Raw genomic sequence first — 219,640 nt, forward strand, 5'->3', positions numbered from 1 at the left:
ATCTTTCCAAGGCCGTGCTGCTGAAGGATTATTTCGCGAACACCCCCGATCCGGACCGGGGATATGCCCTGGCCGCGATCGCCGAGACCCTCGATTTCAATTTTCTCAAGCGCGGCCTCATCAAGGAACTGATGTTCACCCGTGCGGACCCCGTGCTGGTGGAGATGTCATACGACTACGTGGGCGAGATGTCGGAAACCGTCGCCCATCTGTGGACCCCGGCCCCGGACATGGTCCGCCTCGAACGCCTGCCGACACTCGCCGAACTGGTCGGAAATTTCCAAGCGATGAACAAGGAGGAGATAAGGCTCTATCTCTCCACCCTGCTGGACAACTGCACGCCCACCGAGCGCTGGGCATTGTTGAAACTGGGAACGGGAGGCCTGCGCATCGGCGTCACCGCCCGTTTCGCGAAGAAGGTGCTCGCGGAGTTCGGCGGCAGGGATGTCCATGAGATCGAGGAGATCTGGCACAGCCAGCGGCCTCCGTATGTCGCGTTGTTCCGGTGGCTGGAGGGCGCGGCGGAAAAACCGCAGGCGGAGGAAAGCGTCAACTTCGTCCCCGTCATGCTTTCCCATCCGCTCGGCGGGGAGAAGCTGGAGTTCCGGGACTATGCCGCCGAGTGGAAATACGACGGCATCCGCGTGCAACTGATCTCGAACGACAAGGGTTCCGCCATCTTCACCCGCACCGGCGACGACATCAGCCATGCCTTTCCCGACCTTCTCGAAAGGATCCGCTTCAACGCCGTGCTGGACGGCGAGCTGCTCGTCCGCACCGGCGGGAACATCGGCTCGTTCAACGATCTTCAACAGCGCCTGAACCGCAAGAAGCCGGACAAGAAACTCATCGAGCGCTACCCGGCCTATGTGATCGTCTACGACGCGCTCTTCCTCGAGGGGGAGGATCTTCGCGGCCGCAGTTATACCGAACGCCGTGAGAGGCTGACCGCGTGGTGGGAAAAACACCCGATCAACCACATGCATGTTTCCGAAAGCCTGGAGGTCCTCGACCAACAGCAGCTCGACGAACTGAGGCGCAGGTCGAACCGCGTCGACATTCCCTACATCGAGGGGCTGATGTTGAAACGGAAGGACAGCGCCTATGTCTCGGGGCGGCCGAAAGGTTTATGGTATAAATGGAAGCGCGACCCGCTGGTGGTCGATGCCGTCATGATGTACGCCCAGCGCGGCCACGGCAAACGGTCCAGCTTCTATTCCGACTATACCTTCGGTTGCTGGCGGGACGGCGAACTTCTTCCGGTCGGCAAGGCCTACTCCGGTTTCACCGACGAGGAGCTGAGGAAGATCGACACCTGGGTGCGCAACAACACCATCGGCCGCTTCGGTCCGGTGAGGGAGGTGGAGAAGACACTCGTGTTCGAGCTCGCCTTCGACTCCGTGGCGCGTTCGACACGCCACAAGTCCGGCGTGTCCCTCCGGTTTCCACGCGTCAGCCGCATCCGCTGGGACAAACCGGCGGGCGAGGCGGACCAGTTGGAGACGTTGGAAAAGATGGTGTCCGGGGAGGGGTAGGGATTGTGGATCGTGGATCGTTGATCGTGGATTGTGGATTGTGGATTGTGGATTGTGGATCGTGGATCGTGGATCGTGGATCGTGGATCGTTGATCGTTGATCGTTGATCGTTGATCGGGATCGGGATCGGGATCGGGATCGGGATCGGGATCGGGATCGGGATGGTGGATCGGGATGGTGGATCGGGGATCGGGGATCGGGGATCGGGGCATGCACCGATGGACGCAATGGACTCTTCAGCACCAACGGTGCGCAATGTGATAGCCCAGGACAACGTCCTGGGTTGCCGTTCGACAAGACATGAAGTCCTGAAGGGACGCAATCAATGGCGCGCGGGCTTCAAGGATGCCGTCCTTTCAGGACTTGTTAGATATGGGCGGAGGCACCCAGGGTTGCGCTGCGCTTGCCCTGGGCTGTCTCATGTCGCACCGTTGGCGCTGGAATCCACGGTGGGTGTTAAAATCCACGGTGCGCAATGTGATAGCCCAGGACAACGTCCTGGGTTGCCGTTCGACAAGACATGAAGTCCTGAAGGGACGCAATCAATGGCGTGCGGGCTCCAAGGATGCCGTCCTTTCAGGACTTGTTAGATATGGGCGGAGGCACCCAGGGTTGCGCTGCGCTTACCCTGGGCTGTCGCATGTCGCACCGTTGGTGCTGGAATCCACGGTGGGTGCTAAAATCCACGGTACGCAATGTGATAGCCTGGGACAACGTCCTGGGTTGCCGTTCGACAAGACATGAAGTCCTGAAGGGACGCAATCAATGGCGCGCGGGCTCCAAGGATGCCGTCCTTTCAGGACTTGTTAGATATGAGAGGCACCCAGGGTTGCGCTGCGCTTACCCTGGGCTGTCTCATGTCGCACCGTTGGTGCTGGAATCAAACGCTTCTTCCATTACCAATGTTCACCGGTCAACGTTCACCGGCCAATGTTCATCGGTCAATGTTCATCGGTCAATGTTCATCGGTCAATGTTCGTGGGCCAATGTTCATCGGCCAATGTTCACCGGCCAATGTTCACCGGCCAATGTTCACCGGCCAATGTGCGTCGGCCAATGTGCGTCGGCCAATGTCGTTGGTCACCGTGCGTCGACAGCCGCGCATCGGCCGCGCGGGTTTTCAAACCCGGTCCACGCGGCTCCATCCGGCGCGGACGGCGGGGCGGGCGTCTTCCCACGCCAGCCGGGAATTGGGATATTTCTCCGCCCAGGCACGGGCGAGTTCCGGTTCGGTTCCTTCGTAGGCACCACCGTCGCTGTTTTCATATCCCTCGTAGCCGGCACGGTAGGCGGGGCCGTAGTCCTCATAATCATAGGCGGAGTTATAATATGGTTCGTTCCGGTAGTTCTCCTTCCAGTAGGCATCCTCCGCGGTCGGATCGATGACTTCGCCGGCGGCATGTCCGGCGGCCGCGCCCGCGATGGCTCCGAGCACTCCGCCCACCGCCATCCCCACCGGTCCCGCCGTCGCTCCCAACACGGCCCCGGCCGCCGCTCCGCTGGCGCTGCCCACGCCGGTGCCGACCGGATGGGAACCCGGCTCGCCGGTGATCGGATCCCTGTTCGCGCTCTTCTGTGTCTGTGATGGGTCTTGATTCAGGTTTTCTGTTTTCATGGTGATATCCATCCAGCAAGCGCCACACCATCGGTTCCGCCGCACCTGGTGCCACGAAGGACCCTTGGTTTCATCAGGGAAAAACCACCCTTCGGAGATTCCGCTGCCGTGGGTCGCGATGGTCCCGCCACGTGCATTACGCATGGATCTGTTGCAGAATGGCATCCGGCGCGGAACCGGCCACGATGTCACGAAGCCCGGAACAGATAACAAGTGGCGGGCACATCCATTCACCCGCCTGCCGGGCCACCGATCATCCTGCGGTTGGCATTCCGCCTGCGAAAGGCGGTTCATGGCAGATCAATCAGAAACAAGCGGAGCCGTCGATCCGACACGGCGGACAGTCCAAGGCACCGGGCAACAGGTGCTTCATTCCCTTGAGGAAATCCCCGCATCGGTCGGGCAGGTATCCAGGGGGATTTTCGGGGCGGTTTCACGGCGGGACCACACCTCGTGGAAATCGAGGAAACCCACGGAACCGGGTTACTGGTGCGGCCGGCTCGATTCGGCCATCGGTGAACGCATCAGCTCCAGCCCGGTGCGCTCCATCGCGATGTGCCTTGGAATGGGAGTCATCGCGGGACTTTGTGTGAAAAGCCGGCGATGAGGGAAAGGCGGCGACCCATGATCGCCGACCCATGAAACGATGAATCCCACGCGCCCGTGTGCCGGCGCGTGGGATCGTGTGGTTTTCAATCAGGGCAATCAGGGCGCGCCTTGCTCGATCACGTCAAGCACCGCGGCGGCGGCTCCCGTTCCATCGGAGGGAACCTCATGGTAGATGGGGTCCTTGCCGGGCGGAGCGGTGATGGCCGCATAGTAGTCGTGCATGATGCGGTAGAACGGTTCCGGAATGGCTCCGTCCTGCACGGCCACCGCGCCGATCCGCACTCCAAGCGTCTGCGCCTGGAGCGCGAGCTGGTGTGCCTGGTATTCGTCCGATGCCACGTTCGTGAGCGTCTCATCCTCCACGAACACATCATTTCCACCGCTCGGGAGGGCGTCCGTGATCAGGATCACCACCTTGGTGGCGGTGCTGCGGAAGGGCGTGCTGAATCCGTTCGAGACGTTCAGGATATGCTTCAGGCAGACGTCCGTGCTTTCCGGTGTGCCGCCTCCACCGCCGGCGGTAATGGCGTTCAGCGCGGTGGTGAAGGCGGTGCCGTTCAGCGATGCGAAGAGAACCCTCTTGTTGGATCCCTCCGTGTCCGGAGTCACCAGCGCGAGGCGGTAGTTGTGGCCCGAGGAAACGTCGATGTCGCCGATGATGTCCTGGAGTTCCGCCCGGATGTTGTTGATCGCTCCGGACATCGATCCGGTGTTGTCGAGAACGAACGCGACGTCCATCGGCCCGATGACCGGGAGATCGATCGGTGTCGCGGAAACGATGTCCGACGGCGCCGACTCCACCTTATGACCCCAGTTGTCCTTGAGGACCACCGTGACGTAATACCAGTAGGTCGTGCCGTTGGTCAGCCCGCGGTCCACCGCTCCGTAAGGGGTGCGGTTGAGGTTGTCCCCCACGTCCGTGAACGGTCCGGTGGCGGACGTCGAGCGGTAGATGTTGTAGTGGTCGAAGGAGGTCCCCCATTCGAGCCCGAAGGCATCCCACGTCAGGACGACACGCTGGTAGCGCCCCTCGGCCGCCAGACCCGTGAGGGCGGGCAGGGAGGTGATCACCGTCAGATCCGTCGAGTGGCTGATGCTTCCGCTTGCGACGGTGACGGTGTAGGTGCCGGGCGTGGCGTTCGAGGTGAACAGGCCGGTGCCCGTGTTGATCGTCCCGCCGCCGGAGACACTCCACGTCACCGCGGAGGGGGCGATGGTGCTGCCGAACTGGTCGTAATAACTGACGGTGAACGGCAGTTGCGTGCCCGCGGCCGGCACCAGCAGGGTCGCCGGTGATTGGTCGATCTCCAGCCTGTCGAGCACCCGTGCGGCGACCGTGACCGTGGTGGTGGCCACTTTCGCGCCATGGGTGGCGGTGATGGTGAAGGTGCCCAACGTGCCGTTCGAGGTGAAGCTCGCGGAGTCGCCATAGGGGGTGATGGTTCCACCGCCGCTGACCGACCACGTGGTCCCGGAATAGATGTCGAACGAGTGTTCGTGCTGGTCGTAACCGTAGGCCTGGACATAGGTGCTTCCGGAAGGAGGGATCACCGGCGTGTCGGTGGTGGCCGTCAGCGTGGTCAGCACGGGAGTGTAAACCGTCACCGAGGTCTGGGCGCTGTGCGGTCCGCTCGTCGCGGTGACCGTGAAGGTTCCGGTGGCTCCGTTCGAGGTGAAGTAACCGTACTGTCCGCCCGGGGAGATGGTCCCGCCACCGCTCAGGCTCCAAGTGGTGCCGGACAGGTCGATGGCCGTTCCGGTGGCGTCGGTCCCCTTGACGAAGAAGGTCTCATAACCGTTCGCCGGAATGAACTCCTCGTGGGGGCCGAAGAAAATCCGCCCCCAGATATCGAAGCTGAACACCGCCTTGAGCTGTCCCAGGTTCGCCGCGGCGTAGTTCTCCGCGACAGGCGTGGTGGGCAGCCACGGATAATCCGAAGTCCAGCCGGAGGGATAGCCCTGGTTGATGAGGTTCTGCCTCGTGTCGTATCCGGCGGCCTTCAGGCGGTCGTAGAACGGCTTGGCCACGGCCTTCACCTGGCCCAGGTTCGCGGGCGCGTAGTTGTCCTCGGATTCCGTCGTCGAGTAGAACCCGTCGACGAGCGTGTCCACCTCGTCCCCGGGGCCGCCGGGAAGATAGGTCTGGAGATATTGCCGGGCTTTCAACGCGACATTCTTGAGCTGTCCGACGTTCACCGGCGCGTAGTTCTCACTCACGGCGTGCGACGCGGACGGGTCGATGATGTCGGTGTAGTCCTCGGCCCTCGTCCACCACGGCGGATCCGCCGCATGGGACAGGGAGACGGAGGCGAGGAGGATCGCGAGGATCCTGCCCGTGGTGTGGAGGCCCTTGGCAGGGCCGGTGCGTTCACGGTGGCCGCGCGGGCGCCGGAAGCTTGGGAAAAAGTTTTTACCAATCATTGAATGGAAAAGGTGGGTGTTGGAGGGCGGCGGTGCGGTTGCCCGTTCGCCCCGGATGCCTTCCGGGTGTCGATCAGTTGCCGAAGATTCCCATCAGGATGTCGCCCTGCCGTTCGCTCAGCGTGACCTTTCCGTTCAGCACGGCGTGGCCGTCGACCACCAGCGCGTTGCCGCCGCTGTCATTGGCGGAAGCGGTCGGGTCGGCCAGCGGGGAAACACCCGTCGCGCGGGTTTTCCACGGATTGTTGACGACCGTGGTTTCCCCGAACACCTTGGATTTCTCCGTCGCGGTGTTTCCGACGACGGTGGTGTTCGCACCATCGCCGATGGCGTTCGCACCGATCACGATGGAGTTGTTGTCGTTGTTGTTCCTACCGCGGACGTTGGCTCCGATATACACGCTGCTCTCGGGGTCGGTGAGGGCTGTCGAGCCGTTGGACTGGTAGATGCCGGCGTTGGCACCGATGAAGACGTTGAGGCTGCCGGTGGTGTTGTTCCAACCGGAGGAATAGCCCAGGCTGGAGTTGTTGCTCCCCGTGGTGTTGAATACGAGGCCATAGGTCCCGATCGTGGAGTTGTTGTTACCCGTGGTGTTGTATCTGAGGGCGAAATATCCGGTCCCGGAGTTGTAATCGCCCGTGTTGGTGCTGGCGAGGGCGAAGGCACCGTTCGCGGAGTTCGAATAACCCTCGGTGTTGGCGTTGAGGGCCTGGTAGCCGGTCGCGGTGTTGTTGGCGCCGGTGGTGTTGTAATAAAGCGCCTGTGAACCGAACGCGGCGTTCCAACTGCCCGTGGTGCTGGAGTAGAGGGCCCTGAAGCCGTCCGCGGCGTTGTTGCTGCCGTTCGTGTTGGCGGTGAGGGCCTGGTAGCCGGACGCGGTGTTGTAGCTGCCGGTGTTGTTGAGGTAGAGGGTCTGGTATCCGGTTGCGGAGTTGTTCAAGCCGGTGGTGTTGGAGAAGAGCGACTGATATCCGATCGCGGAGTTCCCGGAACCCGTGGAGTTGAAGTAGAGGGCCTGAGCCCCGTTCGCCAGGTTGTAGTTGCCGGTGGTGTTGGAGTTGAGGGCGCTGAATCCGGTCGCGGTGTTGGAGGCTCCCGAGGTGTTGTTGCGGAGCGCCTGCGGTCCGAAGGCGGAGTTATAGGAACCCGTGGAGTTGAACAACAGCGCGAAGGTCCCGTGGGCCGCGTTGTAGGATCCCGTGGTGTTGAGATAGAGCGCCTGGTGTCCGGTCGCGGAGTTGCTGGTGCCGGTGGTGTTGGCCTGGAGCGCCCTGTTGCCGCTCGCGACGTTGTTGGTCCCCGTGGTGTTGGATGACAACGCGAGATTTCCGAGCGCGGTGTTTTCCGCCACGTTGCCCGCGCCTCTTCCGACCCTGACTCCATTGATATAGGAATCCGAGGCCACTCCCAGTCCGCCCGCGATCGTCACGGCTCCCGTGGTGGAGGAGGTGGAGGCGGTGGTGGCGGTCACCTGCAGCTGGCCGCCCGAAACCTCGAGCCCGCTGGTGAAGGCCGGTGCGACCGGGAAGGACAGCGCTCCGCTGCTGTTCGCGCTCAACGCCGTGACCGAGCCGAACTTGATGCTGCCGCCGCTCGCCGGAAAGGTGAGGGTGCCAGCGTCGGGCGCCAGAAGGATGCCGGTCGTGGTGCCGTCCGCCTTGTAAAGGGTGAGGTCGTTGGCGGAGCCCAGCGACAGCTTGTTTCTCCCGGCACCGGCGGTGTTGTCCTTCCATAGGAAGGCGCCTCCGGTCTCGGTGATGCCGAAGGCGGCGATGCGCGTGGAGGTTCCGGTGTAGTCGATCTGCAGGGCCGTGGACGCCGTCGCCCCGAGGTCGATGCCCCTCACCACGCTCAGATCCCCGGGAAGGATGACATTGCCGTCCACCGCACCTGTCGTGATGAAGGTGTCGTTGGAATCAAGGGTGGCGGCGGCGTGCAGCGCCGCAGGAGTCAGGGCGAGGGCCGTCACCGTCAGGTTGATGGCGGCGAACAGGCGGAGGCGTTGATTTTTGGATTTCATGTAGGTTGTTGGACTTGTTGTTAAGGGACGCGCCGGATCGATATGTCCGGCGCGCGACATATGGGATCGGTGGAGCGCTGTCGTTTTTTGACAGGCTGCAGCAATAACGGGATGCTGTGCGGATCCGTGGCATCTCCCGACTGTCCGGCTGCCAGTGTTGGCTGCGGCGGCGGGGCCTCCATTCCCTATTTAGGGATCTGGATTCCGAATCACGACGACACTCAATCAGATGTCCTGACGGTCCGTCAAATTGAAACGGAGGCATCCGGCGGGGGTGCGGCCATGAATGTGTTAGAGAGTTATGCTTTTGTTCCGATTCGGACATGATAGATTAGTGATTTGATAATGGTGGAATGGATGGAATGCTTATAAAACAAGGGTTTGGTTTCGGGACCGGAGCCTGCCCGGGGACAAGTGGGGTGGTTTCGGGATCGAATCGCGGTCGGACGCGACATCGGAATTTTTTTTCATATCCATGGAGCGGCGGCGTCGTTGTAATCCCGCCGATGACGTTTCCATGCCGATGACAGGACATTCCTCACTCCGATTTCCCGCAGGCGCGCTGCGGCTCCTCCACCTTGCCACACTGGTCGGGGGCTGCTTTGGCTCCGCTCTGGCGGACGTCCGGCTGCCTTCGTTGTTCGGCGACGGCATGGTGCTCCAACGGGACGAGCCGGTGAACCTCCGGGGGTGGGCGGATCCGGGTGAAGAGGTCGTGGTCCGCATCGGCGGCAACGAGGCCGGAACCGCCAGGGGAGGCGATGACAGGAGCTGGAGCGTGACGCTGCCGGGATTTCCCGCCGGACCCGTCCCGGAGATCAAGATCTCCGGCAGGAACGAAATCGTCCTCAAGGATGTGCTGGCGGGAGATGTGTGGGTCTGCTCCGGACAGTCGAACATGGAGATGAGCCTGGCGCGTGCGGAGGACGGCCCTGCCGAAGCGGCCAAGGCCGATCATCCGCAGATCCGTTTGTTCCGGGTCAATGTGCTGGGCAAGGCGTCCGGAAAACAACCGGGGACCGACTGCCGGGGAAAGTGGGCGGCGTGTTCTCCGGAATCCGTGAAAAATTTCTCCGCCGCCGCTTATTATTTCGGGCGCGACCTGCACCGCGAGACCGGCGTGCCCATCGGCCTGGTCCTGGCGGCGGTCGGCGGCACCCCGGCGGAGAACTGGACACCCGCCGCCGCGCTGAAGGCGGACCCGCCGCTCGATCTCTTCCGGGCTTACCAGCAGGAATACGAATTCCGCCTGAACTATCACCAGACCTATCTCAAAGGGTGGGAAAAAGAAGCCGCCACCGCCCGGACCGAAGGGCGGCCCGAGCCCCGCAAGAACCCCGCTCCGAAAAAATGGGAGGAGGTCGAGCCGCGGTTTTCCTCACTCTACAACAACCTCATCCACCCCATCACCCCACAGGCGGTGAAAGGGGTTTTCTGGTATCAGGGGGAGACGAACGCGCAGCGCGCCTATCAATATCGTCCGCTGTTGGCGAGACTTATCACCTCATGGCGGAGCGCTTGGCAAAAGGAGGACCTGCCGTTCGTCATCGCCCAACTTCCGAATTTCCAGGCGGACCGCATCATTCCCGGATCGTGGGCGGAGCTGCGGGAAGCACAGGCCCGGGTGGCCCGCGAGGTTCCCCATTGCGCGCTCGCCGTATTGATCGACACCGCCGTGCCATCGGAGGAACTGCATCCGGTGAACAAGCGGGATGTGGGGAAACGCGCCGCCCTCGCCGCCTTGAAAACCGCCTACAAACGCGATGTCGTTTCATCGGGACCGACATTCGCCGGGGCGGCGTTTCATGATGGCGCCGCCACCGTGGAGTTTCAGAACATCGGGGATGGCCTCCAAGCGGCGGCAGGGGAAAAGATCAGCGGATTTTTCCTCGCCGGTGAGGACCGTAGGTTCCACCCCGCCGAGGCGGTTGTCGAAGGAGGCAGGATCACGGTGCGCAGCGGGCTTGTCCCTTCACCCGTGGCCGTCCGATATGCATGGGCGGACAGCCCCATCTGCGATTTATATAATAAAAACGGCCTGCCCGCCGCCCCGTTCCGAAGCGATGACTGGCCCGGACCGACCGAAGAACGCGGGATGCGGAATCCATCCGGTGAGTAGCTGGCCAGCGGTGGCGCCGGACAGCATGTCCACCGCGCGCGGCGTTCGAGATGAACGCGCTCCGAACACAGGTAAAGATATATGTCTGATGGACATGGCATGCCGTCGGATCAGGAATGCGGATGATATACAATGATACTCCGCCGTTTCTATAAAAAGATAGGCGGTGGATTGATCACGCGCCGGAAACAACCCTGGGCCGAAGCCGCTGGCCGGAGCCGCCGGCCGAAGTTACGGACCGGGCGTCGGATGGGCCTCGGGCCAGGGTTTGCCACGGGTTTCCGTGGAGATGGGATCAGGCGGAGCGGAGAAGCTCGTCGAAGGCCGGAGGAAAGGAACGGTTGTCGCGGAAACGGATCGTCCCGCGCGTCACATCGATGGGGCCGAACGTCTTCAGGAAGGCCGAGGCGCTGGCGGAACCGGTCGCGGATCCCACCGCCTTTTCCGCCGTGCCGGAAATCAGCGAGAGGCTTTCCTCCAGGTTGTCACCGAGGTCTGCCACGTCCTGCGGCGAGTTGAACACGCTCACGAGGATGTCGTGGGATGCCTGGGCGGTGGCGGCCAGCGCGGCGGCAAGGGTGGTGCCGGTCGAGCGTTCGTTGAAGATGAATCCGGTGCCCCGGCCGAGGATGGAGATCACCGCGTCATGGATGGCGAGCAGGCGGATGGACTCGATCTCGTCGGACCACTCGTTCCGGCTTTTCAAGCGGTTCAGATAACGGGCGGAGATATGATCCCACGCGACGAAAAGGGAATCGAGCGAAGGGTTGTTGAGGTCGAAGGCGAGGACGGCGATCAGCCGTGAGAATTGTGGTGTGGGAAGGTGCATCGTCTGGGAAAAGGTGGAAGGTTGATGGAAACCGCCCCGTGGCGGTGGCCGTGGGGCAGGGGAGCTTTCCGGTAGAAAACCGGGAAGCGGGGATCACGCGGATGGACGCGGAGTCAACAGCGGCTGTCCCAATGACGGAACGCCGGAACCGGACGATGGCTGGAAATCAACATGATTGGTAAGGGCTGAAAAGGATCACGCTTGGGTAGCAGGAACTCGGCTCGTACCGTCGATTTGCTTGCGACGGCGGAAAAATAGCTTCGCGGTGAGGGTGTGCAAGTAAATAATGGTAATTTGCGCAATATTGTAATGATTGAAAGCATCCAGCCAGATGCCGAGAAACCACGGAGGGTTGATCCAGAAGAGTGCCGGCCGGAGTTCAAGCTTCAGCTTGCTCTTTCACAAGCCTCCGCGAAGAGCACGCTGAAGCGCGAACTCCGGACCGATTCAAGGACTGCGATGATTACCCTGATCTCGGCAGCGGTTTGGACGGACGACAGCCATCTCCGACAGGCTACATCCAGAAACGCGAACGCATCCGAACCAGTCTTGCAGGCCGCCCGGAGTTCAAGCTTCAGCTTGCTCTTTCACCCTTATCCAGTTATCCATCATTCATGTATCGCTGGAGAAAATCCACGCCTGAACAGCGGTTGGAAACACTTGAGGTGCGCAAGCGCCAGCGACGTCCCAAACACAGTCCTCATCATCCGGATGGAACCGGAGTCTATCTGGTCACCTCTACCTGTTACGAGCATCGGGCATGGATCGGGACGTGCGAACAGCGTTTGGACGATTTTTCATCCGATCTGCTACAAGTCTTGCAAGAACACTCCGAACGGATTGACGCATGGGTAGTGCTGCCGAATCACTATCATGCGTTGGTAATCGTGAAATCCAGCCGTTTGCTCTTGGCTGGACTCGGAAAACTCCATGGCCGTACTTCGTTCCAGTGGAATGGTGAGGACAATACGAGGGGACGGAAAGTCTGGTTCAACACCATGGAGCGTCGGATTTCCACCGATGCCCATCATGTGGCCGCGATCCACTACGTTCATCATAATCCGGTGAAACACGGTCATGTTAAGAAGTGGGATCAATGGAAATGGTCGAGCGCGGCGGAGTATCTGGAGCGGCTCGGTCGTGATGAGGTGGCGAGAAGATGGCGGGAATATCCATTGTTGAATTTCGGGGTGGGTTGGGATGATTGAAGTTTCCAAGCTGGCGCTGTCAGCCAAAGTGCCAACTCCGGGCCGTCTGTAAGACAGGGGAGGATGCGTTCGCGTTCCCGGGTGCCGTTGTAGGACAGGGCTGTCGGCAGTTGAAATCGTTGTCGACTCCGGGACCGGTATCGCAGTCCTTGAATCAGTCCGGAGTTCGCGCTTCAGCGTGCTCTTCGCGGAGGCTTGTGAAAGAGCAAGCTGGCGCTGTCAGCTGAAGCTTGAACTCCGGGCGGCGGTTCGGAGGATCGATACCCCTCGTGTCATCATCCTGGTCCGATGCGGGCGACGATAAGGCCGCTCGTCCCCTAAGGCATATAAGCCCTGCCAACTGCGAGGGTGACTTTGCCGTTGGCATTGAGCGCCGCTCCTTCCCCAACACACAAAAAAGGGGCGGCAAATGATGCCGCCCCTTTCCTCCAGACCTGTCTCCGGACCTGTCACGTTCCGTTCCTACTTCGGCACGTAGATCTGGTCGAAGATTCCGCCGTCGGCGAAGTGGGTCTTCTGGGCCTTCACCCAGCCGCCGAATTCCTCGTCGATGTTCACGAGCTGGATGGCGGGGAAAATGGATTTGTATTTTTCGGCGATCTTCGGATCGCGCGGGCGGTAGTAGTGTTTTCCGGCGAGGTCCTGGCCGGCCTCGGTGTAGAGGAAGTCGAGGTAGGCCTTCGCGATCGCGGTGGTGCCTTTTTTCGCGGTGTTCTTCTCCACCACGGCCACGGATGGTTCGGCGAGGATGCTGATGGACGGATAGACGATCTCGGTTTGTCCGGGGAATTCCTTTTCGATGAGGTGGGCCTCGTTCTCCCATGACAGCAGCACGTCGCCGATGTTCCGCTGGGCGAAGGTGGTGGTGGAACCGCGCGCGCCGCTGTCCAGCACCGGCACGTTCTGGTAGAGTTTCTTGATGAAGTCCTGCACCTTCACCTCGTCGTTGCTGAAGGCGCGCCTGCCCCATGCCCAGCCGGCGAGGTAGCACCAGCGCGGGGCTCCGCCGGTCTTCGGATTCGGCGTGATGACCTGGGTGCCGGGGGTGACGAGGTCGCCCCAGTCCTTGATGCCCTTGGGATTCCCCTTCCGCACCACGAAGACGATGGTGGAGGTGTAGGGGCTGCTGTTGTTCGGCAGTTTTTTCTGCCAGTCCGCCGGGAGGAGATCGCGCTCCTTGTGGATCATGTCGATGTCGAGCGAGAGCGCGAGGGTGACGACGTCCGCCTCGATGCCGTCGATGACGGACCGCGCCTGCTTGCCGGAGCCGCCGTGGGACTGGTCGATCCGGAGATCCTGGCCGTGGTCCTTTTTCCACTGTTTGGTGAAGACGTCGTTCACCTCGATGTAGAATTCCCGTGTGGGATCGTAGGAGACGTTCAGGAGGGAGACCGGTTTGGTGCCGGCGTCCGCGACTTTGTTTTTCCCGCAGGACGAGAGGAGCAGCGCGGCTCCGGAGAGGACGATGAACAGCTTGGATTTCATGATGGTGGTGACTGCCCGTTGAGGCGGGTAAGCGGGTGGGTGGGAAACAAGTCCCCGGAATGTGGATCAATCCTTGATCTGGATTCTGGACTCGGCTTCGGCGAGCGCCGCGAGGATGTCCTCGGAGGTGGCGGCGGCTTTCAAGGCGTCCAGCGTGCCGCCCTGGAGGATCCTGGCGAGGCGGGCCAGGCCGTGGAGATGGGACCTGTCGTCCGGGGTGGCGAGAAGGAAGAAGAGGGAGGTGCCTTCCTGGTCCTCCGCGCCGAAGTCCACCGGAGCGCTGGTGCGGACGAGGCAGAGGAACTGGCGTTCGATGATGGAGGGGATGGGGCGTCTGGGGTGGCAGAGCGCGACTCCGCCCGGCATGGCGGTGCTACAAAGGGATTCGCGGTCCACCAGCGAGGTGAGCAGGTGTTCCCTGTCGAAGAGCAGGCCGGTGGCCTCCGCCGTGGTGGCGATGGCGTGGAGCACTTCCGTCTTGTTCGCGGCAGGCACGTCCAGGGCGATGCCCTTGAGCGGCAGGCGGGACGTCAGGCGGTCCGTACGCGTGGTGCGGAAGGTGCCGTCCGCGAGCAGGGAGGATTCCATTTTCGCCTCCAGTTCGGTGACGCGGGCGGTGTCCAGCGTCTGGATCTTCTGTTCCAGCCAGTCCACCACGTCGTCACGACGGAAGACGCATTGTCCCTGCACCTCGAGGCCGGGAAGGTGTTCGCCACGGACGAGTCCCTCGATGAAGCGGGGCGACCAGCCCAGATAGCTGGAGAGTTGCCCGATGTTGATGTATTCAGATTGTGTCGTTGTTTCCGTGCTCATGAAATGTGTGGTTGGTTGTGTGGCGGTCTTGCCTGGAGGCCTTGTCTGGCGGTCCGGAGACCGTGCGGGCATTCCGGAAAAAGAATCAGCCGCCCCGTCGCGCTCGGCACGCCGGGGAGCTGATGGTCCGTTTCCTCCGGTCGTGCGGTCGGCGTTCGAATGCGGTGGGCGTGGTGCCTCAGGATGCGGTCTTCAGCTTGGGAGCTTCCTCGCGTGGCGAGACGAAGCGGGTTTTCTCGATGCTCTCGACCTGGGTGACGCGTCCGTCGTGGACGGTGATCTGGACCGAGCCGAAACGGAGGTTCGCGGCATTCTTGCGAACGATTTCAAGCCAGTCGTGTTTCGGAGCTTCGGTGGAAGGTTGTTCGGTGGTGATGGTGCTCATGGAGTCTTGGATGATGTTGAATGGGGATGTCCCGCAGGCATCGGTCGTCTGTGCTCTCAGGGCGGAGTGGCATGCCAGATAATCCTCACGGATGGCTCATTCGCTCAAAGGCGGATGAACTTGTTGGAACTAACTAGTAGGAATTAAAACGAGGGTTTCAAGGAAATTTTCCGGATTGCAGTCCCCGTGAACCCTATGTGTTTGGTATTGTGAATTATACGATTATCCAAATATCCGAGCCCGGAGGAGGATTCCGCAGTGGTGGTCATGATAAAATGCAGAGGAATCGCAACGATCGCGGCATTTCGATTTGGCGAACGTGTTGAGGCTCATCTAAATCCTACATTCCCGTAGGAAGCTCGGGAATATCGGGGGCAGAGTGAGGGCGGAGCCAACGTAAAAGACAGCAAGGTGGCTCCTCCCTCGCCTCTTGCATCCTCAGCCGTCCGGACGCAGCATCTTCCCATGGAACTCGCCGAAGTCACCTGCCCGACCTGTTTTGAAGTTTTTGAAGTGGCCATGCCGCATCCGGATGAGATGCCTGCGGAGGTGGACTACGATTGTGAGATCTGCTGCCGTCCGATGATCATCGTCTTTACCGAGGATGATGTTTACGCGAAGGGATTGGGAGATTGAGAACCGCCTTGATCGCGTCCCTTCAGGACTTGATTATCTGTACCATTTCGACCCGGGACGTTGTCCCGGGCTATCCCATTTCGCACCTTTGGTGCTGAAGACTGCAATGCTGGAGCCCTCGGTGGAGGAGCGGGCGGTGAGGAGAGGTTGTGTGAGAGGTCGTGTGAGAGGTCGTGTGAGAGGTCGATGCCGGTGCGAGGTGGTGCCAGGTGGTGCCAGGTGGTGCCAGGTGGTGCCAGGTGGTGCCAGGTGGTGCCAGGTGGCTTTCGCACAAAAAAAACGCGGGGACGGCCACCCGTCCCCGCGCTCCGGATTTCCCGGTTGATCAGGACTTTTCCGGTTTCTTCAGTTCTGGATGACGCGCAGGCGGGCGAATTCCTTCGGCTGGCCGGCAGGCAGCGTGAAGGAGATCGTCGTGGCGTCATTGACCAGCGGCGTCGCGACGGTCCATGAACCGGCTTCGAGCGACTGGGACGTCAGGATGGCGTAGCTGATGTCGCCATTGGTCACCGCCAGCGCCCGTTTGGTGAAGCTGAGCGTGCCGCCGGTGAAGGTGCCGGGTGTGGGATTCGGCACGGTGGGATCTGCCCCGGCGATGGCGTATTCGATGAGGTTGCTGAGTCCGTCGTTGTCAGGATCCGCGCTCGGGAGTTTCTGTGCTGCGGTGAGGTTGGGGAAGCCGTCCATGAAGCCGGAGAATCCCGGCAGGCCGACCTGCAGGAAACCGGTGCCGGTGATGAAGGCGACCGGATGGGCAGCGCCCGAGCCGATGGCTCCATACACGCCGTTCGGCTGCACCTCTCCATCAAGCGTCAGGGAGCCGACCAGGTCGGTGCCGGAGTAGGGCAGGTCCAGCACCGCGCCGGCGGCGATGGCGACCGCTGCGGTGTTGTTCAGCACGGGATTGGTGATCCGCAGCGTGCCGCCGTTCACCGTGGTGGCGCCGGAGTAGTTGTTGTTTCCGCTGAAGACCAGGATGCCGGGGCCTTCCTTGGTCCGGTAGCCGGCACCGCCCAGAACCCCGCTGAATTCGGCGATCAGGTTCGGCTCCTCGACGGTGAAGACCTTGCCGGTGCCGTTGCCCACGGGGGTGGAGGTGAAGGTGAGATTTCCCGCGCCCCGGAAGGTGGTGTTGGTTCCCGGGCCGTTGAAGTTGATCGGGTTCGTGATGACGCGGGGGGTGGCGTCCGTGGATTGGACGGCTCCGCCGACGAAGTCGAGAAGCCCCGTGCCGAGCGCGCCGTTGTTTCCGAGCGACAGCGTGCCGCCGACGAGGCTGGTGGTGCCGGTGTAGGTGTTGGCGTTCGGCAGGGTGAGCACGCCGGATCCCGTTTTCCTGAGGCTGAGGGCCCCGCTGATGAGTCCGGAATACGTGGTGTCCGAGAAGCCGCTCAGGGAGAGTGCTTTCAGCACGCCGCTGTTGGTGACGGTCCCCGCGCCCGCCCCTCCGTCGGCGAGGTTGTAGACGGACTGGTCGAAGCCCGCGAGGTCGTAGGTGCCGCCGCTGACGATGAGGTCCGTGCCGATGGGCAGCGTGTCGTTGATGCCGTTCGAGAGCAGGCCGCCGGTGACGGTGGTGGTCCCGAGGTAGGTGTTTTTCGCGGTCAGCGTCTGTTGTCCGGGGCCGGATTTCACCACGTTTCCGCTGCCGGTGATGACGCCGCCGTAGCTGAAGGTGCCGACCCGGTTGTAGATGAGGACGCCGTTGTTATCGATGCCGGGGGTGGACGAGATGCTGCCGTCCGTGGTGCCGTCCCCGAGTTGCAGCGTGCCCTCCTGGATGGTGGTGGCGCCGGTGTAGGTGTTCGTGTTCGTGACGAGCAGCGAGCCCGAGCCGGTCTTGACCAGCGGGGTGACGCCCGTGATGCCGAACGCACCGCCGAGCGAGTAGGCGGCGTTCGTGTTGAATGTCACGCTCAGCGGGCTGACGTTCGCGGCGGAAACGACCACGTTCTTGGTGCCGCCGGCGGTGTCGTCGAACAAGACGATGTCGGTGTCGATGTAATCGGTGGCCGTGTTGCCGGAGACGAGCTTCCAGTTCTTGTTCGGGCCGGTGGAGCCGGTCTGCCAGTTGCCGTTGTCCGCGCCGGTCCACTTCGGAACGTCGGCGCTCACCTTGATCTCCAGCACTTTGTTGGGGACGTCGTTCTGCAGCAATCCGCTGCTGCGCGGGCCGAGCGGGAAGGTGCCGCCGGGAATGGTGCCGCTGATGGTGTTGTAGGCGATGACCGGGTGGTCGCCGGCGGTGAGGAAGTTCGCGTTCGCGATGGTCACCGTGGTGGTGCCGTTGAAGGCGAGCGCGCCGGATGCCACGGCGAGCGCGGCGTTCGGGTTGTTGAGGCTGTTGAAGTCCAGCGCCAGCGTGTTCGCGCCGCCGGAGCCGAGCGTGATGTTCCCCGCCTGGAGCACGGTGGTGTCCTCCACGCCGAGCTTGAGGCCGAGGGTGGTGCCGTTCGCCGAGGTGACGTCGCCGATGTTCTGGAACACCCCGGTGAAAACGAGGGAACCGCCGGTGACGGCGGTGGCTCCCGTCTGGGCGTTCGTGCCGCCGAGGGTGAGCGTGCCGCTGCCGGTTTTGGTGAGCGTTCCGGCACCCGAGAGGGCTCCGTTGTAAATGGTGGACGCGTTGTTCGCGCCGACGACGAGCGCTACCGGCAGGCCGGCGGTGTCCGCCAGCGCCTGGTTGCCGCTGCCGGCGAGGGCTCCTATGTTGAAGGCGCCCGTGTTGACACCGGTGGCGAAGGAGACTCCGTTCTGGCCGGTCGCGGCGATGGTGAGGGTCGCGTTCGCGAGCGCGTCCGGATGATTCAACTGGAGCAGGCGGTTGACCGCGCTGGCGATGGCCCTGGGCTGCGCGACGGTGAGGTTGCCGGTGTAGGGGTTCGCGGAGCTCAGCTTCACCACGCCGGTGTTGTCCGAGTTATTGGCGGTGCCGGCCACCGTCAGCGCCCCGGAGCCGGAAATGGGTGCGGCGATGTTGAGGGTTTCGAAGGTCGGGCTGTCGTTCGCCGCCGGGCCGAGCGCTCCGAGGGTGGAGAGCGCGGTCACATTGATCGCCCCGTTGAAGTTCAGCACGGCGGTGTCGCTGCCGCTCTGGGCCTGGAAGAAAAGTCCGCCGTTGAGGATGAGGTTGCCGACGGTGACGTTCTGCACCGTGTCCGCACCCGCGCCCTTGCCGATGAAACGGCCTCCGGCATCGACGGACAACGAGGCCCCGCCGAAGGTGTAGCTGCCGGCGACGGTGGAGGTCCTGAGATCGAACGCGCCGGTGAAATAGCTGTTCGCGGCGGAGGGGGCGGAGAAATCGCTCCAGCGCAGGCCGCTGGCGAAGGAGGTGGTTCCCACCGCGTCGCTGGCGGTCAGGAAAATGTTCTGCGGCGGCGGGGCCTGCACCTGGATGAATCCCGTGCCGGTGATGGCGGCGGTTTCATGCGCTGCTCCGGATCCTGTGGGGCCGTAGACGCCATCCGCCTGCGCGACGCCGTCGATCACCAGCCTGCCGACCACATCGGTGGCACCGTGGGTGAGGTTCAGGAACGCCCCGCTGGCGATCGTCACCGGAGCGATGTCGTTCAGGGCGGGGAAGCCCAGGCTGAGGGTGCCCGCGTTCACGGTGGTGGGGCCGGTGTAGGTGTTGTTGCCGGACAGGGTGAGCGTGCCGGTGCCGGACTTGATCAGGAGACCGCCGCCGGAGAGGATGCCGGAGTAGGTGGTGCTGCCGTTGTTCCCGCCGATGTTCGCCCTTACCGGACCGTTGGCGGTGTCCGTCAGGGTTTGGTTGGCGGTGCCGGACAGGCCGCCGATGTTGAAGTTGTTGCCGTTGTTCGCCCCGCTGGTGAACGAAAGCCCGTTGGCGACGGAGGTCAGGTTGAGCGTCGCGTTCTGCGCGGCGTTCAGGTTGTTCAGCTGGAGCAGGCGGTTCACGGTGCTCGCGACGAAGCCGGAGCCGGGAGTGACCACGTTGATGGTGCCGCCGAAGGTGTTGGCCGCGCTGAGCCGCACCACCCCCGTGTTCGCTCCGCCGTTGGCGGTTCCTCCGATGGTGAGGTTCGCCGCGCCGCCGATGGGCGCGGTGATGTTCAGGATGGAGAAGTTGTTGCTGCCGTTCGCCCCCGCGCCGAGGGCGCCGAGCAGCGAGTTGGCGTTCACGGTGATGGCCCCCGCGACGTTCATCACGGTGGTGTCGTTCGGAGTGTTGGCCTGGTGGAGCAGGCCGCCGTTGAGAATGAGGTTCGCGACGGTGATGGTGCCCGTCACCGTGCTGCCGGCGGCGTTGTTGCCGAACTTGCCAAGCAGTGTCGCACCGGTGTCGATCGTCAATGAATCACCGGCGAAGGTGTAGTTGTTTCCCGATGCCGTGGGGGCGGGTGTCCGCACGGCTGTGCCCGTCGTCACGGTGTAGTTGTTTCCGGCAGCCGCGGCCACCCCGGTGCCGGTGCCGACGGTGGCCACCCAGCCGGAGGCGGTGGCTCCGGTCATGGGGCTTGTCAGGCTGGATGTGCCGGATGGATCGGTCGCCTTCAGCACCAGATTGGCAGCTTGGACGGACTGGCTGGTGATGCTGGCAAGGATGAGCGAGGCGAAGAGCGGTGTGCCCACGAGGGCACGACGCGACGAATATTTGGGTTTCATCGAATGGAAGATGTTGTGGGTTTATGGGTTCGGAACGGGTGGACGCAATCCACCCCTCCTATGGAAGGAACGAGTTCCGCCGACAGGTGCCGACACGGTTTTTTGAAAAATGTTTCCGGAAAAATCCCCGGGCGGAAACGGGGCCGGGGCAGCCTTTCGGGTTTGTTCCTCCCCGACCCGTGATCCCTATGAAAATGCTCCTCGCCGTCCGCCGGATTTTCTGCCAGCGTGCTCCGGATAGGAAACGGTCCTTGTTTCCACCTGAAAAACCCGGAAAAATCCCATGAACGCCCCACGTGATGCCAAGGAGATCGCACGACTCTGGTTTGAAAAGGTCTGGAACCAGCGGGACAACGCGCTGGCACGGGAACTGATGGCCCCGGATGCCGTCGGCCATCTCGAAGGCGGGCAGGAAATCGTGGGGCCGGAAGCATTCCTCGGCTTCCAGGCATCTTTCCTCGAGGCCGTGCCGGACCTTCGGATCGGGATCGTCGCGCTGGTCGCGGATGAAGCCAACGTCTGCACCCACTGGACGGCACAGGGAACGCACAGCGGCCCCGGAATGGGAATGATTCCAAGCGGGATGCGGGTTTTTTTCCGGGGCGTCACCTGGTTGGAGGTCGCGGAAGGCCGCATCACCAGCGGGCGGGACTTCTGGAACAAGGAAGGGCTCATGCAGACCATGGCCGGCGGTCCGGCTCCTGACGAGGCGCTGGCATGACTGGCCCCGCAGCCCGGCCGGTCCGGTCCTGATCGGGAACAAGCGGGCAGGTCCCGCATACCAATGGCCCCCTTCTTTTGGATTTTCTCACCGGCAAGGCGCGGAGGTCGCAAAGGAACGCGAAGAAGAGGATGGAACCCACCAAAGGGCATCACGGTCCGGGGCCATATTTGTAATTCCCGATGGCATGGCAGAATGCCGCCAGATATGAGATTGAAAGGGCCAGCGCCAGCCAGAGAAAGAACTGCCTCGTTCCGTCCTTGCCGCACAGCTTGATCAGGCAGGCGAGAGTCACGAAAGCGTGGACCGGGGTGACGAAAAAGAATCCATAGAGCCACAGGTTGACACAGAATGGCGCGATCCATGCGAGCAGGCTCACCAGCGCCAGCCCGAAACCTTTGGTTTTTCTTTTCTCTCCGGAGGCTGGCGGTTTCTTCGGAGTCATGGATTTCAACGGGCGGCTTGCTCCACCCCGGACCGCTTGCGGTTGTTGATGTATTCGCAAGCCGCGGTGGCGGCTTCCTGGCCGATGTCGCGGATGGGGATGGGGTAGCCGAGGGGGCCGCTCAGGAAGATGAACAAATGGGAATCCGTGAGCGACGCGCGATCCACGTATGACCAATGATAGCTGCCTTTGCCGGCGGGGGATGAGGATTCGAGGCCGTCTTCCGTGAGCGTCACTTCATAGTCCCCGAAGTTTTTGACGTAACTTCCCTCATCGATGCCGGCCCGCCAATGTTTGTTGAGCACCCGTTTGTAATAAACGGGAAAAAGCAGGAACCACCCGAGGCCGATGCCCAGATAGATCACTGTCCCGCTCCAACGGAATCCGGCCCCGGAGGTGGTGAGGATCCAAAGAAAAACCATGATCCCCGGCAACAGGAAGCGGGACCTGGTTTGCGCGCGCCGGTAGGTGGGGGATGCCGTGAAATAGGCTTGGTTGAACGCCAGGGCATCCTCCCGGTCCATGTGGAAACGAAGTGTCATCATGTGCTCTATCAGATTCCACTAGGATCGAACCGGCGCTGGATGGAAAGGAAAATGATCGGGCGGTGTGTGTTGTGGCGGATCGCATCTCCAGCACCAAAGGTGCGGAATGATATAGCCCAGGGCGACGCCCTGGGAAGAGGTTCCGGAGAATACCGGAGTCCTGAAGGGACGGGATCAAGGGAGGATCGGTGCGCCACGGATGTCGTCCCTTCAGGACTCCACTATTCCGGGGGATTTTTCCCGGGACGTTGTCCCGGGCTATCCCATTCCGCACCGTTGGTGCTGAAGAATCGTGTGCCGGACCCGGTGACGGTTTGTTAGAAAACCCCAAGGACCCGCCTTGCCCGGGATCGCGATAACGGGCGGGCCAATGGGCGTAGGGTGGAGTGGGCGCCCATGCCGACCTGTCCTTGCCCAGTGCTTTCGCGGCGTGGTGGAGCCGGCGCGGGTTGGCGCGCCCGGCCGATGAGGACGAGGTCGAGCTGTTCGTCGCGGATGGCTTGGTCCGCGATCCGCTGGTTAGGTATCCGAAGCCGGCTGGCAACCACCTGTTATCAATCCTGCTATCTGTTGTCCCCCATGCCGGAAAACGGACTGAAGAAATACATCAGACCCATCGCCACAAGCCCCAGCAGGATGAGAACGAGCAACTGCATCCCGACGAATCCCATCACCGATCTGGCAAGCGCGGGGAAGGAGTGCGGGCGATGCCGGCCTGCCGCGCCCGCGCGGTATCGGAAGACGCCGAACGCCAGCATCACGAGAACCGATGACGGAATCCATAACCAGCCGGCGTGTTTGCTGCCACCCTCTTCAAGCGCTCCCCCGATGAAGATGCTCCCGACCAAAAGGAATGGAAACAGCCCTAGCAGAAGGCATCCGGTCACCTTCTCGCCCGATGTGTCGCGGGATCCTGTGGTGTTCTCCGGTGGAAGGGTGGACATGGCTTCCGCAGGTTGCTTGAAAAAGTTGGGTCGGGCGAGAGCATTTTCGGATGCGGGTGGTGACAGGAGGGATCCGGACCGCCCGAGGCATCCTCGATGGACCGGGCCGGGCTCATCCCATCCCATCTCGTGTTCCGTGGCGGATCGGAGTCCGCCACTCCTTGGAGCCCCGCATGACGCGGAGTTCCAGTGGAGGAGCGGCGGCTTCGAAAACAGCGGGAATCAGCCTTGCTCGGGATCGTGATAACGGGCGAGCCAGTGGGCGTAGGGTGCGGGGAGCACCCACGTCGGCCTGTCCTTGCCGAGTGTTTTCGCGGCGTGATAGGGCCAGTGCGGGTTGGCGAGGTGCGCCCGGCCGATGAGGACGAGGTCGAGCTGTTCGTCGCGGATGGCCTGGTCGGCCAGTTGCGGGGTGCCGAAGCCCCAAGCGGATGACACCGGGATGCCGGCCTCCTCGCGCACGCGTTTGGCGATCGGTCCGAGGAACGCCGGGCCCCACGGGATCTTGGTTTCCGGGATGGTGAAGCCGACGCTGACGCTCAGCATGTCCAGCCCGTCCTCGCGCCAGTTTTTCACCAGTTCGATGGATTCGGCGAGGGTTTGCTCGTCGTTGCCATCGTATTCCAGGACGCCGAAGCGGGCGGTGAGGGGGAAATTCTCCGGCCAGATTTCGCGGATGGCGGACAAGGTTTCGCGGGAGAACCGGCTGCGGTTTTCAAACGACCCGCCGTATTCGTCGGTGCGCTTGTTCGAGTGCGGGGAGAAGAAGCTCTGGGCCAGGTAGCCGTGGGCGAAGTGGAGCTCCAGCCACTCGAAACCGGCGTCGAGCGCGCGTTTGGCGGCCGCGACGAAATCCGCCTGCACGCGCTTGATGTCCTCGACGGTCATTTCCCGCGGCACCCGTGACAGATCTCCTCCGTAGGAGAGCGGGGAGGGGGCGATGGTCTCCCATGCCCGGGGATCGGTGGCCGGGATGTGGTCGTCGCCTTCCCACGGGATGTTCGCGCTGGCCTTCCGTCCGGCGTGGGCGATCTGGATGCCGGGGATGGCTCCCGCCGCCTTGATGGAGCTGGCGATCTTCCGCAGCTCGGAGGCTTGTTCGTCATTCCAGATTCCAAGGCACTTCGGCGTGATGCGGCCCTCCGGGGAGACGGCGGTCGCCTCCACGATGACCACGGAGCTGCCGCCACGGGCGAGCGTGGCGTAGTGGGCCTGGTGCCAGTCGTTCGCAAGTCCGTCATCGGCGGAGTATTGGCACATCGGCGGCACCGCGATGCGGTTGCGGAGGCGGGCGTCTTTCAGTTGGAGCGGGGTGAATAGGTCGTTCATTTTCAGGTCCGGGATTGTTCCGTAGTTCGAATCTATTCGAACTATTGTAATTCGTCAAGAAATAGGGTTTATTGTCCGCATGAGGCAGCACAAGCATCCGAAGATCGAGGAAATCGACCTGATCGACATCATGTACGCGTTGTCCGATCCGACGCGGGTGGAGATCGTCATGACCCTCGCCGGGAAAGGGCGCGCCATGACCTGCGGCGAGCTGTTGATCGACCGTCCGAAATCAAGCATGTCCCACCACTTCAAGATCCTGCGCGGAGCGGGATTGGTGGAAACACTGATCAAGGGCACGGAGCACATCAATTCCCTCCGCCTGAAGGAACTGGAGGAAAGGTTCCCCGGCGTGATGAAGGCCGTCTTGAAAGCGTTCCGCGCCGGGATGGCGGACGGGTGAACGCGGGGCCGGCCACCGCCGGAAAAGAGGATGGGCCGCAGGACATGGATTCTCATCCAAAGCAACCAATGGAAAATCGCCCCGACTTCCTCCTGCTGGGAATGGGCCGTTCCGGTCATCTCACGCTGCCCCGGTCCGATGTCCCGCCCGAGGCTCTCGCCCGAGGCTCTCGCCCGAGGCTCTCGCCTTCATCCGCGAACGCTTCGCCAGCCACGGCCTGCCCACCAAGCGTGCGTGAGCCGGGCGGGTGGGGAGCCCATCAATGCACCCCTGGGCGGGGGGCGGAATGGTTTGCCTGCGGCTACCAATCGACGCATTCGATGAAATATTCCGGCGCGCCGACATATTCACCGATCTCTCGAGGCGTGAATCCGAATTTCTTGAGCCGGGACTTCGTGGCGTATTCGTGATGCCGGCCGGAATCATGCCCGCACGCGGGACAACCGGAATCGGTGATGGATCGATCATCCGGGGACCTGGAAATCTCGTGGGAACGAGGGGAGGTGTAGGTCCCTATGTAGTGATCGACCTCTCCGCAACATGCGATGATCGCTTCACATGAAGCGCATTCCAAAAGGATCAACGGACCCTGCCCGCCGCAGACACACCATTCCGGGCAGCCGCCTTTGTCGAAGAAGTAACGCACATCGAGTGGATTGGGCATGGGTTTCGGAATGGAGGACGGTGGTCACGATATCTTGCTTACCCCATCCTTCAAGAGTTTCTCCCTCCCCCTGGCGAAGCGCTTGCGGGCCATCTCCGGAACGGCGTCGGGGGAAATGAAGGTCCAGGGGACATCCTGCCCGTTGATCGTCCACCAGAGTGTTTCCCCTTCCTGCCGCAGCTCATGGGTGACCCACTTGTCATATCCCGCGAGCCTGACTTCCACCGCGCTTGGACCGCTTGCCCTGAAATGAACCGCCAGGAAAACCATGCTGAGGGGATCCGCTCTCTGGGTCACGGCGCAGACAAGGAACTTTTCGGAAGGGCCGATCCACATGTAGTCAAGGCACGACGCGTCCACATGGGACGGGCAGTTCAGGAAGGAATCGGTCTCGGGAATCATGGCATCGGAATCACTTCGCGGGCCTGCCGTCGGTGGCCGGTGCCTTGTCTGTCCGATCCGTTTTGATCCGCCGCAGATGGCGGATTCCGCCTTCATTTGAAGTGCCGAGCGTCAGGAGCATCCGGTTTCCCACGGCCGCCTGTGGGTCCGAAATCCCGAGATCGCGGGCCGGACTGTGGATTGCGAAGCTGACGGATTCCCCCCGTTTTCCGACTCCTTCCACGTCCTGCTCCAGCGTCACTCTCAGGAGATGGCGCGGGTCGATGCCGGTGACGATCACCTTCTTGTCGAATTGCCGGGTGATGAGGATTTCGTCGATCCTCGCGCTGAAGCGGACGTCGTCCGCCGAGACCATGGAGGGCGAACCCAGCCAGATGGAGAATGCCATTGCCACTTGAGCGAGGGGAGGGATGTGCATTTTTTCCAATACGTTTGATCTGATAGAGGCAGGCTGCCAGCTGACGGGAAAGAGGATGTCCGGATGATGATTTTTTGCAAACCTTCTCCTCTGACTGTCGGGGTGGGGATGGATTGGGAGCTGCCGATGTTTGCCCCCTCACAATAATTTTCATCCCCACCGCACCGCCGCGCTTGCCGGGGGGCGGGATTTTGCTAGGAAAAGCCCGTGGCGCAGCAAAGTGACGTTCGGGAGGTCCTCCAATACATCCCCCAGTTCCGTGGGAAAATTTTCTTCGTGTTGATCGAGGCCGGCATCCTTCCGGAGCCGGCGGTCGCCGAGACGTTGCTGGATCTCGCCGTGCTCGAGGACCTCGGCGTGAAGCTGGTGCTCGGGGTGCTCGGCGGGGACCTCAAGGATCTCTACGACTGGACGCTGGAGTGCGAGATCATGGCCGCCCGTGTTTCCCGGCCCATCACGGATCCGCTGGCGGTGAAGGAGGCCCTGGAAATCCTCGGTCGCGGGCAATCCGCCATCATCGACGCCTCGGCCACGGGGCCGTTGGACCTGCCGGTGGTGGACTTCGCGCTGCGCGTCGGCGTGACGAAAGTGATCGCCCTGTTGGAAAACGAGATCCTCATCGATGGCGCGCCGGTGCATGCCATCCGTGCGAAGGACGCGGCGTCGCTCGTGCCCCAGACGGATGCCGGGGGCGCAGCCCTCCTCCTGTCCGCGGCGGAGGCCTGCAAGCGAGGCATCCCCCGGGTGCACGTGCTGAACGGCCGCCGGCAGGGCGTGCTGGTGGACGAGCTTTTCTCCAACGAAGGCGTGGGCACCATGGTCCACGCGGACAGCTACCGCATCATCCGCGAGCTGCGGGAGGAGGACATCCCGGAACTGCTCGGCATGATCGGCCGCTCCGTGCGGCGGACGAAGCTGGTGGAGCGCACCTACGAGGACATCCAGTCGCGGATCGAGGACTTTTATGTCATGGCCATCGACGACAACGTCGTGGGCTGTGTGGCGCTGCACCCTTACCCGGACGAGGAGACGGCGGAGGTGGCTTGCCTTTACGTGAAGCTCCAGCACGAGGGCCGCGGCTACGGCATCGAGCTGGTGCACCATGTGGAGAAAATCGCGAGGGAGCGGGGGATTCCCCGGGTCTTCGCCCTCAGCAACCGCGCCGCGGATTTCTTCACCGTCAAGCTCGGCTACAGCCCCGCCACGGTGGATGACCTGCCGAGAAAGCGCCGCGAACAATTCGAGGCCAGCGGGCGTGACTCGCTAGTGTTCTCGCTGGTACTGAAGTGAGCCTGGAAACCGGTTTCAATGAAGCCTAAAGGGGGGCGCTGGGAAATGTGCGGGGGATGAAGATTTTTTCACCGCCAGGACGCCAAGGAAGAGGAGGGGGGAAGAAGAGGGGAGTGGTTTTGAATGGGGGATATCGTTTCCTGGAAATGAGATGACCATCCTCAATCCCACCACGCGATGCCCTGGTGCATGAGTCACACGGATTCTCCCGCACCACATGCTGAAGAACCAACGCTCTATTACCCCCATCTTTTTCCGTGTATTTCGTGTATTCCGTGGTTCGCTTTCCACCCACCGGATGAATCGAAACGCAGAGCTGCGGAGTTCGCGGAGGAACACGCGGAGAAGGAATTCCCAACACTTGGCACCACCGGCAAGCATGCCCCCCTGGAAACCCATTCCGTATCCCTCTTCCAAACCTTCTCTTCCTTGGCATCCTGGCGGTGAAAATTTCCCGATGCTGCGGAAATTCTTCAAAATTCCACCCGCCCCGGTTTGACGAAGGATCGTGCCATGGCCACTGTGTGGATGTGGGTCTCAAGAAGATTCCACCGCCAGGACTCCAAGGCCGCCAAGGTTTTTTAAGAACACAAAGATCCCGTCTTTCGAAATCTTGGCGGCCTCGGCGTCCTGGCGGTGAAAAAATCCAAGCAGCTTTCCCCAACCCCACTTTCATTCAAAACCCCATGAAACTGAAATTCTGCGGTGCCGCCGGCACCACCACCGGTTCGCAACACCTGCTTGAGATCAATGGCAAGCGCATCCTGCTGGATTGCGGGCTCTACCAGGGCTCCCGCAAGCACGCCTATGACATCAACTGCTGCTTCCCGCACTTCGATCCGGCGTCGATCGACGTGGTGGTCCTCTCCCACGCCCACATCGACCACAGCGGGAACCTGCCGAACCTCGTGAAAAAAGGATTCACCGGGAACATCCACGCCACCCACGCCACGCGGGACCTCTGCCAGATCATGCTGGCGGACTGCGCGCGCATCCAGGAGAGCGACATCGACTGGCTGAACAAGCACCGCCGCCGGCAGGGGCTGGAGCCGGTCGAGCCGCTCTACGACGAGCGGGACGCGGAGCGCTGCCTGCGCCAGTTCGTCACCGTCAGCTACGACCGCCCGATGATCATCTCGGACGGCGTCACGCTGACCTTCGTCGATGCCGGGCACATCCTCGGCAGCGCGCAGGTGCTGCTGGAGATCCACGACCGCGCCGATGGAAAAACCAAGCGCTTCCTCTTCTCCGGCGATGTCGGGCGCGGCGGAAACGAGGTGCTGCGCGACCCCGTGCCCGTCCAAAACGTGGATTTCCTCCTCATGGAAAGCACCTACGGCGGCCGCGAACACGAGGCACCGCCCGGCTACGGCGCGCACTTCGGCGAGATCATCCGGCAGGCCGTGCTGCGCGGCGGCAAGATCCTCATCCCCGCCTTCGCCGTGGAGCGCACCCAGCAGCTCCTCTACGTCCTGCACGAGCTATTTGAAAACGGCGAACTGCCGGAAATCCCCGTCTACGTGGACAGCCCGCTGGCCGTCAGCGCCACCGAGATCTACCGCCTCCACCCCGAGTCGTTCAACGACGAGGTCTACGAATCCCTCTTCGAGCGGCAGAACCCCTTCGGCTTCGAGGGCCTCACCCTCGTCCGCTCCGTGACCGGCTCAAAGGCGCTCAACGACGTCATCGGCACCGCCATCATCATCTCCGCCTCCGGCATGTGCGAGGCCGGCCGCATCCTGCACCACCTCAAGAACAACATCGGCGATGCGAAGACCACCGTGCTCTTCGTCGGCTACTGCGCCGAGAACACCCTCGGCCGCCGCCTGCGGGACGGGGAAAAGGAAGTGCCCATCCTCGGCAGCGTCAGCAAGGTCCGCGCGAAGATCGAGATCGTCGACTCCTTCTCCGGCCACGCCGACCACTCCGAACTCATCGACTGGTTCCAACGCACCACCGGCCCCAAACACCGCACCTGGCTCGTCCACGGCGAACCCGACAGCGCCCAAAAACTCCGCGAAGGCCTCACCGCCGTCCACCCGGCCACCGTGGAAATCGCGGAACTGGGGGGAGAGGTGGAGTTTTAGGGGTATGAGGCGGAAAACCTAATCACAAACACCCTTGATTGTTTCGCAGGTGGAGATTGAAAGAGGAATATGACTAAGGTTGAAACACGTTGCCATCTGTGAGCAGATTTTTCTTCACATCAAACTCAATATAACGATCATTGACGTTGGGATTGAAATAGGAGACTACCAGTCCAAAATTCGCGTAGAATCCTTTTTCGATGTTTCCGCTGCTGAAGTCAAAGTCGCCGTAGATTTTTCCATAGTTGGCGCTGATGATTCGTCCGTCGGGCAGGGTTTTTGTGCGTGTGCGGAAGTAAAAATTTCTTTGGTGGTCAACGTCCGTTTTTCTAATGCTTCCTTGATCTGAAGTAGTGTGAAATCTGGTTATCTGGTTGACGTAACCCGAGTCGGGTGCGACGTAGTCGGAGATATAGCGGCTTCCCTGAATTCGGAGGTCGCGTATATCCTTCCGTTGCGGCGTGAGAAATTCCACGACACCGTCATTTGGATTTTGAAACCTGACGATCAGTTTCAGGGCGTTGGATTTCCTGTCCGTGTAGTCGCCTTCAACACGGAAATGAAAATCCGCGGTCTCGCCCTTGCCCAGCGGCGGGAGTGCCTGGCCGAGCATGAGATCGTAGCCATAATCCTTGTTCAGTTCCGGCACGCGGGTGTAGCCGCTCAATTCGCCTATGTTGCCCTTCGCATACATCGGAACCGGATTTTTGACCGGCCTCATGACCGGCTTGATGTCGGCATGATAAGAAGACCTTCCGCCGGCCGCTGCCGGAATCCAGTTGTCCTCCACCATGGATGTCGGATACCAGCCGTCCTTTTCCACGGCCGCCGCTGGCGCAGGGCCGCCGCTCTCGTGATGGACGGACTTGTAGGTGATCGCGGCGACTCCTTCCTCATTGGTCCTCACCACAGGATTCATCCTGTTTTCACCGGTCGGCAGCGGGCTTGTGAAGTCAACGCGCGAGGTATGAACCGCCGCGTCAGGCAGATTCCGACCGCTTTCATCGACCACATGAACACGCAGCGAGTAATCTGCCGTCACTTGCTGGTCGCAGGATGCGAGTTGGCCCGAAATACCTATCAATAGTAGTTGGCGGAGTATCTGCATTTTATGTGATCTATTTCAAATTTCCAATAATCACGAATCTTTCGAACGTTTTCCAATTGTGAGTGAATGCTTTTTCTCGGATATCGCTGTGAAGCCAAGGTCTTGATGTGGGATCACTTGGACCTTGGGCGTTTTCGTTGGCATTGGAGAGCGGCCATCGCAGTGGGTCAGTTTTCATCGTGAGATTCAAGTCAATATTTGTAACGAGTCCATCGAGCTCCAGTTGGGGTAACGAGTTCCTTCCGGCGGCGAAACTAGTACATGGGATCATTTTAGAAATAATAGTATTTCTGTTGCTATAAGCATGATTTGATCCCGTTGTTCCAACGCACCACCGGCCCCAAACACCGCACCTGGCTCGTCCACGGCGAACCGGATAGCGCCCAGAAACTCCGCCAAGGCCTCACCGCCGTCCACCCGAGCACCGTGGAAATCGCGGAGCTGGGGGGAGAGGTGGAGTTTTGAGGGTATCATTAGAAAAACCTAATCGCAAACGCGCTTAATTGCTTTTCCGTTGAATATGGAGCAGGGATGAATATGATTAAGATCGATGGATATTGCCATCTGCGAGCGGATTTTTATCGACATCAAACTCAATATTCTCATCACAATCTGCTCATGTTTCAAAAACTGAGATGACGCCGGCATTTCTTGCTTTGGCGGAAACAATCAGTTGCGTCAGCACCGACAGCATTTGTCTGATCGTCTCATCCTCTTCGTCGTTACTCAAAATTGCATCAAGTTCCTGCTGCCATTGGGTGGCTTGTAAAGCATTTGCGATCCGGAAGCAACGTTCCGGCGACAGCGCGACGCTCAGAGCTCCGAAGGCTAGAAGTTTCATATTTTCCGGAAGGTCTGAAGCCGGTTGTCGCGGAATCTGGGGTTCCATCCATTTCCCCGCAAAAGGTAGCAGAAGGTTGTCGAGAGCTTCCTTTGTGTCCATATCGAGATTTGTCCGCAGCGTGGGATAGCGGGACGCCAGCAGTCCCAGTCCTTTGGAGCTGACCGTCACGGGAAAACCGCCTCCGGAATCATTGTGTTCCCAGAGCCATGGATTAAGGAAGTCTCCAGCCAGGGACATTGCTGTTTCAAAGTCGCCATCGTCCTTGGCATCCTGGAGCTGTTGGCCAAGTTCGGTCGATTCAAATTGTGCGAGGAAATCGCTCCAATTGAGAGGTGTTGCGTGAAAATCGTTCATGGGATTAGATCTGTTTCGTATTTGATTGATCGACGGGAAGCAGTGCCGCCGGACCATACATCGGCTCGTCGCAGATGGTCCCGGAGCCTGGCGGCCATTCGCAGTCTTCGTGGAAGAAGAGCTTCCAAAGGCGTTGTTGCATGCGGCCCTGTTCGCCATCCGGACGGGTAAAGGCGGTGGGCCAGCATCTGAGGTAGAGGTAATTCGGAGTGTCCCGCTTCTCGATGAAGAAGTCTGCCGCTAGTGCGTCTTCTTTGGTGCATTTCGCATACTGCCAGAAGTGCGGGCCGAGCCACATTTCTGCGGTGGGGTAAAAATTGACTCCTGGAATCAATTCCTTGCATCGTCCCGGATTTTTGGAAATATCAATAAATATTCTAGGTTCAAAAGGTCCACAAAAGTTCGGTTCTGGGTAGGTCCTGTATCCAGGAGGAAAGGTTCCATTCCGGAATTCATAGAAATCACTTTTTAGTGAATCCCATTGCCACGCCTGATAAGAAATGAGATATTGCCAAGCTCCGATCGATGGCCACCGGGTGAGAAGGATATCACACAAAATAGACCAATTATCCGGTGACTTGGCTTTCTGTCCGATACGACACTTGAAACCGGAACACCTTTCCCGAAAGTCTTCGCCATCCCAAAGCTCTGATAGTTCGAAACCGACGCTGCTTTCCGAGTAACCGGTGTGCGCACCAAATCCCCTGAGGGATCGCTCTGCTATGAGCGATTCAATTTCAAAAGCAGTCAAGACCAGATCGGGTGATACTTTTGCTTTCGCTTCGAGTGGAAGTTGTCCGGCAATTCCTGAAAAAATGAACGTTTCGGGAAGGCTGTCCACCAACGTCAAATATTCTGCGAGGAGCCTCCAGAAAAGTGACACCGGTTCCACCAGTTGAGGGAAGACCATATTGAAATAAACTCTGTTGGGGAGGCTCATGGGGTATATCAATCGATCGACTCGGATCCCAACTCTATTGGTGAGGCTGCTCAAAGTTCTGTCTTGGTCCAACGCTACTCGCATCAGAGAAAGTCCTGGTATCGATCCTGCGTGGATGCCGCAGTTGGGCTGATGCTATCTTTTCCACACTCGGTGAATTAATTTAGTGGTTCCTGGGCATCAGTTCGGGTGGACCATACATGGGCTCGTCGCAAATGGTTCCGGAGCCTGGCGGCCATTCGCAGTCTTCGTGGAAGAAGAGCTTCCAAAGGCGTTGTTGCATGCGGCCCTGTTCGCCATCCGGACGGGTAAAGGCGGTGGGCCAGCATTTGAGGTAGAGGTAATTCGGTGTATCCATCTTCTCGATGAAAAAGTCGGCCGTCAATGCTTCCTCCTTGGTGCATTTCGCATATTGCCAGAAGTGCGGGCCCAGCCACATCTCGGCTGTGGGGTAGAATATTGTCCTATGCTCGACGACTTTCGTATGTCCGGGATTGAGAGACTTGTCGAACAGGGTCTGGCCAGGACCAATTCCAGCGACATCAGGCTCATGCCGCACTCTATATCCCGGCGGGAACGGTCCCCATGCCCCGTTGTCGAAAGACGATGGATGTCTAAGGTCTTGCCACGTCCGGTATGGCCAAAAAACCTCCCATGCTCCAATTGTTTCATATTCTGACACCACGGTTTTAATAAAAGGTTTCCATTCCATCGGAGCCTTCGCATTGTTCCCGATTCTACAGTTAAGAGAATTATGCTGGAGCGTATAGGATACGCTGATGTCCGTATAGCCTGTATCCACACTGAAGCCCGTTAGTTTTCGAGCCGTGATGATGTTTGCGGCCTCTGATGCAGTCACCACCAGGTCTTGTTCGGATCTTTGCCCCTCCGCATGACCTGTGAGTTGGGATAAACTGAATTTACTCGGCAGGGCATTGTGGCTTTCTAAGTAGTCAGAAAGAAGTTGCCAACATCTCGGCACGTCGATGGGAGCTGACGGAAAGCTAATGGCAAAATAGTTTCGAAGTGGGCAGCTAATCATGGGTAGGAAAATTCAGTAATGATAGTTTGAAGAAATCTTTCCTGAATTAATTGTGGTTTGGTTTCGATATGGTCTGCGATAGCCTGTTTCAACGCTTCGCTGGTGGTGCCCGGTCGTTTTACTATATGCAACTGTAGCGTCGATCCTGCGGGGGTTGCGCCGATCAATCCGTCAATAGCCTTTTTCATTGCTGAGGCGGCTCCATCGGGGTTTTTGAGCGTTTTCATCTGGACGTAGCGATCAAGCGCGGTGCTGTAGTAGTCATACCCGGCCGCGGTTGGATGGTGCAGGAATCCGGCAGGTTTGTAAATCTTCTTAAATTGTTGCAGTTCAAGCAGCAGTCCTCGTGCGTAGAAATTGCTAGGAACAGGAATATTATCGGGATTCCATTCCTCGGGGGTATCCAGTTTCCAAGGATTGCCAGGATCCGGGTCGGATAGGATCTGCTTGAGTCGCGCTTTGGCATTTGGAGAAAGAGGCTCGAGTGAGCCGCCGACTTTCACCGACATATCGTCAGCATGCTTCATCAGGCTCGGATTGCCCTCCATCGATTTGAAGAAACCCTCGAAAAACTCGTCCACGGTTCCATCGGCTTTTTTCACCAGGATGAAATCGTCGGCAACCTTGAGAAAATTTCGTCCTATTTCGGCGGTGAACTCGTCGCCCAGGATGGTGATTAGTCGGGCAAACTGGCGTTCAATGATGCCCTCGCCTCCTTGTTTGACCAACTGCCTGATGTTGGTTTTTCCTACAAGATTGTCAACATACTCCCTCCAAACTAATTTTCCCGCGTTCGCGCCTTCTTGCATGATCTCCATGGCGCTCAAGGGTATCCCCACCCCTGTGGGACCTGTTGACGCAGCAGAGAAGCCGCGCTGGAATGCAGGAGCGAATTCGGCTGGAAGTTGGACGGCTTCCGCGAGCAGCCGCTTAAGAAGGTGGGCGCGTGAGGCCACCGCGGCCAGCGTGCGTTTCGCGAGACTGCCGGAGAGGGCTGCGCCACCCTTGGCCGCCACTTGTGCCAGCTTGGACGAACCGGCGGTCAGTGCGGTGATGGCCACTTGTTCGCTGAGATATCCGAAGATGTAGCCGAAATTGTAACTGACCTGCCGGGTGGCACTGTTGATATCGGCGAGCAGCGGATCTTTTGCCCATGGGGCATTCTGCCAGTGGGTTTTTTCAGCTCCCAGCATCATGCGGCCGCAGAAGTCATCGGCCCATCCTGTCAGTCCGTCAACGAGGCTTGCCCAGACGTTTTTGGTCACTGTCCACGCCTGTTGGGTTCCTCCCTTGATGCTGTCCCAGGTCCGCCACGCTCTTTTCTGAAAGCCTTCCCAGGTGCTGAGATCCTGCTGGATCTGCTGCAGTGGAGCGAAGACGAACTCCTGGCAGATCCGGTCGGCAAGCTGCTTGAGCTCGGTGGCCCGTTTGACGGGGTTGGTTCGCCATTCTTGAAGTTCCGTCTCGGCCTGCTGCCATGCCCAGTTCCCTCCAAACATCAAGCCTTGTTTGATGAGCATCACTGTCATCCAGTCGTCCTGCAGACCTGACTTCACCCCGTCGAACAGTCCGGTGGCGACCGCCGCCAATCCCTCCACCTGGTTGATCACGTTGAAAAATGGAATGAGGCAGGCCCGGGTGAGGTTGTCTATTTCGCCATCGAGCATGGAAGCCGCCTGTCCCCCCGCAGGCGGAGTGGCAAGAACGCCCGGCGGGTTCTCCGCACCGGGCCAGTTGAATGCCGAGCCTTTCACCCAGGCATCCACGTAGGCGATGGTGGAGGCGAAGTCCGGTGCCGCCGTCAGCAGGTGGTGAATCGTTCCTATCGGGGTGGTGGCGTTATTCAAATAAAGTTTGATCTGGACGTTTCCGACCGAGTTGAAGCAGGTGTAATAGTGAATCCGGCGGCTATTGGTGGAATCCCTGACGAACCAAACCTTCTGGCCCGCCGGTTGAAGCGGGGTATCCGCAGGATTCATGATGTCTTCCACCTTGTTGTGGATTCTTGTGGTGCCACCGCCCAAAAAGCCGCCGTATTTTCCGAGGTTTTCGTTCGGCCCGGCGAACTCCATCTCAAGGTTGTCCCAGCCGGCGGGAATTTCAAAGGAGCCAGCCAGAAACTTGTCCCTCGAAACCGCCTGGGAAGGTATGAGAGTGAGACCGACCGTGTCTTCCACAACAACGCCATCCTTCGACATTTCGCATTTGATGGACGTTTTTGCCAAAACCGGACTCACGCCCTGGACGAAAAATGACACGGGTGCGTCGGATGTGATACCGAGTTCGGCGAGGGTGTATGTTCGGCCTGGTTGTATATACGCGGATTGGGAAGTGGGCAGTCCGCCGTTTTGCTTTTTCCAGAGCCGGAGCAACCCGAGACCATTCTGGTATGAGGTCACTGCTCCGGAGGTCGAACTCGTGGTTCCGGCGGGATCGCTGCCCGTATATATGAACTTGATCTTGTCGGAGGAGGCGAAGCCGGAGGCTCTGACTTTTATTTCAGTCATTCCATTGATGCTGTCGGGTATTCCGTCGGAATCATTTTGAGAGTCCGGTTGCACGAGAATGATTTTCCCTGGCTTGTTTTTCAGATCGTTTTCGGTATTTTCCTCCGCGACGGTGGATTCGATGATCCCTGTATTGTCGGAGTCGATATCGAGATCACCCGCGATGACGGTCAAATTTTTTACGACAAAAAGAGTTAGCCCTCCTTTTTTGTATCTCGCCTTCAATGTAAGTGGGCCTGGATCGATCCCGTTGATGTTCCAGTCCTTGTTGTATCCGGAGCCGCCGGAGTGGAAGTAGGTGGCGGCCAGATTACTACTGGATCCCATCGGTATGGTGCCATTCACCGTCGAGAATCTGACAGAACCTGTTCCCGATTCTTTCGTGAGTGTGATGTTTGAGCCGTCGAACCATGAGTCGTCCATTCCGGGAAACTCCAACTCAGGAGAAGCGATTTCGGCCGGGCTTCCTCCTCCCACATCCTTCTGGTCAGCAACAATGATGATCCGTCTGCCGGGAGGCAGGTTTTCCTGATCGACGTCGGGTTGGAAATTCATCGTGCCCAGCTCGATGTGAAAGGTTCCTTCCACACGGAATTTGAGTTTCTGAGGATCGATGACGACTTCTTTTGAGACGGTTCCCCTGTTCCAACTAACGGTTTTCACAACTTCCTTCGGCCCGCCGCCTCTGGGCTTGAACACAACCTTCGCGGTCACCGGGACCTTGGCAGAGGATGTGCTTTTAAACCTGAATTTCACTTTGCCGTAAGTCACCCCCAATCCGTCTTTGCGGACTTTCCACTCGGCGGTCGGGTTGCCGTTCGTCCACTTGGACGGATAGGCCGGTGGGTAAGCGAAAGAATTATATATTACGTTCTCAAGAGTGTTTTCATCCATCATCATCTGCTCGAAATTCATGTAAGCAGGACCATCGAATTGATGATTGGACGAGTGGACGTACGGTGGGACTTCATACTCCCAAAATGTGTCGGGGAACCAATTGTTCGTCAAAAACCACCAGGAATACTGATTGTCGGATGGCGTATAGGGTGCTGGTCCGTGTGCCCCGGTTTCTGAGGGGTCGAAATGGCCGTTTTCCCACCAGTATGTCTTCAAAAACCCGGATTGTGTGGCTACTCCGGTGCGTGGGTCAACTGTCAACGAGTCTTCGGAATCCTGAGTGAAATCATTGATCGCATAGCCGTTGGCTATTCTGTGGCCCACCCTCCAGATAGGACTTTGCAGGCGATAGCGGTAGTAATTGGTGACAAAATATCTTCTTATGAATTTTAGATATCTCCGGTTGTCGTTTTCTGAACCCGGGTGCAAAGGTTTGAGCCCATGCTTGCGAAGCGTTTTCTTCGCCTTTTTGAACTGAATCACATAAGGACGGGATGTGCTGGCCGCCGCGTATGTCGAGGGTGGCGGCGCGCCGGGAGCCGGGATATACTCAGGCTGCGTGCCATCATTTGTGATCTCGGTGACCACTTCCTCGTCCGGAACTCCCTCATCGTCCTCGGTAAGAGTCTGTTGGAGATTCTCGAAACGTAGCGAGAATACCGCCTTGAGCTGGCCGATTGAGGCGATTGCCTTGTCTTTGTCGTCTTGTGAGCCCTGTGTCCAAGGGAAATAATGGTCCAGATTGGCCAGGTCCGCTGTTCCATTTTCCGTCATCTCGGAATAAAGCCATTCGGAATCCATGTCGTGGAGCGCGGTATAGAAGGGATGCGCGATGGCTTTCAACTGGCCGACGAGAAGGGGAGAGAGTTGCGCCTTGGAAAGGGGTGTTCCCGGAGTTGGGGGAGTCCACGAGGGGATGATCTTGCCTGGACCGACGAGTTCCGCTTCGACAATATCGGCAGTTCCTGAACTGACAGCGCGCAAGGCTTCCAAGGCGCGCTTGGCCATGAACTTGGCCTGTCCGATATTGGCAACCGCCAGAGGGTTTCCTTCGGGTGCTTCGTCATTGATCGCCGCATGCCCGTCCGTTCCGACTTCGGTCCACCATGCGGGAGGATCCGCGTGAGTCATCGGACAGAGGACATAAGATATGAAAATGATCAGAATCCTCAAGTGAGGCGAGGGGGGGAGTCGATCAAGCATGACGCGGATATTTCAGGTGGGGAAAGGTGTGAAAATGGGTGCTTACTCTCCAGTATAGATTCCCATGGAAATGTCTCCCTGAGCCTTGCCGAGAAGCACGCTGCCGTCTTTTTTCACCGTCATTGCCGTCGAGCGGGCTGTGGAGCTGCCGTTTCCAACCACCAGCAAGTCACCGGTAACCATAGGAGCGTTCCAAATGCCGAGCGCCACCGAATTGTCCTGTGTCACGCTCAGCCCGCTTCCCAAGGCCCTGCCATGGCCGCTCGCGACGGTGTTTGAAGCACCAAGGGCGACGCCATAATCGCCTGAGACCACATTGGTATAACCAATGGCGTAACCATGCACAGTGCCAATGAGGTTGTTGGCTCCAATGACGCCGACGTTCCTTGGTTCGGTTGAAGTCGCGCTTAAAACCTGGTTGTTTGATCCCGAAACAAGAGAGCTTGTCGCATCCACGGTATTCTCAGTACCGCTGACGATGGTTCCCAAACGCTCGCCTTGGCCTGACCCCTCACTGATCATATGGTCACGCCCGACGATCAGAGAGCCTTTGGCTTTGCCGGAACTGCCCGATCCGACAATCAGGAGCGCACCGGTGGGACTCGTCATTGAGGAGGTCCCCACCACCACGTCCTCGCTGTTTGGCGGGCTCCATGCGATTACCCCTACAAGTAGCGCGACGGAGGATAACATGACGAGAGATTTTCTGATTTTCATGAAGGTGATTCTGATAGATTTGGATTTGAAATCGCGGAGGTTCATTCCTCAAGGAAATACCGACAGGACGCGCGATGGGCGAGAATAAGGGCGGCTACGTTATCTTCGGGCTCGGGCGTGGCCTCCGCCGCCTGTAGAGCCGCTTCAACTTCATCCACCGTGGCATCGATGATCCAACCTGAATGATAGAGTTCCGCGATCTCGGCCTCGTCGGCGGGGTTGTCACTGACTTCCAGCATGGCAGGCCTGTGAAGGCGTGTCCGGATCTCCGAAGCCGCCTGTTCCAGCCTTGCCTGTACTTCAGAATCCGGACCAGATGTCGGGCCATCCCCTCCTCCGGTTTCGAGATCGGCTTGTGCTGCCGCGGTCCAGATGAGAATGGCACTGAGTGGAAAGCACGCGAGGACGGTACTGATATGAATTTTCATGGGAAAGGATGTCAGGGAAGGCGGGGGGAGAGGAACAATCGTAAATATCGATCCTGCGTGGATGAAGCTAGGCTGCTTTCACGGTGGGGTGAGTTACTGAACAAAAAGCCGATAAAGTTCAATCTGTTTTTTTGCAACATTTCCGTCCCAGTGAATTAGTTCCGATTTGGTTATGACTCATGCTGGATATTGGCTGACTACACTGCCGCTCTGGACATTCAGATGGGGAAGTGGAGCTATAATTTTCGGTAAAAACCACTCATGTCGTTTGTCCGGATGTTCACTGGTGGCATTCCAGGTTATGGTGCAATGCGTGGATATGGTTGCGGATCAGTTCGTCGCCGGGAATCCCGCGACCGATATCCCGCTCCATGGCGATGGTCAGGGAGGGGCTAGCGAGGGGGGCAATAGGGCATTAGCAGTTGATTTTATAGTGATATATGACGAGGTTCTGCCACTATGAGCATAAGTGTGATCAACCAACTCGTCCGGCAGTGCTTCAACGCTTATGAGAACAAGGACCGCGCCGCCATCGAGTCAGTGCTGGCACCGGATTTCACGTTTTCCAGTCCGGTGGATGACAACATCGGGCGGGAGGCTTATTTCGAGCGGTGTTGGCCGAATTCGGAGCACATCGGGAAATTCGAGCTGGAGCCGGTGCTGGTGGAGGGGGACAAGGCGGTGGTGCGGTATGTGGGGACGGCGGTGGATGGGTCGCGGTTCCGGAATGTGGAGGTGTTCACGATCGCCGGGGGGAAGGTGAGGCATGTGGAGGTGTTTTTCGGCGCGGACACGGCGGAATCCGTGGACGGGGAGGAGATCCGGTCGGTGGTGGCGGCTTGGGCGGAGGCGGTGGCGCGGAAGGATGTGGACGGGGTGCTGGCGCATTTCACCAAGGATCCGGTGAATTTTTTCATGGCCCCGCCGCTGGTGGCGGACGATCCGCTGGGGGAGAACCTGCGGGATTGGTTCGCGACGTTCGAGGGGCCGCTGGGGCACTCGGTTCAGCAACTCCGCGTGTCGGGCGGGGGATCGTGCGCCTGGGCGCATGGGTTGATCCATCTGACGGGGAGGAAGGTGGAGGGGGAGGAGACGGATCTCTGGTACCGGCTGACGCTGGGGCTGGTGAAGGAGGAGGCGGCGTGGAGGATCGCCCACGCGCATGAGTCGGTGCCGTTTTTGATGGATGGGTCGGAGCGGGCGGCGACGGGGTTGAAGCCGGGGGGAGGGGAGGGTTGATGGTTGAGAGTTGATTGTTGATAGTGAAGAGGGAGAGGCGGTGGGTTGAGGGTTGAGGGTTGAGGGTTGAGGGTTGAGGGTGAAGAGGGTGAAGAAGGAGAGGTGGTGGGTTGGCGCGAGTCATCGGGGCATGATCTTCCGATCTATTTGGAGCTACTGCAGGTACGACGGAACCTCCGCCCTCCCGGACCGCGTCTGCTTCCGCCGCCCCTACCGGGGCTTGGATGGTGAGGTATCGCATTCCGGTGGCTTGCGCCGACCGGCTAAAATCCGCCTGTCCCTCCGGGACGGAAGCTGGATGCGGGCACCTTTGATTACGTGCCATTTGTTGCCAGTTTCCAGTGGTGCCGGGGTGCCGGGGTGCCGCGGGGGATGGGTCGGCCGGAGTCCGACCCTCCGGGGGAGCGGTGCTATTTCATCTGGTGGACGAGGTCGTCGGAGGTGCCGAAGATGGTGTCGGGGCCGGCGCTGGCGATCTCGGGTTTGTCGGGGCTGCGGCGGCCGGGGATCTTGTAGTGGTAGGGGGTGCCCCAGGGATCGGGGTTGAGTTTTTCGAGGACCCGGGTCCAGTTGGCGGGGATGGGATCGGTGGTGGGTTTTTCGACGAGCGCGGCGAGGCCTTGCACGGTGCTCGGGTAGTGGCCGATCTTCTGCTTGTAGGTGGCGAGGGCGGCTTCGAGTTTTTGCATTTCCGGATCGGTGGTCTGTCCGGCGGGCGGTGGCGTGGTGAACCGGTGGAGGTTGGTGATGGCGGCGTAGCCGAGGACGGCGATGAGGGCGGTCGTGACGATCGCCCATTTGAAGCGGGAGCGGGTGGGGTGCATGGGGAAGAGGTGGAGGGTCGGGAGTTGAGAGTTGATGGAAAGAGGAAGAAATGCGGGGAGTATGACGCGGGGGCGTTTGGGGTATTCGATTTGGCGGGTGGTTGGTGGAGGAGATTGGCGGCCGGGGAGGGGAAGTTGCAAAGGGGCGCTAAGGAATGCGCGGGCGGAGGAAGAGGTGGCCGGATGACGCGGGATGGGAAGCGTTTTTTCCGGCGAAGGGCGGGAGTTTCCCGATGGCCTGGCGGATGGCCGGCGTCCTTCGGACGGGGTGGCGCCCGGGTGGGATGGTCGGGATTCCGGAGGCGCGCGGCTTGCGATTCGCGGTTTGACAGCGCGGTTCCGGGCAGGAAAAGAAAACACTCTTCGCAAGGCGTTGAAATTTCGTGGAAGTGAAATTTTTAACACCTTTCCGCTTGAAGGGGTGGGGGGTGGCATCGCACCGTTTTTGCACATGGCAGTTTCAAACAAGAAGAAATCACCAACACCCGTCGAGGTAATCGACTGGCTCAATGACGAAGGCGTGTTGGAATTGGATTGGGATTTTCCCGAGGAGGGCGACTTGTTCGCCGCAGGTCTGGACTCGATGGCGGTGATGCAGTTGGTCGTCGCGGTGGAGGACAAGTATGAGGTGGAGCTGGGGCCGGAGGATCTGACGAAGGCGAACCTGGCGACGCCGACGACGCTGGCTGCCTTGATCGGCAGGCGGATTTCATGAAGCCGGCGGGTGGGACCTTCGACGTCGCCGTGATCGGTGGCGGCAGCGCAGGTCTCGCCGCGGCGGTGACCGCCGCCCGTGAGGGGGCGCGGACGGTCTTGATCGAGCGCCATGGCTTCCTGGGAGGCATGGGCACCGCGTCTCTGGTGCATTCGTTCTGCGGGTTGTATCTGTTGAGGAAGGAGCCGGGCGCGGTCCTGGCGAATCCGGGTTTTCCGACGGAAATGGCGGAGCGGATGGCCGCCGCGACGGGGCTGGGTCCCGTGCGGATGGGGCGGGTGGATGTGCTGCCGCAGCACCCGGTGGAGTTCGTGAGGATCGCGGATGCGATGGTTTCCGCGGAGCCTCTGCTGGAAGTGCGGCTGCACACGGAAGTGGTGGCGGTGGCGCGGGGAAACGGCGGGGGAAACGACGCTCGCGAGGGGCATCAGCCGGAGCCCGGGCGTGAGTCTCAGAAGGAGCCGTGGCCGGAGCCGTGGCAGGAGCCGTGGGTGGTATCGCTGGCGGATCGCGGAGGAGTCCGTTCGTTGCGGGCACACGCCTTGGTGGACGCTTCGGGGGATGCGGTGGTGGCGGGTTTGCTGGGGGGCGGCGCGGAGATGGCGGAGTCGCCGAGATTGCAACGGCCCGCGTATGTTTTCGGAGTGAGGTGCGGTGGTGTGCCGGACGATGAAGTGCGCCTGGAAACGGCGGGACTCGTCGTCGAAGGCATCCGCAAGGGGGATCTGCCGCAGGGGGCGCTGGGGATTTCCTTCCGCGCGTCCGGCAGGCCGGGCGAGGTTTTCGGAACGCTGGATCTGGCGGGTGGCGAGGGGTATGATCCGCTGGACGCGGGGTGCCTGGGCGGGTTGGAAATGGAGGGGAGGGCCGTGGCATCGAGGGTGATGGCGTGGCTGGCGGGAAGGTCGGATTTTTGGAAACATTCCTACATCAGCCATTGGCCGGTGCGTGCGGGCGTGCGGGAGAGCCGCCGCTGGATCGGTGAGACGGTGCTGACGGGGGCGGATGTTTTGGCGGGGCGGCGGTTCGAGGATGAGATAGCCCTGGCAACGTGGCCGATGGAGTTCCGCGAAAACGCGCGCGGGCCGAAGCTGAAATTTCCGGAGGGGGATCGGCCGACCGGGATTCCGCTGGGCTGCCTGAAGCCGCGCGGCGTGGACGGGCTTTTTGTCGCGGGGCGGTGTATTTCCGCGGACCACGACGCGCAGGCGTCCGTCCGGGTGATGGGGACGTGCTTCGCCACGGGCGAGGCGGCGGGGAGGGCGGCGGTGGGTGCGTGCCGGGTGGATGGGGATCGATGATTGTGGATGGTGGATGGTGGATTGTGGATTGTGGATTGTGGATGGAGAAGATCTACCGCGGAGGCGCAAAGGTCGCGAAGGGGCGCGAAGGAAGAGAGGGGAGGATCGATGAGGATGAGTGTGAGCGATGATCGAGGAAAGGAAGAGGAGAAGTGGAGGCGAAGGGGGGATGAATCGAAACGCGGAGAACGCGGAGTGCGGGGAGGAAGACGCGGAGGGAGAAAGAGATGGGTCAGAACATAGGTAACACATTTGGTTCAGAACCATGGGTAACACTTTTTTGAAATGGCCTGCGGCGTCAGCCTTTGGCATCAGCCTGTGGCGTCGGCCTGTGGCATCAACGTATTTTGTGTAAGTGTGGCAGCCAGGTTGGGAGGATGGCTTGGCGGTTGAAATCTTGAGGTGGTAGCCGCGCCACGGTTCACTTTTCCGGCGGCGATGACCTTTCGCCAAATTTTCCGGTCCCTAGCCTCTAGCCTCTCAATCTTCGATCTGGAGGCTCGCGGTCCGGGCGGGAATGTGTAGGTTGCGGGTGTGGCGGATTTTTCGATGACATTTCTGGGGACGGGCACTTCGGTGGGGGTGCCGGTGATCGGTTGCGACTGCGCGGTGTGCTTGTCCGATGAGCCGCGGAACAAGCGGTCCCGGTCGTCGGTGGTGGTGAGGACGGGGGAGGTGACGGTGCTGGTGGATTCGGGGCCGGACCTGCGGCAGCAGGCGTTGCGGGAGAACCTGCGGGAGATCGACGCGGTGATCTACACGCACGGGCATGTGGATCATGTGGTGGGCTTTGACGAGTTGCGGGCGTTCTGCTGGCGGAGGACGGAGCCGCTGCCGCTGCATGCCACGGCGGGTTGCATGGAGGTCCTGCAGCGGATGTTCGGCTGGGCGTTTTTTCCGGAACAGCAGGTGGCCGGTTATGTGAGGCCGGACGCGCGGTGGATCACGGGCCCGTTTTCGTATGGGGATCTGCGGATCACTCCGCTGCCGGTGGAGCATGCCTCGGTGGAGACGGTGGGGTTCCTGTTCGGGGTGGAGGGAAAGAGGTCCCTCGCGTATCTCCCGGATGTGAAGCGGATCCCGGAGGCGACGCTGGAACTGCTGCGGGGGGTGGACGTGCTGGTGGTGGACGCGTTGCGGAGTGCGCCGCACCCCACCCATTTTTCCCTCGGCGACGCGCTGGCGACGGCGGCGGAAACGGGCGCGGCGGAGGTCTGGCTGACGCACCTGAGCCACGAGTATGACGCGCGTTCATGCGGGCTGGAGATTCCGGACAACGTGCGGCTGGCCTGGGACGGGCTGACGGTTTCCTTGTAAGACAGCGGAAAACCGGGGCGCGGGCCGCATGGCGCGGGAGGAGGGGCGCGCCCGTGTGTCGGGATCGTTTCTCGACAAAAGTTGACGGAACTGTTAGGTCCCCCGCGTGGTGAGCGCCGTTGGACGCCTCACCTTCCGTCCCGTCCCCGCCCCCTCCAACCTCCGCTTCCTGTGAAACTGCAAAGCTGCCTGGCATCCTGCTTTTTGCGGATGATCATTCTCTTGTTTCTGATCGCGATGGTGGCCATCACTTTCAGCCCGTTCATCGTGGAGCGGTTCGGAGGCATCAAGGTGTGGAGCATCCAGGCATACCGGTGGAAGACATTCATCGGCGAGTGCCTGCGGGGGGAGTGAAGGCGGGAAGCGGCCGCCACGGCGGAGGGCGATGCGCTCTTGCATGCGGCGGGCATCCGGGCATGCTGGTGGGGATGAGAATTTTTTCGCTGATGTGGCTGGTGCTCGCGGGTTTCCAAGCGGTCCTGCGGGCGGAAATTTCTCCGGCGCATGTGGCGGTTCTCTACAATTCGGCGGTGCCGGAGTCGCGCAAGGTGGCGGAGTTGTACCGTGATGCGAGGGGCATTCCGGCGGAAAACATGATCGCGATGGACATGCCCGCCACGCCGGATATTTCGCGGGAGGATTACGACCGGACGATCGCGAAACCGCTGCGCCGGCAGTTCGAGGCGCGGGGGTGGTGGAAGCGGGATTTCCAAGGAGACGGGGTGACGCTGCCGGTGATGAACAAGATCCGGGTGCTGGTGACGGTGCGCGGCGTGCCGCTGCGGATCCGCCAGGTGCCGAAGCCGAAACCGCGCGAGGGTGCCCCGCCGCCGCCCGCCCCGGCGAATCCGATAGAGGGACACGACGAGGCGTCCGTGGATTCGGAGCTGGCGATGTTCGGCGTGGATGGCGTGCCGACGGACGCGGTCCTGGCGAACAAATTCTACCAGAGCGAGAAGTCGATCTCGGAGATGAACCTGCCGTTCCTCGTGCTGACGGCGCGGATCGACGCGCCGACTTTCGCGACCTGCGAGCGGATGATCCGGGACGCGGTGGAGGTGGAGAAGACGGGCCTGTGGGGGATGGCCTATGTGGATGTGGCGCAGAAGCTGCCGCTGGGCGACGGGTGGTTCGAGTCCGTGGCGAAGTCGAACCGCGCGGCGGGCATTCCCACCGTGGTGGATCGCTTCAATGACACGCTGCCGAAGAATTATCCCATGACGGACGCGTCGGTCTACTATGGCTGGTATGACTGGAACGTGAGCGGCCCGTTCCTGAATCCGCAGTTCCGTTTCCGCAAGGGCGCGGTGGCGATGCACCTGCATTCGTTCAGCGCGGAGCAACTGACGAATCCGACGAAAAACTGGAGCGGCGCGCTTCTGGAAAAAGGTGCGGCGGTGACCGTGGGCAACGTGTTCGAGCCCTACCTGCACCTGACGCATGATTTCAGCATCCTGCAGAAGCGGCTGCTGGCGGGGTTCACCTGGGTGGAGGCCTGCTGGATGGCGATGCCCGCGACATCGTGGCAGGGAGTGGTGCTCGGCGATCCTCTCTACCGGCCGTTCAAGCACCTGGACGGCACCGGTGAAAGAGCGAACGAGGACATTCCCTACCGCGCGCTGCGGGCGGCGATGATCGAGTGGGGCAGGAAGCCGCTGGAACGGGCCAGGCAGGTGGAGCAGGCGGCGGACCGCATGCAAAGCGGCGTGATGGCGGAGGCCGCGGCGCTGGAGATGGTGGAGCAGAAGGACACGGCCGCGGCGGTGCTCATGTTCCGCAAGGCCAAGGGATTCTATGTGAATTCCGAGGACAAGCTGCGGCAGGATTTTCATGTCATTTCCATCGACAGGACGGCGAATCGGAAAGATATGGCGGTGCGCGGGCTGCGGGAGGCGCAGACGGCCTATGGCAGTCTGCCGGGCGGGGACGCGGTGAAGGCATGGCTGGATATTCTCGATCCGCCACCGCCGCCACCGGCTGATCCGACCAAGCCGCCGGGCATCCCGAAACCATGATGGAAGAGCTGACCTTGAAATGACCTACGGATTTTTGCTGGAGTCGATATGGCATCCGCCGCTCGCGTTCGCGGAGGCGGCGTCCGTGCCGCTGCCGCCGGAGCTGGAACTGCAGGCGCTGTGGTTCGGCGGGGCGTTCGGCAGGCACTTCCGGACGACGACGGGGAAAAGTGTGAGGATCGTGCAGTTCGGCGGGTGGAACCGTGGCGCGGGGCCGGATTTCATCCATGCCGCCGTGGAGATCGACGGCGAGACACGCACGGGACCGCTGGAGCTGGACCCATCGGCGGCGGATTGGGATGCCCACGGGCACGCGGAGAATCCGGATTTCAACGAGGTGGTGCTGCACGTGGTGTTCCAGTCGGACGCGCGCCGCATCCACACCCGCACCAGCGACCACCGGGAGGTGCCGCAGGTGGTCATTTCGGAAACCCAGCTGTCCGACGCGCTGGGCCGGCCGCAACGGGAGGTGGCGATCGCCCATCCCGGGCGTTGCGTGGCCCCGCTCAAGGGGCTGCCCACCGGCGCGGTGGAAAAGCTGATGGGCGAGGCGGCCACGCATCGCGCCGAGCTGAAGGCGGCGCGCTGGCTGCGCATGGAGGACGCCCACGGGCGGGACGCCGCGCTTTTCCAGGCGACGGCCGAGACGCTGGGATACCGGGGGAATTCGCTGGCCATGCGGTTGCTGGCGCAGCGGGCGCCGCTTTCCCTGCTGCGGGCGGATCTGGAATCCGCCGAGTCCATCCTGTTCGGCCTCGCGGGGTTCCTTTCCGCGGACCAGCACGAACTGGCCCCCACGGACACGCGCGACTACCTCCGCACGCTGTGGGACACGTGGTGGCACATCCGGGGGAGATTCGAAACGGCGGAGAGCCGGCGCATCCGTTGGAAAACCTACGGCCAACGCCCGGCGAACCACCCGCACCGCCGGGTCGGCGCGCTCGGTGCCCTGGTCAGGGTCTGGCCGCAATACCGCAGGCTCGCCCTCGCCCGGCCGTTCCAGGCGAAGCCGGTCATCGATTTCCTCCAGGAACTGGAACACGGGTTCTGGGAGCACCGGCACACGCTGGAGTCCGCCCCATCCGCGCAGCGCATCGCGTTGTTCGGCAGGACCCAGGCGCTGGAGCTCATCGCGAACCACCTCGCCCCGCTGGCGATGCACGAGGGCGGCCTGAGCTACAAGTCCTACTACAAGCTGCGCAACTCCGCCGCGAACGACAAGGTGAAGCGCTGCGGCCTGCGGCTCTTCGGTTCGAAAAACGCATCCTCCCCGTGGATGCGGCGGGTGTGCCACCACCAGGCGCTCATCCAGATCTACCAGGACTTCTGCCTTGAGGATTCGTCGGATTGTGAGAACTGTCCCTTCCCCGAACAACTGGCGCAGTGGCGCTGAAAATTTTCCCGACCATGAAGATCCAACTCAACGGAAACCCCCACGAAATCGCAGCCGAACTGACCGTGGCCGCCCTGCTGGAAAGCATCGGCTTCGGCGGAAAACCCTGCGTGGTGGAGCTGGATGAACAGGCGGTTTTCCCTCGCGACTTCGCCAGTGTGGCGGTGACGGACGGCGCGCGTGTGGAGGTGGTGACGCTCGCCGCGGGCGGGTGAGGGACATTGATGGCGGCGACCCATTTGACAAGGCCGCACAGCGTTGTGAGGTTGCCGGATCATGAAGCGTAAAAAACCTGACGAATGCGAGGTGGGGGATCATTTCCCGGATGTCGAGGACGGCGTGAAGCCGCATGATTTCGAGGACGACACCATCGCGATGTTCCATCCCATCGCGCCGACGGCGGAGGAAATGGCGGCGTCCGGAATGCTGGAGTGGGAACAGGAGACGTGGCTTTTCCGGAAGGAGAAATCCACGGAGGGAGCGGGCGACGTGTGGGTCCGCATGAGGTAAGGTTTCGGTTTTGTCGCCAGCAGAACCCTGTCATACCAGTTTCCGAAAATAAAGTGACGATTGGAGCGGGCGAAGCTTTTGGACTGCGTGCAGCTTGCTGCAGCTTTCCGTAGTCAGCTTGCTGACACGGCGGAACCACAAAGAATCATTGATTGCTTCTGGTTGCTCCGCAGGGCTTTCGCATAAGGGGAGGCGCGCTCTATGAATTCGAACCTCCGTCCCGGCCAGCGAGCTGGCAGATGAAAGCGGCAGCGAGCTGCACGCAGTCCACGGAGCCGCGACTCGGGATCAGAGTCACCTTATTCTTGAAAACAGGTGTCGGCGGTCCGAGGCGGGCACTCCTTTCTCCGCACTGCGCTCCGTCCTCCTTCCTCTCCTTCGCGACCTTCGCGGTGAATCTTATATCCTTGCGATTTGCCTGAGCCGGGTGGTTGCGGCGGCCTGACGCAATTTACCGGGGATCCACGACCTGGCCGAAGGCGATGTCATGGCCGTCCAGGTCCTGGATGCCGAATTCGCGGCAGCCGTAGGGTTGGTCGCACGGGCCGTAGTCGATCTTCGCTCCGTTCGCCACGAATTCCGCGTGCAGCGCGTCCGCGTCGGACACCCAGAAATAGGCGTTCCACAGGTTGTGGGAGACGGTCCAATGGGGGACCACGTCCTTCGCGTCGTCCGCCTGCTTGAGCATGAGATACATCCCGTCCCGGTGGAGGATCACGAAGTCCGGCGGATCGTTGTAGAACCGGTCGTAGGCAAAACCCATCGCGTCCCGGTAATGGTTCGCGGAGGCGACGACATCACGCACCAGAAGAATGGGCGCGCTGGCGGTGAGTTTCGCTTTGGCATTCATGTCGGTCATGGCGGAACGTCGGGAAATTATCGAATCCGCCTGGCGAAGACAAGCACGCGGGTCGTCGAAGATTTACCGCGGAGGAAATGATCAATGAGAGATGAGGGTGAGCGATGATCGATGAGTGGCAGAGGGGGAAATCGAAACGCGGAGGACGCCGAGCGCGCGGAGGAAGAAGCTGGGGAATTTTGAGGGCGGCTGGGGATGTCGAAGTGATCCACTTTGGATTGTTTCACGTTACGGCACCGCAGAGGAGAGGCGATCACGTATCGCCTCTCCATGGCCGTGTCGTTTGCAACGGAGGGTGACGCATTTTGCGAAAGAAGGCCCGTCCATCAGCGGTCCATCAGGAGGCAAGCCGCTGGAAACGAGTGGATTTCATGGGTTGGCACATCCCTTGCGATGGCTGCGGGAGCTTTTCGAGGATCCGGAGACGCCGGGGATGCGAAACAATAGAACCAATAAACAACCCACGAACTCCATGAAACCTATCACCTATCTCAGCAGTCTTCTCTCCCTCGGCCTGATGTTGCCCCTGTCCGCACAGGTGACCAAAACCACCGAGACCACGGAAACCACCCGCAGCGGAAACGGTGCCGTGACGCAGACGACGACCACCACCACGCAGACATTCAATCCGGAAGCCCGCACCAAGGTGGTCACCTACTTCGACCAATACAAGACGAGCCCGCACGGTCTCCCACCCGGCTTCGTGGGCAAGGTCCATGTGAAGGAAATCCCCACGGCATGGCGGACCACCCGCATCGCCCCGGGTGTGGTGATCACCGAGAAGGAGCGCCCCTATCTCGTCTCCGCCCCGGCCGAGCTGGTGAGCGTCCTGCCCGCTCCGGCGGAAGGTGTCCGCTACTATGTTGCTGGTAGCAACGTGGTTTCCGTGGACGGTTCCTACAGGATCGTCGATTCCGTCCAGATCCCTTCCATCAAATACAGCGAGGATGAGGACCAGATCGAGATCGAGTCCAAGGACGGCAGGAAGACCACCAAGGTCGAGGTCGACAAGGACGACGGCGAGGTCGAGATCAAGGAAGAGGAGGACTGAATTCCCTTTTTTCCGCCATCCACGGCCGGGAGGCATTGCCGGGAGGAGCAGCCCGGCCGCGGATGCGGGCCCCGGGGGCGGGTTTTCAACCGAGACCCGCCGTCAGCGCTTCGGCGTGAGAAGTCTCTGCCAATCCTTGTCTCCAATGAGGGGCATCAGGGTGTCCGGAGGGGCGGTGCCGCCATAGCGGCCGGATGAGGAATAGGTCCACCGCTTCTGGTAGTCCATGAAGCTGTCACCGGGCTTGGGCTGCGGTTCTCCGTTGGGTCCCGGTGAGATGGAGAGGTTTTCAAACGCCAGCCTGGTTCCGTCGCCCGTGGGTTTGTAGATCCGGAGGAAGTAATCCTCCTCGCCGAGTCCGGCGGTGCTGCCTTTGATCTGTTGGACCAGCCGGTTCGAAAGAAGTCCGGCCTTCGCCCCGCAGATCGCCCGCACGCCATCGATGATCCGTTGTTCATCGGCCTGCGCGCCGGCCTTGTCTCCGGGGATCAGCCAGACCATTTCGTCATCGCTGATGGTGAACCCGCTCATGGCCGCCTTTTTCCTTTCGAAAAACCGCCGGAACGCCTCATCCACCAACTCCTGGGTCCGGTCGATCTGCGAGTCGTCCAGGCCGAGAATCCGGAGATCCGCCGCGTTCACTTTCATTTCCGTGAGGACGACACAGTCGAGCCGGTCCGCCATGGCGGGAGGCAGCACGTAATTGCCCTCGGCGTCGATGGTCAGCGGCAATTTTTTCTCCCGCACGCGGGCGGCGCGCAGGGGAGTATCCGTTGTTTCGCCAAGCCTGTCGTCACCTTGGCGGGGCGGTCCGGGCGATGACTGCTTGATGGAAGCCACACCAGAGCGCGACGGCGTCACCGTCAGATGGCCGAAGCCAAGACCAATGCCGAAGGCGGCGAGCGCGGCGACGGATACCGGGAGTTTTCGGGCCTTGGACATCACTTCAGTGGGAGGAGGTGGGACAGGGAGTCCGGGACTTCCTGGGACCTGAAATACCGCGATCCCTCGTGGGATCCCGAGTCTTTCAGTTGGTTGAAAAACGCCTCATCCGGGGCCGCCCCGTTCAGGCGGGTGGATAGGAAGTCGATGACCTGGTAAACCGTGTGTCCGTCCCGCGAAGGGCTGATTTTCACCAGCCGGTCCAATGTGCCGCAGCCGGCGGTGAGGACGTTCAGCATGCCGGTTCCCGCGTTCGACTGGCGGGAGGGGCTGTAACCATCGGTCAGGCGGTAGTGAAGCAGGGGAGAGAGTTCCGGACCTGCGATTTCCGAAACGCGGTTCCTGAGATCCTGCCACTCCTGTTCAGAGGTCGCGGGATCCGTGTGGGGGATGTGGAGCAGGATCTCCCCACCTGAGTTCGCAAGGATTTTCCGGGTGGCCGTTTCCCTCTGCCGCCAACGGAGGACGGTCGAATCGATCGTGGACTTCAGCTCCTGGATCTGTGGTTCCCGCAGACCGAGCAGCTCGCATTCCTTGGGATTGAGAGCGGTGCCATCCATCAGTTCCACCCGGATCCGTTGCAATGCCGCGGGTGGGACGATGAAATGGTCCGCGAGGGCGGGTGGCGGGGTGGTGTCATCTTGCGGCGGGCGCTGTCTTGCCTTGAAGGACGGTGGGGCGCTTCGTTCCGCCGGGGGAGGTGGGGGTGTCGTTTCAAGATGTTTTCCGCCCGGGTTCGGGCCAGGCATGGATGGGGTCAATAGGCGTCCGCACACCACACCTGAAACCAGGGCAAGACCGACCCACAATGGATTTCGGAAGCGGGTGAGGCCGGAGGCGCGCATCAGGTGAAACATTTTAAATGTGCCCGTGCGAGTCAATGAAACACACCGGGATTTCACCGGGACCGGCGGTCACTTGTCCTCAAACGGCTTGTCCGCCGCGCCCGTCCAGCGTTGCAGGGTGAGGGTGGCGGTCTGCTTGCCGTCGCGCTTGCCATCGGTGGCGAGGTAGAAAAGCCCGTCACCGAGAGCGGCGATGCCGACGTCCGCCTTTTGATACCATCCGCGCACACCGGTCGCCGCATCCTGTTTGCCGATGGGTGAGAGCGGGAGGGAGAACGTGCCCGCGTCGGTTGTTCCGACCGGAGAGGGGAGGGCGACGGCCTCCACGGAGAAGAGGGTGTAATTCGGAAACGAGGTTTTTTTACCGGCGTAGACTCCCATCAGCCAGCGCTGGCCGGTGTGGTCGTATTCGAGATTCTGCACCCCGTAGGTGGTGTTTCCGGTATGGATGAAATATTTCCCGTCCGCCGCTTCCGGCCCGCTGCGGTGCGGGGCCGCCTCGTCAAGCGGGCGGGCGTGGCGGGCGAGCCAGTCCGAGGCATCATATTGCAGCAGGATCTGGTCGTCGTTGTCGGCGCGGGCCGTATTACTATAAATACCGTAGGCGACGGTGAGGTATTGCTTTCCCCCTGTCCGTCCGAAGCGGGGGCCGAAGCTCACCCCGTCGATCCCGCTGCAGCCGTGGCGGTGGTCCGGGGTGTCCGCCTTGTCCCCATCGAAACGGCCGTCCGCGTTCATGTCCGCGGAGTAGTCCTTCACGACCTCCGCCAGGTGCACGGTTTGAAAGATGTCGGAATCCTGCGCCTTCATGTCCGTGCGGTCGATCCTGCCGCCGTCGATGATGGCGATGTAAAAGGCGTTCTCCGCCTTGTATTCGAGCGACCCGTAGATCCGTCCGTTGGTCTCATCGATGTCGAGATCGCCGAGATGCCCGGTGAATCCCCCGATGGTGCCGATCACGTTTCCCTTGAAATCGATCTTCACCAGCAGCCGGGTGAACGAGAGGTAGATGTGTCCGTTCCGGCGATCCACGGCGATGCCCTGGACGTGTCCCGCCGGCCATGCTCCGGCGTCGATCACGGCAGGTAGATCCACGGGTGGCGTTTCGGCCCGGGCGGGTCCGGCGATGCAGGAGAGAAGGGATAAAACGAGGGAGAGGGCGGACTGGCGGGAATTCATGTCGGATGTGGGGCGGTCGGGCGATTGGCGGGAAAAGAGCTTTTCCGTGTGCCGCCTGGCGCGGAGGTTCGATCTGGAAGGAGTTTTTTAAGAAGGCGGCGGATGGTGGCCAAGGCGGATACGGTTACCGTCTCGTAACACTTCCGGAAAATCGCGGATGCCGCGAGTCCGGATTTTTCCGGTCGACGCGGGAAGCGCGATGAAGCGCGATGAAGCGCGGACTCCGGAATCCTCCAATGGCCGCGCTGCGGATGCCCGCCACAGGTGATTTTTTCCGCCGGAAGGCATATCCATACAGGCGCGGTGAAGCGCGAATAACATATCTATTTTTAATAAAGAAAAAGCCCATGATTTTGATCGATTTTCATGGTGGTTTATCTATATATTGCCGCGGCGGTGATCGCGCTTTTTCCTCCCGGAAGAGGGCGGTTGTTGCGTTCCATTTCCGTTTCCCCGCCTACATGAAAGCCGTCTTTTCCAATGATCTCCCTATCTGACACGCCATCGCCCGCCGGACCCGCCGCCTCCCTGACCGCAACCCTCGAAAAGGTCATCTGGCAGGTATGCAAATCACCGGACCATCTCCCCGAGGAATATGGGGAATGCCGCCGGACCTGGCTCGATCACAATCCGGGATGGCGTCTCGAACTCGTCTCCAATTCGGAGAGCCGCTCGCTGTTCGCGGAGCTTCTGCCGGAATATCTCGATGTGTTCGACTCATTGCCGCTCGGCGTCATGCAGGCGGACATGTGGCGCTACGGCGTGCTGCTGGTCCACGGTGGTTTCTATGCGGATGTGGATACCTATTGCCTCACGCCCATCGGCACGTGGCTCCCTCCGGAGGACGAGGGCATGCTCCACCTCTCCGGCGAGGGCGGGACACCATGGTTCTGCCAATGGGTGATCCCGTCTCCGGCGGGACACCCGGTTCTCCGGGTGGTGCTCGATCTGATCGCCGAACGCGTCCGGGCGGACGGTGGCGTGGACCTGGAGCGGGACGACTGCGTCCACTACTACACCGGGCCGGAGGTCTGGTCGGAAGCGGTCCGGCGGACGCTTGGCACGGATCTGTCGATCGAGGAAATACGGGAGAACCAACATCTCGCCAGATCCGCCGGCGTCATCGTGCACCCGACGCGGTTTTTCGCCCATCAGGTGGTGCGCCACGGCTACGCGTCATTCACCTGGGGACGGCGGGGATACGTTTCATGGCGGGATGACATCCGGAGCAGGTTCCTTGAACACAGTGAACCCCGTGCCGCGCTCCTTAAAACGTTGTTCATTCCGCGCGCCTGTCCCTGGTTGAAACGCTACGGCGCGGAAAACGACGCGGCGTTCGTGCTCAGCGAGGAAATTCTGGGGAAAAGCGCCTACCTGCTCGCTCTGGGAAAAGACACGGAATTCAACCGGCAGGTAGCTTCCGCCGGGACGAGGGTCATTTCCACGCAGGATCTCCCGGCCGGGACGGCGGAAGGGCTGGAGCCATGGGTGGAGGCATGCGGCAGGCTCGTGCGGGACATGCCGGAGGACGGGGCAACGGCCCGCCCGGATCTCCCGGATTTTTCAATGAAGATGGATGTGGAGGGGCGCGAATATGGGCTGCTGGACGATTGTCCGCCGGAAGTGCTCGGACGCTGCGCCCAACTCGCCATCGAGTTCCATCACCTGCCGAACTGCGGAGTGCTCGACGGGGTGGGAAGCAGGTATTCCTGGGAAACCCGCGAGGCGGTGGTGAGGAAACTGCTGGAGACCCACCACCTCGTCCACCTGCACGCCAACAACTACGGCGGACTCATCCATGGTTTTCCCGAGGTGGTGGAATGCCTGTTCGTGAACAAGAAATGGTTCTCCGCCGAGCCTGCGGTCTGGGCCACCGCCAGTCCCCGGGCGGAGCTCGACCGACCGAACCGCCGCCATCACCCGGAGCTGGTCCTCGCCTGGTGGATGGACCAGGGCTGCGGGACACCCCGTCGATCCATCTCCGCCGCCTGAGCCCGGTCTCTCCCCGCCGCCCATGGGGCCTGACATGGTCCCGAACCTGCCCGGTGCGCCAGCGTGCCGGGCCGGGTGTCATTTCTGATCAGGATTCCCCGTCGTCATCCACCAGCTCCTCGATCAGCGTCAGATCCGCCTGCTTTCCCTCCTTGAGGTCGCCGAGCACGCCCTTCCTGATTTCATCCGTGAGGACGAAGGCACCGAAGCCGTCGCCTTTGATCGAAATCACCTTTCCCTCATCGATGGTCACCACCACCTTGCCGATTCCGCCGAGGTCGGCCTTGGATTTGCCGGTGATGAAAACGTCTTTCGGCAATGACGCATCGGTCCGGTTCCCGAGAGCGACCACCTTGATCTTGCGCGTGGCATCGCTTGTCTTGAAAGTGATCTCGTAAGACTTCTTGTCATCCGCGACCTTCACGGAGTCCAGCACCTTGGCCGCGTCATCCATGACCACGATCGTCAATCCGGTGGGATGGACCTGATCCTTGGCAGCGTCTTCCGATCGGGCGTATCCGCAGACGAGCGACAGGCAGAGCAGGGGTATCAGTTTTTTCATCACTGCCATCGTGTTCCTCCCCTCGTTCCTGTCAAGGAGTCAGAATCCGGCCAGCCCGCATGCCTCCGGTCTTTCCGGGCGGGGAAACCTGCCGGACAGGGACACCCCTGAAGCCTGGATTCTCTACCGAGACATCGGCGCGGCATCCGTCCCGAATCCTTGGGATTGTTGAAAAATCACGAGAATCGTCATTTTTCAAACAACGTGGCATTTTTCCCTTGCCACATGGCGGTCCTAAATCCCAAGGTCCGCCCGCGTCCGCAAGGAAGCAAATCCGGCGTAGCTCAGCGGCAGAGCGGGTGACTGTTAATCACTAGGTCGTTGGTTCGATCCCAACCGCCGGAGCCACTTTCAAAAGCCTCAACCTCAAACGGTTGGGGCTTTATTTTTTTCCATCAAATCCGCTGTAGGCACTTTTTGTAGGCACGTGCGCGCATCCGCGAGCGGGTGGATGGGTCCATCGGAAACCGCTACGAAATCCGCGACTCTGACGGCAGGGAAATTGCACCTGCCCGCACTGAGAGTCACCACCGCCGATGTCAGGACCGGGATGGAGCCCGGGACCTCCTCCGAGGTCTGCCGGAGAATTCCTACGGTTGCCGAAGGTCATCTGGGCCGATGGAGGTTACAGCGGAAACTAAGTACGGCAGACCGGTCGCCTATCGGCAGGGAAGTCTCAATCAGCCAGAATCTCCCGCGCTTCGGGGGTCAGACGGAACGGAATGGCGTCGATGGGAACGATCAAGCCCTCTTTGGTCCTGACCACGTTGGCGGGCCGCAGATCGAACACAGCCACGTCCTCACGGATGAATGCGAGCGAGTCGGCATAGCCTATGGAAAACCGCGCAGGAAGCGGCTGGAAGCCGAGTTCGGCCATGAGGAAAACAATCTCGTCCGGGGTGGCGTCCTCCCCGCGAATATGAGGCTGCCGGGTCACGATTCGGGGCCGGTGGCGTTCCCCGGCCACACCGACGAAAGAAACCCGGTCGGCGAAAATTTCGTTCTGTAATAGGAGCCTTTCCAGATATTCCAAGGGAAGCGCGGGCTCCAACGCGGGGGCTCCGAAATTGAAGGTAACCACGTAACCCGCCGCGGCAGGCTTGGTAAACTTGAGCCACGTGCGGCTTTCCTCGATGAACGTCAGATCGTGCTCCCTTCCGCCTTCCTTCAACGGTTGGAGCCCTTCGAAGAAGCATCCCGATCCTTCGGCCCACTCGACGAGTCGCCGGAAACTTTCGTCATAAAGCGACCATTCGTCGATTTCGCCATCCGGTCCACTTGGGCGTAAGCGTCCCGCGAGCTCGTTGCAGGCGTCGCAGAGCGGGCGGTCGCGATCCGGTTCAGATAAGCGTTCTGTTTCATTCAACTGCCGCCATGGTAGCCCCTTTCGGCTGGCGCCTCCAGTCAAAATCCTAGAGCCGCACTCAGAAACCGACGCGCCCTCGCTTTTCACGCTGCCGCGATCATCCACCGGCCTCCCGATGCGGCACAGGTAGAAGGTTTCCGGCAATGGATACAACATAGCCGGGAGTGGTTTGCTTTCAGAGGGCCTGTTGCCGTTGGGTTGCCGTTACGGGAACGGTTTGCCATCGACTTGAACCTCTCTTCAGGTTGAAGTGTGGCGGACTGAACCTCGTTTGAACGGCGTCCGAAGTTTGCCACTCCGCCGTTCATTCCGGGCCGGCGAGGTGACCATCCATCGGCAAATGCCATTCGAAGGCATTCTGGATCAATAAAATGAAAAACGTCGACGATATCATATCGATCACCGGACCACGTATCCGGGACGCGGTGAGCAACTTTCTTATCCCGTTGCAGACAACCCGCGTCGTGGGCCGAGAGGCTTTTGGCGAACTCCATTCTTGTGTGAAGGAGCTTGCAAAACAGTTGAAAGGCCACGATTTGGTTCCCAAGTCGCTTCTGAACGAGATTTATGGGACCATGCAGACGTTGAGAAACGAAGCGCCTTATTTTAAAGGTGAAACATCGACACTGGAGGATATGGCGAACCAGCTGGAGATGTCGCTTGGCCTGATTTTGATCGGAGAAAGCCATGAAGACCGGGCTTCCGGTGTGCCACGAATCATCTGATTCGTCACCAGTTCACCACAGCCCGGCAAGTCATCAAGGTGCGTCCCTCAAGTGCAGCAGGAGGATGCGGCGGACTTCGGCGATGGCTTGCGGGTTCTGGTGGGCGCTGTGGCCGGAGGGGACGATTTTTTCGGAGAGGGCGCCGTCGAGATGGGAACTCCAGTAGGGCACCACTCCGTCGCTGGAATGAGGAGTGTCGCCCTTGCCGCGGTCTCCGATGATGGAGTGGTATTTCTCCTCCCGGGCGATGGGGATTTTGCCGATGGCTTTCACAAACCGGTTGTTGGGTGCCAGCGTGTCGATGCTGCTGGGCGCGCGGTCCAGCGTGAGGGCGGTGGCGTCCAGGGTGATCACATTCACCAATGCGTCGCGGGTGTCCGCCAGCAGTCTCGGGACGCGGACGAGGCGCGAGAACAAGCGGCCGAAGGAGTTGATGGCGATCTCGCTGCCACGGTGGGGGGTGGAGATGAAGATGGTGCGGGAGATGTCCTGGCGATGCCTGAAGACCAGCGTTTCCTCAAGCTGGCCGCGGAATTTCCCGGGGATGACCGTTTCTTCCGGAGGTTTGCCGAAATAAGCCCGCCAGAGGGTGTCGCCGGAATCGGTGAGCATCAGCCGGGCGATGTCTCCCCCCATGCTGTGGCCGAGCATGACGACGGGCTTGTGGCCCGGGAATTGTCTGCCGATGGCGTCGAGCTGGCGGCGCAGGAGGGTGGCGGAGTAGGGATAGGGGTAGCCGCTCGGATAGCTGAAGACCCAGAACTGGCATCGCTTGCGGATGACGGGGTCCGCCCGGAGTTCGTTCAGCATCGGGGTCCAGGTCGCGGGGGTGGAGTCCAGTCCATGGACCAGCAGGACGGGAACACGTTCGGGATCGTAGAGCTGGAGCCGGGTGAGGCGGGCGGTGTCCGCGTAGCGCTCGGGATCGAGCAGCCGCACGAGGCCGAGTTTCTCCACCTTCTGGTGATCCAGCAGCAGGGCCAGCGGCGTGCTGTAGTCCGCCGCGAGGGGGAATGTGCGGCCCTTGAGGGTTACCTCGTCCTCGCGGAGGCTTTCGTGGAGGACGAGGTCGGCGCGGTCGCCCTGGAAGGATATCGTCACGGTGGCGGTCCCGTACATGGTGGTCTCGCTGAGGGTATGCTTGAGGCTCTTGTCGGGGTGTTTCACCACCACCGCGACAGGCGCGCCCACGCCATCCTTTTTTTCGAGGGTCTTGAAATAGGTGCCGCCGACGTTGAAGGCATCGACGGAAATCATCCGGTAGTTGGAAGGCGTCAGGCGGGGCTCTGGCCGGGCGAGGCTGGCACGCAGCCGCCATGCGCCGCCGGTCCCCGGAACGAGGACAGGAGCGGCCCATGGATCGAGCCCGGCCTTGTCGATGGCATCCACGGCACGGGCCACGGCGTAGTTGTAGGCGTTGAACGTGGCGGGCGAACGATCGCCGGCCATGATGCGGTTCTCCATGGCACGGGCGGAGGAGAGCGCGAAACCCAGCGAGCCGGCGGGATCGCGTTTTGCCAGTGCCATGGTCCGGCGGTTCTCTTCCGCGACCTCCGCAGGCACGTCCTCCGGAGGACGCGGCACGTGGTTTTTCACCGAGGTGGTGGAGGCGCAATGGCAGAGCAGGAATACGATCGAAAGCGGGGCGATGAATCTCGGTGGGTTCATGGGGAAGGGAACGGGTTCAAGGGTGGAAGATGGCGGGGCCGCAGGCGTTGTTGAAAACGGACGACGACGGGCCACCAGAGACGGAAGGTGGAAACGGCCAGGATGAGCGACGCCAGCCCGAGGGCGGTTTCCCGTCCATGGGCGCGGAGATAACGCGAAGCCCTGCGGGAAAATGGTTCGGGGGGCGGGGGAGGGACGAAAACCGTGAAGGCGCGCGGCGGGAACTCCACGGTCTGCAGCGATTTTTTCGCCGGATCCCACCAACGCACCCGGTAGGCCGGAATGACAAAATTTCCTCCGCCCTTGCAGACGTAGGTGATCACATCCACCCGGCCGCCCCGGAGTTCGCCACGGTCGCTGGCATCCTCCACGAAGGGCGGCTTGCGGTAGATGGCGAGGCCCGGGATCCTGTCGTCCGGAAACGGCGGGAATGCCATGCCGGTGAGATCCGATGCGGACCAGGTGATGGTTCGGACAAAGGCATCGCCCGGCTTCGCCCGCTTTCCCGGCTCGGAGCTCCATGATTCCGATACCTTGAGATCCGCCGAAGTCACCGTCGCCCGCGCGGCATCCCCCGGAGGCACTGAGACTTCGAAAGCAAGGGCGGCGACCGACACGGATGCCGCGACGGGATCCTTGTCCAAGGGCGCCCGCTTGAAAGAGAACCGCGCCTGGAACGGAGGGATTTCGATTTTCCCCGGGCGGTGGGGGAACACCATGAGTTCGTGACGCTGGAGGGTGAATGTCCGGTCACCCCGGGTTTCACTGCTCACCACGGGAGAGCTGACGGGTGGGACGATCAGGCAGCCGGGAATCTTCGGCAGGTCGAATGCGGGGGCTCCCGTAAAATAGCCCGGGGCGAGAAGTTCCACCACGAGCGTGACCTTCTGGCCGGTCCAGATTTCTCCTTCCGTGCCGATGCGGGCCCGGGCGAAGGGTTCTTCTTCGCCACGGGTGAATGGCATGGAGAGCAACAGGATGATGAGGAGCCGCATCATGGTGGGGGAGGGGCTTGGGAGGTCCTTGCCTGGGCCTGCCAGGCGAACTTCGCCTTGAGGAACTGCGCCGGAGTTGTCTTCACGCTGCGCAGCCAGGTGGCTTGCAGGGCGGCGTCGGAGGCGTCTCCGTCCAAGGGTTCACGGTCCTTGTCGTTTTCGTTGCCGCCTTTCCCATCCGTCACGATTTCGTCCGGGTCATAGGCATCGGCAGATTCCTGATCGCGGTTCTTCCCCGAGGCGTCCATGCGGTCATGGCGGGCGATGGCGATCGCCTTGTTTTCCTCCGCCTCCTTCCAGTGTGGGCGGATGGAGAGCGCGCGGTCATAGGTCGCGATGGCGCGTTCATACTGGCCGTGCATCAGCCATGCGTTGGCGGCGTTGTAGAATCCCTCCGCTCCCGGGACGCGGGCGAACGTGCCCGCCGCCGCCTCGAACTGTCCGTCGCGATATTGGGCCACGCCCCTGCGGAAGGCGTCCTGATAAGCGACAGCCGCCTGCTGATAGAGATGTCGCCGCATCAGCCGGTCACCGCGCCGGTCGTCCGATTCCCAGAACTGCGGGTTCCGCAACGAACCCGCGCCAAGCGTGATGGCAAGGAGGAGAGCCGCGGTCTGGAGGGCGCGTTTCATGCTTTGGCGGCGATGGGAACCATCCAGCCCCTGCGGAAAAAGGGTTGGATCAGAAGCAGGAGAAGCGGGACCAGCAGGTAGCCGCCATCGCTCCAGCGCGTGTCGCCGCCGCCCGTCACCGCCGGAGCGAATTTCGCGGCACGTTCGAGGGCGTCGATGTCGGAATCGTCCGGGCGCAGGAGGACCACCTCCGCGTCTGCAGCGGAGGCGGCGGCTTCGAGAGGACGGGTGTCCGGAAGCGGCGCGAGCAGCCTGACCGCATGTCCCGTGCTTCCGCTCCATTTTTGAATGGCCGGAATTTCTCCGGACGCGACCTCGTCGGTGATCCAGAGGATGGAACCTCCCCCGGCTTCCCTCAATGAAGCCGAGGCCATGGCCAGGGCCTCCGCCGCCGCGTCGCCCTCCTCCGGCATGATGGAAGGATCAAGCGCCGCGGCGAAGCTTTCCACGATGGCCGCGTCCGTGGTGGCGGGCATGACCAGATGGGCGCTGCCGGCGTAGGCGATGAGAGCGGTCTTCGAGCCTCCCCGGCGCGACAGGAGATCGTGAACCTTCTGGACCGATCGGGTGAGACGGTCCGGAGCGATGTCCTCCGTGCGCATGGATGGGGAAATGCGGATGACCACGGCGAGGGCCGCCACATCGTCGGCGAAGGGCGAGGGTTCCCTCCGCCACGACGGTCCGGCCAGGACGACCACCGCGACCAGCCAGCCGCACAGGATGAGCCACCACGGTCCGTCGCGTTTTTCCGATGCTCCCGCCTGGAGGAGATAGGGGGCCAGATGGTCCGCGATGATGCCGCGCCATGGCATGCCGGCATCCGACGAACGGCGCATGCCCCACAGCAGCAGGGCGAGGGGAGCGAGGGCGAAAAACCACGCCGGGCGGAGGAAATGGAAGTCATGGATCATGAAACCAGGGGGACCTCCCGCCCCTCCGTGATGGGTGCCCGCGCGGGGCGGAATCTCAAGGTCCGCATCAGGACGAGCACCGTCTGATAGATTCCGGAAAGAACGAAGGCGGCGGCGATGAACCAATGGTGGACGTCCCGGCGCGGACGGCGGCTGACCGTTTCCGTGGAGAGGGTTTCCAGCGCGTCGAGTTTCTCATAAATTTGTTCGAGCTGCCTGCGGTCGGAAGCGGCGGAATAAATGCCTCCGCTTTCAGCAGCCACCGCCTGGAGCGTGGGCACGTCCAGCGCCTCCTCTCCCGCGGCACGCGGATCTCCGACCGAGACCGTGTGGATCACGATGCCCTTGCCCTTCGCGATTTCCGCCGCCTTCGCGGGTGGAATGCGGCTGGCGGTGTCGTTTCCATCCGTCAGCACGATGAGGACCTTCTGCTTCATCGTGCTCCGTTCGAAGAGGGTGATCGCGAGGCCGATGGCGTCGCCGAAGGCGGTCTGCGGCCCGGCCATCCTGACCTGCGCCTCATCCAGGAGCTGGCGGCACACCTTCAGATCGGTGGTGAAAGGGGCTTGGACGAACGGAGCCGTGCCGAAGAAAAGCAGGCCCACACGATCCCCCTCGCGTTTGGAAAGGAATCCATCAAGCACCTGCTTCACCGCGGTGAGGCGGTCGGCGGATTTCCCGGACGCATCGGTGAAATCCTTTGTTTCCATGGAGCCGGAGAGATCCACCGCGATCATGAGATCGCGCGTCGGCAAGGCCTTCGAGACCGGTGGCTCGATCCACTGCGGTCTGGCGAGCGCGACCACCAGGCAGAGCCAGACGAAGGGCATGACCCACCTGCGGCCCAGGGTGCCAACCGGCACCGATGCTCCCTCGCCGGGTTGGCGGCCCGTGACACGCGAAAGCCTGTCGAGAAACGGCACATGGAGCGAAGGGCGCGGTTCGCGATGCGGAGGCAGCAGGGCGCGCGACAGCAGCGGCAGGGGCAGCACTAGCAACAACCACGGGGACGCCAGCGTGATCACGGCGCCACCTCCTTCCGGTGGCGGATGATCCACTCGCGTGCCGCGGTCTTCAGCCGCACGAGATCCGCCTGCCCGGCGGGCGCGAAGGCGATGCTTTCCAAATGACGGGCGGGTCCCTTCAAAAACAAATCCATTCCCGCGGTGCGGTCCAGAAATGCCAGCCAGTCCTTTCCCGTCAGATGCGCGGTCTGCTCGCGAGGCCACGCGGCCAGCGCCGCACGCTTGAGGATGGCGGACCACTCGGCGGGCGGCGTGGCGGGATCATCCAGCAGGGCCAGCGCCTCGCGCCGGTAACGATCCGCCTGCCACCTCATGAAACGGGAGACCAGGAACATCAGGCAAAGGACCGCGAGAACCGCCAGCAGGATCATCCAGCCGGGCGCGGGCGGCCACCACGGCACCGGCGGCGGAAGCACCAGATCGTGCAGGCGGTCCAGACTGGCGGGGTCTTCTTTCATCGGCGGACGCGGGTTCCCAGCAATCTCCGGATCTGCGGGGCGACATCGGATGCGGTGCTGACCGGAAGCAGCGGCACCTCGCGCTGGAGCAGGTAGCGCCGGGCGGTTTCGAGGTGTTTCTGGAAGTCCTCGCGGAAGGTTTCGCGCAGCGCGGCGTCCGAGGTATCCACCTCCAGTTGGAGGCCACCGCTGGCGAAAACACGATTCCCCGCGGTGGGGAGCTCTCCCTCCAGCGGATCATGCACCAGCGCGACCACCACGTCGTTGTGCGCGGCGATGCGGCTGAGGATCGCACGGGTTTCCTCATCCGATCCCTGGCCGTCGGAAATGAGAACGACGAGGGCCTCATGCGCGACCAGCCGTTCGGCGCGTGACAGTGCGGTGTTGAGCATTTGCGGACCCGGCACGATGCCACGGTCGATTCCCAACGAACGGTTCCGCTCCACCACGGCGGAAAGCAGACGCATCACCTGAGGAGGACTGCCGCCGGAAGGAACCACCGTCAGGTCCGAATCCCCGAATACGATGCCCGAGACCCGGTCCTTCGCCGCGATGACCCTCCAGGCGGAGAGCGCGGCGGTCTCCGCGGCGGTGACGGATTTGAAGTTCTTGCGGCTGCCGAAAAACATGGAGAGACGCTGGTCCACCACCAGCACCACCTCCCTGGCACGCTCCTCGGTGTAGACGCGGATGTGCGGGGTGCGGGTGCGCGCGGTGACCTTCCAATCCATCTGGCGGACGTCGTCGCCCGGCAGATAGCGGCGGATTTCCTCGAAGTTCAGGCCCCGGCCGCGCAGGCGGGACGCGTGTTTCCCCGCGAGCACGGAGTTGAGCGGCTGCGCGGGCAGCAGGCTGATGCCGCGGGACTTGAACCGCAGCCGGACGAGCTCCCCCATGTCCGCGTAAACGCCCGGCACCGGCGGTGGGGCGGACGGTTTCACGGACGGCAGGATGGCTTCGTTCATGGGAATCGGATCATGGGACGGCCACCAGTTTGAGCAGGGAGGAAAGCAAGTCGTCATTGCTCTTCCCTTCCGCGCTGGCGTCGTAGCTGGGAATGATGCGGTGGCGAAGGCAGTCCGCCGCGACGGCCTGGACGTCCTCCGGGATGACGTGGCCGCGTCCTTCCAACCAGGCCCGGGCGCGGGAGGCGCGGTCCAGCGCCAGGGTGCCCCGGGGACTCGCGCCCACATGGATCCAGCGGCCGAGGTCCTTGTCATACCTGCCGGGATTCCGTGTCGCGGAAATGATCGAGACGATGTAGCGGTCGATCGCTTCGGTGGATTTCACCGCGCCGACCTCCTTGCGCGCGTCGAAGATGACCTGCTCAGGCACGGGCGCCGCCGGGATTTTCATCCCGCCCGCCGCATCCTCGCCGCGCACCAGCCGGAGGATTTCCAACTCATCCTCGTCGCCGGGCTGGTGGATGAAGATGTGCATGAGGAAGCGGTCCATCTGCGCTTCCGGCAGCGGGTAGGTGCCCTCCTGCTCGATGGGGTTCTGGGTGGCGAGCACCATGAAAAGCTCCGGCAGCTTGTGCGTGGTTCCGCCGACGGTGACCTGCCGTTCCTCCATCGCCTCCAGCAGCGCCGCCTGCACCTTGGCGGGCGAGCGGTTGATTTCATCCGCCAGGACGAGGTTGCCGAAGATGGGGCCTTCCTGGAACTGGAAGCGGCCCTTGCCTCCTTCCTCGAAATAGATGTCCGATCCGGTCACATCCGCCGGCAGCAGGTCCGGCGTGAACTGGATGCGGCTGAAGCGGCTCTCGATGTTCATCGCGAGCGTCTTGATGGCACGGGTCTTCGCAAGGCCGGGCAGCCCTTCCATCAGGACGTTGCCATTGGTGAGGAGCGCGATGAGCAGCCGTTCGATCACCGCGTCCTGGCCGATGATCGATGCGGCGACGCGTTGCTTCAGGTCGAGGATCTTTTCTCGTGCGCTCATTTCACCTCCTCGAAGTCGGCGGGTTTCCAGGTTCCATCGAACGCGGCTTCTCCGGGTCCGTAGATGCGGAAGTAGGCGAACCATCCCTTGCCGGGGATCGTCCTGATCCATACCTTGTCTTGTCCCTCCGGAGCCTGAGGTCCGAAATGAAGCTCCGTCACGCCGCTTTGCGGCTCGTCCTTGAGTTCGAAGAGGGACCGCAGGGCGGCTTTGCCCTGTTCCGTCGCGATCTGGCTGCGGGTCTCGGCATCATAGACCGTGACCGACCAGAAAAGGTGCGCGGGCACCGGTTGCGGGACGGAGAGTTTGTAGGTTTTGCCACCCTCCAGAAATGCCCCGGTCCGGTCGCGCTGGGCCAGCCAGTAAAGCGAGCCGGCCTTCGTGTCCCGCCGGAACATGGCGGGCGAGGAGCCGATGGCCTGGAAGAACCACTTGTCCCTGGCATAGGTGTCCACGTGGTGGGTGGCGTTGAAATCGCCGTCCTCGAAACGGAGCGCGGCCCACTCCCATTTCCGGTCCGGCCAGACGATGCGGTCGGCGCGGCGGTCCGCGAAGGACTCCACGCGCATCTGCGCGTTCGCGGTCCGGGCGGCTTCCGTGAGGATGTCCTTCATCCGGGAGTCCGGTTCGAAGGGCCTGCCCTTTTCGATCCCCAGCGCGGCCAGCTCGCCATAGGCGTCACGATATCCGTCGAAGGGAGGCTCGCTCTGCACGACATCATTCAATGCCTGCCAATACTGGAAATTGGTTTCCCACGCGAGCGGGGTGGTGTCCTGGGGAATGGGCGTCAGGTCCTTCCAATCGGATTCACTCTTGTCCGGTTCTCCATCCAGCGGACGGACCTTGATCGTCTTGATGCGTTCGACCGCCTCGGGGACGTTTCCACCCACGGGCAGGGAACGCACGCCGACCAGCATCCGGAACGTCGTGGAACGCGCGACCCGGTAGCCCGCGGGGTCCCCGCCCTTGTAGCCGGGAGGGAGGAAGACCACCTTGTCACCCTTGCCTGCCGAGGGGCCGGGCACGCCGAGATCCGCGACCCACCGCTGGTTGAGGTCCATCGCGATGCAGATCAGCGGCCCGGCGGGCAACTCCACCACCATGGGGCCATCCGTGAGGTCGAGGAAAAGCGGCGCGTAAGGGGTGTCCGAGTTGAGCGTGTAGCCGACGTGCCTGGGCTGCGTGTCGAGCGTTCCCGAAGATTTGTTGGGGAAGATGCCGAGCTTCTCGTTGCCCTTGAGGATCGCGTAGCCGGACACCGTCGGGTAGAAGATCCGGTAGGCTTGGATGGCGCGGTTCAGGTCCAGGCTGTCGTAAGCCTTTCGGACCGTTTCCTGCGTCGGATAGCCGCCCTTGAATTCAAAGGTCTGGGCTCCGGAGGGTAGCGGAACGAGCAAGGCCGAGGCGGCGGAGAACGCGCCGAGGAAGGTTCTGGTTTTCATGGATGTGTTGGATTTTGAAATGGAATCCCGGGAAAAAGCGGGCTCGGGGGTGTCATTTCACCTCCTCGATGTCCGGCAGTTTCCATTCCTTCGCGAACAGTTCCTTTTTCGGTCCGTAGAGGCGGAAGAGGACTTCGAACCGTCCCTTGGGATCGGTCGGCACCCAGTTGGATTCCTTGCCCGCCGGAGCCACCGGAGCGAAAAAGATGTCCACCGAGCCGTCGGCGTTTTTCGCCACCGCGCCATCGTTCGAAGCGAGGCTGGGACGGGACATCCCCTTGATGAGCGCATGGGTCGCACGGTCGTAGAGCGAGGCCGACCAATATTGCTCGACCGGCGCATCCCCGGGAACGGTGAGGCGGTAGGTCCTGCCACCGTCGAGCGCCTTGCCCGCCTTGTCCGAAATATTGATCAGGTAGAACTGGCCTCCGCCGAAGACCTTCGGACTGAAGTAGGCCATGTGGTACATCACGGCGCGGCCATCCAGACCATACTCGTTCGGATTGGCGAAGTGGCTGCCCAGGCCGTCCACCGTTTCCCTCGGGACCGGCACCGACCAACGGGTTCCTTCGTAGAACGCGGGGGTGAAGCCGCCCTCATACTTCAGCCCGATCACCTCCCTGGCTTCCCGCACCGCTTCGGTGAGGATGCGTTTCGTGATTTCCGAAGGGTTGAACGCCTTGCCTTTTTCGATGCCGAGCGTGCGCAGCGAGTCGATCATCACCTTGTCGCGTGTGAGCCACGGCTCGATCTGCACGAAGCGGTCGAGCAGTTCGAAAAAGGAGGCGTCGTAGGGGATCGTCGCATCGAAGGGCTTGTCGAAGGCATCCACGAAAACCGTGGAGTCCTGATCGCCGCCGAGCGGATAAACCCGGACGCGCTTGCCATGGTCGACCGCCGCCCTGATGTCGGCCGGACTACGGCTCTTGAAATTCGACCGAAGGATGACGAATCCCCGGTAGGTCTCGGATGGCAGCACGATGTAACCCTCCGGCACTTTTCCATCATAGCCGGGAGGGGTGATCAAGTACTTCGCTCCCTTGCCCTTGTCGGCTCCGGCGGGGCCGATGTCCTCCAGCGCGTTCTGCCACGCGACGTCGAAACTGCCGACGATCACGTGGTCGGCATCGGCGGGAGGGATCTCCACCACCACGGGGCCGCCGCGCGTGTCGTAGAACGGGTTCAGGTAGATCGTGTCCGGATTCGGCGTCAGCGTCTGGTTTTTCCAGTTCACCGGTTGTGACCAATACACCACCTGGTTCGCCTTCGCCCCGCTGTCGAGGGCGGCCTGGAGCATGCGCTCGTAGTTGACGGCGGGGATGCCCCAGATGACGGCCTCGACCGCACGCCGGTGGATGGACCGTTCGGTGAGTTCCTGAGGCGTGGTTTCCGCGGCGGATCCGGGTGGGACCATGGCGGACGAGGCGACAAGCAGGGCGATGCAAATGGGGATCTTGTTCATGTGTTCTGATGATGGAGGCAAGGCGGGTTGAAGTTTCCTTTGGCAGGGCCGCCGGCGGGGGGGCGGCGGAGTTTTCAAAATCTCCGGGCCGCAACCGCGGACCGGAGACGACAATTCCACGGACCCCGCCCGGTCCCGTGGTCAATGACGTCGCCGCATGGCGAACAACGCGAATCCCGTCATCATCAGGACGGCGGACGACGGCTCCGGCACCACGTCGAACAGGAAACCATCGCTGAGGTCGCCGCCGGTATTGAACGGAGGACCGGTGTAGAGGGTGGTCGAACTGCCGTCGCTCTGGTTGATGATTCCGTAATTGTTGGAAGCAAGGCGGTATCCATAGAGGTCCTGTCCCGAAACATCGAAGAAGATCCCGTTGAAGCGGGTGCCCGCCGGATTGATCACTCCCTGATTGGTGAAGCTGGAGCCGTCGGCGGTGGAGAAGTGCCAGAGGCGGTCATCGTTCACGCCTCCGACCCCGTCCTGGTTGAAACCGCTGATCCACAGGTCTCCGTCGCTGTCAAACGCCAGATCCCCCAGATACATGGTGTTGGTTCCCGGCAGGTTGATGGTGGTGCTGGTCTGTATGTTTCCGCCGACGGAGGCGAAATCCACCTTCACCAGCGAATCCAGTCCGTTGATCAAGGTATAATAGGAACCGTTGTAGAACCCGCCGCCATAAAGTTCCCGTCCGACGCCGAAGCCGATGGTGCCCACGTTCACCGCCGCCGGTGCCGTCACTTCAAGGCCGTGTTGGAGGACGAGTCCCCCGAGACTGACGGCATAGAGCGTGTGGTTCGCGGAGGTTTCTCCATCGACGAAAAGGAGACGCTGGCTCCCGGGATCGTAGGCGAGGGCGTTCCCGGCGAAGTTCGTCGGGAGTCCGGTCGCGGAGATGGATCCCTGGAGCGTGGGATTATCCACGGCGAACCAGGTGAGCTGGCCGCCCTGGATTGAAAAGGCCACTTCGAGGACCGTGGCGGATTGAACCGTCGCGGTCAGCATCATGAATCCCAGAGGGATCATTTTCGCATAGCTTGATTTCATATGGATGGGTTTCTGTCGGTTTGTGTTTTCCTGATCGGAGCATTTCATCACCAGATCACGCCGCACGTTGTCCGATCGCTGTCATGTACGGACGGCATCTGCTTTTCGCGTTTGTGTTTCATGGGGAGAATTTCCTTGATCGGGGGAACCGGGGAGACCCGGCCATCACCTACTTGCCCTTGATGCCGGCTTCGAGTTTTTCGACCACCTGGTCGATGGAGAACGACGCCGGTTTCTGACGCGGCGGAAAGTCCTTGTAAGTCGAGAGGTAGGTCGAGACCTTGGATACGGCGGGCAGGATCATGTAGGCGTGGTCCATCAGCCAGCCCTTGTAATATGCGGACGCGTCGATGGAGTATTCATAGGGATCGCTCTTGAGGTCGATGAACTGCAGGGTGCGCAGGATGGTCATGGGTTCGATCCAGACATCCACGCCGATGGCGCGCTGTTCCATGAAGATATATTTGAAGCGGTCGTCGCGCATCGCCATCAGGTCTCCGTCGTCGCTGAAGTAGAAAAACTCGTGACGCGCTCCTTTTTCGGTTTTCCCGGTGAGGTAATCGAGCTGGTTGTAGCCATCCAGATGAACCTTGAAGGACTTGTCCCCCAGCTTCACGCCCTTTGTCGCGTTCTCGCGCAGGTTCGGATCACCACCCGCGGCGGCGGCGAAGGTGGTCAGCCAGTCTTCCGCCGAGAAAAGTTCGGTGAAATTGGTCCCCGGCTTGATATGGCCGGGCCAGCGGACGAGCGCGGGAACTCGGAAAGCTCCGTCCCAGTTGGTATCCTTCTCCGAGCGGAACGGTGACGCGCCGCCATCCGGCCACATGCTCTTCATGGCGCCGTTGTCCGAGCTGTAGAGGACGATGGTGTTGTCGGCGATTTTCAGGTCGTCGAGCTGCTTGAGCAGTTCTCCCACCTGGCCGTCGTGCTCCACCATGCCATCCGCCTGGATGCCCAGTCCGGTCTTGCCCTTCGATGCGGGCTTGAGGTGGGTGAAGACGTGCATGCGCGTCGCATTGAACCAAACGAAGAACGGCTTGTCGGCCTTGTGGCTGCGATCGATGAAATCCTTCGCGGCGGCTAGGAATTCCTCGTCCACCGTTTCCATCCGCTTGATGTTGAGCGGACCCGTGTCCTCGATCTTGCCGTCGGCGAAGCTATGGAGCACGCCACGCGGGCCGAATTGTTTCTTGAATTCGGGATCCTTCGGGTAGTCCTCGTTCTCCGGTTCCTGCTCGGCATTGAGGTGATAGAGGTTGCCGTAGAACTCATCGAAGCCGTGATTGGTCGGCAGGAACTCGTCGCGATCCCCGAGGTGGTTCTTGCCGAACTGCCCGGTCGCGTAGCCGAGCGGCTTGAGAACCTCGGCAATCGTCGGATCTTCCTTTTGGATACCGACCTTCGCCCCCGGCATGCCGACTTTCGTCAGCCCGGTCCGGAAAGGACTCTGGCCGAGGATGAACGCCGCGCGACCGGCGGTGCAGCTCTGCTGGCTGTAGTAGTTCACAAACACGCCGCCCTCGTTGCCGATGCGGTCGATGTTGGGAGTGGTGAAACCCATCAGCCCGCGCGAATACGCGCTGATGTTCGTCTGGCCGATGTCGTCACCGTAGATGACGAGGATGTTCGGCTTCTTGCCCGTCTGGGCGGAAGCCGTGGCGGCGGCCGCGACCAGGGCGGCCACGGTGAAGCGCGCGACGCGCAACGCGTGGGAGAGTCCGCGCGGGCCGGACGACGCCGGTTGCATGGTGTGTGCTGGTGTTTTCATGGTATTTTACGATCAGGTGGCTTTTACAAAAAATTCATTTCGCAGGCGGGAAAATGGCGGACCAGTCGGCCTTCATGTCGACCACGGTCCAGCCCTTGGCGGTTGCCTCGTCGAGCGCCTTGTCGAGCTTGCCGATGTGGGAGGTCCGGTCGTAGGCCCACTCGCGTTCGGCGTCGGTATGGTGGACCAGCAGCGCGAAGCGCGGCCCGTCGCCCGCCATGGTCCACTGGAGCATCTGGAGATCACCGTCGGAATTCCCGAACGCGGCGATGGGACGGCGGCCGATATGGGTCTGGATGCCGACGGGCTTGCCCTCCTTGTCATCGATGAGGTTCACCTCGGGAAGCTCGAACAGGGCGGGCTTGTCCCCACGCATCTCGAACCTGAGCCTGCCGCTGCTGCCGACCACCTGCTCCGGCGGGATGCCATACACCTTCTCCGTCCAGGGACGCATGAACTCGATGCCGCCGCCGGAAACGATGAAGGTCTTGAAGCCCTTCGCACGCAGGTAGGCCGTCAGTTCCAGCATCGGCTGATAGACCATTTCGGTGTAGGGGCGGCCGGTCTTCGGGTGCTTCGCTGTGCCGATCCAATCCGTGACGGATTTGGAAAACTCCTCCGTCGTCATGCCGGTGTGGGTCGCCGCGAGAAGTTCCATGGCGCCTTTCTCACCTGCCGCCGCGACGCCTTTCATGTCTCCCTTCAACACGGAGGCGAAGGGTTCCTTCTCCTTCCATTCGGGGTGGTCCGCCGCCAGGGCCTTGACCCGGTCGAAAATGAAAAACGCCTGGAAATACACCGGCTGCTCCGCCCACAGCGTGCCGTCGTTGTCAAAGGTGGCGATGCGCTCCGGCTGCGGGACGAAATCCGGCGAACCTTCATCGGTCACCTTGTGGACAAAGGCGATGATGGCTTTTTTCGGCGCGGTGTCTTTCCAGGAAGGCAGGGGGTCTTCCGCCGCGAGGACCGTGGCGACCAGCAGTGGAAACATCACCACGCATCGTGCGATGGAGCGGTTTCGTTGGAGCGTTTTCATGGCGTGGGTTTTGTCGGATCCGCGTGCCTCCCTATTCGGGGATCACGAAGGTGGCGGTGAAGCGGAGGCCCCAGTCCGGACCGCCGGAGGGCTTGTCCGCGTACCAGCGGCCTCCGAGCTGGAAGTTCACCGGCAGTTGTCCGAATTTCACGAGTTGTGAAATCTGGAGGTTGATCGGCACGGTCCATTCCTCCGCGTTCCAGTCGTAGGTGGATTCGAGATTCACCCCATAGGTCGTGTGCGCGGGGGTGGTGTGGCTCAGGAAGGGCTGGAGCGAGGTGAGGCTGACATAGCCGCGATCATCCTCACCGGCGAAGGACCACGCATGGCTGCCAAGCATTCCATAGGTCCACCCGTGTTCCTGTTTCAACACCAGGAAGGTCGGCCCGGCGCACCACTTTTCCGTTCCCAGGAGATCATCCGTGGCGGTGGGCAGCATGATGATCGGCCCCAGACCCCAGACCGGCGCGCCCGGAGGCTCGTGCAGCGGAGAGACGAAGAAACTGGCGGCGACGTCGCCGAGACCGGTCTGTGTGTCGTTGCCGATGCGGTCCTGCTGGTCGATGAAGGGGATGATGGTGCGGGAGATGATCTTCCAATCGTCATTGAGGCGGATGGGGATCACCGGCTCGAAGTTCAGCTTGTATTGGTATCCATCATCATCGGGTCCTCCCCCGAAATCGAAATTGCTCTGGAAGGGGACGTTGATGAGGGAGGCGACCGGGTTGTTGAGCTTCTTCGCGATCTCCGCCATCGAGCCGCCCCCTCCCTGTGCTTCCGGGTGGGTCTCGGCGCAAAGCGGAAACGGAACGGCGGCGAGGCCGAGCAGCAGGCGGAGGGGTGGTTTCATGGCCGGCGGATGTCAGAGTTTCCACGAGGCGGAGAGGGCGAGCAGGTCGCCCTCGACACGTTTCTCCACCTCGAACTCGTGGACCCAGCGCGCGTTCAGATCGAGCTGGCTTTCGCCGAATTTTTTCGAATAGGTGAGGATGGGTCCGATACCGAAGGCATGGCCGCTGAAGCCGTTGAGCGCGTCGGCGGTGTCGCCGTCGTCATCGGTGACCTGTTCGATCCAACTGCCGATGATGCCGATGCCCAGTCCTTCCGGCAGGCGCTTGATCAACGTGGCCTCCAGGTCCGAGACGATGCCGTTCTGGTAGTCCGTGTCCTCGTTCTCGGTGTAGAACTGCATGCCCCAGGCGGCGCTGAACTCGAGGCCGTGCTCCGGCCAGAGATGGGTGTAGGAGACGGTGGGGATGAAGGTCCAGTTGTTGAGGCTGAGGTTGGCCAGATCATGGGAATCATATTTGCCGGTGGGGGCCCACACCGTCATGCTGAGGCCCAGGTGTTGCGTCTGGTTGATGTGGTAGCTCGCGAAGAGAGGGACGAAGGCGAGGTCGAACAGACCGGTGGCGTCCTCCTTCCGCACTCCGGTTTCCGGGCCGACGGCGACGTCCGCCTCCACCTCCAGCCAGGTGATCGGCAGCGAGAGCGCGCTGGCGAAATTCCAGGGGCCCGCGTGGGTGTCCCAGATGTAGGTGAAGCTCACGTCGGTGAAGGACACCTCGGACTCGATGTCCAGCGCGAGGTTCACGCCGATCGGCACGGTGCGGCTGGCCCCAATGTCCGCCTTGTAGTATAACTCGCTGACACCGACGATGAGACCCGGGGCGGGCGGGATGACACCTGCGAACGGATTGATCTCCGCTCCGGAAACGGGACGGCCGAGGGCTCCCTCGACGGCATGTGCGGTGGGAGAGACCAGTGCTGACAGAAGAAGGATCGCGGACAGGTGTTTCGATTTCATGTGTGTTTTGTAAGAAATGGGTCGGGCCGGAAAAACGGGATCAATCCGCTGGCTTCGGTTTCATGATGTTTCACATCCGGTGCGGGTCGACAAGGAGAGGACTCATCCCGCCTCTCTGAGTCACCGGGGCCGGGAACCGGGGTGGATCGGCATCACCGGCGGCGTCCGCCGCGATGGAATCCTTCTCCGGAAAAACCTTGTCCGCGTTGGAATCCGCCGCCGAAACCACCACCCGAGCCGCCGCCGAAGCCCCGGCTTTGGAAATCATGGGTCCTCTGGTCGCCGCGCTGGCGGGAGGAGAAATCATTGTCCAGCCGCGACCGGACCTCGCCCGGGTCCGTCACATGACGCTCGGGAAGCTTGCGTTCTCCTCCACCGTTTTCACCGGGGCGGGGCTGGGGAATTTCACGCCTTTCGCCGCCGCCATCCGCACCGGGCCGGGTCGCAGCCGGGCGGTCCGGCAGTTGTTTCCTTGTCTGTCCGGTGATGAAGCCGTTGCGGTTGAAGTCAGGCGCGGGGCGGGGATCCGGATGGGGAGAAGGACCCGGGCGAGGGGAGGGACCCGGGCGGTTGTCGGGACCTGGACCAGGACGGTTGTCGGGACGATGATCGGGGCCGGGACCGGGGCCCGGTCCGGGGTGAGGGGGGCGGATTCCGTTGGCATCATGCCCGGCGGGCTGCCAGCCGCCGTTTTCCCACTTGCTCCATTGGCCGTCGTCCTTGCGATAGACGTTGCCGTCGTGCCCGGCGTAGAAGTCGCCGTTGTGAACCGCCATGCCGCCGCTACCTTCGTCGCTCCAGTGGAAGCGGCCCGCACCGTCGGACCCGCGCCAGGCGGCGGCTCCTCCGTCGGCCGTGTTGATGTGGGCGCTTCTCACCCAGTGGTCGCCCCGGCTCGCGGCGGACGTTCCCCATTGGGCGTAGCCGTTGCTTCCCTGCCGGGTCGCCCAGCCGTTTCCGGTCCACGGGTTGTAGGCACCGGCGGCCGTGCGTGTGCCATAGGGGCCGGAAATCTGTGCCGCGCGGCCGTAGCGGCCGGTGGCGGGATTATACCATGCCGCGCCGCCCGCCGTCGCATAGGGGCCGTAAACCCTCGATCCCACGGCGTAGCCTCCGGTCCAGGGATTGTATGCCGCCGCCACTCCGTAGCTGTAGTGATAGGGATAATAAACCGGATAAGGTCCCCAGCCGATGTAAGGGGGGTAATAGTATCCGGTCCCCCACATGAGGCACTCGCCGAGCGCCACGCCGGCGACGAACGCGCCGACGTAGCCGGCGGTGTAGCTGCACGTGATCTGGTCGTCGTTTTCGTCATCATCCTTCACCACATTCACATAGGTGACGTGATAAACGGGTGACGACGCGGGGATGCCATAGATCTCGTCGGGGACATGCGCGCATACCGTCCACGGGCCTTTCGCCGCGGCCGACACGAACCACACCGCGTCCTGGCAGAGATAATATTTCCCTTCGCAGAGGATCACGTCGGACCCGCTGTTGGAGGCGTATTCCAGCTTGGTTCCGCTGATCGGCGTGAACGACGGGTCGCCATGGTAGGTCGCCTTCGCCTTTGCTTCCGCCTCCTTGATCTTGATGACCGCCTCGACCGGCACGGATGCGAGGAGCACGGCATCCTCCGCCTCCACGGTTCCAGGCACCGAGGCCAGCACTTCCGCGCAGGGGCTGTCTTCCGGGATGAGCCGGAAGTCGGGAGGCAGGTCGTTGCCGGCGTAGGTCCATGCGTCGCCGAGTTTCGGTGTCCTGAACCACCGGCCGCTGGTGAGGAAATAGATCGTGCCGCCGCCCGTATCCCGCAGCACGTGGCTCTCGGTATTCTGCGCCCATTCGAGCTCCGTCCCTTCCACCGCCGCCCACACGGGCTCGCCCTTGAACACGATCAGCTCGGCCGGGTTCTCCGAATAAAAGACTTTAGGCAGGATCATCCCTTTCCGGACGCTCCAGGGAAACTCGTCCTTCACGTGTTTCCACGTGTCTCCGTCGGGCAGCTTGTCGATCGCGTCGGGAATGTCGGACGCAAGCTCCCACTGGCCGCGCAGATCCTTCGCGGAGAGCCACTCGTCGCCTGAAAGAAGATAATAGCTTCCCTTGGACTCATCCAGGAAGAGATCCCAGTTCGTGTTCACCACGAACTTGAGTCCGGTGTTTTCCGCAGGGCTGAGGACCGGCTTGCCGTCGGTCATCAGGATCATCGCCGGAGTCGTGCTCACGAAAATCGGCGGTGGATCCATCTTCAGCTCCACCTTGTGTTTTGCTTCATCGGAAAGCTTCACCCCGGCAAGCAGGTGGTCCAGCGAGACGGTGACGGGGGCCGAAGGGAAATTCTGCTTGAGCGCCGCCTCGAGACGGGTGGCATCCTCGGGTTTCCCGGTGTTGAACCGCGCGGAGGTCACTTTGATGTTCCGCACCAGCACGGTCCTGGTGCCGTTATCAGTGGCGGTTTCTCCCGTGACTTCCGCGACGCCGAGGGCGGGTGCCTCGCCCGGCAGGGAAAGCGAAACCGCGAGCCTCGCCTCCAGCGTGCGGTAGCCGCGCCATTCGTCGATCTGCGGCTGGTAGCAGGTGATTTTCACCTTGCCTTGGCTGATTTCGCGCGGCCACCCCGCATCGGCGGCGGGCGGGTTCGCAACCTCGTCCGACCAGGCGGAAGTGGCGGCGGCCACTCCCAGCAGGATCGTCCTTGCGAGCGGGGAAGAACGGGAAAGGGGATTCGTGTGCATGAGTGTGGGCTTCTTGTCGACTCAACGTGGAAACGAGCAACCGGGTGTTGCGGAGATGATGGCGCGCCTGACGGCCGGATGAAGGGATCAGGGAAAACTGTTAGACCGCGACATACGTTTGTGTATGACAGGATCATTCATAAGACCGCAAGCATAAAGTTGGCAGCTCCCTCCTTGTGGTGGGCCTGTTCTCAAACCCATGGATGGAAATGCCTGCCGATGCTCTCGGACATGCGGCATTTTTGTTCCGATTTGATCATGTCTATCTTCGGCGGCGTCCGAAAACATGATTGGATTTCTCTCATGAAATACAGGGGTTTGCTGGTTTAATGTCCGTTTTTGATACCATGCAAATCGCGCGATTGATGATTTGGTGATGGGCCATCGGCAATAGGCATCCGGCTCCATCGAATTGTCATCCCGGTAACGAATTTTCTTTGGCATGGCCGGGAATTTTTATCCGGATCCACAAACCATTCCGACGGTTCCGGGAGCTCGCCATGTCATGGCGGAAGAACGGAACGATTTTCTGTTAGATCGGGCCGGAAGGAGACGGAGATATCTCCGCAATCAGTTCCCCGGCTGCGGCAAGCAGGTGGTGGAGCAGGTGGTCGTCAGTCGTGCAGGTCCACGAACTCGAAATTCAATCCGTTGGATTCCGCCATGCTGGCGACGAAGCTTTGGAGTTCCGTGGCGTTCACCTTGTCAAAAGAGATGTTGGTTCCATCCGGCAGTGCCTGGAGGTGTCCGCCGGGAGGTGCTGTTACCGAGGGGATCGGGTCGTCCCCGATATAGTTGACCAGGTATTCCGCATTGAAATCGTCCCCGCTCAGCTTGATCTGGAATTCGCGTTTTCCCGTCAGGTCCTCGAAGGTGTGGTCCGCGCCGCACTCCCGTGCCGTTTCCTCCACCACCCGTGGAAGGTCGCCGAGCCTCACTCCGGCGAAGCTGACGGGACCGCCTTCCGGGTCTCTGAAAGACCCGACATCCCCGCTTTCCCTGACCCGTTCCGCCTTTTCTTCCGAGGCGTATTCCAGGACATGCGTGGCGGACCGTCCTTCGCCTGTGAGCTTGATGCGGAACTTGTGTTTCATGGTGGGATGTGGGTTCGTTTGTCGCATCCGTGGTGGAGTGGATGCGGATGACGTCTTGCATTTCCAGTGCCTGACCCACGGCAGGCACAAAGGTGGGGAAAATGCCGGGAAATGCGGGATTCGGCCTACGGGACCCGGTGCCGATGATCCGTTTTTGCATTCCGGGGATGCGGTTTGCAAGGACCGGAAGGCTTCCAGTCGATTCCGCTCATCCACCGGATTCGCGGCAACCGGGCATTTTCGGAAAATGATTGTCCCCTCGTGCCCGGCGGACGACGTTATGGGGTAGACACGATGGACAGCGACACCGATCTCCTCCGCCGCTTCGCCGCCACCGGCGAGGAAGCGGCTTTTTCCCTGCTGGTCGCGCGCCACGCCGGGATGATGCAGGGAGTGGCGGTACGCTGCACGGGTGACCACGCCCTCGCCGAGGAGGTGACCCAGACGGTTTTTTCCATTCTGGTGCGGAAGGCCCGTTCGCTTCAGCACGAGTGTCTGGCGGGCTGGCTGCAGCGCACGACGTTTCTGGAAGCCCGGAACGCCCGCCGCAAGGCGGCCCGCTACCGCCATACCCTGCTGCGGTTCGGCGGGGTGGGGCAGGCGGCGCTTGCCCCGGAGCCGGCGTCCACCGAAGAAATCCTGCTGCACCTGGATGAGGCGCTCTCCCGCCTCCCGGCACGCAACAGGCAACTGGTGGTGCTTCGTTTTTATGAGAGGAAAAGCGTGGGCGAGATCGCCGCCGCGACCGGGACGAACCACGAGGCCTGCAAGAAACAGATCCAGCGGTCCGTCCACCGCCTGGGCGACCTGCTGCGGCGTCATGGCGTGGCGACCACATCCGGCACCCTCTGCTCGGTGATGGCCGCGCAGTGTTTTTCCGCCTCCTCCGCGCCCGCCGCCACCCTCGCCTCCGCATCGGCGGGCACCGCTTCATCCGTTCTCCCGTTGACCCTTCTTTTTATGAATACCAATGCCATTCTCAAGACCTCGGCGGTCGTCCTTGTCCTCGCCGCCATTCCCGTGACCGTGATGTGGCAACGGAATGAAAAACCGGCGCCTGCCCCGCGGCAGGCATCGTCATCCGCCCCGTCGGAAGTGAGGGCCGCGCCCGCCCCGGCGGACGATCCGGCACTCGCGACGAAATCGGCCGCGGTCAGGAAACCCGCCGCGGCGGCCCCGCCGAAGGACCGCGGTCTGGCGGACACGCCCGCCGACTTCGCCAGACAGATCCGCAGCGTGCTGGGCGGCGAGGCGGGCGAGGACGAGCAACTGGCGTTTTGGCAGGCCGTGAAATCCGGCGAGAAGCTCGACCGCCTCATCGGCGAACTGCAACAGGAGACCGCCGCCGCCAAGACCGATGTGGACTCCCGCCTCACCCTCGGGCTCGCCTACGTGGCGAAGATCTGGAGCATGCCGGACGGACCGGAAAAAGCGATCTGGGCGGGCAAGGCGGAAGGCGTGTGGAAGGAGGTGCTGGCTCTGGAACCCACCAACTGGGAGGCCCAGCGCAACATCGCCTTTTCCTACAGCCGCTATCCGGAATTCCTCAACAAGACCGGCGATGCGATCGCGGAATACGAAACCACCCTCGCCCTGCAGGAAGCCGCCCCGCAACCCCGCAAGGGATTCGCCGAAAGCTACCTGGAAATGGCCCGGCTGCAGATGAAGATCGGCGATCCCGGCAGCGCCCTCTCCACCTTGGAACGCGGCGCCGCCGCCCACCCGGACAACGCCTCGATCACCAAACAGCTCGAGGTGGTCCGGCGGTCCTACAAGTTCGAGGGGACGGGGGAGTGATCCGCATACACCCGCCACCCCAAAAAGAAGCCGGCGGGAACCGGAGCGGGGGGCTCGCGGTTCACGCCGGCGGTTCTCAATCGAGGGGGGGTATTTCTTCGGGGGGGGATCGCCGTTTGTTTCCTTGGGGGGAAGGTTGCTCGCGGCGACAGGAAAAGGTTTACCTCATTTCCTACGGTATTCCTAGTGCGTGATCACGTGTACGCGATCACGGGATACGGAACAAGGAGCGGCGATCTCCGAATCGCCGCAGCAGTCGGGATGAGAACGGGCGGAGCGGAGTGCGGTGCGTGAATGGCTTCAGGACCGCGTATACGGACGTGGCACGGGCCATGTGGGGAGCGGAGCGTTGACGGCGGCGATTCGGAGATCGCCGCTCCTTGGGGTCGGACCTCCGGACGGGTGATGTAAGCGGTCCCCCCCTTCGCGCGGAATGAATTCCGCGCTCCCGGTGGAGGGATCTGCCGGGGCGCGGGTGGGCGCGAGGTGGCGCGGGCTGGCTTGAATACGCTTGAGTCGCCTTGGGATTTGTGACAAAAGAGGGCGACATCATGCCAATCAAGGACCCCGAAAAACGACGGCTGGCGAATGCGGAGAGGATGCGGCGGAGGCGCGCCGAGGGGGCGGCTTGGATCGATCCTGAGAAGGAGGCCGCCCGCAAGCGGCGCTGGTATGATGCCGGGGGCAAGGAAAAGATCGTGGCGAACAACCGCGCGCGCCGCCAGCGGGCGAACGAGCAGGCGGTGGCGGATTTTTCCAAAAGAATCACCGGGCCGGCTGGCGGTGAATCCTGAAATTGGTGAAAAACGATTATCCGCAGGCCGTCGGCAAGATCAGCTCCGGACTCTCAAGGAGGGATGTGGAGCAGATCATGCGGGATTTGGAAGAATGATTTCCCATGCCGGATCCGCGTCCGGATTGTTACAAAAGTTTTACATGCGAGGGGTTAAATCCCGCCGGTTTCCTGTTGGGATCTGTGGGTCGGAATCCGTCCACGCATGCAACAGCCTATACCTCATCACGCGACCCAGTCCACGACACCCGTCCCTAGGAACAACCTTTGGGCGAGAATGGGCGGCGGCTCGTTGATGATCGCCGTCATTTTCCACGGCGTCCTGCTGGTTTTCGGCGCGCTCTGGGTTTTCAAGATCATCAACCCGCCCGATGAAAAAGTCGATTTCATGCCACGCGGCGGCGATGCGGGATCGCGTGCGGCGGAGGTCCAGGTCCAGCAGAAGAAGCGCGCCCAGATCACCCCTGTGAACCAGGTGAAGCGCGTGTTCGCGCAGAACGCCGAGTCCTCGTATTCCATTCCGGACCCGGGCGATGACTTCGGGCCGATGTCGTCCCTGAGTTCCCTGAGCAGCGGCGGCGGAGGTGGTGCGGGAGGCCTGGGAGGTCCCGGAGCCGGAAAAGGATTCGGCCAGGGAAAAGGCGGCGCGGGAGGACTTGGGAACGGCCTCCATTCGAACATCAAGCTCTTCGGGATGGACCTGAAGGTGGAATCGATCGGGCTGGTGCTCGACGTTTCGGGATCGATGACCCCCAGGCTCAAGCGGGTGGTGGACGAGGCGAACCGCGTGGCGGAGGGCAGCCCCGTGATCCTGCACGTCGGCTGCGGCCTCGGAGCCGGGAAGAACCAGACGGGAAGGATCGAACCGGTCCGCGGTCCACGCGATGACTTCAAGAGATTCTGGTATTTCAACCAGCACCGGGACCGTGAAACGCGGCCGAAAAAGCAGGACGACATGGACATCAGCGGGCCGCCGCCGGTCCCGGAAGTGTATGATGTCCTCGTGAACCGTCCGCAGACCTACTATCACGACCACGGGCGCGGCGCGATGACCGCCGACGCGCTGCTCTGCAGCGAGCTCCGCAAGGTCGAGGCCGTCTACTGGTTCGCGGACTTCCAGGACGAGATCCTGCCCGAGACCGCGGAGGAGATCCTGAAGGAGCTGAAGCGGAAAAAACAGAAACTCTACATCCACGCGGCGGTGAAGGGGAAATACTACGAGGCCGCCCGAGACATGATCGCCGTCCCGAGCGGCGGAGGCGAGGTGAAGCCGATCGGGTTGTGATGGAGGGGATCGTGGATCGTGGATCGTGGATCGTGGATCGTGGATTGTGGATCGTGGATTGTGGATTGTGGATTGTGGATCGGTCTAGTCAGAACATAGGTAACACATTTGGTTCAGAACATGGGTAACGCTTTTTAGTTCGGAGTTACACTTCCGGTTGTGTTTTGGTGTGACGTCTTAGGTTCGGGTTCGGGTTCGGGTTCGGGTTCGGGTTCGGGTTCGGGTTCGGGGTTCGGGGTTCGGGGTTCGGGGTTCGGGGTTCGGGGTTCGGGGTTCGGGGTTCGGGGTTCGGGGATCGGGGATCGGGGTTCGGGGTTCGGGGATCGGGGATCGGGAATTCTTCCGCCCCAACGGGGCAAAATGTGATAGCCCAGGACATCGTCCTGGGTTGCATGGGTAATGATATTGAGTCCTGAAGGGACGGCGTCCTGGTGCGACGATTTGCCAACACGCGGATTGAATTCGACAATGTGGGTTTCAAATGAACATCTTGGGCCGTCGCGACGTATCATTTGAAAAACGCCCCCATGCCCCAATCGCTCGCCCAAATCCTCGTGCATCTGGTTTTCTCCACCAAGAACCGGGAACCATGGCTGGACGACGGACTACGCGATGAACTCCATGCCTACATCGGGGGAATTGTGGAGAACCAAAAAGGATCGTTGCTGAAGGCGGGATCTGTCGCGGACCACGTCCATCTTCTGATCGCCCATCCGCGTACCGTCGCGCCTTCGGAAATGGTGCAGGAAATCAAAACCGGATCGTCCAGATGGTTGAAGACAAAAGGTCCGAAATATGTGAATTTCCATTGGCAATCGGGATATGGAATCTTTTCCATCAGTCCGTCACATCGGCCCGCGTTGGAACGGTATATCGAGGATCAGGCGGAGCATCACCGGAAAGTGACCTTTCAGGAAGAATACCGGCGGTTGTTGAGCCGGTATGGAATGGGATTCGATGAGAGATATGTTTGGGATTGAGCGTCGCGCCATGGATGCCGTCCCTTCAGGACTTGTTAGATTCGGGGGCTGATACCCAGGGTTGCGCTTCGCTTACCCTGGGCTGTCGCATGGCGCACCGTTGGTGCTGAAGACTTTCCGATGAACGGATGAACGGATGAACGGATGAACGGATGAACGGATGAACGGATGAATCGATGGACCGATGGACCGATGGACCGATGACCGATGACCGATGACCGATGACATTCGGTTTGCCAACGCGGGTAGGTGCCGGGGAGGGGCGTCGAATGGCACGCGGTTGAGCTGTTCCGTTCATCTTCTGTCCCTCCGGGACGGAAGATGAACGAGGCCGCGCTTATCTACCTGTCATTCGAGGGGCGACCTGATTGCCGCTCTTTTTCACCTTCGCACATGGCGAGGCATTGAAGCGGGCGAGCTTGGTGTTAGTTCGCGGAAACCCTCCCCGGTTCCCGCGCTCCGGTGGACTTGGAACCGGTTTGTGAATCTCCGAGGTCGGCGCGCATGGCGGCGGTTTGCTGCAGGAGTTTTTCCACGATCTCCGGATGCGCGGCGGCCACATCGTTCTGTTCGCCGATGTCTTTTTTCAAATCGAAGAGCATCGGTTTCTCCAGCTTGCGCTGCTGGTATTTTCCGGGGATGCCGCCGGTTGGCTGCGGGGCGTCCGCCATGGTGCGGTATTGCTGGGGGAGCATCAGCTTCCAATCGCCGTCCGCCACGGCGAGGAGCTTGTTGTTTTCATAATACCACGCGTAGCGGCGGGGCGGGGGATTGTCGTTCGGTTCGCCGGTGAGGTCGCTGAGGCGGTTGCTGCCATCGATCCCCACCTTCGGGAGTTCCGCTCCGATGATCGCGGCGATGGTGGGAAACAGGTCGGTGGTCATCGCCATCTCCGCGCTCTCGGTGCCTGCGGGGATCCTGCCAGGCCAGCGCATGATGGTCGGCACGCGGGTGCCGCCTTCCCATGCGGTTCCCTTGCCCTCGCGCAGAGGGGCGGCGTTTCCGGCGTGGTCGCCGTAGCTCAGCCACGGACCGTTGTCGCTGGTGAAGATGACCAGCGTGTTGTCCGCCACGCCGGCTTTCTCCAGCGCCTCCATCACCTGGCCGACGCCCCAGTCGATTTCCTGGATCACATCGCCATACAGTCCCGCGCCGGATTTCCCGGCGAATTTGTCGCTCACATACAGCGGCACGTGAGGCATGCTGTTCGCGAGGTAGAAGAAAAACGGCCTGTCCTTGTTCCGCTCGATGAATGAAACCGCGCGTGCTGCATAACGGGTGGTGAGTTGTTTCTGGTCGTCCGGCGTCACCTCCTCATCCACGATCCTGTCGTTCTCATACATCGGCAGCTTCGGATAGGTGCCTTTCTTCGCTTCCGGGTGGTGGGGCCACATGTCGTTCGAGTAGGGCAGGCCGTACCATTCGTCGAACCCCTGCTTCACGGGCAGAAACTCCGGCGCGTCGCCAAGGTGCCACTTGCCCGCCATGCCGGTGGCGTAGCCCTTCTGCTTCACCAGTTCCGCCAGCGTCGTCTCCTCCGGGTTCAACCCGATGCGCGCCTTCGGCCCCAGCGCGCCGTGGATGCCGATGCGGCTATTGTAGCACCCCGTCAGCAACGACGCGCGCGACGCGGAGCACACCGGGCTGGAAACATGGAAATTCGTGAACCGCCGGCCCTCCTTCGCCAGCCGGTCGATGTTCGGCGTGGCATACTTCGCACCGAAGCAAGCGACATCCGCGTAAGCCATATCGTCATTGAAGATGACCACCACGTTCGGCGGGCGGGCCATGGCGAAGGAAGCCGCTGCGAGGAAGAGGATGCCGGCGAGTTTCATTGCCTGACTCTGGGGAAACGATCCCGCCGGAGCAATGATGGAATCATTCCGGCAGGTTGGCAGCCACCCACGCGATTGCCACGAAAGGAAGGGCGACCAGCGCGATGACAACGATCCAGCGCCACCATGCGATTTCCCGATGGCTGACGATGAACCCTCCCTCCGCATCCCATGAAGTGATCTTCCTTTCCGTCAGGAAGGTGTAGGCGGTGAGGTGGGTGAAGATACTGATGAGGGGAGCTCCCAAAGCCTCACCCCGGAGCCAGACCTTGAAGGTCCGGACCAGTGCCTGGCGATAGGCCAGCTTGCTGCCGTCCTGGTTGCGGACGCGGATCAGGAAGAGGGCTTTGAAGGGAGTCGCGCCCCACACGGACAGGAACAGGGGTTCCACGAAATTATAGATCAACATCAGGATCAGTCCGAAGACCAGGTCATTGATCTGCTCCGCTGCCGGGAAGACGGCTCCGAGGGCCAATCCACCGATCAGACTGAACAGGAGAATATCCAAAGTCCTCGCCCAGTAGCGGACCCAGGGGCGGATCTGCGGGCCGGTGGGACTGTATCCGCTCCAATCGATTTCAGAGGACATGCCGGCCGCGGGACTTGCATAGGGTGAGGTTTCGAATCCCGGGATGGTATCCACACGGGACCACTGCGGCATGCCGTCCCGCCAGACGAGGGAAGACGGGTCGAGCGTGCGGGTTGCGAGAAGTTGTTTGATTTTCTCTCCGCTCACCGGTCCCCCTTGTTTTCCGGATTCTTCGTAAAACCATTCGTCCATATGCGGGTGGATTCTCTCGCGCGTGACTGACACTGGCGAGCTTGTAATTGATGGTTGTCAGGATGACACATGCCTTGGCCCGGCATTCACCGGGGGCGTTTTTCCTTTCTTGCCAGCCGGAATTTGGATAAAACACATTGAATCGCAAGCGCGTCCCTTGTTGGAAGCGCCGATCACCCAACCCGCCAGAAACCCAAGCCCATGACCGAAGTATTCAGCAGCCGTGACAGCGCGACCATCGGCCTCCTTCAGAGCCTTTTGGAGGCGGAAGGCATCAGGACCTACCTCCGCAGCGAGCACGCCGCCACCGTGACATATCCTGCGGTGGTGCCGGCGCTCTGCATCCTCGATGAAGCGGACGTGGAGCGCGGGGTCGAGCTGATCCGCGAGAATCTGCGGCAGGGGGAAGCGGGTTCCGAAGAGGAGCATACCTGCCCGCAATGCGGGGAGAAAAGTCCGGGTGGTTTTGAGAAATGCTGGAGTTGCGAGACGTTCTTGATCGTAGCCGGATGACGGCGGATAGAGCGGATGCAGGTGTTGTCAGGAGGTCATCCCCGCTGCCTGGCATTCCGGGTCGCCCACAGTGCGACCCTCCGATTTGGCGGCCCATACGTGGCGGTCAATCCCCCAGCAACCCCTTCAGCCCACCGAAGAAATTGTCCAACTCATCGGTGCTCGGGGCCGCGCCGAGGATGTCGTCGTAGGTGGTGTGGGTGAGGTGTTCGTCGTCGAGCTCGCCGATGAAGCTGCTGGGCTGGCAGCCGGTTTCCTGGCCGTATTTGATACGGGTGGCGCAGTAGGTCATGGTGAGCTGGTCCTGCGCGCGGGTGATGCCGACGTAGAGCAGGCGGCGTTCCTCGTCCTTGGTGCCTTCCGCGATGCTGCGGGTGTGGGGCAGGAATCCCTCCTCGAGGCCGATGAGGAAGACGATGGGGAACTCCAGCCCTTTCGAGGCGTGGAGGGTGATGAGGGTGGCTCCTTGTTTTTTCTCAAGGTCGTCCTCCTTCTCGGAGGCGAGGGCGCTGTGGTCGAGGAAGGACTGGAGGGTGCTCTTCGGGCTCTTGCCGAGGTGGTGGCGCAGGCTGTCGATGACGCTGAAGATGCCTTCGCCGCGCTGCTGGCGCTCGGCGTCCGTCTTGCAGGCGCGCTCGATCCATGTCTGGTACTCGATCTGTTTGATGAGCGAGTCCAGCACGTCGGCGGGGTTTTCCTTGGCGATCTCGATGCGGTTCTTGGCCCCGGCGATGATGGCGACAAATTCCTGCACGGCGTTCGCGGCCTTCGGTCCGAGCTGGCCGGTGAACTCCGGGTCGCAGAGCGCCTGCCAGACGGATTCGTGGTGCTCGCGGCTCCAGTCCGTGGCGAGGACGGCGGTGGATTGGCCGATGCCGCGGTTCGGCGCGTTCAGGACACGGAGAAGCGGCACGTCCGCATCCGGCGAGGCGAGGAGCTGGGCGTAGGCGAGCACGTCGCGGACCTCGCGGCGGTCGTAGAAACTCTGCGCGCCGACCATGCGGTAGGGGATCTTGCGCTCGCGGAAGGCCAGCTCCAGCTTGCGGCTCTGGCCGTTGGTGCGGAAGAGGATGGCGAAGTCCTCCCACTCGCGGCCGATCGCGCCCTTTTCCGAAAGGATTTCCTCGGCGATGAACTCCGCCTCCTGGTCGTCCCCGGGCATGGCGACGATGCGGACGGGATCGCCGTCCTTGCGGGTGGAGCGCAGGATCTTCTCGCGGCGGCCGACGTTGTGCTTGATGAGGCTGTTCGCGGTGTGGAGGACGGCGTGGGTGGAGCGGTAGTTCTCCTCCAGGCGGATGATCTTGGGATCCGGGAAGAATTTTTCGAACTGGAGGATGTTCGCGACCTCGGCACCGCGCCATCCGTAGATGGACTGGTCGTCGTCACCCACGACGCAGACGTGGTAGTTCGGCGGCCCCACGAGCTGCTGGAGGAGCTGCATCTGGAGGGCGTTCGTGTCCTGGAACTCGTCCACGGTCACGCGGGTGTAGCGCTGGCGGAACATCTCCCGGACATCGGAGTGCTCGCGGAGGATTTTTTCGCCGAGCAGGAGGAGGTCGTCGAAGTCCACGGCGTTCTGGGCGCGGAGTTCGTTCTGGTAGGCGAAGGCGAGGGTGGAGAAGAAATCGTCCTCCATGTCCTGAGGCTCCACGCCCTTGTTCTTCGCCTTGGAAATGGCGGAGAGCACCTCGTCCGGCTTCACCTTCACATCCGCGCCGCCCTTGCGGACGAGGAGCTGCTTCATCATGCCGGTCTGGTCCGAGTGGGAGCAGATGGAGAAATTCTTCTTATAGCCGAGTTTCTCGATGCCGCCGCGCAGGATGCGGACGCAGAGCGAGTGGAACGTGCAGACCGTCATGTCGTCCGCAGCGCGCTTGGACACCATGCCGCCGATGCGCTCGCGCATCTCGCTCGCCGCCTTGTTCGTGAACGTCACGGCGAGGATTTCCGAGGGCGAGATCCGCTTTTCCAACATGTGGGCGATGCGGCAGGTGACGGTCCGGGTCTTGCCGGTGCCCGCCCCCGCGAGCAGCATCACGGGGCCGTCGAGCGCGCCCACGGCTTCGCGCTGGGCTTGGTTCAGGGAGTCGAATGAGAAGGAGGAAGCCATCGGCGGGCGGATGAAAGCGGGGCCGGGGCGGGGAGGCGAGCGTGGAGTTTCGGGATTTTGGAAAGGGCGGGCATACCCTCCGCCGCCCGGCCTCCACCTCCGCATGGAACCCCGCTGTTTCAAGGAAAAACCCGGGAACCGCGCGGTTGGACATCCTGAGAATGCGATTGTCATCCCGCGTCCTTCCGTTAGTCTGCCTTCCATGACCCAAGACTCCCGCCAGGTGCTCATCGAGCTGTTGTTCCTTTCACTTTACATGGATGACCACCTCTCGCTCGCCGAGGATGAGGTGCTGAACGAAGCGCTGGAATCGCTCGGCTGGGATTCGCCGCAGCCACGGGAAAAGTTCATTTTCAAGGCGTTCGCCTCCGCCCGTGACGCGATCACGAGCCTGGACAAGACCCGTGGGTTCTTCGACACCCGCACAGCCGTCATCAAAAAGGACGGCTCCGAGGCGGAATCGATCACGTGGCTTTCGAAGGTCCTCGCCGCGGACGGCCTGACATCCACCGAGAAATACTTCCTCGCCCAGCTGGAGCAGCGGCTCTACCCGGCATCCTGAGCCGTATGGCCATTCGGTTGAGACCCTACACGGAAACGGACGAGGCGGCGGTCATCGCGCTGTGGAACGCCTGCGGACTGGTGGTGCCACAGAACGATCCGAAAAAGGACATCGCCCGCAAGATGGCGGAGCACCCCGAGCTGTTCATCGTCGGCGAAATCGCGGGTGCGGTGGTCGCGTCCTGCATGGCGGGTTACGAAGGGCACCGCGGCTGGATCAACTACCTCGCCGTTCACCCGGACCACCAGCGTCAGGGATACGCCACGGAGCTGATGGCCGAGGCCCGGCGTTTGCTGGACGCATTGGGATGTCCCAAGATCAGCCTGCAGATCCGTAACACCAATACGTCGGTCATCGCGTTTTATGAAAAACTCGGATTCGTGGAAGACCCGGTGCGAAGCTTCGGGCTGAGGCTGCGGCATGACGCGCCTCTTTAACGTGTGCGGCGGCATATGAAATTCCTCCTCCGAATTTTCGCCGGGACCCTGATCCGGATCCGGAACGGGTCGGCCGACTGTGTGAAAGGCAAGGTGATGGGATGGCGGTTGGACGCCATTTCGGAACTGGCCGCCGATGCGAACCTGGATGCCGGAGAGATATGGGTGAACGGAAACGGAACAGTGGGTTTTTCCAACGATATTCCACAGGAGCTCCACCAGAGGATCAGGAACGTGATGGCGTCGGATTGAAACGGCCACCGGTCGTGACGGGCATGGAAACCCTTGTCATGGGCGGCAAACCTCCCTTTCATGCAACTCATGAAACCCGGATACCTTCTTTCCTTCGCGTTGCTGGTGGCAAGCTTTTCTATGGTTGCCGCCGCCGAGCCTTTGCTCAGCGTTTCAGCCGTGGTGAAGGATGCCGTGCCGGAGTCCCGCGAGCTGAGCCGGGGGGAGGGACAGTATTCCGAGACCCTCCATGTCATGAAGGCGACGCTGGTTTCCACGGAACACGTCGAGAAAATGGAAGTCACCGTGGAACCGCCGGGGGTGATCGTCACCCTGACCGAGGACGGCGGGAAGAAGTTCGCGACCGCGACCGCCGACATGAAGGGCGGGAGGCTGGCGATCATGGTGAAGGGGAAGGTCATGTCCGCTCCGGTGATCCAAAACGGGCCTCTGGGCCGGGTGTTTCTGATCACGGGCTTCGCCAAAGCCGCGGAAGCGGAGGAACTGGCCGGTGAGTTCGCCAAGATCAGGAAATAAGTCCGGCACGCCGCCGGAGCCCTATCTCCGCGACTTGGGTAGCTTGAAAAACGCCTCCACTTCCGCGAGGGGGCGGGTGTTGAAGACATCCTGTTTCCGCAACCAACCCTTCCGCGCGAGGCGGACGCCGAGGCCGAGGTGGTGCAGGCCCATGGTCGAGTGGGCGTCGGGGTTGATGGCGCAGAGCACGCCCTTGTCGCGGGCGCGTTTCCACCAGCGCCAGTCCATGTCGAGCCGTTGCGGGCTGCAGTTCAGTTCGATGATGGTGCGGGTCTCCGCCGCGCAGTCGATGATCATCGCATGGTTGACGAGGTAGGGTTCGCGACGGAGCAGCAGGCGTCCGGTGACGTGGCCGAGCATGGTGACGTGCTCGTTCTCCATGGCGCGGCAGATGCGGCGGGTCATCTCCTCTTCCGTCAGGGTGAATGACGCGTGCACGGATGCCACGCAGTAGTCGAGCCGGGCGAGGATCTCATCCGGGAAATCCAGCGTGCCGTCCTTGAGGATATCCACCTCGTTGCCCGCGAAGAGGCGGAAATTTTCATAGCCCGCGTTGAGCGTGCGGATGGCTTCGATCTGTTCGAGCAGGCGGGTTTCCTCCAGCCCGTTCGCCTGGAAAGACGACTTCGAGTGATCGGCGATGCCGAGGTATTGCAGCCCGAGGTCCATCGCTTCGTCCGCCATGGCGGCCAGCGTGTCCCTGCCGTCCGAGGCGGTGGTGTGGTTGTGGAAGGTCCCCCGGAGCTGCTCCAGATTGATGAGCCGGGGCAGGGTGTGTTCCGCCGCCGCCTCGATCTCGCCACGGTTTTCACGGATCTCCGGCGGGATGAAATCCAGCCCGAGCGCGCGGTAGATGTCCGCCTCCTCGTGGATTTCGTGATCCCCGGCGGTTTCTCCCGTGAAGCCGTATTCGTTGAGCGAGAGTCCTTGTTTCAAAGCAAGCGAGCGGATGGCCACGTTGTGCTCCTTGGAACCGGTGAAGTATTGCAGGGCGAAGGGGAACTGCGCGTTCGACACGGCGCGGAGATCGCACTGGAGGCCGTTTTTCAATCGCACCGAGGCCTTGGTATCGCCGCAGACGATGACCGAGGCGACCTGAGGCAGGGTGGTGAAGTCCTCGCAGACGAGCGCGGGTTCCCTGGTGGCCACGAGGAAATCCAGGTCGTGCACGGTTTCCTTGCCCCGGCGGTAGGAACCCGCCGCCGAGACACGGGAGATTTCGGGGTGCGTGCGCAGGAGGTCGAGAATCTCCTCCACCAGCGGGCTGATGCCGCCGAGCAGGAAGCTGTCCGCGAAGGTCTGCTTCAGCGCGATCGCTTCGAGGATCTTCGTCTGTGTCTTCGCGCCGAATCCGGGGAGGACCGCCACCTTGCCCTCGTCGCACGCGGTTTTCAGGTCCGCGATGGAACCGACGGCCAGCGTTTCGTAAAGGACCTTGATCTTCTTGGGGCCCAGTCCCTGGAGGTCGAAGAGTTCGAACAACCCGGCGGGGAATTCGGCGCGGAGTTTTTCATGAAAGCCGAGCCTGCCGGTGCTGGCGAGTTCGTGAAGCTTGTCGCGCAGGGCGTCGCCGATGCCCTTGATGCCCGCGAGGTCGTTGTCCTTCGCGCGTTGCAGGATGTCGCCGTCGTGGTTCCGCACCGCCTCCGCCCCTTGCCGGTAGGCGCGGACCTTGAAGGGATTCTCCGCCTTCAGCTCCAGCAGCAGGGCGATTTCTTCGAGCACTTCAGCCAGGTTCTCGCGAGTCATGGGGAAGAGTTGCGAGAGGGAAGGGGGAGGTCAAGCGGCGGAGAACATCGGGAGCGAGGACCCTGGAAGTCCGCGCTGACAGGTGGCTTCGAACACGGAATCCGTGCCCGGGTGCCTGAGCGGGCCCTACACCTGTCGATCGGAATCTTTTTTTCCATCATCCGAAAAAAGCACTACCCAAATGGGGGGTAAACCGTGTATTGACAGATAGATTCTTGTATTCCGGAAACGTAACGGGGTATGGAATCGTAAAAGGAGCCGCTCTAACCCATCACGGAGTCTCCTTCATCCCCTCAGCAATATTATCAGGAATGTCTCCCGAGTTATCAGGAGATATCCCAACCCATTGAAATAAAAAAACACCATGAAGCCAACCCGCCGTAATCCTTTGTTCGCCAATTTCTTCCGTGGAAACACCCTCGCGACCGCCGTTGTGTTGAGTCTCGCTGCCTCCGGTGCCGCCGGGGCGGCCAATGCCTACTGGGATTCCAACGGCACCACCGCCGGCGCGGGTGCCACTCCCACCGGAACATGGGGAACGAGCGCGTTCTGGAATGCCACGGAGGCAGGCACCACCACCACCCCCGGTGCCTGGGTGACAAACAATGTCGCCATCTTTTCCGCAGGAACCGATGCCACCTCCGCATACACCGTCACGATTGCCGCCGGGACCACCCAGACGATTGGCGGACTGACTGTCCAGGAAGGCACGCCCACCATCACCGGCGGCACCGCGCTGGCTCTCAACAACGCCAGCACCCCCTTTGCCATCACCGGGACGGGCATCGTGAACTCGGTGATCTCGGGAAGCGGCGGAGGCATCGCCAAGACCGGCACCGGCACGCTCGTCATCGGCAGCGCGGCGAACACATTCACCGGCAATATCACGGTGACCGGGCCGACAGGAGCTCTCCAGATGACATCGGGAAGCAACGGGAACGCGACCTCCGCTCCCCTCGGCATCGCGAATGCCGGTGGCACCGCTTACAAGACCGTCACCCTGTCCAACGGCGGTATTTTCCGACCGATGGCGAATTATAATTCCAACGTCCCCTCGGCGACATTGCCCGGCAATGGCTACGTCTTCATGTTCGGCGCGGGTGGTGGCATTTTCGACACTCCCTCCGGTGTGACACTCACCGTGGATGACGGCACCGGCACCGGAACCGGAACCGGCAACTCCCAGCTTCAAGGGACCGGAGATCTTACCAAAACCGGTGCCGGCACCCTGGCGCTGGGCACCACCACCAGCAATTTCAGCGTTTTCACCGGCAATATCACGATTTCCGACGGGGTTGTGAACACCAAGTCCGCCACTTCATTGGGAGCGGGTTCCAATGTCCTGGTCCAGAACGCGGCCAACCCCTCGGCCTCCGACAGCAACGTCCTGCAGATTGTCGGAGGATTCACCCATGGCACCGGCAAGACGCTGACCCTGCGCAACAACTCGACCAGCAACATCGCGAACGCCCGGGCGGTTCTGGAAAACCAGTCGGGAAACAACACCTGGGCCGGCAACATCGTGTTCGACCAAGGGATGAACCAGTCGCTGACCTCGACCGCGGGGGTATTCACCGTCAGCGGCTTTATCTCCAGCACGGGCACTCCGCCGAGCTCCGTTTTCCTGCGGGGGGCCTCCAGCGGCGTGATCACCGGCGGCATCAATGTCGGCAGCACCATCCTCAACAAGACCGACGGCGGAAGCTGGACCATCAGCAGCAGCGGCAATGGGAACGGTCCCGTCCGCGTCAGCAACGGCTCGCTCATCCTCAATAACACCAACGCGGTCTCGCCCTCCACCCAGCTGACCCTCGGCCAGACCGACGGCAGCGCGGCCACCCTGACCGTCAACGCCGGGTTCACGCAGGAGTTCGTCTCCATCGTCAACGATCCCGCCAGCACCGCCACCGCGACCCAGACCATCAATGGCGGCGGCTCCATCACCACCGGCACCACCAACCGGACCTACACCATCAGCGACCCCGCCGCGGCGGACGACGTCACCATCAACACGCCGATCCTCGGTTCCGGCGGCTTCACCAAGGCGGGCCCGGGCACGCTCGTGGTCAACAACTCGGTGACCGGCCCCGTGACCGTCAACGCCGGCACACTGCGCGGCGCGCCTTCTTTCGACACCGGCCTCACCCTGAACGCGGGCACCGTTTTCACCGCCGGCACCACCGGCAGCGGCGTCACCGTTCCCACACCTCTGCTGACCCTCGGCACGGGAGCCACCACCCTCAACCTGAATGCCGGCCCGGGTGGCGATCTCATCAATGTCGGCGCCTCCAACGGCCTGACCGCGGGCGGGACCACCACGATCAACGTGACGCGGTTCGGCGGCACGCTGCCGGTCGGCGTTTATCCATTGATCAATTTCAGCGGCACTGTCCAAGGCGGAGGAAGCTTCGTCCTCGGCACCATCCCGCCACACCTCACCGCGAACCTCGTCAACACCGGTTCCTCGGTGGCCCTCAATGTCACCTCCAGCGACTATTTCGTCTGGACCGGAACCAACAACGGCACATGGGACACCACCACGGCCAACAACTGGAACCTGTTCTCCAACAGCTCGCCCGTTCTCTATCAGGACGGCGAGGCCATCACCTTCGGCAATACCGGCCTCAATCCGACCGTGGTCGTGGCCACCCCCCTCAGCCCGGGCTGGGTCACCTTCTCCAACAGCACGGGCGGTCCGGCCTGGCGCATCACCGGAGCGGCCCTCACCGGCATCGGCGGCATCACCAAAACCAATACCGGCACCGCCACCATCGCCAACGCCGTCAGCTTGACCGGCAATGTGCTCATTCAAGGCGGAACCCTTGAAATCGACCACGACACGGGCTCCCTCACCGCCGCCGCGGCGGTGAATGTCTCGCCCGGCGCCACACTGCTCCTTTCCAAGGACAACGGCGACTTCACATTCGACCGCCCTGTCACCGGAACCGGCACCGTCAAGGTGGATCCGGTCACCAGCACCACCGGTCCGGGTTCCCGCACCGTCACGCTTTCAGGAAACAACACCGGCTTCTCCGGCGTGCTCAAGCTGTCACCCTCCGGCACCGCCGCCGCCAACGGCACCTTCCGGACCGCGGGCGCGACCAGCCAGGTCAATCTCGGAGCCGCCACGCTGGATATCGATGCCGGAGCACAGTTGTGGTTCACCGGCTCCATCTCCAACAACATGACGATCACCGGAGCGGGCTTCAGCGAGACCCAGGCGAACAGCCCGGCCACCGCCGCTACGGATGTTTCCGGAAATCCCGTCACCGTGCCCGGCTTCACCTACAGCGGCCACGGCGCGATACGCATGGACGGCGCCACCATCACCGGCAACATCACGCTTGATGGCAACGCCGGAATCACCGCCTACAACACCACCGGCATCATCACCGGCGCGATCAACAATGTCGCCCCCTCGGACACCCTGGTGGTCGGTGGCGGCGGTGCCGGAACCACCCTGATCCTCTCCGGAGACGCCTCGGGTCTCGAGCGGATCTGGGTCAATGGCGGTGGAACCGCAGGCACCAGCGTCCTGCAGATCGGCAACAACGACGCCACCGGAACGCTCGCGTCCAATGTTGACGTCATCCTCTACAACGACGGTGCCGGTGCGGTGCTGCGCGTGAACCGCCCGGATGCCTTCACCCTCGAACCCGGCCAGAAAATCATCGCCGCCCACAACGGCACCGCGACGAACCTTACGAAGGCCGCGCTCCAGACGAACGTCACCGGAGCCGGATTCTCCATCGGCAGCGCGGGAGCCAACGTGGTCGATCTCTCGGACGGAATCAACGGCGGCACCATCAGCGTGGGCAACGCGGTGACGGGTGCGGTCCTCAACATCGATGCCGGCGCCACCATCGAGATCCGCCACATGGGCGTGGGCGATGGAGCCGGTTTCTCCTCCACCGTCAACCAGACGGGAGGCTCGGTCGCTATCAACGGTGCCAACACCGACGCCACCAACAACCTCCGCCTCGGACACTGGGCGACCGAGACCTCGACCTACAACCTCACCGGTGGCACCCTCAGCTTCGGTTCCGCACCTTCGACCGCCACACCTTCGGCCACCGCCGAACTCGCCGGCGGCATCTATGTCGGTGTCGATGGCACCGGTATCTTCAACCAGTCCGGCGGCACGGTGACCACCAACTACGTCGTCCTCGACAACCGGGGCGACACCGCGGGCACCGATCAATACAACCTCTCCGCAGGAACCCTGAACCTCTCCAGCGCCTGGGGGATCATCCGCCGCAACATCTCGGCCGAGTTCAGCTTCTCCGGTGGAACGATCCGCAACTCCGGCAGCGGCATCGTCGCCAACATCGACTGCCCGCTGATCGTTTCCAACACTCCGGTGCTGGACACCAACGGAGCCTCCAACGGCCTGAACCTGGTGAAGGGACTCACCGGCGGCGCGGGAACCCTGACCGCACAAGGCGGCGGAGCGGTTTACCTCAACGACATCAGCACCTTCCCGGGCACCCTGTCGATCACCGACACCACCGTCCTCGGCGGCACCGGAACCTTCCCGGGCACCGCCACCGTCAGGAACGTCTCACCCGGGGCCACCACCGCCTACGGCACGACGGGCACCCTGACGCTCGGGGATGCGGCGGCCGCGACGGTCACCACGATCTCGGGAACGGCGAACTTCGACCTCAATTCCACGGATGCGACATCGGGCTTCGGCAATGATCTGGTGGCGGTCAACGGCGACCTGGATCTCACCAATTCAAAGATCCTTCCGCGTTTCTACAACGGAGCGCCCGGCATCGGGGCCGAGATCCGCTACACCCTCTACACCTACACCGGCACCCGGACCGGTACTCCGACGCTGGATCCGTCCTTCACAGGAGTGTCACCCTCGCTGACCTTCTCCATCGACACCTCTGTCAGCGGAGTCGTGAGCCTCGTCGTGACCGGAACCTCCACGAACCTCACCTGGACGGGGGGAGCGGCCGGCAACACCTGGGATGTCAACAACACCGTCAACTGGTCCGGAGCCTCCAAGTTCTACCAGCTCAGCACGGTGACCTTCGATGACACCGGCAGCAACACTCCCGCGATCTCCCTCGTCGGCACCCTCATTCCGTCCACCTTGACCGTCGACACCAGCACGAAGAGCTACACCTTCTCCGGCAGCGGCGGCATCGGTGGCGGCGCGCAGGTGACCAAATCCGGCTCCACGCAGCTCACGCTCCTGACCAACAACACCTACACCGGCACCACCTTCATCGGTGGCGGCATCGTGCAGGTGGGCAACGGGGGAACGACGGGCACCATCGGGGCCGGCGCCACCACCATTTTTGACGGAGCGGAACTCCAGTTCAACCGCACCGACTCCATCAGCCAGACCGGCATCTTCGAAGGTGGCGGCACGCTGGTCCAGGAAGGGACCGGCACATTCACCCTCCAGAACGCCAACTCGAACTACGGCCCCATCCGCGTGGATGCCGGAATCCTGAAGGCGGCGAACGTTTCGGCCTTCGGCACCTCATCGGGAATCACCATCGCCTCCGGCGGGCAGGTGAACCTCAACGGAACGAGCTTCGGAAACACCCGATCCTATTCCTACACCATCGCCGGCAACGGCCCGGACTCCCGTGGCGCCATCATCAACGAAGTGGTCAGCATTGCTGAAAGGGCGGCCGTCTACAACCTCACCCTCAGCGGCAACGCCTCCGTGGGAGCTTATGGTCCCGCCGGCGAAGGGAACCGTTTCGACATCGGTTACAACGGTTCGATCTTCGGAGCCATCACCGGCAACGGATTCACCCTCACCAAGGTGGGAGACAACCTCATCGGCGTCCGCGCCCCGGCCGACAACATCTCCTATGTCGTGGCCGCCGGCACCCTGCGTGCGGAAAACAGCAACCTCGCGCTTGGAAGCACCGGAGTGACGGTGAATTCGGGAGCCCGTCTCGACTCATGGGGAGCGCTGATCTTCCCGGTGCCGCTCACCCTGGCCGACAACTCCAGGCTCACCACATCCAGCGGCGCCGGCACCTGGAACGGAAACGTCGCCCTGAACGGCACCGCCACCTTCGCCGGTGGCGGCACCAGCACCACCCTCACCGGCGTGGTTTCGGGAACCTCCGGGGCGATCGTCAAGGCGGAGGCCTCCGCGCTGATCCTTTCGGGGAACAATACCTACACCGGCGGCAGCACCATCACGGGTGGCACGCTGCAGGCCAACAGCAACAACTCGCTCGGCACCGCCGGAGTGGTTCTCAGCAACACCGCCGTGGCCGGTAAACTGGTCGTCAACGGAGGGGTCACCATCGCCAACAACATCACCATCGGAAATGGCACCACCCTTACCGGCGTGTCCGGCCGTGGCTTGGTCGAGCAGCTCGGCACCGGCCAGGCGATCCTGACAGGCGATGTCATCGTCAATTCCGGAGCCACCGCGGGTGGTACCTTCTTTGCGAGCGGCACCGTCGGCAACGAACTGGTCTTCAATGGCGCGATCACGATCAACGCCGCCGCGGGCGTCCGCGAAGGCAGGGCCATCTTCTCCGGAGGGGGCACGGGTAACGGAAGATACCTCGGCGTCAGCGGCACGGTGCTGCCGGGTGTCGACAACGGCCTCCCGACCGACCTGAGCCTGCTGGTGGGTGAATCCGCGAACGGCACCTTCGATCTGAATGGGAAAAGCCAGAGTCTGATCGGTCTCACCAAAGGTACCAATACCGCCACCGTCACCAATACCGGAGCCACTCCGTCGACTCTGACGCTGGACATCGCCACCGGCACCACCAACACCTACGCAGGGACATGGGCCGGCAGCCAGATCTCCGTCGTCAAGAACGGCGCGGGCACCCTCGCGCTCACCGGAGCGGCAGCGGGCATCACCGGCAACATCCTGGTCAGCCAGGGCGTGTTGTCGGCGGGCGCGCAGAACACCGGCCTCGGCCAGCAGCTCGCCGCCCGCACCATCACCGTTTCCAACGGAGCCACGCTGGCCTTCGGCATCAACAATGTGTTTGGCAACGGTGCCACCGCGGTCACCGCGCTCCCCGCGATCGTGATCAACGGCGGAACGCTCACCACCAACAGCTATGACGTGGTCGGGAAACTGACGCTCAACGGCGCGACCGTGACCGACACCCGGACGGGAGCGCTCACCGGCTTCCAGGCCTATGAGTTCAAGGATGTGGTCACCGTGGGCGGAACGGCTCCTTCGACGATCTCCTCGCCAGGTTCGTTCGGCAGCCACCTCGTCGGCAACATCACCTTCGACGTGGCGGACGCCACCAGCAGCGCCGCCGCGGACCTGACCGTGAGCTCGCGCCTGATCAACGCCACCACCGACAACGCCAGCGCCGCGGGCGGACTCGTCAAGGCGGGTGCCGGCACCATGGTGCTGTCCGGCGTCAACAGCTACACCGGAAACACCGTGGTGAACGCCGGAACGCTGAGCCTCGCCGACAACGCCCAGCTCCGGTTTGTCATCGGCGCCACCAGCGGCACGAACAACACCCTGACCGGTGCCGGAACCGCGGTGATCGACGGTGACTTCGCCATCGACACCACCGCAGCCGCCGCCCTTACCACCGGCACCTGGGTTCTGGAAAACGTCCCCTCGCTCACCGGTGCCTACGGCTCGACCTTCTCGGTCGTGAATCCGGACGGCAGCCCGTGGACCGACGCGGGAGGCAACAAGTGGACCAAGGCCGTCGGAGCCAACCTCTGGACCTTCGACGAGACCACCGGCACCCTGACCGTCGGCTCGGCGGGAGGCTTCGCATCCTGGTCCGCAACCAATGCCGGAAACGGCGCGGCGTCCGGAGACTTCGACGGCGACGGCGTCAGCAACGGCGTGGAATGGGTGTTGGGAGGAACCGGAACCACCAAGGATCTCGGCAAGCTGCCCGCCGTTTCCACCAGCGCCGGAAACCTGGTCTTCACCTTCGTGCGGGACCAGCAATCCATCAGCCCGGACACCGTGGTGACCATCGAGGTGGGAACCTCGCTCGCCAGCTGGCCGGAAGTCTATGTCGTCCCCGGCACCGCAGGCACCTCCGGTTCCCCCGGCACGGTGGCGGTCACCAAGGACACTCCGGCCGCAGGCAAGGATACGGTGACACTCACCGTTCCCCAGGCGCCGGACGCGAAGAAGTTCGCCCGCCTCAAGGTGAACATCGTCCCATGACGCCCGCCTGAGAAAGGTCATGAATCCCCGACCCGCTCCCATTCATCTGGGAGCGGGTTTTTTATTTCTGGTCCTATCTCCCTCTCCGGTGTGAAACGGGTTTCTCCGGATCAAGGGACTTCCTCCGCATGGATCTCCGCAGGGAGGAAGTCGCGGGTTGTGTCGGTTGGTGGATCAGATATATTGAATGCCAGAAGTCGTTGCCGAAACAATGTAACGATGATCCGCCGGAACATTGTCCGGAGTTCAAGCTTCAGCTTGCTCTTTCACAAGACTCCGGTTCTTTCACAAGACTCCGGTTCTTTCACAAGACTCCGGTTCTTTCACAAGACTCCGGTTCTTTCACAAGACTCCGGTTCTTTCACAAGACTCCGGCTCTTTCACCAACCACAGCATGTTCACAGACCTCCTCTCTTTCACGAAGTCCGGATTGCAATTCGGAAGAGCACGCTGGAGCGGTCCGCTGGAGCGCGAACTCCGGACACCACAAAGGAACGACACAATCTTACAAATTCCGGAAATCTCTTTTTGCAATCCGTATATGTTCCGTGGTTCCGGACCCGTTGCCACCACCTCGCAAGTTGTCATGCCATGAAAATCCACATCTCCGCCCTTTGCTCGCTGCTGGTGTCCTTTCCGGCCTTCGCCGCCGAAGAGGCGAAACCAAGATTCCGGCATGTCTCGGAATTCGCCACATGGGCGGATGCCAAGCTTGCCGCCGACGACTACGAAGCCCTGATGAAAGCGCAGTCCGATACCAAGGACTCGCGGCAGACCCAGCTCATCAACCTCGGAACACTCGATGCGTGGTTGAAGCAAAGGACGCTCGCCAAGATCTACGAGGGACGGGATTTTCCCAAGGATGCCACCACCTTCAAGCTCGGCGGTCATGAAATGGAGCTGGGCCACTGCCACATCGAGTTTTCAAAAAAAGACGGTTCATGGGAAATCGTCAGGATCTGGCAATGCCGGTGAGCGGGAATTGAAGTTCTCCACCAGCCTGGCGGCTTCCTATGGTGATTTCCATAGGCAAGCCTGTGTTCGAGCTTCGGCAGGCGGAGATCACGGGTTCCCATGAGGGTGATGGGAGGGTGGATACCGGACGACGGACATGGGTTCTTGTCCCCACTTTGTCCCCACATTTGTCCCCGTTTTGGGGACTATCCATTTTCCGGCGGGAATCGCACGATGGGTTCTCATGGCGGGAGGATCGCGAGTCGTTTCTCCGGGCATGTAAGGTGTTGAATCTCCGTTATGTGGGGTTCTGGCAACCAAACCCATCCATATGAAACAAAACCCTAGTAGAACCCATCGCCTGTTGGCGAAATTACGGCCCCTGGCGCTTGTCGCCGCGGCGGCAGTGTGCGGCGCGGGGACAACCGCTCATGCCGATCTGGTCGGCAGGTGGTTTTCCGGCGCGGAAACTCTCAATGATACCTCCGGCTTCGGCACCCCGGGCACCCATAACGGCGTCGCCGTCGGCGCGAACGCCCATCTGCTGAGCTACAACTCCGACGTGCCGGCGGGATTCACCGGAAAATCGCTGGACCTCAAGATCGGCAACGTCGGCGTGATGATCGCGAACAGCGCGAACACCGACGGCGGATATGTGAACACCTTCGACCAAGGCCTCCAGGATCAGATGACCGTCGCGTTCTGGGCCAAGGGATTTCCCGGCAACTGGGCCGGCTGGATCTCCAAGCGCGGCGAGGACGGAGTGGGCTGGCAGGTGCGGAGATTCTCGGACAGTCCGGTGCCCTGCTTCACCTTGCGCGGCCTCGCGGATGAGGACGGATCCGGCGGAACGATCAGTGTGAACCAGAACCCTCCCGTATGGCATCATTATGCCGCGGTGTGGGACAAGAGTTCGGGCATGCGTTATCTGTATGTGGATGGGGTGTTGTCGCACACGAACACGACGACTTTTGACAAACCAAGCGTGGCGCTCGCCCCGAACAAGCATCTGGGGATCGGTGCGAGACAGACGGGAGGCTCGGACTTCGAGTCTTTTTTCCTCGGGCTGATCTACGACGTGCGGGTCTATAACTCGCCGCTGACCTCCACGGAGGTGGCGTACATGGTCCCGCCGAAGACCCCCGTGGGCCTGACCGCGACGGGTGGGAAAGGCAGGATCGCCTTGACATGGCCGGCCGTCCACGGTGCCGCGAGTTATACGGTGACCACCCGCCACGGCACCACGAACGCCCTGCAGACGGACGTGATTACGGCGGAGGAGGGACTCGCCGGTTATTCGTTCACCAAGACTCTTGGATTGGAGAACGGCACCCAGTATTTCATCAAGATCTCCGCAACCAACCCTTCCGGCACGAGCGCGGCCAGCGCGGAAGTGAGCGCGACGCCCACTTTGCAGGGTAGCTCCGCGAAGGACATCCTGACGTTCGACTTCGACTACCTCGGACCCGCGACGATTTCCGGCACGAACATCATCAAGAACGTGCCCGTGGGAACCGACGTGACCAATATCGCGCCGATCTACACGACCTCTCCGCTGAGCCTGCAGGACCCGAATTATGAATCGGGCAACCAGCCGCGGGACTTCACCACTCCGCAGACCTACACCATCACCGCGGAGGATGGCTCGACCAAGGTTTACACGGTGACGGTCGTCGAATCCACCCCGCTGACCTTCGATTTCAACAACGGCCTGCAGGGCTGGTCGCAGATCTGGCCGCTCATCAGCGACGGCTTCGTCCTGCGGGACAGCCGGCTCAATGCGGGTGGTGACAACGATGAAACACGTTTCGCACGTTCTCCCGCCTTCTACCTGAACAACGTCGGTCCGCTCACCTTCGACCTGATGGGCGGACAATCCCTGCTTGGCGCGCCCGGCTTCGGCCCTTCCGCGATCCCGCAGCTGTCACAGGCCGGTGGGTTCGCCGGTGCCGCCCTGCGCGATGTGGCGTCTAACACCTATGTCCTGAGCAAGGCCCGCACGGGAAATGGCGACGCGCAGCAGAACAACAGCTTCACCGCCGCCGAGCTTGCCCCGTTCGCGAACAACGGCCGCCAGTATACGCTCGACTACATCGACTACAACAGGGGCGGCTGGGGCTGGACGAACATGGACAATGTTTCCGTTCCCGGCACCCTCGCACCGACCGCCGAAATGACGTCGATGACCCTCATGGGACGCGCCGCCATCTCCGGGGACAACATCACGCTGACGCTGCCTTTCGGATCTTCCGTGACGGCGCTGGCACCGACCTTCACCCTCAGCGCCGGGGCCACCGTCAACAAGGCCTCCGGCAGCACGCAGAACTTCACCAGCCCCGTCACCTACACGGTGACCTCGTCGGACTCGGCGGTGACACGCACCTACACGGTGACGGCGGTGGTTCTTCCGGATCCGGCCACGGCCCTGGTCGGCCACTGGGTTTCCGGTGCGGAGAATCTCACCAATACCTCCGTGATCACTCCGGCTGGCACGCATGACGGCGTGGCCGCGGGATCGAACGCGGGAGCCCTCGCGTTCAATCCGAACGATGTGCCGCTCGACTTCGGAGGAAGTTCGCTCGACCTCAGGGCGGGAAATGTCGCGGTCCAGATCGCGAACACCGCGAGCTCCGACGGAGCCTATGTGAACACCTTCGACCAAGGCATCCGCAGCCAGGTGACCATCGCCTTCTGGGCGAAGGGCTTCCCCGGTGAATGGAATCCCTGGGTGAGCAAGGGCGGGGAAGACGGCATCGGCTGGCAGGTCCGCCGCTTCGGTGGCAATCCGAACGCCACCTTCACCATGCGCGGCATCGAGAACGAGGACGCGCCGGGCAGCCTGATCGTTGTGAACCAGAATCCACCCGTGTGGCACCACTATGCGGGAGTCTGGGACCAGGCATCCGGCACCCGCTCGCTCTATGTGGATGGCGTGCTCTCGCACGACACTTACAACGCGATGGGCCAGCTCATGGCGCTCGCTCCGCTGAAGCACCTTTTCCTCGGCGCGCGCCAGGGTGGGAACAATGTGGACATCGGAAACTACTTCCAGGGCCTGCTCTATGATGTCCGGATCTACAAGCAGAAGCTCTTCGCCTCCCAGGTGCAGACGGTGATGACCACGCCGACGACGCCGCAGGGCGCGGAGGCGAAGCTCCGCAACTTCGGCATACCGGGCTATCCCGCGGTGATTTCGGGCACGAACGTCACCTGGACCCTGCCGATCGGCACGGATCTGGCGGCTCTCGCCCCCACCTTCACCCTCACGGCGGGCGCGGTCAGCAATCCCGTGTCCGGCACGGTCCGGGATTTCGCCACCCCGCAGACCTACACGGTCACCGGTTCGGATTCTTCGGTGAACGTTTACACGGTGAACGTCATCCTCGGGAACAACTTCAATACGGACAACACGCTCGACGGCTGGCACAACCGCGTGTGGAACGCGGCCACCTCCGCATGGGTGGACCTCGCGCCGGATGTCTGGGAAGTGCCCGCCCACATCAACGGCGGGGCGACCCATCCTCCGGGATTGAGCAGCCTCTTCCGCACCGGCTTCGGCGCGGTGGAAGCCACCGAAGTGGGTACCGGCGCCCGCGATCTGCACCTGAACACCCTGTGGCTCCGCTCGCCACAGTTCAATGTGGGTGGAGGAGGGGATCTCACCCTGAAGCTCGCGAAAGGCACCTCCCATACCGGCATCGCACCGGCCAACGAGGCCGCCATTCCGTTCGCCGCCATCCAGGATGGCGGGTGGATGGGCGTCATCCTGCGCCGCGTCAGCGACGGTGCCTTCGTGCTGAACAAAGCCAAATCGACCGGAAACGACGATACCTACCGCACCTACACCTTCACCCAATCGGAGCTGGCTCCGTTCGTCGGTGTGGCCTGCACCCTCGAGCTGATCAATGCGGACAAGGGCAGCTGGGGTTGGATCGCGATGGATGACGTGCAGCTTCCTCCCGGCAGCAGCACGCCGGCCGTGGTCGGCAGTCCGTTCGACATCTGGATCGGCACCAACTATCCGGGGCTCTCGGACAAGAGTTCCGCCGGTGATCCGGATGGCGACGGCCTGAGCAACCTGCAGGAGTATGCCTTCGGTCTCGATCCAAGCAGCGGTGCCTCGTCCAGCCCGATCACCGTTCAGCTCGACAAGACGGCGGGCACGTTCCGCTACACCCGCCGCGACCCTGCGGTGAGTGGTCTGACTTACACCGTGCTCACCTCGCCGGGCCTCGCCGGATGGGCCACGGATGCCGGAGCGACCGCCAGCCAGACGGTCGTCGGAACCACCGGCGACGTGCAGACCGTCGCCGTCACACTCACCGGAGCTCCGCTCACAGCGTCCTCGCTGTTCGTCCGGGTGAAGGCCGATTGAATTCCATCGGGCGGATGGCTCCCCGTCATCCGCCCGAACCAACGACCCGCGCCGGGAAACCCGTTTCCTGGCGCGGGAAATTGTTCGAAAAATCCACAACCGCTCCCACCAACTGCCGTGTGGAGTCCGCGCTTCGACAGGTTCCCGCCCGCGGGAGGACGAGGCCCGGACTCCGGACAGCACCGTTTTTACCACCAGTTCCACCCGAGGATCCGGATGAGGGAAACCCCAATTTTCCCAAAGCCCGGACTGGTTCCAACCCAACCCAAACCCATTCATGAAAACCCAACCCACGGCCACCGCCCGCCGGTGTTCCGCCCGACGGCCCCGCCGGACCCATCCGCGGGGTTTCGCCCTGATCGTCACCCTCTCGCTCATGATCCTGCTCGCGGTCATCGCCGTGGGATTGCTCAGCCTGGCGGGTGTCACACTGAGAAACTCCGGACAAAACAACGCGATGTCCGTCGCCCGCGCCAACGCCCGCATGGCCCTGATGCTTGCGATCGGCGAGCTTCAGAAAAACGCCGGACCCGACCAGCGGATCACCGCCAGGGCGGACATCCTTGATGACAGGATCGCCAATCCGAGGCTCACCGGAGTGTGGGACTCGTGGGAGATGACCCCGAACACCCAGCCCTCCGAGTTCCAGAAAACAGCGCGCGACGCGAAATTCCGCGGCTGGCTGGTTTCCGGGGATCCCTTGGAAAGCAGGAAGATCGGCTTCGCCAGCGAGGCGACGCCCGCCGTCACCGGCCCGGCTTCCCAATCCGCCCCGGGCGTGACGCTGTGGGGGACGGGCACCGTCGGAAAAAACAACACTTCTCCGAACGCCGCGTCCAACGAGGTGGCCGTCAACAAGGTCCCGATCAATTCCACGCCGGGTGCCCTGGCCTGGGCGGTGATGGATGAAGGGGTGAAGGTCCGCATCAACAACCTCTTCACCAAAGACGTCGCCGGCGTGACAACGAGGGAAGGGACGAAAACCTCGCGGCTCGGAGCCGGCCGTCTTCCCGGGGTGGCGTTCATCGATGATCTCGAAGGACTCGAACGGAAATTTTTTGAAACCGGTAAGGAAGAGGCGAAGGAAATCATGAAGGGCGTCACGCCGCGGAGTTTTTCCCTCGCTGCGAAAAAAGTAGCTTCCGGCGTCGACCAGGAAAAGCTGATGGCCCTCACCCATGACATCACCACGGTGTCCACGGGCTTGTTCACCGACGTCGCGCGCGGCGGACTCAAGCAGGACTTCCAGCTCATGACGAACTCCACCACCCTGCCGTCCGAATATACGACAGGAACGAACAAAGGCATCTATGCCTCGCGCTTTTCCTCGCTGCCCGCCGGCGTGAAATCCGATCCGCAGTGGGAGTCGCTGAGGCAGTTCGCGTCCACCTACAAGGATACGGCCAACCTCACCAAGACAAACGGCGTTCCTGTCCTCAAGACGCGGGTGCCCGCCGCTTGGAACGCTTCGGTTCAGAACGGAACGCCGGGAGAACCCGGATCGAGCATCACCGTGAAACCCGAACCACCGGCCGGCGTGGTCCTCACTCCCACGATCGCGAAGGTGCAGATGCTCTTCAGCCTGATCGCCCGCGACCTCTACCCCAACCTGCCCGCGAACATCCAGAGGCGGCTCACCACCGCTGAAAAAGCCGGGAACCTCCACGGTCCGCAGGACGCCTATTTCAGATCCACGAAGTATGACTATGACCTGCACCTGCTCTACACGCCCATCGTCACGCTTCACAATCCCTACAATGTCGCGCTGGAGTTCACGAACCTGCGGCTGGAGTTCATCGGCGTGCCCTTCGCGATGCAGGTCTTCCGCAACGGCGCGCCCCTCAGCAAGGGACTCGTGCCGCTTGAGACGATGACCGACGACAACAAGAACGGCCAGAAGAGCAAGGTCTTCGGCATGAACCTGAAAACCAAGGTTGGTGGCAAGGTCGGCGCCCCCGTTTTCCGGATGCTGCCGGGCGAGGTGATCCTGTTCTCGCCCTACATCGATCCCACGCGCAATTATGCCCAGGACCTGGGAAGCCGGACCTTCTGGGACATCGAGCTCGCGACCGGGATCACCAAGAGCATCGATGCGATTCCCGGGTGGCGCGGGTTCGGCATCGGTTATGACTGTGACTGGCTGGCGGGGAACCAGCCCAGCTTCGGCAGCGCCTCCTCCGAGACTCCCGGCAGCGCGGAGCCTCCGTACGGATTGTGGAAGGGCTGCTACGGCCTGGCATGGGATGACAAGATCCACGTCGAATTCGCTCCCATCAGCATCCCCGCGAACAACAACAAGTTCACGATCCAGCTCTCCGCCACCGTGGCCGGGACGGCGAACAAGAAGATCACCGCCATCGAGATGGATTATTCCGAGCCGAAGGGACTTCAGAAATTCCTCAGCCCGACCGGTGGCGAGACGGCGCTGCGCTACCCCGGCGGCGACCTGGCGAAGAACTATGTGGTGGGACACGAAATGAGGGAGCCTTCCAGCACTCCCATCGGCCAGCTTCAGAAAGCCAAGGCCTTCGCGCTGCTCACCGTCCAGGCGAAGAACACCTCGGGCGGGATCGACGCCACGAACGTCGACGGCCGCTACAACGGCAAGCCATGGGCGTTCGCGCATGGAGCGGTCGCCACGTCCTCGCAAAAGATCCTCAAGGAACATCCCGCGAACCAATCCCACGAGATCGACCTGCGGCTGCTGCCCGAATCCGAACTGGCGGAGTTTCCCGCCATCGAGAAGAACACCGACCGCGCGTCGTTCATCACCGGAAACAGCAATTTCAACGGGACGAAATTCGGCGTTCTTTATGATGTCCCGCTCGCACCCGTCCAGACCCTGGCGGGCCTCAACGGAGCCAATCCCGGCGGATCCTCCGGCTATCTGCCCCGTTTCGCGCAACCCATCGGCAACTCATGGGCCCATCCGCTCCTGAGCACCGACAAGATCCACGAGTCCGGGCCGAACGGATACAGCTACCTGGACCACTCCTTCCTGCTGAACCTCGCGCTCTATGACGGGTTCTATTTTTCCGGCTTCGCGGACCAGACCGGGAACTTCGGGACCGCCGGACGGACGGCGAAGGCGATGGCGGACGAGTTCGTGAAGGAGTCCTCCCTCGACGACGCCCGCATCCATGTCCTCCCTCCCTCCGGCAAGGCGATGACGGATCTCCCGAACGTGGTCACCGATGCCGCCGGCTACAAGCAGATCGCATCGTGGGAAACGATGGATGGAAGCTTCAATGTGAACTCCACCTCGGTCCTGGCGTGGAAGGCGATGCTCGCCTCCATCCACGAGGAGGAGGCGCTGATCAACACGCGCGCCAACCCGTCCGACATCTCCACGCGTCTGATTGATCTGAAGCCGACGAAGACCGGTGAGGCGCGCATCAGCCGGTTCAGGCTTCCCGGATCGAACTCCGCCGAAAACGGAGCCACACCCACGGATGGCTTCTGGCTCGGACCCCGCGAATACTCGGACGACGAACTGCAGGACCTCGCCCAGAACATCGTCAAGCAGGTCCGGCTCAGGGGACCCTTCCTTTCCATGGCGGAGTTCGTCAACCGCCGCCTCGGTCCCGCATCGGACGACATGTCCCAGCGCGGCGCGTTGCAACAGGCCATCGATGATACGAAATCCGGCAACAAGCTGCTGAACGAAAAACTGCTGGACGGCGGCAATGTGAAATCCGGTTATGAAATTCCCGCGGGCACCTCGGTGAAGTATGGATACAAGAATCCCAAGGCGGGCGAGGGGCCCAGCTACCAAGGCGCGCCCGGCTATCTGACCCAGGCGGACATCCTGAATGTTTTGGGAAATGCGGCCACCGTACGTTCCGACACCTTCACCATCCGCGCCTACGGGGAAGCCCGCAGTCCGGCCGGGATGATGCTGGCCTCCGCCACCTGCGAGGCCGTCGTCCAGCGCATGCCGGACTGGGTGGACAAGGCGGCGGATGCCGTCGACACGTCCGTCGCCGCGCTGGCCAGCAACGCGAACAAAAACTTCGGCCGCCGTTTCACCCTCACATCTTTTCGCTGGCTGAACCGCGACGAAATCTGAATCATCACACCAAGCTCGTTCAAACCCATCCCGATGCGCATCCTTTCGTTCTGTCTGCTCCTCCTGTTCCCGACATTCATCATGGCCCAGGAAGGTCGCAAGGTGACCTGCCGGGTGGTCGCCCTGGATCCCGCCACACCTCCGCCCGCGCTGCTCGCCAGCTCCGGTGATGGTGCGGAAATCAAGGTCGCCGTACCGACCGGGACGCTCTCGGAGGAAATGAGCCTGTATTCCAAAACCGACGTTTTCACCTTTCTCAACGCCACGGACCGCAAGCCTGCGGCGACGGCCACGCTTCCCGCCGGGATCAAGGCCGCCATCCTGCTCTTCGTCGCGGGACCCAAAACCCAAGCCGCGCAATCATGGCGCGTTTTCGTCATCGAGGACTCGGCGAAGAACTTCCCGGACGGTGGCGCGTTCGTGGCGAATTTCCATAACAAGAACATCCGGTTCGTCATCGGCGAGCACAAGATCATGCTCAAGCCCGCCGGATCCACCGGTGTGGCGAGACCCACCGACCGCGACGAGTTCAACATGGCGGCCGTGACATTCCAGTTCCAGCAGGACGAGACATGGAGGGACGCGAGCGAGAGCACCCTGCGTTTCCTGCCGGGAACCCGCTACCTCATGATCGCCTTCGTCGATCCCGCCTCGGGACGTCCGCGCATCGTGACCTTCCAGGACATCAATACCAAGGCCCCCGCCGCATCCTGACAGGAGTACTGTCTGTTTCTCCGTGTCCTCTTCCACGCTCCCTGGCGTGTTCCGGGGCTCCGTGGACTGCGTGCAGCTCGCTGCCGCTTTCATCTGCCAGCTCGCTGGCCGGGACGGAGGTTCGAATTCATAAGGCAGGCCTCCCCTTGCCAACAGCCTGCGGAGCAACTCATGATTCCCTGGGGTTCCGCCGTGTCAGCAAGCTGACTGCGGAAAGCGGCAGCGAGCTGCGCTCATTCCGAAGGCTTCGCCGGCTTCAATCGTCACTTTATTTTCGGAAACTGGTGTCAATCTTTTGCGGTGTTTCAATACGAGGCGCGTCCTCTATCACCCGTCACGATCGGAATTTCAAGATCGCCTCCACCTTGCTGCGCACATGCAGCTTGATGCAGATCCGTTTCACATAGGTCCGCACGGTTTCCAATGAAATGTCCAACTGGTCCGCGACCTCCTTGTAGATATATCCGGAGGCGAGCAGCTTCAGCACGTCCTTCTCCCTGGGCGTGAGTTTCTCATTCTCGTCTTCAAGGTTCTTCTCGGATCGGAAATACTGTGCCACCTTGCGGGCGATGTGGCTGGAAAACGGCGCGCCTCCCGAGTAGACATCGCGGATCGCGTTGTAGATGTCCTCCGGCGTGCTGGACTTGAGCAGGTAGCCGCTGGCTCCTTCCTTCAGGGCGCGGAAGATGTTGTCCTCCTCCTCATAGGCGGTCAGCATCACAACCTCCAGCCGTGGAAGCTTCTTCTTCAGCTCGCGGATGCAGTCGATCCCGGAGATGCCCGGCAGGTTGATGTCCATCAGCACCACGTCCGGCCGGTAGGCGGGGATTCTTTCCAAGGCCTCCTCCGCCGAGGAGACCGCCGTGAGGCAGGTGATGTCCACGGGTTTTTCCAACAACATGATGAGGTGCTGCTGGAGCCGGGGATCGTCTTCGACCACTACCACGGATTTCTTGCTGGAGATCATATGAGTCGGATTTCGGTGTTAGCTGATCGGTGCTTCCAAGGTGATTTCCAGGCCGCCGTTCTCATGGGGGGCGATCATGCAGGTGCCGTGGATCGCGGACATGCGCTGGCTGATGTTTTCCAGACCGAGGCCGGTCTTGCCCGGTTCGCGGGTGAGGCCCACTCCGTTGTCCGTCACGGTGATCTTCAACTGCTGGTTCTCGTGCAGGATGGCCATCTTGATCTCCGTGGCCTGCGAGTGGCGCAGCGCGTTGTTGACGATCTCTTTCACCGCGAGGCTGACGTTGTGGCGGAACTCGTGGCTGACGGTCACCTCCTGGATGGATGGCATGGCGTCGATGCGGCAGCGGATTTCCGAGAGCCGGCAGAGCTCGCTGACGAGGCGGCAGAGGAAATCCACCAGCGCCTCGAGCTTGTTGTTCTTCGGATTCAGCATCCACACCGTTTCGGAAAGCGCGCTGATGAGCTCGCGTGACATCGCGGTGATCTGGCCGAAGGTGGCCCGCGCCTCCTCGTCCGCGCTGTTGGTCTCCGCGTAGGCTCCCAGCAGGGAGATGTGGGAAAGCCGGGTGCCGAGGTCGTCATGGAGATCCCTTGCGATCCGCAGGCGCTCGTCGGCGATGAGCTGGGCGTGGCGGAGGTGGCGGTTGATGCGCCGCCGGATGAGCCTGCGCCCGTAGAGCGTGCCGAGGATGGCGGTCACCGCCATGCACGCCGCCCAGAACCGGAGGTTCTTCCAGTAGGGCAGGGGGACCTTCACCGCCATGACAGTTCCCGATCCGAGGGACTCCCCCGTGATGGAGAGGTCCTCCACGCGCAGCCGGTAGGAACCCGCGGGAAGTCTTTCGTAAACCGCCGTGATGGGGCCGCCCGTGCCGGTGCTGTAGGTTTCGTTCCACCGCAGTTCCAGCGACTTTCCCTGCAGGGGATCCTGCAGGTTTCTCAGCGTGGTGACCCAGTCCGCGTGAGCCGTGATGTCGTCGTCCGTGATGACGAACGTCTCCTTCCTGGCTTCTTCGGGACCCAGCCAGACCGTGGTCGCCATCGACGGATGGGTGCCGGATTTGCTCCAGATGAAATCACCGGTGCCGGGCGGGCGGCTGTTCGCCAGCAATGCGACCGGAGGTTTCCCATCATCGGAAACCGCCGAAAAGGCGATGTCCGAGACCGCGAAAACCCCCACCACGTTCGCCGGACCCGCGGATGACATCACCAGCGTGACGCACGCCGTGCCGTCGGGTGGTCTGATGATTTCCCGCCTCTGCGTGAAGGTGGACCGCTCGACGCTTCCCTTCCAACCCGGGCTCACGCCGTTGGCGGGAAAGGACAGCTGGGAAATGGGATCGCCGTTGCTGTTGTGGAAGCGGACGATGAAGAACATCTCGTCCGTCTTGTTCTGCCAGCCCGTGTCGAGGCCCTCCAGGCGGTAGCGGACGCGCGGCGAACCGGGATTCATCACAAACCGCAGTTGCTTGGCATCGGGCGAAACCGCGACATCGGCACCGCGCACCGGCTGGGTCGAGTGCTCGGTGAAAAGCTCGATCCATGTCGGCCGGACGCCCTCCTCCGCGAAAACAAATCCACCCGTGAGAAGGGCGATGCTGTGGGGCAGGAGATTCATGCGGGTGGGTTTCCGGTCGGGAGGTCGTATTGCGGAATCATCTGATTCCGGCATCGCTTCTCAACCTCTGACTGTCGGTATGCGGATCATTGCGGGTTCTTCCTCCGCAGGGACGATCCGTCCGGGACAGACCCCGCGCCGCAGGCCAGCTTCCGGGAAAACAGGCGGTCCGTCCAGTCCCCAAACCGGGGACAGGGAAGACGGATCAACCGACCGCTGGAACACCGGATTCCAGAGCCTTCCCTCCACCCGTCAGCGGATTTTGTCCAATACAGCCTTGTTGAACCAGGAGGGAATCAGATCGGTTTTCAGCTCCATTGTTCTCCCATCCGTTATTTCCGCCAACCACGTATGATTGCCGGCCGGGTTATCGGTGGAGTTGTCGAAAATGTAGGCGCGGTTGGTTTGTTTGATGGCATCCATCAGAAGATCCAGGGAGCGATGATACCGACTCACGATCTTGCTTTCCGGAACAGCGTGCCCTCCCAGGGCGACACGGTTGTGAACCCTCGAAATATTGATTTCAGGGTCAGCCGTGGCGACGTAGTACAAATAAGTCCTGTATCCGGATTCCTGTGCATCCGCCAGCAGCCTGATTTTACCAGCATGCGACATGACACTTTCAAAGGTAAAGCTGACCCGCTTCCGCAAATACCATTGCCGAAGAAAATCCACAGTCACGGAAGCGAGGTAGGAATTCACCTCCACAGCGCTGAAATCCAGCCGGCCGTCAACGAAGCGAAGCGATTTCGCCTGATCCTCCAGATTCTGCGACTTGAGAAAAACCGAATCCGCAAAAAATGACAATACCTCGGAAGCCGTCACATCCACTTTCAGAGCGGTCAGATCCAATCCCCCCGAGGCTCGGATCTCCGCCTCCACCTCATCCGGATTGAGATAGACACCAAGCAGGCTTGTGGGCAGATACGACTTCAGGACGCTCTTGCCCGAGCCATTCGGGCCCGCGAACAATCGTAACCTGGGTGTCACCGGATGATGAGCTTTTCACCCAATTTCACCCGGACAGGCGGATCGAGCTGTTTCACCACTTCTTTGCGTCCGTCAGGGAAGAGTTTGACCAGCATGCCTTCCTCGGATTGAAGCACCGTTTGTCCCGCAGCCCGGACTTTGTCGCGGGCGGCGGCGAAAGCCTGGCCGGACAGCGAAGGGAAGTGGTCTTCAAGTTGTTGGATCTGTTCGTCTGACATGATCGGCTTTCTTATGCCAGATTAAAGCTTTCCGTCCTTCGATGCAATCATCTCTTTCCAGCTCCGGGTTGATCAGGATGGAGAGGATGGATTATACGACGAAGCCACCCCGGCCGGGAGATCGGAGTGGCCCTTGTCGAAAAATCAAAAGATGGCTGCCTCACTGCTGCTTCGCCACCGTCTTCCCCTTGAGGAGGTTCGAGTAGTCGAGCAGGATGTTCTGCGCTTCCTTGAGCACGAGGTCATGCGCGGGAGAGTCGTCGATGGCGTCTTCTTCCTCGTCCGCATCGGCGGCGAGGTTGATCGGGCGGGCCTTCGGTTTGTAGAGGTCGGTGAGACCGGGTTTGTTGGAGTTCTTCACCGTGACTTCGTAGGTGGTCGGCTCCGGGGTGGCGCGGGCGAGGCGTTGTTTTTTCAACTCCTCCACGCGGGCCTTGAGAACGGCCTTTTCCTGCTTGCGTTTGTCTTCGTTGAGCGAGACGGACTTCTCATCGCGCAGCTTGCGGTAGCGTTCGATCTCGGACTTGAGGTCCGTGAAATCCTCGTCCTTCGCGACGCGCTCGGTGGAGCGGCTGCGGAGGGTGTCGATCGAGGCGGTGACGCGGTTTGCCGGAGTGAACTTCGCGGCGGCGATGGTGTCCCAGGGCAGGGGATTCTTCAGGTCGGACTCGCCGATCTCCGGCATGTCGGTGAGCGAGGGGATCACGATGTCCGCCTTGACGCCTTCGAGCTGGGTGGATTTGCCGCTGGGGCGGTAGAACTTGCTGATGGTCACCTTCAGCACTCCGGGATCGCTGCCCGGGACGATGCCCTCGCTCTGCATGATGCGGGAGAGCGGGACGATGGTCTGCACGGTGCCTTTTCCGAAGGTCGATGTATCGCCGACGACCACCGCGCGGCCGTAGTCCTGAAGGGCTCCGGCAACGATCTCCGAGGCGGAGGCGCTGAAGCGGCTGGTCAGCACGACGAGCGGACCGTCGTAGAGCACCTGGTCATCCGTGTCTTTTCCGACTTCCGTGCGGCCCTGCATGTTGCGGGTCTGGACCACGGGGCCGGACGGGATGAAGAGACCGGTGAGGTCGATGGCTTCCTGCAGCGAGCCGCCGCCGTTCTGACGGAGGTCGAGGATGATGCCGGTGACGTTCTCCTGCTTCAGCTTGTTGATGATGCGGGCGACATCCGCGGTGCAGGAGGTGGGGCCGCTTTTCGCGGTGCCCTCGCCGGCGTAGAACGCGGGCAGGTCGATGATGCCGATGCGCTGCTTCTGGTCGTCGCCGGACGGCAGGTCCATCACGCGGGCCTTGGCCTGCTGGTCCTCCAGCTTGATCTCCTCGCGGACGATGCTGATGGATTTGCGGACGGATTCATCCGCCGCCTTCGCCGGGATGATGTTGAGGTAGACGGTGGTGCCTTTCTTGCCACGGATCATCTCCACGGCCTTCGGCAGCGGGAGGTCGATGAGGTCGGTGTATTCGTCACCCTGTTTCTGGGAAACCCCGATGATGCTGTCTCCGGGCTTGATGAGACCGCTGCGGTCGGCGGGGCCGCCGGGCACGAGTTCCGCGACCTTGCAGTAGCCGTCCACCGAGCGGAGCGTCGCGCCGATGCCGGTGAGCGAGAGGTTCATCGAGGTCTCGAAGCTCTTCGTCTGCTCCGGGCCCATGTAGTCGGAGTGGGGATCATAGACCTGGGCGAGCGACTCAAGGTAGATTTCCAGGACCGCCTTGTCATCGAATTTCCGCATGGTGTCCGCGATGCGCGAAGAACGGTTGCCCAGTGTTTTCTGGATCTGTTCCTCCTTTTTGCCCGCGAGCTTCTCCTGCAGATACTCGTAGCGGAGCTGCTGGGTCCAGATCGCCTTCGCGGCGGCGATGTCCGCGGGATGAGGCGCGTCCTTGCGGTCGTAGTTGAAGGTCTCGTCGCCCGTGAAATCGAATTTTCCGGTTTTCAGCATGTCGGAAATGAAGGCCACCCGCTCGTCGAGGCGTTCCAGGTATCGCTTGAAGATGGTATGGGCCAGGCTGGAATCTCCGTCGCTGCGGGTCGCATCCGCGAGTTTCGCGCGGGATTTGGCGAATTCGTCGATGTCGCTTTGGAGGAACACCATGCGGTTGCCGTCGAGGGTGTCGAGGTAGCGGTCGAGGAATCTGCCGGCGAGCTTCTCGTCCAGCTCCTGGTGGGCGAACTGCGACTGCTCGAGGATCTTCGAGGTGAGCATGGTGGTCGCCGCATCGGTGGCCTTGGCGTCCAGCGGTTCCGGGTCACCGAAGAGGTTGAAGGCGCCGGACGTGGTAACGAGGGCGGCGCTGAGGGAGACTACCGGAACGATGGAGCGGCGGAGCAGTGGATTCATTTGGATGCTGGTGCGGGGCCGGAGGCCCGTTCTTTGGATATAACGCAACAAAAAGCGGGAACTGTCTTGGAAATCGATGGCGGGTGATTCCTGTTGCGGCGGGGATCGCCGCGGTTTCCTCATTGCACTCGTGACAATCGGCTGATTCCGCGCTGGAGCAACTGTTTATCCACCGCGGCGGAGACCGTCTCATCGAGGTAGACCGTGAAGTTTTCCTCGTCGAACTCGATGGAATGCCGCTCGCCGAGGTTGCCCTTGAACGCGTCCACCAGGCTCCGCATGTTCTTGATTTCCTTGCCGTTCACCTTCTTGACGATGAGGTTGCGCAGGCTTTCGTAGCCCACCGTGGCGGGGGTGGGGATGGAGCCGCTGAGGAAGATGATGCGGTCCACCCGGCCTTCGTATTTTTCCGGGTTTTCCATGGCATCGAGGAAATTCAGCGGCGCGCGGCTCTCCCAATTCTCGCCGAACGACTCCAGCAGCGGACGCGACAGCTCCTGGAAAACCAGGCCGCCCTTCAGCAGGAAATTCGGCGCCTTGTCGAAGCTGTAGCCCGGGACCAGCTTCGAGCTTTCCTCCTCGCGGGTGAGGGTGGCCTTGATTTCGAGCGGCTGGCCCTCGCGCAGCAGGGAGAGGGTCACGGTGTCGCCGGTGGATTTCGAACCCCGGATCAGGTGGCCCCAGAACAGGCTGCCGTAGTTCTCGTGCTGGTAGTAGCCGCGGCGGTCGATGTGCTGGCCGTCCACGGCGAGAAGGACGTCGCCTTTTTTCACTCCGGCGGTTTCGGCCGCGCCGCCCTTGCGCACGTTGTGGATGTAGAGGCCGCCCTGGTCGTCAGCGAGCTTCAGCCATTGGCGGAACGAATTGTCCTCGGTGCGGGCCACGGAAATACCCACGCTGGGAAATCCCTTGTAGTCTCCCGCGGCGGAGTCCTTGAGGAAACGGGCCACGATGTCCGTGGAAACCACGTCGCAGATCTGGTCCTTGCCGTTGTAGCTGATGAGCACGCCCGCGAGTTTCCCATCCTGCAGGACGGGCAGGGAATAGCTGCTTGCCGCGCTCTGCATGGAGCCCTTGAGCATGTAGGTGAGGAACGCGTGACCCGCGAGGAAATTGGAAGCCACATCCACGCTCTGGAGATTTCCCGGAGTCATCAGAGTCTGGCCGTTGTCCTCGATCTGCAGGATGTCGAGCACCTGCCCGATCTTCGGCGGCGAGGTGATCTCCAGCGGCACGGTGTTTTCAAACAGGATGTTGCCTTCCTTCTCGTCCACAGGGCCGAGCAGCGAGAGATTCGCCTCGTAATCCACGGCGATGACCTTCGCCTGCGCGAGATGGGTGCCGTCCGGTGATTCGAATTCCAGATAGGTGGCGTCCGCGACGAGTTCCGCCGTGGTGAGCACGCGCTGCGGTCCGACGATGGCGGCGAGCGCCCGGCGCGAGGCCGGCTCGTCCTTCTCCCACGGCTGTCCCGGATTCCAGGACTGCTGGGTCGAGTTGATCCGGACCACGGATTGCTTGATATCCTTCGGCGCGACCTTGATCACCGCAGGCTCCGCCGTGACGACTGGCGGAGGCGCGACCTCTGTGGTTGGAGCGGGCTTCGGACGTTCGCAGGCCGCGAGAGCCAGGAAAAGCGGGAGGGTGAGGAGAGGGCGCATGGATGGTTTGTTGAAAATTGAGGTGTCGATCGTAGGAGAAAGCCTGGCGGATGGCTCGATCAAGCGCATCATGGGATGGATTGTTTCCGGGCTTCAGTCTCTTTTACGGTGGGCTCCAAAGTTCGGGCTGCGGGAATTATGTCTGATTACCTGGATGCGGATCCGATCGTCAAGATTTTGGAACAGAATGTGATATGGGAACCTGCTCATATTGTGACGCCTCAGTCCGGATGGATCAAAATGATGGGAATCCGGCTCTGCCTGGATTCTTGAGAGTGCGGACAAAAGTTCGTTCCAGAAGCGGGATGCCACGTTCTCGGAAGCGCTCTCCAAATAGTATCGCATTGCCTCGTGGATATCTCGCTGGACGCTGGGATGGTAACGGAGCGGCTTCAAGATTTCCGGAAGCGTTCAAGCCCCGCAAGCAGTTCGTCGTGGGAAATATCCTGAACCATGCCGCTGTCCGTTTCCACCAGCCGTCTGGCGACCTCCTCATCGCTCACGTCGTAGTCGGACGTTCCGAATTCCTCAAGAAGCCGTCCGATGAGCTCTCCTTGCATCGGGCGGGACAGATGTCGCGCTTCGGTGCAGATTTCTTCCACGTTCATGCGTTCAGGATAAGTCAAGCTGGCTGGAAGGAAAGGCGATTTCTTGGCTGACAGCACGCCTCATCCGGCCGCTGGAGAGGATGTCCACCGCACGTGGCGTTCAGGAGGAACGCGCTCCTTCCGGCGGTGGCCGACGGGGCTCCGTCATTGGGGCGGCCAACCGGAAATCACTTCAGACCCAGCACGTCCTGCATGTCATACAGCCCCACCGGCTGGTCCTCCAGCCAGCAGGCGGCGCGGACGGCACCGGCGGCGAAGGTCATGCGGGAGGATGCCTTGTGGGTGAGTTCCACGCGCTCGCCATCCGCGGCGAAGAGCACGGTGTGGTCGCCGACCACGTCGCCACCGCGCAGGGTGTGCATGCCGATCTCACGCGGCTTGCGCGGGCCGATGTTTCCGAAGCGTCCGTGCGCGATGTCGTCCTGGTAGGAGGTGTTCGTCTCCTCGTTGAGGATTTCCAACAGGCGGCGCGCGGTGCCGGAGGGCGAGTCGATCTTGTGCTTGTGGTGCATCTCGGTGACCTCGATGTCGAAGCGGTCCTGCGTGAGGATGCGCGAGGCGAGGCGGGTGAGCCAGAAAAGCGTGTTCACCCCCACAGAATAGTTCGCGGCGTAGACGATGCGGATGGACTTCGCCGCCTCGTAGATAACCTGGCGCTCGGCATCCGTGTGGCCGGTGGTGCCGATGACGAGGCTGGTGCCGTGTTTCAACGCGGCCTCCACGACGGCGGTGGTGAAGGAATGCACCGTGAAATCGATGGCGCAGGTGGCCTTGGAAAATGCCGCGTCCAGATCTTCTCCGGCATCGTGGGTGGCGGTGACGGGCACGCCCGCGAGCTTCGCGGCTTCGATGATGGTGTGGCCCATGCGGCCGGACTTTCCAGTGACGAGGAGGTTTGGCATGTTGGTGAAGGAAAATTGAAGTGTGCGATCAGTCGTCTTCGAAGATCATTTGCTCAAGCTTGATTTTTCTCGCCCGGGCCGCGGCGATCTCGGCCTGGGGACCCTTGAAGGATGCGATCTTCTGTGCGACGGAGATGGCGGTCTGCCAGCGCTCCGCTTTTTCCAGCAGGGCGAGAGCGCCGAATCCGCAGCGTTCGAAGTATTCCCACTCCGTCGGCGGGGTGGTGGTTTCAAGCACCGAATAATAGGCTTGGAAGGCTTCCTTCTCGCGGTTTTTTCCCGGGTTCTTGGGATCGGGAAGCTGCTCCAACGTGGTGCCGCGCAGGTATTGCAGGCGGTTCAGCAGCGAGGGCTGGCTTCTCGCATGGGCCAGCAGCCTGTCATAAACAGCCAGCGCCTCGACCATGGAGGACTCGTTGCTGCTGCCCTGGGCATAGAGGGCCTCGCCCAGCAGGAGACCGGCGGGAAGCTGGAGGGGATCATCCTCCGGCAGGGTCTTGATCCACTTGCCGAGAAACGCGGAGGCCTCGGGCAGGCGGTACATGTCGATGAGGAAGGAGGCTTTCTCCAAGGTGGCGATGGCTTTCAGCGGTCCCTTGGATTCGCAGGCCTTGTCGAAGCAGACGAGCGCCTCTTCCTTGGACTGCGGGGTGCCGCCGAGCGCGGCGGAGCGGGCGGTGAGCAGCCAGGCGGCCTGCGCGCGGTCGGGATCGGTGTCGGTGGTGGCGAGTTTTTGAAACACCAGGCGGGCGTCATTGTAGCTGCCTGCCTGGAACTGGTTCCGTCCAAGCGTGAAGGCGGCTTCTGCGGCGACCGGATCGCCCGGGTAGGTGTCCATGATCGCCTGGGCCTGCGCCATCGCCGCGGCGGAATCGTGGGTGAGATCCGCCATCCTCATCCGCATCAGGGCCAGCCTGGGGGGCGGGAGCGCGGCGGATTTTTCCGAGGAGGCCTCGAGCGCGTCCAGATGGATTTTCGCGAGCGCCACGTCCGGAGCCGTGCCCGAGAGCGCGGCTTCCGCCACGGCGAGCCGGGCTTCCGCCGCCCTCGGATGGTCGGGGAACCGCTTGAGAAATTCTTCCAGCAAGGGAGCGGCGGCCGCCGGTGGGGTGGTGGAAAGGGCGCGCTCCAGCTCCAGATCCGCATCAAGCTCCTGGTCGGGAGCGGTGTTCTGGTTCTGGATGAGGTGGACTTTTCCGCCCTCTCCGCTGTGGAGGCGGGCGATGGCCGCCTGCAGTCTCGCCGTCCTCGCTTCCGGCGCGCCGAGCGATCGCGCGGCTTCCTCGAACAACTGGATCGCCAGTTTGGGATCGCCCTTCCGATAGGCGGCGCGGGCTTCGAGAAACGCGGCCTCGCCCTTGAGTTCCGTGGAATCCGCGGTCTGCCGCAACGTGTTGAGCAAGGAAAACGCCTGCTCGCTGTCCCCCTCGTCCAGCAGCCAGCGGGCGGACTGGTAGAGCGACCGGGTGGCGAGAAAATGCCCGGGATGCTCGATCCGCAGGCGGTTGAAAAGCAAATGTGCCTCCGCCTTCGTCTCGGTCGTGCCGATGCGGTGCAGACCGATGGCGCGGGCGTAAATCGAGAAGACCAGCCGGTCGGTCAGGCTGGAGGGCGTTTCATAGGTGGGCCACGCCGCGACGGCCGAGCCGGAGGCAGGCGTGGCGATGGATGAGATGGGCGGCAGCAGCGGGGGAGTGATCCACAATGCCAGCCGCTCCAGCACGGGGTCCGTCGTCGCGGGTTTTTCCGGCAGCCACTGGAGGATCCTGCCGAACATGGTGTCCAGCAACGGGGAGCCCGGATGGTCCTGGATGAAGGCGAGCAGCGACTTCGCGGCGTCTTCGGCTTTTCCTCCGGCCGCGACGGCGTCCGCCAGGCCGATGGCCGCCGCGTGGTAGTGCGCGAGCGTCTGGCCGTCCGCGTGGTTCAGCAGCTCGCGGAACGCCGCTTCCGCTTCCGCCGGATGATCCTCCTTCAGGAGGAGCTGGGCATTGAGAAAGGAGGCGAGAGGCTGGTCCTCCGCGGTGATGTCCGCGGTCTCCGGCATCGCCGCGCGGGCGGGGGCGGCGCGGCCGAGATCGAGCAGGATTTCCACCTGATAGAGGCGGATGCGCGCGGCGGTTTTCTCATCCGCGCCGGGAATGAGTCCCGCGAGCGATCCGAGCGCGGCTTCCGGCTGGTCGAGCGCAAGCCGCAGGCTGGCCAGCGTCAGTCCGGCCTCCGTACGATGCGCCGCCGCAGGATTTTCCAGAAGGTGGGAAAAGAGGTCCGCCGCTTCGGCGAAACGTTTCTGGCCCGCGAGCGCCTGTGCTTTCCAGAAAAGCGCCTCCGCGTTTTTTTCCACGAAGGATTGCTCCAGCAGCTCGAGCGCGGCGGAGGGATTTCCCTCGCGCACCAGCGACTCCGCGAGGCGGATGCCGATCCGGGACTTCACCCCGGGTGTGAGTCCGGGAGCCGCGAGGCAGTTGCGGAAATGCAGTTCCGCCATCTCCCACAGCCCGTCCGCGAGCGCCGCCTCGCCCTTGCGCTCGTGGTCCGCGAACGCGTCCGCCCCCTGCCCTCGCACGGGCGAGAGCAGCAGGAGTGGAAACAGGGGCCAGAACTTCATCGGACGGACAGGAAGCTAGAAGGGGACTTTCCCCATGACCAGCCCGGATCATTGAAAATCCTCCGGGCTGAGGAACCGCGGGAAGCGCCTCGGGCGGACGGGCCGCGCCGTGGCCAGGCCCGTGGGCGTGGATCATCGATACAGCCGGGCAAAAAAAGAGGCGGACCCCGTCGCGTGGAATGACTTCCGCGCTCCGGTTTCCGCCTCCGGGGAGGGTGGCCCAGATGAGAAGCTCAGATGAACTCGTTCAAGAGTCCCTCGATCATTTCCTGGCGACCGCTGGCGACCATCGGCTCGGGGTTGGCGAGGGCGTATTGCTCCAGTCCTGCGAGGGTGGTTTTTCCGGCCTCGACTTCGGCTCCGACACCGCTGTCCCATGTCTTGTAACGCTCGGCGATGAATTGGTCGATGCGTCCGTCCGCGCGGATGGCGGCGGCGGTTTTCAGGCCGCGGGCGAAGGCGTCCATGCCGACGACGTGGGCGTGCACGAGGTCCACGGGTTCCCAGGACTCGCGGCGGCGTTTCGCGTCGAAGTTGAGTCCGCCGGTGGTGAAGCCGCCCATTTTCATGAGCACCAGCATCGTCTGGGTGGTGAGGTAGAGATCGGTCGGGAACTGGTCGGTGTCCCAGCCGACGTTCGGCGTGCCCATGTTCGCGTCGATGCTGCCGAGCGCGCCGGCCTCGTAGGCGACGGTGAGCTCGTGCTCCATCGTGTGGCCCGCGAGGGTCGCGTGGTTGGTCTCGATGTTGAGCTTGAAGTGTTCGAGCAGGTCGTATTCGCGGAGGAAATTGAGGCAGGCGGCGGAGTCGGAATCGTATTGGTGGGTCGTCGGTTCCTGTGGTTTCGGCTCGATGTAGAACTGGCCCTTGAAGCCGATTTCCTTCTTGTAATCCACCGCCATGTGGAGGAAGCGGGCGAGGTGGTCCAGCTCGCGCTTCATGTTCGTGTTGAGCAGGGTGGTGTAGCCCTCGCGGCCGCCCCAGAACGTGTAGCCCTCGCCGCCGAGGCGGTGGGTGACCTCCATGGCTTTCTTCACCTGTGCGGCGGCGTAGGCATAGACCTGCGCGTTCGGGCTGGTGGCTGCGCCCTGCTGGTAGCGCGGGTGGACGAAGAGACAGGCGGTGCCCCAGAGAAGCTTCTTGCCGGTGCGCTTCTGCTCCTCCTCCAGCACGTCCGCCACGGCGTCCAGCGCCTTGTTGGACTCGGAGAGGGTGGCGCACTCGGGAGCCACGTCGCGGTCATGGAAGCAGTAGTAGTCGATGCCGACCTTGTCGATGAAGTCGAAGAACACGCGGGCGCGGTTCTGGGCGTTGGTGATGGATTCCGTGCCATCGTCCCACGGGTGGGAAGCGGTGCCGGAGCCGAAGGGATCCGCCCCCGTGCCGCGCATGGTGTGCCAGTAGGCGCAGCCGAAGCGGAACCACTCGGACATGGTTTTTCCGGCGACGACCTCGCCGGCGTTGTAGTGCTTGAAAGAAAGCGGGTTTTTTGAACCCGGGCCTTCGTATTTGACGGCTTCACAGGGGAATAAGCTCATGATAATGGGTTGGTTCGGTTGGTTGGCTCGGTGCCGCAGCATGCGCGACTCATTGCAAGCTAGCGCAGATTCCGCTGGCATTGCTACCGTAAATTCCGGTAGCTTCTTGATGAAATGCGACACGTCAAACCCGAGATTTCCCGCCGCATCGCCGTGGTGCAGTCGTCCGTGAACGTCCGCCGTCTGACGCCCGGCCTCGCTCCTTTCGCGGGCATGGGCTATGATTTCTGGATCATCGACCTCTACCGGCAGAGGGATCTTCTGCTGGCAAGCCTGGCGGAATGGAAACCAAGCGCCATCGTGACGGAGTGGCATCCGGGACTCACGGAAGAACTCGTCGCGCTGGGCTGCCCGGTCATCCTCGTGCCGTCCGACCAGCCCGTGGAGGGAGTCCATCACGTCGACATCGACGACGTGGCGATCGGCAGGCTTGCGGCGGAACACCTGGTATCCCGCGGCTATCAGAACTTCGCCTTCGTTGGCAGGGGGGACGCCCACTATGCGAAACAACGGCTGGAAGGGTTCCGGTCCGTCGTGGGCGAGTGCGCCGTCTACTGGGAGGAATTCCGCGACTGGCGGCAGTATGATGAATACTGGCGCGATCCGGACGAGGACATGGTCGGCTGGCTCGCGGCGCAGGCGACCCCCCTGGGGCTTTTCACCGCGCACGATCCCACGGGGCGGCATGTGCTGGAGGCGGCCGCACAGATCGGCCTGGAAGTCCCGTTCGCCCTCGGCGTGATTTCCGCGAATGACGACGAGACCGTCTGCGAGATGGCCCGGCCCGCCCTCTCCAGCATCCGCCTGCCATGGCGCCGGCTCGCGGCGGAGGCGGTGCTCACCATCGAGGCGATCTGGGAAGGGAAAAATCCCACCTCGCCGGTCCTCGTACCGCCGCTCGACATCGTGACGCGCGGCTCCAGTTCCTATGAAGCGGTGAGCGACCCGGTGGTGCGGCGGGCGATGCAGCTTCTGGTGGAGCAGATTTCCACCATCCTCTCGGTGGAAGACTGGGCCGGCCGGACGGGCGTCTCGCGCCGGGTGCTGGAGCGGCGGTTCCAAGGCGCGCTCGACCGCTCGCCCCATTCCATGATCCAGCACGAACGCATCGAGCGGGCGAAAAAACTCCTCACCACCACCGACCTGCCCGTCGCGATCATCGCCGAGCGCTGCGGTTTCCAGAGCAACGAACGCCTCACGGTGAATTTCCGCGAGATCGTCGGCACCCCGCCCGCGACCTACCGGCGCGACGCCCGCCGGAAGCCTTCATGACGCCCGGTGGTCAACCGGCGGTGTGTGACGAAAGTGCCCCCGGGAATCGAAAAAATCACGAAGACAGTTGGCATGGGCGGTGCTATTTCCCCCGCGTCGCGACACAAGGCGGTTCGACTGAGATGCCTCCATGGTTAATGGGTTTTCCTGTGAGGATGATCAGTCGGACCGCTTCATTTTTCTGAATTTAAACGGAGGCGGAAAATGAAACGAGGTGAGATGCCGCTCGTTTTCTGCCTAAGCCTCGATCTTGAAAAAAACTGGGAAGGCTTTCCTTCCGTCGGCGGGCGTGAAATAGTCCTTCCGCCTGATGAATTCCGAAACTCTCAAGTCCCTGATCGCTTCCGGTGAAATCGACCGTGTCGAAATGACCCGTTCCACGAAGGATGTGGACAAGTTCAGGGAAGCAATCTGCTCCTTTTCCAATGACATGGCGGGCAGGGGAGAGCCCGGTTATCTGCTTATCGGAGTTGATGAGAGAGATGCTACATTTCGTCTTCCGATCACCGACGAGCTTCTTCAACAATTCGCCTCATATCGTTCGGACGGTCAGATTCTCCCGCTTCCAGTGCTGAACATCTCAAAAGTTCCTCATCCGGATGGTGATGGAGATGTTCTGGTGGTGCAGGTGACGCCACACGACATGCCTCCGGTCCGTTACCGCGGGCGCGTCCACATCCGTGTGGGGCCGCGCAAGGACACTGCGAGCGAGGCCGAAGAAAGGATCCTGATGGAGCGCCGCGCCGCTAATTTCCCCACGTTCGATGCGACCCCGTGCCCGGAAGGTGAATTGAAGCGCTTGGATGTGGAAACATTCCGCCAGACCTATCGACCACATGCGGTGGCGGAAGAGGTGATCGCCGAGAATCACCGCACCGTGAAGGAGCAGCTTGCCGCCCTACGTTTTTTCAACCTCAGGCGGGACTGCCCCACGAATGCCGGGATGCTGATGTTCGCCTACGATCCGCTGGACCTTTTTCCCGGAGCAAAGATCCAGTTTGTTCAATTCGACGGAGAGGATCTGGCTGACGAAGTGGTTGCGGAGAAAACATTTACGGGGAGCCTGATTACCGTCTTGTCGGAAATGGACAGCTTCCTCAAAGGACGCTTCACGCAAAAGCCGGTCGCCATCTCAGATTTGCGCGAGCAGGCGGTTTTTGATTTTCCTCCGGATGCGATCCGCGAACTTCTCATGAATGCGGTGCTGCATCGTGATTATCAATCGACAAGCCCCGTACGTTTTTATCAGTTCGCGGATCGGATCGAGATCCAGAATCCGGGAGGGCTTTATGGTGAGGCTTCGCCTCAGAATTTTCCGGGCGTGAATACCTACCGGAATCCGATCATCGCCGAGGCGATGCATGTGCTGGGATATGTGAATCGCTTCGGAAGGGGGGTGATGCGCGCCAGACGCGCGTTGGAAGAGAATGGAAGCTCTGAACCAATCTTCAAGTTTGAGACGCATCATTTCCTTTCCTGCATTCCCAAGCATCCGCAAAGATGAAAACGTTGGCATTTTTCAATAACAAGGGCGGGGTGGGAAAGACCACGCTGGTTTATCACCTCGCATGGATGTTCGCGGACATGGGGAAGCGGGTGCTCGTCGCCGATCTCGATCCTCAGGCAAATGTGACGTCGATGTTTCTCGAAGAATCCGAGTTGGAAAAGCTCTGGGACCCGGACGTTGATAGCAAGCAAAGCATCATGGCTCCCATCAGTCCGCTGATCAGGGGCCTGGGTGACATCGGGCCGGCACCGGTTCGTTCGATCTCCAGCAGATTGCGACTGATCCCGGGGGATCTGAATCTCTCCAGTTTTGAATCAAAACTTTCGGAAGCCTGGATCAAGTGCCTGGATCGGGACGAAGCGGCTTTTCGGATCACAAGCGCGTTTCACCGCCTGATACGGATCGCCGCACGGGATTTTGATGCGGACATCATTCTGATCGATGTTGGCCCGAACTTCGGAGCGATCAATCGTTCGGCGCTCATTTGTGCGGATGCGGTGGTGGTGCCTTTGGCACCCGATCTATTTTCCATCCAGGGGTTGATGAATCTTGGACCTACGTTGCGCCGTTGGAGGGAGGAATGGCTCGAACGGAGATCGAAGAATCCCGAAAAATCCCTCGATCTTCCAATAGGGAACATGACCCCCTTGGGATATGTCATCCTTCAGTTCGGAATCAGGGACAGCCGGCCGGTGAAGGCATATGATAAATGGTCCCAGCGGATTCCCGAGGTGTTCAGCAAGTCTGTGTTGGGCGATGGGGAACAACTGTCGCTGGATGATTCCAGCGGACACTGCCTCGGGCTCCTCAAGCACTATCGCAGCCTCATGCCGATGGCGATGGAGGCGAGAAAGCCGATATTTCATCTGAAGGCGGCGGATGGAGCGATCGGCGCCCACAGTTCGAGCGTCAAGGATTGTGAAAAGGATTTTAGCAAACTGGCTGACGCGATTCTCTCAGGCTTCTGAAATCCGGGGGCACCATCTACTCCGGCTGTTCGGTCCGCAGCCTGGTGGAAGCCGTGGCCTTCTTCTCCGCGCGGAGGTGCAGCGAGTCTTTCCAACTGGTGGACAGGAGGGGGCATTCGGAGAGGCTGCGGGCGGCGTCGGTGTCCTGCTTGTCGTGATGCATGATCCGGTTGCAGCGCGCGACGGTCCATCCGGGGAACGGGCGGTCGATGAGGGTGAGGGCATCGCCCGGCCGGACATGGCCGTGGCGGAGGACACGGAAGTAAAAGCCGGTGAAACCGGTGGTCTCGACCTGGACGGCGAGGTCCTTCACCTGCCAGCGGCGGGCGAGTTTCCAGCAGGGCTGGCGGGGTTGGGAGATCTGGACCTCCGCCTCGCCGAGGGAGTAGCGGTCGCCGATGCAGGCTCCGGTTTCGAGAAGTCCGTGGAGTGTCAGGTTCTCGCCGAAGGCACCGTGCGGCAGATCCGGCAAGGCGAGGGTTTTCCGCCAGTGGTCGTAATGCTCGGAAGGGTAGACGCAGACGGCTTTCTCCGGGCCGCCGTGGTGCTTGCGGTCGGCCTGTTCGTCACTGCGGAAGCCTTCGTAGCCGAGCCAGCGCGGGCCGGACTGGGGCTCCTTGTGGAAGCCGGTGGCCCATGGCTTGTCCCACCATTCGCCGGATTGTCCGGATTCGATCTGGCGGACCGGACCGAGGTGGAGGGCGAGGACGTGGATGTTGCTCATGGGGAGGCGGGGTGGTCGAGGTTGAGCTGGCGCACCTGGTCGAGGAGCGCGGCGAGTTTCCTGCCGGAATCCGTCAGATCATAGTCCACATGGGCCGGGAGGCCGGGGTGCTCCGTGCGGACCAGCACGCCGAAGACGACGAGCTTGCGCAGGCGTTCGTTCAGCACCTTGGTGGAGATGCCGGGGATGAAGCGTTCCAGTTCTCCTGGACGCTTGATTTCCTGCGCCACGGCGGCGACCACGGAGGAGCTCCACTTGCAGCCGATGACATCCTCGAAGCGGTGGTAGTTCGTGCGGTCGCTCAGCGGGATGAACTTCGGCTTTCCGGATGGCATGCCACCAGAAGACAGAGGGGAGCGGATGGTGTCGAGAGGGAACCTTTTGGTAACCCCCCCGGAGGAAAGTGCCCTGTTCGCGAAAACGGGATGCGGTGGATGATGGCGGCGCGACACGAAATCCGATCGCGACCCAATAACCGAAAAACAAATCATCATCATGAAAACGACTGCCACCTTCTACCATGCCGGTTGCCCTGTCTGCGTGGAGGCCGAACAAAGTGTCGCCCTCTCGCTGGATCCCGCCCGCTTCGATGTCGAAATCGTCCATCTCGGCGACCAGGCCGGGCGCGTGGGCGAAGCGAAGGCGGCGGGCGTGAAGTCCGTGCCCGCGCTGGTGCTGGGCGGGGTTCCGTTCCACATCAACTTCGGTGCCGCCATCGAGGCGCTGGGCTGATGCATCACCGGTCCCGTTTCCTCTCCGTGGGGAAACGGGGCTTGGTGCCGGGGTCACTCGACGACCGGCAGGAATTCCGGCAGGCTCCCGGCCACTCCGGCCAGCCGGGGATTGGCTTCCCAGTTGTCCCGATTGTTGAAAATCCTGCCGAGCAACCGCTCCAGGTAATCTCCACCCGTCCCTGCCGATGGCGTGATCCGCCGCAGCCGGTCTTCCTTGGTCGTGGCGTCCACCACCCACGACGAGGCGAGACGGCTGTCCACCATCCCTTTTTTACTGCCCCATGTGCGGGCCTCCGGCAGGCGCAGGTCCCCGATCCACGCGCCCTTCGCGTGGGGGCGTGCGATCCACCAGCCCTGTGTCGCGGCGGCGAGTGTCTTCATCTCGCGCAATTCCGCCACGCCGGCCATGGCTTCCGTGCTTTTTTGATAGATCGTCCACCGCACCGGATGGTCCGCAGGCTCGAACACGCTGCGGTAACCCACCTGGAATTCGTCGCCACGGTCCAGCACGGACCGCCACAGGAAGATGTTGAACGGGGTGGGGGACTCCATGCGCCGCACCCATTTCGTTCCACGCCGTGCCAGGTCCGCCTCGAATCCCGCCGACGCACGCCACTGCATGCCCGCCGCCAGCAGGGCGTAGCCCGCGCTCAACCCCAGCCCCCAGGCCAGCAGCTTCCGTCGTTTCGATGCGGGTGCGGGGGCTGTTTTCCTGCCCCGTTTTTTCCCCGGCTTTTCCATGGGCAGGCATGCGAGCCACACCGCGGTGACCACCAGCGGTCCGGAGAACCAGAAGTCCGTCCGATGCAGGATGCCGAACGCCACCCGGCCGCCGGGAACAGGCCATAAAAACGAGACGCCTTCCACCGTGAACCCATCCACCAGGACATGCGCCCACCACACCGCCAGCACGAAAAAAGCCGCCTCGGACCGTGAGACCTTCTCCCGTTTCCAAACCTTTTCCAGTCCGCGCGCCGCCCACCATGCGCCCAATCCGGTGATGATCAGCGAATGGCCCAGCCCGCGCCCGCATGCCAGCTCCCGCGCCGTATCCAGGAATGGAGAAACCAGCAACTCGAACAGCTCGGGAACCAACCCGAACAACGCCCCCCACACCAACGCGAGCTTTCCCAGCTTCCTGCCCATCATCATCTCGCCGATGATCGCCCCCAAAGCTGCCTGCGTGATCCAATGCACGCCGCCGACCATGCCTGAATTTTTTCATTCGGGAACTCCGAAACACGACCGGTCCTCAATTCGGACGGTGGTTTGCGAGGTGTCCTACGGAATCCATGGAACCGATGTCCCGGCTCACGGGAAAAAGCACCGTTCCGCATTTCCGCGGGTCAGTTCCGCCAGAGCTTCGCCGGACATTCCCAATGATCCTGCCAAGGCCTCGCCGATGGCTGCCAGATTCGCCGGGTGGTTGTGGTTTTCCGGCAGCGGATGACTGATGATCTCCGGCGGCGGAAGCATGTCCGGGGCGTCGGTTTCCAGCAGGATGCGGTCCTGTGGAAGCTGGCGGAAAACCTCGATCACGGCGGATTTCCGAGGTTGGAGGAAATACCCGGAAAATGAAAAGTAGGCCCCCAGCGGGATCAAACGCCGGGCGATCTCGATGCTGCCGCCGAAGGAATGCATGAGGAAACGCGGCGGAGGCGGATCCTCCTTGAAAATCTCGAAGAGTTCGCCCCATGCCTTCAGGCAATGGATGGTGACGGCGCGATCCATCTCCCTGCCAAGGCGGAGCTGGTCGATGAAGACGGGCCGCTGGATTTCCAACGGTGGGGTGGAAACCCACTGATCCAGTCCGCACTCGCCGATGGACGCCTGCGGATGTTTCTCCAACAGCCCGGCCAGACGATCCTGCCAGCCGGGAGTGGCGGTGTGGGCGTGCCACGGATGGATGCCGAAAGCGGGCGCGACGAAATCCGGATGCGCGAGGGACAGGGTCTCCACCGCATCCCAGTCGGCCTCGCGGGTGGCGTTGACGATGCAGCGGGCCACGCCGGCGGCCTTCATCGCCGCGACGACCGGAGCCGCATCGCCCAGCCGGGGATCCTGGAGGTGGTTGTGGGCGTCGGTCCAGAGTGGCATGGGCTGGTGGCAGGCTGGACCGGGAACGGGCTCCGATCAATGGCGAAGCTGGGAAACGTCAGCGCCACACCCCTTTGGATATTTTATCGTTGTCGGTGATTGTCGGGGTCACGATTTTGAGGATTCACCTCCAACGCGCCAAGGTCTCGAAGGAGGATGATGGATGAAGCTAGCTTGGGGGCTCAATTTATGGTGTCTGGAAGGATTGCGCGATTATTACGGGTTGGTTGTGCTTGATGATCGGAACTTGTCTTGAACAATATGATTTTCGAGTAGGTCGCCAAACATCCGCATCAGTTCAATTGTTTTGGTGGTGACGCTTTCTAAATCGCTCATGTCGATCATTATATCCTCACCGTGAGCTATGGAGTTGCGTCGCTTGAGGAGTAATAAGTCGATGAATGTTTCGTGCTCCAAAAAACTCGCGCTGGATATCCCACAAACTAAGCAAATCGACTCGAAAATTTTAAAATTCAGATTGGATTGGGTGTTGATTAAATCGGAATGGACCCTTTTGAATTGCTTGTCGTTCGAATCAAGTATCTCGTCTATGAGCAAGCTGCGTTCCGTAAAGCTGCCCTTTTTTGCGTTCATTGCTGCAAGCGGTGGTAGAAATCGGTTCCTGGTAAACTGTCTATCAAGTTGATCAAATCTAAGCTTTTTTAATGTTATGTGCTCCATGTATTTGGATGCTGCCGCCTTTACGTAGCCCTCCCAATGTGCATAGCACAGAGTTATAAGGCCGCGTAGCAATACTTTCCTTAGGATTGGGTCAGCACGTTTGATAGCGGTCTTCAATTCTCCGATTTCCCGTATTCTCCAAGTTCTATCATCGGCAAGGATTTGGACGAGATTTTCAATGCTGTAAGGTTTGCTCATGGTGCGAACCAGTTTTTCCCGAAATCAACAGTCCTTTGGATTCGGGTGGTTCCCCGTAATCCAAGGGAGGTGAATTTCGATAAATCAGGCTGAGACCAAAATTCTTCAATTCTGCTTCTAACGAAGTCGGCAGGTGATGGCAGATTGTTTATTCTTTTCAAATTCTTGCCGACTCCGACCGCGATCGCTTCTAAGCCTACAAGGCCAACTTTGCCAGTATGAGATGAGCCGGTGAATTTTCGTAACGCGTTTTTTCCGGCGGCGTCTTTCAGTAGTTTGTAGGTTTGTGTGATCTGGTTAAATGCCCTAATGCTTGGAATCTTATTCGCTAATTTAACAATTCCATCATCAATATATTCCTCCACGTCAAGTTTTCCGTCGTAAGGCATATTAACATGAACAAGAAAGCGGACCGCGAACTCCATGTTTCTTTGTTTTCTAATTTGTTCCTTTGATACATTCATGACTTCTAGGAAATCCCGCGTCTCTGAAGCGCTTCTGACTGCATCAAAAAAATGTCGATTAGACATTACCATGATACAGTTGCGCAGTTCTTGAGCGTTTGCTTGAGTTCCCCCAGCATTGAGCCTTTGGAAGAGGTCGAACTTTGTTTGATTGTCGCTCGGCCTCTTCAGTATTTCCACTCCAAGTCGACCTCTTCGAATAGCAAGCTGCGCGGCCTTGTCGAGCGCTATTTGGTCTGATTCATCTATGCCGTCACCTGCAATTTCAGGCGATTTCTCCCAGACGACATTGTGAAGAGATGGGAGATATTTTGTTCCGTCCAGAATGGAGGGAGTCCTCAATTTTCCGCTCTCATCACGCAGAATGCCCATGAATTCGAAAATGGTGGAAATTCTTTGAAGCCCATCGATAAGCTCCCATTCTCCTTCTGCTGTTTCAAATACAAAGATTGAGGGCAAAGGAATGCCTAACAAAATTGATTCGATCAGTTTGGATTTTTGGCTGATTTCCCAGCGGAATAAACGTTGGAAATCTGGATCGATTGTGATCTCGTCCCTTTCATACATGCTGACGATCTCGCCGATTGACATTTGATATGCATCAGTTCGGACGTGCCTCTGAGCCTTGGTAATTTCGTCGTTTAGCATTGTTACGTTCATTTGGAGGGAGGAACTATCGTTCCGAGCGCAAATTGCAAGGAAATCCGAGCATGCCGTCAGGGTCTTGGCGATTCCGAATCAGTTTCGGTCAGGCATGAATCCGGTATTTACTCATTCGGGTGTTGGACGTGAAACATCGGGGCTGATTGAATCGTTGTCGGAATTCCCTTTTCTCAAAAACCCATCCATCGCCCTGCCAGATGAATCTCCCGAACCGCCACCGACTGTTTCTCATCTCCCTGCTCGGGATAACCACCGCCCACGCGGCGGAGACGGAGCTGCTCTATCTCTCCGGCCATGGTCCCAAGGATGCGGTGCCGTGGGACTTCACCGTGACGAAGGGTCGGCGCGCCGGAGAGGCCACGACCATTCCGGTACCGTCCAACTGGGAGCAACATGGCTTCGGTTCATACAATTATGGCGAGAGCCCGGGCGGAAAGGCGGACGAGCACGGCATCTACAAGACCCGCTTCACCGTGCCGGAAAACTGGAAGGGACGGCGCGTCCGCATCGTGTTCGACGGGGTGATGACGGACGCCGCGGTGAAGGTGAACGGAAAACCGGCGGGGCCGGTGCATCAGGGCGGGTTCTACCGGTTCCGCCATGACATCACCAAGCTGTTGGAACCCGGGAAGGAGAATGTCCTGGAGGTGGATGTCTCGAAATGTTCGGCGGACCCGCTGACGGAACGCGCGGAACGGAACGCGGACTATTGGGTGTTCGGCGGGATCTTCCGCCCGGTGTTCCTGGAGGCGGTGCCGGAGCAGCGCATCGAACAGGTGTCGGTGAACGCGACGGCGGACGGGGTGTTCAAGGCGAACGTGGATTTCGGAAGCCTGCGGGAGTCCGCCCTGCTCGAGGCGCGGCTCTACGATGCGGCGGGCAAGCCGGTGGGGGATGTTTTCTCGGCTGAGATTCCGGGAGGCGGTGCCAGCCGGGTGAGCGTGGAGACAAAGGTCCCGCAGCCCGCGCTGTGGACGGCTGAGACGCCGCAGCTTTACACCGTGAAGTTCGCGTTGAAGAAGGGGGGCTCCGACATTCATGAAGTCACCCAGCGCTTCGGTTTCCGCACCATCGAGGTGAGGAAGGGCGGCGGGATTTTTCTCAATGGCGAACGCATCCTGCTCAAGGGAGTCTGCCGCCACAGCTTCCGTCCGGAAACGGCGCGCGCCCTCGACAAGGAGTCCTGCTACGACGACGTGCGGCTGCTGAAATCCATGAACATGAACGCGGTCCGGATGAGCCACTATCCGCCGGATGTGGCGTTTCTGGAAGCCTGCGACGAACTCGGATTGTATGTCATCAACGAGCTCAGCGGCTGGCAGAACGCGCATGGCACGGAGATCGGCCGCAAGCTGGTCCGCGAGATGGTGACGCGGGATGTGAACCACCCGTGCACGCTCTTCTGGGACAATGGCAACGAAGGCGGCTGGAACCGCGAATTGGACGGGGACTTCCGGCTTTACGATCCCCAGGACCGCACCGTGCTGCATCCGTGGGAGGCCTTCAATGGCGTGGACACGAAGCACTACCCATCGTTCGCGGACCTGACAAAACGCCTCGCCGGTCCGAACACGGTGATGCCGACGGAAATGATCCACGGTCTCTTCGACGGCGGCGCGGGTGCGGGACTGGAGGATTACTGGAAGGCCATCGCCGCGTCACCATTCGGCGGCGGAGGTTTCATCTGGGTGCTGGCGGACGAGGGCATCATGCGGACGGACCAGGAAAACCGCATCGATGTCTTCAGCACCTACGCGCCGGACGGCATCGTGGGGCCTCGCCATGAGAAGAAGGGGAGCTATCATACCGTGCGCGATGTCTTTTCGCCCGTCCAGGTAGCCGCACCGGTGCTGGATGCCTCGTTCGATGGCAGGCTCACGGTGAGGAACCGCTATGATTTCCTCTCCCTCGAGGGCTGTCATTTCGAGTGGCGGTTGTTGCGTTTTCCCAAGGCGTCCGACCGTGGTGGCAAGGAGGAGGTCCTGGGTCATGGGAAGCTGGACGCTCCCGGGATTCCCGCTGGGAAAGACGGCGACCTTCAACTGGCCCTGCCCGCCGACTGGCGGAAATCCGATGCGCTCGCGCTGGTGGCCACGGACAGGAACGGCCAGGAGTTATGGACGTGGACATGGGCGACGCCCGCGCAGGCCGGGGATGGCGCTTCCCAAACGGAGCCATCAGGAAAGGTCGCCGCCGTCACCGGGGACGCCGGAATTTCGCTCACTGCGGGTGAGGTGACCGCGTCGTTCGACAAGGACGGCCGGCTCGCCAATTTCAGCCGGGACGGCAAGGCCTCGTCGCTGTGCGACGGACCGCGCGTGGTGTTCGCAAGACCCGCGAAGGGAGACATCCGGTGGGAGGATGCCAGTCTCACCGCCGGACCGGACGGTGGGATGCTATGGAAACCGGAGACTCCCCGGATGCTGAATCTTCTTGAGATCGATCTGGGTCTTCCGAGGCAGATCAACTGGGCGGGATTCAAGTTGGAAATCTCACCCGATGGCGAAAAGTGGAAGACCATCTACGATGCCACACGCCGCAACAACGACGGCAATGGCTACGAGTTCCCGCCGCAGATGGTGGCGGCCGTGAGGCTTTCTAACTTCCGTCAGGTGGACGGCGGACAACCTGCGGTCAAGCGGCTGCGCGTGGCCTGGCAGGCGGAACGGTTCCCCGCCGCCGCGACCTCGCCTCCGACGGTGACCACCGGTGCGGACTGGCTGGAAAGCGTCGCGGCGGATGGTTCGCAGCGTTTCCGCTGGACGTTGGCGGGATCGGGAGACCTCCGGCTGGACTACTCCTACACGCTCGACGGCGAGTTCACCTATCATGGCATCACCTTCGATCACGCGGAAGACACCTTCCAATCCGTGAAATGGCTCGGGGAAGGGCCCAGCCGTGTCTGGCAGAACCGCCTGCGCGGCACGACACTGGGCGTGTATGAAAAGCAACGGAACGACATCCAGCCGGGCGTGTCGTGGGATTTTCCCGAATTCCAAGGCTTCTTCGCCGACATGCGCTGGGCGCGGTTCGAGACATCGGCGGGGCCGCTCACGGTTTCCAGCCCGCAGCCCGGGACCTATCTCCGCATCGGCACCCCGAGGATCAGCCACCCGTTCACGACCGTGGCGTTTCCGGCAGGGGATCTTTCATTCATGAAGGCGATCCCGGCGATCGGTTCGAAGTTCCTCACACCCGCGAACTCCGGCCCCTCCGGCCAACCCGCGAAGGTGGCGGGGCGGCAGGACGGTTCGCTGGTGTTCCGCTTGGGCGAGTGAGATCCCGCGGCACCCCGGGGGGCCTCATCTCACCCCGCGCGGTGCCACCTTTTTCGGGCTGTCGAAGGCGACATCCGTGATGGAAAGCCTGCGGCCTCCGTTGTTCGGGTCGCAGGTGGCCACCTGCATCTTGCGGAGGGTCCAGACGTTGTCCGCGACCTTCATCACGTCCTCGACCTGGAATTCCTTCACCAGTCCGCCGTTCTTGTCATGGCCGCGGATGCGCATGAAGGCTCCGAACTTGGTGTGGACCCAGACGTAGACCACCTCGTAGCGGCCGGAGGCTCCTTTCGGCTTGTCCACCCGCAGCTTGTAACACGGTTGTCCGCCGACGTCCTCCGTGCCTTCGAGTTTGGGATTCGGCCAATAGAAGAAGCGCAGGGCGAGGTCCTCGTAGGTGAGATCCGTCCCGGCGATGGGCTGGACGATCTTGTCCGCGGGAAACTCGGTGGTCTTGCCGTTGATGATTTCGAACAGGTTGAAATTCTCATCGCCGATCCGCATGTGGAAGATCCGCCAGGGACCCTTGTTTTCGGAAAACTGGAACTGGATGTCCTTGCCTTTGAGAAAGAGGGTGATGGGAACGTTCGCACCGCTTTTTTTGAGATTTCCGCTGAGTCCCTCGTCGAGCTTGGTGAGGGTGGCGGAGATGCGGGCCCCTTCGAGGATCTGCTGCGCGGACGGCTGCTGGGCGGAAGCGCTGGCGACGAGCGAGATGGCGAGCGCCGCGGCAGGAAAGAATGATTTGAAATTCATGGTGACGGGTAAAAGGAATCGCCGGGAAAGACCTGTTTCGCAATGGATTCCTTCAAAAAATCATGGGAATCCCGTATTAATTTTTAGAATCCGGAGCATTGGGGCTTGCTGACAGGGGGCCGGGCGAATTGGATCACCCCGGAACGAGAACGCCGTTCGAAACCCCCTATGAGCCTTCGCCAGCAGCTATCAGACATCCTTCCCACACTTCTTCCGGGCAACCCTGCGGATTCCATCAAGGGGACGGAACTGATTCGTTTGACGCGGTTGCAACTGACGGGGAATTACTCGGACGCATCACTGCGTTATCATTTTTCCATCATGTCGTGCGATCCGGCCTCGCCCATCGCCAAGGTGGAGAAGGGCCAGGGCTACTACCGGCGCAGCGCTCCGCTGCCCGCGCTTTCCGGCGCGCAGGAACTGCTCGCCCTCACCCAGGGACGGCTCGAGGATCTCACCACCGCCGACCAGGATGTGGTGGATGAAACCATGCTGCGGATCCGGAAGTTCCGTGCGGTGGTGACCCGCTATTTTGAAATCAACGGACGTTTCCCGTTCGCATTCCGCCAGGCTTTCGCCAAGGACTCGCCGATCAGCAATCTGTGGAAATACCCGGAACTGGTGCTGGTGGATTGGGAAACCGGCGGTTCGCCGGACGAGGAGATGTCGCTGGACGAGACGATGCTCGCTTTCAAGCAGAGGCTCGGGATCGCGCCATTCCGCCTCCACGCCGCACGGCTGCGGATCCAGCCGTCCCTGCAGACCTACCGTGAGGATTTTTTCCAAACCCTCGCCGTCTCGATGTGGGCGCAGGGCGGGGAACTCGTCTATGCCGCGCCCATCGAGGACGAGGCGCTCGCCGACGGCCTGCGGAAAATGAGCGCGAACTTCGGTGTGGGCGTCACCTCCTTCGGCCTGACGGCGGACGCCCTCGACGAACTGCCGCGCCCGGCGAACATCCTCAACGCGCATCCGCGTGAAACGGAAGCCATCATGGCCAAGCTCGACATCAACCGCATTTCCGGCGCCGTCTCCCGTCCCCATCTGGACTGGACCGCGCTCAGCTCGATGCGGAACGAATCGGAAGAGGCGGAGAAACTCGTGGGGTGGCTGACGCGCTGCATCGACGGACGGCGGGCCGAGGCCTTCAAGGATGAATGACCCGGTGGCATGAGCTGGACATTTGAAAGCGTCGCGATTGTCGGGTCGGGAGCCATCGGACTTTATTACGGAGGCCGGCTCGCGCAGGCGGGTGAGGACGTGCGTTTCCTCATGCGCTCGGATTACGAGGCGGTTTCAGAAAAAGGCCTCACGATCGGGAGCGTGCATGGGGACTTCCGCCTTCCTCAGGTGCGGGCCTGCCGCACGCCGCAGGAAATCGGGCCGGTGGACCTGGTCATCGTGGCCTGGAAGGCGACGGCGAACCATCAGCTTGCGGAAATCCTGCCACCGCTGCTGCACGCGGGCACCCAGGTGCTGACCTTGCAGAACGGACTGGGAAACTGCGAGGCGCTGGCGGAAATCGTCGGGGCGGAGCGGGTGCTGGGAGCCCTTTGTTTCGTCTGCATCAACCGGCTTTCCCCGGGACTCGTCAGCCACACGGCGGGCGGACGGATCACCGTCGGCGAGATGAAGCCGGACGATGCGGGGCGGGCGGCGGAAATCGAAAAACGCTTCAAGGCCGCGGGGATCCAGGCCTTCGCCGTGGAGAATCTGGAAAAATCCCAGTGGGAGAAACTCGTTTGGAACATCCCCTTCAACGGACTTTCCGTGGCGGAGGGTGGGGTGACCACGGATGTCCTGCTGGACTCTCCCGAAACGGAAGGTGAGATGCGCGCCCTGATGACGGAGGTCATCACCGCCGCAAACGCCCAAGGGCTGGGATTGGGCCGGGAACTCATCGATTTCAATATCGACCGCACCCGGCCGATGGGACCTTACCGGACCTCCAGCATGATCGACTTCGTCGAAGGCCGCGAGGTCGAGGTCGCTCCGATCTGGGAGGAACCGCTGCGCCGCGCCACCGCCGCCGGAGTGGAGATGCCTCGCCTGACGGAACTGCTGGGCAGGATACGCGGGCGGCTGGCTGAAACGACTTGAACGTAGAAATCTCCGCTCTGATGCTGCTCTACTTGGATTGTTGTTGTCTAAATCGTCCTTACGACGATCTCTCCCAGATGAGGGTGAGACTGGAAGCGGAGGCGGTGGAGTGGATTTTGGAAGAGTCGCGATCCGGTAGGTTCGAAATCGTGACGAGCGATTATCTGATTTTTGAGCTAGGCCGGAATCCGGACCTCGTCAAACGGCATCATACTTTGGAAATGACCCGTTATTCATCCCTTCATGTTCCGGCATCACAGTCTTTGTCTGACAGGGCTTTGAAAATTCAGAGTTTGGGAATGACTCCACTGGATGCCCTCCACATCGCGGTCGCCGAAGAGGTAAGATGTGATTTTTTGGTGACCACGGACGATCGATTGCTCAAAAAATCAGCAAGACAACAGGATTATCTGATGGTAAAACTGCTCAACCCGGTCGATCTCGTCGCATTTCCATGACACACGTTGCCGAACTGAATAAAAAAGCGAAGGCCATTCTCTTTCGTGAATTGGGCCCGGTAGACTACGCCCGTTTTTTTCAGCAATTCGAGGACGGAGTGGGCAACTACACAACAGATAGAAGTCAATGGCTTGCGGAGGAGACCGTTCAGGGTTTGCACGAAGAAGTGAAAAGCCTTCTAAAGAGTGGGGAATTGATGAGGCCGACTGGAGCAAGGTTGTATGATCCCGCTTCGACAGACGGGCCTCGAACCTGACCTCCGTTGCCGGACATATTATCATTGGGCGATACCCGGTTCGTGCGGCCGTGCGCATGACTGAGCAACTGACAGGAGGCGGTCATCGCCACAAACCCGCTTGTGGATGCCCGAATCTCGGCGATAATCGGCTGGAACTCCCGGCCCCGATTTGGGAGGTTCTGTCATTCGTTGCAGATCCGGTGCGCCGGTTGATTCCTCATGCCTCCTCCATCCAGTCCGCCCCACTCGAAAGTTGTCATTCCGGAAGCCCTCAGGCTTCAGTTGGACGACTTCCGGCGTCATCTGTGGCGGGCGAAAATCATGGAAGCGGTGGCGGCGGGTTTCATCGGCCTGCTGGTTTCGTTCCTCCTGGTTTATGTGCTGGACCGCTTTTGGCAGACGCCGGGCTGGGCGCGGCTGGGGATCCTGCTCGCGGGTATCTCGTTGTTCACCGTTTTCGCGCCCTACTGGCTGCACCGCTGGGTTTGGAAACAGCGGCGGGAGGCGCAACTGGCGAGACTCATTGCCAAACGATACCCCGGACTGGGAGACCGGTTGCTGGGCGTCATCGAGCTGCAGAATCAGGAAGGGAACGCGGACACCTTCTCGCCCCGGCTGCGCGAGGCGGCGATGGAGGCCGTGGCGGCGGAAACGGGGCGGCGTAAATTGGAGGAGGCGCTTCCGGGCCGGTTCCACCGCCGCTGGACCCTGGTCGCGCTGGCGCTGGCCGGGTTGTCCTCCGCCGCCTTCGTCCTGACCCCGCGCGCCGGCTACAACGCCATGCAGCGATGGATCATGCCATTGTCCGACACCCAGCGCTACACCTTCGCCCGTCTGGAGAATCCGCCGGTCTACCAGGCGGTGCCGTTCGGCGAGGCGTTCGAGGTCAGGTTGAAGCTTTCCAAGGATTCGGAACAGCGGCCGGCCGAGGCATCCGGGCGATACGGCCTCCAGGCCGAGGTCGCAGCGGCCCTCAAGGGAGACACCTATCGCTTCACATTTCCCGGACAGCAGGATCCGGGAACCATCGTTTTCCGCATCGGTGACCTTCAGCACAGCCTGCGCGTCGATCCGGTCCAGCGGCCGGGCGTCGAGCATGCGACGGCCACGGTCACTCCGCCCGCCTATTTGAAAATCCCGGAGAAAACCGTGGATCTCAAGAGCGGTGGCATCCCGGCGGTGGAAGGCAGCAAGATCCGCATCGACCTGACCAGCAACCGTCCGCTCGCGGGGGGCGGCTTCGGTCCGACAAGGACGCAGGTCATCGAGACGCCGCAGGAGGGGGTGCCGGGGCATGTGCCGGCCGAGGGGCAGCTCGCGATTTCAGGGCTGGTGGCGAGCACTCCGGTGCTGGATGTGGGAGCCGTACCGTTTGAAATTCCCTTTACCTGGAAGGACCAGCTGGGGCTCGTGGGGGAGACCGGATTCAAGGTGCGGGTGGACGCGCTCAAGGACGCCGCTCCAAGCTGCTACCTGCAGGGCATCGACCGGCAGAAGGTGATGCTGCCGGAGGAGACGGTGGATTTCGAAGTGCTGGCGGAGGATGATTTCGGCGTCCGGTTGGCCGGCATCGAGTGGTCCGGCCAGTTGAGCCGCCCGACGGACGAGCCGCCGGCCAAGGGGGAGATCAAGCTTACGGACGGAGGCCCCGAGCGGAACCGTGTCAGCACCGCCGCCTCGTTTTCCCCCGCCGCCTTCGGCATCACGCCGCAGAAGATCACGCTGCGGGGTTTCAGCGCGGATTATTTTCCGGAGCGCGGCCGCGCGTACTCGGAACCGGTCGTCATCTACGTGCTCACCCGTGACGAACACGCGCAGATGCTGAAGACCAAGTTCGACCGCGTCCTCACGGAGTTCGAAGACCTCGCCCGCCGCGAACAGGATCTGCTCGACGAGAACCAGCGGCTCGAACGCCTGGATGGCGGGGAACTCCAGCAGGAGGAGAACGCCAAGCGGCTCGAGGCCCAGGAAGCCGCCGAGGCGGAGAGCAACCGGCGCATGCAGGAACTCACCGAGCGCATGGAGAGCCTCATGAAGGACGCCGCGAGGAATGGCGACATCGCGAAGGAAACACTCAGGAAAATGGCCGAGTCGCTCAAGCCCATGCAGGAGCTTTCCCAGCAGGATCTCCCCAAGGTCCAGGAAAATCTCGGCGACTCCCGGGAGCCGTCGAACACTCCGGAAAAATCCCAACAGGATGTGGCGAAGGCCGTCGAGGAGCAGAAGAAGGCAGTGGAGAAAATGCGCGAGGCCATCGCCCGGGCGAACGACGCGAACCGCCAGTTCGAAGCCGGGACTTTCGCGAACCGCCTGAAGAAGGCCGCGAGCGAGGAAAACGGCATCGTCACCACGCTCGTCGGCATCTTCGAGCGGATCCTCGGGAAGAAACATTCGGTCCTCGATCCTTCCGACCAGCGGCGGCTCGGTGAGGTGGGCGGCCAGCAGGCGAACACCGCTTCGGACATCCGCTGGCTGCAGGAGGATCTCGGCAACTATTTCACCCGTACCAAGGCCGAGGCGTTCAAGCAGATCCTTGATGAAATGCGGGAATCCGAGATCGACAACGGGCTCGCGAAGGTCCGCAACCTTCTCGCCGCGAACCAATCCTACCTCGCCACCGAGAGTGCGAAGGACTGGGCGGACAAACTCAGCGGCTGGGCGAAGAAGCTTGAGGACGAGAAAAACAAGGACGGCTCCGGTGGCGGTGCGGGTGAGGGAGGCCAGCCGGATCCCGAGGATGAGGACTTTGAATTCATGCTGCGCGTGATGAAACTCATCCAGCAGGAGCAGGACATCCGCGCCCAGACCCGTGCCCTTGAACAACTCCGCCGCAGCGGCGGAGAAGAATCCACCGATCCCGAAACACCATGAAACACCACCTCGCCGCAGCCGGTTTCTTCCTGCTCATGCCCTGCCTCGCCATGGCCGGGGAGGAGGTTGTCGAGAAACACCGCGAGGGCTCCAACAAGGTGGCCGACAAGCAGGACGAACTCGCCGCGGATGTCCAGCAACTGGTCATCGAGCAGACCGTCCCGCAGGTCATCGAAATGCTCAACGAGGTGGAGAAGATCATGGACGAGGCCACCGACCAGCTCGCCGAAGCCGACACCGGTGGCAATACCATCGCCGCCCAGACGGAGATCATCGAAAAGATCCATGCCGCGGCGAAGGAGAAGCAGAAACAGCAGGGCGGCGGCCAATCCAGCGAAGCCATGATGGACATGATGGAGCGCATGATGGGCAAGAAGCCGGATGGCGAGAAGAAGGCGAACGGCAAGAACGGCGAGGCCAGCGACGAAGGGAGCTACGGCCTCACCGGCGAATCCGATTCCGCGAACGATAACGATGCGGGCATCACCGGCGGGAAAACCGAAACACGGCGTGTTCCCAAAGCCGGCGGCGGCGCGGGCGCTGCCCTGCCTGAGGAGTTCCGCAAGGCCATGGACGCCTACAACCGTGGCGTGGAAAGGAAAGTGAAGTGACCATGGTGGGCGCGCGTCATCCGTTGATGGTGAAAACGTCCGTCAGGCTGCTGGCTTCCCTGGTGCTCCTGGCATCCTTTCCGGCCGCGACGGCGCAGGAGGTGCCGGGCCGTCCGGAAGAAACCATTCCCGCCCAGGTGGAGCTGATGTACGAGCGCGGCCTGCAATACCTCGCGAAGAGCCAGAACGAAAAAGGCTCCTGGAACGACCCCGTGGGTGGGGAGCCCGGCGTCGTGGGCCTCTGTGTGGCTGCGTTCCTCGCCCACGGCGAGGATGCCAACAACGGGCGCTATGCGAAGAACATCCGCCTCGGCATCGACTACATCCTTTCCCAGCAGAACGACAAGAACGGCTACATCGGTTCCAGCATGTACAACCACGGCTTCGCCACCAAGGCGCTGGCCGAGTGCTACGGCGTGCTGGACAATCCGAAGATCGCCCCGGCGCTGAAGAAGGCGGTGGACCTCATCATCAGCGCGCAAAAACGCAACCGGTTCAACGCCTGGCGCTACACTCCGGACAGCCACGATGCGGACACCACGGTCACGGGTTGCCAGATGGTCACGCTGTTCGCCGCGAGAAACGCGGGCATCGGCGTGCCGGACGAGGTGATCAAGAAGGGGCTCGCCTATCTGGCCACCTGCCGAGGCAAGGATGGCGACTATGGTTACACCTCTTCCTCGGGTGGCAAGCCGACCCTGACGGCGATCGGATCGCTCTGCTATTCCCTCGCGAAGGAAAAGGAGTCCAAGGGCTATCAGGCAAGCCTCGCCTACTTGAAAAAGAACATGGATTACCGGGACCGCTACTATCCGTATTATTACGAATACTACATGGCCCAGGCGCTGTTCCATGCGGACGAGGCTGCATGGCGCGAATGGAACACCCGCAACATCCGCTACATGTCCACCATCCAGTCGCAGGACGGCTCGTTCCCCGGAAACCAGGGGCCGTCGTTCAACACCGCCGGCGCGCTGCTGTCGTTCGCGCTCAACTACCGCTATCTGCCGATTTACGAAAAATGATCCGCCTCCTCGCCATATCATGGATGACCGGCCTGCTGGTCCTGCATGCCGCCGAACCGCACGACCTGCTGCGATTCGGGAACGGCGACCAGCTCCATGGGAAATTCATGGGCATCAAGGAGGGACCGCAGGTCGTCTGGCAGCGCGGGGATGTCACCGCCCCGGTGGAGTTCAAGACGGACCAGCTCCGCCACATCGTGCTCAATGGCGGCCGCCCGAAGCGCGGGCTCGCCGCCCTGTCCCACGTCGCCCTGGTGAACGGGGACCGCATTCCTGGAACGGTGGCCTCGATGGATGAGAAGGGGATCACGCTTGAGACCACCTACGCCGGTTCCCTGAGGATCCCGCGTGAGCAGGTGGCCATGCTCGCGCCGGCTCCGCTCGGCGGGCGGCTCCACTACCACGGTCCCTTCATCGAGGATGAGTGGAAAATGGCGGACGCGTCATCCCCGGAAGGCATTCCCGCCTCCAGGGATGAAAAGGACCAAGGTGGGGAGAATTCCGGGCGCTGGCAGTTTTCCGGGTCCGCGTGGTACTGGCCGGGCAAGCTGTCCGGCACCGCTTTGCTGAAGGAGAACACCATGCCGGACCGGGCGATCCTGCGCTTCGACGTCGCATGGAGGAACCGGCTCTCGCTCGCGATCGGATTTCATGCGGATTTCAAGAAGCCGGAGAAGAAACCCGCGGACGGGAATGAACCGGAGGCCCAGCCCCGCAGGCAGAACGGATTCTCCCCCGGCGATTCCAGCGTTTTTCCCACGTTGTTCGGCAATGCCTACGTGCTGCAGATCTTCTCCACCCACATGATGTTGTTCCGCGTTTCGGCGGACGGCACCGCCCGCGTCCCGGTCGAGCGGATCCCGAACAACGGCGCTTCCATCCGCCTTGGGGAATCCGGCACGGCGACGGTTGAGATCCGCTGCAGCCGGATTTCCGGGGAGATCGCCGTTTTCATCAATGGAGACTCCGCGGCCCGGTGGAGCGAGCAGGATGGAACTCCGCCGGATGCCGCGCGCTACTCGGGGAAGGGGAATGGTTTCGGATTCGTCGTGCAGACGGAGGAATCCCCCGTGCGGATCTCGGATATCATGACGGCGGAGTGGAACGGCATGCCGGACGCCGCCCGCAGCATGCAAACCGACGAGCAGGACATCGTGCTGCTGGCAAACGGCACGGATCGTTTCTCCGGGAAAGTCGGTGGTTTCAGCGACGGCAGGATCTTGATGGAGAACAAATACGGGCGTTTCCAGTTCGAACTGGATGACATCGCGGAGATCCGCTTCGCACGGAACAAGCTCGCCACGGAGAGCGAGCCCGCCGCAGGCTCCGTCATGGTCCGCATGGGGCCGCTCGGCCGGATTTCCGGCAAGCCCGTGTCCGGAAACGCGGACGGCATCCGCCTGCTGAATCCCATCTGCGGGGAAATGAACTTCAATCTGGAATCCGCGGTCATGCTCGATTTCCAAAACACCAACAACATCATCGACGACTGGGATGCCGAGTTTTGATCCAAGACCCTGGCTGGGTTTGCTGCTTTTCGCCGGCCCGCCCGCAAACGCCGACGAACTGACGCTGGCCGGCGACGCCCGCCTGACGGGCGACGTCCGTTCCATCGACGGGAACGGCGTGGTCGAGCTTGTTTCCCCGCTCTCGCCGGATCCGCTGAAGCTCGTGCCCGGTGCCGTCAGCGAGGTGCGGTTCAGCGCGTCCGGCACGGCCGGCAGCCCGCCCGGTGCGATCGTGGAACTGGCGAACGGAGATCTGCTTCCCGGCACGATCAGCGGCCTGGACGACAAGAATCTTTCCGTCACCACTCCTTATTCCGGAGAGGTCACGATCCCCCGGGCGGTCGTGAACTCGCTGCAGTTCGGCGTCCGCACGCGCAGGGTGATCTATTCCGGTCCCAAGAACCTCGGCGAGTGGAACCATGACGGCGGTGGCGCGGAGAACTGGACCTTCTCCAAGAAATCCTTGTCCGCGAACGGTCCGGCGCGCGCTTCGAAAAATTTCGAAACACCACGCCAGTTCATCCTGAAATTCTCGCTCGAGTGGCAGCGGAACCCGAATTTCCTGATTTATTTCGCCGATCCGCTGGAGCCCGGATCCGACGCTGTCGATCGATATCACTTCCAGTTCAATGGCGCGGGGATGGAAATCAAGCGTCATTCCACCAAGGGGCCCAAGACCCGCACGGTGATGCAGCTTCCCCGCACCCCGGACAAGTACGAGGCGAACCAACTGGAGGTGGAGATCCGCGTGGACCGGAACGCCTCACGCATCCAGTTGTTTCTCAATGGCGAGCCGGAGGGATCCGGAGTGGACGTGATGCCGGAACCTCCATCGGGCGGTGGCGTGACGCTCGCGAACGCCTCACCCAACGGAAGCCCGGTGCAGGTCCGGAACATCGAGATCGCCGAGTTCGACAACACCCGCGTGCGTCACCGGGCCGAAGACCGCGGGGACACCCGGAACGACAGCCTCATCAGCCGCGATGACGACCGCTGGGGAGGACATCTCATCGGTATCCAAAAAAGGCCGGAGGGCAGCGTGTTTTCCTTCAAGAGCGATTTCCAGGATGAGGCGCTCGAACTTCTGGAGTCCGAGGTTTCCACCCTGTTTTTCGCCAAGGCCGGAGACGCCCCCGTGGAACAGGCCAAGCCCGCTTTCGTGCTCCGCCTGCGGGACGAAGGCTCGCTGCGGCTGTCGTCCTGCGTGTTCGCGGACGATGGCGTCACCGCGGAGCATCCGTTGCTCGGCACCTTGAAAATCGGCCGGCAAGGCGTCGCCGCGATCGAACGCGCCGTCGCAGAACCCTTGGACAAGACCGGAGAATGAAAGCCCGCCTCACCGCTTCCTTTCTCGGCATGACGCTCCTCCTTGCGGCGGAGGAGACCGTTTCGACCGTCCGCTTCGCCAACGATGACCAACTGCCGGGCACCCTCGAATCCCTCTCGCCGGAGGCGCTGGTATGGAAATCCCCGATCCTGGACAAGCCCGCTTCCTTTTTCCTCAAGGACGTCCTGGAACTCGGTCTGACGCCGGAACATCCGGAGGGAACCGCCCGCCACGAGGCCTCCGTTTCCCTCACCAATGGCGACATCCTCCGCGGGCAGCTCGCGTCCGTGGGGGACGAGGTTGTCGAACTGGACACCTGGTTCGCAGGCCGAATGAAACTCAACCGGCTGATGATCTCTGACATCAGCATCTCCGGACGGCCGGACCTGCTCTATCGCGGACCCACCGGGCTGGATGACTGGAAACAATCCGGCGACAAGCCGGCATGGAATTATCAGAACGGCGGCTTCCGGTCGTCGGCGCCGGGAAGCATCGCCCGTGACATGAAACTTCCGGACGAGTGCAGCATTTCCTTCGACGCCGCCTGGCGCGACTCTTTCAGCCTGGACTTGAATTTTTTCGCGGGCGAGCCCGGGAGCGCACGGTCGGCCGATGGCTACGTCCTCACCTTCAGGAACCGCTACCTTTCGCTGCGCTCTGGCAGGAATCCGCAGAACCTCGGCAACAGCGCCACCGCCGAGGCGCTCCAGGAAAACGAGAAGGCCCGCATCGAGGTCCGGGCCAGCCTGAAGACCGGCAAGGTCTGCATTTTCGTGGATGGCGAGATCATCGATGTCTGGACCGATCCGGATGTCGCGAAGCTGAAGGTCGGACGCTGGTTGCATTTTGTTTCATCCAGCATTTCACCGGTGCAGGTCTCGCGCATCGAGATCGCCGCATGGGATGGCGAGGTGGAGCAGATGCCGGACCCGAAGGTGGGGAACGGCCTGCTGGACGAGGAGGAGCCCGATCCCTTGGAAGCTCCGCCCAAGGAGGAGAAACCGAAGGCAGGGCGGATGGAACTGCGGAATGGCGACTCGCTGGATGGAGAGGTCCTTTCCATCACCGAGGGCATGATCTCGATCAAGACGCCTTTCCGCGAGGTGAAGCTGCCCATCGAGGTCCTGCGTTCCCTCGCCCTGAAGCCTGCCGAGCTGGAACGCTGCAAACGCGAGAACGGCGATGTCCGCGGATGGTTCCCGGACGGCTCGTCCGTCGTCTTCCGGCTGGAGGAAGTGAAACCCGGAGTCCTCTCGGGCAGCAGCCAGAACTTCGGCAACGCGGATTTCAAGACCGCCGCCTTCAACCGCATCGAGTTCAATATCTACGACCCGGAATACGAGGAACTCCGCGCGGCGGAAAAGTGGTGAGAGGGTGCGCCGCGCTTGGGGATCACTTGTCTCCGGACTCGTCTTCGGACCCGTCTTCAGACCCGTCCTCCCCGATGTCGATGCCGTGTTGCTCCGCGAATGCCCTGGCGGCGGCTCGGGAGGTGTCATCGGTTTCCGGCCAGTTCTGGAAGATGGTCCGGAGCGTGCCGTCGCGCCGTTCGCCGGGTGGCAGCATCATCGCCCATTTTTCGGCATCGAGGGGACGGCCTTGCGAGAGGATTTCGGCGTAGGCTTGGATGGAGGTATTCCGGGTGGATCCTTCGGGCTGGGCATCCAACCATTCCCCGGCGGCCCGGTAGTCGCTGATCGCCCACCCTCGGAACAGTTCCCTGATTTTCCCGTCTCCCGCACCCTCCGGCAGGGTCCTGTCGATCCATTCGATCCAACGCCGGTTATCCTTGAGGTTGTCCTCCTCCACTCCTCCGACGAACGCCTGGAGTTCGGACGGGTCGAGCTTCGCCGAATGGATCCACTCCTCCGCGTCCGGGAAATCCTGGTAGCTGATGCTTCGGGCGAGCGATGAAATTCCGTTCCGCAACAATCCGTCGTCTCCATCGGGATCACGATTTTTGGAAAAGGCGCGCAATTCCGCCAACCCTTCCAGCCGGGATTCCGGTCGGATGGAACCCATGATTTGTGACACGGATCCGGCAGGGAGGCCGAGTTCCCCGAGTATCCTGAAGGCGGTGGCGGGGGACTTGAGGGAGACGCCGGAGAGGAGGAAATTTTTCGCCTCGGGAGACGAGAAGAGGGGAGACTTGTCCTTGTGCCTACGATACCACTCGAGGGCGGCTTCCGGATCTTCGCGGCTCCACATGAAAATCGATCCATTGATGACATTCTGGTTTCCTACCCCTCCTGTGTCGGGCAGTTCGAGAGGAGACTTGGCGAGGAACTCAAGAATGCCGCGGGGATGGATTCTCGAAAAGGAGTAGAACACGGTGTCCAGGCCGTCTTCCGGACATTTTTCCGAACGCAGTGCGGCGATCAGTTCGATGAATTCGGCCGGGCTCAAGGCGGACAAGGATTCGAGCCGTTCGTCCGCGACAGATGCCCTCTCCCCGGCGGGCATGCGGAAACAATCCGCCAGGCTCGCGGCGAGCGCGCGTATGTCCTGCCGTTCTTTGTCACGCGGACGTTTGGTGGCTGCCTTGCTCGTGTTCGGTCCGGTGTCCGCCGGGATTCCCGCGCGTGCCATATCGGCCAGCAGGCGGGCACGGGCTTCCCTTGCCGTCCGGATGTGTTGTTCCCCGGCGTGACCCAGCCAGGCTGCAAACGCGAGGATCGCCACGGAAATGCTGATGGAGGTTTTCATTCGCTTTCGAGCCAGTCCAACATGCCCTTCCGGCTTTCCTCATCCACGATTTTCCCGGCCAGTTGCCGCGCTTCGGACGGGTGGCCAAGCCATTCCGAATTACGGATGAAGGAAATCAGGATCTCGTCACTGCCTGTTTTTTCGTGGAAATACGCCGCAAGGTCGGCAGCTCCGGTGTAGTCGTTACCGCTGATGTTCGCCAACGCTCCTCCGGTTGCCCGGTCGGTCGCGGATGGAGCTTGGCTGCCCACCCAGGCCCGTAGTTCCTCAACGTCTCCGGCGTTGATTTTTGCCGTCCACGTCCGTGAATACAGGATCCGCCTCGCGCAGTATTCAACGCAGGCTTCCCGTTCTTCGGGAGTCGCGCCGATGCGTGTGAAGTAGTCGCTCGCCGCCTGATAGCCGCCCTGTGCGGCAACTTCGGCACATTGGCTATTGATCAGATTCCGAGCGGATTGGGCGGGCAGCAGCTCCCGCACCATGCGGGCGAAGGCGATCTGCTTCTCTTCCGAAAGTTTCTCTTGCGCGTGAGGATGGAGGAATTTCGCACGATCCTCCTCATTGATGGCGGAAAGACGTTTCACCGCCATCTCAGGCGCGCTGGATAATAATGCGGAAATGAGGGCGGGTTCCATCTTATGTTTCAGCACGCTCATACCGTCGAGCCTCTTGCTGGCGAAGGTCCCTTTTTCCAACTGTTCGTCGAACCATGCGGCGGCGGCTTCCGGCGAGGCCAGAGCCCAGTTCTTCATTCCCTCCGCCAGGAAATGGGAGCGGTCTTCCGGCAGCTTGCCGGTCAGGAGATCCAGTGCGAATCCGGGGTCCTTTTCAAGCAGGGCTTTGACGAGCATCTCCCGGAGAATCTCCTCCGCCCCGAAATTTGATTTCGAAAGCTCATCCAGGGAGGCGGCGAGCTCCTCCCGCGACATCGCGTTGAAGCGCTTTTTCAACGCCAGTCCGCCGAAGCCCGTCCAGTTGTATTTCAATGCCTGGCTGGAAAGTGTTTTCCATTCCGCCGGTGTGGCCGGCTTCGGACTTGCGATATCGTCGGCGGTTCCGCTTTGATGGGTCCGCAGTTTCTCGCGGTAGGTGGAGTTTTCTTTTTCAATCCCGCTCAGAACCTGCCGGCGGAAGCCGAGCCAGCCACCCGCGACAACAAGCGCGATGACCGGTGGGAGGAAAGACTTCAGCTTCAATGCCTCCTATTCAGTCAGTGACGGAGATGGGTGTCAACGCCGCATGCCGTTAGGAAGGGGTGGCGAATGGCGTGTGGTTAGGACCGGCTAAGTTCCGCAACCCCTCCGGGGTGTCAGAATGTGACGAAATCGCTCTTAACCACGTGATCTCTTAACCATGTGATCTCTTAACCATGTGATCTCTTAACCACGTGACATTTGGAGGGCACGTCGCTGCCGCCCTCTTTAATTTTCGTCGGCCTGAATAGCGAAAACAAGGTTGCCCTCTTCACGTGTCGGCATCACTTCGCCCGTTGGCGAAGTTGCTCCAAACGCGAGAGCGGCTTTTCGGCCTGGGCCTGCGGGTCGGCGGGTTTTTCCGGGGCTGCGGGAGGCGCGTCGGCTTTCGCGACGGGAGCGGGCGGCGGGGCGTCGATGCGCAGCGTGCTGTTCATCGCGGTCTGATGGAGGATGGTGGTGCCGTTCTGGGGAATCAACACCCGGCAGAAGACGGCGTTGTGCTTGCCGACGGTGGCGTCCGCCGCGATGGCGACGGGGAAGGTGAGTTCGGTCTGATCCTTGGTGAAATTCTGCGGAGGGCAGGAAGCGCCGTGAGGCAGCCCGAAGAGCTCGACGGTGGCGGTGCCTTCGAAGGGGTGGAGCTGTTCGATCTTCGCGACCATGGAGGTCGCCTTGTTCTGCTCGGTGGCGGCGAGATCGAGCGCCATGCCCACGAACGGCTCGGCGATCTTCAAGGTCGTCAGCGCGGAGGAAACGAGCACGGTCCCTTGCGGGGTGTTCGCCTCGGCCAGCACGCAGACCTGCCAATCGCCGGTGGCGGCGTCGTTGTTGGCGTTGAGTTCGTAGAGGATCTCGGATTGGTCGCCGGGGATGTCGAGGGTGACGGGCGCGCTGATGCCGGGAGGATTCCACAGGAAACGCACGGTGATTTTCTCGGCGTAGCCTTCCTTGCGGGTGGCGCGGACCTTGAGTGGGAGGGTGCCGTTTTTCACGATGGGAACGGCGGGTGTTTCGAGGTCGATCTTGAAAGGCGCTTCCTGAATGACGGCGGTGGCGACGCGGTTGACCGTGACGGAGTGGTACGCTCCCTGGTTGTTCACATCCACATGGTGGATCGTGTCCGCCAGTCCTCCGGTGAGCGGGACGTCTCCGGTGGCCTTGATGGAAAACGGAACCAGCCCGCCCGCCAGCGGGGCGTCGGGCGCGGCCTCGAAGACGACGGGAAAGGTGGTGATGGATTTGGGAACCGGCGGAGCCGTCATGGTGATGCCCGCGGGAAGCTGCCCGGCCTCGAAGGTGGAATCGCAGGCGATGTTTTCCCGGACGACATTGACGACTGCGGCGTAGCGGTTGCCGCGCGGGACGGAGAAGGTTTTCCACTTCTGGCTGTTCACCCGCTCGACGGTGGGAAGGTTCGCGGCGATGGAGGGCTTTTTCTCGGTGATTTCCATCCGGTAGGTGAAGTCCCCGTCGGTGCGGTCGAGCTGGTCGCGGACCCGCAGGCAATATTCGCCATCGGCGGGGCAGGTCCAGTTGATGATGCTGTCGGGCGAGCCCTGGTCGTCGTTCGCCGCGATCTGTTTTCCGTCCATCTGATGAAGGGAGAGGATGGAATCGAGAGGAGACCGATGGCTGCGGGCCAGCACGCGGAGGACGAGGTTCTGGTCCTTCTTCGCGGTGAATTTGAACCAGTCCATCTTGTTCTCCCCGTCGAGGATGCCGTGCATGGCGCAGGGAACCGGCGGCACCGGCGTGGCGGATGCAGGGTCCTTGTTGATGCCGGACTCATTGACGGCCTCCAGCGGGGAGACGGTGATCCAGTGGGGCGAGGGGGCGGAGAGTCCGTCATGGACGGGGAAAACCGGGAAGCTGGCGGCCTCTTCGGCAGGCAGGGTGATGGACTGCTTGATCGGCCCCGAGGGATCGCCAATGAAGGTGAACTCGATGGTTTCGCCCGGTTTGCCACCGGTGGGGAAGACCGCCTTGGGGCGGGGGAAGGTCCCGATGTGCAGGCGGTACTGGCTGTCCGGGGTGCCTTCATAGGCGGCCTCGTGCACCACGATGCGGTAGTCGCCGTCCTCGGGGGCGATGATGGAGGCGAAGGCGTCGTTGCGGAGCAGGGGCGCGTCGTCACAGGTCGCGAGCTCGAATTTTTTCGGATCGAGGATGGCGACATAGGCGTCGAACATCAGGCGTCCGAGCCGCATGGCCTCGACCTCGACGGACAGGCGCTGGCCCTTCTTCAAACTACAGACATAGTAGTCATCGTCCTCGTCGCCCGCCACGCCCTGCACGGTGGTGTTCGGCTCGACCCGCTGGGCCTGGTCGAAGGTGGCGTTCGGCTCCGCTTCCATCACCGTGGGGAACTGCCCGACCCAGAACGAACGGAGTTCGGAAATCCCTCCGGCGGTGCGGACGCGGACCGAGTGCTCGCCGAGCGGCGCGTCCGGGGCGATGGTGAGCCTGGCGGTGGATTCGTTCTCCGCCTTGTTCGTGATGTTGGCGACCGCCAGCCCGGGTTCGTAAAAAAGGATTTCGCTGGTTTCCTCCAGCCGCTTGCCGAGAAAGCGGATCTCCATCTCCGTCCCCCGCCGTCCCCCGCGCGGCTCGATGAGATGCAGCTCGGGCGAGAATGCCGGCAGCGGGGTGGAGAGGGCGAGGAGGAGGAAGAGAGGTTTGAACATCGGACATCGAACGTTAAACATGGAACATCGAAGGAAAGAGGTGGAGTCAATGGGTTGATCGGTGGGAAATGAAAGGTTGCCCCAGGGTTCCAGAACGCGGTGACACCGTCATGCGCGTCGCGAACGTCTTCTTTTCTTTCCTTCGATGTTGAATGTCCGGCGTTGGATGTCCGATGTTCCCCTATGCTTTCTTCGCGAGCAGCGCGTCGAGGACCTGACCTCCGTCCACGATCTCGATCGGCCTGTTCCCCGGTGACATGAGTTCGGAATCCGAGTTGATGCCGATCTGGTGATAGATGGTGGTGGCGAGGTCCGCGACGCCGACGCCGTCGGTATCCACCTCTCCGCCGAGGGAGTCGGACGCGCCATGGACGTAGCCTTGTTTCATGCCGCCGCCCGCGAGCATGGTGGAGAAAACGCGCGGCCAGTGGTCGCGGCCGCCGGTGGCGTTGATCTTCGGGGTGCGGCCGAACTCGCTGGTGACCATGACCAGCGTCGAGTCCAGCATGCCGCGCCGGTCGAGGTCGCGGATGAGCGCGGCGATGGCCTTGTCGGTGGGCGGAAGCTCTTTCTGGATGCCCGCCTTGAGATTGTCATGGTGGTCCCAGCCGCCGGCGGTGAGGGAGACGAAACGCACGCCACCCTCGATGAGGCGGCGGGCGAGGAGCATGCGCTGGCCCGCGGCGGTGCGGCCGTACTCGTCCTTGAGCGCGTCCGGCTCGGCCTTGAGGTCGAAGGCCTCGCGGGCTTTCTGAGAGGAAATGAGCTGGTAGGCGTGTTGGTAGAAGGCGTCCATCGAGTCGATGGCGTCGGATTCCTCGAGCGTGCGGAAATGGTGGTCCACGGTTTCCAACAGGGACCGGCGTTTCGCGAAGCGGGCGTCGTCCACGCCTTTCGGCAGGTTGAGATCGCGGACCTGGAAGTTGCCTTGGGCGGGATCCGCGCCGAGGGCGAAGGGGCCGAAGGCGGAGGAAAGGTAGCCGGAGTTCGCGTATTCGTTCGGCACGGAGGGCACGCAGACATACGGCGGGAGGTCGTTTCTCGAACCGAGTTCGTGGGAGATCACCGAGCCGATGGACGGATACTCCAGCGCGGGCGACGGGCGGTAGCCGGTGAACATGTTGTGGGTGCCGCGCTCGTGGGCGGCCTCGCCGTGGGACATGGAGCGGATGATGGTGACCTTGTCGGCGATCTGCGCCGTCTCCTTCATGAACTCGCTGAACTGGATACCCGGGATTTTGGTGTCGATGGCTCCGAATGGCCCCCGGTATTCGGCGGGTGCGAAGGGTTTCGGATCGAACGACTCCTGGTGTGCGATGCCGCCGGGCAGGAAAATGTGGATGATCCCCTGGGCGACGGCGTCGTGCCTGCCGTAGGTTTTCGTCGCGGCCCGTGCCTGGTTGCTGAGGAACTGCGGCAGCGTGAGGCCGAGTCCGCCGAGCAGGCCGACGTAGAAAAATTCGCGGCGTGAGGAATAGCGCTCAAGGGGATTTCCCGGGCATTTGTGCTTCATGGCGGACGAGGGTGGATCGGCTCGACAGGCGGATACGCGGACGGGTTTCACATCATTTCAAAAATGAGCCGCCGCCACCTTAAAGGTTGGCGCGGAGTGCCGCGTGTTTTATGAATCGTGCGATGGATGTGCCACGAGTGGAAGGACTGAAGCCGAAGAACCTGATTGGCCACGGCGGGTGCGGGCGCGTTTACCGCGCTGAGGATGAGTCGGCGGGAGAATGCGCGGTGAAGATTTTCGAAAGGCCGTCCATTTCTCCGGAGCTTCTGAAACGTGCGACCGAGCGGCTGGAAACCGGCGGCTGGCCTGCCGGGGTCATGCGGGTGCTCGCCGCGGATCTGGAGGAGATGCCGCCGTTCTGGGTGATGCCGCTGCTGGTGGACCCCGTGGACGGAAAACCCCGGAGCATGCAGGTGTCGCTGGACGACCACCTTGGCACACGCTCGTGGAAACTCGTCAGATCGATCGGACGGGCCTTGGCAGCGATGCACGAGAGGCGGGTGGCGCACGGGAACCTGAAGCCGGGAAATGTGTTTTTCGACGAAAGGGGAGAGGTGCTGCTCAGCGACTGGGCGATCGGGAACATGCCGGGTGCCCAGGAGTTTCATTTCACCGACGCCGTGCTTTACCAAGCGCCCGAGCAGCTCCGGAACAAGGAGGGCTATCTGGAGGACGCCGGTTACCGGTGGGATGTCTTTTCCTTCGGGGTGTTGGCCTACCGGATCCTGACAGGCCGGTTTCCCCGCTGCCATGACACGTTCCACTTCGTCGCCCCCCCCGCGGGTGGGACGACGAAAAAGGGCATGCAGGCGGATCTCGGGAAAATCGCGAAAAACCTCGAGGCCGATGATTCCGTGACCTGGCCGGATGCGGCGAAGAACGACGTGGAGAAGGGATTCCGGGAATGGATCGAACGCTGCCTGCGCCTGGATGTCTCCCGGCGGCCCATGACGATGCTGGAGGTGGTGGCGGGATTCGTTGCTGCGGAAAACAAGGCGGCCCCGGTCGTGGAACCAAGAAAAGCGGAGCCTCCACGGCGGGCAGCCGAACGCACGGACGGGCGGCCTGACGGCAGAGTGTGGGGGTTGTTGTTTCTCGCCGGAGGAGCCGCGCTGGTATTCGCGGTGCTGTGGCGGAGCTCGGATGCGCAACTTTCCAAGGAGCGCGAGGAAAGGCGGAATGATGCGGCGTTGCTCAAGTCTTCCGACGACTCGGCCGCGACCGCGCGGGCGGACGCGGAGAAGGGGCGCGCCGAAGCGGAAACGCGGCGTGCCGAAGCGGAACAGGCGCTTTCCTACGAAAGGGAGCTGGGCATCGCCCGCTTGGAGGCCTCCCGCCTCATCGGCGACCAGCTTTTCACCTGGGCCATGGAAAAGGGAAACCGCAGCCTGCCGCCGCTCGATGGCCGGGAACTGCGGTTGAGGCGGCTGGAGCGTTATTTCACCGATTTCCTCGCCCGGACCGTGGATGTCCGGACGCTGGCGGACGAGCGCGCGCGGGTGATCATCCAGCTTTCGGAAATCTCCCTCGCCGCAGGAGACGCGTCGACAGCCGGCGCGCGGCTGAGGGAAGCGCTGAAGGCATGGGATACGATGCCGATGGATGCGGCGATGAAACTCCGCATGGCCACCAACTCCCTTCTCCTCGCCCTGCTGCATGGTGCGAACGGGGACCCCGGTGCCGGGGCGTCGTTCGTCGCCGCGCGCGCCGCTCTCACCGCCGTGCCCCAGGCCGAGGTCGACGCGGACCGGCTGAACCAACTGCTGGCGGTCCTTGATTTCCACGAGGCGAAACTGCTCGCCGCGAAGGGCGATGACGCGAAGGCCCTCCAGCAGCTCCTCCACGCGACCGAGACCCTGAACCGCATCGCCGACCTGCGGCCGGATGCCGCGGTCCTGAGGTCCGAGCTGGCGAACTGCTATCTCTCGTCCGCCACGATTCTCGAGGGCATGGGGAAATCCGGCGACGCCCGCGAGGTGCGCATGCTCGCATCGGTGGAGCTGGTGAAGCTCTTGAAAAACTCGCCGGACGACTTCGCCCTGCGCCTCGACCTGGCGGGCTGCTACAGCGCGATGGCGGAGTCCGCCGTGCTTTCCGGCGACATCGTCGGAGCGGAATCGATTTCCAAGGAAGCGATGAAGCTGCTGGACCGGCTGGTCGTCGAACAACCGGGCAATGCGGAAGCCGTTTCGCGGAAGGCCTCGCAGCTCGGACTGAGGGCGGGCATCCAGCGAGACAAGGGATTCGCCGCCGAGGCGATGAAAGGCTACGAAGAGGGGATCCGGATGTTGGAGGCCCTGCGCGCGTCATCGCCGGACAACGGGATGGCCGCCTATCGCCTGGCCCAGCTCTGGTGGCAGCAGGGGCGCATGCTGGGAATGTCCAACAAGCGCGGCGAGGAAATCGTGCTCATCGGCCAAGCGAGGGAATTGTTGGAAAAACTGGAATCCACCCCGGCGGCCAACGGCCCGCGTCCCGAGCAGTTGCGGAGCACGGCGGCCTACCTGTCCGGTGATCTCGGGCACGCGCTCCAGCTCGCGGGTCGCAAGGAGGAGGCCCGCGCCACGTTTTCACAGGCGGTCACGCTCTGGGACAATCTCTTGAAATCCCGCCCCCAAAGCGAGGAATACAGCGAAGGCCTCGCCTGGTGCCGGCAACGGCTGGATGATTTGAAATAATTCCTGGCTGATGAATATAGGTCCTATGGGACCCATAGGACCCATGACCTCCGCTCCGCCGTAACAGCGGAGCTTCCTATCCACAGGATCAGATCTGGGCGGCAGGAGGCGGCGGGGTTTTCCCGCGCAGCTTCAGGTTCAGCAGTTCCACGGCGAGCGAGAATGCCATGGAGAAGTAGATGTAGCCCTTGGGGATATGGAAATGCAGGCCCTCCGCCATCAGCGCGGTGCCGATGAGGATCAGGAACGAAAGCGCCAGCATCTTCACCGACGGATGCCTCGAGACAAAGGCGCTGATCGCCCCCGAGGCAAGCATCATGACGCCGATGGAGATCACCACCGCGACCATCATCAGCGAAACCCGCGACGGGTCGTTCACCATGCCGACGGCGGTGATGACGGAGTCCAGCGAGAAAATGATGTCGATCATCGCGATCTGGACCAGCACCGCGCCGAAGCTGGCCTTCGTCCGGCCGGCCGCGTGGGACTCCTCGTCGCCCTCCAGCTTTTCGTGGATTTCCTTCGTCGACTTCCAGATCAGGAAAAAGCCGCCGCCGAGAAGGATGAGATCCTTCATCGAGATACCGAGCATGCCGCCATGAGCCTGCGCGGTGGGCATCATGTCCCACAGCGCCGGATGGACGGGTATGGAAAACAGCGCGTTTTTCAAGCTCATGATCCATGAGATGGAAAGCAGCAGGAGCATGCGCGCGCCCATGGCCAGCGACAGTCCGATGAGCCGTCCCTTCGCCCGTTGTTCCTCGGGCAGGCGGTCCACGAGGATGGAGATGAACACGATGTTGTCGATGCCGAGCACGATCTCCAACAACGACAGCGTCAGCAGGGCGCCCCATGCCTGGGGATCGTGCAGCCAGTTGAACTCAAGCAATGAGGCGAGGATCATGACGGTAGGGAAAAGGACAGGGCGCGTTGTTTCATCTGGTTCGCCATGAGGTTGAGGGCGTTCGCCCGCGTCGGCGCGAGGTGCTCCTTCAGGCCGGTGCGGTCGATGAAGCTCATGTCGGCGGTGAGGATGTCATCCGGCGTCTCGTCATCCAGCACATGGACGAAGAGCGCGATCATGCCCTTGGTGATGAGGGAATCCGAGTCCGCGACGTAGCGGACTTTCCCGTCCTCCAGTTTCGCATCCAGCCAGACCTGGGATTGGCAGCCCTTGATGAGGTGCTCGGCATTCTTCGAAGCGTCCTCCATCGGTGCCAGCTTCTTGCCGAGGCTGATGACGTATTCGTAGCGTTCCGTCCAATCCTGGAAAAAGCCCAGTTCCTCGAGGAGGAGTGCCTGTTTGTCTGCGATGCTCATGTGGGACAAGTGGAGCGTGGGAAGCGATCCGCCGCAAGCCTGGATCAGGTCGCGGGAGCGAGCCGCTGCAGAAGGAGGGCTGAAACAAAGGCGATGATGGGGATCAACATGCACGCGAAGGCCCATGGATTGAGGAAATCCGCCGAACCCTGGAAGAGCATCGCTGAAACGGGCAGCAGCGTGATGGCGTCCACGAGAGGAATTCCCGCCAGCAGCCGGGAGACCAGAACCGGGATCGGTTTCCGCCAGATCCGCAAAGACAGGCTCGTCCAGAGAAGGTAAGGAAGCACTCCGGCGACATTCGGGGCGAACTCCACGAACTGCTTCTTGTTTCCCCACACCACCAGCACCGCCACCCCCAGCAGCAGTCCGCGGGACATCACGCCGATCCATTTGGGTGGCTCCGCGAGGGATTCATACCTCGCGGTGAGTGACAGCCCGACGATGTAGCAGAACAACGCCGCCGCGGCGGGCCAGACATAATCCAGATAAGGAAACAGGGCGACGCTCCCCATGAGAGGGAGAAGCGCCCTGCAAAGTCCCATCGGGATGACCCCCCACGTGGTGCGTTTGTGAACCAGCGTGTAGATGATGATGGAGAAGGCAATCCCCATCGCGACCCAGCCGCTGGGGTGGCTGGCTGCGAAAGCCGAGGCGAGTCCGAGGGTTGCCAACAAGGCCGCGGTGGCGGCATAGAGAGTCGGAGAGAACAGCCGCCGGGGCAAGGCGCGTTCCGGACGGTGGGTTTCATCCCATTTCCGGTCCATCCAGTCGTTGAAAAAGTTTCCACTCAGATAGAGGAAAACGCCGGCCAGGGGCAGGAGCAGCAGGCCTTGCCGCGGCAGGGGAGTGAAATGGTCGGACTGGTAGCGCAGCATTCCCAGGATCACCCCCACCCACACATTGCTCACCACGCTCGGGACATTCGCCACCCGGGCGGTGGACAGCAGGGCGTGGAGTTTTCCTTCTCGGTTCATCGGCGGACTCAGAATGAGCGGATTTCCATCCGGGGCGAAATGTTTTGTTTTCAGAATGCCGATTTCAGCGGGAGAATGGCGCGGATGGTGGTGTTTGAAAAACTACAGCTATGGGTGGACCCGGTGAAACGCCCGGGTCCCGAGGCGATGGCGGTGGACGAGTGGCTGCTGGAGACCGCCCGGTCGCCCGTGCTGCGGGTTTACGAATGGTCGGGGGATTGGGCGAGCGTCGGATACTTCGGCAGGATCGCGGAGGCGCGGGTGGCGTTTCCCGGTGTCGACATCGTCCGGCGCTGGACCGGCGGCGGGATGGTGGACCATCGGGCGGACTGGACCTACACGCTCGTCGCACCGCAGGGCGAACCGCTGGCGGGATGGCGCGGGGCGGAAAGCTACCGGCGCATCCACGCGGTGCTGGCGGAGGTTTTGACCGCCGAGGGGATTCCCGCCCGGCTGGGTTCGGGGGAGGGGGAAACCGGAGCCGCGCTCTGTTTCGAGAATCCGGTGAATCACGACCTGCTGGGAGCGGACGGCCGCAAGCTCGCTGGCGCCGGTCAGAGGAGATCCCGGACCGGATTGCTGCATCAGGGGTCGGTTGCCGTCGGTGCGGGGACAGACGGCATGCGGCGGCGTGCTGAAAGTCTGGCGGCCAGGCTTGGTTCCCGTTGGGATGAATTTTCCAATTTTCCGGATCGGGAGTATCTCAATGCGAGATGCGCCATGCGTTATTCCAGACAGGAGTGGCGGGAGCGCCGTTGAAAGGGTGATGTGATCCCGCAGATTTTAATGGGTTGCCTGTAAGATTTGCGCGGTATTTGTTAGGATAGGATAATTTTGATTTTCATAAATCGCTATTGTTGAGCTGTTTGTTATATTTTTAACAGGTTGGCACAGATGGTGCCATGTATACCAACGTTCTCCGGGGGGAGAAAACAGGAGCTTCGGCTCCACCAAATCGCCAGTCTGTTAAGTTTACTTAGCGGACTGGCTTTTTCCTTTTCGGGCACTTGGAAGAATCAACGGATCACGGCGATTCTACTGGTATGGAGCGAAGGCTCTGGTGAGAATTCCGCCGGACAATCTGATCGGCAACGCGTGTACGCCCACCCCACCAACGGTCACCTCCGGGACCGACCCCTAGAGCGATTCGAAATCACCCGGCTGCAGTTTCCTGCCGCCCGGATTTCCTGTCTTGCCTTCATCGGATTCCGCGCGCGCCCGCAGGCCGGGAAGGAATGCTCCCGCCATGGCTCCAGCCCCGGCTCCAGCCTCGGCTTCAGCCTCGGCTTCAGCCGCAGGTGTTTTTCCGGGCGGAGGATACGACCTGTCAACAACCCGCGCCGAGCATGACCAAGAGACCTCTGCGCCTGCTGCTGGCTGAAGAAAACGATGCGTCCTCCGCACGGATCCTGGAGGCGCTCGCACGCCAGGGGCATGAGCCGGAGTGTGTGCGCGTCTCGAAGGCCGGGGATTTCCTGGTGGCGCTGGACGAGGGGGATTTCGAAATCATCCTGTGCGGTTATGTCATGTCCGAGTTCGATGTTTTCGTGGCTCTCGAAATTCTCAAGGCCACGGGGAAGGACATCCCGCTGATCGCGATTTCCGGAAACTTCGGTGAGGAAATAGCGGTGGAGGCCATCCGCCGGGGAGCGGCCGACTATCTGTTGAAGGACAACCTCACGCGCCTCGGTGCCGCGGTGGAGCGCGAGATCGGCCTGGCGGCGGAGCGGAGGAAAACCGCTGAGAAGCTCCATGCGAGCGAGACCCTCCTGCGCATCGCCAGCAATGCCGCGCACATCGGCGGGTGGACCATTGATTTTCCGGAGAACCGCATCACCTGGTCGGACGAGGTCTGTGCGATCCACGAGGTGCCTCCCGGGACCTCGCCCGGGATCGAGCAGGCGCTGGATTTCTACGCATCCGAATGGCGTGGGAAGGTGGCGACCGCTTTTGAAAAATGCTTGTTCGAGGGAGCGCCGTTCGATGACGAGATGGAGATCGTCACCGCCCTCGGGCGGCGCATCTGGGTGCGGACCATCGGCGAGGGGATCCGGGATTCCGCGGGCGTCGTCACGCGGATCCAGGGCGCGCTGCAGGACATCACCGAAAAGAGGCGGGCCAAGGAGGAGGCCGAGCGGATGGCCCTGCGCCTGAGCACCACCCTGGAGAGTCTGACAGACGCGTTTTTCACCGTGGATCACGACTGGCGGTTCACCTACATGAACGCACAGGCCGAGCGGATGTTGGGGAGGACCCGCCAGGATCTGTTGGGGAAGGTGCTGTGGGATGAAATTCCCTGTCCGGCGGAAGATGGTTTCGGCGCGGCATGCCGCCGCGCGATGGCGGAGCAGGTCCCGGTCGAGCTGGTGGATTTCTATGTTTCCCGCGGCCGGTGGTTCGAGCTCCACGCCCATCCTTCGGTCGAAGGCCTCGCGGTGAGTTTCCACGATGTGACGGAGCGGTTGCAGTCGGAGGAGCAGCTCAGGATTCTTGAGAACTGCGTCTCCTGCATCAACGACATCGTCATCATCACGGAGGTCAGGCAGCCGGAGGAGGGCGGGCCGCGCGTGCTGTTCGTGAACGACGCCTTCGTCCGGCACATGGGCTACAGCCGTGCGGAGGTTCTGGGGATATCGCCCCGTTTCCTGCTCGGGCCGCGGACCCAGGAGGACAGGATCCAGCTCATCCGCGAAGCGGTGGAAAACGGCGAATCCATCCGCACCGAGCTCATCAACTACAAGAAAAACGGCGAGGAGATCTGTCTGGAGATCGAGATGGTGCCGGTGCTGGACGCCGATGGAAAGCTGACCCATCTCGTGGCGGTCGAGCGGGATGTGACTCAGCGGAAGGCGGAGGAGGAGGCGAACCGCGCCGATGAGCTGCGCTACCTCGTCCAGCGCAACGCGCTCATCGCTCTGACGAAAAGCAATGCGAACGACAGTTCGGCGATCCTCACCGCCTTCCGCCAGATCACCGAGACCTCGGCCAAGACGCTGAACGTCGCGCGGGTGAGCATCTGGCGGTTCACCGAGGACCGGGGAGCCCTCGAGTGCATGGATCTTTTCCAACTGGATTCCAACGAACACTCGTCCGGGATGGTTCTGGCGGCGGCGGACTACCCGGTTTATTTCAACGGGATCGCCTGCATGGAGCCGATCACCGCCGTGGACGCGCACACGGACCCCTACACCCGGGATTTTTCAAAGAACTATCTGTCACCGCTGGGCATCGGCGCGATGATGGACGTGCCCATCCACTACAAGAACTCGGTCAACCACGTGCTCTGCCTGGAGCATGTCGGTTCGTTCCGGCATTGGACGGATGACGAGAAGACCTTTTCCGTGGCGATCGGAAACCTCATCTCGCTCGCGCTCGAAAGCACGGAACGCGCCCGCGTGCAGCATGATTTCCTGATGAGCCACCACCGCTTCCAGTCGGTGGCGGCGGCGACCGACGACACGATCTGGGACTGGAACATCGAGTCGGACACCTTCTGGTGGAACGACGGCCTTTCCAGATTGTTCGGCTGGGAGGAGTCCAACAGCAACCAGTCCACCCAGGTGTGGATCCGGCAGATCCATCCGGAAGACAGGGACCGTGTCGTGGAGGGGCTGGATGCGGTCATCGCGAACGGGGAGAACCATTGGAAGGACGAGTACCGCTTCATCAGCCGGGAGGGGAAGACGTCCTATGTCCTGGACTACGGCCAGGTCATCCGCGACGCGTCGGGCAAGGCCGTCCGGATGGTGGGGGGGATGACGGACCTCACCGCCAGCAAGGCCGCGCAATGGGAGCTCGACCGCTCCCACCGGGCATTGAGGATGCTGAGCTCGTGCAATGAGATGCTGATCCGCGCCACGTCGGAAAAGGCGTTGCTTCAGGACGCCTGCCGCATCGCCGTGGAGATCGGCCGCTACCGCATGGCATGGGTGGGCTATGCGATGGATGATGAGAAAAAAACGATTTTCCCGCTCGCGCATGTCGGTGACGAGTCGGACTACCTGTCGGAAGTGACGCTGACCTGGGCCGGCGGGCACTCGCCGGACAGTGGTCCGGTGGGTCAGGCGATCCGCAGCGGAGAGCTTGTGGTGGTGGATGACATTCTGGAGAACCCGTCGTTCGACCATTGGCTGGAACCTGCGAAAAAACGCGGTTACCGCAGCGTGATCTGTCTTCCGCTGCGTGACGGGACCAGGGTCTTCGGCGCGCTCTGCCTCTACGGCACCGAACGGCATCCGGAGGTGGCGGACGAGCTCAAGCTGCTGCTGGACATGGCGAACGACCTCGCCTTCGGCATCGGCAACATCCGCAACCGCGAGGAACGCCAGCGCACGCAGGAGGTCGTGGTCAAGGTGGCCCAGGCGGTCTCGAGCGGGACGGGCGCGGAGTTTTTCAAACTGCTCACGCACAACATGGTCGAGGCGCTGGGTGCGAAATGCGGGCTGATCGGACGACATAACGCGAACGAGAACTCGATCGAAACCCTGTCTTATGTGTTTGAAGGCCGGCTGGAGGACAACTTCCGCTACGACCTCGACGGGACGCCCTGCGAGAATGTCGCGGAGGGTGAGATCTGCGTGATCGAAAAAGACGTGCAGGGATTGTTTCCAATGGACCACGTCCTGGTGGAGCTTGGCATCGAATCCTATGCCGGGATTCCCTTGTTCCACCAGTCCGGGCAGGTGGCCGGCATCATGATGGTGATGTTTTCCAATCCGCTGGAGGATACCGCGCTGGTGCAGTCGACCCTGCAGATCTTCGCCGCGCGGGCCGCTTCGGAACTGGACCGCCAGCAGGCGGATGCCCGGATCCGCGAGCAGGCCTCGCTGCTGGACAAGGCGCAGGACGCCATCCTCGTGCGGAACCTCGATCACAAGATCACCTTCTGGAACAAGAGCGCGGAGCGATTGTATGGCTGGACCGCGGAAGAGGCGGTCGGACGGCCGGTGCAGGAACTGCATTTCAAGGACCAGGCGGCGTTCCTCAAGGCCCACGAACAAACCCTGAGACTGGGCGAGTGGGTGGGGGAGATCACCCAGGTGGACAAGTCCGGCCGCGATCTCACCATCGAGGGCCGCTGGACGCTGGTTCGCGACGCCAACGGCGAGCCGGAAAGCGTCTTCGTCATCAACACCGACATTTCGGAACACCGCAAGCTGGAGCAGCAGTTCCTCCGCGCCCAGCGGCTGGAAAGCATCGGGACGCTCGCCGGCGGGATCGCCCACGACCTGAACAACATCCTCGCACCCATCTCGATGGCCGCCGAACTGTTGAAGATGTCCGTCTCCGACCCGCGCTCCGCGGAGCTGCTCAGGACCATCGCCAGCAGCGCCAAGCGCGGCGCGGACATGGTGGGCCAGGTCCTGTCGTTCTCCCGTGGCATGGACAGCCAGCGGGTGGAGGTCCATCCGCGCAAGCTCATCCTCGAGGTCGAGGCGATCCTCCGGGACACCTTCCTCAAGCGCATCCGGCTCGAGGCCGTCGCCCCCCGCGAGCTCTGGACCATCCATGGAGACCAGACGCAGCTCCACCAGGTCATCCTCAACCTCTGTCTCAACGCGCGCGACGCCATCGCCGGGAGCGGGAGGATTTCCATCCGGGCGGACAATGTCATCATCGATGAAAGCTTCGCCGCCATGAATCTGGAGGCGAAGGAGGGGGCGCATGTCTGCATCCAGGTGGAGGATTCGGGAGCCGGCATTCCTCCGGAAATCCTGGAAAAGATCTTCGATCCGTTCTTCACCACCAAATCCGTCGGCAAGGGAACCGGACTCGGACTCTCCACCTCGCTGGCGATCGTCAGGAGCCACGGCGGGTTCATCCGGACGGTGAGCCAGCCGGGCGAGGGGACCACCATGAAGGTCTATCTGCCGGCGCGGCAGGACCTGGACGACTCCGTGCTTGCGGTGAACCATTCCGAACAACCGCGCGGCCATGGAGAGATGGTCCTCATCGTGGACGACGAGATGTCCATCCGCCAGATCACCCAGCAGACCCTTGAAACCTTCGGCTACCGCACGTTGCTCGCCGAGAATGGAGATGAGGCGATTTCCGAATACGCCCTCCACCAGTCCGAGATCAGCGTGGTTCTCACGGACATGATGATGCCGGTCATGGATGGTTCCGCCACCATCGAGCTGCTCATGAGGATCAACCCCTCGGTCCGGATCATCGCCACCAGCGGCATCACCGCGAACCGCGAGCTCGCGGCCACCGCGGGTGCGGGCGTGAGGGATTTCCTGCAGAAGCCCTATTCCGCCGAGACCTTGCTGAAGTGCCTGAAGCGCGTGTTGTCGGAGGTGGATTGATTTTCCGGAACAAGTTCAATCTTGCTTACTCCGCCGGTTCCTCTGAAATTCGTCCGCAGCTTCCCTTCCTGATGTCCCTTACCTCCGCCAGTTCCCCGAACCTGTTGATCGTCGATGACGACGAAACCATTCAGCGGCTGCTGGTGATCGCCGCGCAGGATCTCGGCTGGCGTCCCGTCGCCGCTGCCTCCGGGCATGAGGCGCTGGACATCCTGAACCCGGCGATCGAGGCCGTCATTCTCGACCACGGCCTGCCCGGCATCAACGGGCTCCAGACTCTGGCCCGCATCCGCGAGGTGGACTCCACGTTGCCTGTCATCATGCTGACGGGCTTCAACGATGCCGAGACCGCCGTGCAGGCGCTCCGCACCGGAGCCGATGACTACCTGACCAAGCCGTTCGAGCTGAAACGCCTCTTCGACCTCCTGCGCCAGGCGAAGAGCAACCGCAAGGAAACACCTCAGGTTGCCGCGAGCATCGGCACGAAAAAATCCGTCAAGGGCACGTTGCACAGCGACAACCCGCAGCTCAGGCAGCTTTTGAACCATCTCGCGAAAGCGGCCAGGCTGGACAGCACCATCCTGCTGACCGGCGAGAGCGGCACCGGAAAAACCTTCTTCGCCCGCGAGATCCACCGGCTCAGCACCCGTGCTAACGAGGAATTCATCACGGTCAGCTGCCCGGCATTGCCGCGGGAGCTTCTCGAGTCCGAACTCTTCGGCCACGAAAAAGGCTCGTTCACCGGTGCCACCGCGTCGCGTGCGGGCCGCTTCGAGCAGGCGTCCAAGGGGACGATTTTCCTGGATGAGATCGGAGACCTGCCGCCGGAACTCCAACCGAAGCTTCTCAATGTCCTCCAGGACCGCGAGTTCTTCCGGGTGGGAGGAAGCAAGATGTTGCAGACGAACGCGCGCGTCATCGCCGCGACGAACGTGAACCTGCGCAACCGCGTCGAGCAGGGGGAATTCAGGGAAGACCTTTACTACCGCCTGAACATCATCGAGCTGAGGATTCCTTCCCTGCGCGAGCGGCGGGAGGATATCGCCGGTCTCACGCGGGACATCCTCGGGCAGATCGCCCGCCGCCGCGGCACGGAAGGCTGGCAGCTCTCGCCAAGCGCCATCGAGGCGCTGCGGAATTTCGATTGGCCGGGCAATGTCCGGCAGTTGGAGAACGTCCTGGAGCGGGCCACCGCCTTCGCGGAAAAACCGCTGCTCCATGCGGAGGACTTCATCAACCTGTTGGAGGGGCGCCGGGATCCGGCGGGTTCTCCCGCCGCACTCGGCCGCGGACTGACGCTCCAGGAAGTCGAGCGGGACGCCTTCATCCAGACCTATCTGCGGACAGGGAAGAACAAGGCGAAAACCGCCCGCGAACTCGGGATCTCCGAGCGCTCGGTTTACAACCTGCTCGGCCGCCATGGGCTGAAGTGATTAGCCCTTCTTCCTGGTGATCGCCACGGCGCATGCCTTGTAGTTCGGCTGGCGCGAGTGGGGGTCGAACGCGGAGTGCGTGAGCTGGTTCACCTGTCTGTAGTGCATCGGCATGAACACCTGGCCGCGCTGGACCGTCGGTGCGACATAGACGGCCGCCTCGATGTCGCCGCGCCGCGAGCGGATGTTCACAACATCTCCATCCTTCACCCCGAGCTTGCGGGCGTCCGCGGGATGGATCTCCAGGTAGATATGCTCGGGGTAGAGCTTTCTCAGGATGTCGGATTTTCCGGTCCGCGTCTGGGTGTGCCACTGGCTGCTGGTGCCCCGTCCGGTGAGCAGCGTGTAAGGGAACTCGAAGTCCGGCGGCTCGGGCAGGTCGGCGGGTGGCGAGAAAAGGAGCCTGGCCTTCTTGTCAGGAGTGTGGAAAACGCCATCCTCGAACAAACGGCGCGATTGCAGGTTCGCGACCTGGGAAACCTCCGATCCTTTCGGAAAGGGCCACTGCACGCCGCCGAGCCTGTCGATCATGGCATAATCCTCGATGCCGGTGATGTCGCAGGGACGATCCTTGGTGAGATCGCGCAGGAGCTTGAAGGCGGCTTCCGGATGGGTCCACTCCGAGAACAGATCGCCACAACCCCACGAATGGGCGATGAGGCGGAAGATCCGGAAATCCGAGAGGGCCAGGCCCGGAGCCCTTCTCACCGCCTTCAGCGTGCCGATCCTTCGTTCCGAGTTGATGAAGCATCCATCCTTCTCGCCCCAGCCCGCGGCCGGCAGCACCAGGTCCGCGACCTGCGCGCTCTCGGTGGTGCGGTACATGTCCTGCACCACCAGGAATTCCAGCTTCTCGCGCAGGGCGGCGAGGCGTCCGGAGTTGATCCACGAGTGGAAGGGATTCGTGGCGACGATCCACAGGCCCTTGATTTTTCCCGATTCCGCGGCGGCCAGGATTTCATCATACGCCATCGAGTATTCGGACGGGATGTTTTCGACGGGAATGCCCAGTCCTTGCGCAACCTTTTCGCGGTGTGCGGCGTTTGAGAAATCATGTCCGCCGACCAGCGAGGTCGTGTTGGAGAACAGGCGGGAGCCCATCGCGTTGCATTGGCCGGTGATCGAGTTCGGGCCGGTGCCGGGCTTGCCGATGTTTCCCGTGATGAGGCACAGGTTGATAATCGCCTGCGCGGTCCTGACTCCTTCGTGGGATTGGTTCACTCCCATGGTCCACCACCAGGATACCCGCTTGTCGGGATCCGACACGGTGCGGGCGAGGGCTTCGATCGTCTCCACCGTCTGGCCGGTGCGCCCGGCCATGGCGGCGGGGGAGTAGTCCTTGAGGAATCCGGCGAACTCCGCGAAGCCCTCGGTATTCGCCAGTGATTTCTCATCCACCCGCCCGTCGCGGATGATGCAGTGGGCGAGCGCGTAAAGCAGTGCCAGATCGCCCTTCGGCTTGAGCGCGATGTGCCGGGTCGCCGCCTGGGCGGTTTCCGTCGCCCGGGGGTCGATGACGATGATGTCCGGGTTCCGCTGGTTCCGCATCACCCGCTGCCACAGGATGGGATGGGCGATGCACAGATTCGCCCCGACGAGCACGATGACGTCTGACTCCTCGAAATCCGCATAAGTGGCGGGTGGCGCGTCGAAGCCGAAGGATTGTTTGTAGGCCGTCACCGCCGTGGCCATGCACTGGCGGGTGTTCGCATCGCAATGCAGGAAGCCCATCCCGAACTTGAACAGGCAGCCGAGCAGGGACATTTCCTCGAAAGGGATCTGCCCGGTGGAAAGGAACGCCACCGAATCGCGTCCGTGCTTTTCCCGGATGCCCTTCAGCCGTGTGGTGAAGGTGTCCAGCGCCGTCGCCCAATCCGTCTCGACGAGATTTCCCGCGGCGTCGCGCAGGAGCGGAGCGGTCGCGCGGTCCGGGGAATCCAGCGGGTCGAGCGCCTGCCAGCCTTTCGGGCAGGCCATGCCGAGGTTCACCGGGTATCCCGCCTGCGGACTCAGGTTGATGGCTTCGCCGTTTTCGTCCAAGTGGATCTTCAACTGGCAGCCGGTCGCGCAGTAGCCGCAGATGGAGGTGGCCGCGGAGCTCGGCATCAGGCGCGAGGGGATTTTCCCCAGGCCGAAGTGGCCGGGTTCCTGCACCAGGTCGCGGGTGAGGGGACCGGTGTGTTGCTTGAGAAATCGCGTGAGCATCAGGAAAACAATGGGAGCCGGACGCAGGATAGCATGCGGCGTGCGAACTCCCACGATCAATCCGGCCCCGGTCCCGGAGATTTCTCATGAATGGCATGAAATCCGTTCACTGCGGAATCCGCCCGCTGCGGCGGACCGGCATCGTCGCATCCGGATGAATCAATCTTTGACGTGTGGTGTGGGTTCGGCAGGATTCGGTTGTCGATGACTCCCACCTCCCGTCTGCTGTTGCTTTCCTCGTTGTGGCTTTTGCTGGCGGCGGTGGCCTCCGCGCTGCCCGTTCTGACGGGGCCGTGGCTGTGGCTCGGGGTGGCCGGGGCGGCGGTGGTGCTGGTGGACGGAGGCCTGGCCTGGTTGCGGAAACCCTTGGAAATCCGGCGGCGGCTGCCGGGACGCTTCGCGCTTGGCGAGGCCGGCGAGGTCAGGATCACCCTGAGAAACGACAGCCGCTCCGCCGCGAAGCTGGAGATCCATGACGGCATCCCGCAGAAGTCGGCGGCTCCATCGCTGCCTTGGACGGGCGTGGTGCCGGCCAATCGCGAGATCCGGGTGTTTTATCCCGTCACCCTGACGGAACGCGGGATGGTGGTTTTCACCAGGCTTCATGCCCGCCGTTTCTCCCCGCTCGGCTTCTGGACGCGGCGGTCCCTGCACCTGGCGGACGAGCCGGTGAAGGTGTATCCCAACTACGAGCCGGTGATCCGCTTCGCCCTGCTGGCGATGAAGCATCGGGAAAATCCCATGGGAATCGTGCGACGCCCCAGGGCGGGTTCCAGCCGGGACTTCCATCAGCTGCGGGATTACCGGGACGGCGATCCGCTGGGGCAGATCGATTGGAAGGCATCCTCGCGGCGGCAGATGCTGATCAGCCGGGACTATCAGGAGCAGAGGAACCAGTCGGTGGTGTTCCTGCTGGATACCGGACGGCGGATGCGTGCCATGGACGGCGATCTGCCGCAGTTCGACCACGTGTTGAACGCCATCCTGCTCGTCGCGCATGTGGCGTTGAAACAGGGCGACCATGTGGCGGTGAAATCCTTCGGCGGCTCGGACCGCTGGCTGGCACCGGTCAAGGGAGCCCATGCCATGCCGGTCCTCCTCAACCATTTGTATGATTATCAAACCACGGCCGCTCCGAGCGACTTCGCCGGAGCGGTGGAGAAACTGATGGCGCGGCAACGCCGCCGGTCGCTGGTGATCCTGCTGACCAACCTGCGGGGTGAGGACGGCAAGGAGCTGGTGCCCGCCTTGCAGGTTCTGAAATCCAAGCACCTCGTGATGCTGGCGAGCATGCGGGAGCGGGTGGTGGAGGACATCGCAGCCACACCGGTGGAATCGTTCTCCTCTGCGCTTCAGTTCCTTGCGACGGATCGCTACATGCAGGAACGGCGGGAAATCCTCGCCACCCTGGGCTCGCTCGGCGTGCTCACGCTGGACTCCACCGCGCAGGAACTCGCCGTGGCGCTGGCGAACTCCTATTTCGACATCAAGGCGGCGGGCAGGATCTGATCTGAAAAGATCACGCGATCACGGAATGGCAATATCGCCGCCATCTGCCAGGATCTCCTTCGTAAGGGATAGCAACAACAGCCCCCCCCATAGGGCACGCGGGCGTCGGAGTTAAGGGACCGACGCCCGCGTTCATTTTCAGGCCTGTCATCCCGTTTGCGACCGGCGTTGTTGGTCCCTGAACACCTGCCGGAAACGGGGTGTATACGTAAAATGAGGCCTACGCGATCGCGGTATGGCGGAATGTCGAAATCGTGCCACGATATTTCTCGTAAGGGATAGCACAACAACAGCCCCCCAAAGGGCCACCGCGGGCGTCGGAGTTAAGGGACCGACGCCCGTGGTCATTTTCAGCCCCTGACGGCAGGTTTTTCAAGATCTTCACGGTCAGTGGATTGCCTTCGTAGAAGCCGTGACCCGGGTGGCGGTGTTCCGCCGACAGCTTTCGATTTTATAAGTCCTATAGGACCTATCCTTGTCGATATTTCTTCCACCCCTGGATGGTTTCCAGGAACGGCTTCGCGTAGCGCTGGACCTTTGCCTCGCCGATGCCCGGGATGAGCAGGGCCTCCGCCTTGTTGGTGGGTTGGTAGCGGACGAGGGCTTCGAGGGTCTTGTTTCCGAAGACGACGTAGGTGGGGACGTCATCGCGTTTGGCGAGTTTTTCACGGATGTCGCGCAGCATGGAGTAGAGCTGGGCGTCGTAGCCGTGGTCGCGGAGGGCGGGTTCGTTTTTCCCGGCGTTGCTTTCCGGCCAGACGAGCTGGAACTTCGAGGTGCCGCGCATCACCCGGTCGCCGAGCGGGGTGAGGGTGAGCAGGGGGAATTCGCCGGGCACGGTCTGCACGAGTCCGGCGTCCGAGAGGGAGCGCATGAGGGCGTTCAGGTAGCCCGCGCCCTTGTCTTTCAGGATGCCGTAGGTGGAAAGCTGGTCGAGTCTGGCACCGAGGATTTCCTGCGATCGGCTGCCCGCGAGCATCTGGACGATGCGGCCGCGGCCGAATTTGCCTTCCCACCCGGTCGCCGTGCGGCGGGACATCCGTGCGACACCGCTGAGGGCCTTCTTCACGATGATCTCCTCCTCGGCGTCCGGCGGCCGCATGATGCCGGAGCCTTCGTCGCGGCAGACATCGCAGGTGCCGCAGGTGGCGGCGTGCGCCTCGCCGAAGTACATGAGGATCCACTGCTGGCGGCAGATGCGCGAGTAGCACATCTCGACCATGGCCTTGAGTTTCTCGCGGTCGCGGCGGTCCTTTTCCTCGATGGCGGTTTCGTCCAGCCTGAGGTCGCGGGAAAGCACGTCCGGCTTGAGCAGGCGGGTGCCCTTCATGCGCTTGCGCGGGATGTCGAAGCGCTCGATGTAGCCGCTGCGGGCGAGGATCGCCAGCGCGCTGCCGACGGACATGGAGTTTTTCACATCGGAGTTCTCCGCGATCTCCTCAAGCGTGCGGTGGACTTCGAAGTCCTTGTCCGCCTCGTTCTGCAGGTACTGGTAGATGGTGCGGATGGTGGTGGCGTTCGGGTTCGCGCCATCGATGAAAAACTCCTGCGTCCGGGTGTCGGCGTAGTTGAAGAGCATTTCGCAGACGGAGCTCTCCCCGTCCCGGCCGGCGCGCCCGGCTTCCTGATAGTAGGCTTCCACGCTGCCGGGGACCTCGTAGTGGACGACGAACCGCACGTCCGAGCGGTCGATGCCCATGCCGAAGGCGTTGGTGGCCACGGCGACGTCCGCCTTGCGGGTGATGAAGATTTCCTGCGCGCGCTCGCGTTCCTGGTCGCTCATGCCGCCGTGGTAGGCCACGCATTTCACGCCCCAGCTCGCGAGGGTTTCTGAAACGGCGTCCACCTTCTTGCGGGTGGCGCAATAGACGATGCCGGTCTTGTGCGCGGCGATGACCGATCTCATGCGGTCGTCCTTCTGAGCGGCCTTGTCCGTGGGGGTGATGTTCAGCGAGAGGTTCGGCCGGGAAAATCCGCTGACGTGTTCGAACGGGGAACGCAGCGCGAGCACGCTGGAAATGTCGTTCCGGACGATGGGGGTGGCGGTGGCCGTCAGCGCGACACACTGCGGCCTGCCGATTTTTTCCAACGCCCTCCCGAGTCTCAGGTAGTCCGGCCGGAAGTCGTGTCCCCACTGGCTGAGGCAGTGCGCCTCGTCCACGGCGAAAAGGGAGATCTCGATACCGCTGAGGGCGTTGAGGAAGCTTTCCGCCCGGAAGCGTTCCGGGGCCACATAGACGAGCTTCCATTTTCCCGAGCGCATGCCGTCGAGGCGTTCCTTCTGCTCCGGCCAGGAAAGGGTGGAGTTGATCAGAGTCGCCGGGATGTCACGGGCGACGAGTGCGTCCACCTGGTCCTTCATCAGCGCGATGAGCGGGGAGATCACCAGCGTCACGCCGCGGAAACAAAGCGCCGGGATTTGGAAACAAAGCGATTTTCCGCCGCCGGTGGGCATGACGACGAGGCCGTCCTGGCCGCTGGTGATGTCACTGATCACCTCCTCCTGGCCGTCCAGGAATCCGCTGAAGCCGAAATACCGCCGCAGCGCCTCATGGGGCGTCATGACGAGCGTTTTGGAATCGGAGCGGGCAGGGGACATTTCTTCGGGGGGAATGAACGGCATCCGGTGCGCGGTGGTCAACCCCTGCGGCGGGCGAAGTGAAGATTTAGATTTCCGAAATAAATGATCGATGCTATTCATTCCGGCGTGAAATCCCTGCGCTGGCTCCTACCCTTCGGCCTGTTGGCATTCGTTTGCCTCCAGTGCCGTCCCATCGGGCCGCCGCCGGGCAGGCAGGACCGCTACCGGCCGAGCCCGTCGGGCAGCCAGCCGTCCGGCGGCAAATCGGTTTCAGCGATGCTGAGATCGGTGAACCTCAAGACGGATATGGTGAGGAAAGGCACCCATGGCCGGAAGGTCGTGCGCCCCATGACACCCCGCTACATCACCATCCACAGCACCCAGAATTACACGGCGGGGGCGGAAAGGCACTCGGAGGCATTGAAAAACGGGGCGCTGCGCTCGCCGAAGACCCGTTACGGGAACCGCATCGGCTACCTGATCTGGCATTTCACCGTGGACCAGCGCGTGGCCATCCAGCACATGCCGACCAACGAACAGGGCGAGCACGCGGACTTCGGTGGCCCCGGCAACCGGCTTTCCATCGGCATCGAGATGTGTGAGAACCGTGGCAACAGCCGTCTGGCCACCACCGAGCGCACCGCCCGGCTGACCGCCGTGCTGATGAAAAAGAACGGAATTCCCTTGCGCAACGTGGTTCCCCATTATCACTGGCCCCGCCGGGGAAAACACCCGCCGAACAAGAACTGCCCGCATTTCCTCATGGACAACGGCCGCCCCGGCAAGAAGTGGCGCGCCTTCCTCGGACGGGTGAATTATTACTACCAGCAGCTCCAGTGACATGACTTTCCTTCGGGACAACCACGGCAGTCCGGGAAACCGCGACGTGATGCTCGAGCCGGACGTCTTCTATGTCTGCCAGCGCTGCACCGCCTGTTGCAAATGGCCGGGCGACGTCCGTCTGGAGGAGAATGAGATCGCGCCCATCGCGGAATTCCTCGGTCTGGCGGAACAGGACTTCCTCGACACCTTCACCCGCCTGCGCACGAACCGCCAGGGGCTGTCGCTCATCGAGAAGGAGAACCACGAGTGCGTCATGCTGGAGGGGAATGCCTGCCGCATCCACCCGGTGAAGCCGGAGCAGTGCGCGGGATTTCCCAACAAGTGGAACTTTCCCGGCTGGCGGCAGGTCTGCGAGGCCGTTCCGGTGCAGGTTGCGGAGATCCTCACGTGACGACCTTGTGAAGCCGGGGGGGCGTCGCTCGTGGATTCCGCTGCTGATCTTGAGTGGATGCCGGATGACCTGAATCCGCATCATTGGAGACAAAATCGAACGCGCGGGGTTTTTTTGATTTGGAAAAAAGCCTTGAGCGGCAATGAACCGCTGCCTTGGCCCCATCATCGATCGACCTTGATTTTGAAAAAAAGCCCCTACAAGCATGCGATTGCGTTTCTGGCGGTATGTGCTTTGGCAGGCGTGACCTATCACCTGGTACGGCCGGATGAGGGAAAGAGGAATGCTTTGCTTCCGCCAAGCCGGGTTGGGATGAAATCATCGGGCGATCGGGTTGATAACGAGCGCGAAGTCCGCGAGGAAAGATTGAAAACGATCAAGACGCTCAGATTGAAACTGTCTGGAGAAGATCCGGATGAGTTGCTGGCTTCACTGATCGCCCTTCGCGAAACGGGCGGACTCCGAAGGGAGGATATTGAAAAAAAATTAATTTACTCACTGGATGAATTCAGCCCGGCCCAACTTGGCGTGATGGTCGATGCGATCGGGGATGAACCTGAATGCAGCCGCTTGATAAGCGAAGTTGGCCAAGTCGTGTCGGAGTATGAGAACATTGATGACTTGTGTGAGTTCCTAAAGCTTTCCGTGTCGAATCAGAAGCATGCTTATGACGGTGTGATGGAAAAGGTCGGAAAAAGGTCCGCTCTGTTCACGCCGGAAGCCATCGGCCGTTCGCTAGAGCGGATGACGGGATTCGACCTGACCCAACTGGGGATCGGGTTGGAGCAGCGCATGAGACTGACTGATGAAAAGGCGCGGACCGAATCGTTGCGCCTGTATTTCGCCGTGGTTGACAAACCGGCGATAACCGGCCCCCTGACCAGGTCGTGGGTGGAGACCGAACTGGAATCACGGCCGGGATCCGCATCGCAAGTCGTGGACTGGGTTTTGTCACAGAATCCGGAACTGGTTCGATACGCCGATAGGATCACATCAGCCGAGTTGGCAAAAAGAGATACCCGGCAAGCTCTCAGGTTTGTGAACGGTCTGATAGAGTCCGGCCAGAACGACCGGGCTTCACGGGCGGCATTGGCATTTGCCGAGCAATATCGGATCAAGGATCCTGTTGCCGCTTACGAGTGGTCCATGGGGCTGCCTGACACATTTCCGGATAAAAGACAGGCCATAGTCAGTTCTTTTCTGACATTCGCCCGGAGGGATGGTGAGGGTGCCATGAAAATTGCTGGAAATATCGCTGATCCGAAGCTGAAGGAACTGCTTGTGAGGATGCGCCTCGAAGAGATGGAGCGTAAGAAGAAATGATTTGATGGATGACCGGTGAGGATGGGTTGCCTGCCCGTCAAGCTTGAGGAAATTATAGGAGTGATCCTGTTGTGACGCGGTTCTGGGAAATCCGGACATCCGTCGTGTGTCAGGAATTTCCATATATGTGTGTGGAAGTGTTTTAACACGGGTTCCGGAACATTTGCCCATACCAAATGATTTTGAGGAAAGACGTCGGGTCGTCCCGATTCCTCCGCACGGGTCGGGACGTTTTGGAATGGAGACGGTTTGAGCGCGGTTTCGAGGGGGGCTGGTCCGGTCGTGGGTTTCGGGGCGGATGCCGGAGGGATTGAATTCGAAGGATTTGAAACAATTGGAATGGTTGGTTACGTTTTCTAATCCAGAGAAAGGACTTGAGCGGCGATGGAACGCCCCTTAGGCCGTTGTGTGGTTCTTGCTGACAAATGGATCTGTTGAATAAAAATGGGGTTTTAAAAGCGCGGATCTCCTCGCTCCAACCGTTTGTCTGGGTGGCGTTGTTCGCCCTCGCCGTCTATTTGCTCGGAAAGGAATGGGGGGGATTTCATCTGGATGAGCTGGACGACGCGCTGCGGCGCATCGGGCCGTGGCACATTCTGGCAGCCCTGGGGCTGACGGCGGCCAGCCTGCTTTGCAATGCCTCGCTGGATCTCGTCGCGCTGCGCTGGCTTCGGAAAGAGCTGCCGGCGGGCAAGGTGCTGGGGACTGCATTGATCGCCGGATCCTTCAGCATGAATGGAGGCGGCACCATCCTCGGCGGCGGGGCGATCCGCATGCGTTTCTACGGGCAATACGGTCTCGGAGGAGGTGAGATCGCGAAGATCACCGGTTTCCTGATGGTCGCGGGCTGGCTGGGGCACGCGCTGCTGGCGGGGGCGCTGTTATGCGTCTCGCCGCCGGATGTGGGTTGGTTTTCTCCCATGGTGGGACGGGGGATCGGGGTGCTGTTGTTGTTTTCCTGCGGGGGAATCTGCCTGCTGTCGGCCTTCGGCTTCCGGGGGAAACCGGTGCCCTTTCTTCCTCCCTGGCGCTTGCTTTTGGGAGCGATGGTCATCTCGTGCTTCGACTGGTTGTTCGCCGGGCTGACGCTGCGGGTGTTCCTGCCGGAGCAGATCCCGACGGTGTCGTTCCTCGCGGCGACGGCGGTGGGTCAGGCGGTCGGAGCGGCGAGCCATGTGCCGGGCGGAGTGGGGGTGATGGAGCTGTTCATTACAAAGCTCTCGGCAGGCATGGTGACACAGCCGGTCATGGTCGGCGCGCTTCTGACCTACCGGCTGACGTATTATTTCATCCCGTTCGTGTTCGCCGTCGCGGCGGTGGCGGGACGGGAAATCTGGGCGAGGCGGCATTGGGCGAAGGTGACGGTGGACAGCACGGGCATGGCATGGTCCGCCATCGCCCCGCGCCTGGCCGGCATGAGCGCGCTGGCGGGCGGCTTCGTCCTGATGCTTTCGGCGACGACGCCGATGGAGTCGTCACGGCGGGAGCTGTTGGAAAAATTCGTGCCGCTGCCCTTCGTCGAGGCCTCGCACTTCCTGTCGAGCATCGCGGGCACGGTGATGATCATCGTGGCCAGCGGGCTGCTGCGGCGGGTGCGGGCGGCGTGGTGGGTGGCCGTGCTGATGGCGGCGGGAGGCATGGTTTTCTCACTGCTGAAGGGTTTCGATTGGGAGGAGGCGCTGGTGCTGGCGGTTTTCCTGGCGTCGCTGCTGCCGTTCAAAGAAAAATTCCACCGGCATGCGGGCATCTGGACGCGCCGCTTCTCCCTGCAGTGGTGGGCGGTGATTCTCAGCATCATCGGACTGGCGATCTGGTTCGGCTTCTACACCAGCCGGGATGTGGGGTATGAGAACCACCTCTGGTGGGAGTATTCATTCGATGACGACGCCTCCCGCCTGCTGCGCGGCATGGCGGGCAGCGTGTTCATCCTGGTGTCCGTGGCCTTGCTCCAGTACTTCCGCCCCGCGCCGCCGAGGAAACGCGAACCCCAGCCGGAGTTCGGGAAAATCATGGAGATGGTTTCCAACACCGCGCGCTGTGCCAGTTCGCTCGCGCTGGTGGGGGACAAGGAATTCCTCTTCAACTTCGAGCAGAACGCGTTCCTGATGTATGGCGACCAGGGCAGGACCCGTGTCGCGATGGCGGACCCGGTGGGGGATGAGGACAAGTTCGAGGGGCTCTACTGGCGCTTCATGGAGCAGGCGAACGACGAAGGCATGCGCGTCGCATTCTACCAGGTGGGGGCCGCGATGATTCCCGTCTGCGTGGAAATGGGCCTGCGGATCTACAAGCTGGGCGAGGAGGCGATGGTCCCGCTGGACGACTTCGACCTCGCGGGATCGGACTACAAGAAGTTCCGCAAGGTGATGAACCGCATGGAACGCGAGGGGTGGTTGTTTGAAATCTGGCAGCCCGGGGTGGTCGCCGCCCGCCTGGAGGAATTGCGCGCCGTTTCCGACGCATGGCTGTCGCACCACAGCGCGCGGGAGAAGGGGTTTTCACTGGGGCGCTTCGACGACGATTACCTGCGCCGCCTGCCGGTCGCGGTGATTCTGGTGGAGGGGAAGGTGGTCGCGTTCGGAAACATCTGGCCGGGCAACGGCCGGGACGAGCTTTCCACCGATCTCATGCGCCACCTCCCGGACGCGCCGAACGGCGTGATGGACTGCCTGTTCATCAGCCTGATGCTGTGGGGGCGGGAAAAGGGCTACCGCTGGTTCGACCTCGGGATGGCACCGCTCTCCGGCCTGACGGACCACCAGTTCGCGCCGCTCTGGAGCCGTATCGGCGGCCTCATCTACGACAAGGGCGAGGCGTTCTACAACTTCAACGGACTGCGGGCGTGGAAGTGCAAGTTCAATCCCGTGTGGCAGCCGCGCTACCTGGCCATTTCAAAGGCATGGGATCTCCCCGCCGCCATCCTCGACATCACCACGCTCATCGGAAAAGGGCCCGCCCGCCCGCGTGGGGAGACCGTGTCCACCGATTGATCCATCATGAAAACGCCCATCCGAACCATCATCCGGCGCGTGTTTTTCATCGTCCAGATGCTGTTGCTGATCCCGATCGTCTGGTTCATCTGCCATCTCGTCGTTCCAAGGGACTACACCAGCGCGAAGGCGGAGGTGCTGCCGCTGGAGCTGTCGAGCGGACCATTCCAGACATTGTATTACGCGGCGGAGCATCCCAAGGGCATCATCATCGTGGCGACGGGTGACGGCGGTTGGTCCGGCCAGTGGGAGGAACCGGTCGCGCTCCACGCCGCCGCGGCGGGCTATGCGGTCGGCGGATGGGATTGCCGGAAATTCGCCGACACCCGGACTTTCGACCACGCGAAACTGGTGGAGGCGTTCAACGCCGCCGTGGCCGCTGTCAGGAAACGGGCGGGCCTTCCGCCGGACACGCCGGTGTGGTTCACCGGCTGGTCCACCGGCGCGGAGTGGGCGGTGGCGGCGGCCGCGGGTCCGGAGAGGGAGAAACACCTGGTGGGCGTCCTGTCGGCGGCGCCGGGTGACCGCAGCCGCTACGGACTGACGAAAAGCGACCTCCTCGGCATGCAGCCGCAGGGGCCGGACACCTACGCCTTGTCTGACATGGCCGCCGCGTTGCAAGGCGTGAAGCTCGTGCAGTTCGCCGGTGATCTCGATGTGCTGGACGACACGGAATGGATTTCAAAAATGGATCCCCGCACGCCGCACAAGCTCGTGACGCTGCCCGCCACCCCGCACGACATGGGCGGCGCGAACAAGCGCTTCCTCTCCGAATTCGACATGGCGATCCAGTGGACCTTGGACACGTCGCATACCATCGGACAATGACAGGTCCGATAGGTTCGGCAGGTCCCGTCACCCCTTCGATTTTTCGAAGAACTTCTGGTAAAGGAACGACGCGATGAATGCGATCACCGCCACGCCGACCAGCGCGCCGATGCGGAAGATGTTCTGGATGGCCGCGAGATCGTGGAGGAACACCTTCAACAGCGTCACCACCAGCAATCCTACCGCCGCGAAGCGGGCGTGCTCCGAGCCGCTCCGGAACCCGAGTCCCAGCAGGCCGAGCGAGAAGAGCCCCCACGCGATGCTGTAGGTCATGTCACGGGCGAAGTTTCCTCCAAAGTTGAAGGCCACGCAGCGGTCGCCCGGGGCGGTGAAGTAGTCGGCGATCTCGATGTTCAGCAGCAGGAACAACAGGATCCCGCCCAGTGCGAGCAAGGTGCCGCGCGGCTTGAACCGCCGCAGTGGTTCGTGCGGATCAGCCAGCCATGTCGCTCCGAGGAAATGGGCCGCCGCCACCAGGCCGTAGGCATAGAGATGCCAGTTCAGGATGGGCGTGCCGCCACGCGCGTAATCGGTGAACACCACCGGATTGAGCGCGAGCCGGACGAACGAGGTGAGCAACAGCGCCAGCCCGGTGAACTGGAGTCCCGGGTGCGGCACGCGCCGGAACAACCAGAGCAGGAGCGCGCCCTCGATCGCCCAGCTCACCGTGATCCACTGGCGCTCGAACTGGATCGGGAAAACGAGCGTGATGAAAAGCAAGGCCACCCCGCCGAACCACGCGAGCCGGCTTTGCTGGCGGGCATCCATTCCCGGGAACCATTTCCAGATGGCATACATTCCGATGAGGGAAGGCACCGCGAACGCCGCCGGGACGAGTCCCATGAAGTCGTTGGGGAACGACTGTTTCACCAACGAATGGACCAGAAGGAAATGCGCCACTCCGGACAGCGCGGCCGCGATCCATGTTTCGGGGAGATCCGCGCAGCGCTTCCGCAGGATGAACGGCACCAGCAGGAACAGCGAATAAAAGCCCAGGAACCATGCGAGGGGAATGCCCGGCGCAGGGTTTTTGAAATGATTCAAATACCAGATTCCCTCGACCGCGAACGTGCCGGTCAATGCGACCAGCATCAGCTTGCCCTGCTTTCCGGAGATGCCCAGGAACGTGAGCAGTCCGGTCATGAGCAGGGCCACGAGGAAGACCGGAGTGGGCACCGGGACGGGAAGCTTCCCGAGGGCGAGCAGCAGCAGGACGAATGGCAGCACGGCCGCCGTGATGACCACGTCCGGCGTCGCTCCTTCTTCCTTTCCGCGATACAACCATTTTCCGGCGATGGTGAAGAGTGCGGAGAAACCGGTGATCACTCCGAGGAACGGCATCAGCGATGTGATGTCGGCGGGAGCCTTGAACAACCAAGCCCCGGCCACGCCCATGGTCAGCAGAAGGGAAACCAGCACCGGCAAAAGAGCGCCTGACGCGATGGCCAGCACGATGACCAGCAGGTCAGCCATCAGAACCGCCCCCCAGAACAGCGGGGGAACCGCAGGCAGGTGGAAAATGGGGATGAGCATCATCACCAGCACCAGAGGGGCGAACCAGGGGCCGGATCGCTGCGGCAGCATTGCCAGCCGCGCGGGTTGGTAGCGGGCGACCAGCACGGGAACCACCGCGTGCAACGCGCCGAAGACCAGACAAGCTCCGAGCAGCCAATGAAGGTTTTCGTCGGTGAGATGGTATTGGGTCCAACAGGCGAGGTGGAGGAAGCCCAGCAGTGCCGTGATGAATTGAGCGATCCCCAGGGCCGGGCGAGCCAGCACGGTGGCGATGACTCCGAGATGGACGAGCAGCAGGAAGCCATACAAGAGAACCAGCCGTTCCGCGACCGATTCGTGGCCCAGCATGACGAACGAGAACAGCACGGCCACGGCGGACAGTCCGAAAACCGAACAGGCGGCATGGAGGTCCGGTCTGGGCCGCTTGATCCATCCGCCGACCAGAAACAGGGCGATGAATCCCAGTTGGATTCCCATCGGGATCAGAATTAGGTTGTCATGGGCATACCCACCGTATGAGAAGAATTTGACGAACCAACCGATCTGCGTCAGGGCCGTGCCCGCCGCCGCGCACGGAACGAGGAAGTGCCAGCGGTTGTGGCGGGAAACGGCCAGCAGCCCGGCATCCAACAGGGCGATGTAGCCGAAGAGTCCCAGCACCTGGTCCTGTCCGGTCGAGAGCAGCACCGGCGTCATGAAACCGCCCAGCATCCCGAGGACCGCCACCACCAGCGCGTTCAGGCGGACCGAGATGAAAAACGCCGCGCAGGTGATGCAGGCCATCAGGGAGAAGGTCTGGATCGTCCCGAACAACGGGAAGTGATAGATGGCGTGTGCGGCGAAACTCACCCCGTAGAGGATCAGCACGCCCGTCGCGCAAAAGGCCTGCGCCAGCACGCGATAGCGCGGCAGCCGGTGGGTGAATAGCCCGCCTGCCAGCAGTCCGGTTCCGGTGAGGAAGCCAAGGATGATCCGGGTGGAAGGTGAGATCAGATTGTTCTCAAAGGCATACTTCACGAAGAAGATCACGCCGAAGAACATCGCCACGCCGCCAAGCCATGCGAAGAGCTTCACGCCCATGAATTTCTCCAGAGAGAAGGGTTCCGCCGGTTCCTTCGCCACGGCGGGTTCCACCGGGACAGGGGCTTTTTCCGGGACGGCTTTCTCCGGTGGACCGTCATCTCCGTAGTCGATGAGCTTCCGCCGCTTGGCTGCCGTGGGCAGCGGGGGAGGGAGCGGGTGGTGTTCCGCACCGGTTCCGACGTCCGGAAGGGAAACCCTTACGGTCACACGCTCTGGTTCGATGTCCGGCCCACGCCCTGCCAATGGCGGTTCGAACCGGGGAAGGTTTTCCTCGACGCGCGGGATGTCGGATTTGACCGTTCTTCCCTGCGGAATCACCGCCCGCTCCTCCGGTTTGGGAGCACGGCCCCCGAGGTGGGACATCTCGTTTTCCAACTGTCCGATGCGGGCCAGCGCGTCCTGGAGGTCGGTCCGTGCCTGCCTGGCCTCGCTTCTGGCATCGGACGCTCTCGCCAGGGCGACGAAGGGGGCGATGACGAACCAGATCAGAACGAGTACTGCGATGATGATGATGCCTTCCATGGGAATTGCCAGAATACTATCCCGGGAACTTCCACTGGCCACCTGAAATTGATAGTGACAAGGCGGACACACTCCATGGTCCGGCGGCCCGGTGTTAGAGTTCGCCGTGTCAATCGTCTCCCATGTTCATCCGCGGTGGAAAATCCGACCGCGCCGTCATTCGTCGCTGTATCCCACGACGCCCTTGGGAAATCCATTCTTGTGCAACTCCTCCGCACGCCGGATCTGGGTGTCGATTCCGCGATAGAGCTCCGCCGGATCGTAGGGCGTGATTTCCGCCGGACTCATGCCGACTCCCTCGATGCCCTTCCCTCCATTGAAGCGCGCCTTGTTGGAAAAAACGGAGTAATACACGCTGAACAAACCGCTGGGCACCGCGACCTTCGTTTTCTGCGATGACATGCCCGCCGTCGGCGTGTCTCCGATGGTATAGGCGCGGCCACCGTCTTCCTTGAACATGCCCGCGATGGTCTCGCCCGCGGAACGGATCCCCGCGTCATAGATCACCACCATGGGACCGTCGTAGGGATTGGGACCCTGGCTGGTGGCGTTGGCCCATCGTTTGCCAGCGGGAAGGAAGCGGCCCATCACCGCCTCATGATCGCAACCTCCGCCACCGTTCGCCCGCAGGTCGAGGATGAGGCCGGGGACGTTGCCGAGTTCTCCGAGCATCTTGTCGAGTTGTTCGGGGAGCTTGCCGGGGATGTCCCGCAGGTGGATGTAACCGTATCCGTCCGGAGTTTTTCCATAGGACTGCCTTCCCTCGGATTTCAGGTCCTTCGGCGGCACCGCGGGACCAAAAGGCGCGAAGTTCGGGCCTCCCCGGCGGGTGATGGTGATTTTTTCGATCTTGTCCGCATCCGGTGCCTTCACTTCGAACGCGATCTCCGTTCCCTCCCAATCCGCAAGCCCCCAGTGGCAGGCCGAATAGAGTGCCATCTGGTCGGTGGAAAAACCGGAGGTGTCCCGCATTTCCGCCATCTTGCGGTCAAGCCACTGGCGTGCGGGCGTGCCATCGATGGCGACCACTTCCTGCCCGGGCTTGATCCCGGATTCCAGCGATGGGCCGAAGGAGGTCCGCACATAAACCTTGTCTCCCACCACCAGCAGATGGACGCGGGGTCCCGTCCAGCGTCTGCCCTGCGACTCATCCGGCCAAGGCACCTTCACGTCCCGCAGCGAGGCGTGGCCGTCCTTGAGCCGGGCCAGCAGGCGTCCGCAGAGCTTCACGTGCTCGCTGTCGGTTTTCACCGATTTCACCGCCTCGCGGAATTCCGTCTTCACCGCCTCCCAGTCGATCTTCTTGTTTTCGAAAAAGATGCCCGCCCGCTTCGGCAGTTCCTCCAACAGGAACTCCACATCCTTGGCATAGGTGGCGGGATCCGTCCCGCCGGCACGGGCGGCACCCCGGGCGGCCAGCAGGCAGAGGGTGCAAACACCGGTTTTCAAAAATGAGCGGAGTTTCATGACCGGATGGAGGGTGAGGGGTTCACTCCTTGTCGAGGAAGTTGACCAGGAGCTCGCCGCGGTGGTCGGTCGCGGTCGCGTAGTCCTTGCGGATCTCCTCCATCAGCTTCTTCGCTTTCGCGGCGTCGCCCCGCTGCTTCTCCTTCCCGGCCAGCAGGAGCCTCGCCCAGCCTCCCACGGAAGTACCATTGAGATAGTAGCAATCGCTGTATTCCTTGATGGCCATTTCCAGATATTCGCGCGATTCGTCCGGATCACGGGAAAACTGGCCGATGTAACACGCGGCGCAGCCCGCGCGGTTCGACTTCGGATACTTCTCGATGACCTGCTTGAGCAACTCCTGGTTCTCCGGCGTGCGGGGATTCTCGTTCGCCTTCTGGTAGAGCCCCTCCATGGATTCCAGCTCGTCGCCCTTGAGTTTTTTCCCGTCCTTCTGCCAGGCATCGCGGGCCTTGTCCTTGTTTTCCTCCGCCGCCCGTTCGCGCTGGCGTTCGGTCGCCTTGCCCTTGTCGGACGGTTCGTCCTTGGCGGACAGTGGAGCGGTGGCGAGGGCGGGCAACGCCAGCAGGAGCAGCCATTTCGTGTTCATTGTGTTTTTTCAGGGTTGTGGGTTGAACAAAATTCTCAGAGGCCGGCCCGCAGTTCGCGCGCGGCGTCTTCCAGCGGATTTCCCTCGTGGTCGAGATAACCGGCGAAGTCCTTTTCAAGCTCATCCAGCCATTTCCCCGCCTCATCCGTCCTGCCCGCCGCCACCAGATCCTGCGCCAGGATCAGCCGCGCGACCCCGCCCACCGATGTCCCATCGAGATAATAGCAATCGCCCGATTCCGCGATGACCTCCCGCAGCTTCCGCTCGCGGACTGTGCCGGACGCCGCACGGGCGGAGAAAAGCTTCGCGCAGCCGGTCCGGTTCGAGCGCGGGTATCTGGCGGACAACTCCGCATAGACCTCTTCCTTTTCCGCTGTGGTCAGCTTCCTGCGTGCCTCCTGATAGATCGTCTCGATGGCGTTGCGCTGCTCGGCATCATAGACGTTGGCGTCCTCGGCCTGTCTTGCGGAAGCCCGCCGCTGGTTGAGTTCCACGCGTTCCTCGCGGTCGCTTTTCTTTTGCAGCCGTCCTTCGAGATCCGTCACCCGCGCTTCCAACCGCTGGATTTCCCCGTGTGCCGCGACTTCCCCGGCGAACCCGCCACGGAAGCTGGGCAGCAGGAGCAGCAGCGCCAGCAGCACGGCGGCGGTCATGGCCGACGACTGGCGCAGCGGAGCGATGCCCCGCAGCAACCAGCGCATCCGCCAGCGCGCCGTCCGCCCCTCAAGGCTGAGGCCCGGCATCATCGCCCGATTGAACGAAACCCGGGACTGGGCACGCTCCACCAGCGACAGGAATCCGGTGGCGGATTCCTTCGGCAGAATGCCCGTCACCCGCACGGCGGATTCATCGCAGGCACGCTCGCGCAGGGCCGAGGCCGCGATGCCGGCCACCCACACGGCGGGATTGAAAAAACAAAGAAGCGCGCACGCCGCCTGTGCCAGCGAGACGGCCCAGTCGCCATGGCGCAGGTGCGAAACCTCGTGAGCCAGCGTCCACCGGAGCTGTGGCTGGCTGAGTTTTTCCGCAAGGCCGGTGGGAAGGATGACACAAGGCTTGCGCCCGCCCCATGCGGCGGGGGAGGAAAGCTCGTCGCTTTCACGCAGACCTGTTCCGGCGAGATCGAGGCGTGTGACCCAATCGGCATCCAGTCCCAGATCCGCGGCTTCCACCGTCCGGGCGTCCCTGACAAGCCGCCACGTTCTCCATGCGCGCAGGCCTGACAGGCCGGCTCCCACCGCCACGACACCGGACCACATGACGAAGAGCCATCCCTTCGTCCCGATGGAAAACGGCTCATGCCCTTGCTCGGAGGCGGAAACCATCAGAGAGCGTTCGTCCATCATTTCGGGATGATCTGCGGAAACATCCGCCAGGGGTGATGACGTCTCCTTGAAACGGGCGGCATCCCAGCCGGGCATCGCCACCGGAGTGGGGATCAGCGACTTCGCCATCACCAGCAAAAACAACCACATGCCCCAGCGCGCGGGGATCACCTTGCGGAACAACATCCACAGAATCCCGGCGACCAGCAACGCCAGCGTCCCGTCCGCCAGGGCGCCGATCGCCCACACCGACCAAGGATCCGACAGGGAACGGATGGTTTCCGCGATCATGGCTCCTTGTCCCCGGCGGGTGGTTGATCCTCCGCTTCCGCCAGCACCCTCCTCAGCTCCGCCACGTCGTCCACGCCGAGACGGGTTTTCCCGATCATGTAGGCAAGCAGCGGGCCTCCGAGGGAGCCCGGCATCTTGTCGAGCAGGTGATCCGCCGCCTCACGCAGGCTGGCGGACATGCTGGTCTTCGGCTCGTAGAGGAAGCTGTTGCCGATCCGCGTCGCCTTCAACCGCTTCTTCTCCACCAGCCGTGCGAGATAGGTCTTCGTCGTGGTGGCCGCCCAACCGTGGCGCTCCTCCGCGAGCTTTGAAGCATCGCGCGCGGCGCAACGTTTCAACTCCCAGACGATGTTCATCAGGAGCCATTCGTTGTCGGTGAGGGAACTGGAGGATCTGCCGGCCATCGGGAAACTAAATTGATTAGTTGAACGACTACAACATTAGTCATTCTATCCGATGTGGCAAGAAGATTTACGGCGGATTTCCTCCGAGGGCTCTATACGACCTATACGCAGGCCGCTGGAAAACTCACCAGATCTTCACCCGGTCCTCCGGTTTCACGTAAAGCTTGTCACCGGGCTTGATGTCGAAGGCCTCGTACCAGGCGTCGATGTTTCTAACAATGCCATTGACGCGGGCGATGGCCGGGGAATGCGGGTCGGAGTGGATCTGCTTGAGCAGCATCTCGTCGCGGACCTTCTGCCGCCACACCTGCGCCCAGCCAAGGAACACCCGCTGGACGCCCGTGGTGCCGTCGATGACCGGGGCGGGTTGTCCCTTGAGCGATGCCAGGTAGGCGTCGAGGGCGAGGTTCAGTCCGCCCAGATCGCCGATATTCTCGCCCATGGTGAGCTGCCCGTTGATGCGCTGGCCGGGCATGATCTCGATTTCCTCATACTGCTTGCCAAGCCGTTCCGCGCGCTCGGCGAATTTTCCCGCGTCCTCGTCGGTCCACCAGTCCTGGAGGACTCCGTCCCCGTTGGACTTGCGGCCCTGGTCGTCGAAGCCGTGGCTGATCTCATGGCCGATGACCCCGCCGATGCCGCCGTAGTTGATGGCCGGGTCCGCCTTGGGGTCGAAGAACGGCGGCTGGAGGATGGCGGCGGGGAAGACAATCTCGTTCATCGTCGAGTTATAATAGGCGTTCACCGTCTGCGGCGGCATTCCCCATTCCTTGCGGTCCACCGGTTCGTCGAGGCGGTCCAGCTCCTCTTTCCATGAAACAGCCGAGGCCCGGACCACGTTGCCGTAGAGGTCGTCGGGCTTTATTTCCAAGGCGGAGTAGTCCTTCCATTTGTCGGGATAGCCGATCTTCACGGTGAACTTGGCGAGCTTGTCCTGTGCCGCCTTCTTGGTGGCGTCGCCCATCCATTCCAGGCCGTTGATGCGGATGGCCAGGGCGGCCCGCACGTTGTTGACCAGATCCAGCATCTGTTGCTTGGATTCCTCGGGGAAGTAGCGTTTCACGTAGATCCGGCCGACCTCCTCGCCGAGGGTCTTGTTGGTCACATCGACGCCGCGTTTCCAGCGGTCCATCTGCTCGGGTTGTCCGGAAAGGGTCTTGTTGTTGAACTCGAAGCTGGCATCGACAAAAGCCTTCGACAGGAACGGTGCGGACGCGCTGGCCAGCCCGCAGGCGGTCCACGCCTTCAGCAGGTCCAAGGGAGTCTCCGCGAAGATCGCCGCCTTCGCGGGAAAGGCGGTGTTGTCGGTGACGATCACGTTGCCCACCTTGGAAAGTCCCTTGCCACCCAGGAGCTTTGCGAAATCGAATCCCGGAGCATACTCCGCCAGGGCGGAGGGAGTCATGGGGTTGTAGGTCTTGTCGCGGTTCCGCCGCTCGGCGCGCTCCCATGTTTTTTCCGCCAGCCGGGTCTCGAACGCGATGATCTCCTTCGCCGTTGCCGCGGGCTCGGGCCACTCGATCAGGGTCAGCAGTGTGGCGAGATAAGTCTCATACTTGGTGCGGATCGCCGCGAATTCAGGCTTCAGGTAATAGTTCTTGTCCGGCAGCCCGAGTCCGCCGGAACTGACATAAACCGTGTATTTCGCGGGATTCTTCGCATCCGCACCGATTCCCGCCTCGAAAACCCCGCGACCGAAGATCTCCGGCGAGGCCGTGATGGCGACCAGTTCCTCGCGGCTGGCTGCGTTGCGGATCTTCGCCAGGTCTCCGGCGAGTGGCGTGGCTCCGAGTTTTTCGACCGCCGCCTCATCCATGAAGGAGCGGTAGAACTCCCCGATCTTCCGGGTTTCCGCCGTCGGACTCTTGACCGCCTCATCGAGGATCCCCCGGACACGGGCTTCCGAGAGGATCGCCAGCGCGTCGAAGTTGCCGAAGCGGGCGCGATCCGCCGGGATGGTGGTGTTGTCCAGATAGGTTCCGTTCGTGTAGTTGAAAAAGTCGTCGCCGGGCTTCACGGACTCCTTGCGGCCTGCGAGGTCGAATCCCCAGGTGCCGAAGCGTGGGGCTGCCGTGGATTCGCCGGTTTGTGCGACCGCTTCCGATGCGAGGGCGGCGAGTGCGAGCAAGGTCGAGAGGGCGGCGTGGGAAAGGCGGGTGTTCATGATGGTTCGTGCGGGAAAGCGGAAGGCGGGCCAAGGTGGGGCGGAAAATTCCGATGTTCAAGCGTCACGGGCGGAGGGAGACGTCTGTGAAATGCCGCCGTTGCGGACGATTCATTCACCGCCGATCTCCCGCAGGGCGTCGCCCACCGCCTGTGGATCGGTCTGCAGGATCTGGTTGTGTCCGCCGGTGGGGAGTTCGATGAGTTTCACCACGTCCTTTCCGGTCTCCGCGAGCCGGCGGCTCATCGAGATGGGAATGATCGCATCATCCTCGCTGTGAAGGATGACGACCTTTCCCGGACCCCGGGCGGCGAGTTCGGCAAGACGCGCCGAATTGTCGAAGCGGTGCCAGACGAGGAACCCGAGCGGAAGCCCGGTGACCTGGCGGCTCATGTCCATGGTGCTGGTGAAGGGGGAGAGCAGGATGCCGCGCTGGATCTTGAATTCGCTGGCCCCCATCATGCAGGCGGCCGCTCCCAGGCTGTGGCCGAAAAACCGGAGTTTACCGGGATCCGGTTCGCCGCCGAGGCCGCAGGCCTGCCATGCGAGTGGCACGGCGGTCTTCAGATTCTCGCGGATCCTGTCAGGGTTCGGCTTTCCTTCACAATCTCCATAGCCGGGAAAATCGACCAGCAGCCAGGCGTCCTCCTTCGGCGCGTGTGCGGCGATCCAGTCCGACCAATCCAGCGCGACGGTGCCGTTCCCGCCACAGAGGATCCACAGGTTGCGCGGTGATTTGAGATTCCCTTGGAGAAACGCGCGCTGCCTGCCTTGGGAGGTGGTGAAATCGACCGTTTTCCCCGAAGTGTCCTTCTGCCATTGCTCCACCATGCCCGTGCCATACGGTCTCGGAAAATAGATGAGGCTCGACTGGCAGCCCACGAGCGACAGCACGGGAATCAACAGGATGATTCCGAACAACAAGAGAAGCCGCCGGAACCAGACCCGAAGGGAGGACGAATCGTCGGAGAACATGACAGGGCGGTCAGTTTCCGGAGGTGAGGAATTTTCCGATGAGGAAGCTCACCGCGTCATCGCAGGCCTTCGAACCCAGGTCGGAGTCGATGTTGCAGGCGGCGACGGCGGCGAATTTCTTATCGGGTGCCAGCCACATCACGGCGAAGTTCATCGTGTTCGTGCCGTTGTGGTTGAGGGCGGTGCCACCGGCCCACGGGCGCTGGACCACCACCCAGCCGACGGCGTAGTTTTCCGATGGCGGGACGATGGTGTGGAGGAACTTCAGGGAATCCGCCTTCAGCGGCGGATTGTCCGCCACGCCCAGATGGAAATTCGCATATTTCGCGAAATCGACGATGGAGAGATGGACCCGCCCGGCGGGGGTGATGGCGGGAGGATTGTCCGCATCGAGCCCGGCGGGGATGGGAAACGGCTCGCCTTCGCGCAGGATGTGGCCGTAGGGCTGGTCCACCTTGTCGGAAGTGGCGGTTGCTCCGAATCCGGCGCTGTCCATCTTGAGCGGCTTGAAAAGGCGGGTGCGGATGAGTTCCTGATAGGTCATCCCGCCGACCTTCTCCAACATGGCTCCCGCGATGGTGAAGCCGCCGTTGGAATAGACATTCTTGCTCCCCGGCGGATAGGCGGGCGGACTGGTTAGCAGGGCACGAACGAGGTTCGCGCGCTGCGAGGTCTCCGATTTATCGCGATCCTCAACGGTCTTTTTCCATAACTCCGGCGGCATGTCGCCCGGCACGCCGCCGGTGTTCGAGCAGAGCTGGAGAAGGGTGGCTTTCTTGAAGTCCTCATGGATCTTCATCTTGGGGAAAATCTCCTCCACCGTGGTGGACCACTTGATCTTTCCATCCGCCACCAGCATCGCGGCGAGCGAGCCGGTCATGGACTTGGTGCACGAGCCGATGTGGAACTTGTCCCCGACCGTGACGGCCGTCTTGTCGCCGGATTTCCGCACACCGGTCGCTCCCGTGGCGATGATCCTGCCATTCAGCACCGCCGCCGCGACCAGCGCGGGGACCTTGCCGTCCCTGGTGAATTTCGCGAGATCGGCGGAAACGTCCGCAGGTGCCGCGGCAAGAGGACCGGTGAGAACGACGCCGAGGATGAGACGGGTGATGCGGTTCATGGGTTTGATGTCAGCTCGAAATAAATTGCAAAAGCGGCGGGAGGCATTGCGAGCAAAGCCAGGCTTGCCACCAAAAGCGGTCTTTTCCCTATCCCGGGAACGATGCCGAGACAAGGAAGGATCGCAAGCAACGCAGCTGACAGGTAAACCCACGCATACGATCCTGTGAGGCGATAGGAAAGGATGACATGGGTGTCGTCGGAGGCATAGAATATGGCGATTTTCACCAGGGGGGTCAGTAGCCACACCAATCCCAGCGCTCCCGCCACCATCAGGTAGGGAAAAAGGAAGCGATGCGCTCCATTTTCTGCCGTCCTCGTGCATCTCCAGTATACCGCGGCGATAGCCAGGGTCATACAGGAGAGCACGTGCAATACCGGGAGTATCATGCGGATCGGGAGCTGCCCCTCTCGTTCACGCCCTCGCCAGCTTGGAAACATCCCATGCGGGAAGTCCGAGCTCCGCGTTGAGCTGGTTGAACTCCGCCACCTCGGCGTCGGTGAAGAGGATGCCGCCCGCCGCGTCGGAACGCTTGCGGAAGCCCGCTTCGATCTGGCCGGGGAGCATCGCGGCGTCGTTGCCGTGGCCCAGCACGTCGTCGATGATGGCCTTGACGTTTTCCTTCTGGCTGCGCCCGTGGGCGAAGTTGTCTCCCGAGAGCGCGTCGGGGTGGACGATCTGGAAATAGAACACCGCGGTGGTTTTCTCCCCGGGAGTGTCATTCTTCCGTCCGCGCAGGGTCGGCAGGGAGCCGCCGATGAGGCCGCCGAAGATTTCATTCAGCAGGCACATGCCGTAGCCCTTGTGTCCGCCGAAGGGGAGCAGGGCCGCGACCTCGTTCGGGTCGGTGGTGGCATTGCCGTCCTTGTCCACGGCGGCACCGGGGGGCAGGCTCTTGCCCTCGCGCTTCAGCGCCTGCACGCGGCCCATGGCGACGGTGGCCGTGGCCCAGTCCATGACGATGGGCGAGCCGCCTTCCTCCCATGCGGGGATGCCCCATGAGTGGGGGTTCGTGCCGAGGGTGGGGAATTTTCCGCCGAAGGGCACCACTTCCGCGAGCGTGGAGGTGCAGTTCGTATAAGCATAGTAGCCGCGCTCGGCCGCCTCCATCACGTAGCCGCCGCCCCAGAGGTAGTGGAAACAATTGTCCACAGCGATCTGGGCGATGCCGTATTGGTCGGCCAGCTCGATGGCGCGGTCGATGGCGCGGTAGGCGACGGCCTGGCCCAGTTTCTTGTTCGCGTTCCACCGCTCGGAAGCCGGGAAGCGGGATGGCAGCACCTCGATCTCCGCGCCGGGCACGCAGCCGCCGGCCTTCGATCCGAACAGGTGGTCCAGGTGCAGCGCCTTGAGCGCGTGGTGGGTGCGGATGCCATGACGGGCGGCCTCGGCGGCGAGCTTGGCTCCTTCGGTGGCTTCGTCCCGGGTGTAACCGTGGGATTCGTAAGCGGCGATGACGAGGGAGTCGTGGTCCTGGCGCGGGATGACGAGAAATTCTGACATGTGTTTTTTACAAAAGGTGTGGATGGGAATGATGCAGGGAACTCAAGCCATGTCGAGCGGGATGGTATCATGCCACACAGCCGTTTGGTGAAGGTGGATTCTGTTTCAGGATGGTCCATCAACCGGGCAAGGAGCGGCGGACTCCGATCCGCCGTCGTCCATGGAAAGCCAATGAATCGCGCGGAAGCCCTTTCCATTGTCGTCTCATGGGCTTCGGCGGATCGGAGTCCGCCGCTCCTTGTTTCGTTTGCCATGCGGATCGGCGCGGTCGGAAGGAACGGGCTAAAATTGAAATCCCCGCCTTGCCGCGTGGGACAGGGCGGGGATGGAAAAAGCCGGCGAATGCCGGAGAACAGGCCGGTCAGCGGTCCAGGATGGAATTCCAGTGCTCGACGTTGTCCTTCTGGGACTCGAACAGGGCCGCGGTGTCCTCGTGGATGGTGATGCTGTTGATCTTGTCGCCCTTGGCGATCTTGTTCACCACGTCCTGCCCGGTGATGACCTCGCCGAAGACCGCGTGCTTGCCGTCCAGGTGGGGGGTGGGGAGGTGGGTGATGAAGAACTGGCTGCCGTTGGTGTTCGGTCCGGCGTTCGCCATCGAGAAGATGCCGGCCTTGTCGTGCTTGAGCGAGCGGTCGATCTCGTCGGCGAACTTGTAGCCCGGGCCGCCGGAACCGGTGCCGGTCGGGTCGCCACCCTGGATCATGAAATTCGCGATCACACGGTGGAACGAGATTCCGTCGTAGTAACCACGCGTGGCGAGGTTGAGGAAATTGGCGGAAGTGACCGGCACTTGGGAGGCAAAGATCCGGGCATTGATGTCGCCTGCGGTGGTGTGGAGTGTGATTTTGATGTCAGACATGGGCGGTAGGGAACACCGGATTTCACCATCTTGCAACTCAAGCGTTTTCCAGGACCCAGCCGTATTCTCCGGCGAGCTGCTCCTCCACCGGCCGCTGGAGACCGCCCGGCAGGACGCCCCAGGTGTAGGTTTCGATCTCGAAGTGTCCGCAGGCCTCCGGGTTTTCCGCCTTCCAGGCCAGCACCTCCCGCGTCTGGTCCCGGGTGGACCGCAGCGGCGCGGCGGGTTCGGCGTCGAGCGGGATGTGGAAATGCACGCGCATCTCGGCGAATCGGGCGGGGATCACCGTGCCGTTTTCCACGGCGGAGAAGAAGTCCGGCAGATCGGCGAACCGTGTCACCGTGCCGTCGCCACCGCGCAGCAGCACCTGGTGGAAATAAACCGGTTCATCGAAGGCGCGGATCGCCTCCAGCGCGGCCGGATCGCCCGGATCGAGAGCCAGCGCGCTCGAGAGGTGGATCTTTGAAATCCGGATTCCCGCGGCTTTCAGGACATCCAGCGCCCAGCCCGCCGGATCGTATTCCAGCGCGAAATGGCAGGCATCGTAGTTCAGGCCGATGCGACGGCGGATCACCTCCGGGTCCTGCGCCGCGTCATGCAGCTTCTCGAAAAACGCCAGCGTTTCCGCCGTGTTTTCAAAATGTCCCAGCGGCTCCGGCTCCAGCCCGAGGTGGAAGTCGTGCCCGGTCTCCGCCGCGAGTTCGTCCAGCCAGCGGGCCAGCTCGATGAGGTGGCGCTGGATCGGTTCGTCCGCCGCGTCGAATGTCTTGTGGGAACCCGGCAGGGTCGAGACCGAGGCGGCCGTCCCCGGTTTCGCGATGACCGCGAGGATGCGGAAAAGATTCTTGGTGTAATCCAGCCTGGCCTTGTCCGTCCAGTCCGGGAGGAAGACCTGCTCCTTCACCCGGGTCCCGTGGAAGCTGCCGTATGGGAAGCCGTTGATGGTGAAAACATAGGTGTTGGTTTGCTCCAGCCACTCCTTGAACGCGCCGAGCTGGTTTCCTTCCAGCAGCTCCCGCGCCGCCACCGCCGAAAGCCGCAGGCCGATGGCGAACGGCTCGTCCGAACCCAGCGATCCCGCGGCCCGCAGGCGGTCGCGCACTCCGAGCACGTGGGTTTCCAGCACCTCCCTTGTTTTCTCCCATGTCTCGGCCGGGTGGATGTTCGTGCAGTAGGAGAGGTGGGCTTGGTGGAATTTCATGGGCTGGGAAACAGTGGTGTAACTTGTAATCGCAAACCTGCCGCGGCAAGCGGGATCCGGCGGTTTCCGGAACCTCCGGCCTCCGCCTTACTTCACCACCCGCCCGCCGAGCGAGAGGATGCGCGCGTTCCCCTTCGCCGCCTCGGCTTCGGGGATGTTGCCGTCCCGGACATACATCTGGGAAAGGCTGGTCCAGGCGAGAAGGTCGTTCGGCTCGAGGGTGACCGCCTGGAGTCCGCAGCCGATCGCCTCCTTCACATGTCCGGTTTTCAGCAGCGCCATGCCGAGGGCGTGCCAGCCGTCGAAGTAGGACGGGTCCCGCTCGACACATGTCCGGTAAAGGACGATGGCCTCGTCAAATTCACCAACCGCGAGGTGGCCGTTGGCATCGTCGAAAAGGTTCTGGAGATCGTCAGACATGGGGAAGGCTGGAAATGAAAAAACCGCAAGGGGTTCAGGAGAATCTGAAACGGTCCTTGCGGTTCAGGGGTGGCGGAAAATCAATCCCGCCTGGTGATGCCGCTCAGTTCTTGTAAAGCTGCTCGACCTTGGCGTCGTCGATGCGGGTGTTGATCCATGCGTTGAAGGCCTGCGTTTCATTGCGGTTGGTCGCGGCCAGCACCTCGCCGTCGATGCGGCCGGCGGCATCCGCTTCCTTGACCACCTCGCGCTTGGCGACGTAGAGGATGAACGCACGGTCGGATTCCGTGATGACGTCGGCGATGGTGCCGGGTTCGGCATAGCGGGATGCCTCGAAGAGATTCTGTGGCTCGCTCGCACCGTCCGGACGGTAGGTGCTGGTCACCGCGGTGAACGCCTTGGTCTCGGTGAGTCCGACTTCCTTCGCCGCATCGGCGAACGACTTGCCACCGGTGAGAAGGGTCTTGATCTTGGTGATGTTCTCGTTGGCGGCGGTCTTGAGGGCTTCCGCGGCCTTTTCCGAGATGTATTGGGCGCGGGCGTCGGCGCGGGCTTCTTCGAAGGTCTTGGCGCGGGACTTCTCCTCGCTGTCGAGACGGGCGACCACCCACTGGTTCTCACCCACGGCGACGGCGGGGGAGATTTTCGAGAACGGGTCGCTGGTCACGTCCATGAGGAAAAGCTGGTCGACGGTCTTGCCGCCCCGGCTGGAGGAACGGAGTTCGAGGTCGAGCTCCTTTGGAGCGGCGGTGCGGGTGAAGAGTTCGGTGGTCTTGGTTTCCCAACCGTATTCCTTGGCCAGCGCTTCGAATCCTTCGCCCTTCTGCTCCTCAAGCTTGAAAAGGAAGTCGTCCACCTTGCCGTCGAGCGTGAGCTGGTTGGTGCGGCGGGCTTCCGCGTTGGCTGCGGCGGCCTTGGCCCTGTCCTCTTCCTTCTTCTTCGCGGCGGCCTTCTTGGCCTCGTCGCTGGCGGCCGCGTCCGCGAGGGACTCGGGAGCGTCGTCGACCTTGGCTTCCGCGATCGGCTCCGGAGCGACGACGATGTAGGTGAACTTCCGCTTCGGCTCGGTGGTGAAGGAATCCTGGATGTTCTCCCAGAACTTCCGGATCTCGTCCTCGGTCGGCTGGAGCTTCTCCTCGAACGGTGCCAGCTCGAGCTTGGCGAGCTCTCCGGAGACCTGCTGGTTCTCCAGGGCGAGGTTCTTGGTGACGGCGTCACGGTCCACGATCAGGCCGGTGCCGACGATGTCCTTGATTTTCTTGTATGCCAGCACGTCGGAGGCGAGGTCGCGCAGGTCCTTCTCGGTCATGCCGAGGTGGCCCATGCCCTTGTCGACAAAGTTGCGGTAGGTTTCAGCGTTGAATTTCTGGTCCGGTCCGGCGAAGATGCGGAGCGTGCGCAGGTAGGCGGAGATCTCCTCGTCGCCGGGGTAGACGCCGAATTCCTCCTTCGCCTGGCGCAGGATCATGCGGCCGATGAAGAATTTCTCGGGAGCCTGGTCGCTCTGGTCGGCGTTGGACAGGAGGGACGCGAACTGGAGGAAGTCGAAATCACCGCTGCCGGCCAGGCCGTAGGCCAGCTGGAAGGAGTTTTTCCCGAGGGTCAGGACTTCCTTGTCATCGTAGGTGCGTCCCGAGATTTTCAGCATGGCCCGTCCACTGCTCATGTTCCGCACGGAACTGGAATCGAGGAAAAAGAAGCTGATGAACAGGATCACGAAGACCACGATCATCAGGCCGGTGTATTTGCGGAGGTTTTCAATCATGAAATGGTGGGGCTGCCGTTGCGGAAAGAGCGGTGAGTAAAGTGGGTGAAGCGCTCGGCATCAATCGCAATTCTCGACCGGACGGCGAGTCTCTCCACGCAGTCCACGGCCTCAAGGCGAATTTTCAGCTGATTTCATCCGCGACTCCAGCACCCCGTGCCAGATCTTGATGGGATCGGAAGGGGAATGCCCGGGGTCATGGCGGTTTCCCAACCGTTCAAAGGCGGTGCCGAGGGAGGCGGATTCCGCTCCATGGCTGAGCAAAATCATGGCCTCGCCCTCCCCCCGGACGATGATGGAGCTGCCGTCCGGCGTGACGTCCGATTCGAAAGGGACGACCCGGACATGGGCGCCGGGTCTCCCGGTCTTTTCGTCCGGAGGAATGATCATCTCCCTGCGGTTGCGGATTTCCGGAGGCGCCGCCCCCTCGATGCCGAGGGAAACCCGGAAGGAAAGCGCGCCGGGCTTGTCGGCGAGCAGGTGGATGAAAATCGCGCCGGTTTCCTTGTCCGTCAGCAGGGTTCTGGTGATTTTCGCCCCGCCGGCCCGGCACACGCTTTCGATGACGCCCTCCGCCGGCAGGATGGAGCGTGTGAATTCCGTGGGCTTTTCCCCGGACAGGAAGCCGATCTCCAGGCCGACACACGGCGAGGCCGAGAGCGGCCCGAGCATCCCGCCCACCTGGGTCCGGATCTCCGGCTCGGTGGAGGGGACCTTTTCTTTCCATGGACCGGGGTAGGCACGCAGCCGGATTTCCGCCGCGGTGTCCAGCACCAGCGCGGGGCGTCCGTCGGTCACCAGAGGCAGCGAGTCCTGCCACGAGAGGGCGGGGGACCGGATCTCCACGGGATCATTTGCGCACACCGGCAACAGGGTGGCTGACAATATGGCGAAAATGGCTTTCATATAACACTCGGGGAAGAATCTGGCTTGCCCCATGGCGGAAATGCGCGTTCCTTGGGTTCTTTATGAACTTACGCTGGCTGAACGCAATCCTTTGGGGAAATTCCGTGGCACTTTCGTGGATGTGGGGCCTCGGGCTGTTTTTCAGTGTCCAGATGACCTTCATGTTCGGACTCCAGGGACTCCTGATGTTCGCCATCCCGAATGCGATGGGCCTCATGCTGTTCGGCGTGCTCACCCAGATCGTTGCGAAACGGCACAGCGGCGGGCAGGAATCGCTCGCGCTGTTCTTCGACAAGTTCGCCAAGCCCTTCCGGCTGATCTTCTACATCTACCAGATCGTCGCCCTTTCCCTGACGGTTTTCGCGTTGGTGAGCTATCTGTTCATTCCGCTTGAACTGGCGAACGGGGCCTCGATGCTGATCTTCCTGTGTCTCATCGTCTTCGTCGTCCTCGCCGCCGGATGCCTCCTGGGCGAGGAGTTCAGCATAGAAAAGATCAAGTTCAGCCATGCGGGGATGGGCGCGCTGCTGGTTCTCTGTGTCGGCACCATTCTTTTCAATCTCAAGCCGTTCGTGCCGGAGCCGTTCCAGTGGACCTCTCCATTTCAAGACGAATGGCAGGGAGCCCGTTTCTTCGGCTTCGCCATCCCGCTGGTGATCGGACTTCTCGTCGGTCCGTGGCTCGACCTGCAGCATTGGCAGCGTGCCATCCAGATGCACCGGGAAAACACCTCCATCCGTTCCGGCTACCTCTGGGGTGGTTCCATTTTCTTCCTCATGCTCCTTTTCCACGGCTGCCTCGCCATGTGGGTCATGAAGGCGAGCGGGGTGTCTCCCGGCATCAAGAGCTCGCTGGACACCTTCAACTACGCGCACGACCTGGTCGCCAGATACTTCATCCGCACCTTCCCCGACGGCGGTATCATGCAGACGACCTACTTCGCGTTCCTCTGCATCTGCGCGCTGACCACGCTCGACAGCGGCTACGTCGCCCTCAAGTGGTTCCTCGGCAAGAATGTCGAGAAGAGCGAAAACATGCTCATCTCCCTGATCCCGAAGCAGATTCTCGGTTCGCCGATCCCCACCTTCCTGATCGTCGGCTTCATCACGAGCATCGGCGTGCTGGGCAACCGCTTCGCGGGACTCCAGCTTGAGTATTTCATGGTGTTCTACGCCTCCTTCTTCGTGGGATACGCCGCGCTCGCCATCGCCCGCTGCTATGTGCCGAACTCGCAACAGCCGCTGCCGCAGATCAAGATGTTCTCGATGGCCTGCCTCTCGATCGCCATCTTCGCCTTCGGTTACTTCAAGAGCGATACGACCCTCCTCGTCCTCGGCTCCACGCTGCCCCTCATCCACGTCGCCTGGCTGGTCTTCAATGCGGATCTCCTCCGCGTCGTGACGGAAAAGGCCGGTGAGGTGATCGAGGCCGCCGCGGAGATTCCCGCGCTCAAGGCCATCGCGAAGACCGCGCACGTCGCCACCAGCTCGGACGTGGTCGCCCCGCAAGACCACCACGCCCTCGGCGGCCACTTCGAGGAAAAGTGGTTCGTTTACTCGATGATCGCGACCTACCAGGACACGAACTCGGTGGGCAACGTCTACTTCGGCATGTATGGATTGTTCGTCGGGAAAACCCGCGAGCTTTTCTTCAACACCGCGATGCCGGACTTCGACCTCAAGACGACGAAGTTCTACATCCTCACGCGCTCCTTCGAGCACAAGTTCGTCCGCGAGGCCCGCGAGTTCGACACCATCACGGTCAAGATCCGCGTCTCGGACTTCAACCGCAAGTTCTGCACGCTGGAGCACCAGATCTTCGGCACGGACAACGAACTGCTGGGCAAGGGCAAGCAAAGCCTGCTCTTCGTCTCGGCGAAGGACTACAGCCTGCTGGACATCCCGTCCGAGGTGTATACCGCGTTCATGAAATACCTGTAATCCGCAATCATGGCCACCGGCAGCGACTTCACCTTTCCCGCGTTGGTCGGCCAGCTTCATGACCTGCTGGGAAACGTGGCGGGCGCGCCCACCCTAGAACAGATCCGCGAGGTCTGCGACGTCCTGTATTCCTCCAGCCTGCTGAAGGAGGAAGGCCGCGCCGTGCGGGCGCGGGTGATCCTCGCGCCACCGGAGGCCTTCGCCACGGCGGAAGGGCCGCCGGACGGGATCCATGCCGTGCGCTTCTCCGTGACCCATGCCCTCACGGCGAACGAGATCAAGCGGCTCAGCCCGGCGGCCAGCTTCTTCCACTCCGTCGTCGCCGTCTGGCCGGACCGCGACCGCGGGTTCCGCATCTGGGGAATCCTCAATACCGGGCCACGCTGGCTGAATCTCGTCGCCGGTGGCCGCAAGCCGCTCGGCAGCGAGATTTCCTACCCCATCATCCACGTGCGTGATCCGGGGTGGGTGCTTTTCTACAATGGCTACAACCTGATGGCCGAGTGGCGCGGGCGGGAATTCCACGGGCCCCGCATGGATGTCTTCCAGTCCCGGCTGCTGAACGAGCGTTTCGCGGGCCACCGCATCCGCCTGGTGGAGGAGCTGATGCAAGGCTGCCTGCCCGCCACGATGGAAAGCACCGCCTATGCGGACCTCGCCCACCTGATCTCGCTCCAGTTCGTCAAGCGCATCATCAACCTCGTCCGCACCAGCGGCCATGGTGGCAGCCTGCTCATCGTGCCCACCGCCAAGGAGGGATCGGACGTGGCGACGAGCTGGATCGATTGTAAATACTCCGCCGCGCCCGACATCGCGGGGCTCCGGTTCCGGCGGCTGTTGCAGTCGATCATCCGCCGTGTCGGCCAGCTCAGTCCCATGGGCTGCTCCACGGAAGAGGCGTGGGAGATTTTTCGGAACAGCAACGACCGCGAGCTGGACCGGCTGGAGGAGGCGTTTTTCGAGCTTGCCCGTCTTTTCTCCGACCTCATGCAGGTGGACGGCGCGCTGGTGCTCGACTCCGGACTCGGCATCGTCGGCTTCGGCGGGGAGATCCGCGTGGACCGGAACGTCCTGCACGTCGGCATGGCGCTCGATCTGGATGGCAGGAACGTGAAGCAGTGGAAGGTCCAGAGCGACGGCACGCGCCACCGCTCCGTCTACCGCCTGTGCTCGGTGGAGCCGGAGGTCATCGGCTTCGTCATCTCCCAGGACAGCCAGGTGCGGATGATCGCGAACGTGGACGACTCCGTGATCTTCTGGGCGCATACCATGATCTGAGCTGTGGCGGGCGCTTCCGCATGGCCGGGAACATGGAAACCGCGAGTTGCGCAATCGGAGACCGGATTAGAGCAAACTTGCAAAGCTCGGCCTCATCCGGGCCTGACTGGCAAAGCGGGTGTGTTGACATGCTTGAGGGCTATGGTCATGGTCCGCTACGCCTCGTCGGTGGCTTTATAATGCACTCGATATTTATTAAGTTATGGACCGCACCGTTTATATTACTGCGATCAGCTGCTTGATCATCGGAGCTTTTACAGGTCACATAGTGACCCGAATGCATCCGCTGAGGTTAATGCGGGACGGAACTGATGTCGTTCATGAACGAGCCTCTCTCACAAACAAGTTCGCAGGAAAATCTCCCGGCCCTCCATCAAATAGGGAAAATGTGACTGGAATCGGAGGCTTCTTTTTCCGTGCCAAGTCGTCCGGGGTCGACGACTGGTATGAGAAACATTTGGGAGTAAGGAAGGCCGGTAAGGAGTACGATGATGGGTCCTGGTGGCAAGATGAAGGGCCCACGGTTTTTGCGCCGGAATACGATGATGCTCAGGTGGGGGGACAGGAGCATTCATGGAGAATCAATTTTCGAGTGAAGGATCTCGATGCAATGGTAGCCCAACTCAGGGCGGCTGGCCTTTCCGTGAAAGTCGATGCGGAGAAGTATCCAAACGGGCGCTTCGCGCACCTTCGTGATCCAGATGGAAACAGCATAGAACTCTGGGAGGCGGCAGGAGCTGATTTGGTGAGGCAACGCAAAGAAATAGAATAGGGATACGCGGTGTGTTCCGGATCGTCGTGCTTTTTGTGACCTTCGTGGTTTCCGGGATAACCCGTTCGGATGATCGGGCATCTCTTGTGGGGGCGGGGTGGTTTGTTAGGCTGCGGAGTGATCCGTCGTTTCCTGTTCCAGACCCCAGTCATTCCCATCCTGCTCCTGACCCTCTGCCACGGCGCGGAAGAGGAGGGAAAGCGTTACAACATCTCGGATTTCGGCGCGGTTGGCGATGGCGCGACCCTCAACACCACCGCGATTCAGAAAGCCATCGACCAGGCGGCGCAGCAGGGCGGGGGGACGGTGGAGATCCCGGCGGGCAGTTTCCGCAGCGGATCGGTTTTCCTGAAAAAGGGGGTCGGACTCCACCTTGCAGAAAACGCGGTGCTGCTCGGTTCCACCGACATCGGGGATTATCCGAAGCGGGAGACGCGCATCGAGGGACATTTCGAGCCATGGCGCATGGCGTTGGTGAACGCTTGTGAAATGGACCGGGTGCGCATCACCGGGAAGGGCGTGCTGGATGGGAACGGCATCACCTACTGGGCGAAATTCTGGCAGCGCCGCCGGGAGAATCCCAAGTGCACCAATCTCGAGGTCGAGCGTCCGCGGCTGATGTTCATCGACCGTTGCACGGACGTGCGTGTCGAGGGCGTTTCGCTCAGGTATTCCGGGTTCTGGAATCTCCATCTCTACCGTTGCAGCGATGTGGTCATCGACGGGGTCAGCATCACCGCGCCCACCCGCCACACCTCCCACCGGAACTACATGACGGCGGAGATCCTCAAGGGAATGGAAAAGGAGGCGTCCGTGAGGAACCTGCCTCTCAAGGACAACATCCTCGGACCCAGCACGGATGGCATCGACATCGACAGCTCGCGGAAGGTGACCGTCCGGAACTGCTACATCTCCGTCAACGACGACAACATCGCCCTCAAGGGCAGCAAGGGTCCGCTGGCGGATCAGGACAAGGACAGTCCGCCGGTGGAGGATATCCTGGTGGAAAACTGCGAGTTCGGAGACGGCAACGGCATGATCACCTGCGGCAGCGAGGCGACGAAGGTGCGGAACGTGACCGTGAGGAACTGCCGGATCACGGGAGACGCGACCGTGCTCACCCTCAAGCTCCGGCCGGACACACCGCAGCATTACGAACACATCCTGATCGAGAACATCACGCTGGAGGGCGGTGCCGGACGGGTGCTGAACGTCGCGCCGTGGACACAGTTTTTCGACCTGAAAGGCCATGCCCCGCCCGCGCGGACGGTGAACGACGTCACGTTGCGGAACATCACCGGCTCATTCCACAACTTCGGATCGCTGGGAGGGAATCCCGGCGACACCTTGCGCGACATCACCTTGGAAAACATCAACCTGCGGCTGGCGGACGCGCGTTTCCAACCGAAGGACGTGCGGAATCTCACCGTCAGGAATGTCGTGTTCAACGGCGTGCCCCATGAAGCGGCGGGAAAACCCGGGGAGTGACCCCGCGGATCGAAAACACCATCGCCGGCAGGCGCGGCTTGGCAATCGCCCGGCGATCTTCTATTGAAAGCCGCCGCATGAAAACCACGCCATCCCGGATCCTGTCGTTTCTCCTCCTCGCATTGCCCGCCCCGGCCGCTGACCAGCCGTGGATCGCGCTTTTCAACGGGAGGAACCTGGACGGCTGGACCCCGAAAATCTGCGGCCACGCCACGGGCGAGAATTTCGCCGGCACTTTCTCGGTCGAGGACGGAATCCTGAAGGCTTCCTACGACCGCTACCCGAAGTTCAACGGGCAATACGGCCATCTTTTCACCAACATCGCCTACTCGCGCTATGTCCTGCGGCTGGAATACCGCTTCGCCGGGAAAATGATGGCGGACGCCCCGGACTACGTGAACCTGAACAGCGGTGTGATGATCCACGCGCAGTCCCCGCAGAGCATGGGGCTGGAACAGGGTTTCCCGGTGAGCATGGAAGTGCAGTTCCTCGCGGACGAAGGGAAGGGGAAACGTCCCACCGCCAATGTCTGCACTCCCGGCACCAATCTGGAATTGGACGGGAAGCTGGTGAGGCAGCACATCGTCGCATCCGCCGCGCCGACCTTCCCGGCGGAGGAATGGGTGAAGGTCGAGGTGGAGGTGCATGGCAGCGAACAGGTCATCCACCGGATCAACGGCAGCGAGGTCCTGCGCTACCAGCGTCCGCAGCTCGATCCGCGCGATGAACTGGCTCCGGCGACGGATCTCCTGAAACTCGGATCCGCGAAGATCCTCAGCCACGGCTACATCGCCCTGCAGGCGGAAGGCCAGCCGGTCTGGTTCCGGAACATTGAACTCAAATCCCTTGAGGACCAGTGATTCCAAAATACCGGACTGGACGAATGGCATAATCCCGGCTTTATTCAGTGCCGCAAATCCCTATGAGCCTCCTTTTCTTCAAGCGTGTTCTGGCGAATCCCATCCGTGTGGGCTATATCGTTCCAAGTTCCGGATTCCTGACCCGCAAGACCGCGAAGCGTATCGATTTCTCGAAACCGCGCGTCGTCGTGGAGCTGGGACCCGGCGAGGGCTGCCACACCCGCCAGATCGTGCGCCGGATGAACGCCGACTCACGGCTCATCCTCATCGAGCTCGACGAGCATTTCGCGGATCACTTGAAAAAGCAGTTCGCCCATGACAAGCGGGTCACCGTTGTCCAGGCGGATGCGCTGCATCTGGTGGAAACCCTTGAGAAGCTCGGTGTTTCCAATCCCGACTACATCTACTCCGGCATTCCCTTCACCATCATGGACCGGAACCTGCGCGAGCGCCTGCTAGCGAACATCGCGAATTCCATGGGACCCGAGACCGTCTTCATCACCTATCAGGTGTCGCTGATGATTTCAGAGCACGAGCTTTTCGACCTGTCCAGAAGCGAGCAATGTCTCTTCAATGTCCCTCCCATCAAGGTGTTGGAACTGAAGAAGGCCTTGCCGGCGTGATGGATTCCTGATCGCAGGGACCATCGGAGATCGAGCAAACGTCATTCCGCCGGTTCCTGCAGCAGGTCCGACATGTGCACGAGGTCCGCCACGGACAAGGCCCCCATTTTTTTCATGACGCTCGAGCGGTGGGCCTTCACGGTGCGTTCCGCCGAACCGAGTTCCATGCTGATCAGCTTGTTCGGCAGCCCCGCGACCACACGCTGGTAGACCTCGTGCTCGGTCTCGGTGAGGCTGGCGCGGCGGCGGGCGAGATCCCTTCGTTTTTCTCCCGCGGCCCAGGCTTCGGATTCCTTGTCCAAAGCGGCCCGCACCGTGGCGACAAGGATGGACCGCGGGGTGGGCTTCGCAAGGAAGTCAAAAGCGCCGGACTTGATCGCCTGCACGCTCATGGGGATGCTGCCGTGTCCCGTCAGGAAGATCACCGGGAGACTCTCGCTCTTGCGCAGCAGGCTCTGGTGGAGTTCCAGCCCGCTGGGGCCGCCGGGCATCCGCACGTCGATGATGATGCAGCCGCGCAGGACCTCGTCGCGGAACATCAGGAAATCCGCGGCGGAGGCGTAGGCGCGTGTTTCGAAGCCTTCGGCGCGCAGGAGACGGCACATGGCGGAGCGGAGTCCTTCGTCGTCATCCACCAGGTAGACGACTTGATTCGGGGGGGGCGGGGTTTTCATAGGTCGGGTTTTTCAGTGTGAACGGGCAGAACCAGCCGGAAGGTGGCTCCACAGGGGGAGTTGTTTTCGGCGGTGATGCTGCCGCCGTGGGCTTCGGAGATGGAGCGGGCCAGCGACAGGCCGAGGCCCATGCCGTTGCTCTTGGAACTGTAGAACGACTCGAAGATCCGGGGCAGCATCTCGGGCGGGATCCCGTGTCCGTTGTCGGCGACACTGATCTCCACCCAGCCGTCGGATTTCAAGACGGTCGAAAGCGTGAGCGTCCGCCGGGTCATCGGAGTCCCGGCGCTCGCATCCATCGCATTGAGCATGAGGTTCAGCAGGATCTGCTCGATCTGGACGCGGTCGCCGGCGGCCAGTGGCAGATCCGGCGTGATCTGCGTGACGACCGAGACGCCGCGCCTGCGGACATCATGGGCGATGAGTTTTACCACGCCGCGCAACACCTCGTTGATGTCGAGCGGAACCATCCTGCATTCACCCTGGGTGATGAGGGACCGCACCCGGTTGATCGTCTCGCTGGCCCGCAGGTCGTCGCGGCGGATGTCCTCCAGGATCTGCCGCACTTCCGAAATGGACGGTTCGCGGAGCTGCAGCAGGATCTCCGCGGTCTCGGCATTGCTGAGGATGGCACCCAGCGGCTGGTTGATCTCATGGGCGATGGAGGCGACGAATTCTCCCAGAAGGGCGACGCGTGTCGCCCGGGCGAGGCTTTTCCGCGTTTCCTCCGCCTCGAACTGATCCGTGATGTTCTTGCTCATCACGATGAAGCACGGCTCTCCCCCGAGCAGGACGAGCTGGGTGGAGATGTTCATCCAGCGGCGTCCGCCCGTCGGGGTCCTGGTGGATTGCTCGAAGCCCAGCAGGGGCTTGGCGGAGATGAGGAAGGACTTGAAACGTTTTTTCGCGGCGCGGGTATCGAACATCCCGAGTTCCACCGGGGTTCTGCCCAGCGCCTGTTCCCGGCTGATTTCGTACATTTTCTCCCAGCTCGGATTCACATCAAGCAGGCGACCGTCCGCCTGCCGGATGATGCTGATGGCGGTGGGACTGCCATGGAACACGCCGGAGAACCGCTCTTCGGACTGGCGCAGCTCTTCGACCGCCTGGCGCTGGACGCTGATGTCCCGCCCGAGGCACTGGAACTCGTCGATCTTCCCCGCGTCGTTGAAGATCGGATAGTCGTCCCACGTCATCCAGGCGATTTTCCCATCGGACAGGATCACCTGGTGTTCCTGGGAAATGGGACGCTTGGTTTCGGTCATGGTCCGCACGGCTTGCAGGATCGTGTCTCGCCCGGACACCGGAATGAACGAGAGGAATTTTTTCCCCAGCAGGTCCTCCCTCGATTTGCCGAAATAGCGGCAATAGGCGTCGTTCACGAATGTCAGGGTGGTGTCCTCGCGATAGCGGCAGACCATTTCGCGCTGGCTCTCGATGACGGTCCGGTAGCGTTCCTCGCTGATTCTCAGCCGTTCCTCCGCGGCCTGGCGGCGGCGGCTGTGGATCAGTAGCGCAGCGATCAGCAGGGACTGCATCAGTGTGGCGATGGCGATGCTCAGGATCAGGTTCGGATGCTTGTCGAGCAGTTTCCCTGCGCCTGATTCGAAAAGATCCGTTACGTCGGGGGGCGGTGAGGCGGCCTCCGGCGTGGCTTCCGCAGCCATTCCGGCATCGGCGGAAAAAGCCGAGGTGGCGGTGAGGACACCCATTGCGATGACACCACACCAAGCCCGCGCGCACCGGCGCGCGGGAAGGCGGAACATCTTCCCGGACAGTCCCCGGGAAAAATTCTGATCCGTCTCTAACATCCCTAGATGGATGCCGTTCCGGACTGTTCATTACAAGCAGCAAATGACCTGCCGTTCCCACATCCGTCCCTGCGGCGGATTCAGGTGGCTTCCGACCTGGCGTCGTTTTCCGCTTTCGCCGCCTTGCGGCATTCGGCCACGAAATGGTTGCAGGCTTCCCGGCAGAGCAGGGGGATGGCCTGGGATTCCGCGAGACCGCCGGGAATGCCGTTGTAGCGGCTGGCCTCGCTGTCTTCCAAAGGGGTTTCCGGGGCGATCCGCCACAGGATTTTTTTCGCACACTGGTGTGCCGGTCCGCAAACCTCCCGGACTAGCCGTTGGGCTCCGGCGTCGCTGATGGTCCGGGCGAAACGGTACATCCCTGTCTGGCGGTCGAGTTTTTCCCGCAGGGTCTCGGTCTCCAGCGCACCAGCCCGGCTGGCGAGGAACAACCCGACGCCGGCCGGGTAGAACTGATCGAGCGCGAGCCGCAGGTCCTCCTCGTTTTCCAATGCCATCACCCATCCCTGCTTGAGATTCGTCTGGCCTTTGGCGAAGCGGTAGCTGCCGTCCGGGGCGTAGGTGGAGAGATCCCTGGCATCCGCCGGGCCCTCGTGCACCTCGAGTCCGCCGAACGCCGAATCCGTGGAACGTTCCGCGTCCTCATGATGGCAGATCACATAGGGATAGCCGTAAACATCGGTCTGGATCTCGAGTTCGCCGATGCGGTGGATTCCCGACCTGAGCAATTCGCGGAGCTGGAGGGCAATGGACATTTTCAACGAAAAATAGGGAGGGTTCTGGTTCAGCTCAACTTGTGGATCCTGTCAAAATCCGAGACCTGGTCCAGGATGACATCCGCCAGCAGCCGTTCGGTGCCGATGGCCGAGGTGTAGTAAAGCGTCTTGTTCCGGACGTGATGGGGATTGTGACGGAAAATCTCGCGCTGGCTGGCCGCCGCACCCACCTCATTCTCGATGCCGAGCAGCACGGGGATGTCCTGATACGAATGGAGTCCGTCCGAGATGAAGAACGGCACCACGATGACATTCGGTGTCAGCGCCATCTTGTCCCACCCGGCGATGAACGGCTGTTCCTCCATGAACGCATCGAGTACGGCGGCGTATCCGGCACCGGAGGCGGCGATGAGTTCGACCTGGTCGCGGATGGCTTTCGTGGAATTCTGGTTCAATCCCGTGCCATGACCCGTGATGATGAGGGTGGTTTGCGCGGGATCCACCCCGGGTGCCACCTCACGGGCCCGCTTCAGGATCAGGCCTGTCATCGAGCGGTGCACGCCGACCGGCAGGCAGTAGTGGTAGGTTTTTCCACCCACCACCGTGGTGGGACCGGTGAGCCGGAGCTCGCGGGGAATGACGTCCTGGGTGAAATAGCCTTCGCTGATGAAGTCCGGGACCACATAGATCTCCTCGGAATCGACCAGGTAGCCGGCCTCGCGCATCGACGGCTCTTCCTTCCAGAAACAGCAGTGTACCTCGGCGAAAATCCCGCGGGAACGGATCTCGTCCGCGTGTTCGAAGTAGGGCGTGGAGGAATCCGGATTCTCGGTGGAACCATGGCCGACGATGAGGAGGGCGCTGGATGGCTTCGGAGCGATGGGCATGCCGGGAGGTTGGCGGGGCTTGCGAGGATTGCAAGACCCGGAGGAGGTCCGTTATTTGGATTTCAACGAATCGAGGATTCCCGCGCAGCCATCCTCCAGCAGGGAAATGACATGGTTGAAGCCGATCTGGCCGCCATAGTAGGGGTCGGGGACACGGAGATCGTCGTGCTCGCGGCAGAAGCTGACCAGCGTGCGGATCTTGCCATGGTGGGCACCGGTGTGGTCGATTCCCATGACATCGGTGTGGTTCGACTCGTCCATGGTGACGATGAGATCGAATTTTTCCAGATCCTGCGCGGAGATGCGTCGCGCTTGGCCGCTGACGGTGTAGCCCTTGCGCAGCAGCGTCTCGGACATGCGGGAATCCGGCGGCGAGCCTTCGTGGTGGCTGATGGTGCCGGCGGAATCGATTTCGAATTCTCCGGACAATCCCGCGTCCTCGACCTGCTGGCGGAAGATGATTTCCGCCGCCGGCGAGCGGCAGATGTTTCCGAGACAGACGAACAGGACGCGGCGTGGGGAGATGAGCGGGGGCTGCATGGGGGTGGAGCGGGGTGGAAAACAGCTCAAAACAGGCTGCTGACAATGAAAAACCAAGATTTGCCGGGATTTGCAAGATTTCTGGAAATCCCGCGCAACCCTGACAGCATTGCGTGGTTGAGACACCACTACACACGTACTTTTATATGAAAAACTCCTGGATCATCCCTGTTGCAACCCTGGCGGTCGGTGCCGTCGGTGGATACATTTCCGGAAAGGGTTCGGAATCCGGCGGGCAGGCCCAGGCGCCTGAAGCGTCGTCCGCGCGGACACGCTCGTCCAACCGCCCCGAGTCCTCCGCCACTTCCGAGACGGTCAAGAAAACCCGCGCCCTCACCGCGGAACAGATCGCCCGCATGCCCGGAAATTCCAGCCGCATCCAGGCACTGCTGGGCTTCTATGAAGGTCTCTCCGCCGAACAGCTCGCCGAGGAAGCCACCAAACTCGACTCCCTGCCGATGAACGAGCGCATCATGGCCTCGATCCTCCTTTTCGGACGCTGGGCCGAGGTGGACCCCACGGCGGCCATGACTTTCTCCAACACGATGGGCTTTGCCGGTGGCTTCGTCCGTCCGACCATTCTTCAAAGCTGGGCCAGCGTGGACCCTGCGAACGCCGCGAAATACTATGCTGAAAATCCGCGTGAATTCGCGATGATGGGCATGGGCGGACGCGGTGGCCCGATGGGAGGAGGACAGGACGGCGCCTCCATCATCGCCGCCGAGTGGGCGCGCCAGGACCCCGCCGCCGCCCTGGCGTGGGCTTCCTCACTCACCAACGGAAAAGGCGACGCGATGAACTCCGTCATCACCGAGATGGCGAAGACCGATCCACGGAAAGCCGCCGGCATGATCAGCCAGATGGATCCGGACGACCAGGCGGCCGCCTACCGCAGCGTCGCCGCGCAATACGGCGCGCTCGATTTCACCGAGGCGCAGAACTGGATCCGCACGCTTCCTGCCGATGACCAGGCCGCCGCGCTCGCTTCCGCCATCGGCGGGCTGTCGAATACCGACCCCGCCGCCGCCGCCAAGCAGCTTGCCTCCATGCCCGAGGGTGATGCCCGCGACCGGGCCACCAACGACGTGATCGGCGATCTCGCCCGCGTCGACCCGCAGGCCGCCGCGGATTTCCTGAAATTGCAGGAAAGCGACCGCGCCCAACGCGACGGAATGCGGGAGCTCATCCCCATCTGGACCAGCCAGAATCCCGCCGCCGCCAGCAGTTACATCAGTTCCCTCCCGCAGGGACCCACACGTGACAGCGCCATCGGGCCTTATGTCTGGAGCAACAACACCAGCCCGCCGAAGGACCTGATCGCGCTCGCCGAGAGCATGGAGGACGACGGCGACAGGGAACGCACCGTCGGTGTCGCATACATGCGCTGGATGCGTGAGGACGCGACCGCTGCGAAGGCATCGATCGCCGCCTCCACCGTCCTCTCGGACGAGGCCAAGGAGCGGCTTAGCAACGGTGGCGGCATGTGGGGCGGTGGCCCGGGCCGTGGCCGTCGTGGCGGAAACAACTGATACTCCGCGACCGATATTTCCCAAGCCGCATCCCCTCCGTGGGGTGCGGCTTTTTCATGTATTTGCGGCATGCGTTCGTGCTTGAGTCCGGCGTCCGGGATGTGAGTATCGGACCCAACTCATGAAAGTCACCGTTTTCAGCACCAAGCCCTATGACGAACAGTTCCTGCGGAGGCACAACCAGGCTTCCAACCATGAGCTGGTCTTCATCGAAAACCGGCTCACTTCGGAAACCGCGGCACTTGCGGAAGGGTCGCCTGCGATCTGTGCTTTCGTGAATGACGAGCTCAACGCGAGGACCCTTGCCAAGCTCGCGGCGGGCGGGACCCGGTTCGTCGCGCTGCGCTGCGCGGGTTTCAACAACGTGGACCTGGCGGCCGCGGAAGCACACTGCATCCAGGTCGCCCGTGTCCCAGCGTATTCACCCCACGCGGTGGCCGAGCATGCGGTGGCCCTGCTGCTCTGCCTGAACCGCCACGTCCACAAGGCGTACAACCGTGTGCGCGAGGGGAATTTCTCCATCGACGGCCTGATGGGGGAGGACCTTCACGGCAAGACCGTGGGAGTCGTCGGCACGGGCACCATCGGAGCGATCTTCGCCGGCATCATGCGTGGATTCGGCTGCGAGGTGCTCGCCTACGACGTGGTGGAGAATCCCGATTGCCTGAAGGCCGGGGTCCGCTACGTGAGCCAGGAAGAGCTGTTCTCCCGCTCGAACGTCATCAGCCTGCACTGCCCCCTCATGCCGCAGACGCACCACCTCATCGACGGACACACGCTTGCCGGAATGCGCGACGGCGTCTTCATCATCAATACCAGCCGTGGCGCGCTCATCGATACCGAGGCCGCCACCGCCGCCATCAAGAGCGGCCGCATCGGCGGACTGGCGCTCGATGTTTATGAGGAGGAGTCCGAGCTGTTTTTCGACGATCATTCGGACCATGTCATCCAGGACGATGTCTTCATGCGTCTCACAACGTTTCCCAACGTCCTGATCACCGGCCACCAGGCGTTCTTCACCAACGAGGCGATGACACACATTTCCATGACCACATTCTCGAACCTCGCCGACTTCGAGAATGGCCGGGACTGCCCGAACCTCGTGAAGGCGAAGGCGAACTGAGGGGGGCGCGTGGCGGCGGCTTCCCGTCAGAGCACCGTCGCGGTGACATCGATCACCTCCGCGCCTTCCTCGATCTCGATCTCCCGGCTGAAGGTGTCGATGGCGGTCTTGCCGACCTTGCGGGTATCCATCATCGAATAACCGCCGATGAGCACGGGGCCGACGATCGGGAGCCAGCGCGAAAGCGATTTGCCCACGGCCTTCTGGGTGACGTGGATGCCGATCTTCCGCAGGGTCTGCTGGATGATCCGCAGGCTGCCGCGCCTGATGATGACCCGCTCGCCGACGCGGGCGACCACGTCGCGCAGGAGCATCGCGGCACCGTGGCGGAACAGGCAGTAAACCATCATCTGCCGGTTGAGCAGGGAGGTTTTCCCGTAACAGGCGGCGATGTCGGCCACCATCTGCTGCTGGATCTGCCATACCTTGAGCAGATCGGGAATCACGGTGAGCATCCCCATGGGCCCGGGGGGGACGGCCAGGGTGGCCGAGAGCGCCCCGGCCATCAGCCCGGCGGTGCGGACGATCTCCGCCGCCCGTTTCCCCGGATTCGTGCTGACCGGTTCGTTCGAGGTGGGGATCTGCAGGGCCAGGTTTTCCAGGACCCGGAGAAAGGGGTTTTCTGCGGGCGGTGCGAGTTCCGCGCCCCGGTCGTCGGATTCCATTCCATTTCCATGGAACAGGGATGCCGCGGGTTCAACAGGATTTGTCGCAAGATGGAGAAAGTTCTGTGGACGCGGTCACAAGCTGGGTGAAGATAACGGGTCACTCTCCATGAAAAATCATCACTCGAAGCTGCTGACCATCGGCGTGACGGCAGCCGCCACCACCGTGGCCACCCTGCTTGTGAACAATCTCGTTTCCGGGGAGAAAAAAATCCGCAGGAAGATTCCCCGGCGGTATGGCATTTCGGATTCGCAGTTCGAGCGGTCCATGAGCCAGCTGATGGGACCTCCGATCCTGGATGGAAACCGGGTCACGCCGTTGCATAACGGCGTGGAGATTTTCCCCGCGATGCTGGCCGGGATCGCCTCCGCCACCACCACGATCACGTTCGAAACGTATATCTTCACCGCGGGAGAGGTGGTGAACCAGTTCGTGGAGGCCCTCTCCGCCAGGGCGCGGGAGGGGGTGAGGGTGCACGTCCTGCTGGACGGCATCGGCTGCGATTGCGTGGAGGGCGCACCCCTCCGGAAGATGCGCGAGGCGGGCGTGGAGGTGGAGGTCTATCACCTGAAGAACCTGGGACGCTTCAACCAGCGCACGCACCGCAAGCTGCTGGTGATCGATGGAAAACTGGGTTTCACCGGAGGGGTGGGCATCGCGGACGAATGGCTTGGAAACGCGGATGCTCCGGAGCACTGGCGCGACACGCACTACCGCGTGGAGGGACCGGTGGTGGCGCAGCTCCAGGCGGCCTTCATGGACAACTGGATGAAAACCCACGCCACCGTCCTGCATGGGAACGCCTACTTTCCCGCCATCGAAAGCGTGGGGCCGCGCCGTTGCCAGATGTTCAAGAGCTCGCCGATGGAAGGCAGCGAGAGCGCGAGGCTGATGTATCTGCTCTCCATCACCGCCGCGGAGAAATGTCTGCGGGTGGGCAACGCCTATTTCGTTCCGGACGACCTTGTCACCGAGGCGCTGATCGCAGCCGTGACGCGTGGCGTGACAGTGGAGGTGCTGGTGCCCGGCGCGCACCTGGACTCGAAACTCGTCCGCAGGGCCTCGCGCCACCGCTGGGGGCGTCTGCTGGAAAACGGGGTGCGGATTTTCGAATATCAACCGACGATGTACCACTGCAAGACGATGATCATCGACGACCTGTGGGTCTCGGTGGGATCGGCGAATTTCGACAACCGCTCGTTCCGGCTGAATGACGAGGCGAACCTGAACGTGTTTGGTGAGGACTTCGCGCGTGCCGAGAGCGAGGTGTTCCGCAGGGATCTGGAGAATGCCCGCGAGGTGACCTTCGAGGAATGGAAACGAAGACCCCTGTTGGAAAAAGTGAGCGACGCCACGGTGGCGCTGCTGCGTTCGCAGGTGTGACCTACCGGCATGCGTTCCGTGAATTCTCCAGCCATCCGTATCCGGCGCACCCGTGCCTCGGGTTTGGAAATGCATGCCCTGTTCATGGGAGAATCTCCGGATGCGGCGATCCCCACCTATGTTCTCGTCCACGGGCTGGGGATGTCCGGCCGCTACATGATGCCGACCGCCGAACTGCTGGCCGCCCACGGACGGGTGGTGGTGCCGGACCTGCCGGGCTTCGGGGGGAGTGAAAAGCCCTCCCGCGCGCTCACCATTCCCGAACTGGCGGACGGGCTGGCCGCCTGGATGGCGGCGCACGATCTGCCTCCATCCGTCCTCATCGGGAATTCCCTCGGCGCGCAGGTCATTGCGGATCTGGCCGTGCGCCATCCGCATTTCGTCGAACGTGCGGTGTTGGTGGCTCCCACGGTGGACCCTGGGGCACGGCGTGTTTCCACCCAAACCCTTCGCTTGCTGGCCGATGCCCTCCGCGAACCGCTGCGGTTGTATCCCATCGCGCTGGGGGACTATTTCCGCGCGGGCTTCCGCCGTTCCTGGCGGACCCTGCGTCACGCGTTGGTCGATCCCATCGTGGAAAAACTGCCTTCTGTGGCGTGTCCGGTGCTCATCGTGCGGGGCGGGCGGGATCCCATCGTGCCGCAGGGATGGGTGGAGCAGGCCGCCGGACTGATCCCGGATGTCCGGCTGGTCACGTTTCCCGAGGCGGCCCATGCGGTGAATTTCAACTCGCCGGGGCGGCTGGTGGAGGAGATCCTCCGGTTCCAGGGCCGCTGATTTCGCCCAAAACCCGTTCTCGACAGGGGCGTTTCTCCCGCATATTTTTCCCGCTCTTTCACCAACACATCCATGATTCGCAAACTCATCCCCGGCGCTCTCGCCATCGGTCTCATCGCCTCCGCGTCCGCCCAGCCAGATGCCGCCGCCAAAACAGAGGCAGCGCCAAAGACAGAAGCCGCAACGCCTGCCGTTGAAGTGCCGGCCAAGCCGAAGCTTGATCCCGCCGTCATCAAGTCGGACTCCTCGTACGCCCTTGGTTTCCGCACCGGTGGAGGATTCGTCCAGCAGTTCGGCAGATTCGGCGTTGGTGCCGATGATCTGGACATGGAAACCTTCATCAAGGGCTTCAGCGCCGCCATCAAGGGTGGCAAGCCCGAGCTTGAGGAAGCCCGCCTCCAGGCCGCCATGGAAGCCCTCGGCGAACTGCTGCAAGGCCGTGAAAAGGACCTCGCCGCCAAGAACCTCGAGGCTGGCAAGAAATTCCTCGCGGAAAATGGCAAGCGCAAGGAAGTCACCACCACCAAGAGCGGCCTCCAATACGAGGTGCTCGCCAAGGGCGGTGAGGAAAAATACGTCGCACCCAAGGAAGGCGCCGAGGACAACAAGCAGTTCCTCGTCAACTACAAGGGCACGCTCATCGACGGCCGCCAGTTCGACGCCTCCCCGGAAGGCCAGCCTGTGCCGATGACCCTCCAGGTCGTCCCCGGCTTCAAGGAAGCCCTCACCACCATGCCCGTCGGAGCCAAGTGGAAGCTCTTCCTTCCTAGCGAACTCGCCTACGGCGAAGAGCGCCGCAGCGCCGAGATCGCTCCTAACAGCACCCTCATTTTCGAACTCGAGCTCGTGAAGATCGAGGACGCGCCCGCCCCACAAGGCATGCCGTTCCAAATGCCAGGTGCTCCAGGCGGCGCTCCTCAAGGCGCCCCCGAAGGTGCCCCCGAAGGCGAATAATCCGCCATCCCCACTTCAAGGGCCGCCGGGTGACCGGCGGCCTTTTTTTGTCTGGTTCTTCCATCGGGTGGCGCTTCAGAGCATGTGGACTTTTCCTGCCGGGGGAGTCGGTCATCTTTAGCGAGGAGCATCGGTCATCGTTCTCCCCGGGAATCTCGATCCACTCCGGCAGTCATCTGGAAACCGAAAAATCAGTCATTCCCACTGCGGAGGCTCCCTATCTTCATCCCGGAGGGATCTCGGAAATTAGCCACGGGTGAAGGAGCGCCAGCGACGGAACCCGGGGTGAGAGATCCCCACAAACCCGCACCCCGGAGGGGTGCCGGAACCGTCGCATATTTCCAAACGCAAAATTACACCGCATGGCGCACCAGCCCCTTGCGCGTCCCCAACCACCAACACACCACGCTCAACGTCCAACCGGCCGCCACGCTCACCGCCAGCTTGCGGATGTCCCCAAGCACGAACGGTGCGACAACGGCGGACATCAGTGCGAACAAAAGCATCTGCACGAACCCTTGCAACGATGCCGCCAATCCCCGCGCCTCCGGGAAAAGATCCATCGTCCGCAACGTCATCGCCGGTGACCCGAGGGCGAGGCCGAACATGTAAACCATGCCCGGCAGCACCGCCCACGGGATAGAGGGAGTGAGGAGATGGGCGTAAAGGAGATTCACCACCATCGCCGCCGCCATCACTCCGTAGGCGATCCAGATCAGCCGCGTCGGCGGGAATTTCATCGCCAGCCGGGCGGACAACGCCGATCCGGCGGACATGCCGACAATGATCGGGATGAACAACCACGCGAACGCCGTTTCCGGCAGGTGAAGCACGTGCATCACGAAATCCGACCCCGTGCTGATGTAGAGCGAGAACCCCGCGAACCCGAGGCCGATGCCCAGCGATTGCAGCAGGAAATCCCCATGACACGCCACCCGCACATAGCTGCGGATCATCGATCCCAGGTGCAGCGGCGCCCGATCCTCCACCGCCAGGCTCTCCGGCAGCAGCTTCCACGCGGCGATGCCCATCGCCAGGCTGGCCAGCGCGAGGAAGGCGAACACCGCCCGCCAGCCATACCACACCTGAAGCCAGCCGCCGACCACCGGAGCCACCGCCGGCGCGAGGCTGAAAACCATCGTCACATAGGACATCACCTTCTGCCCCATCTGGCCGGGGAAGAGATCCCGGATGACGGCCCTGCCCACCACCGATCCCGCACCCGCCGAAAGTCCCTGGAGAGCCCGGAAGCCCAGCAGCCAATGGAACGAGGGCGCGCACATCGCCCCCACGGACCCCGCCACATAGCCGGCCACCGCCCAAAGGATCACCCGCCGCCGGCCGAACGTGTCCGACAGCGTGCCGTAGAACAACATCATGAACGCGAACGTGAAAAGATACACGCTCAGCGTCTGCTGCACATGTTCCCGATCCACCCCCAGGCTCCGCCCGATGTCGCCGAACGACGGCAGATAGGCATCGATCGAAAACGCCCCGAGCATCGACAGCCCGCTCAAGATCCAAACCAACGCCCACTGCTTCTTCATCCCGGCCGGGAGGGTAGGGGGCGGGGGAGGAAAAGCAATGGCGGTTCGCGGTATGCCCGGTTTCCGTGTCAGCCCAATCAAGGAGCGGCGGACTCCGATCCGCCAAGCCCATGAGCGGCCAATGTATAGCGGAAACCGCCCGCCATTGTCCCCGCATGGGCAGGGCGATTCGGAGATCGCCCCTCCTTGCCGTCGTCCCCAGCCCCAAGGAGCGGCGGACTCCGATCCGCCAAGCCCATGAGCGGCCAATGTACAGCGGAAACCGCCCCCCATTGTCCCCGCATGGACAGGGGCGATTCAGAGATCGCCCCTCCTTGCCGTCGTCCCCAGCCCCAAGGAGCGGCGGACTCCGATCCGCCAAGCCCATGAGCCGCCAATGTACAGCGGAAACCGCCCGCCATTGTCCTCCCATGGACAGGGGCGATTCGGAGATCGCCGCTCCTTGTTCCACCTCCTTTCTTTCTGATGGAGCGCCGCGTCACTCCACGTTTATTCTCCCGCAAGACCATGCAGCACTTCCCCGAAATCCAGCTCACCTTTCAAGAAGCCCGTGTCCTGGGCTGCTTGTTGGAAAAAGAAATCCTCACACCCGGCAGCTACCCGCTCACCCACAATTCCCTTCTGCTCGCCTGCAACCAGACCTCCAGCCGGGATCCCATCACGCACTTCACCGGTGAGGAGGTTTCGGAAGCCCTGCGCGGACTCTCGGAGAAATACCTGGTCGAAAAGATCCTCGGCGGCCGCGCGCCGAAATACGAACACAGCCTCCCGGACGTGCTGAGCCTGCAACCGGCCGAGCGAGCCGTCCTGACGGTCCTGCTGCTGCGCGGCACCCAGAGCGCCGGCGAGATCCGCCAGCGCACCGACCGCCTGCACAACTTCTCCTCACTTGAGGAAGTGGAGGAAACGCTCTCGTGGTTCATCGAATACCCGCACGGCCCGCTCGTCCGGCGCATCCCCGTCGGCGAAGGCCGCCGCGTCGAAAGCTTCGCCCACCTCCTGTCATCCGGCGTGACGGACAGCCCGCCCGTCACCGCAGCCGCCCTTCCCGCAGCAGCCGAAAGCCCGCAGGAAAACGACTGGCGCGCCGAAATGGAGGCGCGGATCGAAAAACTCGAATACGAGATCGCCGTGCTCAAAGCCCGCCAGATGCCGTAGGGGAGTAATCGAAACGCGGAGTTG

General features: G+C 62.0%; 172 protein-coding genes and 1 tRNA gene (1 of these 173 running past the window's edge). 74 read left to right on the forward strand and 99 right to left on the reverse strand.

From position 1 onward, the window contains the following. On the forward strand, positions 1-1,535 hold the 3' portion of the coding sequence (locus JIN84_RS00190) for a cisplatin damage response ATP-dependent DNA ligase (RefSeq protein WP_200348991.1). Its footprint begins 49 nt before the window's first position; 1,535 of the gene's 1,584 nt are visible here — the last part of the coding sequence; its start codon lies off the left edge, out of view; it ends in the stop codon at positions 1,533-1,535. Positions 1,536-2,656: 1,121 nt separating this feature from the next. Here the strand turns inward: JIN84_RS00190 and JIN84_RS00195 are convergent. Continuing rightward, positions 2,657-3,151 (reverse strand): hypothetical protein, encoded by a 495-nt coding sequence (locus JIN84_RS00195; RefSeq protein WP_200348992.1) that lies wholly within the window; start codon positions 3,149-3,151, stop codon positions 2,657-2,659. Between the two features lie 292 nt (positions 3,152-3,443). On the opposite strand from JIN84_RS00195, the gene JIN84_RS00200 reads away from it, so the two are divergent. Then, positions 3,444-3,758: a hypothetical protein gene (locus tag JIN84_RS00200; RefSeq protein WP_200348993.1), complete on the forward strand. Its 315-nt coding sequence runs from the start codon at positions 3,444-3,446 to the stop codon at positions 3,756-3,758. Positions 3,759-3,856: 98 nt separating this feature from the next. Here JIN84_RS00200 and JIN84_RS00205 read toward each other — a convergent pair whose 3' ends face one another. Together JIN84_RS00205 and JIN84_RS00210 are read right to left on the reverse strand one after the other, a co-directional pair. After that, the gene (locus JIN84_RS00205; protein ID WP_200348994.1) at positions 3,857-6,181 is read right to left on the reverse strand and encodes a vWA domain-containing protein; all 2,325 of its coding nucleotides are present in this window, start codon (positions 6,179-6,181) and stop codon (positions 3,857-3,859) included. Between the two features lie 73 nt (positions 6,182-6,254). Next, a complete protein-coding gene (locus tag JIN84_RS00210) occupies positions 6,255-8,201 on the reverse strand; it encodes a beta strand repeat-containing protein (RefSeq protein ID WP_200348995.1) in 1,947 nt (648 codons plus the stop codon). A 517-nt stretch (positions 8,202-8,718) separates the two neighbouring features. Here JIN84_RS00210 and JIN84_RS00215 point away from each other — a divergent pair. After that, positions 8,719-10,320 (forward strand): sialate O-acetylesterase, encoded by a 1,602-nt coding sequence (locus JIN84_RS00215; protein WP_200348996.1) that lies wholly within the window; start codon positions 8,719-8,721, stop codon positions 10,318-10,320. A 295-nt stretch (positions 10,321-10,615) separates the two neighbouring features. Here the strand turns inward: JIN84_RS00215 and JIN84_RS00220 are convergent, their stop codons facing one another. Next, positions 10,616-11,149, reverse strand: coding sequence for a hypothetical protein (locus tag JIN84_RS00220; RefSeq protein WP_200348997.1), 534 nt, complete (start codon positions 11,147-11,149; stop codon positions 10,616-10,618). Between the two features lie 614 nt (positions 11,150-11,763). Between JIN84_RS00220 and JIN84_RS00225 the strand changes: the two genes are divergently transcribed. After that, positions 11,764-12,357, forward strand: coding sequence for a hypothetical protein (locus JIN84_RS00225; RefSeq protein WP_200348998.1), 594 nt, complete (start codon positions 11,764-11,766; stop codon positions 12,355-12,357). Positions 12,358-12,819: 462 nt separating this feature from the next. On the opposite strand, the gene JIN84_RS00230 is transcribed toward JIN84_RS00225, so the two are convergent. The 3 genes from JIN84_RS00230 to JIN84_RS00240 form a co-directional block, all read right to left on the reverse strand. Continuing rightward, positions 12,820-13,842, reverse strand: coding sequence for a sulfate ABC transporter substrate-binding protein (locus JIN84_RS00230; protein ID WP_200348999.1), 1,023 nt, complete (start codon positions 13,840-13,842; stop codon positions 12,820-12,822). A gap of 66 nt (positions 13,843-13,908) precedes the next feature. Continuing rightward, the gene (locus tag JIN84_RS00235; RefSeq protein ID WP_200349000.1) at positions 13,909-14,655 is read right to left on the reverse strand and encodes a PTS sugar transporter subunit IIA; all 747 of its coding nucleotides are present in this window, start codon (positions 14,653-14,655) and stop codon (positions 13,909-13,911) included. A gap of 178 nt (positions 14,656-14,833) precedes the next feature. After that, the gene (locus tag JIN84_RS00240; protein ID WP_200349001.1) at positions 14,834-15,040 is read right to left on the reverse strand and encodes a YezD family protein; all 207 of its coding nucleotides are present in this window, start codon (positions 15,038-15,040) and stop codon (positions 14,834-14,836) included. A 465-nt stretch (positions 15,041-15,505) separates the two neighbouring features. Between JIN84_RS00240 and JIN84_RS00245 the strand changes: the two genes are divergently transcribed. Next, complete coding sequence (locus tag JIN84_RS00245) at positions 15,506-15,676, forward strand: zinc ribbon domain-containing protein (RefSeq protein WP_200349002.1); 171 nt, start codon at positions 15,506-15,508, stop codon at positions 15,674-15,676. 345 nt (positions 15,677-16,021) lie between these two features. Here JIN84_RS00245 and JIN84_RS00250 read toward each other — a convergent pair whose 3' ends face one another. Continuing rightward, on the reverse strand, positions 16,022-20,308 hold the full coding sequence (locus tag JIN84_RS00250) for a beta strand repeat-containing protein (RefSeq protein WP_200349003.1): 4,287 nt from the start codon (positions 20,306-20,308) through the stop codon (positions 16,022-16,024). Positions 20,309-20,591: 283 nt separating this feature from the next. Here JIN84_RS00250 and JIN84_RS00255 point away from each other — a divergent pair, with 283 nt between their 5' ends. Further along, positions 20,592-21,029: an ester cyclase gene (locus JIN84_RS00255; RefSeq protein ID WP_200349004.1), complete on the forward strand. Its 438-nt coding sequence runs from the start codon at positions 20,592-20,594 to the stop codon at positions 21,027-21,029. A gap of 151 nt (positions 21,030-21,180) precedes the next feature. Here the strand turns inward: JIN84_RS00255 and JIN84_RS00260 are convergent, their stop codons facing one another. The 4 genes from JIN84_RS00260 to JIN84_RS00275 form a co-directional block, all read right to left on the reverse strand. After that, complete coding sequence (locus JIN84_RS00260) at positions 21,181-21,474, reverse strand: hypothetical protein (RefSeq protein WP_200349005.1); 294 nt, start codon at positions 21,472-21,474, stop codon at positions 21,181-21,183. A 5-nt stretch (positions 21,475-21,479) separates the two neighbouring features. Then, entirely contained in the window at positions 21,480-22,019 is a 540-nt protein-coding gene (locus tag JIN84_RS00265) for a YcxB family protein (RefSeq protein WP_200349006.1), read from the reverse strand. 563 nt (positions 22,020-22,582) lie between these two features. Then, positions 22,583-22,963, reverse strand: coding sequence for a hypothetical protein (locus tag JIN84_RS00270; protein ID WP_200349007.1), 381 nt, complete (start codon positions 22,961-22,963; stop codon positions 22,583-22,585). Between the two features lie 222 nt (positions 22,964-23,185). Continuing rightward, a complete protein-coding gene (locus tag JIN84_RS00275; RefSeq protein ID WP_200349008.1) occupies positions 23,186-24,292 on the reverse strand; it encodes an NADH:flavin oxidoreductase/NADH oxidase in 1,107 nt (368 codons plus the stop codon). Between the two features lie 79 nt (positions 24,293-24,371). Here JIN84_RS00275 and JIN84_RS00280 point away from each other — a divergent pair, with 79 nt between their 5' ends. Next, positions 24,372-24,695, forward strand: coding sequence for an ArsR/SmtB family transcription factor (locus JIN84_RS00280; protein WP_200349009.1), 324 nt, complete (start codon positions 24,372-24,374; stop codon positions 24,693-24,695). Between the two features lie 301 nt (positions 24,696-24,996). On the opposite strand, the gene JIN84_RS00285 is transcribed toward JIN84_RS00280, so the two are convergent. From JIN84_RS00285 to JIN84_RS00295, 3 genes are read right to left on the reverse strand one after another with little or no spacing between them, the layout of a single operon-like run. Continuing rightward, positions 24,997-25,359, reverse strand: coding sequence for a hypothetical protein (locus JIN84_RS00285; RefSeq protein WP_200349010.1), 363 nt, complete (start codon positions 25,357-25,359; stop codon positions 24,997-24,999). Between the two features lie 24 nt (positions 25,360-25,383). Then, positions 25,384-25,761: a hypothetical protein gene (locus JIN84_RS00290; RefSeq protein ID WP_200349011.1), complete on the reverse strand. Its 378-nt coding sequence runs from the start codon at positions 25,759-25,761 to the stop codon at positions 25,384-25,386. A gap of 10 nt (positions 25,762-25,771) precedes the next feature. Beyond that, positions 25,772-26,179: a hypothetical protein gene (locus tag JIN84_RS00295; RefSeq protein WP_200349012.1), complete on the reverse strand. Its 408-nt coding sequence runs from the start codon at positions 26,177-26,179 to the stop codon at positions 25,772-25,774. Between the two features lie 276 nt (positions 26,180-26,455). On the opposite strand from JIN84_RS00295, the gene JIN84_RS00300 reads away from it, so the two are divergent. Together JIN84_RS00300 and JIN84_RS00305 are read left to right on the forward strand one after the other, a co-directional pair. Further along, on the forward strand, positions 26,456-27,469 hold the full coding sequence (locus JIN84_RS00300) for a GNAT family N-acetyltransferase (RefSeq protein ID WP_200349013.1): 1,014 nt from the start codon (positions 26,456-26,458) through the stop codon (positions 27,467-27,469). Between the two features lie 686 nt (positions 27,470-28,155). After that, positions 28,156-29,556 (forward strand): MBL fold metallo-hydrolase RNA specificity domain-containing protein, encoded by a 1,401-nt coding sequence (locus JIN84_RS00305; protein ID WP_200349014.1) that lies wholly within the window; start codon positions 28,156-28,158, stop codon positions 29,554-29,556. A gap of 73 nt (positions 29,557-29,629) precedes the next feature. Here JIN84_RS00305 and JIN84_RS00310 read toward each other — a convergent pair whose 3' ends face one another. Next, positions 29,630-30,664 (reverse strand): hypothetical protein, encoded by a 1,035-nt coding sequence (locus tag JIN84_RS00310; protein WP_200349015.1) that lies wholly within the window; start codon positions 30,662-30,664, stop codon positions 29,630-29,632. Between the two features lie 309 nt (positions 30,665-30,973). On the opposite strand from JIN84_RS00310, the gene JIN84_RS00315 reads away from it, so the two are divergent. Continuing rightward, on the forward strand, positions 30,974-31,129 hold the full coding sequence (locus JIN84_RS00315) for an MBL fold metallo-hydrolase RNA specificity domain-containing protein (RefSeq protein ID WP_234043103.1): 156 nt from the start codon (positions 30,974-30,976) through the stop codon (positions 31,127-31,129). A 151-nt stretch (positions 31,130-31,280) separates the two neighbouring features. On the opposite strand, the gene JIN84_RS00320 is transcribed toward JIN84_RS00315, so the two are convergent. From JIN84_RS00320 to JIN84_RS00345, 6 genes are all read right to left on the reverse strand, one after another. After that, positions 31,281-31,862, reverse strand: a complete 582-nt coding sequence (locus tag JIN84_RS00320; protein ID WP_200349017.1) for a hypothetical protein — start codon at positions 31,860-31,862, stop codon at positions 31,281-31,283. A gap of 4 nt (positions 31,863-31,866) precedes the next feature. Then, positions 31,867-32,802 (reverse strand): hypothetical protein, encoded by a 936-nt coding sequence (locus JIN84_RS00325; RefSeq protein WP_200349018.1) that lies wholly within the window; start codon positions 32,800-32,802, stop codon positions 31,867-31,869. Between the two features lie 163 nt (positions 32,803-32,965). Continuing rightward, positions 32,966-33,844: a hypothetical protein gene (locus JIN84_RS00330; RefSeq protein ID WP_200349019.1), complete on the reverse strand. Its 879-nt coding sequence runs from the start codon at positions 33,842-33,844 to the stop codon at positions 32,966-32,968. Next, positions 33,841-38,451, reverse strand: a complete 4,611-nt coding sequence (locus JIN84_RS00335; protein ID WP_200349020.1) for a hypothetical protein — start codon at positions 38,449-38,451, stop codon at positions 33,841-33,843. The genes JIN84_RS00330 and JIN84_RS00335 overlap by 4 nt, the downstream gene beginning before the upstream one ends. A gap of 42 nt (positions 38,452-38,493) precedes the next feature. Then, positions 38,494-39,213, reverse strand: a complete 720-nt coding sequence (locus tag JIN84_RS00340; protein ID WP_200349021.1) for a hypothetical protein — start codon at positions 39,211-39,213, stop codon at positions 38,494-38,496. After that, entirely contained in the window at positions 39,210-39,596 is a 387-nt protein-coding gene (locus JIN84_RS00345; protein ID WP_200349022.1) for a hypothetical protein, read from the reverse strand. The genes JIN84_RS00340 and JIN84_RS00345 overlap by 4 nt, the downstream gene beginning before the upstream one ends. A 459-nt stretch (positions 39,597-40,055) precedes the next feature. Between JIN84_RS00345 and JIN84_RS00350 the strand changes: the two genes are divergently transcribed. Next, positions 40,056-40,835 (forward strand): nuclear transport factor 2 family protein, encoded by a 780-nt coding sequence (locus JIN84_RS00350; protein ID WP_200349023.1) that lies wholly within the window; start codon positions 40,056-40,058, stop codon positions 40,833-40,835. Positions 40,836-41,245: 410 nt separating this feature from the next. Here JIN84_RS00350 and JIN84_RS00355 read toward each other — a convergent pair whose 3' ends face one another. Continuing rightward, positions 41,246-41,659 carry a type II secretion system protein GspG gene (locus JIN84_RS00355; RefSeq protein WP_200349024.1) on the reverse strand — a complete coding sequence of 138 codons (414 nt, stop codon included), beginning with the start codon at positions 41,657-41,659 and terminating at the stop codon, positions 41,246-41,248. 451 nt (positions 41,660-42,110) lie between these two features. On the opposite strand from JIN84_RS00355, the gene JIN84_RS00360 reads away from it, so the two are divergent. The 8 genes from JIN84_RS00360 to JIN84_RS00395 all read left to right on the forward strand — a co-directional run bounded on the left by JIN84_RS00360 (position 42,111) and on the right by JIN84_RS00395 (position 48,910). After that, positions 42,111-42,374, forward strand: coding sequence for an acyl carrier protein (locus JIN84_RS00360; RefSeq protein WP_200349025.1), 264 nt, complete (start codon positions 42,111-42,113; stop codon positions 42,372-42,374). Beyond that, positions 42,371-43,675: an FAD-dependent oxidoreductase gene (locus tag JIN84_RS00365; RefSeq protein WP_200349026.1), complete on the forward strand. Its 1,305-nt coding sequence runs from the start codon at positions 42,371-42,373 to the stop codon at positions 43,673-43,675. The genes JIN84_RS00360 and JIN84_RS00365 overlap by 4 nt, the downstream gene beginning before the upstream one ends. A 549-nt stretch (positions 43,676-44,224) precedes the next feature. Continuing rightward, positions 44,225-44,992, forward strand: coding sequence for an MBL fold metallo-hydrolase (locus tag JIN84_RS00370; RefSeq protein ID WP_200349027.1), 768 nt, complete (start codon positions 44,225-44,227; stop codon positions 44,990-44,992). Positions 44,993-45,202: 210 nt separating this feature from the next. Further along, positions 45,203-45,346 (forward strand): hypothetical protein, encoded by a 144-nt coding sequence (locus JIN84_RS00375; RefSeq protein WP_200349028.1) that lies wholly within the window; start codon positions 45,203-45,205, stop codon positions 45,344-45,346. Between the two features lie 74 nt (positions 45,347-45,420). After that, positions 45,421-47,007 (forward strand): TIGR03790 family protein, encoded by a 1,587-nt coding sequence (locus tag JIN84_RS00380; protein ID WP_200349029.1) that lies wholly within the window; start codon positions 45,421-45,423, stop codon positions 47,005-47,007. Positions 47,008-47,026: 19 nt separating this feature from the next. Further along, positions 47,027-48,400, forward strand: coding sequence for a DUF2851 family protein (locus tag JIN84_RS00385; protein WP_200349030.1), 1,374 nt, complete (start codon positions 47,027-47,029; stop codon positions 48,398-48,400). A 14-nt stretch (positions 48,401-48,414) separates the two neighbouring features. After that, a complete protein-coding gene (thiS, locus tag JIN84_RS00390; protein WP_200349031.1) occupies positions 48,415-48,615 on the forward strand; it encodes a sulfur carrier protein ThiS in 201 nt (66 codons plus the stop codon). A gap of 61 nt (positions 48,616-48,676) precedes the next feature. Then, positions 48,677-48,910 carry a hypothetical protein gene (locus tag JIN84_RS00395; protein ID WP_200349032.1) on the forward strand — a complete coding sequence of 78 codons (234 nt, stop codon included), beginning with the start codon at positions 48,677-48,679 and terminating at the stop codon, positions 48,908-48,910. A gap of 451 nt (positions 48,911-49,361) precedes the next feature. On the opposite strand, the gene JIN84_RS00400 is transcribed toward JIN84_RS00395, so the two are convergent. Continuing rightward, on the reverse strand, positions 49,362-49,769 hold the full coding sequence (locus JIN84_RS00400) for a VOC family protein (protein ID WP_200349033.1): 408 nt from the start codon (positions 49,767-49,769) through the stop codon (positions 49,362-49,364). A 472-nt stretch (positions 49,770-50,241) separates the two neighbouring features. Between JIN84_RS00400 and JIN84_RS00405 the strand changes: the two genes are divergently transcribed. Further along, positions 50,242-50,820 (forward strand): hypothetical protein, encoded by a 579-nt coding sequence (locus JIN84_RS00405; protein WP_200349034.1) that lies wholly within the window; start codon positions 50,242-50,244, stop codon positions 50,818-50,820. 102 nt (positions 50,821-50,922) lie between these two features. On the opposite strand, the gene JIN84_RS00410 is transcribed toward JIN84_RS00405, so the two are convergent. The 3 genes from JIN84_RS00410 to JIN84_RS00420 all read right to left on the reverse strand — a co-directional run bounded on the left by JIN84_RS00410 (position 50,923) and on the right by JIN84_RS00420 (position 53,786). Continuing rightward, positions 50,923-51,762 carry a hypothetical protein gene (locus JIN84_RS00410; protein WP_200349035.1) on the reverse strand — a complete coding sequence of 280 codons (840 nt, stop codon included), beginning with the start codon at positions 51,760-51,762 and terminating at the stop codon, positions 50,923-50,925. Further along, positions 51,762-52,511, reverse strand: a complete 750-nt coding sequence (locus JIN84_RS00415) for a hypothetical protein (protein ID WP_200349036.1) — start codon at positions 52,509-52,511, stop codon at positions 51,762-51,764. The genes JIN84_RS00410 and JIN84_RS00415 overlap by 1 nt, the downstream gene beginning before the upstream one ends. Before the next feature lie 165 nt (positions 52,512-52,676). Continuing rightward, positions 52,677-53,786: a hypothetical protein gene (locus JIN84_RS00420; RefSeq protein ID WP_200349037.1), complete on the reverse strand. Its 1,110-nt coding sequence runs from the start codon at positions 53,784-53,786 to the stop codon at positions 52,677-52,679. Positions 53,787-54,266: 480 nt separating this feature from the next. On the opposite strand from JIN84_RS00420, the gene JIN84_RS00425 reads away from it, so the two are divergent. Then, on the forward strand, positions 54,267-55,778 hold the full coding sequence (locus JIN84_RS00425; RefSeq protein WP_200349038.1) for a glycosyltransferase: 1,512 nt from the start codon (positions 54,267-54,269) through the stop codon (positions 55,776-55,778). Positions 55,779-55,866: 88 nt separating this feature from the next. On the opposite strand, the gene JIN84_RS00430 is transcribed toward JIN84_RS00425, so the two are convergent. After that, the gene (locus tag JIN84_RS00430; RefSeq protein WP_200349039.1) at positions 55,867-56,340 is read right to left on the reverse strand and encodes a hypothetical protein; all 474 of its coding nucleotides are present in this window, start codon (positions 56,338-56,340) and stop codon (positions 55,867-55,869) included. A 273-nt stretch (positions 56,341-56,613) separates the two neighbouring features. Between JIN84_RS00430 and JIN84_RS00435 the strand changes: the two genes are divergently transcribed. Next, positions 56,614-56,688, forward strand: a tRNA-Asn gene (locus tag JIN84_RS00435). 328 nt (positions 56,689-57,016) lie between these two features. On the opposite strand, the gene JIN84_RS00440 is transcribed toward JIN84_RS00435, so the two are convergent. Continuing rightward, positions 57,017-57,862: a putative polyvalent protein kinase domain-containing protein gene (locus tag JIN84_RS00440; protein WP_200349040.1), complete on the reverse strand. Its 846-nt coding sequence runs from the start codon at positions 57,860-57,862 to the stop codon at positions 57,017-57,019. A 215-nt stretch (positions 57,863-58,077) separates the two neighbouring features. On the opposite strand from JIN84_RS00440, the gene JIN84_RS00445 reads away from it, so the two are divergent. Beyond that, complete coding sequence (locus JIN84_RS00445; RefSeq protein ID WP_200349041.1) at positions 58,078-58,431, forward strand: hypothetical protein; 354 nt, start codon at positions 58,078-58,080, stop codon at positions 58,429-58,431. Positions 58,432-58,464: 33 nt separating this feature from the next. Here the strand turns inward: JIN84_RS00445 and JIN84_RS00450 are convergent, their stop codons facing one another. From JIN84_RS00450 to JIN84_RS00530, 17 genes are all read right to left on the reverse strand, one after another. Beyond that, entirely contained in the window at positions 58,465-60,099 is a 1,635-nt protein-coding gene (locus JIN84_RS00450; protein ID WP_200349042.1) for an esterase/lipase family protein, read from the reverse strand. Beyond that, positions 60,096-61,097, reverse strand: coding sequence for a BatD family protein (locus JIN84_RS00455; RefSeq protein ID WP_200349043.1), 1,002 nt, complete (start codon positions 61,095-61,097; stop codon positions 60,096-60,098). The genes JIN84_RS00450 and JIN84_RS00455 overlap by 4 nt, the downstream gene beginning before the upstream one ends. Then, positions 61,094-61,726 carry a tetratricopeptide repeat protein gene (locus tag JIN84_RS00460; protein WP_200349044.1) on the reverse strand — a complete coding sequence of 211 codons (633 nt, stop codon included), beginning with the start codon at positions 61,724-61,726 and terminating at the stop codon, positions 61,094-61,096. The genes JIN84_RS00455 and JIN84_RS00460 overlap by 4 nt, the downstream gene beginning before the upstream one ends. Beyond that, positions 61,723-62,637, reverse strand: a complete 915-nt coding sequence (locus JIN84_RS00465) for a VWA domain-containing protein (protein ID WP_200349045.1) — start codon at positions 62,635-62,637, stop codon at positions 61,723-61,725. The genes JIN84_RS00460 and JIN84_RS00465 overlap by 4 nt, the downstream gene beginning before the upstream one ends. Continuing rightward, positions 62,634-63,695: a VWA domain-containing protein gene (locus JIN84_RS00470; protein ID WP_325099537.1), complete on the reverse strand. Its 1,062-nt coding sequence runs from the start codon at positions 63,693-63,695 to the stop codon at positions 62,634-62,636. The genes JIN84_RS00465 and JIN84_RS00470 overlap by 4 nt, the downstream gene beginning before the upstream one ends. Beyond that, positions 63,659-64,120 (reverse strand): DUF4381 domain-containing protein, encoded by a 462-nt coding sequence (locus tag JIN84_RS00475; RefSeq protein WP_200349046.1) that lies wholly within the window; start codon positions 64,118-64,120, stop codon positions 63,659-63,661. Before JIN84_RS00475 ends, JIN84_RS00470 begins: the two co-directional genes overlap by 37 nt. Further along, on the reverse strand, positions 64,117-65,085 hold the full coding sequence (locus tag JIN84_RS00480; RefSeq protein ID WP_200349047.1) for a DUF58 domain-containing protein: 969 nt from the start codon (positions 65,083-65,085) through the stop codon (positions 64,117-64,119). Before JIN84_RS00480 ends, JIN84_RS00475 begins: the two co-directional genes overlap by 4 nt. 10 nt (positions 65,086-65,095) lie before the next feature. Beyond that, on the reverse strand, positions 65,096-66,064 hold the full coding sequence (locus JIN84_RS00485; protein WP_200349048.1) for an AAA family ATPase: 969 nt from the start codon (positions 66,062-66,064) through the stop codon (positions 65,096-65,098). After that, positions 66,061-67,506 (reverse strand): DUF1254 domain-containing protein, encoded by a 1,446-nt coding sequence (locus JIN84_RS00490; protein WP_200349049.1) that lies wholly within the window; start codon positions 67,504-67,506, stop codon positions 66,061-66,063. The genes JIN84_RS00485 and JIN84_RS00490 overlap by 4 nt, the downstream gene beginning before the upstream one ends. 52 nt (positions 67,507-67,558) lie before the next feature. Further along, complete coding sequence (locus tag JIN84_RS00495; RefSeq protein ID WP_200349050.1) at positions 67,559-68,968, reverse strand: DUF1254 domain-containing protein; 1,410 nt, start codon at positions 68,966-68,968, stop codon at positions 67,559-67,561. 141 nt (positions 68,969-69,109) lie between these two features. Continuing rightward, positions 69,110-70,015, reverse strand: coding sequence for a PEP-CTERM sorting domain-containing protein (locus JIN84_RS00500; protein ID WP_200349051.1), 906 nt, complete (start codon positions 70,013-70,015; stop codon positions 69,110-69,112). A gap of 169 nt (positions 70,016-70,184) precedes the next feature. Next, the gene (locus JIN84_RS00505) at positions 70,185-71,762 is read right to left on the reverse strand and encodes an arylsulfatase (RefSeq protein ID WP_200349156.1); all 1,578 of its coding nucleotides are present in this window, start codon (positions 71,760-71,762) and stop codon (positions 70,185-70,187) included. A 55-nt stretch (positions 71,763-71,817) separates the two neighbouring features. Further along, on the reverse strand, positions 71,818-72,774 hold the full coding sequence (locus JIN84_RS00510) for a haloacid dehalogenase-like hydrolase (protein ID WP_200349157.1): 957 nt from the start codon (positions 72,772-72,774) through the stop codon (positions 71,818-71,820). A 76-nt stretch (positions 72,775-72,850) separates the two neighbouring features. Then, positions 72,851-73,669 carry a transporter gene (locus tag JIN84_RS00515; RefSeq protein WP_200349052.1) on the reverse strand — a complete coding sequence of 273 codons (819 nt, stop codon included), beginning with the start codon at positions 73,667-73,669 and terminating at the stop codon, positions 72,851-72,853. Positions 73,670-73,681: 12 nt separating this feature from the next. Next, entirely contained in the window at positions 73,682-74,626 is a 945-nt protein-coding gene (locus JIN84_RS00520) for a SphA family protein (protein ID WP_200349053.1), read from the reverse strand. Between the two features lie 152 nt (positions 74,627-74,778). Beyond that, complete coding sequence (locus tag JIN84_RS00525) at positions 74,779-77,364, reverse strand: hypothetical protein (RefSeq protein WP_200349054.1); 2,586 nt, start codon at positions 77,362-77,364, stop codon at positions 74,779-74,781. 614 nt (positions 77,365-77,978) lie between these two features. After that, on the reverse strand, positions 77,979-78,458 hold the full coding sequence (locus tag JIN84_RS00530) for a hypothetical protein (protein WP_200349055.1): 480 nt from the start codon (positions 78,456-78,458) through the stop codon (positions 77,979-77,981). Positions 78,459-78,752: 294 nt separating this feature from the next. Here JIN84_RS00530 and JIN84_RS00535 point away from each other — a divergent pair, with 294 nt between their 5' ends. The 4 genes from JIN84_RS00535 to tnpA all read left to right on the forward strand — a co-directional run bounded on the left by JIN84_RS00535 (position 78,753) and on the right by tnpA (position 83,313). After that, positions 78,753-80,255, forward strand: a complete 1,503-nt coding sequence (locus JIN84_RS00535) for a sigma-70 family RNA polymerase sigma factor (protein ID WP_200349056.1) — start codon at positions 78,753-78,755, stop codon at positions 80,253-80,255. A 551-nt stretch (positions 80,256-80,806) separates the two neighbouring features. Next, positions 80,807-81,049 (forward strand): hypothetical protein, encoded by a 243-nt coding sequence (locus tag JIN84_RS00540; protein ID WP_200349057.1) that lies wholly within the window; start codon positions 80,807-80,809, stop codon positions 81,047-81,049. A 204-nt stretch (positions 81,050-81,253) separates the two neighbouring features. After that, the gene (locus JIN84_RS00545) at positions 81,254-82,333 is read left to right on the forward strand and encodes a hypothetical protein (RefSeq protein ID WP_200349058.1); all 1,080 of its coding nucleotides are present in this window, start codon (positions 81,254-81,256) and stop codon (positions 82,331-82,333) included. 527 nt (positions 82,334-82,860) lie between these two features. Continuing rightward, a complete protein-coding gene (tnpA, locus tag JIN84_RS00550) occupies positions 82,861-83,313 on the forward strand; it encodes an IS200/IS605 family transposase (RefSeq protein WP_200349059.1) in 453 nt (150 codons plus the stop codon). A gap of 425 nt (positions 83,314-83,738) precedes the next feature. Here the strand turns inward: tnpA and JIN84_RS00555 are convergent, their stop codons facing one another. Together JIN84_RS00555 and JIN84_RS00560 are read right to left on the reverse strand one after the other, a co-directional pair. Next, positions 83,739-85,148 (reverse strand): sulfatase family protein, encoded by a 1,410-nt coding sequence (locus tag JIN84_RS00555; protein ID WP_200349060.1) that lies wholly within the window; start codon positions 85,146-85,148, stop codon positions 83,739-83,741. Between the two features lie 43 nt (positions 85,149-85,191). After that, on the reverse strand, positions 85,192-85,929 hold the full coding sequence (locus JIN84_RS00560) for an RDD family protein (RefSeq protein WP_200349061.1): 738 nt from the start codon (positions 85,927-85,929) through the stop codon (positions 85,192-85,194). Positions 85,930-86,130: 201 nt separating this feature from the next. On the opposite strand from JIN84_RS00560, the gene JIN84_RS00565 reads away from it, so the two are divergent. Next, positions 86,131-86,442: a putative signal transducing protein gene (locus JIN84_RS00565; protein ID WP_200349062.1), complete on the forward strand. Its 312-nt coding sequence runs from the start codon at positions 86,131-86,133 to the stop codon at positions 86,440-86,442. 106 nt (positions 86,443-86,548) lie between these two features. Here JIN84_RS00565 and JIN84_RS00570 read toward each other — a convergent pair whose 3' ends face one another. After that, entirely contained in the window at positions 86,549-88,555 is a 2,007-nt protein-coding gene (locus tag JIN84_RS00570) for an ATP-dependent helicase (RefSeq protein WP_200349063.1), read from the reverse strand. A gap of 202 nt (positions 88,556-88,757) precedes the next feature. Here JIN84_RS00570 and JIN84_RS00575 point away from each other — a divergent pair, with 202 nt between their 5' ends. The 4 genes from JIN84_RS00575 to JIN84_RS00590 are packed head-to-tail and all read left to right on the forward strand — an operon-like array spanning position 88,758 to position 90,322. Continuing rightward, positions 88,758-89,117 (forward strand): hypothetical protein, encoded by a 360-nt coding sequence (locus tag JIN84_RS00575; protein WP_200349064.1) that lies wholly within the window; start codon positions 88,758-88,760, stop codon positions 89,115-89,117. A 17-nt stretch (positions 89,118-89,134) separates the two neighbouring features. Further along, complete coding sequence (locus tag JIN84_RS00580) at positions 89,135-89,554, forward strand: GNAT family acetyltransferase (RefSeq protein WP_234043107.1); 420 nt, start codon at positions 89,135-89,137, stop codon at positions 89,552-89,554. Positions 89,555-89,569: 15 nt separating this feature from the next. After that, positions 89,570-89,806, forward strand: coding sequence for a DUF3634 family protein (locus JIN84_RS00585; RefSeq protein ID WP_200349066.1), 237 nt, complete (start codon positions 89,570-89,572; stop codon positions 89,804-89,806). Positions 89,807-89,866: 60 nt separating this feature from the next. After that, positions 89,867-90,322 carry a SecDF P1 head subdomain-containing protein gene (locus JIN84_RS00590; protein WP_200349067.1) on the forward strand — a complete coding sequence of 152 codons (456 nt, stop codon included), beginning with the start codon at positions 89,867-89,869 and terminating at the stop codon, positions 90,320-90,322. Between the two features lie 21 nt (positions 90,323-90,343). Here the strand turns inward: JIN84_RS00590 and polX are convergent, their stop codons facing one another. Beyond that, entirely contained in the window at positions 90,344-92,071 is a 1,728-nt protein-coding gene (gene polX / locus JIN84_RS00595) for a DNA polymerase/3'-5' exonuclease PolX (protein WP_200349068.1), read from the reverse strand. Between the two features lie 364 nt (positions 92,072-92,435). Here polX and JIN84_RS00600 point away from each other — a divergent pair, with 364 nt between their 5' ends. The 5 genes from JIN84_RS00600 (at position 92,436) to JIN84_RS00620 (ending at position 110,344) form a co-directional block, all read left to right on the forward strand. Next, positions 92,436-100,232 carry an autotransporter-associated beta strand repeat-containing protein gene (locus tag JIN84_RS00600; RefSeq protein ID WP_200349069.1) on the forward strand — a complete coding sequence of 2,599 codons (7,797 nt, stop codon included), beginning with the start codon at positions 92,436-92,438 and terminating at the stop codon, positions 100,230-100,232. A gap of 591 nt (positions 100,233-100,823) precedes the next feature. Next, entirely contained in the window at positions 100,824-101,207 is a 384-nt protein-coding gene (locus JIN84_RS00605; RefSeq protein ID WP_200349070.1) for a hypothetical protein, read from the forward strand. A gap of 310 nt (positions 101,208-101,517) precedes the next feature. Continuing rightward, positions 101,518-105,561 (forward strand): LamG-like jellyroll fold domain-containing protein, encoded by a 4,044-nt coding sequence (locus tag JIN84_RS00610; RefSeq protein WP_200349071.1) that lies wholly within the window; start codon positions 101,518-101,520, stop codon positions 105,559-105,561. Between the two features lie 277 nt (positions 105,562-105,838). Then, positions 105,839-109,630 (forward strand): hypothetical protein, encoded by a 3,792-nt coding sequence (locus JIN84_RS00615; protein WP_200349072.1) that lies wholly within the window; start codon positions 105,839-105,841, stop codon positions 109,628-109,630. 33 nt (positions 109,631-109,663) lie between these two features. After that, entirely contained in the window at positions 109,664-110,344 is a 681-nt protein-coding gene (locus JIN84_RS00620; protein ID WP_200349073.1) for a hypothetical protein, read from the forward strand. 334 nt (positions 110,345-110,678) lie between these two features. On the opposite strand, the gene JIN84_RS00625 is transcribed toward JIN84_RS00620, so the two are convergent. The 11 genes from JIN84_RS00625 to xylA form a co-directional block, all read right to left on the reverse strand. Further along, entirely contained in the window at positions 110,679-111,311 is a 633-nt protein-coding gene (locus JIN84_RS00625) for a response regulator (RefSeq protein ID WP_200349074.1), read from the reverse strand. An 18-nt stretch (positions 111,312-111,329) separates the two neighbouring features. Further along, positions 111,330-112,931: a sensor histidine kinase gene (locus tag JIN84_RS00630; RefSeq protein WP_200349075.1), complete on the reverse strand. Its 1,602-nt coding sequence runs from the start codon at positions 112,929-112,931 to the stop codon at positions 111,330-111,332. A 252-nt stretch (positions 112,932-113,183) separates the two neighbouring features. After that, complete coding sequence (locus JIN84_RS00635; RefSeq protein WP_234043108.1) at positions 113,184-113,783, reverse strand: ATPase; 600 nt, start codon at positions 113,781-113,783, stop codon at positions 113,184-113,186. A gap of 134 nt (positions 113,784-113,917) precedes the next feature. Next, positions 113,918-114,139, reverse strand: a complete 222-nt coding sequence (locus JIN84_RS00640) for a hypothetical protein (protein ID WP_200349076.1) — start codon at positions 114,137-114,139, stop codon at positions 113,918-113,920. 160 nt (positions 114,140-114,299) lie between these two features. Beyond that, positions 114,300-116,492: a carboxy terminal-processing peptidase gene (locus JIN84_RS00645; protein ID WP_200349077.1), complete on the reverse strand. Its 2,193-nt coding sequence runs from the start codon at positions 116,490-116,492 to the stop codon at positions 114,300-114,302. A 119-nt stretch (positions 116,493-116,611) separates the two neighbouring features. Beyond that, positions 116,612-118,225 (reverse strand): S1C family serine protease, encoded by a 1,614-nt coding sequence (locus tag JIN84_RS00650; RefSeq protein WP_200349078.1) that lies wholly within the window; start codon positions 118,223-118,225, stop codon positions 116,612-116,614. Positions 118,226-118,246: 21 nt separating this feature from the next. Beyond that, positions 118,247-118,549, reverse strand: coding sequence for a type II toxin-antitoxin system RelE/ParE family toxin (locus tag JIN84_RS23515; protein WP_200349079.1), 303 nt, complete (start codon positions 118,547-118,549; stop codon positions 118,247-118,249). Further along, a complete protein-coding gene (locus JIN84_RS00660; RefSeq protein WP_200349080.1) occupies positions 118,546-118,761 on the reverse strand; it encodes a hypothetical protein in 216 nt (71 codons plus the stop codon). Before JIN84_RS00660 ends, JIN84_RS23515 begins: the two co-directional genes overlap by 4 nt. 167 nt (positions 118,762-118,928) lie before the next feature. Next, complete coding sequence (dapB, locus tag JIN84_RS00665) at positions 118,929-119,663, reverse strand: 4-hydroxy-tetrahydrodipicolinate reductase (RefSeq protein ID WP_200349081.1); 735 nt, start codon at positions 119,661-119,663, stop codon at positions 118,929-118,931. A 28-nt stretch (positions 119,664-119,691) separates the two neighbouring features. Then, a complete protein-coding gene (locus JIN84_RS00670) occupies positions 119,692-122,271 on the reverse strand; it encodes a tetratricopeptide repeat protein (RefSeq protein ID WP_200349082.1) in 2,580 nt (859 codons plus the stop codon). 233 nt (positions 122,272-122,504) lie between these two features. Next, on the reverse strand, positions 122,505-123,809 hold the full coding sequence (gene xylA, locus JIN84_RS00675) for a xylose isomerase (RefSeq protein WP_200349083.1): 1,305 nt from the start codon (positions 123,807-123,809) through the stop codon (positions 122,505-122,507). A 114-nt stretch (positions 123,810-123,923) separates the two neighbouring features. On the opposite strand from xylA, the gene JIN84_RS00680 reads away from it, so the two are divergent. From JIN84_RS00680 to JIN84_RS00690, 3 genes are all read left to right on the forward strand, one after another. Continuing rightward, a complete protein-coding gene (locus JIN84_RS00680; RefSeq protein ID WP_200349084.1) occupies positions 123,924-125,081 on the forward strand; it encodes a substrate-binding domain-containing protein in 1,158 nt (385 codons plus the stop codon). A 310-nt stretch (positions 125,082-125,391) separates the two neighbouring features. After that, positions 125,392-126,585 carry an ATP-binding protein gene (locus tag JIN84_RS00685; RefSeq protein ID WP_200349085.1) on the forward strand — a complete coding sequence of 398 codons (1,194 nt, stop codon included), beginning with the start codon at positions 125,392-125,394 and terminating at the stop codon, positions 126,583-126,585. Beyond that, entirely contained in the window at positions 126,582-127,556 is a 975-nt protein-coding gene (locus tag JIN84_RS00690; protein WP_200349086.1) for a ParA family protein, read from the forward strand. Before JIN84_RS00685 ends, JIN84_RS00690 begins: the two co-directional genes overlap by 4 nt. Before the next feature lie 16 nt (positions 127,557-127,572). On the opposite strand, the gene JIN84_RS00695 is transcribed toward JIN84_RS00690, so the two are convergent. Both JIN84_RS00695 and JIN84_RS00700 read right to left on the reverse strand, forming a co-directional pair. Then, positions 127,573-128,280 carry an MOSC domain-containing protein gene (locus tag JIN84_RS00695; RefSeq protein WP_234043110.1) on the reverse strand — a complete coding sequence of 236 codons (708 nt, stop codon included), beginning with the start codon at positions 128,278-128,280 and terminating at the stop codon, positions 127,573-127,575. Continuing rightward, positions 128,277-128,615, reverse strand: coding sequence for a winged helix-turn-helix transcriptional regulator (locus JIN84_RS00700; protein WP_200349087.1), 339 nt, complete (start codon positions 128,613-128,615; stop codon positions 128,277-128,279). The genes JIN84_RS00695 and JIN84_RS00700 overlap by 4 nt, the downstream gene beginning before the upstream one ends. A gap of 160 nt (positions 128,616-128,775) precedes the next feature. Here JIN84_RS00700 and JIN84_RS00705 point away from each other — a divergent pair, with 160 nt between their 5' ends. Further along, entirely contained in the window at positions 128,776-129,012 is a 237-nt protein-coding gene (locus tag JIN84_RS00705; RefSeq protein ID WP_200349088.1) for a thioredoxin domain-containing protein, read from the forward strand. A 53-nt stretch (positions 129,013-129,065) separates the two neighbouring features. Here JIN84_RS00705 and JIN84_RS00710 read toward each other — a convergent pair whose 3' ends face one another. The 4 genes from JIN84_RS00710 to JIN84_RS00725 all read right to left on the reverse strand — a co-directional run bounded on the left by JIN84_RS00710 (position 129,066) and on the right by JIN84_RS00725 (position 133,045). After that, positions 129,066-130,211, reverse strand: coding sequence for a metal-dependent hydrolase (locus JIN84_RS00710; protein WP_325099538.1), 1,146 nt, complete (start codon positions 130,209-130,211; stop codon positions 129,066-129,068). 114 nt (positions 130,212-130,325) lie between these two features. Further along, positions 130,326-131,111 (reverse strand): TatD family hydrolase, encoded by a 786-nt coding sequence (locus JIN84_RS00715; RefSeq protein WP_200349090.1) that lies wholly within the window; start codon positions 131,109-131,111, stop codon positions 130,326-130,328. A gap of 216 nt (positions 131,112-131,327) precedes the next feature. Continuing rightward, entirely contained in the window at positions 131,328-131,990 is a 663-nt protein-coding gene (locus tag JIN84_RS00720; protein WP_200349091.1) for an MAE_28990/MAE_18760 family HEPN-like nuclease, read from the reverse strand. Then, the gene (locus JIN84_RS00725; RefSeq protein ID WP_200349092.1) at positions 131,987-133,045 is read right to left on the reverse strand and encodes a DUF262 domain-containing protein; all 1,059 of its coding nucleotides are present in this window, start codon (positions 133,043-133,045) and stop codon (positions 131,987-131,989) included. The genes JIN84_RS00720 and JIN84_RS00725 overlap by 4 nt, the downstream gene beginning before the upstream one ends. Positions 133,046-133,314: 269 nt before the next feature. Between JIN84_RS00725 and JIN84_RS00730 the strand changes: the two genes are divergently transcribed. Continuing rightward, positions 133,315-136,395 carry a glycoside hydrolase family 2 TIM barrel-domain containing protein gene (locus JIN84_RS00730; RefSeq protein WP_200349093.1) on the forward strand — a complete coding sequence of 1,027 codons (3,081 nt, stop codon included), beginning with the start codon at positions 133,315-133,317 and terminating at the stop codon, positions 136,393-136,395. Positions 136,396-136,419: 24 nt separating this feature from the next. On the opposite strand, the gene JIN84_RS00735 is transcribed toward JIN84_RS00730, so the two are convergent. Beyond that, the gene (locus JIN84_RS00735; RefSeq protein WP_200349094.1) at positions 136,420-137,151 is read right to left on the reverse strand and encodes an outer membrane lipoprotein-sorting protein; all 732 of its coding nucleotides are present in this window, start codon (positions 137,149-137,151) and stop codon (positions 136,420-136,422) included. A 168-nt stretch (positions 137,152-137,319) separates the two neighbouring features. On the opposite strand from JIN84_RS00735, the gene JIN84_RS00740 reads away from it, so the two are divergent. From JIN84_RS00740 to JIN84_RS00785, 10 genes are all read left to right on the forward strand, one after another. Further along, positions 137,320-138,312: a hypothetical protein gene (locus tag JIN84_RS00740; protein WP_200349095.1), complete on the forward strand. Its 993-nt coding sequence runs from the start codon at positions 137,320-137,322 to the stop codon at positions 138,310-138,312. A gap of 9 nt (positions 138,313-138,321) precedes the next feature. Further along, positions 138,322-139,251 carry a 2-dehydropantoate 2-reductase gene (locus JIN84_RS00745; protein WP_200349096.1) on the forward strand — a complete coding sequence of 310 codons (930 nt, stop codon included), beginning with the start codon at positions 138,322-138,324 and terminating at the stop codon, positions 139,249-139,251. A 20-nt stretch (positions 139,252-139,271) separates the two neighbouring features. After that, entirely contained in the window at positions 139,272-139,709 is a 438-nt protein-coding gene (locus JIN84_RS00750) for a PIN domain-containing protein (RefSeq protein ID WP_200349097.1), read from the forward strand. After that, a complete protein-coding gene (locus JIN84_RS00755) occupies positions 139,706-139,966 on the forward strand; it encodes a hypothetical protein (RefSeq protein ID WP_200349098.1) in 261 nt (86 codons plus the stop codon). The genes JIN84_RS00750 and JIN84_RS00755 overlap by 4 nt, the downstream gene beginning before the upstream one ends. A gap of 201 nt (positions 139,967-140,167) precedes the next feature. Beyond that, a complete protein-coding gene (locus tag JIN84_RS00760) occupies positions 140,168-142,819 on the forward strand; it encodes a hypothetical protein (RefSeq protein ID WP_200349099.1) in 2,652 nt (883 codons plus the stop codon). Next, positions 142,816-143,430 carry a hypothetical protein gene (locus tag JIN84_RS00765; protein ID WP_200349100.1) on the forward strand — a complete coding sequence of 205 codons (615 nt, stop codon included), beginning with the start codon at positions 142,816-142,818 and terminating at the stop codon, positions 143,428-143,430. The genes JIN84_RS00760 and JIN84_RS00765 overlap by 4 nt, the downstream gene beginning before the upstream one ends. Before the next feature lie 26 nt (positions 143,431-143,456). Then, the gene (locus JIN84_RS00770) at positions 143,457-144,455 is read left to right on the forward strand and encodes a prenyltransferase/squalene oxidase repeat-containing protein (RefSeq protein ID WP_200349101.1); all 999 of its coding nucleotides are present in this window, start codon (positions 143,457-143,459) and stop codon (positions 144,453-144,455) included. Then, positions 144,452-145,963, forward strand: coding sequence for a hypothetical protein (locus tag JIN84_RS00775; protein ID WP_200349102.1), 1,512 nt, complete (start codon positions 144,452-144,454; stop codon positions 145,961-145,963). The genes JIN84_RS00770 and JIN84_RS00775 overlap by 4 nt, the downstream gene beginning before the upstream one ends. Further along, a complete protein-coding gene (locus JIN84_RS00780; RefSeq protein WP_200349103.1) occupies positions 145,950-147,290 on the forward strand; it encodes a LamG domain-containing protein in 1,341 nt (446 codons plus the stop codon). The genes JIN84_RS00775 and JIN84_RS00780 overlap by 14 nt, the downstream gene beginning before the upstream one ends. Beyond that, on the forward strand, positions 147,287-148,660 hold the full coding sequence (locus JIN84_RS00785) for a hypothetical protein (RefSeq protein WP_200349104.1): 1,374 nt from the start codon (positions 147,287-147,289) through the stop codon (positions 148,658-148,660). Before JIN84_RS00780 ends, JIN84_RS00785 begins: the two co-directional genes overlap by 4 nt. A 22-nt stretch (positions 148,661-148,682) precedes the next feature. Here the strand turns inward: JIN84_RS00785 and JIN84_RS00790 are convergent, their stop codons facing one another. The 4 genes from JIN84_RS00790 to JIN84_RS00805 form a co-directional block, all read right to left on the reverse strand. Next, positions 148,683-149,996, reverse strand: a complete 1,314-nt coding sequence (locus JIN84_RS00790; RefSeq protein ID WP_200349105.1) for a hypothetical protein — start codon at positions 149,994-149,996, stop codon at positions 148,683-148,685. After that, positions 149,993-151,192 carry a hypothetical protein gene (locus tag JIN84_RS00795; protein ID WP_200349106.1) on the reverse strand — a complete coding sequence of 400 codons (1,200 nt, stop codon included), beginning with the start codon at positions 151,190-151,192 and terminating at the stop codon, positions 149,993-149,995. The genes JIN84_RS00790 and JIN84_RS00795 overlap by 4 nt, the downstream gene beginning before the upstream one ends. Positions 151,193-151,473: 281 nt before the next feature. Next, positions 151,474-153,876 carry a PPC domain-containing protein gene (locus JIN84_RS00800; RefSeq protein ID WP_200349107.1) on the reverse strand — a complete coding sequence of 801 codons (2,403 nt, stop codon included), beginning with the start codon at positions 153,874-153,876 and terminating at the stop codon, positions 151,474-151,476. A gap of 181 nt (positions 153,877-154,057) precedes the next feature. Next, positions 154,058-155,389 (reverse strand): DUF1501 domain-containing protein, encoded by a 1,332-nt coding sequence (locus JIN84_RS00805; RefSeq protein WP_200349108.1) that lies wholly within the window; start codon positions 155,387-155,389, stop codon positions 154,058-154,060. A gap of 122 nt (positions 155,390-155,511) precedes the next feature. On the opposite strand from JIN84_RS00805, the gene JIN84_RS00810 reads away from it, so the two are divergent. After that, positions 155,512-158,067, forward strand: a complete 2,556-nt coding sequence (locus tag JIN84_RS00810) for a protein kinase domain-containing protein (RefSeq protein ID WP_200349109.1) — start codon at positions 155,512-155,514, stop codon at positions 158,065-158,067. A gap of 88 nt (positions 158,068-158,155) precedes the next feature. On the opposite strand, the gene JIN84_RS00815 is transcribed toward JIN84_RS00810, so the two are convergent. Genes JIN84_RS00815 through JIN84_RS00825 form a run of 3 tightly spaced genes read right to left on the reverse strand, consistent with a single transcriptional unit; the run spans position 158,156 to position 160,364 of the window. Further along, the gene (locus JIN84_RS00815) at positions 158,156-158,971 is read right to left on the reverse strand and encodes a TerC family protein (protein WP_200349110.1); all 816 of its coding nucleotides are present in this window, start codon (positions 158,969-158,971) and stop codon (positions 158,156-158,158) included. Beyond that, positions 158,968-159,387: a SufE family protein gene (locus JIN84_RS00820; RefSeq protein ID WP_200349111.1), complete on the reverse strand. Its 420-nt coding sequence runs from the start codon at positions 159,385-159,387 to the stop codon at positions 158,968-158,970. Before JIN84_RS00820 ends, JIN84_RS00815 begins: the two co-directional genes overlap by 4 nt. A 44-nt stretch (positions 159,388-159,431) precedes the next feature. Beyond that, positions 159,432-160,364 carry a UbiA family prenyltransferase gene (locus JIN84_RS00825; protein WP_200349112.1) on the reverse strand — a complete coding sequence of 311 codons (933 nt, stop codon included), beginning with the start codon at positions 160,362-160,364 and terminating at the stop codon, positions 159,432-159,434. A gap of 39 nt (positions 160,365-160,403) precedes the next feature. Between JIN84_RS00825 and JIN84_RS00830 the strand changes: the two genes are divergently transcribed. The 3 genes from JIN84_RS00830 (at position 160,404) to JIN84_RS00840 (ending at position 168,105) form a co-directional block, all read left to right on the forward strand. Then, positions 160,404-161,123 carry a lipoate--protein ligase family protein gene (locus JIN84_RS00830; RefSeq protein ID WP_200349113.1) on the forward strand — a complete coding sequence of 240 codons (720 nt, stop codon included), beginning with the start codon at positions 160,404-160,406 and terminating at the stop codon, positions 161,121-161,123. 587 nt (positions 161,124-161,710) lie between these two features. Continuing rightward, positions 161,711-166,672 carry a PAS domain S-box protein gene (locus JIN84_RS00835; protein WP_200349114.1) on the forward strand — a complete coding sequence of 1,654 codons (4,962 nt, stop codon included), beginning with the start codon at positions 161,711-161,713 and terminating at the stop codon, positions 166,670-166,672. A 71-nt stretch (positions 166,673-166,743) separates the two neighbouring features. Then, on the forward strand, positions 166,744-168,105 hold the full coding sequence (locus tag JIN84_RS00840; protein ID WP_200349115.1) for a sigma-54-dependent transcriptional regulator: 1,362 nt from the start codon (positions 166,744-166,746) through the stop codon (positions 168,103-168,105). On the opposite strand, the gene JIN84_RS00845 is transcribed toward JIN84_RS00840, so the two are convergent. Next, positions 168,106-170,310, reverse strand: coding sequence for a molybdopterin oxidoreductase family protein (locus JIN84_RS00845; protein WP_200349116.1), 2,205 nt, complete (start codon positions 170,308-170,310; stop codon positions 168,106-168,108). It lies immediately after the preceding gene. 204 nt (positions 170,311-170,514) lie between these two features. Between JIN84_RS00845 and JIN84_RS00850 the strand changes: the two genes are divergently transcribed. Beyond that, the gene (locus JIN84_RS00850; protein WP_200349117.1) at positions 170,515-171,819 is read left to right on the forward strand and encodes a DUF58 domain-containing protein; all 1,305 of its coding nucleotides are present in this window, start codon (positions 170,515-170,517) and stop codon (positions 171,817-171,819) included. Positions 171,820-172,288: 469 nt separating this feature from the next. On the opposite strand, the gene JIN84_RS00855 is transcribed toward JIN84_RS00850, so the two are convergent. After that, positions 172,289-174,418: a RecQ family ATP-dependent DNA helicase gene (locus tag JIN84_RS00855; RefSeq protein ID WP_200349118.1), complete on the reverse strand. Its 2,130-nt coding sequence runs from the start codon at positions 174,416-174,418 to the stop codon at positions 172,289-172,291. Between the two features lie 84 nt (positions 174,419-174,502). On the opposite strand from JIN84_RS00855, the gene JIN84_RS00860 reads away from it, so the two are divergent. From JIN84_RS00860 to JIN84_RS00880, 5 genes are all read left to right on the forward strand, one after another. Continuing rightward, the gene (locus JIN84_RS00860; RefSeq protein ID WP_234043112.1) at positions 174,503-175,240 is read left to right on the forward strand and encodes a peptidoglycan recognition protein family protein; all 738 of its coding nucleotides are present in this window, start codon (positions 174,503-174,505) and stop codon (positions 175,238-175,240) included. Between the two features lies 1 nt (position 175,241). Next, a complete protein-coding gene (locus JIN84_RS00865; protein WP_234043113.1) occupies positions 175,242-175,634 on the forward strand; it encodes a YkgJ family cysteine cluster protein in 393 nt (130 codons plus the stop codon). A gap of 57 nt (positions 175,635-175,691) precedes the next feature. Next, positions 175,692-176,957, forward strand: coding sequence for a hypothetical protein (locus JIN84_RS00870; protein WP_200349119.1), 1,266 nt, complete (start codon positions 175,692-175,694; stop codon positions 176,955-176,957). A gap of 425 nt (positions 176,958-177,382) precedes the next feature. Further along, entirely contained in the window at positions 177,383-179,947 is a 2,565-nt protein-coding gene (gene mprF, locus JIN84_RS00875; RefSeq protein ID WP_200349120.1) for a bifunctional lysylphosphatidylglycerol flippase/synthetase MprF, read from the forward strand. A gap of 6 nt (positions 179,948-179,953) precedes the next feature. Continuing rightward, entirely contained in the window at positions 179,954-180,775 is an 822-nt protein-coding gene (locus JIN84_RS00880; RefSeq protein ID WP_200349121.1) for a hypothetical protein, read from the forward strand. 27 nt (positions 180,776-180,802) lie between these two features. Here JIN84_RS00880 and JIN84_RS00885 read toward each other — a convergent pair whose 3' ends face one another. From JIN84_RS00885 to JIN84_RS00955, 15 genes are all read right to left on the reverse strand, one after another. Beyond that, a complete protein-coding gene (locus tag JIN84_RS00885) occupies positions 180,803-183,895 on the reverse strand; it encodes a DUF2339 domain-containing protein (RefSeq protein WP_200349122.1) in 3,093 nt (1,030 codons plus the stop codon). 156 nt (positions 183,896-184,051) lie between these two features. After that, complete coding sequence (locus tag JIN84_RS00890) at positions 184,052-185,362, reverse strand: S41 family peptidase (protein WP_200349123.1); 1,311 nt, start codon at positions 185,360-185,362, stop codon at positions 184,052-184,054. A 22-nt stretch (positions 185,363-185,384) separates the two neighbouring features. Continuing rightward, on the reverse strand, positions 185,385-185,951 hold the full coding sequence (locus JIN84_RS00895) for a tetratricopeptide repeat protein (protein WP_200349124.1): 567 nt from the start codon (positions 185,949-185,951) through the stop codon (positions 185,385-185,387). Between the two features lie 35 nt (positions 185,952-185,986). After that, complete coding sequence (locus tag JIN84_RS00900) at positions 185,987-187,567, reverse strand: M56 family metallopeptidase (protein ID WP_200349125.1); 1,581 nt, start codon at positions 187,565-187,567, stop codon at positions 185,987-185,989. Then, positions 187,564-187,971 carry a BlaI/MecI/CopY family transcriptional regulator gene (locus JIN84_RS00905; protein WP_200349126.1) on the reverse strand — a complete coding sequence of 136 codons (408 nt, stop codon included), beginning with the start codon at positions 187,969-187,971 and terminating at the stop codon, positions 187,564-187,566. Before JIN84_RS00905 ends, JIN84_RS00900 begins: the two co-directional genes overlap by 4 nt. A gap of 124 nt (positions 187,972-188,095) precedes the next feature. Then, complete coding sequence (locus JIN84_RS00910; protein ID WP_200349127.1) at positions 188,096-190,135, reverse strand: M13 family metallopeptidase; 2,040 nt, start codon at positions 190,133-190,135, stop codon at positions 188,096-188,098. Positions 190,136-190,246: 111 nt separating this feature from the next. Beyond that, positions 190,247-191,110 carry an alpha/beta hydrolase gene (locus JIN84_RS00915; RefSeq protein ID WP_200349128.1) on the reverse strand — a complete coding sequence of 288 codons (864 nt, stop codon included), beginning with the start codon at positions 191,108-191,110 and terminating at the stop codon, positions 190,247-190,249. A gap of 10 nt (positions 191,111-191,120) precedes the next feature. Continuing rightward, positions 191,121-192,233: a serine hydrolase domain-containing protein gene (locus JIN84_RS00920; RefSeq protein WP_200349129.1), complete on the reverse strand. Its 1,113-nt coding sequence runs from the start codon at positions 192,231-192,233 to the stop codon at positions 191,121-191,123. After that, positions 192,230-192,589, reverse strand: coding sequence for a hypothetical protein (locus tag JIN84_RS00925; protein WP_200349130.1), 360 nt, complete (start codon positions 192,587-192,589; stop codon positions 192,230-192,232). The genes JIN84_RS00920 and JIN84_RS00925 overlap by 4 nt, the downstream gene beginning before the upstream one ends. Before the next feature lie 58 nt (positions 192,590-192,647). Further along, complete coding sequence (locus JIN84_RS00930; RefSeq protein WP_200349131.1) at positions 192,648-193,736, reverse strand: Ldh family oxidoreductase; 1,089 nt, start codon at positions 193,734-193,736, stop codon at positions 192,648-192,650. A 361-nt stretch (positions 193,737-194,097) separates the two neighbouring features. Beyond that, positions 194,098-194,598, reverse strand: a complete 501-nt coding sequence (locus tag JIN84_RS00935; RefSeq protein ID WP_200349132.1) for a peptidylprolyl isomerase — start codon at positions 194,596-194,598, stop codon at positions 194,098-194,100. A gap of 37 nt (positions 194,599-194,635) precedes the next feature. After that, entirely contained in the window at positions 194,636-195,799 is a 1,164-nt protein-coding gene (gene eboE / locus JIN84_RS00940; protein WP_200349133.1) for a metabolite traffic protein EboE, read from the reverse strand. A gap of 87 nt (positions 195,800-195,886) precedes the next feature. Then, positions 195,887-196,219 (reverse strand): tetratricopeptide repeat protein, encoded by a 333-nt coding sequence (locus tag JIN84_RS00945; protein ID WP_200349134.1) that lies wholly within the window; start codon positions 196,217-196,219, stop codon positions 195,887-195,889. A 103-nt stretch (positions 196,220-196,322) separates the two neighbouring features. Continuing rightward, complete coding sequence (locus tag JIN84_RS00950) at positions 196,323-197,984, reverse strand: SurA N-terminal domain-containing protein (protein WP_200349135.1); 1,662 nt, start codon at positions 197,982-197,984, stop codon at positions 196,323-196,325. 111 nt (positions 197,985-198,095) lie between these two features. Further along, a complete protein-coding gene (locus tag JIN84_RS00955; RefSeq protein ID WP_200349136.1) occupies positions 198,096-198,890 on the reverse strand; it encodes a glycoside hydrolase family 95 protein in 795 nt (264 codons plus the stop codon). A gap of 104 nt (positions 198,891-198,994) precedes the next feature. Between JIN84_RS00955 and JIN84_RS00960 the strand changes: the two genes are divergently transcribed. The 6 genes from JIN84_RS00960 to JIN84_RS00985 all read left to right on the forward strand — a co-directional run bounded on the left by JIN84_RS00960 (position 198,995) and on the right by JIN84_RS00985 (position 205,851). Further along, positions 198,995-200,830: an acyl-CoA thioesterase gene (locus JIN84_RS00960; RefSeq protein ID WP_200349137.1), complete on the forward strand. Its 1,836-nt coding sequence runs from the start codon at positions 198,995-198,997 to the stop codon at positions 200,828-200,830. A gap of 9 nt (positions 200,831-200,839) precedes the next feature. Continuing rightward, positions 200,840-202,108, forward strand: a complete 1,269-nt coding sequence (locus JIN84_RS00965; protein WP_200349138.1) for a putative sensor domain DACNV-containing protein — start codon at positions 200,840-200,842, stop codon at positions 202,106-202,108. 202 nt (positions 202,109-202,310) lie between these two features. Further along, entirely contained in the window at positions 202,311-202,880 is a 570-nt protein-coding gene (locus JIN84_RS00970; RefSeq protein WP_234043115.1) for a VOC family protein, read from the forward strand. A 69-nt stretch (positions 202,881-202,949) separates the two neighbouring features. After that, a complete protein-coding gene (locus JIN84_RS00975) occupies positions 202,950-204,368 on the forward strand; it encodes a glycoside hydrolase family 28 protein (RefSeq protein WP_200349139.1) in 1,419 nt (472 codons plus the stop codon). Between the two features lie 77 nt (positions 204,369-204,445). Next, complete coding sequence (locus JIN84_RS00980) at positions 204,446-205,228, forward strand: 3-keto-disaccharide hydrolase (RefSeq protein WP_200349140.1); 783 nt, start codon at positions 204,446-204,448, stop codon at positions 205,226-205,228. A 62-nt stretch (positions 205,229-205,290) separates the two neighbouring features. Then, positions 205,291-205,851: a class I SAM-dependent methyltransferase gene (locus JIN84_RS00985; protein WP_200349141.1), complete on the forward strand. Its 561-nt coding sequence runs from the start codon at positions 205,291-205,293 to the stop codon at positions 205,849-205,851. Positions 205,852-205,892: 41 nt separating this feature from the next. Here JIN84_RS00985 and JIN84_RS00990 read toward each other — a convergent pair whose 3' ends face one another. From JIN84_RS00990 to JIN84_RS01010, 5 genes are all read right to left on the reverse strand, one after another. Continuing rightward, entirely contained in the window at positions 205,893-206,525 is a 633-nt protein-coding gene (locus tag JIN84_RS00990; protein WP_200349142.1) for a response regulator transcription factor, read from the reverse strand. Beyond that, entirely contained in the window at positions 206,522-208,237 is a 1,716-nt protein-coding gene (locus JIN84_RS00995; protein ID WP_200349143.1) for a PAS domain-containing sensor histidine kinase, read from the reverse strand. Before JIN84_RS00995 ends, JIN84_RS00990 begins: the two co-directional genes overlap by 4 nt. A 179-nt stretch (positions 208,238-208,416) precedes the next feature. Beyond that, a complete protein-coding gene (locus JIN84_RS01000; RefSeq protein WP_200349144.1) occupies positions 208,417-209,091 on the reverse strand; it encodes a DR2241 family protein in 675 nt (224 codons plus the stop codon). A gap of 29 nt (positions 209,092-209,120) precedes the next feature. Next, positions 209,121-209,939 (reverse strand): CbiX/SirB N-terminal domain-containing protein, encoded by an 819-nt coding sequence (locus tag JIN84_RS01005; RefSeq protein ID WP_200349145.1) that lies wholly within the window; start codon positions 209,937-209,939, stop codon positions 209,121-209,123. 51 nt (positions 209,940-209,990) lie between these two features. Then, complete coding sequence (locus JIN84_RS01010) at positions 209,991-210,479, reverse strand: low molecular weight protein-tyrosine-phosphatase (RefSeq protein ID WP_200349146.1); 489 nt, start codon at positions 210,477-210,479, stop codon at positions 209,991-209,993. Positions 210,480-210,625: 146 nt separating this feature from the next. Between JIN84_RS01010 and JIN84_RS01015 the strand changes: the two genes are divergently transcribed. Then, the gene (locus tag JIN84_RS01015; protein WP_200349147.1) at positions 210,626-212,008 is read left to right on the forward strand and encodes a hypothetical protein; all 1,383 of its coding nucleotides are present in this window, start codon (positions 210,626-210,628) and stop codon (positions 212,006-212,008) included. A gap of 121 nt (positions 212,009-212,129) precedes the next feature. Next, the gene (locus JIN84_RS01020) at positions 212,130-213,131 is read left to right on the forward strand and encodes a 2-hydroxyacid dehydrogenase (protein ID WP_200349148.1); all 1,002 of its coding nucleotides are present in this window, start codon (positions 212,130-212,132) and stop codon (positions 213,129-213,131) included. A 26-nt stretch (positions 213,132-213,157) separates the two neighbouring features. Here the strand turns inward: JIN84_RS01020 and JIN84_RS01025 are convergent, their stop codons facing one another. Further along, positions 213,158-213,796 carry a hypothetical protein gene (locus tag JIN84_RS01025; RefSeq protein WP_200349149.1) on the reverse strand — a complete coding sequence of 213 codons (639 nt, stop codon included), beginning with the start codon at positions 213,794-213,796 and terminating at the stop codon, positions 213,158-213,160. A 109-nt stretch (positions 213,797-213,905) separates the two neighbouring features. On the opposite strand from JIN84_RS01025, the gene JIN84_RS01030 reads away from it, so the two are divergent. The 3 genes from JIN84_RS01030 to JIN84_RS01040 all read left to right on the forward strand — a co-directional run bounded on the left by JIN84_RS01030 (position 213,906) and on the right by JIN84_RS01040 (position 216,911). Further along, positions 213,906-215,180, forward strand: coding sequence for a phospholipase D-like domain-containing protein (locus JIN84_RS01030; RefSeq protein ID WP_200349150.1), 1,275 nt, complete (start codon positions 213,906-213,908; stop codon positions 215,178-215,180). 18 nt (positions 215,181-215,198) lie between these two features. Then, a complete protein-coding gene (locus tag JIN84_RS01035) occupies positions 215,199-215,957 on the forward strand; it encodes an alpha/beta fold hydrolase (protein ID WP_325099539.1) in 759 nt (252 codons plus the stop codon). A 72-nt stretch (positions 215,958-216,029) separates the two neighbouring features. Next, positions 216,030-216,911, forward strand: coding sequence for an FKBP-type peptidyl-prolyl cis-trans isomerase N-terminal domain-containing protein (locus JIN84_RS01040; protein ID WP_200349152.1), 882 nt, complete (start codon positions 216,030-216,032; stop codon positions 216,909-216,911). Positions 216,912-217,264: 353 nt separating this feature from the next. Here JIN84_RS01040 and JIN84_RS01045 read toward each other — a convergent pair whose 3' ends face one another. Then, complete coding sequence (locus tag JIN84_RS01045) at positions 217,265-218,458, reverse strand: multidrug effflux MFS transporter (protein ID WP_200349153.1); 1,194 nt, start codon at positions 218,456-218,458, stop codon at positions 217,265-217,267. A gap of 507 nt (positions 218,459-218,965) precedes the next feature. On the opposite strand from JIN84_RS01045, the gene JIN84_RS01050 reads away from it, so the two are divergent. Then, the gene (locus tag JIN84_RS01050) at positions 218,966-219,616 is read left to right on the forward strand and encodes a DUF480 domain-containing protein (protein ID WP_200349154.1); all 651 of its coding nucleotides are present in this window, start codon (positions 218,966-218,968) and stop codon (positions 219,614-219,616) included. Positions 219,617-219,640 lie beyond the last annotated feature (24 nt).

Source organism: Luteolibacter yonseiensis (assembly GCF_016595465.1).
Lineage (GTDB): Bacteria > Verrucomicrobiota > Verrucomicrobiia > Verrucomicrobiales > Akkermansiaceae > Luteolibacter > Luteolibacter yonseiensis.

Bases quoted from the DNA above. Each gene is read 5' to 3' on its own strand.
- JIN84_RS00915 (WP_200349128.1), bottom strand. From the start codon at position 191,110: ATGTTCTCCGACGATTCGTCCTCCCTTCGGGTCTGGTTCCGGCGGCTT.
- JIN84_RS00910 (WP_200349127.1), bottom strand. From the start codon at position 190,135: ATGAACACCCGCCTTTCCCACGCCGCCCTCTCGACCTTGCTCGCACTC.
- dapB (WP_200349081.1), bottom strand. From the start codon at position 119,663: ATGCCAAACCTCCTCGTCACTGGAAAGTCCGGCCGCATGGGCCACACC.
- JIN84_RS00990 (WP_200349142.1), bottom strand. From the start codon at position 206,525: ATGAAAACCCCGCCCCCCCCGAATCAAGTCGTCTACCTGGTGGATGAC.
- JIN84_RS00395 (WP_200349032.1), top strand. From the start codon at position 48,677: ATGAAGCGTAAAAAACCTGACGAATGCGAGGTGGGGGATCATTTCCCG.
- JIN84_RS00980 (WP_200349140.1), top strand. From the start codon at position 204,446: ATGAAAACCACGCCATCCCGGATCCTGTCGTTTCTCCTCCTCGCATTG.
- JIN84_RS00735 (WP_200349094.1), bottom strand. From the start codon at position 137,151: ATGAATTTCAAATCATTCTTTCCTGCCGCGGCGCTCGCCATCTCGCTC.
- JIN84_RS00530 (WP_200349055.1), bottom strand. From the start codon at position 78,458: ATGAAACACAAGTTCCGCATCAAGCTCACAGGCGAAGGACGGTCCGCC.
- JIN84_RS00645 (WP_200349077.1), bottom strand. From the start codon at position 116,492: ATGAATCCACTGCTCCGCCGCTCCATCGTTCCGGTAGTCTCCCTCAGC.
- JIN84_RS00565 (WP_200349062.1), top strand. From the start codon at position 86,131: ATGACCGAAGTATTCAGCAGCCGTGACAGCGCGACCATCGGCCTCCTT.
- JIN84_RS00285 (WP_200349010.1), bottom strand. From the start codon at position 25,359: ATGCCCAATCCACTCGATGTGCGTTACTTCTTCGACAAAGGCGGCTGC.
- JIN84_RS00745 (WP_200349096.1), top strand. From the start codon at position 138,322: ATGAGCTGGACATTTGAAAGCGTCGCGATTGTCGGGTCGGGAGCCATC.
- JIN84_RS00850 (WP_200349117.1), top strand. From the start codon at position 170,515: ATGACTCCCACCTCCCGTCTGCTGTTGCTTTCCTCGTTGTGGCTTTTG.
- JIN84_RS01025 (WP_200349149.1), bottom strand. From the start codon at position 213,796: ATGGAATCCGACGACCGGGGCGCGGAACTCGCACCGCCCGCAGAAAAC.
- JIN84_RS00965 (WP_200349138.1), top strand. From the start codon at position 200,840: ATGGCCACCGGCAGCGACTTCACCTTTCCCGCGTTGGTCGGCCAGCTT.
- JIN84_RS00880 (WP_200349121.1), top strand. From the start codon at position 179,954: ATGAAAACGCCCATCCGAACCATCATCCGGCGCGTGTTTTTCATCGTC.
- JIN84_RS00245 (WP_200349002.1), top strand. From the start codon at position 15,506: ATGGAACTCGCCGAAGTCACCTGCCCGACCTGTTTTGAAGTTTTTGAA.
- JIN84_RS00700 (WP_200349087.1), bottom strand. From the start codon at position 128,615: ATGCCATCCGGAAAGCCGAAGTTCATCCCGCTGAGCGACCGCACGAAC.
- JIN84_RS01015 (WP_200349147.1), top strand. From the start codon at position 210,626: ATGAAAAACTCCTGGATCATCCCTGTTGCAACCCTGGCGGTCGGTGCC.
- JIN84_RS00490 (WP_200349049.1), bottom strand. From the start codon at position 67,506: ATGAAAACCAGAACCTTCCTCGGCGCGTTCTCCGCCGCCTCGGCCTTG.
- JIN84_RS00460 (WP_200349044.1), bottom strand. From the start codon at position 61,726: ATGAAACGCGCCCTCCAGACCGCGGCTCTCCTCCTTGCCATCACGCTT.
- JIN84_RS00345 (WP_200349022.1), bottom strand. From the start codon at position 39,596: ATGAAAATTCATATCAGTACCGTCCTCGCGTGCTTTCCACTCAGTGCC.
- JIN84_RS00680 (WP_200349084.1), top strand. From the start codon at position 123,924: ATGCGACACGTCAAACCCGAGATTTCCCGCCGCATCGCCGTGGTGCAG.
- JIN84_RS00955 (WP_200349136.1), bottom strand. From the start codon at position 198,890: ATGAAAGCCATTTTCGCCATATTGTCAGCCACCCTGTTGCCGGTGTGC.
- JIN84_RS00370 (WP_200349027.1), top strand. From the start codon at position 44,225: ATGACATTTCTGGGGACGGGCACTTCGGTGGGGGTGCCGGTGATCGGT.
- JIN84_RS00780 (WP_200349103.1), top strand. From the start codon at position 145,950: ATGCCGAGTTTTGATCCAAGACCCTGGCTGGGTTTGCTGCTTTTCGCC.
- JIN84_RS00740 (WP_200349095.1), top strand. From the start codon at position 137,320: ATGAGCCTTCGCCAGCAGCTATCAGACATCCTTCCCACACTTCTTCCG.
- JIN84_RS00375 (WP_200349028.1), top strand. From the start codon at position 45,203: ATGATCATTCTCTTGTTTCTGATCGCGATGGTGGCCATCACTTTCAGC.
- JIN84_RS00290 (WP_200349011.1), bottom strand. From the start codon at position 25,761: ATGATTCCCGAGACCGATTCCTTCCTGAACTGCCCGTCCCATGTGGAC.
- JIN84_RS00515 (WP_200349052.1), bottom strand. From the start codon at position 73,669: ATGAAACCACCCCTCCGCCTGCTGCTCGGCCTCGCCGCCGTTCCGTTT.
- JIN84_RS00430 (WP_200349039.1), bottom strand. From the start codon at position 56,340: ATGAAAAAACTGATACCCCTGCTCTGCCTGTCGCTCGTCTGCGGATAC.
- JIN84_RS00265 (WP_200349006.1), bottom strand. From the start codon at position 22,019: ATGATGACACTTCGTTTCCACATGGACCGGGAGGATGCCCTGGCGTTC.
- JIN84_RS01005 (WP_200349145.1), bottom strand. From the start codon at position 209,939: ATGCCCATCGCTCCGAAGCCATCCAGCGCCCTCCTCATCGTCGGCCAT.
- JIN84_RS00445 (WP_200349041.1), top strand. From the start codon at position 58,078: ATGAAAAACGTCGACGATATCATATCGATCACCGGACCACGTATCCGG.
- JIN84_RS00615 (WP_200349072.1), top strand. From the start codon at position 105,839: ATGAAAACCCAACCCACGGCCACCGCCCGCCGGTGTTCCGCCCGACGG.
- JIN84_RS00660 (WP_200349080.1), bottom strand. From the start codon at position 118,761: ATGAACGTGGAAGAAATCTGCACCGAAGCGCGACATCTGTCCCGCCCG.
- JIN84_RS00855 (WP_200349118.1), bottom strand. From the start codon at position 174,418: ATGTCCCCTGCCCGCTCCGATTCCAAAACGCTCGTCATGACGCCCCAT.
- JIN84_RS00895 (WP_200349124.1), bottom strand. From the start codon at position 185,951: ATGAACACGAAATGGCTGCTCCTGCTGGCGTTGCCCGCCCTCGCCACC.
- JIN84_RS00200 (WP_200348993.1), top strand. From the start codon at position 3,444: ATGGCAGATCAATCAGAAACAAGCGGAGCCGTCGATCCGACACGGCGG.
- JIN84_RS00810 (WP_200349109.1), top strand. From the start codon at position 155,512: ATGGATGTGCCACGAGTGGAAGGACTGAAGCCGAAGAACCTGATTGGC.
- JIN84_RS00560 (WP_200349061.1), bottom strand. From the start codon at position 85,929: ATGGACGAATGGTTTTACGAAGAATCCGGAAAACAAGGGGGACCGGTG.
- JIN84_RS00685 (WP_200349085.1), top strand. From the start codon at position 125,392: ATGAATTCCGAAACTCTCAAGTCCCTGATCGCTTCCGGTGAAATCGAC.
- JIN84_RS00650 (WP_200349078.1), bottom strand. From the start codon at position 118,225: ATGATGCGCTTGATCGAGCCATCCGCCAGGCTTTCTCCTACGATCGAC.
- JIN84_RS00540 (WP_200349057.1), top strand. From the start codon at position 80,807: ATGCCAATCAAGGACCCCGAAAAACGACGGCTGGCGAATGCGGAGAGG.
- JIN84_RS00830 (WP_200349113.1), top strand. From the start codon at position 160,404: ATGTTTTGTTTTCAGAATGCCGATTTCAGCGGGAGAATGGCGCGGATG.
- JIN84_RS00835 (WP_200349114.1), top strand. From the start codon at position 161,711: ATGACCAAGAGACCTCTGCGCCTGCTGCTGGCTGAAGAAAACGATGCG.
- JIN84_RS00860 (WP_234043112.1), top strand. From the start codon at position 174,503: ATGATCGATGCTATTCATTCCGGCGTGAAATCCCTGCGCTGGCTCCTA.
- JIN84_RS00280 (WP_200349009.1), top strand. From the start codon at position 24,372: ATGAGGCAGCACAAGCATCCGAAGATCGAGGAAATCGACCTGATCGAC.
- xylA (WP_200349083.1), bottom strand. From the start codon at position 123,809: ATGAGCTTATTCCCCTGTGAAGCCGTCAAATACGAAGGCCCGGGTTCA.
- JIN84_RS01040 (WP_200349152.1), top strand. From the start codon at position 216,030: ATGATTCGCAAACTCATCCCCGGCGCTCTCGCCATCGGTCTCATCGCC.
- JIN84_RS00695 (WP_234043110.1), bottom strand. From the start codon at position 128,280: ATGAGCAACATCCACGTCCTCGCCCTCCACCTCGGTCCGGTCCGCCAG.
- JIN84_RS00195 (WP_200348992.1), bottom strand. From the start codon at position 3,151: ATGAAAACAGAAAACCTGAATCAAGACCCATCACAGACACAGAAGAGC.
- JIN84_RS00870 (WP_200349119.1), top strand. From the start codon at position 175,692: ATGCCGGATGACCTGAATCCGCATCATTGGAGACAAAATCGAACGCGC.
- JIN84_RS01020 (WP_200349148.1), top strand. From the start codon at position 212,130: ATGAAAGTCACCGTTTTCAGCACCAAGCCCTATGACGAACAGTTCCTG.
- JIN84_RS00235 (WP_200349000.1), bottom strand. From the start codon at position 14,655: ATGAGCACGGAAACAACGACACAATCTGAATACATCAACATCGGGCAA.
- JIN84_RS00320 (WP_200349017.1), bottom strand. From the start codon at position 31,862: ATGAACGATTTTCACGCAACACCTCTCAATTGGAGCGATTTCCTCGCA.
- JIN84_RS00905 (WP_200349126.1), bottom strand. From the start codon at position 187,971: ATGGCCGGCAGATCCTCCAGTTCCCTCACCGACAACGAATGGCTCCTG.
- JIN84_RS00360 (WP_200349025.1), top strand. From the start codon at position 42,111: ATGGCAGTTTCAAACAAGAAGAAATCACCAACACCCGTCGAGGTAATC.
- JIN84_RS00950 (WP_200349135.1), bottom strand. From the start codon at position 197,984: ATGATTGAAAACCTCCGCAAATACACCGGCCTGATGATCGTGGTCTTC.
- JIN84_RS00465 (WP_200349045.1), bottom strand. From the start codon at position 62,637: ATGATCCATGACTTCCATTTCCTCCGCCCGGCGTGGTTTTTCGCCCTC.
- JIN84_RS00305 (WP_200349014.1), top strand. From the start codon at position 28,156: ATGAAACTGAAATTCTGCGGTGCCGCCGGCACCACCACCGGTTCGCAA.
- JIN84_RS00385 (WP_200349030.1), top strand. From the start codon at position 47,027: ATGACCTACGGATTTTTGCTGGAGTCGATATGGCATCCGCCGCTCGCG.
- thiS (WP_200349031.1), top strand. From the start codon at position 48,415: ATGAAGATCCAACTCAACGGAAACCCCCACGAAATCGCAGCCGAACTG.
- JIN84_RS00750 (WP_200349097.1), top strand. From the start codon at position 139,272: ATGCTGCTCTACTTGGATTGTTGTTGTCTAAATCGTCCTTACGACGAT.
- JIN84_RS00270 (WP_200349007.1), bottom strand. From the start codon at position 22,963: ATGTCCACCCTTCCACCGGAGAACACCACAGGATCCCGCGACACATCG.
- JIN84_RS00790 (WP_200349105.1), bottom strand. From the start codon at position 149,996: ATGAAAACCTCCATCAGCATTTCCGTGGCGATCCTCGCGTTTGCAGCC.
- JIN84_RS00760 (WP_200349099.1), top strand. From the start codon at position 140,168: ATGCCTCCTCCATCCAGTCCGCCCCACTCGAAAGTTGTCATTCCGGAA.
- JIN84_RS00240 (WP_200349001.1), bottom strand. From the start codon at position 15,040: ATGAGCACCATCACCACCGAACAACCTTCCACCGAAGCTCCGAAACAC.
- JIN84_RS00325 (WP_200349018.1), bottom strand. From the start codon at position 32,802: ATGAGCCTCCCCAACAGAGTTTATTTCAATATGGTCTTCCCTCAACTG.
- JIN84_RS00785 (WP_200349104.1), top strand. From the start codon at position 147,287: ATGAAAGCCCGCCTCACCGCTTCCTTTCTCGGCATGACGCTCCTCCTT.
- JIN84_RS00705 (WP_200349088.1), top strand. From the start codon at position 128,776: ATGAAAACGACTGCCACCTTCTACCATGCCGGTTGCCCTGTCTGCGTG.
- JIN84_RS00715 (WP_200349090.1), bottom strand. From the start codon at position 131,111: ATGCCACTCTGGACCGACGCCCACAACCACCTCCAGGATCCCCGGCTG.
- JIN84_RS00335 (WP_200349020.1), bottom strand. From the start codon at position 38,451: ATGCTTGATCGACTCCCCCCCTCGCCTCACTTGAGGATTCTGATCATT.
- JIN84_RS00865 (WP_234043113.1), top strand. From the start codon at position 175,242: ATGACTTTCCTTCGGGACAACCACGGCAGTCCGGGAAACCGCGACGTG.
- JIN84_RS00500 (WP_200349051.1), bottom strand. From the start codon at position 70,015: ATGAAATCAAGCTATGCGAAAATGATCCCTCTGGGATTCATGATGCTG.
- JIN84_RS00545 (WP_200349058.1), top strand. From the start codon at position 81,254: ATGCAACAGCCTATACCTCATCACGCGACCCAGTCCACGACACCCGTC.
- JIN84_RS00930 (WP_200349131.1), bottom strand. From the start codon at position 193,736: ATGTCAGAATTTCTCGTCATCCCGCGCCAGGACCACGACTCCCTCGTC.
- eboE (WP_200349133.1), bottom strand. From the start codon at position 195,799: ATGAAATTCCACCAAGCCCACCTCTCCTACTGCACGAACATCCACCCG.
- JIN84_RS01010 (WP_200349146.1), bottom strand. From the start codon at position 210,479: ATGCAGCCCCCGCTCATCTCCCCACGCCGCGTCCTGTTCGTCTGTCTC.
- JIN84_RS00480 (WP_200349047.1), bottom strand. From the start codon at position 65,085: ATGAACGAAGCCATCCTGCCGTCCGTGAAACCGTCCGCCCCACCGCCG.
- JIN84_RS00620 (WP_200349073.1), top strand. From the start codon at position 109,664: ATGCGCATCCTTTCGTTCTGTCTGCTCCTCCTGTTCCCGACATTCATC.
- JIN84_RS00640 (WP_200349076.1), bottom strand. From the start codon at position 114,139: ATGTCAGACGAACAGATCCAACAACTTGAAGACCACTTCCCTTCGCTG.
- JIN84_RS00440 (WP_200349040.1), bottom strand. From the start codon at position 57,862: ATGTTGTATCCATTGCCGGAAACCTTCTACCTGTGCCGCATCGGGAGG.
- JIN84_RS00410 (WP_200349035.1), bottom strand. From the start codon at position 51,762: ATGTCCAAGGCCCGAAAACTCCCGGTATCCGTCGCCGCGCTCGCCGCC.
- JIN84_RS00555 (WP_200349060.1), bottom strand. From the start codon at position 85,148: ATGAAACTCGCCGGCATCCTCTTCCTCGCAGCGGCTTCCTTCGCCATG.
- JIN84_RS00205 (WP_200348994.1), bottom strand. From the start codon at position 6,181: ATGATTGGTAAAAACTTTTTCCCAAGCTTCCGGCGCCCGCGCGGCCAC.
- JIN84_RS00900 (WP_200349125.1), bottom strand. From the start codon at position 187,567: ATGATCGCGGAAACCATCCGTTCCCTGTCGGATCCTTGGTCGGTGTGG.
- JIN84_RS00985 (WP_200349141.1), top strand. From the start codon at position 205,291: ATGAGCCTCCTTTTCTTCAAGCGTGTTCTGGCGAATCCCATCCGTGTG.
- JIN84_RS00815 (WP_200349110.1), bottom strand. From the start codon at position 158,971: ATGATCCTCGCCTCATTGCTTGAGTTCAACTGGCTGCACGATCCCCAG.
- JIN84_RS00355 (WP_200349024.1), bottom strand. From the start codon at position 41,659: ATGCACCCCACCCGCTCCCGCTTCAAATGGGCGATCGTCACGACCGCC.
- JIN84_RS00525 (WP_200349054.1), bottom strand. From the start codon at position 77,364: ATGCACACGAATCCCCTTTCCCGTTCTTCCCCGCTCGCAAGGACGATC.
- JIN84_RS00505 (WP_200349156.1), bottom strand. From the start codon at position 71,762: ATGCAACCGGCGTCGTCCGGCCCGCGCGGACTCTCCCACGCGTTGCGC.
- JIN84_RS00535 (WP_200349056.1), top strand. From the start codon at position 78,753: ATGGACAGCGACACCGATCTCCTCCGCCGCTTCGCCGCCACCGGCGAG.
- JIN84_RS00220 (WP_200348997.1), bottom strand. From the start codon at position 11,149: ATGCACCTTCCCACACCACAATTCTCACGGCTGATCGCCGTCCTCGCC.
- mprF (WP_200349120.1), top strand. From the start codon at position 177,383: ATGGATCTGTTGAATAAAAATGGGGTTTTAAAAGCGCGGATCTCCTCG.
- JIN84_RS00310 (WP_200349015.1), bottom strand. From the start codon at position 30,664: ATGCAGATACTCCGCCAACTACTATTGATAGGTATTTCGGGCCAACTC.
- JIN84_RS00670 (WP_200349082.1), bottom strand. From the start codon at position 122,271: ATGAAGTTCTGGCCCCTGTTTCCACTCCTGCTGCTCTCGCCCGTGCGA.
- JIN84_RS00420 (WP_200349037.1), bottom strand. From the start codon at position 53,786: ATGAATTCCCGCCAGTCCGCCCTCTCCCTCGTTTTATCCCTTCTCTCC.
- JIN84_RS00630 (WP_200349075.1), bottom strand. From the start codon at position 112,931: ATGAATCTCCTGCCCCACAGCATCGCCCTTCTCACGGGTGGATTTGTT.
- JIN84_RS00820 (WP_200349111.1), bottom strand. From the start codon at position 159,387: ATGAGCATCGCAGACAAACAGGCACTCCTCCTCGAGGAACTGGGCTTT.
- JIN84_RS00255 (WP_200349004.1), top strand. From the start codon at position 20,592: ATGAACGCCCCACGTGATGCCAAGGAGATCGCACGACTCTGGTTTGAA.
- JIN84_RS01030 (WP_200349150.1), top strand. From the start codon at position 213,906: ATGAAAAATCATCACTCGAAGCTGCTGACCATCGGCGTGACGGCAGCC.
- JIN84_RS00455 (WP_200349043.1), bottom strand. From the start codon at position 61,097: ATGATGCGGCTCCTCATCATCCTGTTGCTCTCCATGCCATTCACCCGT.
- JIN84_RS00365 (WP_200349026.1), top strand. From the start codon at position 42,371: ATGAAGCCGGCGGGTGGGACCTTCGACGTCGCCGTGATCGGTGGCGGC.
- JIN84_RS00770 (WP_200349101.1), top strand. From the start codon at position 143,457: ATGGTGAAAACGTCCGTCAGGCTGCTGGCTTCCCTGGTGCTCCTGGCA.
- JIN84_RS00250 (WP_200349003.1), bottom strand. From the start codon at position 20,308: ATGAAACCCAAATATTCGTCGCGTCGTGCCCTCGTGGGCACACCGCTC.
- JIN84_RS00730 (WP_200349093.1), top strand. From the start codon at position 133,315: ATGAATCTCCCGAACCGCCACCGACTGTTTCTCATCTCCCTGCTCGGG.
- JIN84_RS00625 (WP_200349074.1), bottom strand. From the start codon at position 111,311: ATGATCTCCAGCAAGAAATCCGTGGTAGTGGTCGAAGACGATCCCCGG.
- JIN84_RS00350 (WP_200349023.1), top strand. From the start codon at position 40,056: ATGAGCATAAGTGTGATCAACCAACTCGTCCGGCAGTGCTTCAACGCT.
- JIN84_RS00510 (WP_200349157.1), bottom strand. From the start codon at position 72,774: ATGTTTCCACTGCTGGTCGCCACGGTCCTCGCGGCGGAAGACCCCCTG.
- JIN84_RS00225 (WP_200348998.1), top strand. From the start codon at position 11,764: ATGTATCGCTGGAGAAAATCCACGCCTGAACAGCGGTTGGAAACACTT.
- JIN84_RS00570 (WP_200349063.1), bottom strand. From the start codon at position 88,555: ATGGCTTCCTCCTTCTCATTCGACTCCCTGAACCAAGCCCAGCGCGAA.
- JIN84_RS00690 (WP_200349086.1), top strand. From the start codon at position 126,582: ATGAAAACGTTGGCATTTTTCAATAACAAGGGCGGGGTGGGAAAGACC.
- JIN84_RS00845 (WP_200349116.1), bottom strand. From the start codon at position 170,310: ATGCTCACGCGATTTCTCAAGCAACACACCGGTCCCCTCACCCGCGAC.
- JIN84_RS00925 (WP_200349130.1), bottom strand. From the start codon at position 192,589: ATGACCCTGGCTATCGCCGCGGTATACTGGAGATGCACGAGGACGGCA.
- JIN84_RS00920 (WP_200349129.1), bottom strand. From the start codon at position 192,233: ATGAACCGCATCACCCGTCTCATCCTCGGCGTCGTTCTCACCGGTCCT.
- JIN84_RS00725 (WP_200349092.1), bottom strand. From the start codon at position 133,045: ATGTCAATCGGCGAGATCGTCAGCATGTATGAAAGGGACGAGATCACA.
- JIN84_RS00400 (WP_200349033.1), bottom strand. From the start codon at position 49,769: ATGACCGACATGAATGCCAAAGCGAAACTCACCGCCAGCGCGCCCATT.
- JIN84_RS00800 (WP_200349107.1), bottom strand. From the start codon at position 153,876: ATGTTCAAACCTCTCTTCCTCCTCCTCGCCCTCTCCACCCCGCTGCCG.
- JIN84_RS00840 (WP_200349115.1), top strand. From the start codon at position 166,744: ATGTCCCTTACCTCCGCCAGTTCCCCGAACCTGTTGATCGTCGATGAC.
- JIN84_RS00935 (WP_200349132.1), bottom strand. From the start codon at position 194,598: ATGTCTGACATCAAAATCACACTCCACACCACCGCAGGCGACATCAAT.
- JIN84_RS00885 (WP_200349122.1), bottom strand. From the start codon at position 183,895: ATGGAAGGCATCATCATCATCGCAGTACTCGTTCTGATCTGGTTCGTC.
- JIN84_RS00230 (WP_200348999.1), bottom strand. From the start codon at position 13,842: ATGAAATCCAAGCTGTTCATCGTCCTCTCCGGAGCCGCGCTGCTCCTC.
- JIN84_RS00520 (WP_200349053.1), bottom strand. From the start codon at position 74,626: ATGAAATCGAAACACCTGTCCGCGATCCTTCTTCTGTCAGCACTGGTC.
- JIN84_RS00600 (WP_200349069.1), top strand. From the start codon at position 92,436: ATGAAGCCAACCCGCCGTAATCCTTTGTTCGCCAATTTCTTCCGTGGA.
- JIN84_RS00475 (WP_200349046.1), bottom strand. From the start codon at position 64,120: ATGAAAGAAGACCCCGCCAGTCTGGACCGCCTGCACGATCTGGTGCTT.
- JIN84_RS00890 (WP_200349123.1), bottom strand. From the start codon at position 185,362: ATGAAACTCCGCTCATTTTTGAAAACCGGTGTTTGCACCCTCTGCCTG.
- JIN84_RS00765 (WP_200349100.1), top strand. From the start codon at position 142,816: ATGAAACACCACCTCGCCGCAGCCGGTTTCTTCCTGCTCATGCCCTGC.
- JIN84_RS00610 (WP_200349071.1), top strand. From the start codon at position 101,518: ATGAAACAAAACCCTAGTAGAACCCATCGCCTGTTGGCGAAATTACGG.
- JIN84_RS01045 (WP_200349153.1), bottom strand. From the start codon at position 218,458: ATGAAGAAGCAGTGGGCGTTGGTTTGGATCTTGAGCGGGCTGTCGATG.
- JIN84_RS01000 (WP_200349144.1), bottom strand. From the start codon at position 209,091: ATGTCCATTGCCCTCCAGCTCCGCGAATTGCTCAGGTCGGGAATCCAC.
- JIN84_RS00405 (WP_200349034.1), top strand. From the start codon at position 50,242: ATGAAACCTATCACCTATCTCAGCAGTCTTCTCTCCCTCGGCCTGATG.
- JIN84_RS00450 (WP_200349042.1), bottom strand. From the start codon at position 60,099: ATGAACCCACCGAGATTCATCGCCCCGCTTTCGATCGTATTCCTGCTC.
- JIN84_RS00275 (WP_200349008.1), bottom strand. From the start codon at position 24,292: ATGAACGACCTATTCACCCCGCTCCAACTGAAAGACGCCCGCCTCCGC.
- JIN84_RS00995 (WP_200349143.1), bottom strand. From the start codon at position 208,237: ATGGGTGTCCTCACCGCCACCTCGGCTTTTTCCGCCGATGCCGGAATG.
- JIN84_RS01050 (WP_200349154.1), top strand. From the start codon at position 218,966: ATGCAGCACTTCCCCGAAATCCAGCTCACCTTTCAAGAAGCCCGTGTC.
- JIN84_RS00210 (WP_200348995.1), bottom strand. From the start codon at position 8,201: ATGAAATCCAAAAATCAACGCCTCCGCCTGTTCGCCGCCATCAACCTG.
- JIN84_RS00945 (WP_200349134.1), bottom strand. From the start codon at position 196,219: ATGTCTGACGATCTCCAGAACCTTTTCGACGATGCCAACGGCCACCTC.
- JIN84_RS00755 (WP_200349098.1), top strand. From the start codon at position 139,706: ATGACACACGTTGCCGAACTGAATAAAAAAGCGAAGGCCATTCTCTTT.
- JIN84_RS00575 (WP_200349064.1), top strand. From the start codon at position 88,758: ATGACCCAAGACTCCCGCCAGGTGCTCATCGAGCTGTTGTTCCTTTCA.
- JIN84_RS00495 (WP_200349050.1), bottom strand. From the start codon at position 68,968: ATGAACAAGATCCCCATTTGCATCGCCCTGCTTGTCGCCTCGTCCGCC.
- JIN84_RS00415 (WP_200349036.1), bottom strand. From the start codon at position 52,511: ATGCCTGGCCCGAACCCGGGCGGAAAACATCTTGAAACGACACCCCCA.
- JIN84_RS00970 (WP_234043115.1), top strand. From the start codon at position 202,311: ATGGACCGCACCGTTTATATTACTGCGATCAGCTGCTTGATCATCGGA.
- polX (WP_200349068.1), bottom strand. From the start codon at position 92,071: ATGACTCGCGAGAACCTGGCTGAAGTGCTCGAAGAAATCGCCCTGCTG.
- tnpA (WP_200349059.1), top strand. From the start codon at position 82,861: ATGCCCCAATCGCTCGCCCAAATCCTCGTGCATCTGGTTTTCTCCACC.
- JIN84_RS00590 (WP_200349067.1), top strand. From the start codon at position 89,867: ATGCAACTCATGAAACCCGGATACCTTCTTTCCTTCGCGTTGCTGGTG.
- JIN84_RS00330 (WP_200349019.1), bottom strand. From the start codon at position 33,844: ATGATTAGCTGCCCACTTCGAAACTATTTTGCCATTAGCTTTCCGTCA.
- JIN84_RS00605 (WP_200349070.1), top strand. From the start codon at position 100,824: ATGAAAATCCACATCTCCGCCCTTTGCTCGCTGCTGGTGTCCTTTCCG.
- JIN84_RS00485 (WP_200349048.1), bottom strand. From the start codon at position 66,064: ATGAGCGCACGAGAAAAGATCCTCGACCTGAAGCAACGCGTCGCCGCA.
- JIN84_RS00825 (WP_200349112.1), bottom strand. From the start codon at position 160,364: ATGAACCGAGAAGGAAAACTCCACGCCCTGCTGTCCACCGCCCGGGTG.
- JIN84_RS00775 (WP_200349102.1), top strand. From the start codon at position 144,452: ATGATCCGCCTCCTCGCCATATCATGGATGACCGGCCTGCTGGTCCTG.
- JIN84_RS00380 (WP_200349029.1), top strand. From the start codon at position 45,421: ATGAGAATTTTTTCGCTGATGTGGCTGGTGCTCGCGGGTTTCCAAGCG.
- JIN84_RS00215 (WP_200348996.1), top strand. From the start codon at position 8,719: ATGCCGATGACAGGACATTCCTCACTCCGATTTCCCGCAGGCGCGCTG.
- JIN84_RS00720 (WP_200349091.1), bottom strand. From the start codon at position 131,990: ATGAGCAAACCTTACAGCATTGAAAATCTCGTCCAAATCCTTGCCGAT.
- JIN84_RS00585 (WP_200349066.1), top strand. From the start codon at position 89,570: ATGAAATTCCTCCTCCGAATTTTCGCCGGGACCCTGATCCGGATCCGG.
- JIN84_RS00340 (WP_200349021.1), bottom strand. From the start codon at position 39,213: ATGAACCTCCGCGATTTCAAATCCAAATCTATCAGAATCACCTTCATG.
- JIN84_RS00425 (WP_200349038.1), top strand. From the start codon at position 54,267: ATGATCTCCCTATCTGACACGCCATCGCCCGCCGGACCCGCCGCCTCC.
- JIN84_RS00975 (WP_200349139.1), top strand. From the start codon at position 202,950: ATGATCGGGCATCTCTTGTGGGGGCGGGGTGGTTTGTTAGGCTGCGGA.
- JIN84_RS00805 (WP_200349108.1), bottom strand. From the start codon at position 155,389: ATGAAGCACAAATGCCCGGGAAATCCCCTTGAGCGCTATTCCTCACGC.
- JIN84_RS00260 (WP_200349005.1), bottom strand. From the start codon at position 21,474: ATGACTCCGAAGAAACCGCCAGCCTCCGGAGAGAAAAGAAAAACCAAA.
- JIN84_RS00295 (WP_200349012.1), bottom strand. From the start codon at position 26,179: ATGCACATCCCTCCCCTCGCTCAAGTGGCAATGGCATTCTCCATCTGG.